This window comes from Lelliottia nimipressuralis (assembly GCF_004402045.1).
In the GTDB taxonomy this organism is placed as follows: Bacteria; Pseudomonadota; Gammaproteobacteria; order Enterobacterales; family Enterobacteriaceae; genus Enterobacter; species Enterobacter chinensis.
The window spans coordinates 459,512-626,690 of sequence record NZ_SOMG01000011.1; the positions used below are offsets into that span (position 1 = coordinate 459,512).

Below are 167,179 nucleotides of genomic sequence, written 5' to 3' on the forward strand. Positions count from 1 at the left end.
GGCATTCGTCGTGATGATTGTGCTGTCACGCAATGCGCTGGTGGTGGAGATGAAGCGCCAGTTTTGCCGTAACGAAAAAATGAAAACGCTGCTTCGCGCAGGCTAGTTATTTAAGAGGCCATTATGAAATTATTAATTCTTGGCAACCATACCTGCGGCAACCGTGGCGACAGCGCCATCCTGCGCGGTTTACTGGATGCGATTAACACCCTTAAGCCTGAGACCGAAGTGGACGTGATGAGCCGTTATCCGGTCAGCTCATCCTGGTTACTGAACCGCCCGGTGATGGGCGACCCGCTTTACAGCCAGATGAAACAGCATAACAACGCCGCGGGCGTGATGGGGCGCGTGAAGAAAGTGCTGCGCCGTCGCTATCAGCACCAGGTGCTGCTTTCCCGAGTGACGGATACCGGCAAGCTGCGCAACATTGCTATTGCTCAGGGCTTTACCGATTTCGTTCGTCTGCTGTCGGGCTATGACGCCATTATTCAGGTCGGCGGTTCGTTCTTCGTCGATCTCTACGGCGTGCCGCAGTTTGAGCATGCGCTTTGTACGTTCATGGCGAAAAAGCCGCTGTTTATGATTGGTCACAGCGTGGGACCTTTCCAGGATCCGCAGTTTAACCAGCTGGCAAACTATGTTTTCGGCCACTGCGATGCCCTGATCCTGCGCGAGTCGGTCAGCCTCGAGATGATGAAGCGCAGCGAGATCGACACCTCAAAAGTCGAGCACGGTGTGGACACGGCCTGGCTGGTGGATCACCAGAACGACAGCTTCCAGGCAAGCTATGCGGTGCAGCACTGGCTGGACGTAGCGGCGAAACAGAAAACCGTGGCGATTACCCTGCGCGAGCTGGCGCCCTTCGATAAACGTTTAGGCACCACCCAGGCGGCGTATGAGAAAGCGTTCGCCGACGTGGTGAACCGCGTGCTGGACAGCGGTTATCAGGTGCTGGCGCTCTCAACCTGCACCGGTATCGACAGCTACAACAAAGATGACCGCATGGTGGCGCTGAACCTGCGCAACCTTGTCAACGATCCGTCCCGCTATCACGTGGTGATGGACGAACTGAACGACCTCGAGATGGGCAAGCTGCTCTCTGCATGTGACCTGACCGTGGGCACCCGTCTGCACTCGGCGATTATCTCCATGAACTTCGGCACGCCGGCCATTGCCATTAACTATGAGCACAAGTCCGCCGGGATTATGCAGCAGCTCGGTATGCCGGAAATGGCCGTGGATATCCGTCATCTGCTGGATGGTTCGCTCGGTGCGATGGTGGGGGACACCCTGGGTCAACTGCCTGCCATCAATGAACGCCTGGCCGTGGCGGTGAAAGCCGAACGCGAGAAAGGCATCGGGATGGTGAAATCGGTACTTGACCGTGTACGGGAGGGGAAATGAAGGTTGGTTTCTTCTTACTGAAATTTCCGCTGTCGTCTGAAACGTTTGTTCTGAACCAAATCACCGCGTTTATCGATATGGGATATGACGTGGAGATTATCGCCCTGCAAAAGGGCGATACCCAAAACACCCATGCGGCCTATATCCAGTATGGGCTGGAGGCGAAAACACGCTGGCTACAGGATGAGCCGTCCGGGAAGGTGAGCAAGCTGCGCCACCGGGCCAGCCAGACCTTACGCGGTATCCACCGCGCGTCGACGTGGCGCGCGCTGAATGTATCCCGCTATGGGGCGGAATCCCGCAATCTGATCCTGTCGGCCATCTGCGGGCAAACGGCGCAGCCGTATCGTGCGGATGTGTTTATCGCCCACTTTGGCCCGGCGGGCGTTACCGCCGCAAAACTGCGCGAACTGGGGGTGATTGACGGAAAAATTGCCACCATCTTCCACGGTATTGATATCTCCAGTCGTGAAGTGCTGAACCACTACACGCCGGAGTATCAGCAGCTTTTCCGACGCGGTGACGTGATGCTTCCCATCAGCGACCTGTGGGCCGGTCGGCTTAAAAACATGGGCTGCCCGGGAGAGAAAATTGCCGTTTCGCGTATGGGCGTGGATCTCACGCGCTTTACCCGGCGTCCGGTTAAGGTGCCGGGGAAACCGCTGCAGATCATCTCCGTCGCTCGCCTGACCGAGAAGAAAGGGCTGCATGTGGCCATTGAAGCCTGCCGCCAGCTGAAAGCGCGTGGGGTGGATTTCCACTATCGCATTCTTGGCATTGGGCCATGGGAGCGTCGTCTGCGCACGCTTATTGAACAGTATCAGTTGGAGGATGTTGTCGAGATGCCGGGCTTCAAGCCGAGCCATGAGGTGAAGGCTATGCTCGATGAGGCGGATGTGTTCCTGCTTCCTTCCGTAACGGGCACCGATGGCGATATGGAAGGCATTCCGGTGGCGCTGATGGAGGCGATGGCCGTCGGTATTCCGGTGGTATCGACCCTGCACAGCGGGATCCCGGAGCTTATTCAGTCTGACTATTCCGGCTGGCTGGTACCGGAAAATAACGCCATGGCTCTGGCCGATCGATTAGCGGCATTCAGCGACATCGACCAGCAGGCGCTGGAGCCCGTGCTCCACAATGCGCGACAAAAAGTAGAAACCGATTTTAACCAGCAGGTGATTAATCGCCAGTTAGCGAGCCTGCTGCAAACGTTGTAACGCCGAGGTTGTATGCTGAAAAAGATTACCCGACGCACCTTCGTCTCTTCTCTGTCCGTTCTGGCCGCCGCGCCGCTGCTGTCGTCCCGCATCGCGCGGGCGGCAACCGGAAGAACGGTTTCTGTGAATCAGTACAATAACAACGACTGGATCGCCGCCTTTAAGCAGGCGTTTAACGAAGGGGACACGGTTGTTGTTCCTGCTGGACTGACCTGCGAAAACATCAATACGGGCATTTTCATTCCTGACGGGAAAACGCTGCTGATCCGCGGGGCGTTGACCGGCAACGGACGGGGTCGCTTTGTCCTGCAGGAGGGCAGTAAAGTCATTGGCGAGGGCGCAGGACGCACGGAAAATATTACCCTGGATGTTCGCGGCTCTGACTGCGTGATCAAAGGACTCGCGATGAGCGGGTTTGGTCCCGTAACGCAGATCTACATCGGCGGTAAGAAGCCCAGCGTGATGCGCAATCTTGTCATTGATAACATCAGCGTGAGCCAGGCCAACTATGCCATCCTGCGCCAGGGTTTCCATAACCAGGTGGACGGCGCCCGCATCACCAACAGTAAATTTAGCCACCTGCAGGGCGATGCGATCGAGTGGAACGTCGCCATCAATGACCGCAACATCCTGATTTCCGACCATGTGATCGACAACATCAACTGCACGAACGGCAAGATCAACTGGGGCATTGGCATTGGCCTCGCCGGAAGCACCTACGATAATGACTATCCGGAAAAGCAAACCGTTAAGAACTTCGTGGTGGCCAACATCACCGGCAGCAACTGTCGTCAGTTAGTGCATGTTGAAAACGGCAAACATTTTGTTATCCGTAATATAAAGGCCAAAAATATTACCCCCGACTTCAGTAAAAAGGCGGGAATAGACAACGCCACGGTAGCCATTTATGGCTGTGATAATTTCATTATTGATAATGTCGATATGGTCAATAGTGCCGGCATGTTAATCGGTTATGGCGTGATTAAAGGCGATTATTTGTCCATCCCGCAGAACTTCAGGCTCAACAATATTCACCTCGATAATCGCCAGCTTGCGTATAAGCTGCGCGGAATACAAATTTCATCCGGCAATGCCACGTCATTTGTTGCGATTACTAACGTCGAGATGCAGCGGGCCACGCTGGAGCTGCACAATAAGCCGCAGCATCTTTTCTTACGAAATATCAATGTAATGCAGGAAGCCACCGTGGGGCCTGCCCTGAAGATCAATTTCGATCTGCGTAAGGACGTTCGGGGCAAATTTATGGCTAAAGACGAGACGTTGCTGTCGCTGGCGAACATAAAAGCTGTCAATGAGAAGGGGCAAAGCTCGGTGGATATTGACCGGGTTGATCAGCAGGTGGTGAATACGGAACGGCTGAATTTTGCGCTTCCGCACAGATAATCATCAACGGCCAGTTTTGAGACTATTCCTGGCATAAAAGCGCGATCGAATCAGATTACAACTACAGAAATTTGTAGTACTAAGGCGTAACATTGCCCAAGGATTACGGCAAATCATGCTGGCGAAAACAGGTTTAAGAGCTATAATTCGTCAACCATTTTAAGGTGGAAGAAATAATGATTAATTTGAAAGCAGTCATTCCGGTAGCAGGCTTGGGCATGCATATGCTGCCAGCCACGAAAGCCATTCCTAAAGAGATGCTGCCGATCGTCGACAAGCCAATGATTCAATACATTGTCGACGAGATTGTTGCTGCAGGGATCAAAGAAATCGTCCTGGTTACGCACTCGTCCAAGAATGCGGTAGAGAACCACTTCGACACCTCTTACGAACTCGAAGCGTTGCTTGAGCAGCGCGTCAAACGCCAGCTGCTGGCGGAAGTGCAGTCTATTTGTCCGCCGGGCGTGACCATCATGAACGTTCGTCAGGCGCAGCCGCTGGGGCTGGGTCACTCTATCCTGTGCGCTCGCCCGGTTGTAGGTGATAACCCGTTCATCGTTGTGCTTCCGGACATCATCATTGATACCGCGTCTGCCGATCCGCTGCGTTACAACCTGGCGGCAATGGTCGCACGTTTCAACGAAACGGGCCGTAGCCAGGTGCTGGCAAAACGCATGAAAGGCGATCTGTCCGAGTACTCCGTTATCCAGACGAAAGAACCGCTGGAGACGGAAGGGCAGGTGAGCCGCATCGTTGAGTTCATCGAAAAACCGGATCAGCCACAGACGCTGGATTCCGACCTGATGGCGGTTGGCCGTTATGTTCTGAACGCAGATATCTGGGCCGAGCTCGAAAAAACCGAGCCAGGCGCCTGGGATCGTATTCAGCTGACCGACGCGATTGCAGAGTTGGCGAAAAAGCAGTCTGTGGATGCGATGCTGATGACCGGTGACAGCTATGACTGCGGTAAGAAAATGGGGTATATGCAGGCGTTCGTGAACTATGGGCTGCGCAACCTGAAGGAAGGGGCAAAGTTCAGAAACCGTATTGAGAAGTTACTCGCTAACGACTGATATTTTCTTACACGATTTGTATAAGCGGTAGCCATCATCAGGGTATGTGGAAACATAACCAAAATGATGTCTGCCGTTTTTTGTTATTATTCATAATGATAACATAGAGTTATCTGATTCAAATCTCGCCAGATTTGTAACGATTTGTGCTTGTTTCTGTGGTCATTTAGGACGACAATTAACGCCAGTTTTTTGTCTGTATTCAGACCAGAAAATTCATTTCTGCAATTTCAATCAGTGCACTGGTAGCTGTTAAGCCTGGGGCGGTAGCGTGCCTTACCTTCGCAATTGAATATAGAACGAACAGTCATGGCCTATACAGTTTCTCGCGATTCTGCACTCCACGCGGGCAAAAAAATATCAGATTGAGCAGACAGGGGATATCAATGAAAGTATTGGTGACGGGCGGAACCGGGTTTCTTGGTACTGCTTTAGTCCGGACGTTGAAATCATCAGGACATGAGGTGATATTAACAACGCGCAAGCAGGAGAACCCTGAACAGGGAATTTACAACTTGGGTGATATCTCAGCCGATACCAACTGGGTAAATCTTCTTCAGGGATGCGATACTGTCATTCATACTGCGGGAAGGGCACATATCCTTAATGATGATGCACAGGATGCTTTGGCGGAATTTCGTCGGGTTAATCACGACGCGACTATGAAATTAGCTACAGATGCCGCGACCAGTGGTGTTAAGCATTTTATTTTCGTCAGCTCGATCGGTGTCAACGGTAATGCCACTTCAGGAATCCCTTTTTCTGAAGCGTCGGAGCCCCGACCAACCTCTGATTACGCCATTTCCAAGCTAGAAGCTGAGCAAAGTTTGCTTAAAAACTTTGCTGAGAGTCATATGGCGATCACCATTGTCCGTCCGGCATTAATTTGTGGTGAAAATGCTCCGGGTAATATACAGCGTCTTTTAAAACTGGTCTCTAAGAACCTGCCGTTGCCATTTAAAAATGTCAGGAACAAGCGGGCACTTGTGTCACTGGATAATGTCGTCAGCTTTATCAATGAATGCGTCGTTAATGAAAAATCAAAAAATCAACTCTATTTACTCGCAGATGCGGAACGACCTTCTACAGAAGATATGATTAATGCCTTTGCTTCAGGGATGGGGATTAAAGCGAAAGTTATCTATTTCCCTAAAGTTATCCTTAAAATATTACTATCCGCTGTTGGTAAAAGTGGAATTTACGATCAGTTATTTGGTGATCTTGAAGTCGATGCCACCAAATCGCGGGAACACTTACACTGGACACCCCCGGTAACGCTTCATGAAGCTATGAAAAAAACGGCGAAATATTATATTGAAGGTAATAAATAATGGTGAATTTGGGGATTGTAATATTCTCTTTTTTAGTATCATGCGTGCTGACCTTTGGGTTACGCGGTTATGCCATTAAGCATAATGTTATCGACCGTCCTAATCAGCGAAGCTCGCATTCTGTGCCGACGCCGCGAGGTGGCGGGGTGGCTATTGTTCTGACGCTCCTGGTGGCGTTAGTATGGTTTTATTTTAGCCGCGAGCTGACATTAGACAGCTTCTTAGGTTTGTTCATTCCAGGTTTAATTGTTGCCATCATCGGTTTCCTTGACGATCATGGTCATATAGCGGCTCGCTGGCGTCTATTGATGCATTTTATGGCCGCGGCAATTGGCATCTATTTCTTAGGCTCTTTCCCGGTAATTACGCTGTTTGGTTACGATCTTTCCTTATCCTGGATTGGTATGATTCTCGGCTGTGTTTATCTGGTCTGGATGCTAAATTTATATAATTTCATGGATGGGATTAATGGCTTAGCCAGCGCAGAGGCAATCACATTTGCCGCATGTAGTGCGGTGTTGATTGTTGTAAACCAGTACACTGACGCGCCTGAAAGTATTTATCCGCTGACGCTTGCTCTTATCGGTGCCGCTGCTGGCTTTATTGTCTGGAACTTCCCGATAGCGAAAATCTTCATGGGCGATGCCGGGAGTGGTTTCCTTGGGATAACTATTGGGTTGATGATCCTCCATATTGCGAAAGTAGATACGCATTTCTTTATTGCAGAATTATGCTTGCTGGGCGTATTTATCGTCGATGCCACTACAACATTGCTGAGGAGAGTTGTAGCGGGCAAGAAAGTCTATGAAGCGCATGCCAGCCATGGCTATCAAATCCTTGCCAGAAAATATGGCAGCCACGTTCCGGTGACAATGATGGCGATTGCCGTCAATCTGCTGTGGCTCTTCCCTATCGCCTTTTTTATCGCCTCAGCCAAGATTGATGGTGTTGTTGGACTGATTGTCGCCTGGCTCCCGCTTTTCGCTGTTGCGCTCAAATGTGGTGCGGGCGTTAAAGACAAAGAGAGCAACGCCAATGCATAACTTAATGATTTTGGGGGCGGGTGGCCATGGGCGTACACTCTGCGAGATGGCGAGACTCCTGGGATATACGGATATCGTTTTTCTTGACGATAATGCATCCCCCATCCATGACACAAACAAACTCATTATTGGTAAAATTTCAGAACTACAGTTACATATCGAAAAGGCCAGTCATGTAGCGATTGGTATTGGAAATAATAAACTCAGAGAACAGCTCTATCAGCAGATTATTAGCTTAGGTATTCATCCCGTTACGCTTATACATCCCTTTGCATTTATCAGCCCATCGGCGACAATTGCTGAGGGCTCTGTCGTATTAGCGGGAGCAGTGGTTGGTGCCAATGCGAGATTAGGTGCAGGTACGATTGTAAATAGCCATTCGACAGTAGATCATGATTCTACTCTAGGCGATTTTGTTCACTTAGGTGTTGGTGTTCATCTCGCTGGCGGCGCTGTAATTGGGAAATCAGCGTTTCTGCAGGCGGGTACAGTGGGTGGTTATAATGCAATAGTGCATGATTACTCAGTGTGTCCTGCTGGTACTATTTTATAAACTGAATGCAAGCTTTAACGAGGCGACCAGTTTTTAGTATGCTAAATTATTTAATATCTTTATCCAGACCGATAAAACGTATTATTACACTTTCGATAGATGTTGTGCTTCTCTTATGTGCATTTTGGTTTGCATTTTGGGTACGCATTGATTCTATGACTCCAATATTTAGTACGGAGCATTGGTTATTTATATTTTCAATAATTATCGTCACCCTGGCGATATTTGTTAAGCTAGGGCTTTATCGCGCCGTCATTCGCTATATTACTGCAAAAATATTACTAGTAGTTACAGTAGGGATGGTTATATCATCCATTTTGCTTATTATCGCAGCGTTTTATACTAATCTCTATTTACCAAGAACGATTCCATTCATTTATTTCTCGTTCGGTTTACTGCTTATTGCCGGATCGCGGCTGGGTATGAGGATGTTGGTAAATCGTGGATTGAATCTGGGCACTAGGGTGGTGATTTATGGTGCCGGTGCATCGGGCCGTCAGTTACTGCCGGCGCTGAGCCAGATGGATGAATATTATCCCGTTGCTTTTGTCGATGACAACCGCGCTCTGCAAGGTCAGGTGATTCACGGCGTCAGCGTTTTCGCGCCGGAAAAACTGCCATGGTTGGTAGATAAATACGAAGCGAAGAAAATTCTGCTTGCCATGCCAAGCGCCAGTCGAGCCAGGAAGAACGAAGTCATTAAAACACTGGAAGGTTTGCCGTGCGAGGTACTCTCCATTCCCGGTATGGTCGATCTTGTAGAGGGTAAAGCACGTATTGATTCGTTGCGCAAAGTGGTTATTACCGATCTGCTGGGCCGCGATCCCGTCTCACCGATTCCGGAATTGGTTTCCCGTAATATCAACGGGAAAACGGTTATGGTTACCGGGGCTGGGGGATCGATTGGTTCTGAGCTTTGCCGACAGATAATTAAAAATAAGCCGAACCAGCTTATTCTTTTCGAATTGTCAGAGTTCTCACTGTACTCCATCGATTCGGAGCTGCGTAATCTGAATCTCAGCCAGAATCTTCAGGTTAAAATTTACCCAATTCTCGGTAACGTACAAGATAAAGAGCATCTCGAAAGATTAATTAACACATTCAACGTCAATACGATTTATCACGCTGCGGCGTACAAACATGTACCGCTTGTCGAGTTCAACGTTCTTGATGGAGTGCGCAATAATATCTTTGGTACACTGAGCTGCGCACAGGCTGCAGCGAGTTGCGGTGTAGAAAACTTTGTCTTAATTTCGACCGATAAAGCCGTGCGGCCTACCAATACAATGGGGGCGACCAAACGAATGGCTGAGCTAGTGCTGCAGGCGCTGGCGAAGGAATCCAGCAAAACTTGCTTCAGTATGGTTCGCTTCGGCAACGTATTAGGCTCGTCGGGTTCTGTTGTGCCGTTGTTTGAAAAACAAATAGCTGCGGGTGGTCCTGTGACGCTGACTCATGAGAATATTACGCGTTACTTTATGACGATCCCTGAAGCGGCGCAGTTGGTAATACAGGCGGGAGCCATGGGTACGGGCGGCGATGTTTTTGTTCTGGATATGGGGGAACCCGTCAAGATTATTGATCTTGCACATCGCATGATTACCTTGCAAGGGCTCACCGTTCGTGATGATAAAAACCCTTATGGTGATATTGCGATAAAAACAACGGGTCTGCGTCCGGGTGAGAAACTGTATGAAGAGTTACTTATCGGCGACAATGTATCTACAACACAGCACCCGCGTATCAGGACCGCTAATGAAGTGATGTTGCCGTGGAGTGAGATGAGCATTATTCTTCAGAACCTCGACAACGCCTGCTGTGAATTCGACTACGAACGCGTGCGCGAAATATTATTGCAGGCACCTGCAGCGTTCAATCCAACCGATGGTATCTGCGATTTACTCTGGAAAGAAAAGGTAAGTTAAAATAGCAGATTGTCATTTTCTCAGCCCTGGACGCTTGACAAAAGTCACCAGGGCGTCGGCATGTAATAGATTGTTTCTGAAAACCTTAAGAGCGAAATAAACGTGAAAATTCTGGTCACTGGTGGAGCAGGCTTCATTGGGTCTGCAGTGGTACGACACATTATTAATGATACGCAAGATTCTGTTATTAACGTCGATAAACTGACTTACGCAGGGAATCTTGAATCTCTGGCTGACGTTGCGCAGAGCGATCGTTATCATTTTGAACATGCCGATATCTGCGACAGCGATGCCATGGCACGTATTTTTGCAGAGCACAAGCCGGATGCTGTGATGCATCTGGCCGCCGAGAGCCACGTTGATCGCTCGATTACCGGCCCGGCAGCATTTATCGAGACTAACATTCTTGGCACCTATGTGCTGCTGGAAGCAAGCCGCAAGTACTGGTCTGAGTTAAGTGCTGAGAAAAAAACGGTATTCCGGTTCCACCACATCTCAACAGATGAAGTGTATGGCGATCTTCCGCATCCTGATGAAGTCGCAAAGGGAGCCAAGCTGCCTTTATTTACTGAAACCACTGCCTATGCCCCAAGCAGCCCGTACTCTGCTTCTAAAGCGTCCAGCGACCATTTAGTCCGTGCCTGGCTGCGCACCTATGGTTTCCCTACAATTGTCACTAACTGTTCCAATAACTACGGTCCCTACCACTTTCCGGAAAAACTTATCCCTCTGGTAATCCTCAATGCGCTGGATGGAAACCCCCTGCCGGTTTACGGTAAAGGTGACCAGATCCGCGACTGGCTGTACGTTGAAGATCACGCTCGCGCGTTATATACCGTGGTGACGCAGGGCAAGATTGGCGAAACCTACAACATCGGCGGCCACAATGAAAAACAAAACCTTGATGTGGTAAATACTATCTGCTCCTTGCTGGATGAGATTGTGCCGAAGGAAGGCTCTTATCGCGACCAGATAACCTATGTGGCTGACCGTCCGGGTCACGACCGCCGCTACGCGATTGACGCAGAGAAAATTGGTCAGGAGCTGGGCTGGAAGCCTCAGGAGACCTTCGAAAGTGGCATTCGCAAAACCGTAGAATGGTACCTGGCGAACACACAATGGGTAGAGAACGTGAAAAGCGGTAACTACAAATCGTGGATTGAAGAAAACTATGGGGATCGTGCTTAATGAACATCCTGTTGTTTGGCAAAACAGGGCAGGTGGGATGGGAGCTACAGCGTGCTCTTGCGCCACTGGGTAATTTGATTGCTGTTGACGTCCATTCGCAGGAGTACTGCGGTGATTTCAGTAACCCTGAAGGCATTGCAGAAACTGTGCGCCGTATTAAGCCTGATGTGATCGTTAACGCGGCTGCGCACACCGCAGTCGATAAGGCCGAGTCAGAACCAGAATTCGCTCAGTTGCTGAATGCAACGAGTGTCGAGGCGATTGCCAAAGAGGCTCAGAAATTGGGGGCTTGGGTTGTTCATTATTCCACTGATTACGTATTCCCGGGTGATGGGAATACGCCGTGGCTGGAAACGGACGCCACAGCACCGCTCAATGTTTATGGTGAAACCAAACTTGCTGGTGAAAAAGCGTTAAGTGAAAATTGCTCACGGCATTTGATCTTTCGAACTAGCTGGGTTTATGCCGGTAAAGGGAATAATTTTGCGCGTACTATGCTGCGACTGGCAAAAGAGCGCTCTGAGCTGTCTGTTATTAATGACCAATTTGGAGCACCTACAGGGGCTGAATTATTAGCAGACTGCACGGCTCATGCAATTAGGGTTGCTCTGATTAAACCCGAGGTAGCAGGTACATATCATCTGGTTGCCAGTGGTACGACAACCTGGTATGACTATGCCTCGCTGGTATTTGAAGAAGCGCGTAAAGCAGGAATGGAGCTGGCATTAACCCAACTTCATGGGGTGCCAACCAGTGCTTATCCAACCCCAGCACGACGTCCGGGAAACTCCCGTCTCAATACCATAAAGTTCCAGCAGAATTTCAACCTGGTACTGCCGCAATGGGAAGTGGGGGTTAAGCGTATGTTGACGGAGTGGTTCACAGCAACAGCGATTTAATAATGCTCATGATGCCTGGGAAAGGGCATCTCATGAATATAGAGATGATGAAATGAAAACGCGTAAAGGTATTATTCTGGCGGGTGGCTCTGGTACTCGTCTGTATCCGGTAACTATGGCTGTCAGCAAACAATTATTACCTATTTATGATAAGCCGATGATTTACTATCCACTATCAACACTGATGCTAGCTGGAATTCGGGATATTTTAATTATTAGTACTCCTCAGGATACTCCGCGTTTTGAACAACTCCTGGGGGACGGCAGTCAGTGGGGGCTTAACCTACATTATAAAATTCAGCCAAGCCCTGATGGTCTTGCTCAGGCCTTCATTATTGGTGAAGAATTTATCGGCAATGATGATTGCGCTCTGGTTTTGGGAGACAATATATTCTATGGACATGATCTGCCAAAATTGATGGATAGCGCTGTAAATAAAGAGGGAGGCGCGACGGTTTTTGCATACCATGTGAATGATCCTGAACGCTACGGCGTTGTCGAATTCGATAAGAGTGGTACGGCTATCAGCCTCGAAGAGAAACCTCTGGAACCGAAAAGTAATTATGCGGTAACGGGGCTCTATTTTTATGATAACAGTGTCGTTGAGATGGCGAAGAACTTGAAACCGTCAGCACGTGGTGAGTTGGAAATCACAGATATTAACCGTATCTACATGGAACAAGGTAAACTTTCGGTTGCCATGATGGGACGTGGCTACGCATGGCTGGATACAGGGACTCACCAGAGTTTGATTGAAGCGAGTAACTTCATCGCTACAATCGAAGAGCGTCAAGGACTGAAGGTTGCCTGTCCTGAAGAAATTGCCTATCGTAAAGGCTTCATTAATGCTGAGCAAATAGCTCAATTGGCGAAGCCCTTAGCAAAAAATAATTATGGGAAATATCTTCTAAAAATGATTGATAAAAAATTCTAATAACTCATTTTCTCAAACAATAAAGAAAGTAGTGGTGCTGTCACATTTTTACATGAGCATGTGAATGAATTTTTAAATTAGACAGAATTACTATAATTAGAGCAGCAATGAGGAAGTGTGGGGATTATATGCATTTTAGTGTGTTAATGTCGCTCTATGACAAGGAGAAGCCTTCCTATTTGGAAGAGTGTCTTGAAAGTTTGGCAAATCAAACGGTAAAAGCGGATGAAATCGTTCTTGTTTATGATGGTCCTATCAACACAGCTTTAAGCACAGTAGTTGATAGATGGTCAATGTCATTACCTATCAAGATTGTAGCATTAAAAAAGAATGTTGGGTTAGGGCAGGCGTTAAATGAAGGAATGAAACATTGCACCTATGATTATGTCATGCGGATGGATACGGATGATATATGTCAACCAACTCGTTTCGAGTTACAATCTGCATTTATGGAGTTGAACCCTGATATTGATATTTCAGGAAGTTGTATCCGTGAGTTTATAGGTGATAAAAAGAATATCGTATCAGAAAGAAAAGTTCCGCTTTCTAACGAAGAAATCAAAAAATTCGCCAGGCATAAAAATCCGTTTAACCATATGACTGTCATTTTCAAAAAATCCAGTGTTCAGTCTGTTGGAGGATACCAGCACCATTATCTTATGGAAGATTATAATTTATGGTTGAGGTTACTAGGGAGTGGATTCAAAGCTGGCAACCTGGACGAATCTCTGGTGTTGGTCAGAGTCGGAGCAGATATGCTGGTTAGGCGACGCGGACTGAAGTATGTTTCAAGTGAGTATAGACTTGCTCAAATTAAAAGAATTACTGGTTTTCAAAATATGTTAACTTCTCACTACTATTTTATTTTGAGAAGCATTCCACGGCTATTGCCATTATGGGCTCTTAAGCGAATATATAATATTACACGAAAATAGTACTCCCTCCGCGAGTTACTGATTTAGATAGAGGCTTTGATGAAAATTTCTAATACTTCGCTCAGTGGTGTTCTGATTATCGAACCTCGAGTATTTCATGATGAAAGGGGCTATTTCTTTGAGAGTTTTAACGAAAAAAAATTCAAAGATAATATAGATCCTAATGTCAGTTTCAAACAAGATAATCAGTCGAGATCTGTTAAAGGGGTTTTGCGTGGATTGCACTATCAAGAAACCCCTTTTGCCCAAGGGAAACTTGTTAGATGCGTTACAGGTCAGGTTTTTGATGTGGCTGTTGATATCCGCAAAGAATCATCTACTTATGGGCAATGGGTAGGTGTTATTTTATCAGAAGAGAATAAAAGACAGCTTTGGATCCCGCCTGGATTTGCACACGGTTTTTTAACGCTTAGTGAGCATGCAGAATTTCTTTACAAAACTACCAATTATTACTCTCCGACACATGAACGTTGTATAAAATGGGATGATAAGGACTTGAATATAGAATGGCCGAAAATGGAATACATCATTTCTGAGAAAGATCAGGACGGTTCAACATTTGCTTCATTAAATATTCAAGGTAAAAAATGAAAATCAATTTTATCCCACTTCAAAAGCATGGTGATGATCGCGGTTCATTAGTTGCTTTAGAAGAAGAAAATAATATCCCATTCAGTATTAAAAGGGTTTACTACATCTTTGATACTAAGGACGGTGTTCGTAGAGGTTTTCATGCGCACAAAAAATTAAAACAGGTTGCGATCGCTGTAAAAGGGTCATGTCGTTTTCTTCTGGATGATGGGGCTGAGCGGATTGAAGTTGTGTTGGATAACCCAGCGCAGGGGCTACTCATTGAATCATGTATTTGGCGTGAGATGTATGATTTTTCGAGCGATTGTGTTCTGATGGTATTAGCTGACTGTCATTATGACGAAAATGATTATATTCGTGATTATGACGATTTTTTAAAGCAAGCAAGATAAATATTACAGGTTTATTATGATTAATTTTCTGAATTTAAAAGAAGTAAATGCCAGATACAACGAAGAGCTTAAAAATGCCTGCGCTAAGGTGATTGATTCTGGCTGGTATATTATGGGTGAGGAATTACAAAAATTTGAGAAGGACTTCTCATGCTATTGTAATGTTAAACATACAATTGGTGTCGCAAATGGTTTAGATGCACTCATTCTAATCTTTAAAGCCCTAAAAGAATTAGGAAAGCTGAAAGATGGTGATGAAGTTATCGTTCCAGCTAATACCTATATAGCATCGGTTCTGGCGATCACTGCGAACAATCTTAAACCTGTACTTGTCGAACCCAATGTGGATACATTCAATCTCTCACCTCAGAATGTTCTCTCCGCCATCACAGAGAAGACAAAAGCGATATTACCAGTGCATTTGTATGGACAATTGTCTCCAATGCCTGAAATCATGGAGATTGCAAAAGAATTTGATTTACTCGTCATCGAAGATAGTGCGCAATCTCATGGGGCAAATATTAATGGTAAAAAATCTGGGAGCTGGGGTATAGCGTCAGGGTTTAGTTTCTATCCTGGAAAAAATCTGGGTGCTCTGGGCGATGCGGGTGCAATTACTACCAATGATGATGAATTAGCAGATGTACTCCGTGCTTTAAGAAACTATGGTTCTCAGAAAAAATACGAGAACATTTATCCTGGAGTTAATAGTCGCCTTGACGAGATTCAGGCTGCAATGCTATCTGTTAAACTAAAATATCTTCCTCAAGAAACTATTCGCAGACAAGAGATTGCAAAAATTTATATCGAAAGGATTTCTAATAGTTTGATCACAGTGCCGACAGTAACCTTTGACTCTGCACATGTGTGGCATCTTTTTGTTGTGAAGTGTGAATACAGGGAACAGTTACAGGAATGGCTGACTAAAAATAATATTCAATCATTAATTCACTATCCAATACCACCTCATAAGCAAAAAGCATATGCGGAACTAAACGGCATGAATTTGCCTGTGACTGAAAAAATTCATAATACTGTATTATCTATACCTCTTGATCCAACAATGTCAAACCTTGATGTAGAAAAAGTTATCGATGCTTTAAATGAATTTACTGTATGAAAAAGTTGTTAAAGGTTACGGCAATGACAGGGTCATTAACATTATTAAAAATGTTAATTGGCTTTATAATTGCTAAAATAGTCGCGATCTACACTGGGCCATCAGGTATGGCCCTTTTAGGCCAAATACAAAGTCTGGTAAATGCATTTAATGGTGTTATTAATGCACCTGTTTCAAATAGCGTGATACGTTATACCGCTGAGCACCATGAAGATGGCTATGAAGCATGTAGCCCATGGTGGCGAGCTGCTTTATTTTGGATGTTAGCATTATATATCATTTTACTACCAATTGGATTGTTTTTAAACCACTATCTATCACAATGGTTATTTGGTGGGACTGAATATCAATGGGTTATTTATTTAGCAGTATTCGTTTTGCCCTTCACTGCTACTGGGACCTTAGTCAATTCTGTCATAAATGGACTGCAGAATTATAAACTCTATGTCTTTTTGGGAATAGTCTCTGTTTCTGTTTCTGGAGCGGTTATGATAGCGCTAATCATTAGATGGAATATTGATGGTGCTCTGATAGCTGCAGCTTTGCAATCGGCATTGATAGGCATTTCACTGATTGTTATGAGCATTAAGCAGCCATGGTGTAGATTCAGCCTATGGTTTGGTAATATTGATAAAAAAGCATTGGCTGACACATGGGGATATATTGTGATGGCAATCATCACTGCTATCGCCATGCCAGTGGCATTGATGCTTATTAGAAACTTGCTGGTAGCTAATGAAGGATGGGCCGCTGCAGGGATGTGGCAATCCGTGTGGAAAATATCAGAAGTGTACTTGGGGGTATGTACCATGGCGCTTAGTGCTTATTATCTCCCAAGATTGTCTAAAATAAGTGATTATTATTCGATTAAACATGAGATTTGGAATACAGCCAAAATAATAATACCGATTGTAATAATTATGGCCGTTACCATTTATCTGTTACGTGATGCGGTCATAACTGTTTTATTCACTGAACAATTCAGGAACGCAAGAGATTTATTTGGCATTCAACTTATGGGGGATGTCGTTAAAATAGCAAGCTGGCTTTATGCATTTCCTATGATAGCTCGAAATGCAACAAAATGGTTTGTTGCAAGTGAGGTGTTTTTTTCTGCAACGTTGGTTGTGCTGAGTTATTATTTTATACTGCATTTTGGAATTCAGGGCGCTAATATAGCTTATTTATTGAACTATACTCTCTATTTTATTTTTGTTGTGACAAATTTAAAAAGAATTTCTAGCTGAGTAAATCTACTTATGGATAATGGCCAGTTTTTAGATCTATTATACTCGAACCTCACGTTATATTTGTCTTTGTTGGGTCTGATTTTCATAGTTTATTATGCATGGTTTGGTAATAAAGTTAGGCATGTTGCAGACCCTCTCATGATTGGTTTTGTTGCACAGGTTTTTTCCTGTTCAGTTGTTTTATTGTTAGAATTTACCTCAGAGCTAGATGATTTTTATTTCTATTCTTTTTTATATACTGAGGTTATGTTTTTAATACCATTATTTTTTATGCGGAAAAATTATGTTAAGATTAATGATGATTCCCATGAACGCTTTCTGGCTTACAAACGTTGGAATTATGGTTACTCCAGTTTTTACTATACAACTACTATTTTACTCATCATAACGAGTATATATTATTTTGCTATTGTAGGTATTCCAATCTTAAATCAATTATCGAGGTTGGATACAAATGAATCAGCTGGAATTATTTCATGGTTTACCGATGTCTACTGGGTTTGTTTCCCAGCTATGGTAGCTATTAAGAGATATGTTTACCGTAGGAAAAGTTTTGTCGACTACGTGCTATTATTACTTTGTTTTGTATGTTTGCTGGTTAAAGGGGGGAAATCTGATTTCTTCTTTATGATTGTATCCTTATTTTTAGTTAAGGAAGTATATCAAATACGCGAATTAGAGAAAGTCGTAAAGATACTATCATATATATCTCCTTTAATAATTCTGGGGTTGATGGTTGTTATTTTCAGTGTTTGGGGAGCCAACGGCAGTGTGGTTTCGGCCTTTTTTGAGCGTTTTGTTTTATTTGGTGATGTTTTTTACCAGGGCTATAGCAAACCATTTATGGATTCGTTACCAAAGAATATTTATGTCTGGGATTATTTTTTTGGTGGTACAATAAACAAATTGTCTATGATTCTTGGTTATCCGGTCAAAGACAAAGTTATTTTTGGATACGAGATTTCAAAATTTTATTATAATATTGACAGTGGAATTGGTCCCAATGCGAGACAGAACATTCTTGGGTTATATTTGTTTGGGCCATATTTTTGTGGTGTTTTTTCCTTTGTTTTAGGGCTAATATATTTGGCAATAAGACGAGGAACATTTTTAGTAAATAACCGAACAAGAGCGTATTCCTTAAGAGTTGTGTTCTATATCATATTTTGTACCTATTCTTGCTATTTGTTCATCGATCCAACTTTGACATGGGGTTTGTATTTAAAAACAACATTCGTGTTTATTTTTCCACTTATTGTGTCGCTATTTAATCAATCTATATATAATAGGCGATTAAAAGGTGAGTGATCTATATAAAATTCGATGATGAATAAGAAAGCTATGAATTCTCTATCTGTTATAGTTCCACTGTATAATCAAACACTATATGTTGAAGAGTGTCTCAATGCATTAAACAAAATTAATAATCTAGATGTTGAAGTGATTATTATTGATGACTATTCACAAGATACATCTTTAGAACGGGTATCGACCTGGATTGAGAGAAACATCGATACAAAGCTAAATGTTCGTTTTTATAAAAATGAATCTAATCTTGGTATATGTCGAACTTTAAATAAAGGAGTTAAATTATCTACTCATAACATTATCTACATTTGTGCCGCTGATGATTTTCCATTGTCAGATGTGATTAATAATAAAGTGCGTTTACTTAATGAGTCAGATTATGATGCAATAATAAGTGATGTCATGATTATTGATGAAAAATCCCAAATTGTCTTAAAAAGTGGATTTAAAGATTATTTTCATGCCTGTTCAAAAGCCCTTGAGAGCTCTAAATTCTTGGCTGGAGAAGTTATTACTAATTGGTGCATTCCTGGCCCATGTCTGCTAATAAAAAAAGACGTATATAATCAGATTGGCTTTTATAATGAATCACTGATCGCTGAAGATCGAGATTTTTATTTGAGGTTATTTAGACATGCTAAAGTTCTCTTTGATTCAGAGAGAGTAGCTGCGTATAGAGTGCATTCTTCAAATATTTCTAAAAGTACAGCCTTTAGAAATAACATGAATTTAGAAATACGCAAAATAAATTACAGTTATGCGTCTGAATGGCAAGGGATATATTACCTATACCTCAAAAGTTATGGGTTGAGTCTCATGTCAGAATCTAAGTTTGGTATATTATATTCGATGCTTGGGAGCATCATTCGTAAGATTTTACGAGCTATATTTATATTGAAGGTATATTTCTCTCATGGATAATAAAGTCTGCGGAGTGGTGGTTACATATAACCCAAATATTAATGATCTCCAAGTCTTAATTGACTCGATGACTTCACAAGTTGATGAGATAATTATTGTTGATAATGGCTCCAGTACTGATTTCAGCGCCCTACATATACCCGATAAATTGCATTTTGAATTCTTAAATGAAAATGCTGGTATCGGAAGAGCACAAAATATAGGTGCTCGATTAGCAATTAAAAATGATTGCAAATTTGTTTGTTTTTTTGATCAAGATAGCCGTTTAGAACCTAAATTCATTTCAAGTCTGAAAGATGCCTATTCAGATCTTACCCAGCAAGGTATTAAAGTTGGAGCACTGGGACCTCTAATTATTGATGAAAGATCAGGGAAAAAATTCCCCTTTTATCGTTACACAACGTTTAAACGTATAGTGGTTAGCGCAGACGAAAATGAAAAATATATTGAAACTCAACAATTAATATCATCGGGAACTTTTTTTTGCGTTGATATATGGTCTTCTGAGTCTGAAAACCATGAGGGATTTTTCCTTGAATATGTTGATACCGATTGGTGTTTACGGTTATCACAAAAGGGCTATAAATTATTTGGTGTAACTAAAGCTCATTTAATCCACAAACTCGGTGATGACCGTAAAAAAATATTGAATGTTTTGGAGGTACCAATACATTCAACATACCGATATTTTTATGTATTCCGTAATGGCGTTTATTGTAGTTTCTACAGGAAGTTTCCATTTAGTTGGAGTTCATATAACATATTTAGACTAATATCTTTCTATTTTATCATGTTAATACTTAAGAAAGATAAGTTAAGATTTACTAAATATGTGGCTCAGGGGATTTATGACGGTGTCAGAAAAAATTTTTCAAGAAAATTAAAATAGTAGAATGCAATTATAAGTTGATCTAAAAAATAAATACGCCGAGAGCAGTATTATGAGTAATTGGTTCAGAATTGTAAATTTCTGAACCATTTACTTTTACAGGTAACGCACGATTTTTCCTGGATTACCAACTATCACTGCATTGTCAGGAACATCTTTCGTTACTACGGTGCCTGCACCGATCATGCTATTCGCACCTATTGTTATTCCTGGTAATATGGTTGAGTTAGCACCAATTGATGCCCCCTTTTTAATCCAGATTTTAGGGTACTCTGTACAAAATTTCTTTGATCTTGGGAATTTATCATTTGTAAAAGCCACACAGGGTCCAATAAATACATTATCTTCGATCCTTGTGCCATCCCAAATATAAACTCCAGATTTAACAGTTACATTGTCACCAATGATAACATCATTCTCAATTAATGTATGAGCACATATATTGCAGTTTTTACCAATTTGTGCATTTTCGAAAATTACCGCAAACTGCCATATGGTAGTGTTATGACCAATTTGTGTTGATTTAACATCACTTAGATTATGAATTTTCATTTACAAACCTTAAAGTTAACTCGTAATTATTAAAATAATACTGCAGAATGCTTCCTATTATAATCTATCTAAGATAGAATTTACATATTCTGCTCGCTCAATAATAATGTTATCTGACAGGAGTATGTAATGTCCAAGCAACAGATCGGCGTTGTCGGTATGGCAGTGATGGGGCGCAACCTAGCGCTCAACATCGAAAGCCGTGGTTATACCGTCTCCGTTTTCAACCGCTCCCGTGAAAAGACCGAAGAAGTGATTGCCGAAAATCCAGGCAAGAAACTGGTTCCTTTCTACACGGTTCAAGAGTTTGTTGAATCGCTGGAAACGCCTCGTCGTATCCTGTTAATGGTTAAAGCGGGCGCTGGCACAGACGCAGCCATCGATTCCCTCAAGCCATATCTGGAGAAAGGCGACATCATTATTGATGGCGGTAATACCTTCTTCCAGGACACCATTCGTCGTAATCGTGAACTGTCTGCTGAAGGCTTCAACTTCATCGGTACCGGTGTTTCCGGTGGTGAAGAAGGCGCGCTGAAAGGCCCATCTATTATGCCTGGTGGTCAGAAAGAAGCTTACGAGCTGGTTGCTCCAATTCTGACCAAAATCGCAGCTATCGCTGAAGATGGTGAGCCATGCGTGACCTATATCGGTCCGGACGGAGCGGGTCATTATGTGAAGATGGTGCACAACGGTATCGAATACGGTGATATGCAGCTGATTGCAGAAGCATATTCCCTGCTGAAAGGTGGCCTGAACCTCTCTAACGAAGAGTTGGCTCAGACCTTCACCGAGTGGAACAAAGGCGAGCTGAACAGCTACCTGATCGACATCACCAAAGATATCTTCACTAAGAAAGATGAAGAGGGTAAATATCTGATTGATGTGATTCTGGATGAAGCCGCGAACAAAGGTACCGGCAAATGGACCAGCCAGAGCTCGCTGGATCTGGGTGAACCGCTGTCTCTGATCACTGAATCCGTCTTTGCGCGTTATATCTCTTCCCTGAAAGAGCAGCGCGTTGCGGCATCCAAAGTTCTGTCTGGCCCACAGGCCAAACCAGCAGGTGATAAAGCCGAATTCGTTGAGAAAGTGCGTCGTGCACTGTACCTGGGTAAAATCGTTTCTTACGCGCAGGGCTTCTCTCAGCTGCGCGCGGCGTCAGACGAGAACAACTGGGATCTAAACTACGGGGAAATCGCGAAGATCTTCCGTGCTGGGTGCATCATTCGTGCACAGTTCCTGCAGAAAATTACCGATGCCTACGCTGAAAACGCCGGTATCGCTAACCTGCTGCTGGCACCGTACTTCAAGAAGATTGCGGACGAATACCAGCAGGCGCTGCGTGATGTGGTTGCCTACGCAGTACAGAACGGTATTCCGGTTCCGACCTTCTCTGCTGCAGTAGCCTACTACGACAGCTACCGTGCGGCTGTTCTGCCTGCTAACCTCATTCAGGCACAGCGTGACTACTTCGGCGCGCATACCTACAAGCGCACCGATAAAGAAGGCGTATTCCATACCGAATGGATGGAATAAGTTAACGCACTCGCTGATATCCCAACCCGGAGTCCGTCTCCGGGTTTTTTTTATGCAAAAACTGCCGCCTTATATTCGAAGTAGTCTGAATCTCATCCCACTCGAAGTGATTACTCCTGGTTTGCCTTGACAGTTCTGTTTGCCAGGAGGTACAAAGCCCAACAGTTATGTTTACCGCGATGGTCTGGCGGCCATCAGTACAGTTAACTCACAGAAGTCATTAGCGAATGAAAATAACAATTTCCGGAACAGGGTATGTCGGTCTCTCTAACGGCATTTTGATTGCTCAGAATCATGAAGTGGTTGCACTGGATATCGTGCAGGCCAAAGTGGATATGCTTAATCAGAAAAAATCGCCGATTGTCGACAAAGAAATCCAGGACTATCTCAGCAATAAGCCGCTGAACTTCCGCGCCACGACTGACAAAGAAGATGCATATCGCGATGCGGATTACGTCATCATTGCGACGCCTACTGACTACGATCCTAAAACCAACTACTTCAACACCTCAACTGTAGAAGCGGTGATCAAAGATGTTATCGCGATCAACCCTGATGCGGTGATGGTCATTAAATCGACCATTCCTGTCGGTTTTACCAAATCCATTAAAGAAAAGTTTGGTATTGATAATATCTTCTTCTCGCCGGAGTTCCTGCGTGAGGGGAGAGCGCTTTACGATAACCTGCATCCTTCGCGTATCGTCATTGGTGAACGCTCTGAGCGTGCCGAGCGCTTTGCCGCGCTGCTTCAGGAAGGGGCACTGAAGAAAGATATTCAGGTGTTGTTTACCGATTCAACTGAAGCTGAGGCAATCAAACTCTTTGCGAATACCTATCTGGCAATGCGAGTGGCTTATTTCAATGAGCTCGACAGCTACGCAGAGAGTCTTGGGCTGAACACCCGTCAGATTATTGAAGGGGTGTGTCTCGACCCGCGCATTGGGAACCATTACAACAACCCTTCATTTGGCTACGGCGGCTATTGCCTGCCAAAAGACACGAAGCAGCTGCTGGCAAACTATCAGGCTGTGCCAAATAACCTGATTTCGGCGATTGTTGATGCTAACCGTACGCGTAAAGACTTCATCTCTGATTCTATCCTCGCGCGTCAACCGAAAGTGGTCGGCGTATACCGTCTGATTATGAAGAGTGGTTCCGATAACTTCCGCGCCTCTTCAATTCAGGGCATCATGAAGCGCATCAAAGCGAAAGGGGTTGAGGTTGTCATTTATGAACCGGCCATGCAGGAAGATCAGTTCTTCAATTCCCGCGTGATCCGCGATCTGGATGCTTTTAAGAAGGAAGCGGATGTCATCATCTCAAACCGCATGGCTGAAGAACTGGCTGACGTAGCGGATAAAGTGTATACCCGCGATCTGTTCGGTAGCGACTGATTCTCTGCTTTATCCTGTAAAAAACCCGGCTGATTTGCCGGGTTTTTTATTTTCAGACCTTATAGAAATCGCGGTACCAGTCGACGAAGTTCTTCACACCATCTTTAACCGAGGTTTGCGGTTTAAATCCGATCGCGTCATAAAGTGGCTGGGTATCGGCGCTGGTTTCCAGAACATCACCTGGCTGAAGAGGCAGCATATTTTTCTCGGCTTTTTTACCCAGAGCATCTTCCAGCGCGGTGATATAATCCATCAGTTCTACCGGTGAACTGTTACCGATGTTGTAAACACGGTAAGGCGCTGAGCTGCTTGCAGGTGACCCGGTCTCAACGGTCCAGTTTGAGTCAGGCTGGGGAATAACATCCTGCAGGCGAATAATCGCTTCTGCAATATCATCGATGTAAGTGAAGTCGCGCTTCATCTTACCGTAGTTATAGACATCGATGCTTTTGCCTTCAATCATTGCCTTCGTAAATTTGAATAGCGCCATGTCCGGGCGTCCCCACGGACCGTACACGGTAAAGAAGCGCAGGCCGGTAGTCGGCAGATTGTAGAGATGCGAATAGGTATGCGACATCAGCTCATTGGCTTTTTTGGTTGCAGCGTACAGTGAGACAGGGTGGTCCACGGAATCTTCAGTGGAGAATGGCATCTTGCGGTTGAGGCCATATATGGAGCTGGAAGACGCATAAAGTAGATGCTGAACGTGGTTATGCCGGCAGCCTTCAAGCACGTTGAGGTGGCCAATAAGGTTGGCTTCCGCGTACACGTGAGGGTTTTCCAGAGAGTAGCGTACGCCCGCCTGTGCAGCCAGATGAATCACGCGATCGAACTTCTCGCGCGCGAAAAGCGCTGCCATACCTTCACGGTCGGCTAACTCCAGCTTGTGGAAGGTGAAGCTCTCGGAATTTAGCAGTTCCAGTCGCGCCAGCTTCAGATTGACATCGTAGTAGTCATTCAGATTATCAATACCGACAACCTGATGACCAGCCTCAAGGAGGCGTTTACTGACATTTGCACCGATAAAACCTGCTGCACCCGTTACCAGAAATTTCATCTCTTCCCTCATAAACCTATCTTCTTACTGATGCCATAGCGCATCACATGGTGTCTATGATAGCGCGAAGGGCGCAAGTTACATAACCCATCTTTCCGATATTACTCATCGGATTCTTATAGAAAAATCGCCAGCAATAGATAAACTATACAAACATAATTACGTTTGCCCTTTTTCATCTGTTAGGGATTGTATGTCGCAAAACAACTATAGCCAGGTCAACAGAAGCAATGACCCAGAGCAAATTGATTTACTTGATTTAGTGCTGCAACTGTGGCGTGGGAAGTGGATGATAGCAACCTTTGTTATTGTTTTTATTGCCCTGGCTATTGGATATCTGTCTGTAGCGAAAGAAAAATGGACCTCAAGTGCGATCATTGCGCAACCTGATGCCGCCCAGATAGCGACCTATTCAAATGCATTGAATATTCTCTACGGTAGTGCTGCACCCTCTATGCTTGACATTCAAACGCGCGCGATTGGCCGTTTTAATTCTTCATTCTCGGCATTATCTCAGGCGCTAGAGAATCAGGAAGATCCTGAAAAACTGACTATAGCGCCGACCACGACTGGACAGCCGCTCCCGTTGACTGTTTCCTATACTAGTACATCTGCAGAAGCGGCTCAGAAGCAGCTGGCGCAGTACATTCAGCAAGTCGATGAGCAGACCGCCAAAGAACTAGCCCTTGATCTTAAGGACAATATCAAGGAGCAGATCAAGACACTGAACGACTCTCTGGTAAATCAGGAGAAGGTCGCTCAGGAGCAGAAAGATCTACGTATCAAACAGATCGCTGAGGCGCTGAAGAATGCTGAAGCCGCGAAAATTACCTCTCCACAGCTCCAGCAAACTCAGGATGTCACGCAGGAAACGTTATTCCTGCTGGGAAGCGAAGGGCTGAAGTCGATGATTGACAATGAAGCTTCCCGTCCGCTGATCTTCTCAAGCGCGTATTATCAGACCAAGCGAAATCTGTTTGACATCCAAAACTTAAACGTAAACCCGGACACTATCCACGTCTATCGTTACGTGATGAAACCGGATCTGCCAGTCCGTCGTGACAGCCCGAAAAAAGCTGTTATTTTGGTCCTTGCCGTGTTGCTTGGTGCAATAGTCGGTTCTGGCGTCCTGCTGGGTCGCAACGCTTTACGTAATTACAAACCAAAAGCCTGATTTGCAGTTAAAAAAACCGGGGAAATCCCCGGTTTTTTTATTTGTGACGCTTACGAAGATTCTCTATCACCGCCGTCAAATCCAACTCCTGATCCTGCAGCAGCACCAGCAGGTGATACATCAAATCAGACGCTTCATTGGTCAGCTCTTCGCGGTCATGCACCGTCGCGGCCAGCGCAGTCTCAACGCCTTCTTCCCCCACCTTCTGGGCGATACGCTTGGTTCCGCTGGCGTACAGCTTCGCGGTGTAGGAGCTCTCAGGGTCCGCCGTTTTACGCTCTGCGAGCAGCTGTTCCAGTTGATACAGGAACAACCACTGGTGGCTTGCCTCACCAAAGCAGCTGCTGGTGCCTTTATGGCAGGTTGGGCCAATCGGATTGGCCAGTACCAGCAGGGTGTCGTTATCGCAGTCGGGGGTTATGCTCACCACGTTCAGGAAATGGCCCGAGGTTTCCCCTTTGGTCCACAGACGCTGTTTCGTGCGCGAGAAAAACGTCACTTTGCCGCTGTCGATCGTTTTCGCCAGCGCGTCCTGGTTCATATACCCCAGCATCAGCACTTCGCCTGAAACGGCATGCTGTACAACCACCGGCAGTAATCCGTCAGTTTTTTCCCAGTCCAGCTGCGCCTGTTGTTGCTCTGTTAACATACCCTGATCTCCACGCCCTGGCCGGCCAGGTACGTTTTTAACTCACCAATATTGATAATCTGTTTGTGGAACACGGACGCGGCCAGCGCGCCGTCAACGTTCGCGTCGCGGAAGGCTTCCAGGAAATGTTCCATGGTGCCCGCGCCGCCGGAGGCAATCAGCGGTACGTGGCAGACCGCACGGACTTTTTTCAGCTGCTCGAGGTCATACCCGTTACGCACACCGTCCTGGTTCATCATGTTCAACACGATTTCACCCGCGCCGCGCTTCTGCACTTCCTGCACCCAGTCGAGCGTTTCCCACTGCGTCACACGCGTACGGCTCTCATCACCGGTATACTGGTTGACGTGGTATTTGCCCGTTGCTGCGTCATACCAGGTGTCGATCCCAACGACAATACACTGCACGCCAAAACGATCGGCGAGACGGGTAATGAGCTCCGGGTCAGCCAGGGCAGGGGAGTTGATGGAGATCTTGTCTGCACCAAACGAGAGAATTTTGGCTGCATCGTCAGCTGACTTGATCCCACCCGCCACGCAGAAGGGAATATCAATCACTTCCGCCACGCGCGCTACCCAGCTTTTATCGACCACACGGCCATCGCTGGAGGCGGTGATATCGTAAAACACCAGCTCGTCTGCGCCTTCCTCAGCATAGCGTTTTGCCAGCGGAACGATGTCGCCAATGATCTCGTGGTTGCGGAATTGCACGCCTTTCACCACCTGACCATCGCGTACGTCAAGACAAGGGATTATCCGTTTTGCCAGCATTGAATCGCCTCCGTCACAGTAAATTTTCCTTCAAGCAGAGCCCGTCCTACAATCACACCCTGCACGCCCGTTCCGCGCAGCGCGGCAATATCTTCCAGATCGCCAATTCCACCCGAAGACTGGAAGGCCACCTGCGGATAACGCGCGCAGACCTCTTCATACAGCGAGACGTTAGAGCCCGCCAGCGTACCGTCGCGGGAGATATCCGTGCACAGCACATGCTTCAGGCCAACGGGAAGATACATCTCGACCAGCGCTTCCAGCGTCACCCCGGAGTTCTCCTGCCAGCCGCTGACTGCCACCTGTTTATTACCCTGTTCATCAATACGCACGTCCAGCGCCAGCACCAGCGCGTCGGCGCCAAAGCGGCGGAACCAGCCTTTGACGGTCTCAGGATCTTTCACCGCGGTTGAACCGACCACCACGCGCGCCACACCCGCTTCCAGCAGCGCCGCGACGTCATCTTCAGTGCGCACGCCACCGCCAACCTGTACCGGCACATCAACGCCGGCAACCAGATTTTTCAGCAGAGGGATCTGGCGTTTCGCCGGATCTTTCGCGCCGGTCAGGTCGACCAGGTGCAGCACCTCAGCGCCCTGCGCCGCATAGTCCTGCAGGCGCGGCAGCGGGTCGTTCCCGTAGTCTCGCTGCTGCCCGTAATCGCCCTGATGGAGACGGACAACCGTGCCGTCAATTAAATCTAAAGCGGGAATAATCATCACATCTCCAGGAAATTTTTCAGCAGCTGCGCGCCTGCGGCGCCAGAGCGCTCGGGGTGAAACTGTACGCCGAAGAAGTTGTCTTTCTGTACGGCCGCCGTAAACGCCTCGCCGTAGTTGCACTGGGCGATCGTATTTGCGTTCACCGGCATGGCGTAGCTGTGAACGAAGTAAAAATACGCGCCGTCTTCAATGCCGCGAAACAGGCGGTCGCCCGCTTTGGCGTACACGCGGTTCCAGCCCATATGTGGCAGAGGCAGGCCGTGGTCGGTCATTTTCGGCACGTTTTCGTCAATAATGCCCAGCAGGTTAACGCCGTTACTCTCTTCGCTGCGGCGGCCAAGAAGCTGCATTCCTAAGCAAATCCCCAGCACCGGCTGGGTACAGGCTTTGATAAGATCGACCAGCTCGCGCTCATGAATCTGATCCATCGCCGCCTGCGCGGTACCTACACCCGGCAGGAATAACTTGTCGGCGCGCAGCACCACGTCCGGGTCACGGCTGACCACGGGCTCATAGCCGTGGCGCGCGATGGCCGACTTTACGGAGTTCAGGTTGGCGCATCCGGTATCCAGAATCACCACATTCATTACAGCACTCCTTTCGATGAAGGCAGGGCGTCACCTTCCACGCGAATCGCCTGGCGAAGGGTACGGCCGAAGGCCTTGAAGAGACTCTCCACGCGGTGGTGGTCGTTCTTGCCCTTGGTCTTCAGGTGTAGCGTCAGGCCCATGGTGTAGGACAGTGAACGGAAGAAGTGCTCCACCATTTCGGTGCTAAGGTCGCCAACGCGCTGGTAGGTAAAATCGGCTTTATATTCCAGGTGCGGACGCCCGGAGATGTCCATGGCGCAGCGCGCAAGGCACTCGTCCATTGGCAGAACGAAACCAAAACGGTTAATACCGCGCTTATCGCCGAGCGCCAGCTTCAGCGCTTCACCCAGCGCCAGGCCGGTATCTTCCACGGTGTGGTGATCGTCAATGTAAAGGTCGCCTTTCACCGCGATCTCCATGCGAAAACCGCCGTGGGTGGCAATCTGGTCCAGCATGTGGTCGAAGAAACCGACGCCGGTGTGGATCTTGCTGCCGCCTTCACGGTCCAGCCAGACCTTCACATCTATCTGCGTCTCTTTAGTGTTGCGCTCAACGTGGGAGTAGCGGTCACGTTTTGTCAGCTGCTCACCAATCTTCGCCCAGTTAAGGCTGTTGCGGTCATAGCGCAGCCCTGCGATGCCCATGTTTTCCGCCAGCGTAATATCGGTGATACGGTCGCCGATGACATAGCTGTTGTTTTTATCCAGCATATCCTCTGCCAGATAGCGCTCTACCAGCTTCACCTTTGGCTTACGGCAGTCACACTCATCGGCTGGCATGTGCGGGCAAATCAGCACCTCATCAAATACCACGCCCTGAGAGGTCAGCACCTGCATCATCAGATTATGCGGGCCGTCAAAGTCCGCCTGCGGGAAGCTGTCGGTGCCCAGACCGTCCTGATTGGTGATCATCACCAGCTTAAAGCCTGCTTTTTGCAGCTTAAGCAGCACCGGGATCACGTCTGGCTCAAACGCCAGCTTGTCGAAACGATCGACCTGAAAATCAGCTGGTGGCTCCGAAATAAGGGTGCCGTCACGATCGATAAAAAGGATCTTCTGGGTCATACATTCTCCGCTTTCAGGGCGTCAATCACGCGCTGGCTCTCTGCACGGGTGCCTACGGTAATACGCAGGCAGCCGCTCAGGGAGGGTTGTTTATTCTGGTCTCGCAAGATAATGCCCTGATCCCACAAAGATTTAAATACGGCACTGGAGGCAGTGAAGCGCACCAGGATGTAGTTGGTTTCTGAGTCGAACACCTGCTCCACACAAGGAATATCCTTCAGCGCAGTCACCAGATACTGACGTTCCACGAGGATTTGCGCTACACGTTCGCGCATCGCGTTGATCCCCTGCGGGGTCAGCGCCTGTGCCGCAATATCGGCAACCGGCGTGGAGAGAGGGTAAGGGGCGATAACTTTCAGCAGCAGGTCGATGACCTCTTTATTCGCCAGGGTGAATCCGCAGCGCAGACCCGCGAGGGCGAAAGCCTTCGACAGCGTACGCAGCACAACGAGATGCGGATACTCTTCCAGCCAGCCTGCCAGCGTCGCCTGCGGGCAGAACTCGATATAGGCTTCATCGGCCACCACCAGGGCTTTACCGCGGGTCATCTTCAGTAGGGTGCGGATATCCTGCGGGTTGATAATCTGCCCGGTCGGGTTGTTCGGACTGCAGACAAACACAACTTTTACGCCTTCGAGATTGTCGGCAATACCCTGAAGATCCAGCTGCCAGTTGTCCAGCGCCTGCACGTTGCGGCATGCCACGCCGAAGGTTTCCGCGCTGACGCTGTACATGCCGTAGGTCGGCTGGCAGTACATCACAGCGTCTTTGCCCGGCTCGCAGAAGGCACGGATCAGCAGTTCGATGCCTTCGTCTGCCCCACGGCTGACCAGCACCTGCTCAGGTTTTACCCCCGCGTACTGCGCGTAGTTTTCGATAACCGCTTTCGGCTGACATTCCGGATAGCGGTTCAGCGTTTGCTGCGACAGCTCAAATTGCACTGCCGTCGGGAATTCATTGGCGTTCAGCCAGACATCCCCTTTGCCCCCCAGACGACGTGCAGACTGGTAAGGCGTCAGGCGACGGACATTTTCGCGGGCTAACTCTTCAATGCTCATGCTTGCTCCTTCAGGGCTGCAACGCGCAGCGTAACGGCATTTTTGTGGGCAGTCAGGCGCTCGGCGGCAGCCAGCGTCTCAATGGTGGAGGCCAGTGAGGCAAACCCTTCGCGGGAGAGTTCCTGCACGGTCATGCGTTTCTGGAAATCCGCCAGTCCCAGGCTGGAACAGGTTGAGGTATAGCCATACGTCGGCAAAACGTGGTTGGTGCCGGAGGCGTAATCGCCCGCGGATTCCGGTGACCAGTCGCCGAGGAACACCGAGCCTGCACTGGTGATGCTGTCGACCAGATCGCGCGCGTTGCGGGTCTGAATAATCAGGTGCTCCGGGCCGTACTGGTTGGAGATGGCAATGCACTGCGCCAGATCGCGCGCCACAATCAGGCGGCTGGCAGATAACGCCTGACGTGCCGTTTCGGCGCGAGGCAGGTCGGCAAGCTGGCGCTCGACGGCTTCGCCGACGCGCGTTGCCACATCGGCATCCGGGGTCAGCAGGATCACCTGCGAGTCCGGGCCGTGTTCCGCCTGAGAAAGCAGGTCGGACGCCACGAAATCCGGCGTTGCGCCGCTATCGGCAATGACCAGCACTTCAGACGGGCCGGCAGGCATGTCAATTGCCGCGCCGTCCAGACGCTGGCTGACCTGGCGCTTGGCTTCCGTCACGAAGGCGTTGCCCGGGCCAAAAATTTTGTCGACCTTAGGAATGGATTCGGTGCCAAACGCCAGGGCAGAAATCGCCTGCGCGCCGCCCACTTTATATACCGCCTGCACGCCACAGAGTTTTGCCGCGTAGAGAATCTCATCGGCAACAGGTGGCGGGGAGCAGAGCACCACTTTCTGGCAACCGGCGATACGCGCCGGGGTGGCCAGCATCAGGACGGTGGAGAACAGTGGGGCTGACCCCCCTGGAATATAAAGCCCCACAGACGCGACCGGACGGGTCACCTGCTGGCAACGCACGCCGGGCAGGGTTTCGACATCCACGGTCTGAAGCTTTTGCGCGGTGTGGAAGGTATCAATGTTTTTCACCGCGACGGCCATCGCCTGCTTGATGTCATCACCCAGACGATTGCTGGCATCAAGGATTTCCTGCTCGGTCACCCTCAATGCGCCGACGTCCGTCTTATCAAATTTTGCACTGTACTCACGCAGCGCGTCATCGCCACGGGCTTTGACGTTATCAAGGATCTCCGCCACGGTGCGTGAAATGCTTTCGGAGGCGGAAATCGCCGGGCGCATCAGCAGCTCGCGCTGCTGCGCTTCGCTACACGTATTCCAGTCGATGATTGTGTTAAAACCCATGGCCGTTACTCCATCATCTTCTCAATTGGCAGCACCAGGATAGAGCTTGCCCCCAGCGCCTTCAGTTTTTCCATGGTTTCCCAGAACAGGGTTTCGCTGCTGACCATGTGCATCGCAACGCGCTGTTGATCGCCCGCCAGCGGCAGGATGGTTGGGCGCTCAGCGCCCGGCAGCAGGGCAATCACTTCATCCAGACGTTCGGTTGGAGCGTGCATCATGATGTATTTGGATTCACGCGCCTGAATTACACCCTGAATACGGGTCAGGAGTTTGTCGATCAGCTGTTGCTTGGCGTCGGCCATGTCGCCGTCACGCTGAATCAGGCACGCTTTGGAACGGTAGATGACTTCCACTTCGCGCAGACCGTTTGCTTCGAGCGTTGCGCCGGTAGAGACAAGGTCACAGATGGCGTCCGCAAGACCCGCACGCGGCGCCACTTCAACAGAGCCGTTCAGCAGGCAGGATTTAAACTGCACGCCTTTCTGGTCCAGGTAACGTTTTAACAGGTGAGGGTAGGAGGTAGCGATACGTTTGCCGTTCAGCGCGGCCGGGCCGTCCCACGCTTCATCAACCGGCGTTGCCAGCGACAGGCGGCAGCCGCCGAAGTCCAGGCGACGCAGGGTGAAGTAACGCGGGTCTTCACCCTGAGCGCGGCGAGTCAGCAGCTCTTCTTCCAGCACGTTTTCACCGATGATGCCGAGGTCAACGACGCCATCCATGACCAGGCCGGGAATGTCGTCATCACGCACGCGCAGAATGTCGATGGGCATGTTTTCAGCCAGAGCAATCAGGCGCTGGGTGTGCAGGTTAATTTTAATCCCGCAGCGGGCCAGCAGTTCGCGTGAATCGTCACTCAAACGGCCTGATTTTTGAATAGCTATGCGTAAACGTGAGTTATCTAACATTCTTTATTCCTCGTTAACCTGTTTTAATCTGTCTAAATTCGATCCAAAAAAAAGCCCCCGGAAGAAGATCTTCCGGGGGCTTTTCATGCGTTCATGCACCACTGGAAGATCCAAACGTCTTCCAGCACACATCGCCTGAAAGACTAGTCAGGATGATGGTGATGATGGTGGTGTTTAAATTGAACGCGTGTCATATAAATTCTCGATGAATGCTTATTCATTTGATGTCTTTTAACCTAAACCAGTTGTACGACATATTGCAAGGGCTTTTTTTGATCATTAATTCATTTCATATTGATGCTATGAATTGTGTGTTCTGCAGGGCTGGCGTAGCCTTATAAAAGACGAGTAAGAGTCAGGAGAATTCGCATGAAAAAGGTCGCGATTGTCGGTTTAGGATGGCTGGGAATGCCGCTGGCGATGTCATTAGCCGCGAAAGGCTGGCAGGTGACCGGGAGCAAAACCACGGCGGATGGGGTAGAGGCAGCGCGCATGTGCGGTATTGACGGCGTTGAGCTGCGCCTTGAGCCGCAGCTGGTGTGCGATGCTGACGATCTGGACACGCTGATGAACGTCGATGCGCTGGTGATAACCTTACCCGCCCGGCGCAGCGGGCCGGGCGAGTCATTTTACCTGCAGGCGATGCAGGAGATTGTCGACAGCGCGCTGGCGCACCATGTTCCGCGCATCATTTTTACCAGTTCGACCTCGGTCTACGGTGAGGTTGAAGGCGTAGTGAAAGAGAGTTCCGAGCGCCGTCCCGTCACCGCGAGCGGGCAGGTCCTGAAAGAGCTGGAAGACTGGCTGCATAATCTTCCCGGCACGCAGGTTGATATCGTTCGTCTGGCGGGACTGGTTGGCCCCGGGCGTCATCCGGGACGTTTTTTTGCCGGGAAGTCTGCGCCAGACGGCCAGCACGTCGTCAACCTGGTGCATCTTGGCGATGTCATTGGCGCGATTGAGCTACTCTTACAGGCTCCGAAAGGTGGACACATCTATAATATATGTGCACCGTCTCATCCGGCGCGCAGCACGTTTTACCCGCTGATGGCGCGCCAGCTGGGCCTGGCGCCACCGGTTTTTGGTGAGGCAAAGGATGACAGTAAAGGCAAAGTTGTTGATGGCAATCGCATTTGTCATGAGCTGGGGTTTGAGTATCAGTATCCCGATCCGCTGGTGATGCCCATGGAATAAGTCCCGCAGCGGAGACGATCGCGTACCGGAAGGGGGCGAATATGAAACCGCTGCTGGATGTTCTTATTATTCTGGATGCCCTGGAAAAAGAGGGGAGCTTTGCGGCTGCGTCGGCAAAGCTCTTTAAAACTCCTTCGGCGCTGAGCTATACCGTCCAAAAACTGGAAAGCGATCTCAATATCCAGATCCTCGATCGCTCCGGGCACCGCGCACGGTTTACCCGAACCGGACAAATGCTGCTGGAAAAGGGACGCGAAGTCCTACATACCGTTCGCGAACTGGAAAAACAGGCCGTCAAACTCCATCAGGGATGGGAAAACGAGCTGGTTATTGGCGTGGATGATACCTTTCCTTTTTCTCTCCTGACGCCGCTGATTGAAGCCTTCTATCAACACCACAGCGTGACCCGGCTTATCTTTATCAACGGCGTGCTGGGGGGCTCCTGGGATGCCTTAACCCAGGGCAGGGCGGATATTTTTGTCGGCGCACTCCATGAACCACCCCAGTTGAGTGATTTTGGGTTTGCCCGTCTGGGCGTGCTGGAGCAGGTGTTCGCGGTGGCACCCCATCACCCGCTGGCTCAGGAGCCAGAGCCCCTAAACCGACGCGTGATTAAGGGCTATCGCGCGATAGTGGTCGGAGACAGTTCTCGTCCTGAATGTGCGATTTCCTCGCAGCTGCTTGATGAGCAAGAAGCCATTACCGTTTTTGACTTTAAAACCAAGCTGGAACTGCAAATAAGCGGTCTGGGCTGCGGCTATTTACCCCGCTATCTGGCGCAGCGGTTTATTGATAGCGGTGCGCTTGTTGAAAAACAGGTACTTGCTCAAAGCAGTAATGAATCGGTGTGGGTCGGCTGGAATGAACAAACTGCCGGGTTGGCCAGCGCCTGGTGGCGGGACGAAATTTTAGCAAATAGTGCTATCGCCGCCGTTTACTCTCAGCCCGACGTCCAGAAATCAGCCAGTTAGCAAAAAGAAAATTGTCCCGTGCTTTGCAAAGTATTGCCTTTTGTATCCGATGTGGGGCAAAATGCCGGCGCTGCAACCAAATGAATAATCGACGATATAAAAGGCGTCGGTTATTTTTTTTTGCATGTACGAAACGAAACTAAAACCAAGAGGCCGGGCTTCGTACCGGATAGATATTTACTAAAATCCGACAGTTGTTGTCGCTGAGGAAGAAAGAAATGGGGCAATTTTTCGCTTACGTGGCGGTTATCACCGTAAAGGAGAATAACTATGTCGCATAACGCAACTCCAAACACCTCTCGCGTGGAATTACGTAAAACGCTTACGTTGATTCCGGTTGTTATGATGGGCCTGGCCTATATGCAACCAATGACGCTGTTCGATACATTCGGTATCGTATCGGGCCTCACCGACGGTCACGTTGCGACGGCGTACGCCTTCGCGCTGATCGCGATCCTCTTTACCGCGCTGAGCTACGGAAAACTGGTCCGCCGTTTCCCGTCTGCAGGCTCCGCGTACACCTATGCTCAGAAATCCATTAGCCCTGCAGTCGGGTTTATGGTGGGCTGGTCATCTCTGCTGGACTACCTGTTTATGCCGATGATCAACATTCTGCTGGCAAAAATTTACTTTGAAGCGCTGGTGCCTTCCGTGCCGTCGTGGATCTTCGTTGTGGCGCTAGTGGCCTTTATGACCATTTCTAACCTGCGCAGCATCAAGACCGTGGCTAACTTTAACACCCTGATTGTGATTCTGCAGATGGGCATTGTGGCGGTTATCGTTGGCCTGATCATCTACGGTGTTTCTCACGGTGAAGGTGCCGGCACGCTGACCAGCACGCGTCCATTCTGGTCTGAGGGTGCACACGTGGTGCCGATGATCACCGGTGCGACGATTTTGTGCTTCTCGTTCCTTGGTTTTGACGGTATCTCTTCTCTGTCAGAAGAGACCAAAGACGCTGAGCGAGTGATCCCGAAAGCGATTTTCCTGACCGCGCTGATTGGCGGCCTGATCTTCATCGGGGCTTCCTACTTCCTGCAGCTGTACTTCCCGGACATCTCTCGCTTTAAAGATCCGGATGCGTCGCAGCCTGAAATCATGCTGTACGTTGCGGGTAAAACCTTCCAGTGGGGCGTGCTGATTTTCTCCAGCGTAACCGTACTGGCGTCCGGTATGGCGGCACACGCAGGTGTTTCTCGTCTGATGTACGTTATGGGCCGCGATGGCGTGTTCCCGACTCGTTTCTTCGGTTATGTGCATCCAAAATGGCGTACGCCGGCGTGGAACGTGCTGCTGGTTGGCGCAATTGCTCTGCTGGCGATTAAATTTGACCTGGTGACGGCAACTGCGCTGATTAACTTCGGTGCGCTGGTGGCGTTCACCTTCGTTAACCTCTCTGTGATCTCGCAGTTCTGGATCCGTGAGAAGCGCAACAAAACGCTGAAAGACCATTTCAACTATCTGGTACTGCCTGTGTGTGGCGCGCTGACAGTGGGCGCTCTGTGGATTAACCTGGAAGAGAGCTCTATGGTTCTGGGTCTGATCTGGGGCGGTATCGGTCTGGTTTACCTGGCCTGCGTCACGAAGAGCTTCCGTAACCCGGTTCCTCAGTACGAAGACGTTGCGTAATACCGTGTCGGGTGGCGGCTACGCCTAACCCGACCTACAAAACCCGTAGGCCCGCGTAAGCGCAGCGCCACCGGGCAAAAAAAACCGGAGACTATCGCCTCCGGTTTTTTTATCTCTGAATTTCAGACTATCTCTTGTGCGTACTTGAACAACGCTTTCAGCAGCGCCTGCTTCTCTTCATTCCCTTCGTATTGGCCGTAAAGCATCTCCAGCTCCTGTGCGTAGTTGTGCAGATACTCTGGCGTAAACACGTTGCGACGATGCTGCAGCCAGCGTTCCTGCTCTGCTTCATCCAGCGTGCCGGGGTAGTTACGCGCGCGGTAATTAAACATCAGTTTTTCGATGCGTTTATCGGCGAAAGTGATATCCAGCGCCGGTAAGTTACGCGGCTCGGTTTGCAGCACGATATTCATGGCCGCGCGATCGGCATCGCTGAAGAACCCGTTGTACAGCTGGGCATCCACGTTTTCTGACGGCACGAACGGCTCGGCTTCGGCAAAGATGGCGACCACTTTCTCACGCACCTGCGGCTTTTCACGCAGTACTTTCAGGTTATCGAGGCAGTGCTGTCGGTTAATGCCCAGTCTGTCGGCATCTTCCGGGCGCAGCGTATTCGCCTGCGCCAGTACCGGGCATTTATTGATATGCACCAGTTTGACCGGCACCGCAGGCAGATCGCCGAGTTCATTTTTCGGGGTGTACAGCCGTTCGCGCAGGGTATCGCTGTCGAGCTCCAGCAGCGGCGAAATATCGCCGGCTAAATCCACCATGATGACCGCATTACGGTTGTCCGGATGCCACGCCAGCGGTGCGACCCAGCTGGTATTGCCGCGCCAGGCGCCAAACATGCCGGAAATATGCACCAGGGGTTTCATCTGCGGTACGTCGATAAGGGTCATGAGCTTCTGCTTGCTGCGATGGCTTAGCAGATACTCAAACAGCCGGGGCTGAGCGGCTTTCACCAGCCTCGCCATGGCAATGGTGGCATAGACGTCCGCCATCGCGTCGTGGGCATTGCTGTGCTCGATACCGTTGGCTCGCGTCAGGTGTTCCAGCCGGAAGCTCGTCAGTCCTTCCTCATTTTCCGGCCAGTTAATGCCTTCAGGACGCAGCGCATAACAGGCGCGCATGATGTCGAGTAAATCCCAGCGCGAATTACGGTTTTGCCAGCTCCAGGCATAGGGATCGTAGAAGTTGCGATAGAAGATGTTGCGCGTCACTTCGTCATCGAAACGGATGTTGTTGTAACCGACCACGCAGGTATGGGGGACGGTGAACAGATCGTGGATGCGGCGGGCGAATTCTGCCTCGCTAACGCCTTTTTCCCGCGCTTCCTGAGGCGTGATCCCGGTGACCATGACCGCGCCCGGCTGCGGGAGGTAGTCATCAGCCGGTTTGCAGTAGAAGACCTCAGGCTCGCCAATGATGTTGAATTCGTCGTCGGTACGGATGGCGGCAAACTGCGCCGGTCGGTCCAGCGCCGGGTGAGTGCCAAAGGTTTCGTAATCGTGGAACAAAAAAGTCGGGCGTGCGGCAGAGTCAGACACCAGTAATACCATCCTGTTAAAAAATGACGTCACTATGGTAAACGATCGCACGGGTCAGACCGAATAAAAAGCACCGCCGTGGTACAAATTTGCGTGCCAGCTTCAGCGGAAAACCTGCGTCCTGTCACATTTTTTTGCAATTAAGCCAGGTAACGACATCAGAACTCCCGTAAAAAGGTCATCGATTTTTAATGACCTGAGGATATACCGTTGAAACGCCGTCTGTTTATTGCTGTTTCTTTACTCGCTTCGAGTGTCTCATCTGCTTTTGCGGCCGAACCACTGGATTTTTCGCCGCAGCCTCCGGCCATTCAGGCTGGCTCCTGGGTGCTGATGGATTACACGACTGGTCAGATCTTAACGGCGGGCAACGAACATCAACAACGTAATCCGGCGAGCCTTACCAAGCTGATGACGGGCTATGTGGTGGATCGGGCCATTGATAGCCATCGCATTACGCCTGACGACATTGTCACCGTAGGACGTGATGCGTGGGCAAAAGGGAACCCGGTGTTTGACGGCTCGTCGCTGATGTTTCTGAAAGAGGGCGATCGCGTCTCCGTGCGCGATTTGAGCCGCGGTCTGATTGTCGATTCCGGTAACGATGCCTGCGTGGCGCTGGCCGATCACGTGGCGGGCGGCCAGCCGCAGTTTGTGAAGATGATGAATGACTATGTGCAAAAGCTGAACCTGCGCGATACGCACTTTGAAACCGTCCACGGTCTGGACGCGCCGGGCCAGCACAGCTCAGCTTATGATCTGGCCGTACTCTCCCGGGCTATCATCCACGGCGAGCCTGAGTTTTACCATATGTACAGCGAAAAGAGCCTCACCTGGAATGGGATCACCCAGCAAAACCGCAACGGACTGCTGTGGGATAAAACCATGAACGTGGACGGACTTAAAACGGGGCATACCTCGGGGGCGGGTTTTAACCTGATTGCGTCCGCCGTTGACGGCCAGCGCCGTTTAATCGCGGTAGTCATGGGGGCGGACAGCCCGAAAGGGCGTGAGGACCAGGCCCGGAAACTCCTGCACTGGGGGCAGCAGAATTTTGATACGGTTCAGATCCTGCACAACGGTAAAAAAGTGGGGACAGAGCGTATCTGGTACGGCGATAAGGAGCAGGTGAAACTGGGCACTGACCAGGACTTCTGGCTGGCCCTGCCGAAAGCGGAAGTGCCGAACATCAAAGCCAAATACGTGCTGGATAAAAAAGAGCTGGAAGCGCCAATTGCTGCGCATCAGCGTGTCGGGGAGATCCAACTCTATGACCGCGACAAAGTGGTGGCACACTGGCCGCTGGTGACGCTGGAAGCCGTTGATAAAGGTGGTCTGTTCTCCCGCATGAGCGATTATTTGCATCACACGCTTTAACTGCTGCTGAGCAGACTGGCAGGGTTGCGAGTCTGCTCACATAATAAACACTTCACGTTTGCTGAACGGTCAGAACTCGCTTTATAGTGTATGTATATACAGTAATAAATGGAGGCAGCATGGACTACAGCATTAAGCAGCAACAGAAACGTAAGATTGCCGGTTTTCATTTGGTCGGGCCGTGGGAACACACGGTAAAACAGGGCTTTGAACAGCTGGTGATGTGGGTGGACGGGCGTAACATTCAGCCGCTGGAGTGGGTTGCGGTCTACTACGATAACCCCGATGAGGTCCCGGCAGAAAAACTGCGCTGTGATACGGCCGTCACGGTACCGGACGATTTCATCATTCCGGAAAACAGCGAAGGCGTCATGATGACGGAAATCGCGGCCGGTGATTATGCCGTGGCGACGGCGCGTGTGGAAAACTACGACTTTGCCACGCCGTGGTATCAGTTCTTTAATTCCCTGTTGCAGGACAATAAGTACCAGATGGCGCTCAAACCCTGCTTCGAGCGTTATCTCAATGACGGCAATGCGGACGGCTACTGGGATATTGAAATGTTTATCGCAGTAGAGCACAAAACGGTTTAAGCCTGCTAAATGAAGGGTTTTTCAGCCGGAAGCGATCCGCCCGGCTGAAAACACAGTACAATTGTGATTTGCCGTGTAGCTGGAGAGCGGGTGTGCGTCCCGACAAATCATTAACCCCTTTTGAAATTCGTTTGTACAAACACTACCGCGTGGTGCATGGGTGTCGCATCGCGCTGGCGTTCGTGTTGACGTTTGTCCTGGTCCGTTTGCTGGATGTTCCGGAAGGGACGTGGCCGCTGATCACACTGGTAGTGGTGATGGGGCCCATCTCGTTTTGGGGAAACGTTGTCCCGCGCGCCTTCGAGCGAATTGGTGGGACCGTTTTAGGCTCGGCACTCGGGCTTATCGCCCTCAAGCTGGAGCTTATCTCGTTTCCGGTCATGCTGGCATGGTGCGGTGCCGCCATGTTCCTGTGCGGCTGGCTGGCGTTGGGCAAAAGACCGTATCAGGCGCTGCTGATTGGTATTACTCTCGCTGTGGTTGTCGGGGCGCCCGCCGGGGATATGACCACCGCGCTGTGGCGAAGCGGGGATGTCATCCTGGGGTCACTGCTGGCCATGCTCTTTACCGGTATCTGGCCGCAGCGTGCTTTTCTGCACTGGCGCATTCAGATGGCCAATTACGTCACCGCGTTTAACCGCGTCTATCAGGCTGGTTTTTCCCCCAATCTGGTTGAGCGTCCCCGGCTGGAAAAGCATCTGCAAACGATCCTTAACGACGTGGTCAAAATGCGCGGACTGATCACGCCCGCCAGCAAAGAAACCCATATTCAGAAAGCGATTTTCGAAGCCATCCAGACGGTAAGCCGCAATCTGGTCTGTATGCTTGAACTGCAGATCAACGCCCACTGGGCCTCGCGCCCCAGCCATTTGCTGATGCTTAACGCGCAGACCCTCAAAGAGACCCAGCAGATGACGCAGCAAACGTTGTTGACCATCGCTCATGCGCTCTATGAAGGTAACCCGCAACCGATACTGGCGAACAGCGAGCGGCTGAATGAGATCGTTGCGGAGCTGAAGCAGTTAATCAATGAACGCCAGAGCGATAACGTGGCAGAAACGCCTATTCATGGCTATGTCTGGCTGAGTATGGAACTGGCGCGGCAGCTTGAGCTGTTATCGCATCTTATTTGCCGGGCGCTGCGCAAATAAAAGGCGTATGTGACGCCTGCTGCTTCGATTCAGCAGCAATTGGGGTTATGATAGCTTTAAACGATATACTCATTGTCATTCGCAGCCGCTGTCAGTAAGGTTATTGTTACAACGGTTGCTTTAACGAATCCGAATCTCACATTATCAGGGGTGTAAAAATGGAAACTACCAAGCCTTCGTTCCAGGATGTTCTGGAATTCGTCCGCCTGTTCCGCCGCAAAAACAAACTGCAGCGTGAAATCCAGGACGTTGAGAAGAAGATCCGTGACAACCAGAAGCGTGTTCTGCTGCTCGACAACCTGAGCGACTACATCAAGCCAGGCATGAGCGTTGAAGCTATTCAGGGCATCATCGCCAGCATGAAGAGCGACTATGAAGACCGTGTTGATGACTACATCATCAAAAACGCTGAGCTGTCCAAAGAGCGTCGTGACATCTCTAAGAAGCTGAAAGTGATGGGCGAAATCAAGAACGGTGAAGCAAAAAGCGAATAATCGCAGCGAATAGTGAAAAAGGCTCTCTGGTGACAGAGAGCCTTTTTTTATGATTCAGAACGCGGCTGTAGCTGATAAATCCAGGCATTAACCTGTTTGCCTTCGAGGGTGGTCACCGTGACCTCAACCCGATCGTAGCCGTCTTCAAATTCATCCAGCATTTGCCAGTGTGTGGCGAGGTTATCAGAGATAAACAGATAGCCTTCAACGCGTGGTCCATCGGGATGGAGCACAATCCCCGGGAAGTCTGCCGCAGCACCCCAGCCTCGTTCGTAAAACGTGCCGGATACGAAGCCAGCCAGCCATTCGCCGCCGATATTTTCAAGAATATGTGCATTAGAATGGCCCGGACGCAGCGTGCCGTAGACAAACAGAGCGTTCATTTTCCCTCACCCGCAAAGCAAAAAGCCTGCTTTAAAAGCAGGCTTTTTAAATTTGGCTCCTCTGACTGGACTCGAACCAGTGACATACGGATTAACAGTCCGCCGTTCTACCGACTGAACTACAGAGGAATCGTTGTGGAGGCTTATCTTAGCGGCGAAAAAAGTTTTGTCAAACCTGATCTTAGGGAAAACCGACTGATTGCTGATTCTGTCGTCAGTTTGTTGTAAATCCACACATCTTTTTCTGGAAAATACTTTGCAGGATGAGCTTTTCTCCCCCATCATTTGAAATGGAGTTTCAACTTTTCTCGCTAAGGTCCATTTTGAACGTCACTGCCTCCTTACGCCAGGCGATAACGCGCACGCCATGGTATGCAAAACGTAAAAGCTATCGTGTTCTGTTCTGGCGTGAAATCACCCCTCTTGCTGTGCCTATCTTTCTGGAAAATACCTGCGTTCTGCTGATGGGGGTTCTGAGTACCTTCCTCGTGAGCTGGCTGGGGAAAGAGGCGATGGCTGGGGTCGGACTGGCGGACAGCTTTAACATGGTGGTGATCTCGTTCTTTGCCGCTATAGACCTCGGAACGACGGTTGTGGTGGCCTTTAGCCTTGGCAAGCTTGACCCCAAACGTGCGCGCGAGGCGGCCCGCCAGTCGCTGATGATCATGACCATTTTTTCGATCGTTCTGGCGGCGGTGATCCACTATTTCGGTAAAGAGATTATCGATTTTGTCGCCGGGGAAGCCACGAACGAGGTTAAAGACCTGGCGCTGACCTACCTGGAAATGACCGTCTTAAGCTATCCGGCAGCGGCCATTGCGCTGATTGGCAGCGGTGCGCTGCGCGGGGCGGGCAACACCAAAATCCCGCTGCTGATCAACGGCGGGATGAATATCCTGAATATTATTATCAGCAGCTTGCTGATCTACGGTGCGTTCTCGTGGGAGGGGCTGGGGTTCGTCGGTGCCGGACTGGGGTTAACCATTTCACGCTATATCGGTGCGGTGGCCATCATCGGGGTGCTGATGGCGGGGTTCACGCCTTCGCTGCGTCTTACGCTGAAAAGCTATTTCCGTCCCTTTAATTTCGCCATTATCTGGGAAGTGATGGGGATCGGCATTCCTGCGAGTATTGAATCGGTGTTGTTTAACGGCGGGAAGCTGCTCACGCAGATGTTTGTCGCCGGGATGGGGACCGACGTTATCGCAGGTAACTTCATCGCCTTTTCCATCGCCTCGCTGATTAACCTGCCGGGCAATGCGCTGGGTTCGGCCTCGACCATCATCACGGGCAAACGGCTCGGGAAAGGGCAGATAGGGCAGGCAGAACGGCAGTTGCGTCACGTGTTCTGGCTGTCGACCATTGGGCTGACTCTGATCGCCTGGGGCACCGCGCCGTTTGCCGGGCTGATGGCCTCGTTCTATACCCATGAAGATGATGTTAAAGAGGTCGTAAAAGTCCTTATCTGGCTCAACGCAGCCTTTATGCCCATCTGGGCGGCCTCATGGGTTTTGCCCGCTGGGCTGAAAGGCGCGCGCGATGCCCGCTTTGCGATGTGGGTATCAATGCTCGGCATGTGGGGATGTCGCGTTGTCGCGGGGTATACGCTCGGGGTGATGCTCGGATGGGGGGTGATCGGCGTCTGGCTGGGGATGTTCCTTGACTGGGCCGTGCGGGGCGCGCTGTTCTACTGGCGTATGGTCAGCGGGCGCTGGCTGTGGAAATATCCTCGAAAGAATGCCTGACAATTGCGCGAAATGGAGAATAATTCGGCAAACGATCGGAAATATGCATTCTGCCTTTGACATCATGGGGGAGCATCGATAATATGCGCCCCGTTCACACGATTCCTCTGTAGTTCAGTCGGTAGAACGGCGGACTGTTAATCCGTATGTCACTGGTTCGAGTCCAGTCAGAGGAGCCAAATTTGAAAAGCCTGCTTTAAAAGCAGGCTTTTTGCTTTTCTGCGTGTAGTAAAAAGTTGTCGGGTGGCGCTACGCTTACCCGACCTACGGATCGGTAGGCCGGGTAAGGCAAAGCCGCCACCCGGCAAAAACCGCACTATCGATCCAGGCTAATCGGCACCGTCGCCTCAATCAGCCACGAACGCGCATCGCTATTCACCAGCGGCAACAGCGCCTCACGTACCTGCTGGTGATACGCATCCAGCCACTGTTTTTCCTGCTCGCTCAGCAGATGCAGCTCGACCTGGCTCAAATCGACAGGGATCAGCGTCAGCGAGGAAAACGTGCAGAATCCCGGACGGCTTTCGACAACTTCCACCTGGTTTTCAATGCGAATACCGTGGCTATCGCCCAGATAGTATCCCGGTTCGATAGTCATGATATTGCCCGCCACCAGCGGCCACGGGTTGACCTTCTTGGCAATACGATGCGGGTTTTCATGGATCAGAAGCTGATGCCCCACGCCATGCCCCGTACCGTGATCGTAATCCAGCCCCATCTCCCACAGCGGACGACGCGCAAAAGCATCCAGCTGATGCCCCTGCGTGCCGGAAGGAAACTGCAGGGTAATTAGCGACAGAAAGCCTCTCAGCACGGCGGTGTAATGCAGGCGCTGCTGCGAATCGACCTTACCCCATGCCAGCGTGCGCGTGGCATCGGTGGTGCCATTAACATACTGGCCGCCGGAATCGTTCAGGTAAAAATGATCATGACCGATGGGCTTGTTGCTGGCCTCGCTCGAATGGTAGTGACACATCGCCGCATTGCTCGAAGAGGCGGAGATGGTGGCAAAACTCTGCTCGATGAACCCCGGCTGCTGTTGACGGAACGCAAGCTGCTGCGCCTGGGCGTCCAGTTCAGTGAGCGGTTGTCCTGCCGCCTCGCGCAGCGGCACTTCACGGCTCAGCCAGGCGAGGAAGTTGACCCACGCGGCACCGTCCTGGTGATGACACTCGCGGTAACCTGCCAGTTCGACCGGATTTTTAGTGGCCTTCATCAGGGTAATAGGGTCGGTCCGCCAGACAATTTCTCCCCGTGGTTCAATGGCGAAGCGCAGGGCAACCGGCGCGGAATCGGCATCAACCATCACTCGTTTGCCTTCAGCAATCTGCTGGCAGCGTTCAATAAAAGCGTCCTGCGGTGCAATGGTGAACGCATTGCGCACATCGTCAGGCAGGGCGCTGAGCTTATTGTCGTTAACAAACCACTCAACGTGACCGTCACGGCCAAGCAGGACAAAGGAGAGCGGCACCGGGCTGTAAGGGATATCTGCCCCCCGCACGTTCAGGAGCCAGGCGATGTTATCCGGCAGGGTTACGGCCAGATAATCGGCATTGTTCGCTGCCAGCACGGCGGCAGCGCGTTGGCGTTTGTCCGCGCTGCTTTCGCCGCTGAGTTCAACCGGCATTTCACGGATAAGCCCCGCCGGTGCGGCAGGGCGGTCAGTCCACAGGCTATCGAAAGGAGATTCACGCAGAGGCACCAGCTCGCACGGTGTGGCAGACAGTTGCTCAAACTCTGTATTGGTCATCAGCAGCGCGTCAAAGCCGATGCGTGTACCTTCCTCAACGTTTTCCACCAGCCATTGCGCCAGCGGCTCGTTATGCAGGTGGTGGATCTCAACCTCATCCGTATTGACCTGCACGCGCGCCTGGACCTGATAGCGGCCATCGACGAACAGCAGCGCTTTGTCCTGCAGCACCAGCGCCACGCCGGCCGAACCGTCAAAGCCCGTCAGCCAGGCCAGCTTTTCATCGTATGGCGCGCAGTATTCACTCTGCCAGGCATCGGCGCGCGGGACGATCATTCCGTCGAGATGGCTGGCTTCAAGCCACTGGCGCAGGGCAGAGAGCGGTGATGTGCTGTACATTATTTATCCTTGTCGTGATTAGCGGAACGGCGGCTCGTTGAACGTGCGCAGCTTGCGGGAATGGAGCTTGTCGCCTTCCGCCCGCAGCAGGTCGATAGCGCGAATGCCAATTTGCAGATGTTCGGATATCGCCCCTTCATAGAAGCGGTTGGCCTGGCCCGGCAGCTTAATTTCGCCGTGCAGCGGCTTATCGGAGACGCACAGCAGCGTGCCGTAGGGAACGCGGAAGCGATAGCCCTGCGCGGCAATGGTGGCGCTTTCCATATCAATCGCCACCGCGCGACTCAGGTTAAACCGCAGCGCGGAGGCAGAGTAGCGCAGCTCCCAGTTGCGGTCATCGGTCGTGACGACCGTGCCGGTGCGCAGGCGCTGTTTAACTTCTTCACCCGGCATGCCGCTGACCTCTTTGGTGGCGTCATACAGCGCACGCTGCACTTCGGCGATGCTTGGGATCGGAATATCCGGCGGCAGTACCGCATCAAGCACGTGGTCGTCACGCAGATAGGCGTGGGCGAGAACGTAATCGCCAATCAGCTGGCTTTCACGCAGGCCGCCGCAGTGGCCAATCATCAGCCACACGTCCGGGCGCAGTACCGCCAGATGGTCGCAGATAGTTTTCGCATTTGACGGACCCACGCCAATGTTAATCAACGTAATGCCCTGACCGTCGGCGGTGATCAGGTGCCAGGCGGGCATCTGATGTTTTTTCCACGCAAGGTCGGAAATGGCCTGCTCGGGGGCTTCGGTCTCCGCAGTGATCCAGATCCCGCCCGCACAGGACAGCGCGATGTAAGGGCTCTCCGGGTCGAGGATCTGGCTACAGCCCCAGCGGACAAATTCGTCGACGTAGCGGGTGTAGTTGGTAAAGAGCACGAAGGGCTGGAAATGTTCGGCTGGTGTACCGGTGTAGTGGCGCAGGCGCGCCAGGGAGAAATCGACCCGGCGGGCATCAAAATGTGACAGGGGAGAAAATTCTGCCGGGTGATAAATGCCGTCAGCCGTCTCATCACCAATCTGCGAGAGTTCAGTGGTCGGGAAGTGGCGGGTCAGCCCCGCGCTCATGGAGCGGTCAAGCGTCAACGCTGAGCCGTCAATTACGTAGGGATACGGGATTTCATGCTGAGAAGGCTCAACGGCAATGTGCGCACCGTAGTCCTGGTACAGCAGCGTGAGTTGCTCTTCAAGATAAGGGCGGAACAGTGCAGGGCGGGTAACGGTGGTGCTGTAGCAGCCGGAGTGGGTAAAACGTGCATAGGCGCGAGTTTTCGGCGTAGTGCTGGCGCTGCCGTCCCAGGTCACAGAGAGCGACGGATAAACAAAAAGGCCCTCGGTTCTGGCCTTTTCGTCGGGGAGTTTCCCTGTTTCGATATACTCGCTGATGGCGCTGCGCAGCGCATTGACGGACTGTTCATACAGTGCGTCGAGTTTTTCCAGCGCCTGAGCCGGGGTCAGGCTGGAGCCCTTATTATTCATCTCTGTCTCCTTGTTCCACAGGTGTGCGACTCTACCCGATAGTATGTCACACGCCTGTGAAACAAAAGTGAGATCAGCGGTGGCTCGTCTCTTTCATCAATAGTGCCGTAGCTGCCGACAGCAGGCAGCCGGCCAGCAGATAAATCGCTACGCTGTGCCAGTCTCCGCCGGAGAAGGTCACCAGCGCGGCAGCAATAAACGGCGTAAACCCGCCGCCGACAACGCTTGCAACCTGGTAACCCACGCCTGCGCCGCTGTAGCGGTAGCTGGCGCCGAACAGTTCGGTAAACATCGGCTGCTGGACGCAGACCACCATATCGTGAGCGATGTTCGCGAGCATGATGGCAAAGAAGACAATCCAGAAGATTGACTGCGCCTCCAGCGCCATAAAGAATGGCCAGGCGCTGAGGGTACCCACCAGCGCTCCGGTGATATAGACGCGACGGCGGCCAAACCGGTCCGCCAGCCAGGCAAAGCAGGGGATAGTCAGGCAGCTGATCCCGCCGACCACCAGGCCGATATTCAGGAACAATTCGCGCGGCAGGCCGAGGTTTTGCGTCGAGTAGTTCAGCGCAAACGCGGTGACGATATACATCGTCAGCAGTTCACACAGGCGCAGGGCGATAATTTTCAGAAAAGCGCCAGGGTGCTGAACCAGGGCTTCCATCACCGGGAGCCGTTTTTTGGCAACGGGTTTTTCCTGCTGCTGCTGTTCGAATTCAGCGGACTCTTCCATCCCGTTACGGATCCACAGCGCGGCGATGACCAGCACGATGCTGAAGATGAACGGAATGCGCCAGCCCCAGCTCAGGAACTGCTCGTCGGTGGTGAGCTGGCTGATTAAGGAGACCAGCCCGGTGGAAAGTAGCAGACCTACGCCGTACCCGACCTGCACGCCGCTGCTGTAAAATGCTTTCTTATTTTTCGGCGCGCTCTCTACGGATAGCAGCGCCGCGCCCCCCCATTCGCCGCCCACGGCGAAACCCTGAATGGCGCGTAACGTGACCAGCAATACCGGTGCCCACCAGCCGATGGCGGAAAACGAAGGGAGAATGCCAATCAGCGCGGTGGCGATCCCCATCATCCAGACGGTGAGCATCAGCATGCGTTTGCGACCGAGGCGGTCGCCGAAGTGGCCGAAGATCACACCGCCCAGCGGGCGAAACAGAAAGCCGACGCCAAAGGTGGCAAACGCGGCGAGCGTGCCCATCGCGGGGCTGATCTGCGGAAAGAACTCGCGGTTAAAGACCAGGGCGGCGGTAATGCCGTAGAGCAGAAAATCATACCAGTCGACGACGGCACCCGCGAAGCTGCCTAAGGCTGCGCGGCGGGCACGATTGAGCGAAGGTGTCTCCTCATTGGGGCGTGTGGAGGTGAGAGTGGAATCCATAGTTGTCCTGTCTGCACTGATTTTTAATTATTGGTATAAGAAAAGGTCACTCACATAGCAGCCGTCGTATAAACGGAACCTATGAGACTACCGCGACAGGGAGGCTGTGCAAACTGATTTTATTTCCTGATGGGTAATGCAAAACGGCTACGCTATGCTTAATAAAGAGCGAAGCGACTGAGGAAGGGAATATGTGTCGTAAAGAGGTGTTGGGCTGTCTTGCTGCATTACTTATCAGCCAGAGCGTGCAGGCGGTGAGCTATCCTTTACCGCCGACGGGCAGTCGTCTGGTGGGCAGCTCTCAGGTCATCACCGTGCCGGATCGCAATACGTTACCGCTTGAGGCGTTTGCCGCGCGCTACGGGCAGGGGCTAAGTAATATGCTGGAAGCGAACCCGGGCGTGGATCCTTTTTTGCCCAAATCCGGCACCCGGCTGGTGATACCCCAGCAGCTGATTTTGCCTGACACCGTCCGGGAAGGCATTATCGTTAATGCGGCAGAAATGCGCCTCTACTACTATCCGCCAGGCGGTAACACCGTTGAAGTGCTGCCCATCGGTATCGGTCAGGCCGGGCGCGAAACGCCGCGTAACTGGGTGACGGCGGTTGAACGCAAACAGGAGGGGCCCACCTGGTCACCTACGCCCAATACGCGCCGCGCCTATGCGGCAGAAGGGAAAACGCTGCCTGCATTTGTTCCTGCCGGTCCAGATAACCCGATGGGGCTGTATGCGATATATATCGGCAGGCTGTACGCCATTCACGGCACAAACTCGAATTTCGGCATCGGGCTACGGGTGAGCCAGGGCTGTATTCGTCTGCGTAATAACGACATCAAATACCTTTTCGATAATGTCCCCGTAGGAACCCGCGTGCAGCTTATCGATCGGCCCGTTAAAACCACCACCGAACCGGACGGTAGCCGCTGGGTGGAAGTGCATGAGCCATTGTCACGTAATCGTGCGGAATTTGAATCAACCCGAAAAGTGCCACTGCCGATATCAGCCACGCAGCGGACACAGTTGATAAACGAGGGGGCGGGTGCTGAGCTGGAACGGCGGTCGGGGATGCCGGTTAAGCTTGGCAACTGAGGGCATTTTGCCGGGGGGCGGCTTCGCCTTACCCGGCCTACCGATCCGTAGGTCGGGTAAGCGTAGCGCCACCCGACAACTTTTTACTACACGCAGAAAAGCAAAAAGCCTGCTTTAAAAGCAGGCTTTTTAAATTTGGCTCCTCTGACTGGACTCGAACCAGTGACATACGGATTAACAGTCCGCCGTTCTACCGACTGAACTACAGAGGAATCGTGTGAACGGGGCGCATATTATCGACCTGCGTTCGCCTTGTCAAAGGGTGGATCAACGCCTTTTGATCGTTTGCTGACAAAATCGGCAAAGTGGTGTTTTTGCCAGCGGAATGCACCGCTTTGGTGCGGACATACCTCTAATGGGGCAGATCATAAACTGCTGTTTCAGTAATAAAACCCACCCCCGTGATTAGGTTTCCTTATTTTCAGGCGCTTAGCGAACAATTCAGACCGACTGGTAAAAGTGGCATTCATATTGCAAAACCTGTTTAACAACGACAGCCGGTTCCGGCACAGCATTTCGAACAGGGGGCAAAATGAACTTAAGACGACTGAAATACTTCGTAAAAATCGTCGATATCGGCAGCCTGACTCAAGCGGCAGAAGTGCTGCATATCGCGCAGCCTGCACTGAGCCAGCAGGTGGCTACTCTGGAAGGCGAGATGGATCAGCAGCTGTTGATCCGCACCAAGCGCGGCGTCACACCGACGGAAGCAGGTAAGATCCTATATACCCACGCGCGCACCATCCTCCGCCAGTGTGAACAGGCGCAGCTGGCGGTAAATAATGTGGGCCAGACGTTGAGTGGGCACGTTTCTATCGGCCTGGCGCCGGGAACGGCCGCATCATCTATTACTATGCCGCTGCTGCAGGCCGTTCGCGCTGAGCTGCCTGAAGTGCTGGTGTACCTGCACGAAAACAGCGGATCTGTACTGAATGACAAATTGCTCAGCGGCCAGCTGGATATGGCGGTCCTTTACGATCGCTCTCCGGTCGCGGGGATCACCAGCCAGCCGCTGCTGAAAGAAGATCTCTACCTCGTGGGCACCCGCGACTGTCCGGGTCAGAGCGTAGACCTGACCGCCGTGGCAGAGATGAACCTCTATCTGCCGCGTGATTACAGCGCCGTGCGCGTGCGCGTGGATGAAGCATTCTCCCTGCGTCGCCTGACGGCAAAAATCATCGGCGAGATCGACTCTATCTCCACGCTGACCGCAGCCATTGCCAGCGGAATGGGAGTAACGGTTCTGCCGGAATCCGCAGCGCGCTCGCTGTGCAGTGCGGCAAACGGCTGGATGGCGCGGATCACCACGCCTTCGATGAGCCTGCCGCTGTCGCTGAACATGTCGGCACGCGGATCGCTTTCGCCACAGGCGCAGGCGGTAAAAGAGATTTTGATGTCACTCGTCAGCAAGCCATCGCTTGAGAACCGAGAACTCCAGCTCGTGAGCTGATATTCCATAAAAGCATAAGATGCTGGTTTTTATTATTTGTTCTGCAGCGCAGCTGACTCTAACAATAGAGCTATGTCAGATGCGCCGGAGTGAATCGTGAATTTCCAGCAACTTAAAATTATCCGTGAGGCGGCCAGGCGGGATTACAACCTGACCGAGGTCGCCAATATGCTTTATACCTCTCAGTCCGGCGTCAGCCGCCATATCCGCGAGCTGGAAGAAGAACTGGGAATAGAGATCTTTATCCGTCGTGGTAAGCGTCTGCTGGGCATGACAGAGCCCGGCAAGGCGTTGCTCACCATCGCAGAGCGGATCCTTAACGAGGCCAGCAACGTTCGACGTCTGGCGGATCTCTTTACCAATGACGCCTCCGGTGTGCTCACCATCGCCACCACCCACACCCAGGCCCGCTACAGCCTGCCGCCAGTGATTAAAGCCTTCCGCGAACTTTTCCCGGATGTCCGTCTGGAGCTCATCCAGGGCACGCCGCAGGAAATTGAAGTGCTGCTGCAAAACGGTGGGGCAGATATCGGCATTGCCAGCGAACGGTTGAGCAACGACCCGCTGCTGGTGGCTTTCCCCTGGTTCCGCTGGTACCACAGTCTACTACTCCCCGTCGATCATCCCCTGAATCAGGTCTCTCCCCTGACGCTGGAAGAGATTGCAAAATGGCCGTTGATTACCTACCGCCAGGGCATTACCGGACGTTCGCGCATTGATGAAGCCTTCAACCGTAAAGGGTTAACGCCGGATGTGGTGCTGAGCGCGCAGGATTCCGATGTCATTAAAACCTACGTCGAGCTGGGCCTGGGGATTGGTCTGGTGGCGGAACAGTCCGGTGGTGAGCGTGAGGCCGGGGATCTGGTGCGTCTTGATACACGTCATCTGTTTGACGCCAATACCGTATGGCTCGGCCTGAAGCGTGGACAGCTACAGCGCAACTATGTGTGGCGCTTTATCGAACTCTGCAACGCCGGGCTGTCCGTTGATGAGATTAAACACCAGGTGATGGAGCCGGAAGAAGTGGCGATTGATTATCAGATTTAAGTCCCTCATCGCGCTCGTCACCCGTAGACAAGAAGCAAAAGCCTGCCCTTAAAGCAGGCTTTTCTCTATTGAAACCGTTTAATTTTCTGCCCCCTGGCCCCTTAAAATACCCTCATCAACAACCATAATATGTGACGCCATAAGATTGTCTTATATTAAAATATTTCTCATATTTTCCATTGGGTTACAGATAAGAATAAATAACATAATACTGTTATTTTTTATAAATATATTATTTGTCCGTAATGGTAATGCCCGGCTAACTAATAAAGAGATTATTTAAACTCTCCTGATTTTTAATTGCTGTTAGCATTTTGATATTTAAATGGTTATTCATTACTTAATTTGTTTAATTTAAATGTTGATTGGTTAGCTGAGCTTACAGCTTATCCAGGAAATGCTTACTTAATTACCGGTGAAGATTTCAGGTCAAATTTTTGTTATTTTTTCTGGACAAATTTGATTGGGTTGTAATATGTTTGTTTTACCCAGTGATGAAAGGCATGACATTGTGGAATCAAAAAGACTTATTACTTCCGGCAGCAGCTGGGAGGAGGCTTTCGGTTTCTCGCGAGCGGTAGAAGCAGACGGTTGGCTATATATTTCAAAAACGGGACCTCTTAATTCTGGTGGTGAGATTGAATCTGATGATATCTCACTGCAAATGGAATGCGTTCTTAATAAGATCAAGGGGATACTTGAATCAAATGGCTATGCTATAGACGATGTAATACAAAGCAGGCTATATCTGACTGAAATTGAAGAATGGCAGCAGGTGGCTCGTATCCATGGTCACTATTTCCGTGATTCCAGACCTGCATTTACTTTATTGCACGTATTACCCTTTCCCGAGAAAAAAATGAAAGTAGCAATTGATATTGTGGCAAAAAAAAGACAGGGGGCAACTAATGAGTGATATCGCACAAGAAAATGCGGTTTCGCCGTTGTTTATCTGGTTCGCCAGCATCGCGGCCGGTACGGCCATGGCGAATAACTATATTCTCCAGCCCGTATTGCCTGCTATCGCAACATCTTTGCAGTTGCCTCTCTTTTATACCGGCTTCATTGCGGCGAGCATGCAAATAGGTTACATGCTGGGAATACTCTTCCTTGTTCCGCTTGGAGACAGTGTTAACCGTAAAAAACTGATTATTTGTCAGTTTATCCTCCTCTCGCTTGCGCTGTTTGCCGCTTCATTGACCCGTCAACCGTTGCTCCTTTTTAGCGCGGGCATAGTAACAGGCGCGATGGCGACAAGCGCAGTGCAGCTGAATGCGCTTGGATTTCACATTACGCCAAAAGGTGCCACGGTCGGTCTGATCACGATGGGCATTTCGGCAGGAATACTGCTCGCAAGGTTAGTGGGCGGCAGTCTGGCCGATGCGCTTGGCTGGCGAGGGATGCTGGCCATCGTCGCCGCCGTTATGGCCTGCATGGCGTTGCTGGCCATCAGATGTCTGCCCGATGTTAAGCCCGCAAAGGCGACGGGGTATCTGAGCGTCATGGCGAAATTGCCGGGTTTACTGCGTAACGCACGGCTTATTGAATCCGCGGTAACCGGAGGTGCATGGTTTTTCGTCTTTAGCCTGTTATGGGTGACCATCATGCTTCATCTGCAAAGACCGCCTTTGCATCTGCCTGCGGGAACCGCGGGATTATTTGGCCTGGCGGGTATCGTTGGTCTGGTACTGGCGAATTATGCGGGGAAACTGGCTGACCGCTTTGGGTGTCGCAGCGTGATTTTTGGCGGAATGGTATTCGTGGTTGCGGGGATAACCGTCCTGTTTCTCTTTCCCGCATCCTTACCGGGGCTTACGCTGGGCATTATCTTATTCGATTTAGGGTGTTTTGCCGCGCAGGTGGCTAACCAGACGCGGGTTCTCGGATTACACCCGGATAAAAGAAGCAGCCTCTATGCGCTTTATATGTTCTTTTATTATGCAATGGGTGCGGCCGGATCCGTTACCGGTCCATGGGTGTATGAAAGGTGGGACTGGCAGGGCATCTGTTTAGTGAGCGTCGTGATGGTGATAATTGCGATGATGACCACCGCAATAGGTCATTTTAACGAAAATAGCGTCGCCCACGTTTCGAACTAATCGTTTTTTAATATCAATAAATTCAACGCTAGCTATGGCGGGGATACGCATGTTTATTATTCAGCTTTCCGTGATTGTTTTTGCCTGCTATGTCGTGGGCAAACTTATGGAGCAGATAGGTCAGGCGCAGGTCATTGGCCATATTGCTGCAGGTGTTTTATTGGGACCGACTTTCTTTCCCGGAATAATGTCTCTGTTCTCATTTCAAACATCTTTATTCAGTCAGGAGTCGTTGACCACCATTGATAAGCTGGCGAATCTGGGCATGATTTTGCTCATGTTTGACATTGGATTGTCGCATTTTCATGGTAATAACCATGGACGTCGTAAGCAGACCATTGCTGCGTTTAAAATAGCGGTATTAGGCATGCTGCTCCCTTTTATCGGGGGCGTATTGGCGGGGAATTCGGTACATGCCGAACTGGCGCCACAAACCGATCGTCTTTTATTTAATATCTTTATGGGAACGGCGTTGGCGGTATCCGCTCTGCCGGTGATTGTGCGGATCATTGAAGATTTAAAGATGCTTCACCTGGCTATCATTCCTCCCGTCATCACAGCCGCCATTCTTACCGATGTGACAGGCTGGGGGATTTTGGCTTTAGACAGCGTATTTGCTGCGGTAGAAGGAAAATCCGATTCGCTGTGGTCTTATTTATCCGTCGTGACGGTAACCCTGGTACTTTATTGGCTGGTGACCTGCAAAGTCGTGGTGCCACTGCTCATTCGGTATGCGCACAAACCTGAGATGAGATTTCCGGCGATCATTTTTTGGATTTTGATCAGCGCGTGGGGGGCGGATTATCTTCACCTGCACAGTGGTTTCGGTGCGTTGCTCGCGGGCAGCATGCTCGCGCGGATCCCGGGGTTAGCAAAGCAATGGCATGCGAGTATGAACGGCTTCATGCACTATCTTTTACTTCCCGTGTTGTTTGTCAGTGCCGGACTGAAAACGCATTTCGACTTCAGTATGGCAACGCAGGATATTGCCTGGATAATCGGGTTCACCTTACTGGCATTTATCACCAAATTCAGTGGTGCTCTGCTCGGGGCGCGTATTTCAGGTTATTCACTACGTGAAGCCTCCATGATTGGCGCGCTCATGAATACGCGCGGCCTGATGGAACTGGTTGTGCTGTCCATTGGGCTCGAATTACATCTTATTTCGCAACGAGTCTACTCCATTATGGTCATCGTGGCGCTCGTGGTGACGGCAACCACACCGCCAATATTACGTTGGTTAAATAAAGAATCATCTTCCGCTGTAGTCAATAAAACGCTTGAAAACATTAAAGGGTAAAATTATGAAACTGGATATGCCTGTGATTGTCGATCGTATTAAAGAAATCATCGCTGAACGTATTGGTCTGGATGTCGAGCGCGAAGATATTGCTGACGAGACCGGTCTCGCCTCAATGGTAGGTATGGATTCTATTGGATTTGTCGAATTACGCTTCCAGTGCGAGGAAGAGTTTAATATTAAAGTTGAAGATAAAGAGTTTTCACCCGCGAATTTTTATTCGTGCCAAACCCTTTCGCGTTTCATTATGAATAAGCTTGGAGCCTGAGAATGCTAACGCGAGCAGAAGAACGAACCGCATTTGTTCCCTATGAGCCTGCCGGTTTATTTTCTCCGGTGCTGGCAACGTCTGCGGTGGGGACCAGCGGCACTGAAGGAGAGGGTTATCAATACTATGTCGATTACTGGCAGCGGCAGAGTTTAGAACCCGGCCGGGTGGTGCTGATAGCGATGCCGAACAGTCCGGACTTGATGTATATGTTCTTTGCCGTCCTCAACAGCGGCTTTGTTCCCGCGCTGATCCCTCCGCTCACGCCAGCAGAACGGATCCTGCAGATGCTTGAGGATTTTTCGGCAGGGGCGCTGGTGCGAACGCCGGTTCAGCCAGGACGATGGCAGGAGCTGGGCGTGAGCTCAGCTGAACCCCTGGGGCGCTGGCAGGTGGGAAAATGCCGTCATGGTGGTCCCGTACAGACACAGCCTGGGCAGGTCGTGATTGCCACGTCCGGGACGTCATCGTCGTTCAGCAGCGGGTGTGTTCATCATTTTGATTCTCTGCGCCGTAACGCGCTGCGCCACGCCAAAAGTATCGGCATGAGCGCCAGTGACAGGGTATTGATCAGTTTGCCGATGTGCTATTCCACCGCGCTGGTTGCACAGATGGTTGCTGCGCTGGAGACAGGCTGTGAAATCGTTATCAGTGGACCTCCGTTTTCTGTACCTCATTATCTGGATGATTTACAGCGATACGGCGTTACCCTCAGCTCGCTTACTCCCGTATTGCTGCGACAGCTGAATGCCTGGGAAACCACGCTTCCGCCGGGCTTGAAAAAACTGACGATTGGGGGCGATCTGGCTGCGCCGAAAGAGGTGGAAGCCTTCTTACTCCGGCAGCCATGGCTTGAGTTATATCTGACTTATGGCATCAGTGAGGCCGGACCGCGCGTGTCGACGTGTCCGGCTCATCTGCTGGGAAGAGGATATTATGCGTCAGCCGGGCGTCCTATTGACCAGACGGAAGTTCGCATTCTGCCAGGTGCAGACGGGCTGGACGGGCAGGGGGAGTTACTGATTTGTTCTGATACGCTGCTTGTAAAGCGCATTGGGCGGGGTAACCGACAAACGTTTATTGAGCTTGATGGCAAACGCTGGCTCCGCACCGGAGATATCTTCTTCCAGGACGCTGATGGGTTCCTGTTTTTCAAAGGCCGAATCAGTGATTTCATTGTAATCAGGGATGAGAAAGTCAATATCGGCGCCGTTAAACAGCTGTGTCGGGAAATTAAAGGGGTGATGACCTGCAAAACCCAAATTGTTAATGATGGCGATCAAATAGCGGGGTTCGATATTTTTTTGACCTGCGATGAGTCATTGATCAATGAAACCAATTGCCAGCAGCACAGCGCCAGCCTGCTGAAAAAGCTCAAACGCCACGAACGTCCACGTAATATAAATTTTGTTTATTGTGGTGCGGCCTCTTTAACACAATATAAGTAAGGTGATGTCATGAATGATGAACTTCGGGAACTGGCACGGGCGGTCATTGAAAAATATCACTTAACGAACCTTGATGATATTTTGCGAGAAGTGCCAAAAACAATGTGCCATGTTCTTCAGGAATCAGACGTGTTTGAAACATGGCCGGCGGACATCGTTCGCCTCAAGTTCCCTGAGGAACACTGGGATTATTATATTTCACGTTACGAGCATTTTCGCGACGAGGTCATCCGTAACCTGACGCCTCAGGATTATCTTCGTGAAATGCTGGTGAAAACACAGCGCTTACCCTGCTTTTGCTCGGAAATGGCCGATGTATCGGCGATACTGTATAGTCAGATAATCAATAAGCCTGTGTATTCTTTACGAAATATCTTTGTTAATTACCTTTATTTGCCCCGCCCCTGGCATTGTATTAATGCAGTGGTGGAGAATGGGCGGATTCGGTATTTTGATATTTCTGCTTATGCCCAGGTACTGGACCGTAAAAGAAGGAAAGTGGTTAAGCCTGCCGAGCTGGAGGGATTTAATGCGACAGATATCGCATTCGATTTTATCGAAAGTCCACGCTGGCTACAAAAAGAACCTTATCAACGTAAAATAGAAGTTACTGCAGGCGAGCTCAAAGATAATTTTTATCCTTCTCCGCTTGAAGATAAACCTTTTAACGAATTTTTGCGCACGTTCAATTGATAAATCTTTAATTCAATTTAACCAGCTTACCGTACTCTTTTTCGGTAAAGGAAAAATAATGACTACTACAACGTATGTCGCAAATGTTGTCGGCATGGGATGGACAACTGCGTCTGGCGATCGTATCGAGGATGTTTTTCAGACCTTACTGGAAAGCCAAACCGGTATTGCGCCTGCGCCATCGGCGCGAAGCTTGCGTACCGATCTGGCCGCCATGCTGCCGGGCGAATGGCCTGCAGAAATGCGTGAAAAACTGATCGCGCTGACAAAACGTACGGCCCTTAAAGCGCTTGAGGATTCGGGTGCAGGAGAACCCGTGCCGGAGGAGCGACGCTTCTTGATTGTCGGTACCAGCCTTGGATTCCGTCTCGACAGCGAGGCGTTTTGTCGGGAGCCTCTCGACGGTTGGGTTAACGAGGTGGCGGAGTCGCTGGGAATGGAAGGGATCGCGCTCTCTACCGCCTGCTCCTCGGGCTCAGATGCCCTTCTTCTGGGGGCGCATTTAATTGCGACGGGGCAAGCAGACCTGTGCGTCTGCGGCGGTGCGGATATTCTTACTGATTCAAAACGTCTGGCCCATAGCGCGCTGGGTACGCTCTCCCTCTCTACCCTGAAATCGTTCGATGCCACTCACGAGGGGACGATCCTCGGAGAAGGGGCCGGTTTTCTGGTGCTGCAAAGGGAAGGCGGGTCTGCGCCACGCGTGCTGGCAAAACTGGTCGGTGCGGGGGCGTCTAACGATGCGGCGGGACTGACCGCGCCGGATGAGCAAGGCAATGGCATCCGTCTGGCATTGCAGCGTGCCCTGACGCAGGCGGGGCTAGAGCCTGACGATATTGCGCTTATTAATGCGCACGGTTCCGGTACCTTGACCAACGATCGGGTTGAAAGCAATGCCTACAACTTGTTTTTCACCCATCGTCCCTGGGTCTTCGCCACAAAGGGCAATTTTGGCCATACGCTGGGGGCTACAGGTGCGCTGGAAGCCATCGCGCTCATTCACAGCCTCAATGCGGGCACGATCCCCCCGGTCTATGAGTTGAAAAAGCCGATTGATGGCCTGCGTTTTAATTTACCCGCCGCGCAGCCTCAACCCTTAAAGGGAAAAACGGGTTTGAGCATGACTATTGGGTTTGGTGGTTTTAACACCTGCCTGATATTTACCGTAATGTAAAAGGTGGGGTAGCTAATGAAAATTATTTCTTCGAGTACCGCAAACTCATTAATTTGGTCCGACTTAAATGAGACCTTGCGCCGGGGGTTAAAAACAGCAGACCCATTGTCATTAAATGTGCTGTTCACCGTCGATGAAATTTATCAACAGCATCAGGCATTGCTGGATAAGCATCATGAGAGTGTCGGGTTTATTCAGTTTGGTACGGCATTCCCTGTAAATACCAGTGAGAAAATTATTAACGACATGGCGATAAAATCGCGCGTCTCGCCGGTCGATTTTATAAATGCCAATGTGGGAGCACCCGTTTCCATTTGCTGTACACGCTATCGCTTTCAGGGACCCACAATGGTTCTGACGATGCCGCAGCGCACCGGCAAAGAGATTGCCATGTCTCTGGCGAGGGAATGGTTAACACAACAAGCAACGTATCTTTTTCTGATTCAGGCCGATCGCGCGCGTGAAAATGAAATCGAAATAACAACACAGTTAGTCACTCAGTAATATTATTAAGGGTAAAGCAATGAAACAAAGTCATTATGATGTGGCCATCATCGGGAGTGGTATTGCAGGAACCATGCTCGGCGCTATTCTGGCAAAACAGAAATTAAACGTAGTGATTATTGATGCAGGCACCCACCCTCGCTTTGCCGTGGGGGAATCGATGGTGCCGGAAAGTGCTGTGCTTTTGAAAATTCTGGCTCGCCAGTACAATATTCCTGAGCTGGCATGGCCGGGGGAAATTCACGCGCTGATGGAGAATATTGGCACCTCGAGCGCAGGTATTAAACTGGCATTCAGCTTTGCATGGAACGGTAAGAATAAAGCGCATAATCCGCAGGACGTTGTGTCGACACCGGTACTGTCTCCGGAAGCGCATCTGTTCCGCCAGGATATTGATGCCTATTACCTGGCGCTGGCCGCGCGTCTGGGGGCCGACATTCGCCAGCAAACCCGCATCCAGTCTATTGAAGAAACCGGCGACGGGATGCTGCTGGATCTGGGGAAAGAGCAGATTAAGGTCAAGTACGTCGTGGATGCTGCAGGCTTTCGCTCACCGGTTGCCGATAAGTTCGGCCTGCGCGAAGGTGCGCGTGAGATGCAGAGCCGTACCCGTTCGTTGTTCACACACATGACGGGAGTCAAACTGTATGAAGACGTCATCGCCTCGACGGACGTGACCGGTTCGCCGACCCCGCTCTCACAGAGTACGCTGCATCACATGTTTGAAGGCGGCTGGCTCTGGATTATTCCTTTCAACAACCATCCCTATTCGACCAATACCTTATGCAGCGTCGGCCTGCAGTTCGATATCGATAAACATGGCCCAGCTGGCGATCCGGAAGAAGAGTTTACCCGTTTTCTCGATGAGCACCCCTCCGTTGCGCGCCACTTTGAAAGCGCAGCCCGGGTACGTGAATGGACCGTTGCACCTCGCCTGAATTACACCAGCCGCGAAAGCGTAGGGGAGCGTTACTGTCTTTTAGGCCATGCGGTGGGCTTTGTCGATCCGCTGTTCTCGCGCGGGTTAGTTAATACGTTCGAATCGATTCTGCGCGTCGCACCTAAAATTGTTCATGCCGTCAGACAGGATGACTGGTCAAAAGAGCGTTTCGCCAGCTATCAGCATTACAGCCTGGAAGTGGTAAAAGTTAACGACAGGCTGGTGGCAAATTCATTCACCGCATTTGATAGCTTCCCGCTGTGGAATGCGTGGTTCCGTATCTGGATTAGCGGCAGCTACATTGGCGTCTTGCGTCTGCGTAAGATCCTGAGTGACTACCAGCAGCACGGTGATGACGAGCGGCTCGAGAAGGAGTTTGAAAGCGCAACCTATCCGGGACACCTTTCCATTGAGAGCCCCTTCTATGAGGCTATTTTCGATAAAGCCTGTGAAACAATGGAAGCCTATCGCGCCGGTAACCTCCCTGAAAAAGAGGTGATTGCTACGCTTCATGCGCTTTTTGCTGACAACCGCGAGCATTTCCCCATTGATTTCTCAGATTTCACCAATCGCTACCTCTCCCGGGCAACGGAGGAATTTGCCGATTCCCTGTTCTACTGGGCCCATAACGCGCCTGGCGGCATAGGCCACTTGTTTGACCGTGGAGATAAACCAGTCCGATTCGATTTCCTCGATCCTTACCGCTATGGCGATCGTCAGCAGTTAAATCAGCATGCTGATGCCATGTTGCAACAGGCGCGTCATCAATAACCTGACGGGCGGCCGTTCGGGCCGCCCCCTGAGGAGAGCGTTATGGATACTGTAGTCGAGCAGCTTTTGCAGCGACGGGAGGGCGCCGTCGCCCGTGGCATAAACCAGATGCATCCGGTGTATATTCAGCGAGCGGAAAATGCGGTGATATATGACGTCAACAATCGACGCTACATCGATTTTTCCGGCGGAATTGCCGCGCTGAATACCGGCCATCTTCATCCTAAAGTCATTGCGGCAGTGGAGCGCCAGCTGCATCAGTTTACCCACAGCTGTTTTGCCGCCACCCCTTATGAATCATATATCGCGGTGTGTGAACGTATTAACGCCCTAATGCCGGGAGATTTTGACCGACGCAGTTTTCTCCTGACGACGGGGTCCGAAGCGGTGGAAAGTGCGCTTAAAGTTGCCCGGGCAGCCACGCGGCGAAGCGGGGTGATTGTCTTCAGCGGCGCCTATCACGGGCGTACGTTTATGACGCTGGCGATGAATGGCAAAATTGCGCCCTACAGCCAGGGGATGGGGATCATGCCCGGCCCGGTCTTCCGGGCGCCTTTCCCGCAGGGAGAGACAGAACCTGATATTGCTCAGGCGCTGGCTGGCCTCAAAGTGATATTAACGAGCGACATTGCGCCGCAGGATGTGGCTGCCATTGTCATCGAACCCGTTCAGGGCGAAGGCGGATTTTACGTCGTGCCACCTGCGTTTATGCGTGGTCTACGTGAACTCTGTGACCAGGAAGGTATCGTGTTAATCGCAGATGAAGTTCAGTCTGGCGCAGGCCGCACGGGGACGTTCTTTGCTATGGAACAAACCGGCGTTGACGCCGATTTAATCGTGTTCGGTAAATCAGTCGCCGGCGGACTTCCGCTTTCCGGCGTTGTTGGTCGTGAGTCGCTTATCAACCAGGTGGCACCGGGCGGCCTTGGCGGAACCTGGGCAGGCAATCCGCTTTCCTGTGCGGCGGCGCTGGCGGTACTTGACCTCTTTGAAGAGACGGATCTGCTGGGCGCAGCCCGGCGTCTGGGTCAGCGTCTGCGCAAAGCCTTAGAGTCCATTGTCAGCCCACTGGCGATTGGCTATGAGATACGCGGGGTCGGCGCCATGATTGCGCTGGAGCTTTTTTCGCTGGAGCACGGAAAGCGAACGCCGGCGACCGGGCTTATCGATCGGTTAGTCAAAAGCTGTGCCCGTGAGGGCCTTATTCTTCTTAAATGCGGCAAACAGGCGAATGCCATCCGCTTTTTAATGCCCCTGACGATTGAAGACAGCGTTCTGGATGAGGGGCTGACCATTTTTGCCGGCGCGCTGCAACAGCAGGTCGCGTCTTCAGGCTTAGCAGAGGTGAAACGATATGGCGCAGTTTGATAGCCGAACCTTACGGAACGTATTTGGTCGATTCGCAACAGGCGTTTGTGTCGTGACCATGATGGATAAAGGTAACAATTTCCATGGGTTAACTATCAGTAGCTTTAACACCGTTTCCCTGGAACCCCCTCTGGTGCTCTGGAGCCTGCGTAAGCAATCCTGGTACGCTCAGCATTTTCTGGAGGCAGAAGCCTTTGCGATAAATGTCCTGTCGGGCCATCAGCATCAGGTTAGCGATATTTTTGCCAGTGCCGTCAGCGATAAATTTCATCGCGTAGACCATCGGGTCAGCGGCTATAAACTGCCTTTAATTGACGGTGCGCTAGCGCATCTTGAATGCAAGATGTGGCGTCAGGTAGACGGCGGCGATCACTGGATATTTATCGGTGAGGTGGTGGATTCGTTACATACTGAAGGTGAGCCGCTCATCTTTTTCAACGGTCGCTATGCAACCACCGCCGGTCTGTCGATTCCAGCCTAAAAAAAGGGGCTGAAAAGCCCCATAACACGCCGAGCGAAGCGTCAACTAAAAGGGTACTTCTTAAATGCCGCCTGGTTTTCGAAAACGTCGGCAACCGCCTGAATCGTTTTAAAATCACCGGCGTTAACCACATGAGGGATCATTGACTGAATAAATGTCCAGATAACCGTGCTGGTGACAGCAACCTGATCGGCCACCGCGTTATCCGCACGCGCTTCCAGCAGCGTGTTCCATTCCTTGCAGGCAGCCAGCAGCTGGAGGGTGATACGTTCTATCCACGGATTGTGCTGCTTCTCCGCCGGGCGCAGGTTGTGTTCATACACATTTTGTACGGCTTTCTCCGCGGCGGCGAGGATAAAGCCCAGCGTCTGGAGATCGTTTGCCAGCGCATCCGGCGCCACGGGCAGCAGTCTCCGTTCAGGAGCGGCCTGAGACTCAAAATAATTCAGTATCAGCGATGAATCCATCAGACGCGTTCCATTCTCCAGAATCAGCGTGGGCGCTTTTACCGCAGGGTTGATCCGGGAAAATTCTTCAAATGTGCTGAATACCGACAGCGGCTGGCTTTCAAACGCAACGCCATAAAGTTCCAGGGAGACCGCCACGCGACGTACATAAGGAGAATCCATCATGCCAATCAGCTTTATCATGATTCCTGTTTTCCTGTCTGGGTGAAAAAACGCTTCATTGAAGATGATAAACAGACATTACAATAAATTCGCTATGGCGAATATCATGAGTATCTTACGGCCTGAGTTAGTATTACTGACATATTGGCCGGTTGCCGTTTATAAGATTCAGCATATTAAGGGAGTGGTTTCATGTCGGATTTTCCACCTATCGCAAGTTTGCGTAGTTTTGAAGCTGTGGCTCGCCTTGGCAGCGTAACGCTTGCGGCGAAAGAGCTCCACGTTACCCATTCCGCCATCAGCCAGCAGATTAAAGTGCTGGAGGAAATGGTGGGTGTGAAGCTGTTTATCCGTCATGGGCGAGGGGTACAGATCAATGAAGAGGGGCGGCTCTACGCGTTACAGGTACGCGAGGCGCTGAACCATATCGCAGATGCCACCCGGCTAGTGCAGGTGAAACCGAGAATACTGGAACTGACGCTGGCGATGGTGCCGTCTTTTGGATGTCACTGGCTGTTGCCGCGTCTGGAACGATTTCGGGAAAAATATCCGCATATCACGCTGCGGATCCAGGCCAGCCTGACGATTACCAGCATGCAGCAGGAAGGGATAGATATTGCGATACGCATGGGGAAAGGAAACTGGGAAGGCAGCGACTGCCATTATCTTTTTTCAGATGAACTGATTGTTGTTGCGGCGCCCGGCTATAACGGCGGCGTACTCCCGGCGACGCCGGCTGAGGTGGCGAAGAGTCAAATCATATTCTCCATGGAGTCGTGGAAAACCTGGTGTTTCAATGCGGGGCTGGAAAAAGATATTGTGCCCGGCGGCTTATGCATTAACGACTCAAATTTAGTCCTTGAGTCTGTCAGACTCGGTAAAGGTATCGCGCTGGAGCGCCGTTCTCTGGTTCAGGATGCCATCACCCGGGGCGAACTGGTCCAGCTTACCCCTTTCACCGCGCCGTATCCCTGGCCTTACTGGCTGGTGACATCGCAGTTAACGGAGGCGAAACCGGAGGTGGCTCTCTTTGTCGAGTGGCTGGATGAGGAAGTAGCGGCCTGGCGTCAGCTCACGGAGTCCTGAACGCTTTTTTACGACACTGCTCGCAATGCGGTGAACACCTGACGGGTGATTCACCGAAATACTCCTGCACGTCTTCAGCTTTCACGTAACCACACAAGAATCATGCACGTTCTCTCAGGATAATCGCTGCTATAGCTTTACGGCTATGTTGGCGTTGGGGACATGCTGCTGCATCAATTCAACGATCCAGTCAATAAAAACGCGCAGTCTGGCGTTGACATGGCGGTTCGGCGGGAACGCCAGGTGCAGGGGCATTGGACTGATACGCCATTGTGTAAACAACGGAATTAAAGAGCCGGCAGTCTGATGTGCCGCTGCCATATAGACTGGCAGCGCAATCACGCCCAACCCGGCTAACCCGGCTTCGAGGTAAGCATTGCCATCATCCACGGCAAGTACATAGCTTCCCGTGATTTCAATATGTTCACTCTCACTGCGCAGTACCAAAGGGTCAATCTTACCGGTGCGTGAGGACAAGAATCCGACTATGCGATGGTCGGTGTTTTCCAGCTCTCGCGGGTGCGCAGGGGCGCCAAGGCGTTCCACATAGCTGGGGGCGACGTAGATGCCGATTTGCAAATCTCCGACATGGCGAGCGATGAGGGACTGGTCGTTGATTTCGCCACCGCGCAGGACGCAATCCACGCTGTCGCCGATCAGATCCACCACCCGATCGCTCACGCCCATGTCGAACTGGATATCAGGATAGCGTGCGTGGAAAGCCGGTAGCGCCGGCACCAGGATGAGGCGGGCCAGCGGACTGGGCACATCTACCCGTAGCCGTCCTCTGGGCGTAATCGCCGCACTGGACAGGCAGTTTTCAGCATCTTCCATGTCCGCCAGCAGGCGGATGACGCGCTCGTAGTAGACCGCGCCATCGGGAGTCACACCGAGCTTGCGGGTGGTGCGATGGAGCAATTTGACGCGCAGGCGAGCTTCCAGCTGCTGAATGAGTTGCGTCACCGTGGTTTTACTCATATGAAGCGTTTGGGCAGCTTTTGTGAAGCTACCTGCCTCCACCACGCGAGCAAAGGCGCGCATCGCATCGAAACGATCCATTCCCTATCCTCTCTTTTTACCGATTGTTTGGATATTACAAACAATGATGGACAAAGTCGCTTGTTTATCCGCCCGATCCTGCACCTGTAAAGTGTCTTTATATTCACCGGGCTGATTTTGCCCCATTACAAAGGTACAAACATGACAGCACGTGAAGCCGTTTTCCCCTCCGGTCGGCAGGCGCTCTATGAGCGCAATCGCTATTCACCAGCCATCAAATCTAACGGTTTCTTGTTCGTTTCGGGGCAGGTTGGTAGCCGGGAGGATGGTTCGCCTGAGCCCGATCTGAAAGCGCAGGTCAGGCTGGCATTCAATAATCTTAATGCTGTCCTCGCGGCTGCGGGCTGCACGTTCGGTGACGTGGTTGACGTTACCCTCTTTGTCGTCGATCCCGAGTCAAACCTCGACGCTATCTGGAGTATCCTGCCAGAATATTGGGGGGAAGCGCCTTACCCAACGTTGACCGGGATCGGCGTGACGTGGCTTTACGGATTCCAGTTTGAGATTAAGGTGATTGCCAGGCTGCCCTGAGCGTTACGGGTCTTTCCGCCAGTCGAAAGATAAAACAGAGGAAAATTTATGAAAGCAGCGGTTTATGACGTGGAAGGCGCTCCTGGCGTCCTGAAATATGTCGATATCCCGGATCCGGTCACAGGGCCCGACGACATCCTGATTTCTGTCGAGGCTATCTCGATTGAAGGTGGCGATCTGATCAACCGCCGTTCAACTCCGCCGCCTCTTCCTTCATGGGTCGTCGGCTACGCGGCTGCGGGTACAGTGGTTGCCGTAGGGTCGAAAGTCCGTAGCCGTAGGGTTGGGGACAGAGTCGCTGCTTTTCACATGCAGGGATCGCATGCGGAACGTTGGGCGGTGCCTGCGGAACGAACCTGGCTTATACCAGACGGGGTGGATATGGCAGAAGCGGCGGCGGTACCGATTTCTTTCACAACCGCGCATCATTGCCTTTTCACTCGCGGCATGCTCCGGCACGGAGAAACCGTCCTGATTCAGGCCGCTGCTGGTGGCGTAGGGCTCGCGGCCGTTCAGCTTGCCTCACAAGCAGGCGCAACGGTCATCGCCGTGGCAAGCGGAACGCAGCGAAGAAGCCGGTTGCTTGAACTTGGCGCCGATCGTGTCGTGGATCGTACAGAGAATAACATCGTGGACAGTGTCCGAGAGTACACCCATGGCACCGGCGTTGACCTCGTCATCGATCCGGTGGGAACCACGTTGCCTGCTTCGCTTTCTGCACTCGCTCCGGAAGGACGTCTCGTCTACGTCGGTAATGCGGGCGGCGGCAGTCTGACCGTCGACCTGTGGTCGCCAATGCAGTCTAACCAGACGCTCATGGGGGTATTCATGGGACCCCTTTTTGAAAGGGCTGGCGTTCGGACAAGCGTGGACGACATGTTGCAGGCTGTAGCGGCAGGGCGCATCAGGGTTGTCATTGACCGCATCTTCCCCCTGGCTAACGCTGCCGCGGCCCATGAATACGCTGAGACAGCGAAACCGCTTGGCCGCATTGTTATGAAGCCATGAGCGGGGTGAATTCAACCTGGCCCAAACTCTCCCAATGCGATGGAAAATGAAAACAAAAAAGCCTGCTTCAAAAGCAGGCTTTTCAAATTTGGCTCCTCTGACTGGACTCGAACCAGTGACATACGGATTAACAGTCCGCCGTTCTACCGACTGAACTACAGAGGAATCGTGTGAACGAGGCGCATATTATCGACCTCGGTACGCCTTGTCAAAGGGGGAAAACACGCTTTTCGTTCGTTTGCTGACAATTTCAGCAAATCGCTGATTTTATAGCAAATTCGCGTTGAAATTACCCAGGAAAATGCGCCGCCCGCAGGCAGGCGGCGCGAAGGGTTAGAACAGTACAGAGTAGTTCAGACCAAACGTGCGCCCACGGCCCTTATAGGTATACAGGCCCGGTGCGCCGTAGGTTGGGCTATACAGCCCCGGTGCGCGCTGGCCCCAGGCGGTGGTGTAGTCTTTGTCCAGCAGGTTTTCCACGCTGAAGCTGACTTTACCCACCGGCAGGGCGTAGCTGCCGAGGAAGTCGACCGTATTGTAGCCGTCGATCTTCTTACCGTCGGCATCAGAGACGTCAAAGGTCTGCGTGCTCTGCACGCGCAGGGTCCAGTCGCCCGGCGCCCAGTTGACCCATGCGCTGGCTTTCGACGGGCTGGCGCTGTCTACCGTCAGCTTCTCCCATTTGCCGTTCTCGCGGGTTTCAGACTTAATGGCGTTAAAGTTCGCGCCCGTGCTCCAGTCGCTGTTAGTGAAGAAATAGTCCACCTGACCTTCCACCCCGTAGATACGACGTTTGTCGTCCTCGAGGTTGATGGTCATATCCGTCTTGTTGATGGTGATGGTTTTATCCGAGAGCGAGTAATAGGCCGCAACCTGCGTGCGCAGGTTATCCCCGGTATAGCGCCAGCCCAGCTCGTAAGCGTTGACCTTGATACCGTCCAGCTTCGAATCGTTCACGTTCACGCTGTTCAGCAGGCGATAGTGACCATTGCTGAGCTGATAGGTACCCGAGCCGTAGTACTTCGCCAGGTCCGGAATTTCGAAGCCCTGGGAGAAGTTAAACCACAGCTGCTGCTGTTCGGTCAGACGGCCAAGGATCCCGGCGTTAAACAGGAAGTTGTTGTAATCGGTTTTCCCGCCCGGCACCGCGTCTGCGGAGGTGGCTTTCCCGGTGGCGATGGCCTGCTGCTGGGCGTAACCGACAAAGTCGTCCACCTTGTTTTCGGTGTACTGGTAACGCACGCCGCCGCTCAGGGTGATGGCGTCAATGTCGTAACTTGCCTGCAGGAACGGGGCGAGGTTGGTGATGCTGTAGCCCGGGTAACGGCCCACGTTGTAGGCGTTGTCCAGCTCCATGCCGCCGCTCGCCGCCGCTTTGCTCAGGTCGAAGAACTGCTGGTTGGCATCGAAGGTTTCATGGTCGGCGTCCACACCCCAGGTCAGCGTCAAATCGTCCACCGGCTTGCTGTTCAGCGTCAGCTTGCCGCCGTAGAAATCAGTTTTCTGCTGAGACGCACCGATGCTGCTCACCACACCTTTGGTCAGGGTAGGGAACGGATAATAGGTCAGGCTCTCGTCGCGATAGTAAATCTGCGCAACCAGGTCCTGGCCCCAGAAATCAGTATTGGAGTACTGCAGGTTAATCAGATGGCGCTCGGTTCCCGGTACGCGGTCAGAATCGAGATTACCTTTGTTGTACGCGTTCGCATCCCCCGTGACGGCAGAGAAGTTCTTCCCAAGATACAGCCCATGCTTGCCGTCGGATTCGCTCTTGTAGTACTGCGTGGTTAACTGCAGCTGCTGGTGATCGTCAATGTTGATGGTGCCCGTTCCCATCACATCGATACGGTCGGAATACTGTAGGCCGGTCTGGGTGTTATCAATAATCACCTCGTCGCCGTTGCCGTCGTACCAGCCGCCGTAGCGCTGATACGACACCGACAGACGCCCGGAGGCGTTATCATTGCCGCCGCTGACCGCCGCTGAAACGTTCTCATCATGATCGTTGTGGCTGTTAAAGCCGCTTTTTGCCCCGGTCTGGAACTCAACCTCGGTGTCCGGCTGGCCTTTTTTAGTGACGATGTTCACCAGGCCGCCGGTACTGCCGCCGCCGTAGAGCGAGGTCGCGCCGGAGATCACTTCAATACGGTCGATGTTGAATGGATCGATAGAGTCGAGCTGGCGGCTGTCGCTGCGCGACGAGTTCAGGCGCACGCCGTCCACCATCACCATCATCGAACGGCCGCGCAGGTTCATACCGTAGTTGGTACGCCCCTGGCTGCTGACGTCCATCCCCGGGATCAGCTGTGCCAGCACCTCTTTAATCTCTTTCCCGCCCTGAACCTGCTGCTCAATTTCAGCCCGCTCAATGACCCAGGTCGTCTGCGCCATCTCCGCCACGCTGCGGTGCGCGCGGCTGGCGGAGACAACGATATTTTCTTCCTTTTGTTCTTCCGCCCACGCAGAGGTAGAAAGCATGGCAAGCAAGCAAGGGTTTAAAACCCAAAGATGAGAACGTTTCATTGTTATGTTGATCCTGATTGTGTGTGTCAGTACTCGGTGGTTTTTGCTAATGATTTAAAAACCGGATTGCTGTCCGGGCTGGTGGTTGTCCGCCAGTGGATAACGCCGGGTGTGGTAGCCAGCTCAAACGGCTCGTCCGCGTGCGCGCGATTCAGAATTCGCGCCGCGCGCCAGGCCATCAGGCTGAGCTGGGGTTCGGCAATACCGAGACGGTGCATCCCGGCATTTACGGCAAACAGACGGTTGCTCTGCGGGCCGTCCCATTCGAGGGTGAAATCGTTGTTGATGCAGAAGGCTTCGTCCGTATCCAGCTTCAGGCGGTGAGACAGCGGCGCGAGAAACGCAGGCTGCACGGCACGGTAGCCAGTGGCAAAAATCACCACGTCGCTTTCCAGCTGCTCACGGCCGCCGTCAAGGTGATGCTGAATGTTCAGACGATGTCCGTTTTCCTGGCGCGTCAGGGACGTCACCGAGCGGGACGGCAGGAGATGCGCCCAGGGTTTTTCACGCAGCACTTCGAAGCGGTGGTACATAGCGCGGTAAATCGCCAGCAGGGACTCGGTGGTGATGCCGTCAGAGGTCATTTTCTGCTCGTGCAGCATCTGACGACGGGCTTCTTCACCCAGCGTGGAGAAGCTGTCCACGTACTCCGGCGTGAAATACTCGTTGGCAAAGGCGGCTTCATCCAGCGCGTTGTAGTTATTGCGGCGCGATACCCAGTTCAGGCTCAGCGGCTGGCCCCATTCGCCGCGGAAGATATTCAAAAACAGGTCGGCCCCGCTCTGGCCGCCGCCGACGACGGTGACGCGCTTGCCCGCGAGATCCGGCGTGCGCAGCATCATCTCGCTGGCGTGGAAGCAGGTATCGTCCTGCACCGTGACGCAGTCGGGCAGATTGATCTGTTTGCCAATCCCTACGCAGACGTGGCGCGCCAGGAAGCGATCGCGCTGGGTCACCACCTCAAACAGGCCGCTTTTCTCATCAAAACTGACCTGCTGCACCTGCTGGCTAAATGACAGGTTGGTGAGATTGCTCGCCGCCCAGCACAGGTAATCGGCAAACTCTTCCCGCGAGACGGTGCGCTGCTCGGTGGTCAGAAAGCGGTAGAACTTTTTGCGCTGCACCAGGTAGTTCAGGAAGCTGTGGCGGTTGGTGGGCTCCACGGCGCTGACCAGATCCTTCAGGAAGCTGGTCTGCATGTGGCAGTCCGGAACCATCATCCCCGGGTGCCATGAAAAGTGCGGTTTGCGCTCAAGAAACAGCGAGCTAAAGCCGTCCAGCCCTTCCGCCAGAGCGGCGATGCTGAGGTTAAACGGGCCAATACCAATGCCGATGAAATCATAGGTTTTCATTGCGCTGACTCCCGGGAGACCAGAAAAAGGGGGTTATCAAGATCGGAGACATAGTTCGGCAGCATGCGGCTGCCGCCGTCGTGTTCGGAGAAGGTCAGTTTGACCGGGTTGAGGATCACGCGAATAATCTGCGGCTTGAAGAGATCGAATTTGGCGAAGCGTTCCGCCAGATCCGGGTGCGCGGCCATATAGCGTTGCAGTACCCCGGCCAGGATCTGGTAAAAGCGCGTTTCGCTGACGCCGCTTTGCTGGGTAAGACGCGAGATAAAACGCAGCACCGTCACAAAGTTGCCGGTTTGCAGGTCGTGAATAATGTAATCCGCGCTCAGGCGCGCCGTGACGGCCTTCACCTGTTCCGGCAGGCTCTGCGCCTGCGGGAAATCCTCATCCACCAGGCGCATATCGCCCTGGAAATCCTTCAGCAGGATGCGCTGCGGGACGTAATCCTTCATCACCAGCGTCACGTTCTGCCCGTGGGCGATCAGCGCCACGCCGTAGCGGCAAAGCAGGTGATAGAACGGGATCACCGTTGCCTCAAACAGCTTTTCCAGCCACGCGTCAGTGCTTAACCCGGAACGGTTGATCCATGCGTCGATCAGCGGACGCCCGGCGTTGTCGGTTTCCATCAGCGCCGCCATCAGCACCGCCTGTTCACCGTCCTGCAGGTAACAGGACGGGTTCTCGCGCCAGATCACCCCCAGCATTTCCTGATAGCGATAGGGCGCTTTCGGCAATGCGGCATAGCCCGGATGCGACAGATACCCGGCAGCGGGCTCACCCAGTACCTGCGCACCGCAGCGGGCAAGCGTAGCGTCGCTGGCGAACTGCTGCTGTAACCAGCGCGAAGCCAGCGGGCCGGCGGCAATATATTTGCCCGGAATACCGCGATAGCAGGAGGTGTTGTAGATGGTCAGCGGCAGCTTGATGTCAAACGGCGCGCGACGGCTGGCGTTGGTGAGCGTGCGCAGGGACTGCTGCGCCAGATACTCATCGCCAAATTCGCCCAGTTCCACCATCTCACCGCGCGCCAGCTGCGCAAGGAAATGAATGGCGATCTTCTGCTGCCACTGCCACGGGTGCAGCGGCACGGGCAGCCAGCCGTCGTCGAGACCCAGCGCCTGCCAGCGGGCGTCAAACCGGGCGCGCTCGGCGTTGTCCATCGCGCTGGCCAGCAGGGCATTGATATCGCAATCGACGTCGCTGCTCCAGACCAGATGCTCCCGCTGGACGGCGACCCAGTGCAGGCGAAAACGCCCGCGATACTCAGGCGCGTACTGGCGCAGGGCATTCAGGCCCCAGCCGCGGCGACCTTTGTTGAAAATAAACTTAGGATGACCGCTCATCAGACACTGCAGTTCGTCCGGGTCGAGGTGGATCAGCGCGTCGGCATCCAGCGCTTCGCGCGCCTGTAAAAGCTGAATATCGCCCCGCAGCGTGGCGTAGAGATCTTCCATATGCTCTGCCGTTTGCGCGTCGCTCATCTCCAGCACCGTCGCTAGCTGCAGCAGCGCGCTTTCCGCTTCTACGGCGGCGCTGCTGGTGGTCGTCAGGCTGGCAGGTTCGATATGCAGCCAGCCCCAGATCCCGCGCGTGGCGCTAAACTGCCATGTTTCGCTGCCCATGGTGATTTGCCAGCGGTCCGGGCCCAGGGTTTCGGCACGTAGGGTACGTTCGTATTCCAGTTCGGCGAGGATCTTCGCCACCATCTCACGGTTCACTTTTTGCCAGAGTGCGTTCACAGGCCCACCTCGCTGAAGAAGCGGTGACGCTGGCTCATGATGAGGCGCGAGCGTTTGTGTGGGAAATCGAACTCTTTCACCGTGTCAAAACCGGCAGAGGAAAGGTGACGGAACAGACGCTGGTTGTCGAAACGTGGCTCGGCGACAATGCGCGTCGTGCGCGGTTCATCGAGATACAGATAGTGGCTCAGGCCGCGCAGCCAGCTGCGGATGTACTGCGCGCCGCGCCAGTTTTCTTCCCCGACCAGCATGTGCAGACCGCGGTCAAACGGCTGCCAGCGATAGTGGCGGCCGATGCGGTCTTCGGGTGCCCAGTAGAGTTCAAAATAGCCAAACGGCTGGTCGTCAAAACAGCCGATAACCGGGTAGCAATACGTTGAGTCGAGCTGACGGCGCAGGTAGTTTTCCTGCTCGGCCTGCGGGCCGGCCATCTCCCAGAAAGCGTTCACGCGGGGGTTATTCATCCAGCGGGTGAATCGCTCGCCGTCCAGCGCCACGTCCGCCACGCGGAAGCTGAGGGTACGTTTAATTTGCGGATCGTAACGGCGATACACCTCGCCCTGCGGGCGGTGAGGGCGCAGCGGGAAGTACAGCTGACGGCTCTCGTCAAACTGCATTCCGCCGCTGGCCTGCGGCCGTTCGCCTCTCAGCCAGAGCGGAAGCTGCCAGAAGGCGTCGCGCGCCAGATAATCCCCGTGGGCCTGGCTAAACAGCGCCTGCGCCTGGGGTTCATCCTGCCAGGCCGCCCAGGGCAGCGTGATGCCGGTTAGCGCAGGCGCGGCGACGAACAGCTGATCCAGCGCGTTGACCAGCCAGCCGTCCGGGATGTCGTTCAGGCGCTCAAATACCGCGCTGCCGTCGAGACCCAACGCCAGCGGCAGCGTGCGATCCGTGGCGGTGCAGCGAAAGCCGTAGCCGGAATGGACGATATTCGCGATTGCCATCACGCCTTCTCCTTGTAAAACGGGTTGCTAAAGTCGAAATAGATCACCGCCGGATCGGCGATGGTGTTTTCATTGCGATCGTGCAGGTAGCAGAAGAAATTGCCTTTGCAGTTCCAGGTTGGGCTGTCCAGCACGTAATCGAGGCAGCGGGTCTGCTTCGCGGTCTGGCGCAGGCCCACAAGCGCGTCGCGCACCCGGGACATCAGGCTCTCCTCGCTGTCGAAACCCGCGGCGGCGAGGGCGGCGGTGACGGCAAGGGTAGAGTTCAGCAGCAGGTAGTACGGGAAGTAGCGCAGCAGCTGGCTCTCACCGAAGCGGTTTTCCACCTCCGTTTCACCTGCCTCTTCCAGCCACGCATCGGCACCTTCGGTCCACGCGCTGCCCTGGCAGTCGCGGTAGATAAGCCCGACGGGGAAATCCTGCTGCATCTCAACGAGGATATTCTGCTGGTGCGCCAGCAGCACCAGCCCGTAGTCCGCCTCGGCGCTGAACAGCGGAAGTAATACGCGGTCGCAATAGGCGTCCAGCCAGCAGCGCGCGGCCTGGGCAAGCGGTAAATCCAGACGCTGGCTGAGACGGCGGACCGCCGCGGCCAGCAGGCTGTCACCACCGTCCGGCGCGGCCTGGGTCAGGCTCACCAGCACGTTGGTCTGAGTATCTGGCGTGTCAAACAGCAGGTTGACGCGCAGGGCCATCAGGCTCTCTTCCTGAACAGTGCCGCTTTCATCACGCAGCCCCGCCCAGCCGTCTTCCTGCATGACGCGCATGGTGGGGTAGCGTGCCTGGAGTTCTTGCCAGCGCGCCGTTTTAGCCAGACGCGCCAGGCGCATACCGCGCTTAACCTCTTTCACCGACAGCGTGCGCACGGAGTTCGTCAGGCGCACGCTGAGGGAAAACTTAATCATGTCGCTGTTGGTTTCGCTGTACAGCGAGCGCGAGGAGCTGGTGGGCAGCCACTGTGCGCCTGCTTCACCCAGGTCCAGCAGGGCCTCTTTTTCCACCAGACGCTGGCACCAGGGTTGCCCCAGCAGATGCTCTGCCTGCCACGGATGCATCGGCAGCAGCCAGCGGGTATCGGTGAAGTGGCCGAGCAGCTCAGGCGCGCTCTGGGCGGCGAAGCGCAGCAGGCGTTCACGCAGGGAGACGTTCAGGCTGTCGCCGGCAATAAGCGTGCTCTCAACGGCAAACCAGCGCAGCGGGAAGCGGGAGGCGAAATCGGGTAAATAGCGACGCGCTTCGGTTTCATCAAACGGCTCGTGCGACTTTGGCGCCGGGTGAAACGCATGGCCGACCAGCAGCGCCTGTTCTGCGTCGGCAAACGTTAACGGTTTATCGCGCAGGGTTGCCCATCTGTGGCGTAAATCAATCGCCTGCCAGGTGTGCGCATGGCTTTCCAGGACGCGCTGTTTAAAACGCGTCAGCGTAGCGGCATCCAAAGATCCTTTTACTGACGGTTTTTCAAGAAGTAAATCAACCAGTTGGGTGAAAGTGACGGCGTCACCGTCATCGCTATTGCTCTGAATAAGCGTTGCCGGGAAACGGTACTGATGATGCTGAGTGGGAGAGAAATAACGTACCGGAACCCGAATCGCCTGGGTCTGGGAAAGCGGGATATGAATGTGCGATAGCGCTTGCGCATCGGGAGCGGGGAGATAGCGCCAGTCCTTCGTTTCGCGCAACAGGGCGTTTAAAAAACACTGGGCCGCAACGTCTGTACCGGCAGAGCGGGGCAGAGCACGCATAGATGTACCTCATTCCATGATTGATAATAATTCTCGTTATGATATTCATTCTGTTTACAGTCGCAACCATTTTTGCAATATTTGTTTTCATAAACTTCATGATTTCCACACATTTATTGACACTATGTTCACATTCTTATGCGCGCTGACTCAGAAACATTGACCGAAAACGTCACCTCAAAAGCCAACTGGCCCCTGGCGCTATGTGCAGGTTTATTAGGTATTGGGCAAAACGGCCTGCTGGTGATGCTCCCGCAGCTGGTCACCCTTACAGGGCTTTCACTCTCGGTCTGGGCCGGGCTGCTGATGTTCGGATCCATGCTCTTTTTACCGGCATCGCCCTGGTGGGGACGTCAGAGCGAGCGGAGGGGGTGTAAAGCCGTGATGCTGGCTTCGCTAAGCGGCTATCTGGCCAGTTTCGTCGTCATGGCGCTGGTGGTCTGGGCGATGGCGGCCGGAAGGCTGGATACCGTCCTGGGGCTGGCGGGGCTTATTCTCTCACGTCTGATCTACGGGCTGACGGTCTCAGGGCTGGTGCCTGCGGCCCAGACGTGGGCTATTCAGCGTGGGGGGCTGGAGAAAAGAATGGCTGCGCTGGCGACAATAAGCTCCGGCCTCAGCTGTGGGCGTTTGCTTGGCCCACCACTGGCGGCGCTGATGCTTAGCGTCAACCCGGTGGCACCGCTCTGGCTGATGGCGGTAGCGCCGTTTATCGCTCTGCTGCTGGTGCTTCGCGAAGTCGCTGACCCGCCGCTGCCGCCGGTGGCGCACCAGGCGACCCGCCTGCAGGCCTCCATGCTGCCGTTCCTGCTGCTGGCGCTGCTGCTGGCGGCGCTGGTAAGCCTGATGCAGCTTGGCCTGTCACCGCATCTCAGCCCCTTGCTGGACGGCAACGCCCGGGACATCAGCCATCACGTTGCGCTCCTGCTGAGCCTGGCCGCGCTGGCTACGCTCGCCGCGCAGTTCCTGGTCGTCCGCCCGCAGCATTTCAGCCCGGTGACGTTGCTCTGCATCGCGGCGGTGTTGATGGTCGCAGGGCTTGGGCTGATGTCTGTCGCTGGTTTAGTGCTGTTCTACGTGGGGATTGTTATCACGTCGCTTGGTGCGGCGATGGCCACGCCGGGCTACCAGCTGCTGCTGAACGATCGGCTGACCACCGGGAAAGGGGCGGGAGTTATCGCCACCAGCCACACGTTAGGCTACGGCGTCAGCGCGCTGCTGGTGCCGGTGGTGACGCGCTTTTACGGTGAACAGTCTTTAACGGTGGCCGCAGGGGGAATGGCGTTGCTGTTTTTAGCATTGAGCATCGGGGTATGGTCAACCGAGCGTACCCCTGCTAAAAAACCTTAATGGATCGACGACGTGCCGCCAGACGCCTCATTTTGCCGCAGGCGCTGCAGGGGATCCTGCTGATAAAACTGGCAGAAACGCTGCCACAGCGCCGGGAAACGTGGCGCGAAGAGCTCTGGCGCGCTGAAGAAATACTCCGAGAGCACCGCGAAGCACTCTGCAGGGTCGGTTGCCGCATAGGCGTCAATGCTGGCGGCGCTTTCGCCCACCAGGTCTATTTCGTCCTGGATGTTATCCATCGCCGCGTGCAGATCGTGCTCCCATCCGGCTACCTCGCGAAGCGGGATCAGCGGTACTCCGCTGGCGCGATCGCCGTTGCGGGTATCCAGCTTATGCGCCACTTCATGAATAATCAGATTAAAACCGGACGCATCAAACGAGTCCTGAATGTCTAGCCAGTTCAGGATTATCGGCCCTTGCTGCCAGCTTTGTCCGGACTGCACCACGCGCTGGTTGTGCACCAGGCCGATATCGTCCTGCCATTCGTCGTCAACGATAAACGGCGCCGGGTAGATCAGCACTTCGTGGAAACCATCCAGCCACTCAATGCCGAGCTCAAGCACCGGCAGGCAGAACAGCAGGGCGATACGCGCACTTTTATGCGCATCCAGCTCAAATCCCTGCAGCGGTACCAGCCGCTTTTGCTGCAAAAAGCGATCCGCCAGGTGAATCAGCTTTGACTGTTCATCCGGCTGGAGGTTGGCCAGCACGGGGATCGCCAGCGCGTCATCCCACGGCAGCGCCACATGTTGACCAGCGTCATTTGATTTCCAGGGCCACTTAATCATCGCTTTGCTCGCAAACTCGTCACGTGAACAAAATTGAAAGGTCAGGTTCCGTTAACATGCCAAAGAACCCGGCATGAAGGCAACTACAAAAGGTAGAGATGTCGAAATGGCAGGAGAGGCCGACCTTTCTCTGCCACTATTCAAGCACTTATCCTGTTTCTTTTCAGTGATAAAAATCCCACATGTGTGCAAAAGAGGATCAGGCAGAAGTCTTCATGACCTTATTCAAAATCAGTCGGTCAAGGCGCTGCGAAACCTGCGTGCAGATCACCTCGACACTCTGATCCTGATGGTACAGGGCATAGCTTAGCGCTTCAGGCGAAATATGCGCTGCGCTTGCTTGCGTGTCTGCTTTCGCTTTCATTGCCCTGGACAGGGCATAACGTGCTGCGTTTGCCCGCTTCTTATCGTAGTGTTTGAGTTCATCAATTTTCAGATTACACGCATTCAGTCTCTCCTCGTGTGAGACTGCGGTAACCGGGGCGATGTCTTCTTCAACGGGTGCTGGTGCTGCGGCGGCGACCGGCGGTACTACCCGAATCGGTGGCTCACTCTTTGTCTGGCACGCCGTCAGGCCCAGTGCCGCAATCAACAAAATAACAGTTCTCATGATTACCCTTGTGAGTGTGATGGGGGCAATATTTTACGCGATGCTTCGCGGTTCCAAATGTGTAATAAACGAATAGAACTGAATAACGGTTATATTTTTATACCGCGGACAACGAGATGAGTTTATTAGTCGTAATTGCTGTCAATAATAAGCGCTTATTGTCCAATAACACCTGTGGTTTGAAATGAAAATTATTGCTACCGTTTAATCGTCAGCGCGGGAATATCTTGCTGATACTCTTATTTTTAAATGCATAACCCTGAATATTCAGTGTCTCACACACATTTATGGAGCGTTTATGTTGTTGAAGAAAGCCGCGTTTGTAATTATCCCTCTGATCTTTTCCTCGTCTGCCCTGGCCGATCTGGGTGCAAAATGCTGTCCTTTCAGTGATGAAACTCTGAAAGAAGATATTCGTCCTCTCGAAGGCTCTCTGGATAAAATTCTCCAGCTGGAAGGCGTTTCTTATACCTGGAAAGAGAATAAAAGCCAGGATGTCGGATTAACCGCGCAGAATGTCGAAAAAGTCTACCCGGAACTGGTCAAAACGGAAGATGGGAAAAAGCAGGTCGATTATCAAAAGCTGGTTGCCCCGCTGATTGAGGCCGTACGTGAACAGCAAAATGAAATTAAGGCGTTAAAGGCTGATGTTGCACAGTGTGCATTGAAAAATAAGTAATTAATCCCTGAGCCCGTCGTAAACATGACGGGCTCAGGCAGACAGTTAGTGACGTTTAATCTTCCCGAGCGCGTCGATCAGCTGCGCCTTCTCAAGCGATGATATCTGCTTATCATTCAGCAAGCGGGACAGCGTGTGGTCCTGCTCTTCACCAAATCCGCCACCGGTCATGATTTGACGGCTAATCAGGTTCAGGATGGTGTTATCCAGGTCAAGAATTTGCGCTCTTACCTCTGCCAGAGGGCGGGGCTGCCACCCTTTTTCAGGCTGCAAACGCCAGCTATCAAGATAGCGATACTGGATGTTTTTACTGACAGCCATCTGTGTCTGCACAAACGCATCAATACTCTGCGGATCCAGCATGACGTCGCGGGCGGCGTCCTGCGCTTTCAGAAGAACATTCTTTTCTCTGGGTAGATCCTCAACGGGAAGGTGGTTCGCAGCCTTATAGCCTGCCACATCCTTCATCACCTCGAATCGCGTGTTTAATGCCTCTGCCAGCTCAGGAAGGGTTGCGGCGTTCACGGAGGCGGCCAGAGATGAACCACACATTAAAATTGATGAAACCACAACAGCGAAATAGCGCACGGTTATTCTCCCGACAATATGAGTTGGAGATCTATTATGGCAGCCTGTTTATGACAGGCAATCGTTTATAGCGTTAATAAACGAGCGTCTTTGTCAGCATTTCAGAGGTTCGAGTGGTAAATAAAAAATTCTGATAAATAAAGTCACTATATCGCCATATCAACAGAATGAACTTTTTGATAGCATGAGAAGGCGTAATTTATGTCACACCCAATTACCTTCTACTTCTCAATAAGAAGGTCACACAATGTGGCCTTCTTTACTGCACCGATTGCGCAGAGGATCCTATGAACACTAAAACACGTGACGGTATCAACGCCTATACCCCCCTCTCACTGAAACTCTATGACTGGTGGGTACTTCGCGTTTCCAACCGCTATGCCTGGAAATGCGCTACCGAGCGACATCTTATTCCCCATTTCCGAAATAACATGAAAAATAACCACCTCGATGTGGGTGTCGGAACCGGATATTACCTGACATATACGCCAGATTCCTGCACTATTTCGCTGCTCGATTTGAATATCTCAAGTCTTGAGGCGGCGAATGCACGCGTGGGCAGAAACAGGGTTAAGGCGTCCATATTGCATGACGTATTCGAACCCTATCCATCAAATCTTCAAGAGCAATTTGACTCCGTGTCGATGTTTTATCTTCTCCACTGCCTGCCCGGCGAAATGGGCGATAAAGCTGAGGTGATTGCCCACGCCAGTTCGGCGTTAACGAAAGAAGGGTGTTTATTTGGCGCGACCATTCTGGGTGACGAGGCGGGTCACAATGTGTTCGGGCGAAAACTGATGAAAATTTATAATAAGAAAGGCATCTTTTCTAACCGAACCGACAGCGCAGAGGCGTTAGCCTCTCTTCTCTCCCGTTATTTTCATCATGTGGAGATAACTGTTGAAGGGAAGGTTGCTCTCTTTAAAGCCGAACGCAAAAAATGAGTCAGGCATATCACCGACTGCAACGCGGGTGATACGCTCAACCCCGGTAACGATAACTCACCATCACCTGGTTACTCAGCACGGTCAGCGGTGTGTCGAGGCGACCTCCCGCCACGGAATAATACTCAAAACGAAACGGTCCGCCTGCCGGCATCCCGGCAGGCAGGGGCAGCTCCCCGGCATAGCCGGGCAGCCTCAGGCAGCGGGTGGCGCTGCACAGGCGAATGCGAAACCCGGCGGGGGTCAGGCCGTCCGTCTGAATCTTCCAGTTTACGCGCGAAGCTACTGCGCCAGCGGGCAGGGGAGAGGGGTTTTGCACCGGTTTGCTTTTCAGTACCACCTGTCCACGGGTCATCGTGCCGCCAAAGCTGCTGCCGCTCCATGAACCGTCCGCCGCCATCGCCAGCGGCGTGAGCAGAAGCAGCCCGAGCCCTGCTCTCCTCATCCTTTACCCCCAATCAGATACGTCATCCGCACGTTGCGCTGGGTATTAATCTCCTGGCTGGAAAGGACCGCCAGCTGCGGGAAGATGCGGCGCAGGTAGCGCGACAGCATCAGGCGCAGGGCCGGGTTCACCAGCAGCACCGGCGGCGCGCCTAATCCTTCCTGGTGCTGCAGCGCCTGCTCGGTCTGCTTCATCAGGTTTTCGGCAATGCCCGGCTCAATTGCGCTGCCGCTCTGGGTTGCCTGGATCAACAGCTGCTCCAGGGAGAGATCCAGACCAATTAGCTGAATATCGCCCTCGCCCGGGAACCACTGCTGGGTGATTGCCCGGGAGAGACGCGTCCGCACGCGGGTGGTCAGCTCATCGGCATCGCTCTGGGCGGTGGCAAACTCCGCCAGCGTATCGATAATGGTGCGCATATCGCGAATCGGTACGCGCTCGGCAAGCAGGTTCTGCAGCACTTTGTGCAGCGTGGTCAGGCTGATGACCGCCGGGATCAAATCTTCCACCAGTTTCGGCGAGTTTTTGGTGATCTGGTCGAGCAGCTGCTGCGCCTCCTGACGGCCAAACAGCTCCTCGGTATGGGTAGCGATCAGATGGTTGAGGTGCGTTGCCACCACTGAACTCGGGTCAACCACCGTGTAGCCCAGCGTCTGCGCCAGTTCGCGGTGAACCTCGTCAATCCACAGGGCTGGCAGACCAAAGGTGGGTTCGGTGCACGGCGTGCCGGGAACCTCGCCCTCGGCGCAGCCAGGGTTGATCGCCATCCAGCGATCCGGCTGCACTTCACCCGAACCAATGTTGACCCCTTTAAGCAGGATGCGATAGTGCGTCGGCGCCAGATCCAGGTTGTCACGAATATGCACGGCAGGGGGGAGGAAGCCCATTTGCTGGGCAAACTTCTTGCGAATGCCGCGCACGCGGGTCAACAGCTGGCCCTGCTGTTCGTGATCCACCATCGGAATCAGACGATAGCCCACTTCCAGACCCAGCGTATCTTCCATCTGTACATCAGACCAGGTGGCTTCGTTGACCTGTGCCACGTCAGCGTCCGCCGCATCGGCATCTGCCTGTATACCAGCGGATTTTTTCGCTTCACCTTCGCGGCCGCGCAGCCACCAGGCGACACCCAGCAGCGCGGCGGTAAACAGCAGGAAGACGAAGTTAGGCATGCCGGGGATCAGCCCCAGCAGGCCAATCACGCCGGCCGCCAGCACAATCACGCGCGGAGAGGTAAACAGCTGGCCCACCATCTGCTCGCCCACGTCCTGATCGTTGGCGACGCGGGTCACGACTACGCCGGCCGCGGTGGAGATCACCAGTCCGGGGATCTGCGCCACCAGACCATCACCGATGGTCAGCAGGGTATAGGTTTCACCGGCCACGCCCGCAGACATGTCATGCTGCATTACGCCGATCACCAGACCACCAATAATATTGATGGCCATAATCAGCAGCCCGGCGATGGCATCACCGCGCACAAACTTACTTGCACCGTCCATCGAGCCGTAGAAGTCCGCCTCCTGCGTCACCTCTTTACGGCGGCGTTTGGCTTCCTCTTCACCGATCAGTCCGGCATTGAGATCGGCGTCAATCGCCATCTGCTTGCCCGGCATCCCGTCGAGAGAAAAGCGCGCACCCACTTCCGCAATACGTCCGGCACCCTTGGTGATCACCATAAAGTTAATGATGATCAGAATGATGAACACGATGATACCGATGGCGAAATTGCCGCCCACCAGGAAGTGACCGAAGGCTTCTACCACCTGGCCTGCCGCATCGGAGCCGGTATGGCCGTGCATCAGGATCACGCGCGTTGAGGCGACGTTAAGCGCCAGACGCAGCAGGGTGGAGAACAGCAGCACCGTCGGGAAAGCCGAAAACTCCAGCGTGTTCTGGGTAAACATGGCGACCAGCAGGATCATGATCGACAGCACGATATTGAAGGTAAACAGCAGGTCCAGCACGAAGGTCGGCAGCGGCAGGATCATCATCGCCAGGATGGTCATGATCAGTACCGGCCCGGCCAGCACTTGCCACTGGGTTTCCTTCATGTTGGGTAATCGTAATTTGGTGGCGATATTGGCCATCACTCTCTACTCTCTTGTGCAAAATCCATCCCCGTCGGAACGGGAAGATCTTTAGGTGTCAGCGGACGTAAGCCATAGCCTTTACGCCAGCGCTTAAGGCCATAAACCCAGGCCAGCACTTCCGCCACCGCGCTGTACAGCTCGGCGGGAACCGGTGTGCCGGGTTCACAATGGCGATACAGGGCGCGCGCCAGCGGCGGCGCCTCAAGCATAGGGACCCGGTTCTCTTCGGCCAGTTCGCGGATGCGCAGGGCAATCAGCCCGCTACCGCTGGCAACCACCATTGGCGCGCCCATGGCACCTTCCTGATACTTCAGGGCGACCGAATAGTGGGTCGGGTTATTCACCACCACGTCAGCGGTGGGGACATCGGTCATCATTCGCTGCTGCGCCATCTGACGCTGCAGCTGGCGAATCTTGCTTTTGATCAGCGGGTCGCCTTCCTGATTTTTGAATTCGTCTTTGATTTCCTTCAGGCTCATGCGCAGCTTCTTGAAGTTGCTCCAGAGCTGGTAAACCACGTCGAACACCACCATCGGGATCAGCGATAAAATAATGACCAGCATGCAGCCCATCAGCAGGGCGCTGATATCGCCCAGCGCCATGCGCAGCGGTTCATACATCAGGCTGATAAATTTCCCTTTGTTGAACCACAAAAACAGCCCGCCGCCGATGGCTGCAAGCGTCACCTTCAGAATGCTCTTCACCATCTCCGACACCATCTGCGCGGAAAAAAGACGCTTGATGCCGCTGATCGGGTTGAGCTTTTTGACGTTAAATTTGAGGGCCTTGGCGCTCATATTCAGGCCGCCAATCAGCGACGGCGTGGCGACAGCGGTCAAAAACAGCCCGCCCACGAACGGCAGCAGGGCCAGAAAGGCGATCCCCAGCAGCGATCCGGCGTGATGCAGCATCTGCTGCGGGTCGCTGACTAACAGCCGGTCAAACGTTAAGCCGTTATGCAGCAGGTGCTGCAGCTGTTTTGCCAGCCAGCCGCCCGCCACCAGCAGCAACCCCCAGCCTGCCAGCAGCATGAGTACGCTCGTCAGCTCGCGCGATCGGGGAACCTGTCCCTCTTCGCGCGCTTTTTGCTTTCGGTGGGGTGTGGGGTCTTCTGTTTTTTCGCTGTCGTTTTGTTCTGACATGACATTCGCCCGGCGGGATTAGAAGCCGAGTGACTCCAGCAGATCGTCCACCTGCTCCTGAGACGCCACAATGCCCTCGGCGCGGGTATCGATCTGCGGACCGTTCTTCAGATGCGCATCACCGGCGGCGGCGCTGGCGTCGCGTTCGTTCATGTTTTCCACCAGCACGCTGATAAGCTCTTTCTCAACGGTCTCAATCACGTGCATCAGGCTTTGCAGCACCTGACCGGTGAGATCCTGGAAATCCTGCGCCATCATGATTTCGGTCAGCTGACGGTTGGTCTGCTGGGTCTTCTCCGGCACGTCGTGCAGGAAGGCGCGGGTGGCTTTGACCAGCTCGCGGGCGTCATCCAGCGGCTGCGGGTTTTCAAACCAGGCGTCCCAGCGGGCGCTCAGCGCGGTAGCGTTATCGCTCAGCCCTTCCTGCAGGGGACGCGCCACTTCCACGCTGGTCAGCGCACGATCGGCGGCCTGCGAAGTCTTGCCGACCACATAGTTGAGGCGATCGCGAGTGTTCGGAAAGGCATCTGCGACTTCCATAATCGCCTGTTCCAGACCGAGGTTCGCCATGCTGTCGCGCAGCAGACGGGTCAGCTGTCCGATGCGAACAAAAATCTCTGTGGCGTTATCCGCCTGCATATTTAACGGGGAGTTCATAAGGGTTACCCGAGTTTTTCAAAGATTTTGCCGAGCTTTTCTTCCAGCGTGGCAGCGGTAAACGGCTTAACGATGTAACCATTGGCTCCCGCCTGAGCGGCCGCGATGATGTTCTCTTTCTTCGCTTCTGCGGTCACCATCAGGACCGGTAGCTTTGACATCGCCGCATCGCTGCGGATGGTTTTCAGCAGCTCCAGTCCGTCGATATTGGGCATGTTCCAGTCGCTGACGACGAAATCGAAGTCGCTGGCGCGCAGCTTGTTGAGCGCGTCCTGACCGTCTTCGGCCTCGTCAATGTGCTTGTAGCCCAGATCCTGCAGCAGGTTTCGTACGATGCGTCGCATGGTGGCAAAGTCGTCAACCACCAGAAAACGCAAATTTTTATCCGACATGGGGGGTATCTCCTGAACGTCGTGAGTCGGTCTTGGAAAGGTTATGTTTATGGAAACTGTCCAGTAAGCACTGGCTGATATCGTCGAGGTCGACGACCTTCTTCGCTGCGCCCAGCGCAATCGCCTCACGCGGCATGCCGAATACCACGCAGGTGGCTTCGCTCTGTGCAAGGGTAAAGGCGCCGGTCTGGCGCAAGTGCAGCAGGCCGCGCGCGCCGTCCGCGCCCATGCCGGTCAGCAGGGCGGCGCTGGCGTGTTTGCTGGCCTGACGCGCCACGGAGTCAAACAGCACATCCACCGACGGACGGTGACGATTCACCGGCTGGGCATCGCTGAGCCTGACCCGGTAGCCGTTGTCCTGGCAGATGACCTCCATGTGGCGATCGCCCGGCGCAATCAGCGCGGTGCCCGGTAAAACCGGTTCACCATCCTGTGCTTCGCGCACCGCAATCTGGCACAGCGAGTCGAGTCGCTGGGCGAAAGAGTGGGTGAAACCGGCTGGCATGTGTTGGGCGATGACAATGCCCGGCGTACTGACAGGAAGCGTCATCAACACCCGGCGCAGCGCCTCTGTGCCACCCGTGGACGCACCGATGGCGATAATGCTCTGTTGACGCACGGGTATACCGGCGAGGATCGGTCTGGCGTCGGCGCTATGCTGTGCCAGCTTCGCGCGAGCCGCGATGCGGATCTTCTCCACCACCAGCTGGCTCCAGCTGTCGATATTCTCCGCGCCGCGGTGCTCCGGCTTGGGCAGAAAATCCACCGCACCGTGCTCCAGCGCGGTCATAGTGGCTTTCGACCCCCGGGTGGTCAGGGAGGAGACCATAATCACCGGCATCGGGCGCAGGCGCATCAGGCGGGAGAGAAACTCCAGCCCGTCCATCCGCGGCATGTCGATATCCAGCGTCAGCACGTCCGGGTTAAGCTGTTTAATCAGCTCCCGCGCGATAAACGCGTCCGGCGCCGTGCCGACCATTTCCATATCAGGCTGCTGATTGACCACCGCGCTGAGCATGTTACGCATCAGGGCGGAATCATCGACCGCCAGCACACGAATTGCCTTCACCGTGTGGCCTCCGTCAGTTCATACACCGACTGCCCCCGCAGGCGCAGCGGAATATGTGGATAATTGAAGTGTTCCGAATGACCCACAAACAGCAGGCCACCCGGCTTAAGCAGACGCGCAAAGCGCTGCAACAGACGCTGCTGCGTCGGCGCGTCGAAATAAATCATCACGTTGCGGCAGAAAATGGCGTCGAACGGCCCGGGAACGGACCACTTTTCATCGAGTAAATTAAGCTGCTGGTAGTGAATGGCCGACAGCAGTTCCCGCCGGGCTTTCACCCATTCGCTGTTGTCGCCCGCCCCGCGCAGAAAGTAGTGGCGCTTTTGCGCCAGCGTCAGCGCGTCCAGGTCGCTCAGTCGGTAGACGCCCGCTTCGGCCTTAGCCAGCACCTCGGTGTCGATATCCGATGCCCAGAGGCGCGGCCCGGCCACCGACGCGCCAAGCTGCTCGTTCAGCGTCATGGCGATAGAGCAGGGCTCTTCCCCCGTTGAGGCGGCGGTACACCAGACGCGATAGCCGCTAGCGCGCTGGCGCGCATGTTCCGCGAGGATCGGGAAGTGATACGCCTCGCGGAAAAAGGAGGTCAGGTTAGTGGTCAGCGCGTTGATAAAGTTCTGCCATTCCGGGTGCTCTGAGTGCGACTCAAGAAGGCCGATATACTCGCTGAACGTGGCCAGTCCCAGCGTGCGCACGCGACGGGAGAGACGATTAAAAATCATCTCTCGCTTTTGCGCGTTGACGACAATGCCGGCGCGCTTATAGATTAATTTCCCGACACGCTGTAATTCGCTGTCAGTCAGAGAAAGCGTATTCAGGGATAAGCGTGCAGGCGTGCTGTTAATTTCACTCATAGAAGGGGGCAGACCTTAAACCGGGGTATTCATTATTTCCTGGTAAGCGCCAATCATCTTATTTCGCGCCTGCATACCAAAGCTGAATGAAATAGAGGATTTCTGCATCGCCAGCATCACGTCATTCAGGGCAATATCGCTACTTCCGGACATCCATTGCTGTGTTTTGCTCTTTGCCTCAACCTGGGTTTTATTTATTTCGTTAATGCTGTTAAATAAAACGTCAGAAAAGGAGGGGGCGTCACCGCGCGAGGTGTGCCGCTGGTTAGACGGACCGCTGACCTGCTGTGCCTGGGTTTGTATTTGATCGAGTACGCCACGCATTAATGTCGCTGACATTTTTCAATTCCTGATTAATGGGATAAAAGCCACTGTTTATTGCACATCTTTTAAACGTCGACAGCTTAACACGTGTTTAAAAACCTCAGAAAATCCAATAAGCCGACAGAACTTTGAGCTTATTTATCCTTAAAAAAAACGCCTTTCAGACGATAATGCCCGCCTGAAAAATTCTTATATTTTTGAAATCGTCGACATCACTCTCGCGAATTTCGTGAGCTGACGCGCATCGCTGATGCGTGCTATTTCATACAGGAATACGGCATGAGTGCCACACTAAATGAGTTAACCAACAATCCGGCAGAGCGAATTAAATCGATGCTGTCCTCACTTCGCGGCAGCCCGAAGCTTTTGCTGGTGATTTGCGGCGCTGCGGCGCTATCCGTCATCATCGCGCTCATGTTCTGGGCAAAGGAGCCGGATTACCGGGTGCTGTTCAGTAATATCAGTGATGAAGAAGGCGGTGCCATCGTGGCGCAGCTGTCTCAGCTCAACGTCCCTTACCGTATCGATACGCCGGGCGGTGTGATCATGGTGCCGGGCTCGCAGGTGCATGAGGTGCGCATGAAGCTGGCCCAGCAGGGGCTGCCGAAGGGCGGCTCGGTGGGCTTTGAGCTGCTCGATCAGGAGAAGTTTGGCGTCAGCCAGTTCACCGAGCAGGTGAACTACCAGCGCGCACTCGAAGGCGAGCTGGCGCGCACCATCGAAAATCTCGGCCCGATCCAAAGCGCGCGCGTGCATCTGGCCACGCCGAAACCGTCGATGTTTGTTCGCGAACAGAAGAAACCGACCGCGTCCGTCACCGTTAACCTGCTGCAGGGCCGCACCCTGGATGACAGCCAGGTGGTGGCCATCACTCATCTTATCTCCAGCGCGGTGACCGGTCTGGCGGCAGAGAGCGTGACCATTGTCGATCAGCGCGGCAACCTGCTCACCCAGAGCGGGATGCGCGGCCTGCAGACGGCGCACCTGAAATACACCAATGAAATCGAGAGCGACTACCAGCAGCGCATCCAGCGCATTCTCGCCCCGCTGGTGGGGGATGAAAACATCCGCGCCCAGGTGACCGCGCAGATGGATTTCACCGAGCAGGAGCAGACCCTGGAGCAGTACCAGCCGAACAGCGACCCTGAAAAAATGGCGATCCGCAGCCGTCAGTCAAGTCTGGCCGAGCAGGGGAATCGCCGTGGCGCGGGCGGCGGGCCGGGGGCGTTGAGCAACACGCCACCGGCACCGGCCACCGCGCCGCTGACCCAGCCGCTCAATACCCCAGCGGATGACAAAAAAGAGAAAACCACCGGCAGCAGCGCCAGCCGTGAGACGGCGCAGCCGTATAACAACCGCAGCGATGAGACCACAAACTTTGAGGTGGATCGCACCCTGACCCACACCAAATCCAATGCCGGACGCATCCAGCGCCTGTCGGTCGCGGTGGTGATCAACCACCTGCCGCAGGGGGAAGAGGGTAAACCGGGGCCGATTAGCGAGGCCGAGCTGACCCGCATTAACGCGCTGGTCAAAGAGGCGATTGGCTACAACGCCAGCCGTGGCGACAGCGTCAACATCCTCAACTCCGCCTTTAACGGCGTAGTGGAAGAACCGATTCCGCCGTTCTGGGAACAGGATCGTTTCTACGCGCTGTTAATGGCTATCGCCCGCTATCTGGTCATCGCCATTATCGCCTGGGTGATGTGGCGCAAGCTGGTGCAGCCCGCCTGGATCCGCCATCAGGAGACCACTATCCGTCGTCTGGAGATGGAAAAAGAGGCGCGCGAAGAACAAATTGCTGCGAAAAAACGTGCAGCGGAGAAAAACAACCGCGACCGTGCCCAGCAGCGAGTGGATACGGAACTCAATGGTCAACAGCTGCGTGAGCTGGCAGAGCAGGAGCCGCGCGTTATCGCCCTGGTGATCCGCCAGTGGATGAGTAAGGAGCCGAAATAATGAATGCCTCAGATAAAAGCGCCATCGTCATGCTGACGCTGGGAGATGTCCTGGCGGCGGAGGTGTTCAAGCACCTCAACGCCCACGAGGTGAAGCAGATCAGTGCCTCAATGGTCAACATGGCGGGCTTTACTCACGACCAGATGGCAATGGTGCTGGAGGAGTTTAAAAAAGACTCCAGCGAATACGCGGCGCTCAGCCTCAATACCAACGACTACCTGCGCAGCGTGCTGGTCAAGGCGCTGGGTGAAGAGCGTGCTTCCTCGCTGCTGGAAGATCTGCTGGATACTCACCAGGGCACCAACGGCATCGAAACGCTCAACTTTATGGAGCCACAGTCGGTCTTCGATCTTATCCGTGAGGAGCATCCGCAGATCATCGCCACCATCCTGGTTCATCTTAAGCGTAACCAGGCGGCGGACGTGCTGGGCAAATTCGACGATCGCGAGCGTAACGACATCATGCTGCGTATTGCCACCTTCGGTGGCGTACAGCCTGCCGCGCTGCAGGAGCTGACGGAAGTGCTGAACAACCTGCTGCACGGTCAGAACCTCAAGCGCAGCAAGATGGGCGGCGTCCGTCCGGCAGCCGAGATCCTCAACCTGATGAAATCGCACCAGGAAGAGGCGGCCATCGAGGCGGTACGCGAGTTCGACGGCGAGCTGGCGCAGAAGATCATCGACGAGATGTTCCTGTTCGAAAACCTGGTGGAAGTGGAAGACAGAAGCATCCAGCGTCTGCTGCAGGAGATCGAGAGCGAGACGCTGATCATCGCGCTGAAAGGGGCCGACGAGCCGCTGCGCATGAAGTTCTTCCGCAACATGTCCCGTCGTCAGGCGGAGCTGATGACCGACGATCTGGCCTCCCGTGGCCCGGTGCGTCTGTCGCAGGTCGAAGCCGAGCAGAAAAACATTCTCAACGTGGTGCGTCGCCTGGCCGAGGCCGGCGAGATCCTGATTGGAGGCAGCGACGATGCCTACGTTTGATGATAACAACGCCCGCGAGTGGCGGAGCTGGAAGCCTGAAAACCTGCTGGGTGAACCGCTGGACACCCCGTTGCCCACGCTGGACAACACCCAGTCTGAGACTCAACTGAAAGCTGAACTGGCGCGTCTGCGCAAGCAGGCGGAGCAGCAGGGGTTTGCCCAGGGGCAACAGCAGGGCCAGGAAGAGGGCCGCAAACAGGGCTATGAGGCGGGGCTGAAAGAGGGTCGCGACGCCGGTTTTGCCCAAGGCCTCGAGCAGGCGCGCGTTGAACAACAGGCATTGTTGCGCGAGGCCGAGCTGTGGGTCAGCAACTTTAAGCTGGCGCTGGAAAACCTCGAAGGGCTAATCCCGGCCCGTCTGGTGCAGTTGTCCCTGACGGCGGTGCAGCAGCTCTACGGCACCTCCCGCATCGCAGATAACCATGCCCTGGTAACGCAGATCCGCAGCCTGATGCAGCAGGATGCCCTGCTGCACGGCACCATCCAGCTGTATGTCAGCCCGGACGCGTTTGACGTCGTGCAGGCGGCGCTGGGTGAAACGCTCGCCGCGATGGGCTGGGAGCTGCATCGCGACACCGGCCTGGCCGCCGGGGGCTGCCGGGTGGTCTCCCCGGATGTGGAGGTGGACGCCAGCATGGAAACCCGCTGGCAGGCGCTCTGCCAGCTGGCGCGCGAGGAGCTCTCGCAATGAGCCAGCAGCTAAAAACGTGGCTATCGGCGCTCGACCGGGTGGAAGAGAAACTGACGGAGGTGCCTGATTTTCGCCAGTACGGCAAGCTGACGCGCGCCACCGGTCTGGTAATGGAAGCCGTGGGGCTGAAGCTGCCGATCGGCGCGCTGTGTATCGTTGAGCGCCAGACGGAGCAGGGGATTATCCCGGTTGAGAGCGAAGTGGTGGGCTTTAACGGCCAGACGCTGTTCCTGATGCCGCTGGAACACGTCGACGGCATCCTGCCGGGGGCGCGTATTTATGCCCTGCAACGCGACAGCCACGCAGGAAAACAACTGCCCGTGGGCCCGCACCTGCTGGGCCGCGTGCTGGATGCGCAGGGCCGTCCGCTGGATGGCCGCCCCGCGCCGGGGAAACCGGCGGCAGGGCTCTTTACTCCAACGCTTAATCCGCTGCACCGCGACCCGATCAAAAACGTGCTCGACGTTGGCGTGCGCGCCATCAACGGCCTGCTGACGGTAGGGCGCGGGCAGCGTATGGGCCTGTTCGCCGGTTCCGGCGTCGGCAAAAGCGTGCTGCTCGGCATGATGGCCCGCTTCACCACCGCTGACGTCATCGTGGTGGGGCTGATTGGCGAGCGCGGCCGCGAAGTGAAAGATTTTATCGAGAATATCCTCGGCGAGCAGGGGCTGGCGCGTGCGGTGGTGGTGGCCGCCCCGGCCGACGTGTCGCCGATTTTGCGTATGCAGGGGGCCGTTTACGCGACGCGCATCGCGGAAGATTTTCGCGAGCGCGGCCTCAACGTGCTGCTGATCATGGACTCCCTGACCCGTTACGCCATGGCGCAGCGTGAAGTGGCCCTGGCGATTGGCGAACCGCCCGCGACCAAAGGCTATCCGCCGTCGGTCTTTGCTCGTCTGCCTGCGCTGGTCGAGCGCACCGGTAACGGCGTGAAGGGGGGCGGCTCAATCACCGCGTTTTATACCGTACTCACCGAAGGGGACGATCAGCAGGATCCGATTGCCGACTCCGCGCGTGCGATCCTCGACGGCCATATCGTGCTGTCGCGTCGTCTTGCCGAGGCGGGGCACTACCCGGCTATTGATATTGAAGCCTCGATCAGCCGCGCCATGACCGAGCTTATCCCGCATGCCCAGTACCGCAAGGTACAACGTTTTAAACAGCTGCTTTCCGCGTATCAGCGCAACCGCGATCTGGTCAGCGTGGGCGCGTACGTCAAAGGCAGCGACGCGATGCTGGATCAGGCTATTGATAAATACCCGTCGCTGGAGGCGTTCCTCCACCAGGCGATCCACGAGCGCAGCGGCTATGACGACGCCGTTCGCGCCCTGTCCGGGCTCTTCCCGGATATCAAGGACTAATCCGGAGGCGCGATGAACGTGAAAAACCCCATGACGCTGCTGCGCGATATGGCGCAAGAGACGCTGACGGAAACCACCCGCGCGCTGGGCGGGGCGCAGCAGCAGCTCCAGCAGGCAATGACTCAGCACGAACAGCTGCAGCACTACGAGCAGGAGTACCAGCAGTCCCTGCGTCAGGGGATGATGGGCGGCGGCATGTCGGTGGCGGATCTGGTCAATCACCAGTCGTTCATTTTGTCGCTGAAGCAGGTCGTGAAGCAGCAGGAAGGCCACGTTAACGCCTGCGAAAAGGCGGTAGACCAGGTGAAGCAGAACTGGGTGCAGAACAAGCAGCGCCTGAACGCGTTTGAAACCCTGATCGAACGCCGGACGACGGCGCAGGCGCTGGTTGAAAGCCGACATGAACAAAAGCTGATGGATGAATTTGCTCAGCGCGCCGGACAAAAGAGAGAAAGGCTATGAATATTGATATTGCCGCCCTGTTACTGGGCAGCGGAGCGCAGGGCAAACCGAAGGCCGGGTTGCTCTCAGACGAAGGCTTCAGCCTGGCGCTGGATGACAAGCTGGCTGAACTGGCGCAGCTTTTCCCGGGGCTTGACCCCCAGGCGCTGGCAGCACTGCCGGAAGCCGCGCTGGCGGGGGCGGGCTTGCCCGCGGATTTACTGCCTGAACAGCTGACCGGAGACGTACCCGCAGCGGAGGCTGACAGTCTGCTGCTGACGGCGACGCCGGGGCTGGCAGAGGCCCTGAAAGGCGTTGCACTCACCGACGGCGAGGGTGAGGAGAGCCCGCAGTGGCAGCTGCAGCAGCTGGTGACCCGCAGCGTCACGGGGTCAGAGCCGGTTAAGCCTGCGAATGGAGTAGTGGGCGGCAAAACCCCTGTGCAGGAGGGAAAAACCGTTTCTCCCCTGAAGGCCGCCGCCGATAACACGCCTGCGGCAAATGCCGCCCCGCTGATGGCGCAGCCCGCAGCACCGGTGAGTAGTGAGGCGATGGTCACGGCAGAGATGTCTGCGACCTCATCGGTGAGCGCCGTGGCGCTGCCGGCCGCCGTGCGCGCCAGCGTGGCGCATGCGCCGCAGCAGGTTGTCACCGTCAACCATCCGCCGGAAACGCCGGAGTGGAAGCAGTCGGTCAGCCAGCATATCGCTATTTTTAGCCGTAACGGGCTGCACAGCGCGGAGATCCGCCTGCATCCGGAAGAGCTGGGATCGCTGCAGATCTCCCTGCGCATGCAGCAGGATCAGGCGCAGATCCATATCGTCAGCGAACATGCCCACATTCGTCACGCCATGGAGCAGGCCATGCCGCAGCTGCGCGCCGCGATGGCGGAATCAGGTATTCAGCTCGGCCAGGCGAACGTGAGCGCGGAAGGGCAGCCGTTCGCCGCCGGTGAGCAGGGCCAGAACGCATCGGGGGATGAGCACGGCGCGCAGGATGGGGAAGAGCCGTTGGTTGAAGAGGAGATCGTGCCGACTTTATTAACCACCACTCCCGGAAATATATACGGAATTAATACCTTTGCCTGAAGGGATGAATTAGCTTCAGGAATGAAATTTTATCGCCTGATTATCAGGATGATTATATGGACTACAATGTCCGCCATATTGACCCGAGGGTAGTACGCTGCCCTCTCTTATTTATCAGGTGTACGTTCAATGAGTAATAAAAATAAAAAGGTCGCCAGCGGCGGAGGTTCTCGCTCGCTTCTGATGACGTTCATGTTTTTGACTGCCGTTGCGGCGTGCGGCGTTTCCGGCTACCTGTTCTGGGAAATGAAATTCGCAAAACCGGCACAGGAAACGGTTGAAGGCGATGCGAGCGCAGCACCTGTGCCCGTGCAAGTCGAGCCGCTATACGCCTCGATGAATACCTTTACCGTGAGCCTGAAGCCGACGGCGAACGAATCGGATCGGGTATTGTACCTGGGGTTGTCTATTCGCCTGGCAGAACAGAAATCGCTGGCCGTACTGGAAAAATATTTGCCGGAATATCGCAGCCGCTTATTTATGTTACTCACCCATCAGACGTATGAAGATTTAGCCACCGATGAGGGCAAACGCCGCCTGATTACCCATATTCAGAATGAGCTGGATAAACCGCTGGCGTTTAACCAGTCCATTCGCGTCACTGACGTCCTTATTAACGAATTTATTCTGCGGTAATTATTATGGCTGACAGCTTTTTATCTCAGGATGAGATCGACCGGTTGCTTAACGCGGATGCGGACAGCAGCAGCGATCTGCATAACACCCGGCCCGATGCAGGGATAAAACCCTACGATCCGCATACCCAGCGCCGGGTCATTCGCGAGCGCCTGCATTCGCTGGAAATTATTAACGAACGCTTTGCCCGTCAGTTCCGTATGGGGCTGTTTAACCTGCTGCGCCGTAGCCCGGACATTACGGCGGGGAACATTAAGATCCAGCCGTATCACGAGTTTGCCCGCAACCTGCCGGTGCCGACAAACCTGAACCTGCTGCACCTTAACCCGCTGCGCGGTACGTCGCTGATGGCGTTCTCGCCGGGGCTGGTGTTTATGGCCGTGGATAACCTGTTCGGCGGCGACGGTCGTTTCCCGACCAAGGCCGACGGTCGCGAGTTTACGCCCACCGAGCAGCGCGTGATCCACCGCATGCTGTCGATGGCGCGCGAGGCGTACGAATTTGCCTGGAGTTCGATCTATAAAATCAAAACGGAGTACATCCGCTCTGAAATCCAGGTGAAGTTCACCAACATCACCTCGTCGCCAAACGATGTGGTGGTCACCACGCCGTTTTCGGTGGAGATCGGTTCGCACCGCGGGGAGTTCAACATCTGTATTCCCTTCAGCACCATCGAACCGCTGCGCGAGCTGCTGAGTAACCCGCCAATGGACAACTCCCGTCAGGAAGATACCCAGTGGCGCGGCCTGCTGGCAAGCCAGATGCGGGAAACGGAGCTGGAGCTTGCGGCACGTTTCGCGGATATCGGCACCCGGCTCTCAAGCGTCATGCAGATGAAAAAAGGCGACATTATCGCGCTGGATAAGCAGGAGTTTATCGAAGCCAGCGTGGGTGGTGTGCCGGTCTTCACGGCCAAATACGGCGCCGTGAACAATCAATATGCCCTGAAGGTCGAGCAGATGATTCAGCCTTCATTACTTTCATTAAACAAGGAGTAATTTCCCCATGAGCGATATGAACACCTCATCGGGTTCTGACGATCAGTCCATCGATAATCTTTGGGGTGATGCCATGACCGAACAGCACGCGGCGGGAATTACCGACACCATGGCTGCACCACAATTTTCTGACGAGATGAACCTGATCCTGGATATCCCGGTAAAAATGACCGTGGAGCTGGGACGCACAAAAATGACCATCAAAGAGCTGCTGCGCTTAAGCCAGGGCTCGGTGGTGTCGCTGGACGGTCTGGCAGGTGAACCGCTGGATATCCTGATCAATGGTTACCTGATTGCGCAGGGCGAAGTCGTGGTGGTGTCCGATAAATTCGGCATCCGCATTACGGATATCATCACCCCGTCTGAGCGCATGCATCGCCTGAGCCGCTGATGAACGCCACTGACTCCCTCCCGGCCACCGGCTCGGTGCTGATGACGGTCAGCGGCGCGCTGGCCCTGATTATCCTGCTGATGGTGGTGATGGCCTGGGCCGCCCGCCGCAGCGGACTGGCGCGTCGGCTCAACGACGCCCAGGGCAACATGTCCGTGGTCGCAACCCAGTCGCTCGGGCCGCGCGAGCGTCTGGTACTGGTTGACGTGGGCGAGCAGCGTCTGGTGCTGGGCGTCACCGCCTCGCAGATTACCTGCCTCGCCACGCAGGCGCGCCCGGAAAATGCCCCGCAGACCTCCGCGCCCGCGGCGACCTTTCCGCTGATGCTGGAAACGCTGCGTCAGAAATACCGTCCGGGAGGTGAGCAGTGAACCGTCGTCTGCTGCTGGCGCTCGGCCTGATGCTGCCCGCCGCCGGTGCGCTGGCGGCCAACGGTGACATCACCCTCGGCCAGCCTTCCGGAGAAGGCGGCTGGACGCTGCCGGTACAAACCCTGCTGCTGTTGAGCGGCTTTACCTTTATCCCCGCCGTGCTGCTGATGATGACCGGGTTTACCCGCATCATCATTGTGCTGGGGCTGATGCGTAACGCGCTGGGCACGCCTACCGCGCCGCCAAACCAGGTGCTGGTGGGGCTGTCGCTGTTTTTGACCTTTTTTGTCATGTCTCCGGTGTTCAGCCAGATCTACGAAAAAGCCTGGCAGCCGCTGCAGGAAAACAAAATCACCATGGAGGTGGCGCTCACCGAAGGGGTGAAACCGCTGCGTGCGTTCATGCTTGACCAGACGCGCGAAAGCGATCTGGCGATGTTTGCCCGTATCGCGAAGACGCCGGATGTCGCCTCGCCGGAAGAGGTGCCGCTCAGCATTCTGGTGCCTGCATTTATCACCAGCGAGCTGAAAACCGCGTTCCAGATTGGCTTCACCATCTTTATCCCGTTCCTGATTATCGATCTGGTGGTCGCCAGCATTTTGATGGCGCTGGGGATGATGATGGTTCCGCCGACCACCATTGCGCTGCCGTTCAAGCTGATGCTGTTTGTGCTGGTGGATGGCTGGCAGCTGCTGGTGGGATCGCTGGCGCAGAGCTTTTACAGTTAGGAGAGACCCATGACCCCTGAAAGCGTTATGGTGATTGGCATGCAGGCGATTAAAGTGGGGCTGATGGTATCCGGCCCGCTGCTGGTGGTCGCGCTGGTCACCGGTCTTATCATCAGTATTTTGCAGGCTGCCACCCAGGTCAACGAAATGACCATGACCTTCATCCCGAAAATCCTGATGATTGTCGGCGTCGCGGTGGCGCTTGGCCCGTGGATGATGAAAATATTTATTGAATACACCCGCGCGGTGTTCGCCAGCATTCCCTATGTGATCGGCTGATGGCCTTCGGAATTCCTCTCGACCAGCTCTACGGGCTGGTCAGCCACTATTTTTTCATTATGGTGCGCATTGCCGCGCTGCTGCACGTTGCCCCTGTATTTGGCGAGAAGGCCGTCAACACCCGGCTGCGTGCCTGCCTGGCGCTGCTGACGGCGATCCTGATCGGCGGCACGCTGCCCGAAACGCAGGTGGGGCTTTATTCCTGGGAAGGAGTCTGGGTGCTGGCCAAACAGGTGATTATCGGTGCGGCGATGGGGCTGACGCTGCAATTGCTGTTTGCCGCCGTGCGCATGGCCGGTGAGATCATCGGCATGCAGATGGGGCTATCGTTCGCCACCTTCTTTGACCCCGGCGCCGGGAACAGCCCGGTGATCTCGCGTTTTCTGAACCTGTTGGTGACGCTGCTGTTCCTCGCCTTTAACGGCCATCTCTGGCTGCTGGCCCTGCTGGCGGAGACCTTCCAGACGCTGCCGGTTGACGCCACGCCGCTGCATGCGGGCGGGTTTATGTACCTGGTCACCCATTCGGGGATTATCTTCAGCCAGGGGCTGATGCTGGGGCTGCCGATTATTGCCTTGCTGCTGTGCATCAACTTTATCCTCGGGCTGTTAAACCGCCTGACGCCGCAGCTCTCCATCTTCGTGATTGGCTTCCCGCTGACGCTGACCTTCGGCATGCTGGCGCTGTTCCTGATTGCCGAAACGCTGGCCCCGTTCTTTGAGCGCCTGATGGCCACCGGGTTTGACCTGCTTGCCGGGCTGATTCAGGCGCTGGTGTAACCGTCAGTTCATGCAGGCGATACGGGCGACGGTTTCCGTGCCGGTGGCCAGTACTTTGTCGTCCAGCAGGTAGACGGTGCTGGTGCCCACTTCCCCCGGTTTGATTTGTGGGAAGATATAGTCGGTCACATCTTGATCCGTGGTCTGGCCGCCGAGCTTGCGGTGCTGGCTGGTGACGGTCAGATGGATCCGCTTGCCCGACACATCCACATCGTAGCGCACTTCACGGTTGACGGGCTTGGGCAGCCCGTCGCGCTTGCCATCTTTGAAGTGGCTGATGCTGCCGATATAGGTGGTATGCCCCTTGAACAAGCCGTCACGGTAAGAGCGATAAATGCCGCGTGCCAACGTCGCGTTGTTGTCGTCCTCAATCACGTAGTAGGAAGTGGGCGCGATGCACTGCGAGGCGTATGCGGAGGTTTTAAACCCATACAGCGCCATACCGCCCAGCCCGGCAACCATCCCGCCCAGAAACAGCAGGGTGAGCGGGGATTTAATAAAGGCGAAAATAGAACGATTCGCAGTCATTCCCTGAATCCTTAAAGGGTTGGTGGCAGGCAATAAGCCCCTGAAACTGGCTCATTTTTTCGGAGCCGGTGGTGACGTATAGCACGGCTGCTGGCGTTTCTTTGGGACGTCTGTCCAGCACGTGACGGGTATAGGTTTGCAGCGTGGACTCAATCAGAGCATTTTGTGACTGCTTATCTTGCTGAACCATCACCTGGGTGCCGGGCGGCACGCCGGGGCCGTTCCAGCGCACAAAGTGGACCGGCTGTGGGCTAAAGTCGAGCACGCCGCGCGCCAGCAGCGCCAGTACCAGCCCCACCAGCAGACCGCTGGAAAGGGCAACCAGCTTCTGCTTTAGCCTGGCACGCGGTCGGGGTGGGGCGCTCGCCACGGAAGGCGCCGCTACAGGCGGCGAAACAGGGGGCGTATCCTCCGGCGGTGCAACAGCGGGCAAGGGCTCACTGCTTGTCTCCCGCACCAGCAGACGATAGCCGCTGCGCGTCACGGCGATAAGCGTGATGGCTTCCTGCTGGTCCAGTTGAGCAAACGCGCGGCGCAGCTTGGTAATCATGACCCGGACGCTATTGTCGGTGACTTCTACCCCGGCGCTACGCCAGCCGATCTCCATCAGCTGTTCCTGGGAAAGAACCTCTCCTTGCGCCTCTGCCAGCGCGGTGAGGCACAGGCACGCGCTTTGGGGAAGGGTAACGGTCTCTTGCGTATCCGTCCGGGCAAGTTCTCGGGTCTGCAAATCCAGCGTTAGTGACGTTCCAATCGCGATATGGTTTAGCATAGTTATTTGATTCTTCTGGTGTAATGGGCATCGCTTCTGGCTATTGTAATTAATAGTAATGAATGCATGTTATTGCTAGCCGGAGGCCAGAGCGACATGCTTTTTATGTCTTACGTCATATTTTTGCAACCACTTCGTAATAACAGCCTTAACGCGATTAAGGTTATTAATTGGAGTGTTATTAACCGTATTAAAAGTGGTGCTTAAAGAGGTTTGGCTTTAATCATATTAAAACCAAATACTTGCAATTTTGACGGTGCAAACGGGCCATCTGCAGCATTGATAATGAGACGCTGTTATTATTTTGAATTAACTATTTTTAATCTGTTTATTTTTATTAATTATGCATGGGGTGGGGGCGGGAGCGGTTGCTAACGAGGTCAGCGAATTTATACTGAGTAAAGACAGGTTATTGAATTTATTACGCAGTGTTAATTTTCTTTACAAGGATGACTGATGTTTTCTCTGAAGCGTTTTATGCAAACGTCCGATCTGCCCGCCATGTTTCCCGTATTGATCTGCCGTCTGGTGGTGGGAGTATTTTTCTTTACCGCGGGGTTTAATAAATTATTCGTTCCCGAAAACCAGCTGCTGATGGTGGATACCATGCACGACGCGGGGATCCCGTTCCCGGCCGTGATGGCGGTGGTGGTTGCATTCCTGGAATGCAGCATGGGTCTGCTGTTGACCCTGGGGTTATTCAGCCGCTTTAGCGCGCTGATACTGATGATTATCAGCACCGTGGCGCTGGTCACCATTGGTATTTACACCATTCCGCGCGGACTGAATCTGATCGCCTGGCTGAGCTGGCTCTTTTATCTGCCCGAGACGCTCTATATGGTGCTGTGCCTGTTTCCTGTCACCTGGGGCGGCACGCTGTGCAGCCTTGACGGCTGGCTGGTTAAGCGCTGGGACAACGTGCGCAAGATTGTTTTTATTGAGCGTTAACAGAAGTGCGCGGTTATCAACGGTTTGAAGAGCATATTTCCTGACGCCTGCATAATAAAATAGCCCTGTAGAGGCAGCGTCGTGCTGCCGTTAAAAGAACAGGCGCTGATGTCATGGTTTTTATTGTCATACTGGTCGTTATTTTTATTACTCTGGTTATTCTTGTGCAGGCTGGCGTCATGCCGTGGTTTATTCGCACCGAGGGGCAGCGTCTGCGCACGCAGGTTGATGCCCTGGCAACCCAATTACGTGAGCAGCTCGACAGGGTTGAAGCGCAGCAGCGCTCAATGACCGAAAGCGTGGTCACCCTGAAAAGCTTTGCGCTGGATAAAAGTGCCCCCGGTGATACCGATATCGCCGAAGAGACGGGCAGCAGCCGTCAATTCTTCAATTCACTGGTCAAAGAGATCGGCGAGCGCCTTGGCGGGCGGGCCTGGATGGTGGATGACACCGGGCGCATCATCGGCGATGCCGCCGGTGCGCCGACGGTGCAATCCCTCAACGACGCCAGCCTGCCGATGGCGGTACCGCTGCGCGCGCTGCTGGCAGAGTCCGGGGAAGGGATGCGCCATACCCGCTTTCGCAGCGCCAGCGGCGAGCACTCGCTGGTGGTGACGCCGATCGCTGAGACGCCGTGGCTGCTGGCCATTGATGTGCCCACCCGCCGGATGGGCGAACGCCCCGGCATCCTCCTGCATAAGCCGTGGCCGCTGGCCGCCTTGCTGCTGGTCTCCACCCTGACGCTGCTGCGCAGCCTCAACCTGCACCTTTCACGCCTCAATGAAGAGCTGCCGTCGCAGTTGAAAACCGAGCTGGGCGCACCCTTGCCGCCGCTGATGCAGGAGATTGGCGAGCAGGTGAGCGTGATCGCCTGGGCTGCCAGCACCATTGCTGAGGAAAACGAGCGTCTGCTGCGGGTACCTGAAGCGAACGGTAATCTCCTCGCCATGCTGAGCGAAAGCACCGCGGGCGTGGTTCAGGCGATGAACGGCCTGCACGATGCCGCGCTGCAGATTGCCGACAGCAGCGGCACGCTGGTGCAGCTGGCCAGCCGTGCCTACAGCTATTCGCTGCATAACGAAGAGGGGATTTTTGCCGTAGAGTCGCGCAATCTGGCGAGCCGCTGTGCGCGCTCCTCAAAAGAGCTTCGCGCGCTGATTGACGACGCGATGATGCAGGCGCAAAGCGGCGCACCGTCGGTGACGCAGAATAACAGCGTGCTGATTGAAGAGGTGTATACGGTGGCGAATACGTTACTTCAGCGGGTGAAGGGGTAACCGGGTGACGATGCCTGGAGACCTAAGGAAAGTCTGATAGCGACGACAGGCATTGTTTGCTTAACTGGATCAGGACGTTACAAAAAGGACTCTGTTATGAAATATGGGTTAATGCTTTTAGCTGTATCGACACTCGCCGCCTGCCAGTCACCGTCCACCCCGCAGAAAACGGATCGCGTTACGCTTACGCAGTGCAATGATTACACCGTTACTCTGCTGCCAGCCAGCGCCCCTAACCGGCAGGCCCAAATCTGGGTGAATGACAAACAGTTTGTCAGTGAAGCGCGCCGGGAAATTCCACGCAATGAATATATGCCCTTTCACACCTATTTCTATGGCTCAGAAACGCCGTCGGTAGAGGCGAAGCCTTACAACATTGCGGCGCTGACGGCCGCACCTGAAGGCGTCACGCTGCTGCGTTATCTCGACAGCACGGAAGTGAGCAGGGAGAAATGCGATATTACGGAAGAGGCGATAAAAGCGGTGCTGCACGATAAGTCAACGCCTTATTAAGCGTCGGTTACCCTGAACAGGGGACAAAAGCGTCCCCTTTTCGGACCTGTATTAAATTTCATTTTCAACTCAAATCACCGATGAATACTCTGACAACGTTTAATTTCAGAGTGTACCCTTATGTTTAAATCCACACAAAGTAGAGTGGTATTGCTGGTCTCAGCTTTCTTTTTATTGCTTATTTTAACCACCCTTTGGGTGGTCACGCGTTTCGTTGCACCGCAGCTGCTAAAAGCAGAGTATCAGCGCGTGCATTATCAGATTGGCGAGGAGGCGGCAGCCATTACGCAGCAAATGTCGCGCGTACAGGCGCAGCAGCGCAGCCTGACGGAAACCGCGCCTCTGCTTAACAGCCCCGACATTGACAGCCTGCTTCCGGCGTTCATCAACCAGAACGGTGACCTCAACCTGTTTGGCGGCGGCGTATGGCCATTGCCGGGCATGCGTGAGCCGGGGGTGGATAAACACAGCACCTTTTATGCCCGGGACCGCAAGGGCATGCTGCGCCCGAACGCCACATGGAATGCTCCGGATGCGCCAGCGTACTGGCAAGAATCATGGTTCAAGGCCGGGCTGCGCGCGCAAAAAGGCCAGTGCGTCTGGGCTGAAGCCTATATCGATGCCGCCAGTGCGCAGCCCCGAACCAACTGTGCCATGCCGATTTACCGCAACGGCCAGCTATGGGGCGTGGCGACGCTTGACGTGACGCTGGGCTTCTTTAATCAGCTGGCCCGCAAAATGGCGGAGCCCATCGAAGGTGGCGTACTGATTGTTGAGGCCAACGGTAAAATCGTCGGCTACAGCCGTGCCTCAGAAGATACCCCTCCGCTTACCAACATTGGTGCGCTACCCGGTCACGAAATCGCGCTGTTGCGGGAGATGCTGGCCGAGGCGAAGGATACGCCACTTGAACGAACCTATCGCGCAGAGGACGGTGAACACACCATCTTCGTCTATCCCATCAAAGGTAGCCCGTGGTTTGTCGCAACCGACACCAAAAGTAGCCAGTTGAGCCAACAGACTCGCAATATCCTCACCCGTCTGGGTCTGGTTCAGATCCCGCTGTTGCTGCTTCTGGGGGTGGTGCTTGTTCTGACCATCCGCGCCGTAATGCGCAATCTCGATATCGTCAGCCAACGTCTTGCTACGCTCTCTGCGGGCGGAGCCGATTTGACCCGTCGCCTGCCTGAGAACAGCAGTCAGGAGCTGAACGCCATCGCCCGAAATGTGAACGCCTTTATGAGCTATCTGCAGGGGCTGTTGCAGCAGGTTGGGGCGAGCACCCGGACCATAGCGTCAGCTTCGCATCAGATTGCCGAGGGCAACGTGTCGCTTTCGTCACGCACCGAAGAGCAATCCGCCTCGCTGACCCAGACCGCGGCCTCAATGGAAGAGATTGCGGGCATTGTGGCGAACAACGCGGACAACGCGGAAAACGCCGACCGTCTGGCGACCGAAGCCGCGGCGGTGGCGCAGCGCGGGGCAGGGCTGATGAATTCAGCGGTGGATAAAATGCGCCATATTGAGTCCTCCTCCCTGCGCGTCGCCGAGATCGTCGGGGTGATCGACGGGATTGCCTACCAGACGAACATTCTGGCGCTGAACGCGGCGGTGGAAGCGGCGCGAGCGGGAGAGCAGGGGCGCGGGTTTGCCGTGGTGGCGACGGAAGTACGCAACCTGGCGCTGCGGGCCTCCAGCTCGGCGAAAGAGATCCGTGGGCTGATCAACGACGCGGTGGTCGGCGTGCAGGACGGCAGCCGCCTGGTGCAGGATGCCGGGAAGACCATGAACACGCTGGTGGATTCCGTCAGTAAAGTCTCTGGCCTGATGGAGCAGGTTAAAACCGCCAGCCGGGAACAGAGCGTCGGTATCACGCAGGTGAACGTGGCGGTGTGTCAGCTTGAAAGCGCAACCCAGCAAAATGCGTCGCTGGTGGCGGAAGTGTCGTCGGCAGCCAAAGCGATGGAAGAGCAGGCGCAAGAGCTGGAAAGTGTCGTGAACCGGTTTAAAGTGTGAGCATGTCACCTGGGGTGAGGGCATCAGGCCGCCGTGCAGCCTAATCGCCCGGTGGCGCTTCGCTTACCGGGCCTACGGGCTGGGTGTTCTCCCTCTCCCTTTGGGAGAGGGCTAGGGTGAGGGGGAACAGACGGCCGTGAGCGTGGCAGAGCGGCTCCATCGCCACCATCCCGGCGCAAATCTGGAAGACGCCTCGCAATCACACAAGTAACCTTATGTAATTAAGGGTTTACCCTGTTTTTTGTTTTTATCCCACCGTAAAGTGCCCGCGTTGCGGCAACCTCCGCAACCGGGCGTGAGAACCTGAAAATACAAGGCGATACATTTTTGTGTCGTATATGCGCACACGTCGCTACAATCATGGCGGCGCTGGCGGAGCAACCATTGGTTGGTCGGCTCCCTTGTATGTCGATTCTCACCTCCGTCAGCGCCACCACCTATGAGCGTGAGAACTCTGGTGGTGGTTGTATGAATATACAAGGAGACTTTCATATGACTATTCTGTCCACTCTCTCTGACGCATCCCACGCGAGCTTTACCGAACAGCTTATCGCCTTACCCCTTCCGGCCTCTGCCGATCTTTTTGACGTGGCCGATCTCTGCGCCGCGTTTGCCAGCACGCTGGTGGAAACCGATGAGGTGAGCGAGCGTAACGCACTCTGCGGGCGCTTGCTGCATGCCCTGGGTGAACTGGAACGCCGCTGTAAGGACGATCTGCCCGCGCATCTTATTGAGCGACTCATCGCCGGTGACGCCGCGCCGTCGTGCATGCCGGACTGCTGGCAGGAGACGATTACGCCAGTTACCTATGCGCAAGCTCTGGCGCAGGCGATACTGGGAAATACCCTGCCGCAGGGAGTGAACCGCGCGCTGGCGGGGTCGCTGCACGACATGGTGTTTCTGCTGGGGGAGTTTGTGAAGGAGCCTTACCTGCCGTCTTAAAACCCTTGCCGGGTGGCGGCTGCGCCTGACCCGGCCTACGTTTCGCTGCGCTGCCGGGCAATGTTTATTGTGCACAAAACAAAAAAGCCCTCCGGGGAGGAGGGCAACCGCGCGTGACACACGCGCGTAATCACAATGTAAGGTGGTTTTGTCCAGATTAACGCAGCAGGGACAGCACGTTCTGCGGAACCTGGTTGGCCTGGGCCAGTACGGAGACACCTGCCTGCTGCAGGATGTTCGCGCGGCTCATGGCAGACACTTCCACGGAGAAGTCAGCGTCCTGAATACGGGAGCGCGCTTCGGTGGTGTTGATGATGTTGGTGTTCAGGTTCGCAATGATGGAGCTGAAGCGGTTCTGAACGGCACCGAGGTCGGCACGGAAATCGGCGACTTTGGTGAGAGATTTATCCAGTCGATCGATCAGGTCTTCAGCGGCAAGGCGGCCGGATTCTTTAGCAATGAACTCAGCTTCCATAGCACGAGCGTCTGCCTGCGTTGCCACACCACCTGCAGCGTCCAGAGTGAAGGTCTTAACTTCGCCGTCGTTATTAATTGCATAGAGCTTTTCTGTAGCCCCGTCTTTAACGGAGAATACGCGCATTTTAGAATCAGCGGCATTTACACCGTATAGATCCGTGGAAATGTTATCCAACATTTCTGCAGTAAGTGGCATCGGAGTACCAGCTGCATTCACGCTATCTCCCTCTTTCAAGCGTTTGGTATCGCTCAGTGTATTAGGACCGTTCAATAGCATATCTGCATCTGCCTTGCTGAGAAGGTCTGCTTCAGGTGTTGGGGTGCCTTGAATTTTAGTTTCAACTGGAGTACCTGTTACTTCGAATTGAACGTTAACTTCCTGTACATCCCCTGCTTTATTGCTTACGAAGAAACGAAGTGAACCGTTGTCCTCGTAAGTAATTAACTTCTTCTCAGTATCAGGGCCAGTGATCTTATTCGCTGCATCAGTAACTGTTTTAATATTAGTGGTCGTGAACTTAAATTTTGGATCTGTAGCACCTAGCCCCAGTTTTACTGCATCAATCTCATCATTATTTTTTGCTTCAACCCCTTTCCCTTCAAACTGGCTACCAGCCGTAATACCCGCACCATTAACCGTGATGCCAATACCCGCAAAGTCATCCAGGAACTCATCCAGCCCCAGGGTTTTCATGTCCAGCTTGTTCAGGTTGATATCAATGGTATCACCGTCTTTATCGCCAATCTGAATGGTGATTTTATCTTTAGAACCGTCGAATACTTTCACGCCGTTGAAGTTAGTGACTTCCGCGACGCGCTCAATCTCCTGCAGACGGGTAGCGATTTCTTTTTTGATGGACGACAGGTCGCTATCGGAGTTGGTGCCGTTTTTCGCCTGAACGGTCAGCTCGCGGATACGCTGCATGTTTTCGGTCACTTCTTCCAGCGCGCCTTCGGTGGTCTGCGCCAGGGAGATACCGTCGTTGGCGTTACGCGCCGCCTGCGTCATACCGCGGATAGAGGAGGTGAAGCGGTTGGAAATTGCCAGACCTGCCGCATCGTCCTTGGCGCTGTTAATACGCATACCGGAAGAGAGACGCTGAATAGCGGTGCCCAGCTGAGTCTGAGATTTGTTCAGGTTGTTCTGCGCCATCAGGCTCAGCGCGTTGGTATTAATGACCTGTGCCATTGTTATTTCCTTCTAAGTAATAACGATAATATGAAATATGCGTTCGTTGTTGCGCATACTTCTTTCATCGGGGGAAATAAAAAAGACTGAATTATTTTTTCAGGTTTTTTATTAATGCTGAGAAATGGCTTCATACCTGGCGCTAATTATTTAAATGGATAATGCTAATGGCATAATAAGCGGGCAAAACTGTTTTTATCGTCTGGTCACATTGTTGCGCCGATTGTGAAAAATTAAACTTCCTTCTCTATTACCCGATGGAAAGAGTGTGAGCTATTTCATTTCTGGAGGAACATTACTATGGCTGCAACAAACTTTTTAGGCGTTGGCTCCGGGCTGCCGTTTGACCAATGGCTGGCGGACGAACGCAAGGGCATTACCCAAAAGCTGAATCCGTATCTGCAAAAGCAGTCGAGCTATAACGGACAAATCTCCGCGTGGGGGTCTATTTCAAGTGCGCTGAGCACCCTGAAAGACAATCTTGGCAAGCTGGAAGACGAAGGGTTTAACGGCGTTAGCGTCAGCGATAACAAAACTTTCAAGGCGACGGCGGGGAAAGGCGCGATCCCGAACAGCTACTCTATTGCGGTCACACAGCTGGCGAAAGCGCATCAGCTTGCGATTGAGAACGGCACGCGCGATAAGCCCATTGGTAACAGCGCTGCGAAAGTGACCATCACCCTGAAAGAGGGCGAAAAACCGCTGGAGGTGGACTTAGCAAAAGATGAAACCTCGCTTGAGCAGATTGCCAAGAAGATCAACGCGCAGAAAGGTGATGTGGTCGCGGAAGTAATGACCGTAGGGGAGGATAAGCACAAGCTGGTGCTAACCTCCAAAAAAACCGGTGATGCCGGGGAAATGACTATCAAAGTCACAGGCAATACGGATTTACAGGTCAAACTCGAAAAAGCGGATGTTGAAACGGAGTCTCAAAATGCCGAAATTCTGCTCAACGGGAAACGGGTAACTCGTAGCTCTAACACCATCAGCGATTTAATCACCGGCGTGACGCTGGAGCTGCGGGAAGTCTCCGAAAGCGACAACGATGCCCCGGGGGGGCCTGTATACAAAGAAGAATCCCTCACCATCACCGAAGATACCTCAAAGGTGAAAACGCTGATTGAAGAGTTCGTGAAGAACTACAACAGCTACCTCACCACCGTGGCCGGGGCGACCAAATATACCCCTCCCGATCGCGACAGCAATTCCGACAAGTTGCCTCAGCCAGACTCGTCTAACGGCGCACTGTTTACCGACGGCTCGCTGCGCCGTCTGACCAGCCAGCTTAAAGCCACCGTCACCGGCAGCTACCCGGAGGTGAACGAGGTGCTGCAGTCGCTCGGCAGCCTCGGTATCACCGTAACGTTTGACGGCAAGACCGGCGACGATCGTACCGGCACGCTGGGAACGCTCACCATCGACAATAAAAAGCTCGATGCCGCCCTGAAGGACAACGTGAAAGAGGTTGAGGCGCTGTTCCTTGGGAAAGGGGGCAAGGAGGGAATTAAAGACCGCATGGAAGGGATCTTTAACACCTATCTCGGCGATAAAGACTCGATCGATAACAAAGAGGGAACCATTGAAAACACGCTGGAGTCCCTGCGCGACCAGGAAAAACGCGTCGCGAAGCAGATCACCGCGATGGAAAAACGCATTGAAGAGGCCATGCTGCGCAGGGAAAAAGAGTATCAGCGCGTGGACAAGGCGATGAGTGATATGAGCAGCATCAGTAACCGACTGCAGCAATCGCTGCTGGAACTGTCAAAAAGTATGTAACCCGTATCACTTCATTTTTAAAACTCACAGACACCCGGGCGGCAGACCGCCCGGCAGGATTTAACGATGTACACCAAAATGGGCAACAGTGCCTACACCGCTGTCTCTCTGGACAGCCAGATAAACGGCGCCACGCCGCACCAGCTGATTGTGCTGCTGTATGACGGGGCTATTAACGCCATGAAGCGCGCGGAGATCTACTTCCAGTCGGGCAATATTCCCCGTCGCGGCGAGATGATTTCTCGGGCCATCAATATTATCGATAACGGCCTGCGCGCCGGGCTGGATCACGAAAAGGGCGGGCAGATCGCCGAAGAGCTGGAAAGCCTGTACGAGTATATTTCGCGCACGCTGCTGGAGGCGAATGTGACCAAATCCGGCGAAAAGCTGCCGCATTTGATCGCGCTGATGACCGAGATGTCGGAAACCTGGCAGGCAATTGCCCCGCAGAACAAGCAGGTGAAACATGGATAACGAGGTGATGGCGCTGATTGAAGAACTGCTGATCAGCAACGCTAAACTGCGCCAGCAGGCCGATGACGGCGAATGGGATGTGTTTCTTGACGAGTCCGTGGCCTATACCATGGGGATGAGAACGCTGTGCGACATCGATTTAACCCAGCTGGCGCAGCACAACAAAACGCAGGTAAGCGACCAGCTGGCGCAGCTGCTGAAGCACGATGCCATTCTGACCCGCGCCATTCAGGGGCGTTTGACCACCATCAGCAGTGAACTCTCCGCCATGCGCAAAACCAGCAGCGTGGCAAAAGCCTATACGGCGGTTTAATTCCCCTCCCTGATTGCCGGGTGGCGCTTCGCTTACCCGGCCTACGAAACGACGAAACCCGTAGGCCCGGCAAGCGCAGCGCCGCCGGGCAAAAAAAAAGCCCGCCGAAGCGAGCAAAGAGGACAACGCAGACAGGAAAAGTCAGATGCTGATGTTGTATTTGCGCCCCGAGGGCAGCTGGCTGGATTCCCCGGCCGGGCCGTACAGCGCGTTGGCGTGGCCAACGTGGTCAATCGCCTTCTGGATGTGCTGATTTTTCTTCATATGGCTTTGCAGCAGCGATTCCACTTTTTGGTTCAGCGCTTTGGTGCTGCGCACTTTCTCATGCACCTGCTGCCAGCTGGCGAACAGCTTACCGAGCCCCGGGTAGGGAGCTTCGGTGCCGGAGGTCTGCTCCTGCTGGCGGCGCATGTCGTCGTAATACTGAAGGGTCGACAGCAGCTGGTTTTTGTTATCCGCCAGCACCTGCAGCGACACCGGGTTGATTTGCGTGCGGTTGAGCTGGTTGACCTCTTCAATCATGATCGCCTCCAGCTCATCCAGCGACGTTTTCATCTGCGCGAGTATCGGGTAAAGCTTGTCCATAACGGTCCTGCTCTCGGTTAAAACTGAAACATGTCCTGCACCATGGCCTGAGCGATTTTCTCAGGCTCGATGCGCAGGGTACCGGCCGACAGCGCGGCGCGAAGTTCGGCGACGCGCGCGTGGTCTACGTCGCGGCTGTCGTCAGTCTGGATCTTTTTCGTCAGCTCGCTCAGGGTGACGTTAGTTTTGTCGCTCTTTGGTGAACGTTTTGCCGTAGCGTCATGTTCCTGAGGCTGCGTGCGGGCACGCAGATCCTGAGTCGGGGCGATTTTCGTAATCGGCGCGGTATTTTGGCTGCTGTTAATGCTCATGGGTGTCCTCGCAAATCAATTTATGTACTCAATACTTCTTTCATCGGTGATTCACAGAAAACCTAAAATTTATTGTTGGGAAATAATCATCACCTGTCCGTCAGCCCCCACTTTTCCGCTCACGGTGCGCCTGCCCGCGGTTTTCACCTTCAGCACGTCGTCCACCGCCGCATTGTTCAGCGCCTTGCCCTGGCTGCGAATACGAAAGCCGGAACCGGCAGTGACGAGATCAACCGTCTGCCCGGCGCGCAGCCGCCACTGCTGGCGCAGCTGATTTTCCAGAAGCGGTTTCCCGGCGTCGACGGCGCGCGTCAGACGCTGGCCGATAATCTCGTCAGCGTTAAAAATTAAGCCACCAGGCTGGTGGTCGAGGTTACCGCTCACCGGCTCGATGTCGCTGCGCTGCACAATCGCGCCGCCGGGCAGGCTCTGGCTGGCGACCCACCAGGTGCCTTCGGCGCTGATGCGTACCGGCAGGAAATGACGACGCGCGCCGCACTGCGCCAGCACGGTACGTTTGCCGGTCAGACGGCTGTCGCGCCCCACCAGGCTCAGCTCCGGGTTATCGCACACGGCGGCCAGTTGAGCCGGCGTGGCGAGCAGGGTTGCGGTGCGCACAATTTCGCTGCCGCTCTCGGGCTGTTTAATCAGAGCGTCCAGCTTGAGCATCAGGCGCTGCTTCGCCGTCTGGGCAGACGGTACGCTGGCTGCGGCGGAGGCAGAACAGAGCAAGACGGCCACCGCCGTGCTGAATAATCGGAACTTCATCTTATTGCCTTAATATATAAAACGTGGCTAAATTATATACGCAGAGACAGGGGTTTTATTGCCTTAAATAATGACACTTGTGACGCCATTTAAATTCTTCGTTTTTTTAACGCTCCCCTCATTATTTCTATTTCCCTAAATAGGCTTATTTCTGTCGGGTCTTCGCAGTGTGATATTTCACCAGCGCTGACTACACTATCGCAGTTTAAATAATGCGAGACAGGAGTCCTGTTGTCATGAATAAACTCGATGACGCCTTTCGCTTTCAACAGCAAGCGTTAGGTTTGCTGTCGCGCCGTCAGGATATTCTGGCGTCGAATATTGCGAATGCCGACACACCTGGCTACCAGGCGCGAGATATAGATTTTACTCAGCAGTTAAAAAATGCCATGGAAAATAACAGCATGGCGAAATCGCCCGTATCACTGTCATTAACGTCAAATAAGCATATTGAAGGTAAAGCGATGCCGTTTGACGACAGTCAGTTGCTCTATCGCATACCGGATCAACCGAGTGCTGATGGCAATACCGTGGATATGGATCGTGAGCGCGTCAATTTTGCGGATAACGCCGTGAAATATCAGTCAGGACTGACGTTCCTGGGCGCGGATATTAAGAAAATGATGACAGTGCTCAGTCAGGGGTAATAAGCGATGTCGCTCTTTAGCGTATTTGATATTTCGGGCTCGGCGATGGCGGCCCAGTCCCGACGCCTTAACGTCAGCGCCAGCAATATGGCCAACGCCGACAGCGTGGCGGGGCCGGACGGCCAGCCGTACCGCGCCCGTCAGGTGGTGTTTTCCGTTGATGCATCTACCGGTCAGGAGATTGGCGGCGTGCAGGTCAGCGACGTGGTGGAGAGCAGCGCGCCGGATCGTCTGGTCTATGAGCCGGGCAACCCGCTCGCGGATGAACAGGGCTACGTGCGGATGCCCAACGTCAACGTGATGAACGAAATGGTGAACACCATTTCAGCTTCGCGCAGCTACCAGGCCAACGTGGAAGTGATGAACTCCGCCAAAAGCCTGATGCTGAAAACATTAACTCTTGGTCAGTAAGGACGCATATGGCGGTCTCTTCGATTAACAACAACAGTGGAACGGGCGACACGGGCACCGGCAACAGCGCGGCGGATCTGTCGAACCAGTTTATGACGCTGCTGGTGGCGCAGATGAAAAATCAGGATCCCACCAACCCAATGGACAACAACCAGCTCACCTCCCAGCTGGCGCAGTTCAACATGGCGGCGGGCGTTGAGAAGCTCAACACCTCCGTGGCGGGCGTTCAGGCAATGATGGTTCAGCTCGGCAGCATGAGCGCTTCTTCCTGGGTGGGGCGTAGCGTGCTGATTGAAGGGGAGGCGAAAGTCTCCTTCGGTCGGCCTGGCATGGGTATTCATCAGGAAGGTGTGGAACCTGAACCGGTTGCCTCGGATGACTTCCAGTTCGTGCTGGTGGGGGATGCCGCAACTGTCACCGTAACGTTAACGGATTCTGACGGCAATGCGTACACCGCCGAGCTTAAAAACGTGAAGTCGGGAATGAACAAATACAACCTCGAGGACCTGGAAAACTTCAAGCCTGATCCTGGGCCGTCTCGCGATCGCGAGTACACACTCTCCTTTGAAGCCAGCAATCCTGAAGGGGAAAACCCGGAAGTGATAGGCCTGGTTCAGGATCAGGTGCAGGGCGTCACGATGGATCCGAGCGGGCCGATTCTGCATCTGCTGAACAACGATCCGATCGGCATGAACAAAGTGTTTGTCATTCAAAAATAGTCACTACTTACTTCTGGAAATTAATTATGGGTTTTTCACAAGGTCTTAGCGGCCTGAGTGCCGCTGCAAAAGCGCTGGACGTGGTGGGTAACAACATCGCCAACTCCCAGACCGTCGGGTTTAAAGCCGGCTCCGTTTCGTTTGCCGATATCTTTGCTGGTTCAACCGGAATGGGTGTGCAGGTGGCTGGCGTTAGCCAGAATTTTGGCGATGGTCCGCTGATGAACGGCGCTTCTGCGCTGGATATGGGCATCTCCGGTCGCGGTTTCTTCCGCATGGTCGACGAAGCGGGTAGCGTGTTCTATGGCCGTAACGGCCAGTTTCAGCAGGACGAAAATGGATTTATCGTCAACAAAACAAACGGCATGTTTTTAACCGGCTACCAGGCGACGGATGGGGTGATTAACCCTGGCGCCCAGGTGGGGCCGATTCGTATTCCGAAAGACGATATGCCGCCAGCGGCGTCAACCAAGGGGTCGGTGACCGGCAACCTGAAGTCCGATGATAAAATTATCCCGGCGACACCGGTCTTTGATCCTGAAAACGCAGATACCTATAACTATGTCAGTGAAGTCACCGCCACCGACAGCCTGGGGAATAAGCACGCGATTAAAGTGTACTACGTTCATAGTGCGGAAGGTGAGTGGCAGGTACATGCCCAGGATTCTACATCTCCAGGCGCAGGGGCTGCTGAGTGGTCCACGGCAACGCTTGAGTTCGGCACTGACGGTAAGCTCAAAGATCCGAAGTCGCTCGCTATTGTAGGTTCACCCTATAACGGTTCTGCAGCGCTGAATCTGAATCTCGATCTGAACGCCCTCACCCAAAATGCCAGCGATACCCAGGTCATGCTGGGCGAGATCGACGGTCAGGCACCGGGTAAATTTAACAACTACCAGGTGAGCGATACCGGCGAAGTGATCGCCATCTACAGCAACGGCAAGCGTCAGACCGTGGCGCAGGTGGTACTGGCAGACTTTGCCAACGCGGGCGGTCTGGAGCAGCAGGGTAACAACCTGTGGGCGGAAAGCGTGCAGTCAGGCCAGCCGTTCCTCGGCACCTCCGGCACCGGCAGCTTCGGTAGCATTAAGGGCGGTATGCTGGAGTCCTCCAACGTTGAGCTGGGCGAGGAGATGGTCAATATGATCGTCTATCAGCGCAACTACCAGTCCAACTCACAAACCATTAAAACCCAGTCTGAAGTGCTGCAGACGCTGGTTAACCTGCGTTAAGGCTGAGTGATGGATCGCGCAATCTATACCGCCATGAGTGCCGCTAACGCGGCGCTCAACCGCCAGGCGGTCACCTCAAACAATCTGGCGAACAGCTCCACCGCGGGCTTTCGCGCCCAGCTGGCGGCCTTCCGCTCGGTACCCATCGAAGGGGAAAGCCTTCGTACCCGTGCGCTGGTGGCGGAGACCACCCCGTTTCACGACACCACCATGGGGCCGATTACCCATACCGGCCGCAGCCTGGATGTGGCGCTGCCGCAGAACGGCTGGCTGGCGGTGGCAACGGAAGACGGCAGTGAAGGCTATACCCGCAACGGTGCTATCGAGGTAGATCAGGAGGGGGCGCTCAGCATTAACGGCCGTCCGCTGATGGGCGACGGCGGACCGCTGGAGGTGCCGCCGCAGTCTCACGTCACCATCGGCAGCGACGGCACCGTCTCGGCGCTCGGCATGGGCGATGACCCGACGGCGCTGGTGCCGGTTGGCCGCCTGAAGATGGTCAACGCAGAGATGAACGGCATGGTTCACGGCGATGACGGGCTGTTTCGCACCGCGGGCGGCGAGATGCTGGCGCAGGACGAAACCCTGCGCCTGACGCCGGAGGCCATCGAGGGCAGCAACGTCAGTCCGGTGCAGGCCATGACGCAGATGATCGCCAACTCCCGCGGCTTCGACATGAACATGAAGGTGATCCGCACCGCCGACGAGAATGCCCAGAAGGCCAACCAGCTATTGAGCGTGAGCTAAGGCCGCGCAAGGAGTCACTATGATTCGTTCTTTATGGATCGCAAAAACCGGGCTGGAAGCACAGCAGCTCAATATGGACGTCATCTCCAACAACCTGGCGAACGTCAACACCAACGGCTTTAAGCGTCAGCGCGCCGTGTTTCAGGATCTGCTCTATCAGAACATGCGACAGCCAGGCGCGCAGGCAACCGAGCAGAACACCCTGCCGAGCGGCCTGCAGCTGGGTACCGGCGTACGTCCGGTTTCCACCCAGCGGGTTCACACTCAGGGAAATATGAACCCGACCGGCGATGAGTACGACGTGGCTATCGAAGGGGAAGGATTCTTCCAGGTGCAGATGCCGGACGGCAGCACCGCCTACACTCGTGACGGCCACTTCTCGAAAAGCCCGGATGGCCAGCTGGTGAATGCCGAAGGCTACCCGATCCAGCCGGGGATCGTTATCCCGCAGGATGCCACCAAACTGAACATCGGCAGCGACGGCATTGTGAGCGTGAAGGTGCCGGGCCAGGCGGAAGAGCAGCAGATTGGCCAGCTGACGCTGACGACCTTCGTCAACAACGCGGGTCTCGAAAGCATCGGCGGCAACCTCTACAAAGAGACGCAGTCCTCCGGTGCGCCGAACGAGCTGAACCCGGGCATGGAGAGCGCGGGCACGCTGAAGCAGAGCTACGTGGAAATCTCCAACGTCAACGTGGCGGAAGAGCTGGTGACCATGATTCAGGTGCAGCGCGCCTATGAAATCAACAGTAAGGCGGTTTCGGCATCAGACCAGATGCTGCAGCGTCTTTCCCAGCTGTAATCCTCTCTGGCCGCTCGCGCGGCCAGACATTTTATCGACACTGACATGAAAATACTTTCTATGCACATTCCGGCGGCCGCGCTGCTGGCAAGCACGCTGCTGCTCGGCGGCTGCGCGCACATTATGCAAAAGCCCCTTGTTGAAGGCCCGACAACGGCAACACCATTACCGATGGCACCGGCAGCGACCGGCGGCTCACTGTTTCAGGCAGGGCAGGGGATGAACTACGGCTATCAGCCGATGTTTGAAGACCGCCGCCCGCGTAACGTGGGCGACACGCTGACGATCCTGCTGCAGGAGAACGTGAGCGCCAGCAAAAGTTCCTCCGCCAGTGCCAACCGTAATGGATCGGCCGGTATGGGGCTGATTGCGGTACCGACCAAACTCAACAGCTGGCTGGGCGATGGCAAAGCGGATTTCGAAGCCGAAGGTAAAAACGATTTCGCAGGCAAGGGCGGCGCGGCGGCGCGTAACACCTTTACCGGCACCATCACCGTGACCGTGAAAGAGCTGCTGCCCAACGGCAACCTCGGCGTGGTGGGTGAGAAGCAAATTGCCATCAACCAGGGCACAGAATTCATCCGCTTCTCCGGGGTGGTGAACCCGCGCACCATCAGCGGCAGCAATACCGTGCCGTCCACCCAGGTGGCGGATGCGCGCATTGAGTACGTCGGTAACGGCTACATCAACGAAGCGCAGAACATGGGCTGGCTGCAACGCCTGTTCCTGAACCTCTCTCCTTTCTGATATGACCATGAAAAAAGAATCTATCCTGTTTTTTCTCAGCATCCTGCTCTACGGCATGATGCTGGCGGTGCCCAAAGGGGTACACGCGGAACGTATCCGCGATCTGGCGACGGTGCAGGGCGTGCGTTCCAACTCCCTGATGGGCTACGGCCTGATTGTCGGTCTTGACGGTACCGGCGACCAGACCATGCAGGCGCCGTTCACCGGCCAGAGCCTGAACAACATGCTCTCGCAGCTGGGGATCACCGTTCCGGCGGGCACCAATATGCAGCTGAAAAACATCGCGGCGGTGATGGTCACCGCCGAGCTGCCGCCGTTTGCCCGTCCGGGCGACAAGCTGGACATCGTGGTCTCCTCGGTGGGCAACGCCAAAAGCCTGCGCGGCGGCACGCTGCTGATGACCCCGCTGAAAGGGGCGGATAACCAGATCTACGCCATCGCCCAGGGCAACATTTTGATCTCCGGCGCAGGGGCGCAGGCGGGCGGTAGCCGCGTGCAGGTCAACCAGCTTAACGGCGGGCGCATCAGCAATGGTGCGACCGTCGAGCGGGAAGTGCCGAACGATTTCAGCACCCAGAACATCGTGCGCCTGCAGCTCAACGAGAGCGATTTCTCGCTGGCGCAGCAGGTCAGTGACGCCATTAACCAGCGCTACAGCGGCGGGGCGGCGTTGCCGGAAGATGCCCGCACCGTGCGCCTGTTCGCGCCGCCGGACGGTCCGTCCCGCGTACGCTTCCTCGCCAATATTCAGGATATCCCGGTGAAGGTTAACGTCCAGGACGCGAAGGTGATTGTGAACTCGCGTACCGGCTCGGTGGTGATGAACCGCCACGTCTCGCTCGATTCCTGCGCCGTGGCGCACGGCTCGCTGACGGTGGAGGTGATGCAGAACAACATCATCAGCCAGCCCGATACGCCATTTGGCGGCGGGGAGACGGTAGTGGTGCCGCAGACCGATATCTCGGTGCGCGACAGCGGCGGTTCGCTGCAGCACGTGCGCAGCAGCACCGATCTGAACGCGGTGATCCGCGCCCTCAACAGCCTGGGCGCTACGCCAAACGAGCTGATGTCGGTCCTGCAGGCGATGAAAAACGCCGGCTGTCTGCGGGCGAAGCTGGAGGTGAACTGATGAACGCCTTCGACAAGCTCGATCGGCCCGCCTTTGACGTCCGTTCGCTGGATACGCTGAAACGGGAGGCCGGGCGGCAAACGCCCGGCGCACTGAAAGCGGCGGCGAAGCAGATGGAGGGCATCTTCGTGCAGATGATGATGAAGAGCATGCGCGATGCCACCTTTAAAGACGATCTGATGAACAGCCAGTCGTCTGAGATGTACACCGCGATGCACGATCAGCAGGTCGCACAAAATATTGCCGGGAGTGGTCAGCTCGGCTTTGCCGATCTTATCGTCCGCCAGCTGGGTGGTGAGAGTGAGCAGTCTGCCGCAACCGTGAGCGCGCCGGGACGTGACTTTATACGACCGGATCTCTCTTCGGCGCCCGCCACCGGCCCGCTGCGTCTGCCTGCACCGGTGTCGTTTGCTAAACCAGCGGAAGGGGCGCATCCGTTTATTTCCCGACTGCTGCGCCCGGCCCAGGCGGCCGCGCAGCAGAGCGGGCTGCATCCGCACCTGATCCTCGCCCAGGCGGCGCTGGAGTCCGGCTGGGGCAAGCGCGAAATCCCGGCGGCGGACGGCAGCCCGAGCCACAACCTGTTCGGCATCAAAGCCACCGGCGACTGGCGCGGCAAAACCACCGAGATCACCACCACGGAATACATCAACGGCGTGAAGCAGAAGGTGAAAGCCGCGTTCCGCGTCTATGACTCGTATGAACACGCCCTCGCGGATTACGCGAAGCTGCTGACCAAAAATCCGCGCTATCGCGGTGTGGTGCAATCAGATTCGCCAGAGCAGGGGGCGAAGGCGCTGCAGGCGGGCGGCTATGCGACCGATCCGGCCTACGCCAAAAAGCTCATTACCATTATTCAGAAGGTGAAAGGTGATATTCAGCAGGGCGTGAATGCCTATAAAAACGATATCGACAAACTTTTCTGACAAAGAAGTTTTAGAGAATTTTTAAATCACCGATGAAATAAACAGAGCCATGAACTTTCAGGCCCGGAGGTGAACGCCGGGCCCGCAATCAGGGAATATCCAGAGCGTATGAATAACCTTTTTAATTTAGCCAGAAACGGCATCAGCGTGGCGCAGGCCGCGATCCGGGTGACGGGCGATAACCTGACGAACGGGATGTCCGCCAACTACAGCCGCCGTAGCCTGATTATCGGTGAGCTAGGCGGCATGTCGACCGCACAGGGCTTTTTTGGCTACGGTGCCCGCGCAAATGGCGTGGAACGTGCCTACGATGCGTTTGCCAACACCCAGCTGCGCGATTCACTGTCCAGCTACGCATCCTTCACCGGTCGAATGGAACAGCTGGCGGATATCGATAATATGCTGGCCGACGAGGCGGACAACGTCTCCGTTTCTCTGGGCAAGCTGTTTAAGGATATGGCGACGCTGAGCGGCGACCCGGCCGATGGCCCGGCGCGTGCGGCGGTATTTACCTCACTCGACGTGCTGGCAAACCGCTATAACGCCAGCGCCAAACGCTTGTCCGGGCTTGAAAAGAGCACCAACAGCCAGATTGAGCGCAGCACCAAAGAGATCAACAGCTTCACCGAACAGCTGGCCCAGGTGAATAAGCAGCTGGAGCGTCTGCAGGGAAATGGCGCACCGCCTGCCGATCTGCTCGACCAGCGCGACGCGCTGCTGGAAGGGCTGAGCGAGCATCTGGGGATTACCGTGACCGAAGACCATACGTCGGGTCGCGTGAGCGTTACGCTGTCCGATGGACGCCCGCTGGTCTCTGAAGGCACGGCGTACAAGCTGCAAACCTCGCCGTCCGATGCCGATCCCGGCAAGGTGATTGTCTCCTACGTGGATGCGAACGGCAAAGCGTCACCGCTGGATGAAAACGCCATCACTAAGGGACGTCTGGGCGGGCTGTTCAAATTCCGCAACGAAGACCTCACCGTCGCCCGTCAGGATCTGGATCAGATTGCCTTTATGATGGCGCACCGGATGAACGAGCAGAACCGCGCAGGTTTTACTCCGGACGGGACGCCGGGTGACGATCTCTTCTCTTTACCGGATATCAAAGCCATTGCGAACGCCAAAAACAAGGGCGGCGACGTGCTGGATCAGATCACAGTGACCAGTTTCAAAGATGTGAAGTCAGAAAATTATGACATCAGCTTTGATGGTACCGACTGGATTGTCACCGGGGCTGACGGTCGTAACGTTCCTCTCGACCCTGCTGCGCTGCCAGGCGCGCTGAAGTTTGATGGGGTTGAAATTACCCTGCCAGCGCCGTCGACGGCCCAGGCTGGAGACAAATTCACCCTAAACCCAATGGCGGGCGCAGCCGAAGGCATCAGCCGCAAGATAACCAGTGCGCAGGAATTTGCCGCATCTGATAGCGCGACGGGCGGTCCGGGAAATAACAAAAACCTCGAAGAGATGTTGAAAATCCAGGATGAGGCGCTGATTGGCAACGATACGCTCAGCGCGGCCTATGCCAGCCTGGCGGGGAAAATTGGTGAAAGCGCACGCGAGGTCAGATCCTACGCCACCAGCGCTGAAAATGATTTGCGAACCAAATATGACACCAAACAGGCAATCTCCGGGGTGAATATGGACGAGGAATATATCAACCTCGATATGTTCCGACAGTATTACAACGGCAGCGCGCAGCTGTTGAAAACCGCAACCGCGATGTTTGATGCCCTGCTGGCCATCCGATAAGGAAAAGATGATGCGATTAAGTACGCTTTATATGTACAAGCAAAGCTCGGAGTCGATGACAAAGCGCATGAGCCAAAGTAACGACGCTTATCTGCGGATGTCAGCGGGCAAAACGTTACTCAAAGCCTCAGACGACCCAACCGCCGCGACCGACGCGGTAAAACACCAGGACGCGCTGGCGAAGCTGGAGATGTACAGCAGCGTGCGATCCCGTGCACGCAGCGGGCTGGAGTTTCAGGATCATATTCTGAACGGCGTCGGTAACCTGATGACCACCACCCTGAAGGAAAAGATCGTTGCCGCAGGGTCTGGCGCTTATTCCGATGAGGACCGTAAGGCACTGGGAAAAGAGATAGAAGGTATTCGCGAGAACATGCTGGATTTAGCCAACAGCCGTGACGCATCCGGTCGCTATATATTCAGCGGGTTTAATACCGATACGCCCGCATTTGATGAAGACGGCGTTTATCAGGGGGGAGATGAGGCGCGTAAACAAACCGTGGCGGACGGCACTGCGATGCAAACCAGCCACCTCGGTGATGCTGTTTTCGATGATATTTTTGTGCTTCTCGAAGATGCCATTACGGAATTAAGCCGTGACCCCATTGATGAAGACGCTTTGAAAGCCGCGCTGAGTGCGGCCAGCCAGGGTATTGATGCCGGGATCGATCGACTGGGCAAAGTCCAGGCCGAACTGGGGACCAACATGCAGCAGCTTGATGCCCTGGATCTCACCGGTGATGTGATGATTAACGACACCATTGTCAAAGTGCAGGATGCCATTGGCGCAGATACCAGCATGCTGGTCACGCTGGTGTCGGAATCGCAGATGTCAGAGCTGGCGTTTAACGCCTCGATGTACGTCTACAAAAATATGCAGAAGATGACTCTGTTTAATATGTGAAGCATTAAACCGCTTAATTAACCTTTCTTCAGGCGCTACCGCGTACGGTTAAGCCGTGCGCGGCAGGTGAGAAACTATGTTAACGAAACTCAAAATTTACAGTGCAGTCAGCCTTATTATTGGCCTGTTTGCCATTATGGTATTCGGCGTTACGGCGTATTCCGTCTATAACGCCATGGGTAATAACAGTAATTTTAAACGTATTGTTGTCGCCTCTGAAAATAACGATCAGATGCGCGATGCGGCCTATAACATCAGTGCGGTGATGGCCAATACCAACGGTTTGATGCTGCAGTCGGCGCTGGGTAACTCGGTGTCGGAGAATGTGGCCAAACATACGCAGAACGTCGTGCGTATGGCCCGTCGTAATATGGATGCGTTTATGGCGTCGCCGTTTAACACGCCAGAAGAACGTCGTCTGGCTGCTGAAGTGAACGCGGCATTTAACGCGGTCTATAAAGTGGCCGAAGTGAAGCTGGGCTATTTGCGCAACCCTGCAGGTTATTCCGGTTCACTGGAACAGGATATGGAACTGCGCACCACGCTGCGTAATAAAGTGGAGCAGTACAGCGACGCCAGTACCCGTCTCAGTGAAACCTATATCAGCGAGTCCGAACGTGACTACAAGATGATGATGGGCGTCGGCGTATTCGTGGTGTTGCTGGCGATTGTGATGCTGTTAGTTGTTCGCTACTGGCTGCGTAATACCCTGGTGCGTCGAATGGAAACGGCGGTGGAAACCCTGCGTCGCGTGGCGGCGGGCGATCTCAGCCAGGCGATTGAGAGCGGTAGCCAGAATGAAATCGGCAATATGCTGACCGAACTGGAGACCATGCGTACCTCCCTGACCAGTACCATTCTGGGGATCCGCGACAGCGTGCAGCGCATTCACACCAACGCCCAGGAAATTGCCCACGGCAATAACGATCTCTCTTCCCGTACCGAAGAGCAGGCGGCGGCGCTGCAGGAGACGGCGGCCAGCATGGAGCAGATCAAAACCACCGTGCGTCAGAATGCTGACAACGCCCATGCGGCGCGTGAACTGGCGGAAAGCGCCAGCACCAATGCCCATAACGGCGGAGAAGTGATGCAGAGCCTGGAGCAGATCATGGCCCAGATCACCACCAGCTCGCGCCAGATTGCCGATATCAATGGCGTGATCGACAGCATTGCCAATCAGACCAACATCCTGGCCCTGAACGCGGCGGTGGAAGCGGCACGTGCGGGTGAGCAGGGACGTGGCTTTGCGGTCGTTGCCGAAGAAGTGCGGAACCTGGCAAAACGCAGCGCTGATGCAGCCAAAGAGATCAACCAGCTGATCAACACCAGCGTGAGCAATATTGACATCGGTTCGCGTCAGGTCGGACAGGCCAGCACCGTGATGCAGGAGATTGTGACCTCGGTTTCGCAGGTGACGCAGATCATGGGCGAAATCACCTCGGCATCGGACGAGCAGAGCGCGGGCATCAACCAGATTTCGCAGGCAGTTAATGAAATGGATCTGGTGACCCAGCAGAATGCGGCGATGGTGGAAGAGGCGGCCATGGCGGCGGGGGATCTGGAAGCCCAGTCCGATGCGCTGGAAAAACTGGTGGCGCAATTCAGGTTGAGTCACGAGAGCCGCGTCACGAATGTGGCCGTGGAGGCGAATAAGCCGCAGCGTCAAAAAGAACCAGACCTGGCCCAGTGGGAAACCTTTTAATCATATTAATTTCCGTCATTAATCACGCTGTTTTGCAACTTAGCGAATTAATTAAAGCGAAGTAACAGAATGCGCATTTTTATAAAGGCTTATCGCACTATTTGAATGCGCCATTTCACCGGATAATTCTCGAAGAGAATAGCGGGTGGAATGCAATCGTGGATGGTATTTATACGGCCGAAGGGCTGGAAGATAAAACGGTAGTCTGGTCTAAGTATCATTATCTGGTGCGGCAGGAAGCATTGCGTTTACATAAGCGACTTCCTGCCAGCGTCGAGCTGGATGATTTAATTCAGGCAGGCTCAATAGGTTTTTTAAGCGCAGTCGAAAGCTTTGACCCGAAAAAAGGGGTGACGCTAACAGCGTGGATCTCCCAGCGGGTGAAATGGGCGTTATTAGATGAGCTGAGAGAAAGTGACTGGGTTCCGCGCCGGGTACGAACCCATACGCGGGAAATAGTCGCACTTATTCAGCAAATTGAGCAGGAAAAAGGCGGAGAAGCCACCGAAGCTGAAGTTGCGGAGCGCATGGGCGTCTCGCTGCAGGAATTTCAGCAGATGCTGACGGATAATAACTCCAGCCAGATGTACTCGGTTGATGAGCTGCAGGAAAATTATGCCGACAGCTGGGAAACGAGTGATGACGAGAATGAACAGCTTAATCCGCTGAATGATGCCATCAGGAAGAATTTGATGGAACGGATCGCCGAGCATATTCAGTTCATTCCCGAAAGAGAGCAGGTACTGTTACAGCTCTATTACCTTCAGGATTTGAATATGAAAGAGATTGGGCTGGTGTTGGGGATTACGGAAACGCGCGTGAGCCAGTTACACAGCCTGGCGGTTAAGAGGTTAAGAAGTCGTATGGAGTCGTCATATTAATAATTACAGGTTATTAACATTTAAAGAGTAATACGGGTGGCAGAGCAGGATTAATCATTAAAATCAAGGTTTAATAACGTTTAACAATGCTTTGTTAACTTTTTAAATCAACAAGTTAACACCAATTTGCTGATTTAGAGAAATTTCTGTCGCTTGTTCGGAAAATGCTTAGTGTTTATGATTTTGCCAGTTTTGTGATGCAGCCTCCTTTGGCATTGATATGATAATTTGGCATTTACTGAGGAAGATTGACTTACCTTAGTGAATATCAATACCAAAAGACTCTCTGCATCAGTTCGGAAACGTTATCTATCTAAACTGACAAGCCAGTTGTTGGCTGAATAACATTGGGAGTTTTCGCCTGTGTCCAATTTCGACGAGTACCTGCAAAATATTCACGATATTAACCTGTCCTATCTTCTGCTGGCACAGCAGCTGATCCGTCAGGATAAATTTGCGGCGGGTTTTCGCCTTGGATTGTCTGAAGGAACAATTGACAACCTTAAAGAGCTTTCGTTACCACAATTAATGAAGTTGTCCACCACCAATCAGCTTATTTGTCGCCTGCGTGTTGATGATGAAGTGGTAATTGAAAATCTGACTAAAGATTCGCGCATTGAAGCGCTGCAGCAAATTCACACCGGCATTATTTTGTCGACCAATCTTCTTAACGCCTTAAGCGAAGAAGAAGCCATGACCGCAGAGGAGGCATAATAATGTGTGGTGAAAAAAGTCTGCTGCAGGAAATTGATGAAGTGAATATCGCCATGGGATTAATTTCTCTGGGCGCGCGAATGCAGGTACTGGAATCGGAAACGTCGCTAAGCCGCCGTCGTCTGCTTCGGTTATATAAAGAATTACGCGGTTGTCCGCCGCCAAAAGGCATGCTGCCGTTTTCAGAAGACTGGTTTATGTCGTGGGAGCAGAATATTCACTCGTCCATGTTCTACAACATTTTCCTGTATTTGAAAAAGACCGAGCAGGGGCGTTCCATTGAAATGCTGATGAAGACCTATCGTCTTTATCTGGAGCAGTGCAGTTCTTGTGCGGATGATAAGCCGGTTCTTGGGCTGACGCGTGCCTGGACATTATTACGTTTTATCGACTGCGGCATTATTTCGCGTAAAGCCTGCAGCGTCTGCGGCGGCGGTTTTATCGTCACCACGGAATTCATTAAAAACCCATTTACCTGCAGCTTGTGCAGTCCACCGTCGCGTGCGCTTAAAAAATCCCAGGTGAGCAATACCGGGCTTCTGGGCTCGTTCGCCGCGCCGGAAATCCTGACGGCCTGATCCCTGCGACAGCTGTGCGCAAGATGGCATTTACCTGATGCCGGGTCTCCCGGCATCGGTCGACGTATGTAAAAGGAGAAATTGTGTTAGTTATTGTTGGCTATCTTGTTGTCATACTGACCGTTTTTGGTGGTTTTATTCTGTCCGGCGGTAACCTGAGCGCGCTGTTTCAGCCGCTGGAGCTGCTGATTATCGGCGGTGCTGGCGTCGGGGCGTTTATCGTCGGCAACAACGTCAAATCCCTGAAAGCCACGGGGAAGGCGTTGGTCAAAGTTTTTATCGGTAAGCGCTACAACAAAGCGGTGTACATGGATTTGATGGCCCTGATGTTCCTGCTGCTCTCCCAGAGCCGTGTGCACGGGCTGATGTCGCTGGAAAAGGACATTGAAGACCCGCAGAACAGCGATATTTTCAGCGCCTATCCCCGCCTGATGAGCGACCCGATGCTCGCCAACTTTATCCTCGATTACTTCCGCCTGATGATCGGCGGCAGCATGAATTCCCATGAAATCGAAGCCCTGATGGACGAAGAGATCGAAACCTGCGAAGAGGAGCTGGAAGTGCCTGCTCACAGCCTGAACACGGTGGGCGACGCGTTTCCGGCGTTCGGTATTGTGGCCGCGGTGATGGGCGTGGTGAATGCCCTGGGGTCGGCGGATCGCCCGGCGGCGGAGCTGGGGATGCTGATTGGCCACGCGCTGGTGGGCACCTTCCTCGGGATCCTGATCGCGTATGGTTTCGTGTTACCGCTGGCGACGTTGCTGCGCCAGAAGAGTTCCGACCAGGTCAAAATTTTGCAGTGCATCAAAGTGACGCTGCTCTCCAGCCTCAATGGCTATGCGCCGCAGATTGCGGTTGAGTTCGGCCGTAAAACCATCTTTACCAGTGAACGTCCGTCGTTTGAAGAGCTGGAAGAGCACGTGCGCGATGTGAAATCCAACGCCACGCTGAAAACCAAATCGGCGGACAATGCAGCATGAAGAACGTCACGCCCGTCATCATTTCACGCAAGCGCAAAAAGAAGAAACACGCGCATCACGGCGGAACCTGGAAGATTGCCTATGCCGACTTTATGACCGCGATGATGGCGTTCTTTCTGGTGATGTGGCTGCTGGCGCAGTCCACGGACATGGAAAGGGAGCTGATTGCCGACTACTTCCGCATGCCGTTGAAGCCATCGATGGCGAACGGCGATAAAACCAGCCTGAGCGACAGCGTCATCCCCGGCGGTGGGGATGACATTCTCAAGCGGCAGGGCGAAGTGTACAAAGGGCAGCTTAGCCAAATCGATAAGCACAAGCGCATCGAAAGCCTGAAGCAGGCAAAAGAGAAGCTGCAGAAGATGATCGAAACCGATCCGCGGCTGAACAACTTCAAGTCAAACATTCTGCTGAACCTCACCAACGACGGTCTGCTGATCCAGATAACCGACTCGCAGGACAGACCGATGTTCCGCGTCGGCAGTGAACTGCCGGAATCCTATATGAACGGCATTCTGCAGGCGCTGGTGCCGCTGCTGCAGGAACTGCCAAACGCGCTGAGCCTGACGGGACACACCGATTCGCTGCCGTATGCCGGTGGCGACGGCGGCTACAGCAACTGGGAACTCTCTGCCGGACGCGCGAATGCCGCCCGTCGGGTGCTAGTCCGTGGCGGGCTTAACGATGAGCGCTTCTTACGCGTGATCGGCACCGCCAGCCGGATGCCGCTGGAGAACACGCCGCCGGAAAGCGCGGTAAACCGCCGCATCAGCATTCTGGTACTCAGTCGTTCGAAAGAGCAGGAGATCCGTCTGGAAGATACGCAGGCTCAACGTGCAGACAGCGTGCTGAGCGATATCAATCTGCAAAACGTGCAGGGTTATACCGATGGACATGAATGATTTTTCGCAGATCTTTTTTACCGAGGCGGAAGAACTGCTGGCCGAAATGGAGCAGGAACTGCTGCAGCTTGACGTGTTGGCACCGGACCAGGAACAGCTAAACGCCATCTTTCGTGCCGCACACTCGCTGAAAGGCGGCGCGGCCACCTTTGGATTTACCGCATTACAGGAGACGACCCACCTGCTGGAGAACCTCCTCGACCAGGCGCGGGCAGGGGAGAGAACGCTCAGTCGCTCAATCATCAACCTTTTTCTGGAATGTAAGGACATTATGCAAGCGCAGCTGGAAGCCTATCAGTCTTCGCAGGAGCCTGATGAAGCAAGTTTTCGCTATATCTGTGAAGCCCTGAGGGAGATTGCTCTTGAAGGTCAGCAGCCCACGACGCCAGCGGAGAGACTGGCCCCCGCGCCAACGCCGGCCAGCACGGCGAAGGCAACGGAAACCACGCTGGTGGTGACCCTGCGGAACGTCGAGGCGCGCGAGCAGACGATGCTGCGCGATGAGCTGACCAACATGGGCGAGATAACAGACGTTGAGGCGACGTCAGACTGCATGACCGTCACGCTGCGCACGACCGTCACGGCGGACGATATCACCGCCGTACTCTGCTTTGTGCTCGACAACAAGCAGATCGAGGTCCGTCCTGCACAAGCCACACCGCCGGTACAGACGCCGGTTGCGGTGCCTGAGACCGTTGTCAAAAAAGCGCCGCCCGCGCCGCGTGCGGCGAATCAGGAGTCGGGCAGCATTCGCGTGGCGGTGAGTAAAGTCGACCAGATCATCAACCAGGTCGGTGAGCTTATCATCACCCAGGCGATGCTCTCCCAGCTGTCGCGTACCCTCGACCCTGCCAGTTACGATCTGCTCTCCGGCTGCGTGGCGCAGATGGAGCGCAACACCCGCGAGCTGCAGGAGTCGGTGATGTCCATTCGTATGATGCCGATGGATTACGTCTTTAGCCGCTTCCCGCGACTGGTGCACGACCTGGGCTCTCGCCTGAATAAAGTGGTTGAGCTGACCCTTAAAGGCGGCTCTGCGGAGCTGGATAAGAGCCTGATCGAGCGCATTATTGACCCGCTGACCCACCTGGTACGTAACAGCCTTGACCACGGCATTGAAGAGAAAGAGGTGCGCGTCGCAAAAGGCAAACCGGTGACCGGGAACCTGACGCTCTCGGCCGAACACCACGGCGGCAATATCGTGATTGAGGTCAGTGACGATGGGGCGGGGCTGAACCGGGAGAAGATCCTCGCCAAAGCACGTTCTCAGGGCATGACCATCAGCGACACCATGAGCGACGACGATGTGTGGATGCTGATCTTCGCCGCCGGTTTCTCCACCGCCGAAAGCGTAACGGACGTCTCCGGACGTGGCGTTGGGATGGACGTGGTGCGACGCAACATTCTGGCGATGGGCGGCCACGTGGACGTGCTCTCGACGCCAGGGGCCGGGACGACCATCCGCATTATTCTGCCGCTGACGCTGGCGATCCTCGACGGCATGCTGGTGAAGGTGGGGGAGGAGATTTACGTCCTGCCGCTGGGCGCGGTGATGGAGTCGCTGCGGCCGACCGACGAAATGCTGTGCCGCTTTGTCGGTGAAGAGCGTCTGCTGCAGGTGCGCGGCGAATATCTGCCGCTGGTGCTGCTGCGCCAGCGTCTCTCGGTGGCGGGTGAAGCCCCTGCCGATGACGGCATCGTGGTTATCGTGCAAAGCGCGGGCTGCCGCTATGCGCTGTGGGTCGATCAGCTTATCGGCCAGCAGCAGGTGGTGGTGAAGAACCTTGAACATAACTATCGCAAAGTTCCTGGCGTCTCCGCTGCAACCATCCTCGGCGATGGCAGCGTGGCGCTGATCCTTGACGTGGTTGAGCTCTCGACGCTCAACGCGGCACAACCCCAGAGGGAGGGGGTAAACGCATGACTGTAGCAACCGCCAGTAAACCCGCCGCAACCGACGCTATCGCGCAGGAGTACCTGGTATTCCGCCTGGGCGACGAAGAGTACGGCATTGATATTCTCAAAGTGCAGGAGATCCGCGGCTGCGATCGCCTGACGCGTATTCCGAACGCGCCGAATTTTATTACCGGCGTGACCAACCTGCGCGGCGTGATTGTGCCGATTGTCGATCTGCGCGTGCGCTTTGAATTGCCCGACCCGTCGCAGGACGACAAAACGGTGGTGATTGTGCTCAATCTGAATGACCGCGTGGTGGGTATTGTGGTTGACGGCGTAGCGGACGTGCTGTCGATTGACGTGGATAACATCAAGCCGACCCCGGACGTGGCCTCGGTACTCTCTGGCCGTTATCTGCTTGGGCTGGGGGTGCTCGACAGCCGAATGATTATTCTGGTGAATATTGAAATGCTGCTGAGCCGCGAGGAGCTGGCGCTGGTGGATGCGGTGGCTGCCTCTCATAGCGATGCCCAGGGCGCAGTGTAGCGCTTTCCGGACACACATCAGCGGCAGAGGTTGCCGCTGATTCATAAGTCGCTATTATGAATGTCCGAGTTTCCAGAAAGCGCTAAGGATTGCCAGAAAATATGCCCGTCAATTTCGACCTCAACGATCTTTACGCCTTCAGAGCCCTGGTGGAGTACGGTAACTTCCGTATCGCCGCGGAATCTATCTGTATCTCCCAGTCCGCCTTAAGCCGCCGCATTGAAAAGCTGGAGACGGCAGTCGGCGCGAAACTGTTCGACAGAACCACCCGGCGCGTGACGCTGACGCTTTTCGGGCAAACTTTTGCCGACCGCTGCGGGCAGCTTCTGGAAAACGTGGAGTCGATGCTGGCCGATATCGATAAGGTAAGCGAGGAGCGCACCGGGCTTATCACCGTCGCCACCGTGCCTTCGGCGGCCTGTCATTTTATGCCGGAGGTGATCCGCCAGTTCCACAGCCGCTATCCGCGCGTGCGCATCAAGCTTATCGACAGCAGCGCGGGCAACGTGATTGAGGCGGTGGCCAGCGGGCAGGCGGATTTTGGCATCTGTTTTGCGAGAACGCTTCAGCCGGATATCACCTTTATTCCGCTGGTGGAGGATGTGTATGTCGCCGCCTGTCGTCGCGATAGTCCGCTGGCGGGGCGCAAGAGTCTGACCTGGGAGGCGTTTTATCAGCAGGATTACATTAGCCTGGATATTACGTCGGGGAACCGGAATCTGCTCGATCAGATGCTCGGCCACATTAAGCCGGAGCGTCCGGGGATTTGCGAGACGCGCCACGTCACCACGATGCTGGGAATGGTAGAAGCGGGGATTGGCATTGCTGCCGTCCCCGCCATGTCAATGCCGCACGCTGAGCATTCCATTCTGACGCATATCCCGCTGACCGAGCCCGAAGTGAAACGCACTGTCGGGCTGATCCGGCGCAGCGGGCGTATTCAGTCGTGGATTGCCGCCGAGCTGGAAACCCTCATTACTGCGCGTTATCGCGCGGCGTAGCGACGGGGATCATCCCGGTGGCGGTGATGGTTTCCTGTGCTTTCGCTGAAGCGAGGTAATCCAGCAGGGCTTTCCCCTCGGAAGGGTGCTCCGCGTGGGCGGTGACCGCCCCGGCAAAACGGGTGATGTATTGCAGATTATCCGGCAGTTTGCCGACAAAGGTCACGCCGGGCACGGGTAACAGCTCGCTAACCTGCTGGAAACCCACGGCGTATTTCCCTTTCGCCACCTCAGAGGCGACCGGGATCCGCTCCACCTTGTGCGCTTTTCCCTCTACCTGTGCTTCAATTCCCAGCTTTTTGAACAGCTCTGTTTGCACATACCGGCCGCTGGCGCTGTCGGAGTAGGCGATGGCGCTGGCCTGAAGCAGGGTCTGTTTTAGCGCGCTATCTGTGGCGATATCCGGTACCGGCGAGCCGGCTTTCACCACCACGCCGATGGGGGAATCCGCCAGTTCAACGCGCGAGCCCGCTTTGACCATCTGGTCCTTTGCCAGATGCGTCAGCGCATCACCGACCATAATCACCACGTCCGCTTTTTCACCGCGAGCCAGCCGGTTGGGGATCGCCTGCGGCGTCTTTCCCATCGACGGCCCCGGGATCAGCACGATGCGATCGCCCGTCTGAGCTTCATACTTGGGCGCAAGTTTTTCCAGCGCAGCCTTGAAGCCGCCTGAAATCATCACCGTCACCTCCTGAGCCAGCGCGCCTGCGCTGGTTGCCATCAACACCAGCCCGGTCAGTCCTGAACGTAAAAATGTGTGCATATTATCCTCTCTGTACTTGCAGACTCATCGCGCTGCGGCGATAGAGATAAAGCGTTGCCAGCAGTGCGCAAATCGCCGCGAAGCTCATCCAGTAGCCCGGGGAGGCTTTGTCACCGGTGTACTCAATCAGGGCCGTTGAAATGACCGGCGTAAACCCGCCGAAGACGGCGGTAGCGAGGCTGTACGCCAGTGAGAAACCGGCCACACGCACTTCAACCGGCATGATCTCCGTCAGGGCCGGGATCATCGCGCCGTTGTAGAGGCCATAGAGGAATGAGAGCCACAGCAGCACGCTCAGCATCATGGAGAAGCTGGGCGCGTTAGCCAGCAGCGTCAGGGCCGGATAGCTGGTCGCCAGCGCCAGCAGGGTCATGGCAATCAGCACCGGTTTACGGCCGAAGCGGTCCGACAGGGCACCGCCCACCGGCAGCCAGATAAAGTTAGAGATCGCCACCAGCAGCGTCACCAGCAGGCTGTCGGAGGCGCTCAGCATTAACACTTTTTTGCCAAAGGTGGGCGCGTAAACGGTGATCAGATAAAAGGCCGTTGTGGTCATGGCCACCATCAGCATACCCGCGACCACAACCGGCCAGTTCGCCAGCAGGGTGGTAAAGACCTGACGCATCGCCAGCGTGTGACGGCGCGCGCGGAACTCTTCGGTCTCTTCCAGCTTGCGGCGCAGGAAGAAGATAAACGGCACAATCAGGCAGCCGAACAGGAACGGGATCCGCCAGCCCCATTCACGAATGGCGCTCTCTTCCAGCATCGCGTTCAGCGCAAAGCCCATTGCCGCGGCCACCATAATCGCCACCTGCTGGCTACCGGACTGCCAGCTGGTGTAAAAGCCTTTGCGGCCCGGCGTGGCAATTTCCGCCAGATAGACGGAGACGCCGCCAAGCTCCGCCCCGGCGGAAAAGCCTTGCAGCAGGCGTCCAGCCAGCACCAGCAGCGGCGCCCACAGGCCGATACTTTCATAAGAGGGGATCAGCACTATCAGGAAGGTGCCGGCCGCCATAATCGACAGGGTGACGATCAGCCCTTTGCGACGACCGACCTTGTCGATGTAAGCCCCAAGGACAATCGCGCCGATGGGGCGCATTAAGAAGCCTGCGCCGAAGACGGCGAAGGTCATCATCAGCGACGCAAATTCACTGCTCGCCGGGAAGAAGGTATGCGCGATGTAGGTGGCGTAAAACCCGAACAGGAAGAAGTCGAATTGCTCAAGGAAATTGCCCGAGGTGACGCGAAGTATCGCGCCCGCTCGTGCTCGAACGGTTGCAGGTGGGGTTGAGGAAATCATGGTCGTCTCCAGTTTATTATTGACGTGTTGTCCGTCTGTTTCTGAAAACTGGATCAGTGAGGAGGATTTTATAAGCGCAATAAACACATCATCTGATGCGTGTGCTGCATCAATCGGGATGGGGGCGTTGAGAGTTATTTGTTTAACAATGAGTTAACATTGTATTGATGATTTATTCACCTGATGACGCTAGCGTATCGTGTTTGCTGTTTTGTGAACAGACGCAGCCAACGAAAAAGCCCGGCGGCGTTGAGCCTGCCGGGCTGATGGCACTTAGCGCTGCGAACAACCCGCGCACTGTTTGTTCTGGATCTGCTGGAAGAAATCGTTGCCTTTGTCATCCACCAGGATAAACGCCGGGAAGTTCTCCACTTCAATTTTCCAGATGGCTTCCATTCCCAGCTCCGGATACGCGACGCATTCCAGGCTCTTGATGCTGTTTTGCGCCAGCACCGCCGCCGGGCCGCCAATGCTGCCCAGGTAGAAGCCACCGTGTTTATGGCAGGCATCGGTCACCTGCTGGCTGCGGTTGCCTTTCGCCAGCATGATCATGCTCGCGCCGTGGGACTGCAGTAAATCCACATACGAGTCCATACGTCCTGCCGTGGTCGGGCCGAGTGAGCCAGACGCGTAGCCTTCTGGCGTTTTCGCCGGGCCTGCATAGTAAATCGGGTGATCTTTGACGTACTGCGGCAGTGCTTCACCGTTGTCGAGCAGCTCTTTCAGCTTCGCGTGGGCGATATCGCGCGCCACGATGATGGTCCCGTTCAAGGACAGGCGGGTGGAGACCGGATGCGCGGAAAGCTGGGCGAGGATCTCATTCATCGGCTTGTCGAGATTGATGCTCACCACGTCGCCTTCGCCCTGCTGGCGCAGTGATTCAGGAATATACTGGCCCGGGTTGTGTTCAAGTTTTTCAATCCAGATCCCGTCGCGGTTGATTTTCGCTTTGATATTGCGGTCTGCGGAGCAGGAGACGCCCATGCCGATTGGGCAGGAGGCGCCGTGGCGCGGCAGGCGGATCACGCGGATATCGTGGGCAAAGTATTTACCGCCAAACTGCGCGCCGAGGCCGAGGTTCTGCGCTTCCTGGAGCAGTTCCTGTTCGAGCTGAACATCGCGGAACGCCTGGCCGTGTTCGTTTCCTTCAGTTGGCAGCGCATCGTAGTAGCGGGTGGAAGCCAGCTTCACGGTTTTCAGCGTCGCTTCCGCTGAGGTACCGCCAATCACAAACGCGATATGGTACGGCGGGCACGCCGCGGTGCCCAGGGTGCGCATCTTCTCAACCAGATAGTTTTTCAGCTTCGCCGGGGTGATCAGCGCTTTGGTTTCCTGATAGAGATAGGTTTTGTTGGCTGAACCGCCGCCCTTCGCCATGCACAGGAATTTGTACTCGTCGCCGTCGACGCTGTAGAGGTCAATCTGCGCAGGCAGGTTGGTGCCGGTGTTCACCTCTTTATACATATCCAGCGCCGCATTCTGGGAGTAGCGCAGGTTGTCTTCAATGTAGGTGTTGTACACGCCCTGACTTAGCGCGGCTTCATCGCCGCCGCCGGTCCAGACGCGCTGGCCTTTTTTACCCATGACGATCGCCGTGCCGGTATCCTGACAGGTTGGCAGCACGCCCTTGGCGGCGATTTCAGAGTTACGCAGGAACTGCAGGGCAACGTATTTGTCGTTCTGGCTGGCTTCCGGGTCGTTGAGAATGGCGGCAACCTGCTTCTGGTGGGAAGGACGCAGCATAAACGCGGCATCGTGGAAAGCCTGCTGCGCCAGCAGGGTCAGCGCCTCTGGCTCGACTTTCAGGACTTCCTGACCGTCGAATTCGGCAACGGAGACGTGCTCTTTGGTCAGCAGATAGTATTCGGTGTCGTCATGGGAAAGAGGGAAGGGGTTCTGGTAGATAAACGGTTTGTTTGACATAGCGTATTGCTCCACAAAAATAAAACCGCCGGAGGAGAAGTCCGGCGGTCAGGAATCAGAACATCATGGACATCCACGGATAACCAATCAGCAGCAGGGCCGCCAGGAAGATGGCACCGAAGATGGTGCCGAGGCGCCAGTAGTCTTTGGTTGGCAGGTAGCCGCTACCGTAGTAAATCGGGCTTGGACCAGTGCCGTACGGGGTGATGATCCCCATTACGCCCAGCGAGGTCACCATCAGCAGGACGAATACTTCCATATTCATGCCCGGAATGGTGGAGGCGATGGTCAGCATCGCTGGCAGCAGCGCGGTGGTGTGCGCGGTGGTACTGGCAAACAGGTAGTGCAGCAGGTAGAACGCCAGCAGCAGGACGATGGTCGCCACGCCCGGAGAGATACCGCTCATCAACAGACCGCCTTCTTTACCTAACCAGCTGATAAAGCCGGTAGAGGAGAGGCCATCTGCCAGCGCCACCAGGGTGGCGAACCAGACGAAGGTGTTCCACGCGGCTTTGTTACCGGTGATATCGTTCCACTCCAGCACGCCGGTCCACAGCATCAGACCCACGATGAGCAGGGCCGCCATGGCAGGCTCAATCCACGCGGCAGCGAAGATCCACATCAGCAGCGCACAGCACACGAACACCAGCAGCAGAATTTCATTGCGGGACAGTTTGCCCAGTTTTTCCAGCTCACGGGTTGCCCACAGCGGCACTTCGTTATTCACTTTCACTTCGGGTGGGTAGAACCAGTAGGCCAGCAGCGGCATAACCAGAATCAACAGCACGCCGAGCGGCAGGAAGGCGAGGAACCAGGTCCCCCAGGAGATATCAATCCCAACCGTACTTTTCACCAGCGCCAGCGCCAGCAGGTTCGGCGCGAGGGCGGAGAGGAACATTGAACTGGTGATACAGGCCGCGGTAATCGCCACCCACATCAGATACGAACCAATTTTACGCGCGCTTGGGTCGTTCGGTTTTGAACCATACAGCGGCGGCAGGTTAGCGATGATCGGGTAGATGGTCCCGCCGCTGCGCGCGGTGTTGGACGGCGTAAACGGTGCCAGCAGCAGGTCTGCGAAGGTAATGGCGTAACCGAGCGTCAGGCTGCGACGGCCGAGATACTTCACCAGAATCAGCGCCAGACGGCGGCCGAAGCGGGTTTTGTCATAGCCTGCGGCGAACATAAAGGCACCGAAAATCAGCCAGACGGTAGAGTTACCAAAACCGCTCACCGCCCATTTAAAGGAGGCGCCCGCCAGCTTGAATTTCGGGTCAGCCAGCTGGTCAGGGCTGAACAGCACCCACTGACTGCACAGGGCAATGGCGACCACGCCGGTCAGGCCAATCACCGCACCCGGCAGCGGTTCGAAGATCAAGCCGACGATCACGCCGACAAAGATGGCGAAGTAGTGCCATGCGTAAGGCGGCAAGCCTTCAGGAACGGGAACAAACAGCAGCAGTACGGCGACGATGATGGGTAACGCCATCATCAGCAATCGTTTTGCGTTTCCATTTGATGCCTGGTTCGCCACAGGGGGCGTTACAGCAGTTTTTGTGTTCATAGTTTCACGTCTTAAGTTGTCAAGAATTCGGTCGCACTGAAAAACAAAATCGCTTTCTTAAGTTTCTTTGCTTTTTTTAGTTATTAAAGGTGCTGTTTTGTATTTTCAGTAATAGCGATTTAACGCTTTTTGGTTTGCGCTAAATTAAAAAATGATGATGTTTTTATATTGCGCTTTTGGATGCCATAACTATTGATCGCGATCAAAAAAACAGAATTGCAGCGTTATTTTTATGCTTTTATTAATAACCACTCTGGCGTATGTGGGTATTACGTATTTTACGAATATGTTTTATCATTTTTGTAACAACTCAACTTTTTGTGAGTTTTTATATCATTGATTTATAATGCATTTTATGGTTTGTGGTGAAATGGTTTTACCATTAATCATTTAACGAGTTTTAAATTATTGTGAATGGCTGAATTACAATCGCTAACACCAATGTGTTATTTATGTTATCGCAGGGATTAAATAGTTTTTTAACTAACGTAATAACTTTAGAAACTAAAAAAATCATTATATTAATATCATGACATCGGCAAATAACGACGAAATAAAAAACCAATCCGATAACGAATTCTTAATTTTTAAAAGTTTGGAGTTTCTAATATGAGCACTAACGAACGTATTCTTAGCCCCTTCACATTACCGAATGGTACTGAACTGAAAAACCGTTTGTTAATGGCCCCTATGACAACCTGTACCGGCTATTATGACGGTACCGTCACCAGCGAGCTGGTGGAGTACTATCGGGCCCGTTCCGGCAGCATTGGCACCATCATTGTTGAGTGTTGCTTCGTCGACGATCTCGGTCTCGCCTTCCCGGGTGCGATCGGTATTGATAATGACGAGAAAATCGCCGGGCTGGCGAAAATCGCGGAGGCGATTAAATCCAAAGGCTCTAAGGCGCTGCTGCAGATCTACCACGGCGGCCGCATGGTCGACCCAAAACTGATTGGTGGCCGTACCCCGGTTGGTCCGAGTGCGGTTGCCGCGCCGCGCGAGGGCGCCGCGACGCCGGTTGCCCTGACTGGCGAAGAAGTCGAAGGCATGATCGGCAAGTTTGGTGAAGCCGTACGCCGCGCTATTCAGGCCGGCTTCGACGGTGTCGAGATCCACGGCGCAAACACCTACCTGATTCAGCAATTCTATTCACCGAACTCAAACCAGCGCGATGACGAGTGGGGCGGCAGCCGCGATAACCGCGCGAAATTCCCGCTGGCGGTGCTGGACATTACCCATAAGATGGTGCGCCAGTACGCCGACGATGCGTTCATCGTTGGCTATCGCTTCTCCCCTGAAGAGATGGAAGTCCCGGGCATCCGCTTTGACGACACCATGTACCTGCTGGAAAAACTGGCGGCGCGCGGCGTGGATTATCTGCACTTCTCCGTCGGCGCTACCCTGCGTCCTTCCATTGTCGATACCCAGGACCCGACGCCGCTTATCGAAAAATACTGCGCCATGCGTTCTGATACGCTGGCACAAGTTCCGGTCATGGGCGTGGGCGGCGTGGTGAATGCCGCGGATGCCAATGAAGCGCTGGAACACGGTTACGACCTGATTGCCGTGGGGCGCGCCACTATCGCTTATCCGGACTGGACCGACCGCATCGCGGCTGGTGAAAGCCTTGAGCTGTTTATGGATAGCACCAAACGCGAAGAGCTGAGCATTCCTGAACCGCTGTGGCGCTTCTCGCTGGTGGAGGCGATGATCCGCGACATGAGCATGGGCGAATCCAAATTCAAACCGGGCACCTTTGCGGAAAAAGTGCAGGATGACGCGAACGAACTTGTGATTAACGTTAGCCTGGAGACCGATCGCATAGCGGACATCGAGCTGGCCTCTGGTCCGAGTGAAGACGTAGAGTTTGTGACCAGCTTTGAAGAGATCCGCACCCGCATTCTGGACGCCAATACCCCGCACGTGGATGCCATCACGGGGGCAACCAGCCAGAGCGAAGCGGTGAAAAAAGCGGTCTCTAAAGCGATGCTGAAATCCAGCAAAGCGCTGGCCGCGGAAGAGGGCGTTGACCCGAACGAAACCCGCAGCGTAGACGTTGTGGTGGTCGGCAGCGGCGGTGCCGGTCTGGCCGCGGCCATTCAGGCCCACGACGAAGGTGCGAGCGTGCTGATTGTTGAGAAGATGCCAACCATCGGCGGTAATACCATTAAAGCCTCTGCCGGGATGAACGCCGCCGAGACGCGCTTCCAGCGGGTGAAAGGCATTCAGGACAGCAAAGAGCTGTTCTACCAGGAAAGCCTGAAAGGCGGCGGTAACAAGAACAACCCGGAACTGCTGCGCCGCTTTGTTGAGAACGCGCCGCAGGCGATTGAGTGGCTGGCAACGCGCGGCATCATGCTTAACGACATCACCACCACCGGCGGGATGAGCATCGACCGTACTCACCGTCCAAAAGACGGTTCTGCGGTAGGCGGTTATCTGATCAGTGGCCTGGTGCGTAACGTCAACAAACGCAACATTGAGGTGATGCTGGATACCTCCGTCAGCGACATCGTCTTCGAAAACGGCGAAGTGACCGGCGTACGTCTGATGACCGAAGAGAACGAAACCCTCACCGTCGCAACCAAAAGCGTGATTGTGGCGACGGGCGGCTTCAGCGCCAACAGCCAGATGGTGGTGAAATACCGCCCTGACCTGGAAGGTTTTGTGACCACTAATCACAAAGGGGCGACCGGCGGCGGTATTGCGCTGCTGGAGCGCATCGGAGCCGGTACGGTTGATATGGGCGAAATCCAAATTCACCCAACCGTGGAGCAGAAAACCTCGTACCTGATTTCTGAATCCATCCGCGGCGGCGGGGCGATTCTGGTCAACCAGCAGGGGAACCGCTTCTTTAACGAAATGTCGACCCGCGATAAAGTCTCGGCGTCAATTATCGCCTTGCCTGAGAAATACGCCTACATCGTCTTTGACGAGCACGTACGTGCCAAAAACAAAGCCGCGGATGAGTACATCGCCAAAGGCTTTGTGACCAGCGCCAGCTCGCCAAAAGCCCTGGCAGAGGAACTGGGAATGGATTACCACGCTTTCCTGGCGACTCTGGAACGCTACAACGGTTTCGTTGAAAAACAGCACGATGACGATTTTGGTCGTACCACCGCGCTGCGTGCGCCAATCAACGAAGGGCCGTTCTACGCCATTCAGATTGCGCCGGGCGTGCACCACACCATGGGCGGCGTGACCATCAACACCGAAACCTGCGTGCTGGACAGCAACCACAAGGTGCTGCCAGGGGCGTTTGCGGCAGGTGAAGTGGTCGGCGGGATCCACGGCGGTAACCGTATCGGCGGTAACGCGGTGGCAGATATCATTATTTTTGGTACGCTTGCCGGACATCAGGCGGCGATGCGCTCGAAAAGAACGTAAGGCACCTGTTATGTAGGCCGGATACGCGCAGCGCTATCCGGCAATTTCCCCGGCGGCGCGGTGCTTGCCGGGGCTACATCTGAGGAAACATGCCATGTCTGATGACAGCCGCGTCTACAGTTACTCCGCCGTTCTGATGGGTTCGCCCATCCTCCTGAAACTCTTCTCCCATGACGAAGCCCTCGCGTCCCGCGTGTTTCGCCTGATCAAACAGTATGAAGATCTGCTCACCGTCAACCGCGCGCACTCGCAGGTCATGGACATCAACCATGCGGCTGGCCAGCATCCGGTCGCCGTCAGTCGGCCGGTGTTTGAGCTGATCCGCTGTGCAAAAGCGGCAAGCCTGCTCAAGGACAGCGCCTTTAACCTGACCATTGGTCCTCTGGTGAAGCGCTGGAAAATTGGCTTTCAGGGAGACCGCGTTCCGCCTGCTGATGAAATTGCATCGCTGCTGGCGATTACCCGTCCTGAGGATGTCATTCTTGATGAGGCCAGCTGCAGCGTGTTTCTGACCAGAGCGGGGATGGAGATCGATCTGGGAGCTATCGCCAAAGGGTATATTGCCGACAGGGTGCGTGATTACCTTCATAAAGAGGGCGCTGAGCTGGGGCTGATTAACCTCGGGGGGAATATCCAGACGCTGGGCTCGCCGGAAGGGGGCTGGAACGTGGGGCTTAAAAAACCGTTCGCCGCAGAGGCGCTGATCGGCACGATGACCGTTGAGAACCTGTCCGTCGTCACATCGGGAACGTACGAGCGCTATTTTGAACAAGACGGCAAACGTTACCACCACATTCTCGATCCGCGCACCGGGTATCCGCTGGATAACGAACTGGATAGCGTGACCATTATTTCTAAAAATTCCATCGACGGCGATATCTGGACCACGCTGATGTACGGCATGGGCGTGGAAAAGGGCTGTGCCGCCCTGCGCGCGCGCCCCGATATTGACGCTGTCTTTGTGACCAAAACAAAAGAAGTGGTGTTCTCTTCAGCACACCACTTCCGCTTTACCCTGCTGGATAACGACTACCGCGTTACTGACAGTATTGCTTGAGCAGGCCCGTCTGCTCCGGCTGGAGACGGTAGCGATACACCGGACGCCCGGTGGCACCGTAGTGAATGCTGGTGAAGAGAATATTGATTTGCGCCAGCCAGATCAGGTACTTGCGGCAGGACACGCGGGAGATATTGACCGCGCTTGCCAGGTCATCGGTGGAAAACTCCGTCTCCGGATGGGCGTCAATCCACTGGCAAATCGTGCGCAGCGTTTGCGGCGTTAACCCTTTCGGCAGCTTTTTACTGTCCGCCAGCTCCGGCGCCCCGCCGTGGATCAGCCGGTCGACGTCCGCCTGCTCATAATACTGGTGCGATCCCATCAGGTTGTGCTTTGCCTTCCAGCCGTTCAGCGCCTCTTCAAAGCGCGGGAACTGGAACGGCTTTATCAGATAATCCACCACGCCGTAATGGATGGAGGTCTGGATCGTGGCGGCGTCGGCGGCCGAGGAGATCATAATCACATCGATTGGGCGGCCGGACGCGCGAATAACGGGCAGCAGATCCAGCCCGTTATCCTGCTGCATGTAGACATCCAGCAGCACCAGATCGACAGGTTGGCTGGGGTTATTAATGATGGCCTCGGCCTGGTTTAGCGTGGAGGCGACGCCGCAGCAGCTAAAGCCTTCAACACGGTTGACATACAGACGGTTGAGGTCGGCTACCATGGCGTCATCATCGACAATTAATACATTTATCACGCGATATTCCTCTCGCTATCCCAGGGGATGTGAACAAAAAATTGGGTAAATACGCCTGGCTCAGACTCGACGGTGATATCGCCGCCGAGGTTCTGGATTTGCTGGCGAGCAAGGAACAGCCCAACGCCACGGTTTTCACCTTTTGTTGAGAAGCCCTTTGTAAAAATAGCCTCCAGCTGAGTGGGATCAATGCCGGGGCCATCGTCGCTGACTTCACAGCTGAGCCAGCCGTTCTGGTAATGCAGCAGCAGGCTGATTTCGCCTTCCGGCTGGCCTTGCATCGCGTCGAGCGCGTTTTCAATAAGGTTACCCAGCGCGGTGATCAGCACCGCGACCTGCTCTTCGCTGGCGGTATCCGGGATCTGGCATTCATCCGCCAGCGTCAGTGTGACGCCCGCTTCTTTCGCCCGGTTGATTTTACCCAGCAGGAATCCGGCAATCACCGGAGATTTTACCTTGCTCTGTATCGTACCGATATCCGTCTGATAATGATGGGCCGTCTGGATGATGTACTCTTCCAGCTTGTCGTAGCGCTTAATGTGCAGCAGGCCCAGGATCACGTGCAGCTTGTTCATAAACTCGTGCGTATGGGCACGCAGGGCGTCGACGTAATTGACCATGCCATCGATACGCTGCATCAGCTGGCTGATTTCGGTTTTATCGCGGAAGGTGGTGATGGCGCCGATCACCCGATCCTGACTTTTAACGGGCACCATGTTGCACAGCAGCAGCCGGCCGTTGCAGCTGATCTCCTGATCCTGGCGCGCAACGCCCGTCTTTGAGACTTCCCGCAGGCTGGCCAGCAGAGGAGCACTGGCGTTTTCGGTCTGCTTGCCTGAGGGGAGAAGCAGTATTTCTCTGGCGGTCTGATTAATCATCGTCACGCGCCCGTGAATATCGACGGCCAGAACTCCTTCACGCAGCGACTGCAGCATCGCCTGACGCTGTTCAAACAAGGCGGAAATTTCGTAGGGTTCGAGCCCGAACAGAATGCGTTTCAGTACCCGTACCAGGCCCCAAATCCCCATAGAGCTCATAAAAATACTGAACAAAATGGTCCAGACGGCGTTGAGCCGCCCGCGGGCAATCTGTTCTTCGACTTTTTTGAGGGAGATACCGACCGCTACCACGCCGATCTGATCGTGCTGGCTGTCGTAAACGGGGGTGAAAACGCGAAGCGCTTCGGCGAGCGCGCCCCGGTTAACCGATACGTTTTCTTTGCCTTCCAGCGCGGGAGTTAAATCGTCGCCGATAAAATGCAGACCCAGCAGCGCCTCGTTCGGGTGAGAATAGCGGATCCCGCGCATATCGGTCACCACGGTGAACAGTAGATCGTTTCGTTTCGTCACCGCCTGGGCGATGGGCTGAATAATATTCTCCTGCGGTGCCTGCATCAGGCCGCGCTGGATATCCGGGCTGTTAGCCAGCGTTCTGGCGATACCCAGAGCCGTATCTTTTACATCATCGCGGGTCGCCCGGGTGATTTGTACGGAATAGAGCGCAAAGACCACCAGTAGCACAGAGGCAATAATCGCGCACACCATCAGCGTGACCAGCGTGTTCAGCTTCATGGGGCGCTTGCGCGTCGGAAGGAAAGGCTGCAAATCGCTCATCAACACTCCGCGATGATTAAGAAAGGGGTAATTATCGCTGATGACGCGCTTTTCTTAAAGCCATGTAAAGGCGTGGATTTGGTCCTCTTTTCGTGACCCCCCTCGCAGGTCATCTATATAAAACACTTTATAGTGTGTGTGTACTCATAATAAGGAGGCTGTTTATGAGCATTATGCTTACCGGTTCGGTCAAGGAAAGACGGCACGCCAGCACGATGAATATTGATCGATTGTCCACGCTGGACATGCTGAAAGTCATTCACCAGGATGATGCACTCATTTCTGCGGCTATCACCCCTTGTTTACATACTATCGCCCGCGTGGTGGATAACGCCGCCGCGACCCTCAGCCACGGGGGGCGTCTGGTCATTGTCGGCGCGGGGCCGTCAGGATGCGTCGCACAACAGGTTGCTGATGAATATGCGCCGGGCAAAACCCCTGTGATGGCCGTTACGGCACAAGAAGGGGAAGGGAGCTACGAGCGCGGCGTTGCCGACCTGCAGGCCATCAAATTTGGTGAACACGATATGATGCTGGCAGTAAGCGTCAGCGGAAAAACGCCGTGGGTCTGGGGGGCAATGCGCCATGCGTGGTCGCTGGGTTCGCCGGTCGCCATCATCACCGGTGATGCGCAAAGTGAAGCCGCGCAGCTGGCGAGCATGGTCATCGCTCCGGAATTGGGTGCTGATGTTGTTGCTGGCTACCTCAACACCAAAGCGGGGATCGCGCAAAAAATGATCCTATCGATGATCGCAACCGGGCTAGCCGTCCGAACCGGACGCGTTTACAGCAACCTGCGCGTGGATCTTGAAGCAAGTAATACCAAATGGGCTGAGCGGCAAATCGCCATTGTGATGGAAGCGGGGGGATGCACCCGGGCGGAGGCAAAAGCCGCGCTGGAGAGCAGTAACCATAACTGTAAAACGGCGATACTGATGGTGCTGACAGGGCTGGATGCGTGGAAAGCCCATGAGCTGCTGGCGCAGAATAACGGGTTTATCCGCGTGGCGCTGCAGGAAGCGCCGTAATATCTTAAATAAAGAAATAAAAAAGGCCGCGATTGCGGCCTTTGATATTTTTGGGATTAGAACTGGTAGGTCATGCCGATGCCAACGATGTCATCCGTTGCGATGTTATTGTCTTTATAGAAGCGATCGTCGTTGTCCAGCAGGTTGATTTTATAATCAACGTAAGTAGAGAAGTTTTTGTTGAAGCTGTAGGTCATGCCGAGATCGATATAGTTCACCAGATCCTGGTCTACGTAGTCGTAGCCATTACCTGTATGATAATCATTGCCGCCAATGTCTTTACCTTTGGAGTAAACCCAAGCCAGAGACGGACGCAGGCCGAAGTCGAACTGATACTGGGCTACGGCTTCGAAGTTCTGGGTTTTATTCGCGATACCAAAATCACCAAATGGGGTCATGTTGCGGGTTTCCGCATACATCATCGCCAGATACACACCCTCTGCATCATATTTTGCGCCAATGGTCCAGGCTTCAGCGCGTTCGCCACCTGCATATGGGCTGTAGCGGTTGTAGTTACCCGCACCGTATGCAACCTGTTTGTTCGTACGGTCGGAAGATGAATACGCTGCGCCCAGGCTCAGACCGAAGTCGAAATCATAGGTCGTTGACATACCGAAGCCGTCGCCATTCTGGAAACGCACTTTGTCATGACCGTTTTTAGTGCCTTCCTGATCTTCTGAAGGATCCTGATCTTCGTTAGCGCCCTGATACTGCAGCGCGAAATTCAGACCTTCAACCAGGCCGAAGAAATCTGTATTACGGTAGGTTGCCAGACCGTTAGCACGACCGTTCATGAAGTTATCGGTCCAGGTGTAAGAATCACCGCCAAATACAGGCAGCATATCGGTCCAGGCTTCAACGTCGTACACGACGCCGTAATTACGACCATAATCAAATGAACCGTATTCGCCATATTTCAGACCAGCGTATGCCAGACGGTTAAACGATTTGTCACCCGCGCCTTCGGTATCGTTAGCGTAGGTTTTATATTCCCATTGGCCGTAGCCGATCAGATCGTTGGTGATCTGGGTTTCGCCTTTGAAACCAATCTGGACATAGGTTTCATCGCCATCGTCGCTAGGGTTGTCAGAGAAGGTATGACGCGCATCAACCTTACCGTACAGGTCAACTTTGTTGCCATTTTTGTTGTACATCTCAGCCGCATTTGCTGCGCCAGCCATTAATAACGCGGGTACAAGAATCGCCAGAACTTTTCTTTTCATTATATATTCCCTTGAAAGATAATTTATATGAATATATGTAATCACTCTCCATAATTACAGGGTCGATACTATTCCAGGAGTTGTTGTTTAGTTTCAAAAATAAATGTAATTAAATTCGTTCAAATATTGCAAAATATTTCTATTAATCTCTTTATTTTTCTTGTGAATTAATTCATTGAATTTATATGGTGTAATTATTATTAAGTATTTCGTAGTTCTATTTTTAAATTGATTTAATTCGGCTATGTTATAATTCATTCCCTTTTTTACAACAGGATGTAACGATGGAACTTGCCCGGTGGCAGCATAGCTTTGAGCGATGGCTAGAGGAAAACCACACGACCGACGATACCGCACATGATATTTCGCACTTTCGTCGTGTCTGGATGACGGCGCAAAAAATCATGGCTCATCAGGCGGCCGATCCGCTGGTGGTCCTGACCGCATGCTATTTCCACGATATCGTCAGCCTGCCGAAAAACCACCCTGAACGCAGCCGGTCATCCCAGCTGGCAGCCCGCAAGACGAGTGCCATTCTGCGCCGCGACTTCCCGGACTTCCCGTCTGAATGCTATGCCGCCGTGGAACATGCTGTTGAGGCGCACAGCTTTAGCGCCGGGATTGTGCCGCAGAGCATGGAAGCCAAAATTGTGCAGGACGCTGACCGGCTGGAAGCGTTAGGGGCTATTGGTCTGGCGCGCGTTTTTGCCGTCTCGGGTGCGCTGGGCGTACCGCTTTTTGACGCAGACGATCCGTTTGCCGATGCGCGTCCGCTGGACGATCGTGCGTTTGCCCTCGATCATTTTCAGACCAAGCTGCTGCGCTTGCCTGATACAATGCAAACAGAAATGGGCCGCGAGCTGGCACGTCACAACGCCGATTTCCTGATCCAGTTTATGGCGAAACTCAGTGCTGAATTACACGGCGACTGCATCGGGATGGATAGCCAGGTGCTGAGCCGCTTCCGTCGCAGTTTGCGCGAATGAACTGTGGTAATCTGTTCCCAGTCTTTATTCTCCGGTTAAAAGAATGCAGGAAAAACGATCAGTGACAGAGCCCGCGCCTGAGCAGGCTGAGAAAACAACGGCAACGGTGCAGGCGTTACTGGGCCAGCTGTTGGATATCTATGATGCTAAAACGCTGGCAAATCTGCTGGTGGCACAGGGTGAGAGCCACTGGAGCCCGGCTATTCTTAAACGTCTGCTGACCAGCGAGCGAGCTGGGCGTCGCCTGAGTGAAGGCGAGTTTCGTTATCTGCAAAACTTGCTTCCGCGTCCTTCTGCCGCGCACCCGAACTATGCCTTCCGCTTTATCGATCTGTTTGCCGGTATCGGCGGTATCCGACACGGTTTTGAAGCTATCGGTGGCCAGTGCGTGTTTACCAGCGAGTGGAACAAACACGCCGTGCGTACCTACAAGGCTAACTGGTACTGCGATCCCCACGAGCATCATTTCAACGCGGATATCCGCGACGTCACCCTGAGCCATAAAAGCGGGGTGAGCGATGAACAAGCCGCCGAACACATTCGCCAGACGATCCCGGCCCATGACGTGCTGCTGGCAGGTTTCCCGTGCCAGCCTTTCTCGCTGGCCGGCGTTTCAAAAAAGAATGCCCTCGGACGCGCCCACGGTTTTGCCTGCGATACGCAGGGAACGCTGTTTTTTGACGTGGCCCGTATCATTGACGCCCGTCGTCCGGCCATTTTTGTGCTGGAAAACGTTAAAAATTTAAAAAGCCACGACGGCGGGAAAACTTTCCGCATTATCATGCAAACCCTGGATGAGCTGGGTTATGACGTGGCCGATTCCCAGGACATGGGCGCGGATGACCCAAAAATCATTGATGGGAAACATTTCCTGCCCCAGCATCGCGAACGTATCGTGCTGGTGGGTTTCCGCCGCGATCTCAATCTGAAGGGTGACTTCACCCTGCGGGATATCCCGTCTTTGTATCCCGAACGCCGTCCCAGCGTGGCTGACCTGCTGGAACCTGTCGTTGACGCGAAATTTATCCTCACCCCGGTGCTGTGGAAATATCTCTACCGCTATGCCAAGAAACATCAGGCGAAAGGCAACGGCTTCGGTTTTGGGATGGTCAACCCGAACGATCCGCACAGCGTGACCCGCACGTTGTCCGCTCGCTACTACAAAGACGGCGCGGAAATCCTTATCGACAGAGGATGGGACAAGGCGCTGGGTGAAAAAGATTTCGACGATCCGCACAACCAGCGTCACCGTCCGCGACGCTTAACGCCGCGGGAATGCGCCCGGCTGATGGGCTTTGAATCCCCGCAGGGTTACCGCTTCCGCATTCCGGTTTCGGACACCCAGGCGTACCGTCAGTTTGGTAACTCGGTAGTGGTTCCCGCGTTCGCGGCCGTGGCAAAACTGCTGGCCTCGCGCATCAGACAGGCGGTAGCGCTCCGTCAGGGTGAGGCCGTCAATGACGGATGTTCACAATAAGGCGACGCGCAGTAAAAACATGCGTGCCATCGGCACGCGTGATACCGCCATTGAAAAGCGCCTGGCCGCGCTGCTGACGCAGGCGGGATTTGATTTCCGCGTGCAGGATGCCGCCCTGGCGGGTCGCCCCGATTTCGTCATCGACGCATGGCAGTGCATCATCTTTACCCACGGCTGTTTCTGGCACCACCACGACTGCTACCTGTTTAAAGTCCCCGCGACGCGCACCGAATTCTGGCTGGATAAGATTGGCAAGAACGTCGAACGCGACAAGCGGGATCTCACCACGCTGATTGCGCAGGGCTGGCGGGTGCTGATCGTCTGGGAGTGTGCGCTGAGGGGCAGATTAAAACTGAATGATGTTGAACTGTCGGAACGGCTGGAAGAGTGGATCTGCGGCGGCGGCCAGACCGCGCAGATCGACACGCAGGGTATTCACCTGCTTACGGTTTCTCCACCTCGCAAGGGGTGACCACCGGTTTTGCAGGCAGCAAATACTTGCCTAAGGTGACCAGCACGACGGCAAAAACAATCACCCCTAAAGCAACCCATTCAATGGAAGAGAGCGTTTCTCCGCCTAATCCCGTACCGAGCAGCACGGCCACGACCGGGTTGACGTAGGCATAGCTGGTGGCGACCGCCGGGGAGACGTTGCGGATCAGGAACATATAGGCATTAATGGCGATGACAGAGCCAAACAGCGCCAGATACCCTACCGCGAGAAAGCCCGACAGGTCCGGCATGGTAGTCAGCTTTTCTCCCGTCAGCGTGGAGGCGAGAAGCAGTACAATCCCAGCAGCGAGCATCTCAATCGCGCCGGCCATCATGCCGGTGGGGAGCTCGATACGTGAACCGTATACGGAACCAAACGCCCAGCTGATCGAGCCTATCAGGATAATCACTGCGCCCCACGGATTCCCGCTCAGGTTACCGCCGCTATTGAGCAAAATAATGCCGGTCAGTCCTATGCCAATTCCCAGCCATTCCAGCTTGCGGGTGCGGATGCCGAACAGGCGGCTGAAGCAGAGGGTGAAGAGCGGTACGGTGGCAACGACCACGGCGGCGATCCCGGACGGTACGTTCTGGTGCTCGGCAATCGTCACAAACCCATTTCCCACCGCCAGCAGCAGCAGGCCGATCAGGGCGGCATTCAGCATCGGGCGCAGAGGGGGAAGTTTATGTCCGCGCAGCAGCAGGAACGCGAGCAGCAAGACGCCAGCCGAGAGGAAGCGGATGCCCGCCATCATCAGTGGCGGCCAGCTTTCCACGCCGATGCGAATGACAAAGTAGGTTGAACCCCAGATGATGTACAGCGAAAAGAGTGCCCCAATGAGCGGTAGCAATTGCCGGAAACGCATAATCCCTCACGACGTAATAAAAAGGTCGCTGATAGTAAACGCGAAAACTATCGTGCTGGCGAGTCCTTTAATTGTGCAGTCGATGTTAATTTTTTGTTGACGCGAGGTGCCTGTTTCCGGGTTTGCGCTTTTGCTCCATACTATTCACTTAATTACCAAAAAATGAAGGATGAAGATTTTGGCAGGAAGTAGCTTATTAACATTGCTGGATGATATTGCCACCTTACTGGATGATATTTCGGTGATGGGTAAACTGGCGGCGAAAAAAACCGCAGGTGTGCTGGGAGATGATTTATCGCTTAACGCCCAACAGGTGAGTGGCGTGAGGGCTAACCGTGAATTGCCGGTGGTGTGGGGCGTGGCGAAAGGCTCCTTCCTGAATAAGGTGATTCTGGTACCGCTGGCGCTGTTGATCAGCGCCTTTATTCCCTGGGCTATCACGCCGCTGCTGATGATTGGCGGGGCATTTCTCTGCTTCGAGGGGGTGGAGAAAGTCCTGCACTCCTTTAGCGCGCGCAAGGAGAGCGATACGCCGGAGATGCGCCAGCAGCGTCTTGAAGCGCTGGCCGCTCAGGATCCGAAAACCTTCGAGCGCGATAAAGTCAAAGGTGCCATTCGGACCGACTTTATTCTGTCCGCGGAAATTGTTGCCATTACGCTTGGCATTGTGTCCGACGCGCCGCTTCTGAATCAGGTTCTGATCCTTTCCGGCATCGCCATTCTGGTCACGGTAGGCGTGTACGGCCTGGTCGGATTGATCGTTAAGCTGGATGATATTGGCTACTGGCTGGAGACGAAATCAAGCGCGGTGGCAAAAGGCATCGGCAAGAGCCTGCTGGTACTGGCCCCCTGGCTGATGAAGAGTTTGTCCGTGGTGGGCACGCTGGCGATGTTCCTCGTGGGCGGCGGTATTGTGGTTCACGGCATTGCGCCGCTGCATCATGCTATTGAACATTTCTCCTCGGCGCAGGGTGCTGTTGTCGCGGCGATTCTGCCCACTCTGCTGAATCTGGTGCTGGGCTTTATCGTTGGCGCTATCGTCGTCGCGGCGGTGAAACTGGTTGAGAAAATACGCGGCACGTCGCACTAATTGTTACCCGCTGTGGGATGCAAAAAGACCATTCCTCGTCTAAATTGAAACAGTTTCACCCTGATACAGGAGGCAGGTATGGTCTTTTTGGTCAGTGATGAAGTTAAGCCTAAGAAGGGCGGCCCACGTATGATTGTCACCGGGTATTCCAGCGGAATGGTGGAATGTCGGTGGCACGATGGCTATAGCATCAAGCGGGAAGCATTTCGTGAAGATGAGCTTCAGCCGGGGGACGGGCAGCACAAGCGGGACAAGGCTTAATCACATAACGCCCGGCTTTGCCGGGCGTTTTTATTTCAAGTACCGAGTGTAAGGCAGTAATCAGGGAGTGTGTGTGCAGCGCGATACCTTTGTTGTAAAACAATCTTTTCTACAATGGCTGCATAAGCGTAGCAATCCGGGGTTGATTGTTAATCTCTGTTTTTTGACCGTTCTGGTGTTTTCCACACTCCTGACCTGGCGCGAGGTGGTGGTGCTGGAAGAAGCGTATATCTCCAGCCAGCGTAACCATCTGGATACGGTGGCCAGTTCGCTGGACCGGCAGTTACAGAACAGCGTGGACAGGATGCTGTTGTTCCGTCAGGGCATGCGTGATGCGATCCAGACGCCGCTGGCATTTGATGTCCTGGAGAATGCGGTGTCACGCTTTAACGCGGTCCGCATGCTCCCCACCTGGCAGCTTGCCGTTGACAAACAACGCACCCTTCCCATTAACGGCGTGTCGGATGCCTTCGTCGAAAAAACCACGATTCTGAATCGTGACGCTGAGCGCATCAGTCATGAAATTTCTGCCGCGCTCGAAGTGGGGTATCTGCTCAGGCTGGCGTCGTCGAGAGCGCGAACGGAAGCGCGGGTAATCTATGTGTCCCGCGCCGGATTTTTTATTTCCACAGACACGCCGGAGCAGGCGGGCGATATCACCTCCCGCTATTACCATCTGGTCACGCAATCCTGGTTTACCCAGCAGTCGGAACGTAACAATCGCGCTCGCGCGGTGCGCTGGTTTATCTCCACGCCTTCATCCTGGACGAATGATGAACGAACGATTACCGCCAGCGTCCCCATCTATTTTGATCATTACTGGTATGGCGTCGTGGCGATGGATTTTGCGCTGAACACGATGCAGCGTCTGCTGGCTGACGCGACGGAAGACCGGACGGAAGGGGAGTATCAGCTGTACGACACCCGGCTCAATATGATTGCCACTTCTGCCCACGCGGGAACCCCGGTTAACCACTTCGACGAACGTGAAACGGCGCAGATTGCCCACGCGATTGAGAACGATACCGGCGGCGGCATCCGCCTCGGAAGCCGTTTTGTTAGCTGGGAGCGGCTCGATCACTTCGACGGCGTTGTCTTGCGGATCCACACCCTGCATGAAGGGGTGCAAGACGACTTCGGCAGCATCAGTATTGTGCTGGCGCTGCTGTGGGCGCTCTTTACCGCCATGCTATTGATCTCGTGGCTGGTTATTCGCCGGATGGTGAGTAACATGTATACGCTTCAGCATTCGCTCCAGTGGCAGGCCTGGCATGACCCGCTTACCCGGCTGAACAATCGCGGCGCGCTGTTCGACCGTGCAAAAATACTGGCGGAAACCTGTCGCCAGAAATCTCTGCCATTTTCAGTGATTCAGATCGATCTCGACCACTTTAAAAACATCAACGACCGTTTTGGCCATCAGGCCGGGGATAAAGTGCTATCCCACACGGCGGGACTGATTGCCAGCGCGTTACGCAAGAATGATGTGGCAGGGCGCGTCGGCGGGGAAGAGTTTTGTGTCGTCCTGCCGGGGATTGGTCTGGAAGAGGCGAGAGGCGTCGCGGACCGTATTCGCTGCCGAATCAACAGTAAGGAGATCCTGGTGAAGAAGAGCACGACGCTACGCATCAGCGCGTCACTGGGCGTCAGCAGTGCGGATGAAGCGGGGAACTACGATTTTGAACAGCTGCAGTCCATTGCGGACGCCCGGTTATATCAGGCTAAACAGACCGGGCGTAACCGGGTCGTCTGGCGGGATCAGGACAGGAAGTGATCCAGCCCCTCGTGCCAGCCCGCTGGCCCGGGCTGTTGGGTGTGATAAACCCGCCTGGGGTTATCGTCCCGTAGCGTGATACCCTGGCGGTTAATGCCCTTAATCACCACCGCGTAGTCAACGCTGTCCAGCAGCGGCGCATCATTAGGACCATCGCCGAGCCCCAGGGTCGTGGGTTCGATCTCTTCCTGCTCACGGTATTGCTCAATCAGCCAGTTAACCGCCACGTCCTTGCCACAGCGGACGTCCAGAATATGCCAGAAGCGCGCTCCCTGCAGGCATTGCAGGCCGCAGCGCGCCAGTTCCTCTTCAAACTGGACCAGGTTCTCATCGGTGTCACGCCAGATGAGCGTAACGGAGGCTTCATGCCTGCGGGCAAGCGCCGAACGATAACGCGTCAGTCCCGTCCATTCGCTGATGACGTGCTCATCTACGTCGTCAAAGGTGGTGAATTTAAAGCCCATCTGCAGACGGATGTGCTCGATCCGCGGGCGAATATCCCGGTGCGTCATCCCTCTTATCTGGCGCTGAACCTTTTCCCAACGCACGTCAGGCTGAATAACCGCGCCGTTCTCGGCAATAAAAGGCAAGCCTTCCAGGCCCAGATCCTGCTGGATATCCAGCATCTCAGCCGCGGTCTTGCTGCTGCAAAGAATGACCGGCACCTGGTTATCCAGCAGCCTGTCCAGCCAGGGCATTGCGGGCTGCCACTCATAGGTATGAATATCCAGCAACGAGCCGTCCAGGTCAGAAAAAATCAGCAATGAATCCCGCAGTGAAGGCATAGTCGCTCCTGGTAACGGCCGCGTCGGTTTCTAAGAAAATTCCTAAAAAAATAACCGAGGTGGAAACCGGGGAAAAGAGAACGGTCCCTGGCAAACCCGCATTCGGCGTATGTTATTGCGGATAACAAAAAGCATTATGTTAAAAATAGTATATTCATCATAAGAATATATGCTTGTCAGACAAATTCGTTGGGGATAGTGTGGTGCGTACATCAGATTTCCTGGTGTAACGAATTTTCAAGTGCTTCTTGCATAAGCAAGTTTTGATCCCGGTCATCCCCATGACCGGGATTTTTTTCGCCCTACCGATTGGCTTCCGACACGCTAAAGTCGTGAATATCAAGCTCGAAGGCCTCCGCCAGTTCACGATAGGTGTGGTAATCCCTGCCGTTGACAATGACGCGGTCCGAATTGTCGTCCGTCCGGCGGACTTCTGACTCACTGATCTCATTGATGGCGGCAAGCAGGGCATCGACATCCACCTCGACTTCGCGCTTGATGGTGTCGCTATACTCTTTATCGGTCTTCATTCCGGGACTCCTCTTTCAACCTACAAGGCTAAGTATAGCTTGTGCATAAAAACGCCATTCACGCCGGGCGGCGATGTGCGTTTTTGCGTTTTGTTCTACACTGGCTCAAAACCAGAGGAGGAATGTATGAAGGTCAACGATCGGGTAACGGTTAAAACGGACGGTGGGCCGCGCCGCCCGGGTGTGGTGCTGGCAATTGAAGAGTTTAGTGAAGGCATAATGTACCTCGTATCACTGGAAGACTACCCGCTCGGCATTTGGTTTTTTAACGAACTGGGGCATCCTGACGGCATTTTTGTCGAGAAAGCAGACTAGCACGGCGTCGGGTAGCGCTTCGCGTGCCCGACAACGTCCGCAAAAGCAAAAATCTCTGGCCAGGCCAGAGATCAAAGGTAGGGTGCACAGGGTCTTTTCTTAAGCGACTAACGCATGTTGACGAAAATCCCGTTCGTCACATTATCGGTCAGGCGTACCACGTGGTAGATCACTTGCTTATTATGCGTTTTAATTTTCCTTTTAATATTTCCTTTGTGTGACGAAACGGTTTTAGCTTTAATATTCATCTGGTCTGAGATCTGAATAGTTCCTTGGCCCGCCATCCACATTCTCAGCATACTTGATTCAGTCCTGCTTAATGATAGGGTGGGTAAGTTAACCGCTCCTACATTTTTAACTTCTTTATTCAAATAATCACCCAGAATGTCATCCAGCGACTCTGGTTTAATCGATTTAGAACTGATCAATAAATTTTTACGGACCAACAAATACTCATCGAAATGGATATTTGCGATCGCCATAAAAACTATAAACAGGGTTTTTGGATGCTGATTAATGATTTGCTTAATGTGCTGACTGTTGGCTGGATCGTGAATGAAACAGTCCTCATTAATAAACACCACGCCTGGTTTTAGTTCGTCACAAGCGGCCGCGAGTTCGTCAACGGTGTGTGCATCGTTGATGTCTCTCTTTCTTACCCCTCTGCTTGCCAGGTACCCGGTTAACCCTAGCCGGGTGTAGCTGCATAAATCCATAATGATCGTTGACATGGCATACCCTCACTCAATGCGTAACGATAATTCACCATCTGCCTGAGAGCTCAAAACAGCCATACGGGATGGAAAAAAATAATAAACCTGTGAGCATGACAAAGACTTTCAGGCGGACTCACTATCCCGTAAAGTTACGTATAATTTGCCAGGAATCTTCTTAAAGTAAAGTAAATATTAAGTATTGTGAGATGGTTAGAAACAATTAAACCGCGTCAGATATATCCTGGAAGATGTTTTTCGTGTTTTATTTTAGGAATATCCTCAGAAAGACAATGGCAACAGTGAGGGCTATTATTTACGAGGCAGCTCGCTGACAATATCCGCTAACAGGTTGAATATCTCGCCGAATAAATGTTCACAGAAGGGAGCGATAAGTGGCATCAGTAGTGACATTAATAAAATTCCGACCGTCAGCGTCAGCGGAAAACCAATGACAAACACCGAAAGCTGCGGTGCCATTCGGTTAAGTAAACCTAATGCCAGGTTGACGGTCAGCAGCAGGGTGATGATCGGCAGCGCCAGCATCAGCCCGTTCAGGAATATCAGCCCCGCCGCGCGGGTGAGCGCCAGGAAGGCATTGCTGTTCACCGGATTTTCACCAATCGGCAGCGTATGGAACGTATCCACCAGCATGGAGATAAGCCAGAGATGGCCGTTGAACGACAGGAACAGCAGCATGGCGAGCAGATCGATAATTCGGGCCAGCACGGGCATGTTGAGATGACTGCCGGGATCAACAAACGTGGCGAACGATAACCCCATCTGCAGGCCAATCAGTTCCCCTGCGGTACGCACCGCGGCAAAAGCGAGCTGCATGGTAAAGCCGACGGCGACGCCAATCATGACCTGCTGTAGCGCCACCCACACCGCATTCGCCGAGAAGATCGGAATATCCACAGGGGGCAGGGACGGGGCGACGATAATGGAGATGATGATGCCCAGCCCCACTTTGACACGCTTGGGGATCGATTTCTCACTGAGAATCGGGGCGGTGGATATCAGCGCCATGATCCGCAGCATCGGCCAGAAATAGACGCCGAGCCACTGAACCCACTGGTCGCTGGTGAAGTGCAGCATCGTCAGGTCAGCCGATGATATACGGCAGATTGGTAAACAGGTTGCGCATATAGTCCAGCAACAGGTTCAGCATCCACGGCCCGGCCACGATAATCGCCATGAACACGGCAATGATTTTCGGGATAAATGACAGGGTCATTTCGTTAATCTGCGTGGCTGCCTGCAGAATACTGATGATAAGACCAGTAACCAGCGCGACAAGCAGCAGTGGAGCGGCAACGGCAATGGCGATTTTCATCGCTTCCGTGCCCATCATCATGACCGATTCGGGTGTCATTGCCGTTCCTTAACTGTAAAAACTCTGCGCCAGCGAACTGACCAGCAGCTGCCAACCGTCGACCAGCACAAAGAGCATGATCTTAAAGGGCAGGGCAATGGTGGCGGGTGGAACCATCATCATCCCGAGCGCCATCAGGACGCTGGCGATCACCAGGTCGATAATCAGGAACGGAATAAAAATGGTGAAGCCAATCTGGAACGCGGTTTTCAGCTCGCTGGTGACGTAGGCTGGCAGAAGAATACGCATTGGCACCGCTTCCGGTCCCTGCAGTTCGCCGGTGTTGGACAGGCGGGCAAAGAGCGCAAGGTCCGCTTCGCGCGTCTGGCGCAGCATAAATTCCCGCAGCGGCTGCGCGCCTTTATCCAGCGCCTCCTGCATGGAGATTTTATCTTCGCTAAACGGCTGGTAGGCGTCGGTATAAATTTTATCGATAACCGGCGACATAATGAAAAAGGTCAAAAACAGTGACAGCCCCAGCAGAACCTGGTTTGGCGGGGCGGAAGGGGTTCCCAGCGCGTTTCGCAGCAGACCAAAAACGATGATGATGCGGGTGAAGCTGGTCATCATCAGCAGAATGGCCGGAATAAACGTCAGCGAGGTGATGAACACCAGCGTCTGAACCGGAAGCGACCAGCTTTGTCCGCCGCCCGCGAGAGGGGTTGAAACCAGACCGGGCAGTTGCGCATAGACTGCGGGAGCAAACAGGCCAACGCCCGCAAGCGTCAGGGATAACAAACGGCGCATCAGGATCTCCCGGAACGCTTTAGCAAACTCTTCATGACGGACTGAAAATCCGCAGGGGCGTCTGCGCGCTCGTCCACCACAACAGGGGCGGGCGGCAGTTTATGTAATACGTTGATGTTTGAAGCTGTTACGCCCAGGACCAGACGCGCGTCGTCCACCTCGACGATGACCACGCGTTCGCGTGGCCCCAGCGTGGTGCTGGCGCTAACTTTCAGGCCGCGGGTACCGGCGGTTTTACCCGCCAGGCCAAAGCGCTTCGCCAGCCATGCGGCGATAAGAATAAAGGCAATAATACCGAGCAACGCCCCGCTCACCTGGAGCAGAGGTGAGCCGGGGACGGCAGAAGGTTGTGATATTGTTGCCTGGGTTTTCATGCTTAACGGCTCAGACGACGCATACGTTCAGACGGAGTAATGATGTCGGTGATACGCACGCCGTATTTATCGGCAACCACCACCACCTCACCCTGAGCAATCAGATAACCGTTGATCAGAATATCCAGCGGCTCACCGGCCAGACCGTCAAGCGCCACCACGGAACCCTGCGTCAGGCGCAGCAGCTCTTTAATGGTCATGCGGGTGCGCCCCAGTTCAACGGTCAGCTTAACCGGGATGTCCATAATCAGGTCGATGTCCTGCAGCGTGCCGCTGACGTCACCGCCGCCGAGCTGCTGGAATACGGCATCCGCTGCGCTTTTGGCTGGGGTCGTTTTTTGCTCGTTTAACGCGTCAGCCCACAGATCGTCCAGTGCTCCGCTGTTTTCATCGGACGGATTGTTCATGTCACTCATTTGGGCTGTTCCTCATTCAGCGAATTCAAAATCGGGTTGATCAAGTGCTCAACGCGTAACGCATACTGACCGTTAATCGTGCCGTACTGGCTTGTCAGCACGGGGACACCATCCACATGGGCAATAATGCGGTCGGGTTTTTCTATCGGCAAAACATCACCGGGTTGTAATTTCAGGATCTGGGATAACCGCAGCGGGATATCGGCGAAGCTCGCCACCAGTTCAAGCTGTGAATGTTGGACCTGGCGGACCAGGTTTTCACGCCAGTTCTGGTCTTCGTTGCGGGAGTTCTCCAGCGGCGGGTTCACCAGCAGCTCGCGCAGCGGTTCGATCATGCTGAACGGCAGGCAGATGTTGAACTCGCCGGTCAGGTTACCGATCTCCACATGGAACGGCGTGTTAACGACGATATCGTTCGGGGAGGTGGTGATATTGGTAAATTTCACCTGCATCTCAGAACGAACGTACTCCACTTCCAGCGGGTTAATCGCTTTCCACGCGTCGCTGTAAGACTCCAGCGCCAGCTTCAGCATGCGGTTAATGACGCGTTGTTCGGTGTGGGTGAATTCACGACCTTCTACTTTGGTCGGGAAGCGCCCGTCGCCGCCGAACAGGTTATCCACCGCAATGAACACCAGGCTTGGCGAAAACACCACCAGACCGGTGCCGCGCAGCGGCTTCAGATGAATCAGGTTAAGGTTAGTTGGCACCGGCAGGTTGCGGGCAAACTCGTGGTACGGCTGAATGCGGATCGCACCGACCGTAATATCCGGGCTACGACGCAGCAGGTTAAACAGCCCCATACGGAACTGACGTGCAAAACGTTCGTTAATGATCTCCAGCGCCTGCAGACGTTCACGGACCACGCGACGCTGGGTATTCGGGTCATAGGGACGAATATCGTTATCGCCGCCAACGCCCGGTTTAGGATCATCATTTTTATCGCTGTCGCCGTTAAGCAGCGCATCGATTTCTGCCTGAGAAAGAATACTGTCGCCCATGTCGTTACCGCAGAATGAAGGCTGTATACAGAACGTCAGTGACTTCCTGCTTTGGTTGGCCGTTTACCAGCGGTGTCGCCAGCGTTTGTTTAATGGCGTCGACCAGCTTTTGCTTACCGACATCGGTGGCCAGCGCCGAAGCGTCCTGACGGGAGAACAGCAGCAGAAGGCGGCTACGCACCTCCGGGAGATAATCATTCAGACGCGAGCGCGTGGCTTCATCCTTCAGACGCAGCGTAATACCGACATACAGCACACGATCCGCATCACCGAGATTCACGGTGAAGGTGTCCAGAGGGAAAAATACCGGCGCCGGCGGTGGTGCAGGTTCGGCTTTGGCTGCAGCGGTCGAAGGTTCCTGCTGCATACGCCAGTAACTATAGCCCGCAGTAGCGCAGGCGGCGAGCGTGATCAACACCAGCAGCGGGATCCAGATGGAACGCTTACTTTTTTTGGTGATAGCGGAGTCAGTCATCTGATACGAGCTTCCTGTTTCGGTACAGCTTAATATGGTGATTATCCCGTGTCCTGCTGTCGTCAAAGCGTGGAAAAGACGGGGATAATCACGCTACCTCTGGCGTTTAGGCGAAGATGTCTACGGCACTGTTACCGCGCGCCGCGGATTGCAGGGCGGCAGGGGTAGGCAGTAACTCATCGCTCTCTTCATTAAAACCGCCGGTATTGCCGGAACGCGAAGCCTGGTGCTGCTGCTGGGAGGAGGACTGCTGCTGCCCGGCAAAGCTCTCGCTGCTGACGCTACTTTGCGTAAGCTGAATGCCGTTCTCCGCAAGCGACGTTCGCAGGACCGGCAGTGCCGCTTCCAGAGCCGCACGGACATGGCTGTGCGCAGAGACCATCTGCAGTTGCGCCTGGTTATCATCCAGCTTAAGCGAAATTTGCACCTGACCCAGATCTTCCGGGTGCAGACGCAGCTCTGCTGTCTGCTGGCCCTGCTTAGTGAACAGCGTGATGTGCTGGCTCAGGGATTGCTGCCATTCATGGGTGCCCAGAGGCTGGCTTAGCACCGGCGCGGTGGCAACGGTGGCGGCTGGCTGGCTGGTCGCATGGCTGGACATAATCGGTGCCAGGGTGGCTGTCGGCGACGTTGAGGAAGAAGCGCTGGCGAGTTCCTGCTTCTCTGCTGCGGCGGCCACGACCGGCGTTGCAGGCGCGTTGTCCGACAGGGCCGGGTCGCTGTTTTTCGCCAGGCTGTGGCTCTGATAAGTCGCAGCAGTCTGCCCTTTATCATGGCTTCCCGGCAGGGCGTTCAGGGACGGTTGGCCCGCGCCCGTTTGTGCAAGCGTTGCGGAACCGATCGCAGACCGTTCGGCAATACCGTCGCTGGCTGCCACGTGAGAAGTGTTGGTCTGCTGGTGCGGCAGCATGGCCATCAGCGCGCTTAATCCGGCCAGCTCTTCTTCGCTCAGTTCGCTTTTGCTGTCATCTTTACTGTTGACCGCATTGAGCGTTTTCTGGGCATCGCCCTTTGACAGCGGCACCAGCCCGGAAATCAGCGTATCAAGCGACGTGACGGGCAACGTTTCATCGCCATTCAGCGCAGTTTGACGCGAGAGCAGGTCGGCAATTTTGGCCTGCAGGGTGGTATCGCCTTTGGCGTCCTGCGCGACTTTTGACAGCTTACTGCCGGCGGCTTTCAGATCGGCCAGGGTCAGCGGCGCATCTTTGCCCTTGCCCGTTGCATCCGACAGGGCGCCCGCCAGCAGAGAGAGAAAGTCTTGTGCACCGTCGGTGCCTTTCCCCGTCTGCGTGCCGCCTGACAGGTCGCTGTCGCTCATCAGCAGTTGTTGCAGTGTGATCATTCCGGTTTCCTCATTGATGCGCGCTGGGCAAACTCATCCATTTTTTTCTGATCCAGACGGTTTTCCGCCAGGGTCGTCGCCGCGATCTGTCGGTCCTGTAAGGTCTGCCAGGCCTGCAGTCGCTGCTTCTTCTCACGCCAGAAATTCAGCGCGGTATCGACTTTTTGGGTCCACTGGTTAAGCTGCTGGCGATGCTGATCTATCGCCTTTTCCAGCGTCTGGATAAACTGCTGATAGTTAATCCAGCGCTGGCTGCCAATGCCCTGTGTCATATCGGTATTGAGGTTGGTGCGATATTCATGCTGATAGTCGATTAACATCTTCAACTGTTCTTCAGCCTGCTGGCACCCGCGTCGCATTGCGCCAAGCTGCAATGCGGCATCATCAACTTCTTTTTCAGCCAGATCTTTCAGCGTTGATAACGCGCTGTTTTGCGCCATGACCTTCGCCCTCCACCTGTGTTACACCTGCGGGAAAATCAGCTCCAGTGCCTGAATTGAATCTTCCCAGTCGGCGCGTTCAAAAATGCCTTGTTGCAAAAATGCCTCCAGCTGCGGCCACAGGGTAATCGCTTTGTCGAGCATCGGGTCGCTGCCTTTGGCATACGCCCCGACGCTGACCAGATCGCGGTTGCGCTGGAAGCTGGAGAGGAGTTGTTTGAAGTTACGCACGCGGGCGTAGTGCTTCTCGGTTATCAGCGCCGTCATTGCGCGGCTGATGGATGCTTCAATATCAATGGCCGGATAGTGCCCGGCTTCAGCCAGACGACGCGACAGCACAATGTGACCGTCAAGGATCGCGCGCGCGGAGTCGGCAATCGGGTCCTGCTGGTCATCGCCTTCCGTCAGCACCGTGTAGAACGCGGTGATGGAGCCGCCGCCGCTGATGCCGTTCCCCGCACGTTCAACCAGGGCAGGGAGTTTGGCAAAGACCGAAGGCGGGTAGCCTTTGGTCGCAGGCGGTTCACCGATGGCCAGCGCGATTTCACGCTGCGCCATTGCGTAACGGGTCAGGGAATCCATGATCAGCAGTACGTGCTTGCCGCGGTCACGGAAATCTTCGGCGATACGGGTGGCATACGCGGCACCCTGCATACGCAGCAGCGGCGACACATCCGCCGGCGCGGCGATAACCACCGAGCGGGCGCGGCCTTCCGCACCCAGAATGTTTTCAATAAAGTCTTTGACTTCACGACCACGCTCGCCGATCAGCCCCACGACGATCACATCGGCCTGCGTGTAGCGCGCCATCATGCCGAGCAGGACGGATTTCCCCACGCCTGACCCGGCGAACAGGCCCATACGTTGTCCGCGTCCCACGGTCAGCAGGGCGTTAATCGGACGCACGCCGGTGTCCAGCACATGCTCAATAGCGGTACGCTGCAGGGGGTTGAACGGTTGGGTGATCAGCGCACCGGTTTCGGTGGTGTCCGGGGAGGGCAGCCCGTCGAGCGGTTTCCCGCTGCCGTCCAGCACGCGACCCAGCAGGGCAGGACCAAGGGGTAACTGTTTCCCGCTTTGCAGCCCGTCGCCAGAAATGTTTTTGGCATACACGCGCGCGCCGGGCAGAATGCCTTCCACCTCTTCAAGCGGCATCAGGAACAAACGTTGGCCGTTAAACCCGACCACTTCGCTTTCAACTTCACGCGTTTCCAGACCGTCCTGACGTTCAATCACGCAGGTCGCACCTAGCGGAAGCTGCAGGCCGGTGGCTTCAAGAACCAGACCGGTGGCGCGCGTCAGACGGCCATAACGACGAACAGAGGGCAGCTGCGCCATCTTCGTCTCAAAGTTGTCGAGCGTGGTGAGCCAGCGGGTGAGGCGTGCGGTCATCAGACGACTCCCGGTGCCGCCAGGCGGCACAGTTCCTGCCAGCGGGTGGCGACGCTGGCATCCAGGTCACCTTCATCGGCAGAGACTTTGCAGCCGCCGTGATGTAACGACGGGTCACCGCGCAGACGCCAGCCGTGCAGGTTAAGCGTTGCCCCCAGGCTCTCTTCCACGCGCTGCAGGTCGTCCGGATGGACGCGCAGCTGCGGCTTCCCGCTGAACAGCGGTTCCTGCTGCAGCAGGCCCTGAATTTGTTTAATAAGCGCCGTGTTATCCACCACGGGCGTCTGGCCGATCACCTGACGCGCGGCTTCCAGCGCCATCTGCATCAGTCGCGAGGCAATCACGCTGTCCAGCGCGTCCAGCGTATGCTGAAACTCGCTGACCAGCTGCTGCATGCGGGCATGGATCGGCGCCTGCTGCTGGCGCGCCTGATCGATACCGTGCTCTAACCCTTTTGCCAGGCCTTCCTGATACCCCTGCTCGTGGCCTTTCTGCCGGCCTTCGTTCAGACCGGCATTATAGCCCTGCTCGTGCGCCTGCATTTGCAGCTGAGCCAGCATCTGTGCCTGCTGCTCTTCCTCGCTAAGCTCGGGCTGCTCGACGTCAGGGTCGAGTGCCTCGGGCGCTATCACGGCTGGCATGAACTCAGAGAGGGGAGGAGCCAGATCGTCCGGTGTCCAGCGCTTCCACGGCAGCTCATTAGACATAGGTGTCGTCTCCGCTGCCAATCACCATCTCGCCGGTTTCTGCCAGACGACGAACAATAAGCAGGATGGCTTTCTGTTCGTTTTCCACCTGAGACAGACGAACCGGGCCGCGGTTGGCAAGGTCGTCGCGCAGGATATCCGCCGCACGCTGCGACATGTTGCGCAGGAACTTCTCGCGCAGCGGCTGCTCGGCACCTTTGAGGGCGATAAGCAGAGACTCGGAATCCACTTCCTGGAGAAGGCGCTGGATACTGCGGTCGTCCACTTCGACCAGGTTTTCGAACAGGAACATCTCGTCGATAATTTTCTGTGCCAGTTCGCCGTCGAATTCGCGAACCGCCGTAATAACTGCCTCTTCCTGCTGCGTTTTCATCAGGTTGATGATTTCCGCCGCCGTTCTCACGCCGCCCATTTTGCTGCGCTTGAGGTTCTGGCCGTCGAGCAGGCTGTTCAGCACTTCGGTCAGCTCTGCCAGCGCGGCTGGCTGGACGCCGCCGAAGGTTGCGATACGCAGCATTACATCGTGACGCAGACGCTCTTCGAACAGCGCCAGAATATCGGCCGCCTGGCCACGTTTGAGGTGGACAAGGATGGTGGCAATAATCTGCGGGTGCTCGTCGCGAATAAGGTCGGCGGCACTCTGCGGTTCCATAAAGTTAAGCGTTTCGATACCGCTGGCGGTATCGCGCGTTTCCAGAATGTCTTCCAGCAGGCTGGCGGCACGCTCTTCGCCCAATGCTTTGACCAGCACGGAACGCAGGTAGTCGTTGGCGTTGACGTTGAGCGCGGCAAACTGTTCGGCTTCCTGTTCAAACTCCGACAGCACTTCGGTCAGCTGTTTGTTGGAGATTTGACGCACGCTGGCCATAGCCGCACTCAGAATTTGCACTTCCCGCTGGGAGAGGTGTTTAAACACCTCTGCCGCGCGATCTTCGCCAATGGTCATCAACAGGATGACGCTTTTATCGGTGCCCGTAAGCGTATTACTCATGTTCGTTACCCATCCACTGGCGGATGACCAGCGCCACGACGCGCGGATCGTTATCTGACATTTCGCGAATGCGCTGGCTCATGACCTCAGCGCCCATGCGCTGGTTAGCACGACGCTGCTGCATTTGTTCATCTTTGCTGAGGCGAACTTCAACCGCTTCTTCCGTTTCCTGACGCGTGTTCATCTGCTCGCGAGCCGCTTTTTCGGCTTCAGCACGACGCTGGAGCTGTGGACGAACAGCCTTACGCCACAGCAGCCACGCGACAATCAGCACCAGCAGCCAGCGTCCTGCGGACAGCAGCTGATCGATAAACGCCTGCTGTTGCCAGAACGGCAGTTCACCGCCGGTCTCTTCAACCGAGTTGAACGGCGAGTTCACTACGTTGAGGCTATCGCCACGCTTCTCGGAGTAGCCCATCGCTTCACGGGTCAGATCTTCGATCTGCTTCATCTGCTCGGCAGTCAGCGGCAGCGGTTTGCCATTCGGCAGCGTTTTGTAGTTCACGACCACGGCGACGGACAGACGCTGAACATCACCCACGTTCAGTTTGGTGTGGCGAATTGTCCGGTCCACTTCGTAGTTCGTGGTCTCGTTACGGCTGCTGGTACGCGGACCGGCGTTATTGGCCGTCGAGGTGGTTTGCTGATTTTGCTGACCGTTCTGCTGATTGGCCGGCGGCGTAGAGATCGGTGCCGCGTTAGCCGGGGCAGGCTGGTTAGACAGCGCACCCGGCACGCCACCTGGATATGCTCCACCGACCTGCTCATTTGAGTTTATCTGGCGCGAACGCATGACCGCCTGAGACGCATCGCCGTTCGGGCTGTACTGCTCTTCGGTTTGTTCTTTATTGGCGAAGTCAATCTGCGCGGTAACCTGCGCATGCACGTTGCTGTTGCCTACTACCGGGCCGAGGATGGCTTCGATACGACGCTGGAGACGGCTTTCGACATCGGCGGCATATTTCAGCTGCGCGTCATTCAGGTCGCGACCGGCGGTATTGGATTGTGTCAGCAGGTGGCCACTCTGGTCGACCAGCGTTACGTTACCCGGCGGCAGACCGGCGACGGCGCTGGAGACGAGGTGCGTCACCGCGCTGATTTGCCCTTCGTCCAGCGCGCGGCCAGGCTCGAGGTTCACGGTTACGGAAGCCGAAGGCGATTTCTGTTCGCGGACAAATAAGGAAGGTTTAGGCATTGCCAGGTGCACGCGGGCACTCTTCACCGGGCCTAAGGTTTCAATGGTGCGGGCCAGTTCACCTTCCAGCGCACGCTGGTAGTTCACCTGCTCGCTGAACTGGCTGATACCGAATTTTTCCTGATCCAGCAGTTCAAAGCCCACCGCGCCGCCTTTTGGCAGCCCCTGCTGAGCCAGACGCAGACGGAGTTCGTGCACCTTATCCGCAGGAACCTCAAGTGCCCCCCCGTTATCGGCAAAGCGATAAGGGATGTTCATCTGGGTAAGCTGGGTGACGATGGCACCGCCATCCTGATCGGAAAGGTTACTGTAGAGCGTCCGGTAATCAGGGCTTTTCGCCCACAGGACCATCGCTACAAGGATCGCAATTGCGGCAGCGCCTGCCACGATCAACGGGATTTTAGGATTCGCGCGAAGGCGGTTCATCCACTCGAGTGATTTATTTTGCGGCGCTGTCGATGCTGTTGCACTCATTGCGCACCTCTTAAATCCTGGTGGTTTACGTTATTCGTGTAGAGAAACAAAACTGACTCCCGGGTCGGCAAACACGACAAAAGTTCCATATTGATGGCCCTGCCATTATTTGATGATTCGTGATTTTCTATGCGTCAAATAACCTGGTTTTTTCACGCTATTTACCGCCATTATCTTATTGACAAGCTGTTAGTCTTGACCGCGTAAAAAACCATCCAGGGGAGAGTCATGGCTATTCAGGGTATTGAAGGGGTAATCAGTCAGCTGCAGGCAACGGCAATGACGGCCCGTAATCAGAATGTGGCAGATCAACAGCCGAGCATCAGTTTTGCAGGGCAACTGCATGCCGCGCTTGACCGTATCAGTGATACCCAGACCGCAGCGCGCACCCAGGCAGAGAAGTTCACCCTCGGTGAACCGGGCGTGGCGCTGAATGACGTCATGACCGATTTGCAAAAAGCGTCCGTTTCCCTGCAGATGGGGATCCAGGTGCGTAACAAGCTGGTGTCGGCTTATCAGGAAGTGATGGGGATGCAGGTTTAAGACCTGTCGATCTTCGCTGGCAGCCTTAGCGCTTTAATGCCACAATATTTTTTTCTTCGAATGCAGGAAAGATGATGAAAAAAATAGCAATTGCTGGCGCGCTGCTGGCACTGACCGGATGCGTTCAGGTAGATAACTACAAGGATGTGATTAAGCATCCCGTCCCGGCGCATCTGGCGGGATACTGGCAGTCGAAAGGGCCGCAGAGCAAAATGGTCAGCCCGGAGGCGATTGCCACGCTGGTGGTGACGGAGGAGGGCGATACGCTGGACTGCCGTCAGTGGCAGCGCGTGATTGCCGTGCCGGGTAAAATCATGCTGCGTTCAGACAGTTATTACAACGTGACCCGCAAGCTGGATATCTATCCGCTGGAGCGCGATGGCTTGACGCTTGAGTACGACGGACTGGAGCTGCAGAAAGTTGACCGTCCAACGGTTGAGTGCGCCGATTACCTGAGCAAGAATCCGCTTGAGAGTAAGTTGCCGTAGCCGTTTGTTGCCGGGTGGCGCTGACGCTTACCCGGCCTACGGGACTGAGGGAAAACGCAAAACGGCAACCTTGTTGCCGTTTTTGGTGTTTGCGCCCTCTCCCTGTGGGTGTACGGTCCGGGGACATAGTGAACACTTGTTCGGGGACATGGTAGACACTTACAACTAAGGCATAAGAACCCGTTT

The 167,179-nt window shown here is 54.3% G+C and carries 168 protein-coding genes, 4 tRNA genes, 1 pseudogene and 1 other annotated feature (1 of these 174 only partly in view); of the genes and pseudogenes, 106 read left to right on the forward strand and 67 right to left on the reverse strand.

Annotation, left to right across the window (positions count from 1 at the left end; genetic code table 11):
• The 20 genes from wzxC to E3U32_RS05445 all read left to right on the forward strand — a co-directional run.
• Nucleotides 1-106, forward strand: the 3' end of a protein-coding gene (wzxC, locus tag E3U32_RS05350; RefSeq protein WP_134347926.1) for a colanic acid undecaprenyl disphosphate flippase WzxC. The gene continues 1,373 nt to the left of window position 1, outside the view; the window shows 106 of its 1,479 coding nt (coding positions 1,374-1,479); the start codon falls outside the window, past its left edge; its stop codon occupies nucleotides 104-106.
• Between the two features lie 17 nt (nucleotides 107-123).
• Nucleotides 124-1,404, forward strand: a complete 1,281-nt coding sequence (gene wcaK, locus E3U32_RS05355) for a colanic acid biosynthesis pyruvyl transferase WcaK (protein WP_134347927.1) — start codon at nucleotides 124-126, stop codon at nucleotides 1,402-1,404.
• A complete protein-coding gene (gene wcaL / locus E3U32_RS05360) occupies nucleotides 1,401-2,621 on the forward strand; it encodes a colanic acid biosynthesis glycosyltransferase WcaL (protein ID WP_134347928.1) in 1,221 nt (406 codons plus the stop codon). Before wcaK ends, wcaL begins: the two co-directional genes overlap by 4 nt.
• A 12-nt stretch (nucleotides 2,622-2,633) precedes the next feature.
• The gene (gene wcaM, locus E3U32_RS05365; protein ID WP_134347929.1) at nucleotides 2,634-4,025 is read left to right on the forward strand and encodes a colanic acid biosynthesis protein WcaM; all 1,392 of its coding nucleotides are present in this window, start codon (nucleotides 2,634-2,636) and stop codon (nucleotides 4,023-4,025) included.
• A 176-nt stretch (nucleotides 4,026-4,201) separates the two neighbouring features.
• A complete protein-coding gene (galF, locus tag E3U32_RS05370) occupies nucleotides 4,202-5,098 on the forward strand; it encodes a GalU regulator GalF (RefSeq protein WP_032646468.1) in 897 nt (298 codons plus the stop codon).
• 386 nt (nucleotides 5,099-5,484) lie between these two features.
• A complete protein-coding gene (locus E3U32_RS05375) occupies nucleotides 5,485-6,429 on the forward strand; it encodes an NAD-dependent epimerase/dehydratase family protein (protein ID WP_134347930.1) in 945 nt (314 codons plus the stop codon).
• Nucleotides 6,429-7,472, forward strand: coding sequence for an MraY family glycosyltransferase (locus E3U32_RS05380; RefSeq protein WP_134347931.1), 1,044 nt, complete (start codon nucleotides 6,429-6,431; stop codon nucleotides 7,470-7,472). The genes E3U32_RS05375 and E3U32_RS05380 overlap by 1 nt, the downstream gene beginning before the upstream one ends.
• On the forward strand, nucleotides 7,465-8,025 hold the full coding sequence (locus E3U32_RS05385) for a sugar O-acyltransferase (protein ID WP_129325199.1): 561 nt from the start codon (nucleotides 7,465-7,467) through the stop codon (nucleotides 8,023-8,025). Before E3U32_RS05380 ends, E3U32_RS05385 begins: the two co-directional genes overlap by 8 nt.
• Before the next feature lie 155 nt (nucleotides 8,026-8,180).
• Complete coding sequence (locus E3U32_RS05390) at nucleotides 8,181-9,950, forward strand: polysaccharide biosynthesis protein (protein WP_435659339.1); 1,770 nt, start codon at nucleotides 8,181-8,183, stop codon at nucleotides 9,948-9,950.
• A 102-nt stretch (nucleotides 9,951-10,052) separates the two neighbouring features.
• Nucleotides 10,053-11,138 carry a dTDP-glucose 4,6-dehydratase gene (rfbB, locus tag E3U32_RS05395; protein WP_134347933.1) on the forward strand — a complete coding sequence of 362 codons (1,086 nt, stop codon included), beginning with the start codon at nucleotides 10,053-10,055 and terminating at the stop codon, nucleotides 11,136-11,138.
• Nucleotides 11,138-12,037 carry a dTDP-4-dehydrorhamnose reductase gene (rfbD, locus tag E3U32_RS05400; protein WP_134347934.1) on the forward strand — a complete coding sequence of 300 codons (900 nt, stop codon included), beginning with the start codon at nucleotides 11,138-11,140 and terminating at the stop codon, nucleotides 12,035-12,037. The genes rfbB and rfbD overlap by 1 nt, the downstream gene beginning before the upstream one ends.
• Before the next feature lie 52 nt (nucleotides 12,038-12,089).
• On the forward strand, nucleotides 12,090-12,971 hold the full coding sequence (gene rfbA / locus E3U32_RS05405; RefSeq protein WP_129325195.1) for a glucose-1-phosphate thymidylyltransferase RfbA: 882 nt from the start codon (nucleotides 12,090-12,092) through the stop codon (nucleotides 12,969-12,971).
• A gap of 128 nt (nucleotides 12,972-13,099) precedes the next feature.
• Nucleotides 13,100-13,906 (forward strand): glycosyltransferase family 2 protein, encoded by an 807-nt coding sequence (locus E3U32_RS05410; protein WP_134347935.1) that lies wholly within the window; start codon nucleotides 13,100-13,102, stop codon nucleotides 13,904-13,906.
• 39 nt (nucleotides 13,907-13,945) lie between these two features.
• Nucleotides 13,946-14,497, forward strand: coding sequence for a dTDP-4-dehydrorhamnose 3,5-epimerase (gene rfbC / locus E3U32_RS05415; RefSeq protein WP_134347936.1), 552 nt, complete (start codon nucleotides 13,946-13,948; stop codon nucleotides 14,495-14,497).
• Nucleotides 14,494-14,889 carry a sugar 3,4-ketoisomerase gene (locus tag E3U32_RS05420; RefSeq protein ID WP_134347937.1) on the forward strand — a complete coding sequence of 132 codons (396 nt, stop codon included), beginning with the start codon at nucleotides 14,494-14,496 and terminating at the stop codon, nucleotides 14,887-14,889. Before rfbC ends, E3U32_RS05420 begins: the two co-directional genes overlap by 4 nt.
• 16 nt (nucleotides 14,890-14,905) lie before the next feature.
• On the forward strand, nucleotides 14,906-16,009 hold the full coding sequence (locus E3U32_RS05425) for a DegT/DnrJ/EryC1/StrS family aminotransferase (protein ID WP_134347938.1): 1,104 nt from the start codon (nucleotides 14,906-14,908) through the stop codon (nucleotides 16,007-16,009).
• Nucleotides 16,006-17,256 (forward strand): O-antigen translocase, encoded by a 1,251-nt coding sequence (locus E3U32_RS05430; protein WP_134347939.1) that lies wholly within the window; start codon nucleotides 16,006-16,008, stop codon nucleotides 17,254-17,256. The genes E3U32_RS05425 and E3U32_RS05430 overlap by 4 nt, the downstream gene beginning before the upstream one ends.
• 141 nt (nucleotides 17,257-17,397) lie before the next feature.
• Nucleotides 17,398-18,567, forward strand: coding sequence for a hypothetical protein (locus E3U32_RS05435; protein ID WP_134347940.1), 1,170 nt, complete (start codon nucleotides 17,398-17,400; stop codon nucleotides 18,565-18,567).
• A gap of 15 nt (nucleotides 18,568-18,582) precedes the next feature.
• The gene (locus E3U32_RS05440) at nucleotides 18,583-19,488 is read left to right on the forward strand and encodes a glycosyltransferase family 2 protein (RefSeq protein WP_134347941.1); all 906 of its coding nucleotides are present in this window, start codon (nucleotides 18,583-18,585) and stop codon (nucleotides 19,486-19,488) included.
• On the forward strand, nucleotides 19,481-20,377 hold the full coding sequence (locus E3U32_RS05445) for a glycosyltransferase family 2 protein (protein WP_134347942.1): 897 nt from the start codon (nucleotides 19,481-19,483) through the stop codon (nucleotides 20,375-20,377). Before E3U32_RS05440 ends, E3U32_RS05445 begins: the two co-directional genes overlap by 8 nt.
• A 96-nt stretch (nucleotides 20,378-20,473) precedes the next feature.
• On the opposite strand, the gene E3U32_RS05450 is transcribed toward E3U32_RS05445, so the two are convergent.
• On the reverse strand, nucleotides 20,474-20,929 hold the full coding sequence (locus tag E3U32_RS05450) for an acyltransferase (RefSeq protein WP_134347943.1): 456 nt from the start codon (nucleotides 20,927-20,929) through the stop codon (nucleotides 20,474-20,476).
• 129 nt (nucleotides 20,930-21,058) lie between these two features.
• Here E3U32_RS05450 and gndA point away from each other — a divergent pair, with 129 nt between their 5' ends.
• Together gndA and ugd are read left to right on the forward strand one after the other, a co-directional pair.
• Entirely contained in the window at nucleotides 21,059-22,465 is a 1,407-nt protein-coding gene (gene gndA / locus E3U32_RS05455; RefSeq protein WP_134347944.1) for an NADP-dependent phosphogluconate dehydrogenase, read from the forward strand.
• A gap of 227 nt (nucleotides 22,466-22,692) precedes the next feature.
• Entirely contained in the window at nucleotides 22,693-23,859 is a 1,167-nt protein-coding gene (gene ugd / locus E3U32_RS05460) for a UDP-glucose 6-dehydrogenase (protein WP_134347945.1), read from the forward strand.
• Between the two features lie 52 nt (nucleotides 23,860-23,911).
• On the opposite strand, the gene E3U32_RS05465 is transcribed toward ugd, so the two are convergent.
• Nucleotides 23,912-24,916, reverse strand: a complete 1,005-nt coding sequence (locus E3U32_RS05465) for an NAD-dependent epimerase (protein ID WP_134347946.1) — start codon at nucleotides 24,914-24,916, stop codon at nucleotides 23,912-23,914.
• A 193-nt stretch (nucleotides 24,917-25,109) separates the two neighbouring features.
• On the opposite strand from E3U32_RS05465, the gene wzzB reads away from it, so the two are divergent.
• Nucleotides 25,110-26,090: an LPS O-antigen chain length determinant protein WzzB gene (gene wzzB, locus E3U32_RS05470; protein WP_134347947.1), complete on the forward strand. Its 981-nt coding sequence runs from the start codon at nucleotides 25,110-25,112 to the stop codon at nucleotides 26,088-26,090.
• 37 nt (nucleotides 26,091-26,127) lie between these two features.
• On the opposite strand, the gene hisIE is transcribed toward wzzB, so the two are convergent.
• The 9 genes from hisIE to hisL all read right to left on the reverse strand — a co-directional run bounded on the left by hisIE (nucleotide 26,128) and on the right by hisL (nucleotide 33,343).
• Nucleotides 26,128-26,739, reverse strand: coding sequence for a bifunctional phosphoribosyl-AMP cyclohydrolase/phosphoribosyl-ATP diphosphatase HisIE (gene hisIE, locus E3U32_RS05475; protein WP_134347948.1), 612 nt, complete (start codon nucleotides 26,737-26,739; stop codon nucleotides 26,128-26,130).
• A complete protein-coding gene (gene hisF, locus E3U32_RS05480) occupies nucleotides 26,733-27,509 on the reverse strand; it encodes an imidazole glycerol phosphate synthase subunit HisF (RefSeq protein ID WP_134347949.1) in 777 nt (258 codons plus the stop codon). The genes hisIE and hisF overlap by 7 nt, the downstream gene beginning before the upstream one ends.
• A complete protein-coding gene (gene hisA / locus E3U32_RS05485; RefSeq protein WP_134347950.1) occupies nucleotides 27,491-28,228 on the reverse strand; it encodes a 1-(5-phosphoribosyl)-5-[(5-phosphoribosylamino)methylideneamino]imidazole-4-carboxamide isomerase in 738 nt (245 codons plus the stop codon). Before hisA ends, hisF begins: the two co-directional genes overlap by 19 nt.
• Entirely contained in the window at nucleotides 28,228-28,818 is a 591-nt protein-coding gene (gene hisH, locus E3U32_RS05490) for an imidazole glycerol phosphate synthase subunit HisH (RefSeq protein ID WP_134347951.1), read from the reverse strand. Before hisH ends, hisA begins: the two co-directional genes overlap by 1 nt.
• Entirely contained in the window at nucleotides 28,818-29,885 is a 1,068-nt protein-coding gene (gene hisB / locus E3U32_RS05495) for a bifunctional histidinol-phosphatase/imidazoleglycerol-phosphate dehydratase HisB (RefSeq protein WP_134347952.1), read from the reverse strand. Before hisB ends, hisH begins: the two co-directional genes overlap by 1 nt.
• Nucleotides 29,882-30,943: a histidinol-phosphate transaminase gene (gene hisC, locus E3U32_RS05500; protein ID WP_134347953.1), complete on the reverse strand. Its 1,062-nt coding sequence runs from the start codon at nucleotides 30,941-30,943 to the stop codon at nucleotides 29,882-29,884. The genes hisB and hisC overlap by 4 nt, the downstream gene beginning before the upstream one ends.
• Nucleotides 30,940-32,244 carry a histidinol dehydrogenase gene (gene hisD, locus E3U32_RS05505; protein ID WP_134347954.1) on the reverse strand — a complete coding sequence of 435 codons (1,305 nt, stop codon included), beginning with the start codon at nucleotides 32,242-32,244 and terminating at the stop codon, nucleotides 30,940-30,942. The genes hisC and hisD overlap by 4 nt, the downstream gene beginning before the upstream one ends.
• Nucleotides 32,245-32,249: 5 nt before the next feature.
• Complete coding sequence (gene hisG, locus E3U32_RS05510) at nucleotides 32,250-33,149, reverse strand: ATP phosphoribosyltransferase (protein WP_028018500.1); 900 nt, start codon at nucleotides 33,147-33,149, stop codon at nucleotides 32,250-32,252.
• 45 nt (nucleotides 33,150-33,194) lie between these two features.
• Nucleotides 33,195-33,317 (reverse strand) — a sequence feature (His leader region).
• The gene (hisL, locus tag E3U32_RS05515; RefSeq protein ID WP_001364200.1) at nucleotides 33,293-33,343 is read right to left on the reverse strand and encodes a his operon leader peptide; all 51 of its coding nucleotides are present in this window, start codon (nucleotides 33,341-33,343) and stop codon (nucleotides 33,293-33,295) included. It overlaps the preceding feature by 25 nt.
• A 175-nt stretch (nucleotides 33,344-33,518) precedes the next feature.
• Between hisL and E3U32_RS05520 the strand changes: the two genes are divergently transcribed.
• The 4 genes from E3U32_RS05520 to E3U32_RS05535 all read left to right on the forward strand — a co-directional run bounded on the left by E3U32_RS05520 (nucleotide 33,519) and on the right by E3U32_RS05535 (nucleotide 36,943).
• The gene (locus tag E3U32_RS05520) at nucleotides 33,519-34,343 is read left to right on the forward strand and encodes an SDR family oxidoreductase (RefSeq protein WP_134347955.1); all 825 of its coding nucleotides are present in this window, start codon (nucleotides 33,519-33,521) and stop codon (nucleotides 34,341-34,343) included.
• A gap of 41 nt (nucleotides 34,344-34,384) precedes the next feature.
• The gene (locus E3U32_RS05525; RefSeq protein ID WP_134347956.1) at nucleotides 34,385-35,314 is read left to right on the forward strand and encodes a LysR substrate-binding domain-containing protein; all 930 of its coding nucleotides are present in this window, start codon (nucleotides 34,385-34,387) and stop codon (nucleotides 35,312-35,314) included.
• A gap of 218 nt (nucleotides 35,315-35,532) precedes the next feature.
• Nucleotides 35,533-35,595 (forward strand): membrane protein YoeI, encoded by a 63-nt coding sequence (gene yoeI, locus E3U32_RS05530; RefSeq protein ID WP_099458931.1) that lies wholly within the window; start codon nucleotides 35,533-35,535, stop codon nucleotides 35,593-35,595.
• Nucleotides 35,585-36,943, forward strand: a complete 1,359-nt coding sequence (locus E3U32_RS05535; protein WP_166790905.1) for an APC family permease — start codon at nucleotides 35,585-35,587, stop codon at nucleotides 36,941-36,943. The genes yoeI and E3U32_RS05535 overlap by 11 nt, the downstream gene beginning before the upstream one ends.
• Nucleotides 36,944-37,065: 122 nt before the next feature.
• Here E3U32_RS05535 and sbcB read toward each other — a convergent pair whose 3' ends face one another.
• Entirely contained in the window at nucleotides 37,066-38,502 is a 1,437-nt protein-coding gene (gene sbcB, locus E3U32_RS05540) for an exodeoxyribonuclease I (protein ID WP_435659341.1), read from the reverse strand.
• Nucleotides 38,503-38,700: 198 nt separating this feature from the next.
• On the opposite strand from sbcB, the gene dacD reads away from it, so the two are divergent.
• The 4 genes from dacD to E3U32_RS05560 all read left to right on the forward strand — a co-directional run bounded on the left by dacD (nucleotide 38,701) and on the right by E3U32_RS05560 (nucleotide 42,105).
• Nucleotides 38,701-39,867 (forward strand): serine-type D-Ala-D-Ala carboxypeptidase DacD, encoded by a 1,167-nt coding sequence (gene dacD, locus E3U32_RS05545; protein ID WP_045887846.1) that lies wholly within the window; start codon nucleotides 38,701-38,703, stop codon nucleotides 39,865-39,867.
• A gap of 119 nt (nucleotides 39,868-39,986) precedes the next feature.
• Entirely contained in the window at nucleotides 39,987-40,460 is a 474-nt protein-coding gene (sbmC, locus tag E3U32_RS05550) for a DNA gyrase inhibitor SbmC (protein WP_134347959.1), read from the forward strand.
• A gap of 92 nt (nucleotides 40,461-40,552) precedes the next feature.
• A complete protein-coding gene (locus E3U32_RS05555; RefSeq protein WP_047346451.1) occupies nucleotides 40,553-41,611 on the forward strand; it encodes an FUSC family protein in 1,059 nt (352 codons plus the stop codon).
• Nucleotides 41,612-41,769: 158 nt separating this feature from the next.
• Nucleotides 41,770-42,105 (forward strand): DUF496 family protein, encoded by a 336-nt coding sequence (locus E3U32_RS05560; protein ID WP_008499467.1) that lies wholly within the window; start codon nucleotides 41,770-41,772, stop codon nucleotides 42,103-42,105.
• A gap of 47 nt (nucleotides 42,106-42,152) precedes the next feature.
• On the opposite strand, the gene E3U32_RS05565 is transcribed toward E3U32_RS05560, so the two are convergent.
• Nucleotides 42,153-42,488 (reverse strand): gamma-glutamylcyclotransferase family protein, encoded by a 336-nt coding sequence (locus E3U32_RS05565; protein WP_134347960.1) that lies wholly within the window; start codon nucleotides 42,486-42,488, stop codon nucleotides 42,153-42,155.
• Between the two features lie 53 nt (nucleotides 42,489-42,541).
• A tRNA-Asn gene (locus tag E3U32_RS05570) sits at nucleotides 42,542-42,617 on the reverse strand.
• 161 nt (nucleotides 42,618-42,778) lie between these two features.
• Between E3U32_RS05570 and emmdR the strand changes: the two genes are divergently transcribed.
• The gene (gene emmdR, locus E3U32_RS05575; RefSeq protein ID WP_134347961.1) at nucleotides 42,779-44,233 is read left to right on the forward strand and encodes a multidrug efflux MATE transporter EmmdR; all 1,455 of its coding nucleotides are present in this window, start codon (nucleotides 42,779-42,781) and stop codon (nucleotides 44,231-44,233) included.
• A gap of 103 nt (nucleotides 44,234-44,336) precedes the next feature.
• A tRNA-Asn gene (locus E3U32_RS05580) sits at nucleotides 44,337-44,412 on the forward strand.
• Nucleotides 44,413-44,549: 137 nt separating this feature from the next.
• Here the strand turns inward: E3U32_RS05580 and E3U32_RS05585 are convergent.
• The 3 genes from E3U32_RS05585 to shiA all read right to left on the reverse strand — a co-directional run bounded on the left by E3U32_RS05585 (nucleotide 44,550) and on the right by shiA (nucleotide 49,185).
• Nucleotides 44,550-46,322 (reverse strand): aminopeptidase P family protein, encoded by a 1,773-nt coding sequence (locus E3U32_RS05585; protein WP_134347962.1) that lies wholly within the window; start codon nucleotides 46,320-46,322, stop codon nucleotides 44,550-44,552.
• Nucleotides 46,323-46,340: 18 nt separating this feature from the next.
• A complete protein-coding gene (locus E3U32_RS05590) occupies nucleotides 46,341-47,795 on the reverse strand; it encodes an AMP nucleosidase (protein WP_134347963.1) in 1,455 nt (484 codons plus the stop codon).
• Nucleotides 47,796-47,868: 73 nt separating this feature from the next.
• Nucleotides 47,869-49,185, reverse strand: a complete 1,317-nt coding sequence (gene shiA, locus E3U32_RS05595) for a shikimate transporter (RefSeq protein ID WP_134347964.1) — start codon at nucleotides 49,183-49,185, stop codon at nucleotides 47,869-47,871.
• 191 nt (nucleotides 49,186-49,376) lie between these two features.
• Here shiA and ldtA point away from each other — a divergent pair, with 191 nt between their 5' ends.
• A complete protein-coding gene (gene ldtA, locus E3U32_RS05600; protein ID WP_134347965.1) occupies nucleotides 49,377-50,276 on the forward strand; it encodes a L,D-transpeptidase in 900 nt (299 codons plus the stop codon).
• Nucleotides 50,277-50,412: 136 nt separating this feature from the next.
• Here ldtA and E3U32_RS05605 read toward each other — a convergent pair.
• Nucleotides 50,413-50,488: transfer RNA gene (locus E3U32_RS05605), tRNA-Asn, on the reverse strand.
• A gap of 320 nt (nucleotides 50,489-50,808) precedes the next feature.
• On the opposite strand from E3U32_RS05605, the gene nac reads away from it, so the two are divergent.
• The 13 genes from nac to E3U32_RS05670 all read left to right on the forward strand — a co-directional run bounded on the left by nac (nucleotide 50,809) and on the right by E3U32_RS05670 (nucleotide 63,819).
• Nucleotides 50,809-51,726, forward strand: a complete 918-nt coding sequence (gene nac, locus E3U32_RS05610; RefSeq protein ID WP_045908128.1) for a nitrogen assimilation transcriptional regulator NAC — start codon at nucleotides 50,809-50,811, stop codon at nucleotides 51,724-51,726.
• Between the two features lie 96 nt (nucleotides 51,727-51,822).
• Nucleotides 51,823-52,773, forward strand: coding sequence for an HTH-type transcriptional regulator Cbl (gene cbl / locus E3U32_RS05615; RefSeq protein WP_134347966.1), 951 nt, complete (start codon nucleotides 51,823-51,825; stop codon nucleotides 52,771-52,773).
• A gap of 475 nt (nucleotides 52,774-53,248) precedes the next feature.
• Nucleotides 53,249-53,689, forward strand: a complete 441-nt coding sequence (locus E3U32_RS05620) for a Rid family hydrolase (protein ID WP_134347967.1) — start codon at nucleotides 53,249-53,251, stop codon at nucleotides 53,687-53,689.
• Nucleotides 53,682-54,872: an MFS transporter gene (locus E3U32_RS05625; RefSeq protein ID WP_134347968.1), complete on the forward strand. Its 1,191-nt coding sequence runs from the start codon at nucleotides 53,682-53,684 to the stop codon at nucleotides 54,870-54,872. The genes E3U32_RS05620 and E3U32_RS05625 overlap by 8 nt, the downstream gene beginning before the upstream one ends.
• 49 nt (nucleotides 54,873-54,921) lie before the next feature.
• The gene (locus E3U32_RS05630) at nucleotides 54,922-56,172 is read left to right on the forward strand and encodes a cation:proton antiporter (protein ID WP_166790906.1); all 1,251 of its coding nucleotides are present in this window, start codon (nucleotides 54,922-54,924) and stop codon (nucleotides 56,170-56,172) included.
• 4 nt (nucleotides 56,173-56,176) lie between these two features.
• Entirely contained in the window at nucleotides 56,177-56,440 is a 264-nt protein-coding gene (locus tag E3U32_RS05635; protein ID WP_014884442.1) for an acyl carrier protein, read from the forward strand.
• A gap of 2 nt (nucleotides 56,441-56,442) precedes the next feature.
• Entirely contained in the window at nucleotides 56,443-57,888 is a 1,446-nt protein-coding gene (locus E3U32_RS05640; RefSeq protein ID WP_134347970.1) for a class I adenylate-forming enzyme family protein, read from the forward strand.
• 9 nt (nucleotides 57,889-57,897) lie between these two features.
• Entirely contained in the window at nucleotides 57,898-58,581 is a 684-nt protein-coding gene (locus tag E3U32_RS05645; RefSeq protein ID WP_134347971.1) for a hypothetical protein, read from the forward strand.
• Between the two features lie 58 nt (nucleotides 58,582-58,639).
• The gene (locus E3U32_RS05650; protein ID WP_134347972.1) at nucleotides 58,640-59,755 is read left to right on the forward strand and encodes a beta-ketoacyl synthase N-terminal-like domain-containing protein; all 1,116 of its coding nucleotides are present in this window, start codon (nucleotides 58,640-58,642) and stop codon (nucleotides 59,753-59,755) included.
• 15 nt (nucleotides 59,756-59,770) lie between these two features.
• Nucleotides 59,771-60,259 carry a hypothetical protein gene (locus E3U32_RS05655; protein WP_134347973.1) on the forward strand — a complete coding sequence of 163 codons (489 nt, stop codon included), beginning with the start codon at nucleotides 59,771-59,773 and terminating at the stop codon, nucleotides 60,257-60,259.
• A 19-nt stretch (nucleotides 60,260-60,278) separates the two neighbouring features.
• Nucleotides 60,279-61,970 (forward strand): NAD(P)/FAD-dependent oxidoreductase, encoded by a 1,692-nt coding sequence (locus E3U32_RS05660; protein WP_134347974.1) that lies wholly within the window; start codon nucleotides 60,279-60,281, stop codon nucleotides 61,968-61,970.
• Between the two features lie 42 nt (nucleotides 61,971-62,012).
• Complete coding sequence (locus E3U32_RS05665) at nucleotides 62,013-63,338, forward strand: aminotransferase class III-fold pyridoxal phosphate-dependent enzyme (protein WP_134347975.1); 1,326 nt, start codon at nucleotides 62,013-62,015, stop codon at nucleotides 63,336-63,338.
• Entirely contained in the window at nucleotides 63,325-63,819 is a 495-nt protein-coding gene (locus E3U32_RS05670; protein ID WP_134347976.1) for a flavin reductase family protein, read from the forward strand. Before E3U32_RS05665 ends, E3U32_RS05670 begins: the two co-directional genes overlap by 14 nt.
• 41 nt (nucleotides 63,820-63,860) lie before the next feature.
• Here E3U32_RS05670 and E3U32_RS05675 read toward each other — a convergent pair whose 3' ends face one another.
• Complete coding sequence (locus E3U32_RS05675) at nucleotides 63,861-64,469, reverse strand: glutathione S-transferase family protein (protein WP_134347977.1); 609 nt, start codon at nucleotides 64,467-64,469, stop codon at nucleotides 63,861-63,863.
• Nucleotides 64,470-64,640: 171 nt separating this feature from the next.
• Here E3U32_RS05675 and E3U32_RS05680 point away from each other — a divergent pair, with 171 nt between their 5' ends.
• Nucleotides 64,641-65,534: a LysR substrate-binding domain-containing protein gene (locus E3U32_RS05680; RefSeq protein WP_134347978.1), complete on the forward strand. Its 894-nt coding sequence runs from the start codon at nucleotides 64,641-64,643 to the stop codon at nucleotides 65,532-65,534.
• Between the two features lie 129 nt (nucleotides 65,535-65,663).
• Here E3U32_RS05680 and E3U32_RS05685 read toward each other — a convergent pair whose 3' ends face one another.
• The gene (locus E3U32_RS05685; protein WP_134347979.1) at nucleotides 65,664-66,593 is read right to left on the reverse strand and encodes a LysR family transcriptional regulator; all 930 of its coding nucleotides are present in this window, start codon (nucleotides 66,591-66,593) and stop codon (nucleotides 65,664-65,666) included.
• A gap of 141 nt (nucleotides 66,594-66,734) precedes the next feature.
• Between E3U32_RS05685 and E3U32_RS05690 the strand changes: the two genes are divergently transcribed.
• Both E3U32_RS05690 and E3U32_RS05695 read left to right on the forward strand, forming a co-directional pair.
• A complete protein-coding gene (locus tag E3U32_RS05690) occupies nucleotides 66,735-67,124 on the forward strand; it encodes a RidA family protein (protein WP_134347980.1) in 390 nt (129 codons plus the stop codon).
• A gap of 48 nt (nucleotides 67,125-67,172) precedes the next feature.
• Nucleotides 67,173-68,132, forward strand: a complete 960-nt coding sequence (locus tag E3U32_RS05695; protein ID WP_134347981.1) for a quinone oxidoreductase family protein — start codon at nucleotides 67,173-67,175, stop codon at nucleotides 68,130-68,132.
• An 89-nt stretch (nucleotides 68,133-68,221) separates the two neighbouring features.
• Here the strand turns inward: E3U32_RS05695 and E3U32_RS05700 are convergent.
• The 6 genes from E3U32_RS05700 to E3U32_RS05725 all read right to left on the reverse strand — a co-directional run bounded on the left by E3U32_RS05700 (nucleotide 68,222) and on the right by E3U32_RS05725 (nucleotide 76,432).
• Nucleotides 68,222-68,297: transfer RNA gene (locus tag E3U32_RS05700), tRNA-Asn, on the reverse strand.
• Nucleotides 68,298-68,465: 168 nt separating this feature from the next.
• A complete protein-coding gene (locus E3U32_RS05705; RefSeq protein WP_134347982.1) occupies nucleotides 68,466-70,655 on the reverse strand; it encodes a TonB-dependent siderophore receptor in 2,190 nt (729 codons plus the stop codon).
• A gap of 26 nt (nucleotides 70,656-70,681) precedes the next feature.
• Nucleotides 70,682-72,007 carry a lysine N(6)-hydroxylase/L-ornithine N(5)-oxygenase family protein gene (locus E3U32_RS05710; RefSeq protein WP_134347983.1) on the reverse strand — a complete coding sequence of 442 codons (1,326 nt, stop codon included), beginning with the start codon at nucleotides 72,005-72,007 and terminating at the stop codon, nucleotides 70,682-70,684.
• Entirely contained in the window at nucleotides 72,004-73,746 is a 1,743-nt protein-coding gene (iucC, locus tag E3U32_RS05715; RefSeq protein WP_134347984.1) for an IucA/IucC family protein, read from the reverse strand. Before iucC ends, E3U32_RS05710 begins: the two co-directional genes overlap by 4 nt.
• Nucleotides 73,743-74,690: a GNAT family N-acetyltransferase gene (locus E3U32_RS05720; protein WP_134347985.1), complete on the reverse strand. Its 948-nt coding sequence runs from the start codon at nucleotides 74,688-74,690 to the stop codon at nucleotides 73,743-73,745. The genes iucC and E3U32_RS05720 overlap by 4 nt, the downstream gene beginning before the upstream one ends.
• The gene (locus E3U32_RS05725; protein ID WP_134347986.1) at nucleotides 74,690-76,432 is read right to left on the reverse strand and encodes an IucA/IucC family protein; all 1,743 of its coding nucleotides are present in this window, start codon (nucleotides 76,430-76,432) and stop codon (nucleotides 74,690-74,692) included. The genes E3U32_RS05720 and E3U32_RS05725 overlap by 1 nt, the downstream gene beginning before the upstream one ends.
• 138 nt (nucleotides 76,433-76,570) lie before the next feature.
• Between E3U32_RS05725 and E3U32_RS05730 the strand changes: the two genes are divergently transcribed.
• Nucleotides 76,571-77,782, forward strand: coding sequence for an MFS transporter (locus E3U32_RS05730; protein ID WP_134347987.1), 1,212 nt, complete (start codon nucleotides 76,571-76,573; stop codon nucleotides 77,780-77,782).
• Here the strand turns inward: E3U32_RS05730 and mtfA are convergent.
• Together mtfA and E3U32_RS05740 are read right to left on the reverse strand one after the other, a co-directional pair.
• Nucleotides 77,779-78,570 (reverse strand): DgsA anti-repressor MtfA, encoded by a 792-nt coding sequence (mtfA, locus tag E3U32_RS05735; RefSeq protein ID WP_134347988.1) that lies wholly within the window; start codon nucleotides 78,568-78,570, stop codon nucleotides 77,779-77,781. The two genes, E3U32_RS05730 and mtfA, sit on opposite strands and share 4 nt — an antisense overlap.
• A 199-nt stretch (nucleotides 78,571-78,769) precedes the next feature.
• Nucleotides 78,770-79,180, reverse strand: a complete 411-nt coding sequence (locus tag E3U32_RS05740; RefSeq protein WP_134347989.1) for a hypothetical protein — start codon at nucleotides 79,178-79,180, stop codon at nucleotides 78,770-78,772.
• Between the two features lie 298 nt (nucleotides 79,181-79,478).
• Between E3U32_RS05740 and E3U32_RS05745 the strand changes: the two genes are divergently transcribed.
• Nucleotides 79,479-79,859, forward strand: a complete 381-nt coding sequence (locus E3U32_RS05745) for a tail fiber domain-containing protein (protein ID WP_134347990.1) — start codon at nucleotides 79,479-79,481, stop codon at nucleotides 79,857-79,859.
• 45 nt (nucleotides 79,860-79,904) lie between these two features.
• On the opposite strand, the gene E3U32_RS05750 is transcribed toward E3U32_RS05745, so the two are convergent.
• On the reverse strand, nucleotides 79,905-80,447 hold the full coding sequence (locus E3U32_RS05750) for a chorismate mutase (protein WP_134347991.1): 543 nt from the start codon (nucleotides 80,445-80,447) through the stop codon (nucleotides 79,905-79,907).
• A gap of 287 nt (nucleotides 80,448-80,734) precedes the next feature.
• On the opposite strand from E3U32_RS05750, the gene E3U32_RS05755 reads away from it, so the two are divergent.
• Complete coding sequence (locus E3U32_RS05755) at nucleotides 80,735-81,391, forward strand: class I SAM-dependent methyltransferase (protein WP_134347992.1); 657 nt, start codon at nucleotides 80,735-80,737, stop codon at nucleotides 81,389-81,391.
• A gap of 37 nt (nucleotides 81,392-81,428) precedes the next feature.
• Here the strand turns inward: E3U32_RS05755 and E3U32_RS05760 are convergent, their stop codons facing one another.
• From E3U32_RS05760 to fliE (E3U32_RS05795), 8 genes are read right to left on the reverse strand one after another with little or no spacing between them, the layout of a single operon-like run.
• Nucleotides 81,429-81,836, reverse strand: a complete 408-nt coding sequence (locus E3U32_RS05760; RefSeq protein WP_134347993.1) for a flagellar protein FlhE — start codon at nucleotides 81,834-81,836, stop codon at nucleotides 81,429-81,431.
• Nucleotides 81,833-83,926, reverse strand: a complete 2,094-nt coding sequence (gene flhA, locus E3U32_RS05765) for a flagellar biosynthesis protein FlhA (RefSeq protein ID WP_134347994.1) — start codon at nucleotides 83,924-83,926, stop codon at nucleotides 81,833-81,835. The genes E3U32_RS05760 and flhA overlap by 4 nt, the downstream gene beginning before the upstream one ends.
• Nucleotides 83,926-85,071, reverse strand: a complete 1,146-nt coding sequence (flhB, locus tag E3U32_RS05770) for a flagellar biosynthesis protein FlhB (protein WP_134347995.1) — start codon at nucleotides 85,069-85,071, stop codon at nucleotides 83,926-83,928. The genes flhA and flhB overlap by 1 nt, the downstream gene beginning before the upstream one ends.
• An 18-nt stretch (nucleotides 85,072-85,089) precedes the next feature.
• The gene (cheZ, locus tag E3U32_RS05775; RefSeq protein ID WP_134347996.1) at nucleotides 85,090-85,728 is read right to left on the reverse strand and encodes a protein phosphatase CheZ; all 639 of its coding nucleotides are present in this window, start codon (nucleotides 85,726-85,728) and stop codon (nucleotides 85,090-85,092) included.
• A 5-nt stretch (nucleotides 85,729-85,733) separates the two neighbouring features.
• Nucleotides 85,734-86,120, reverse strand: coding sequence for a chemotaxis response regulator CheY (cheY, locus tag E3U32_RS05780; RefSeq protein WP_032679442.1), 387 nt, complete (start codon nucleotides 86,118-86,120; stop codon nucleotides 85,734-85,736).
• On the reverse strand, nucleotides 86,110-87,189 hold the full coding sequence (locus E3U32_RS05785; RefSeq protein WP_134347997.1) for a protein-glutamate methylesterase/protein-glutamine glutaminase: 1,080 nt from the start codon (nucleotides 87,187-87,189) through the stop codon (nucleotides 86,110-86,112). Before E3U32_RS05785 ends, cheY begins: the two co-directional genes overlap by 11 nt.
• Nucleotides 87,186-88,040: a CheR family methyltransferase gene (locus E3U32_RS05790; RefSeq protein WP_134347998.1), complete on the reverse strand. Its 855-nt coding sequence runs from the start codon at nucleotides 88,038-88,040 to the stop codon at nucleotides 87,186-87,188. Before E3U32_RS05790 ends, E3U32_RS05785 begins: the two co-directional genes overlap by 4 nt.
• Nucleotides 88,041-88,055: 15 nt before the next feature.
• The gene (gene fliE / locus E3U32_RS05795) at nucleotides 88,056-88,379 is read right to left on the reverse strand and encodes a flagellar hook-basal body complex protein FliE (protein ID WP_134347999.1); all 324 of its coding nucleotides are present in this window, start codon (nucleotides 88,377-88,379) and stop codon (nucleotides 88,056-88,058) included.
• 264 nt (nucleotides 88,380-88,643) lie between these two features.
• Between fliE (E3U32_RS05795) and fliF (E3U32_RS05800) the strand changes: the two genes are divergently transcribed.
• The 13 genes from fliF (E3U32_RS05800) (at nucleotide 88,644) to fliR (E3U32_RS05860) (ending at nucleotide 99,072) form a co-directional block, all read left to right on the forward strand.
• Entirely contained in the window at nucleotides 88,644-90,323 is a 1,680-nt protein-coding gene (gene fliF, locus E3U32_RS05800; protein WP_134348000.1) for a flagellar basal-body MS-ring/collar protein FliF, read from the forward strand.
• Nucleotides 90,323-91,309, forward strand: coding sequence for a flagellar motor switch protein FliG (gene fliG / locus E3U32_RS05805; RefSeq protein WP_134348001.1), 987 nt, complete (start codon nucleotides 90,323-90,325; stop codon nucleotides 91,307-91,309). The genes fliF (E3U32_RS05800) and fliG (E3U32_RS05805) overlap by 1 nt, the downstream gene beginning before the upstream one ends.
• Complete coding sequence (locus E3U32_RS05810; RefSeq protein WP_134348002.1) at nucleotides 91,296-92,000, forward strand: flagellar assembly protein FliH; 705 nt, start codon at nucleotides 91,296-91,298, stop codon at nucleotides 91,998-92,000. The genes fliG (E3U32_RS05805) and E3U32_RS05810 overlap by 14 nt, the downstream gene beginning before the upstream one ends.
• Nucleotides 91,997-93,361 (forward strand): flagellar protein export ATPase FliI, encoded by a 1,365-nt coding sequence (fliI, locus tag E3U32_RS05815; protein WP_134348003.1) that lies wholly within the window; start codon nucleotides 91,997-91,999, stop codon nucleotides 93,359-93,361. The genes E3U32_RS05810 and fliI (E3U32_RS05815) overlap by 4 nt, the downstream gene beginning before the upstream one ends.
• Nucleotides 93,362-93,373: 12 nt before the next feature.
• The gene (fliJ, locus tag E3U32_RS05820) at nucleotides 93,374-93,823 is read left to right on the forward strand and encodes a flagellar export protein FliJ (protein ID WP_134348004.1); all 450 of its coding nucleotides are present in this window, start codon (nucleotides 93,374-93,376) and stop codon (nucleotides 93,821-93,823) included.
• Nucleotides 93,820-94,890 (forward strand): flagellar hook-length control protein FliK, encoded by a 1,071-nt coding sequence (locus E3U32_RS05825; protein ID WP_134348005.1) that lies wholly within the window; start codon nucleotides 93,820-93,822, stop codon nucleotides 94,888-94,890. The genes fliJ (E3U32_RS05820) and E3U32_RS05825 overlap by 4 nt, the downstream gene beginning before the upstream one ends.
• Before the next feature lie 129 nt (nucleotides 94,891-95,019).
• On the forward strand, nucleotides 95,020-95,526 hold the full coding sequence (locus E3U32_RS05830; RefSeq protein WP_134348006.1) for a flagellar basal body-associated FliL family protein: 507 nt from the start codon (nucleotides 95,020-95,022) through the stop codon (nucleotides 95,524-95,526).
• 5 nt (nucleotides 95,527-95,531) lie between these two features.
• Nucleotides 95,532-96,524 (forward strand): flagellar motor switch protein FliM, encoded by a 993-nt coding sequence (fliM, locus tag E3U32_RS05835; RefSeq protein ID WP_134348007.1) that lies wholly within the window; start codon nucleotides 95,532-95,534, stop codon nucleotides 96,522-96,524.
• Between the two features lie 7 nt (nucleotides 96,525-96,531).
• On the forward strand, nucleotides 96,532-96,915 hold the full coding sequence (fliN, locus tag E3U32_RS05840) for a flagellar motor switch protein FliN (RefSeq protein ID WP_046888408.1): 384 nt from the start codon (nucleotides 96,532-96,534) through the stop codon (nucleotides 96,913-96,915).
• Nucleotides 96,915-97,286, forward strand: a complete 372-nt coding sequence (fliO, locus tag E3U32_RS05845) for a flagellar biosynthetic protein FliO (RefSeq protein ID WP_134348008.1) — start codon at nucleotides 96,915-96,917, stop codon at nucleotides 97,284-97,286. The genes fliN (E3U32_RS05840) and fliO (E3U32_RS05845) overlap by 1 nt, the downstream gene beginning before the upstream one ends.
• A gap of 29 nt (nucleotides 97,287-97,315) precedes the next feature.
• Nucleotides 97,316-98,014, forward strand: coding sequence for a flagellar type III secretion system pore protein FliP (gene fliP / locus E3U32_RS05850; RefSeq protein WP_134348078.1), 699 nt, complete (start codon nucleotides 97,316-97,318; stop codon nucleotides 98,012-98,014).
• 9 nt (nucleotides 98,015-98,023) lie between these two features.
• On the forward strand, nucleotides 98,024-98,293 hold the full coding sequence (gene fliQ, locus E3U32_RS05855) for a flagellar biosynthesis protein FliQ (RefSeq protein WP_134348009.1): 270 nt from the start codon (nucleotides 98,024-98,026) through the stop codon (nucleotides 98,291-98,293).
• Nucleotides 98,293-99,072, forward strand: coding sequence for a flagellar biosynthetic protein FliR (gene fliR / locus E3U32_RS05860; RefSeq protein WP_134348010.1), 780 nt, complete (start codon nucleotides 98,293-98,295; stop codon nucleotides 99,070-99,072). The genes fliQ (E3U32_RS05855) and fliR (E3U32_RS05860) overlap by 1 nt, the downstream gene beginning before the upstream one ends.
• A 3-nt stretch (nucleotides 99,073-99,075) precedes the next feature.
• Here fliR (E3U32_RS05860) and E3U32_RS05865 read toward each other — a convergent pair whose 3' ends face one another.
• Together E3U32_RS05865 and E3U32_RS05870 are read right to left on the reverse strand one after the other, a co-directional pair.
• Nucleotides 99,076-99,600, reverse strand: coding sequence for a hypothetical protein (locus E3U32_RS05865; RefSeq protein WP_134348011.1), 525 nt, complete (start codon nucleotides 99,598-99,600; stop codon nucleotides 99,076-99,078).
• Nucleotides 99,566-100,372, reverse strand: a complete 807-nt coding sequence (locus tag E3U32_RS05870; RefSeq protein WP_134348012.1) for a winged helix-turn-helix domain-containing protein — start codon at nucleotides 100,370-100,372, stop codon at nucleotides 99,566-99,568. The genes E3U32_RS05865 and E3U32_RS05870 overlap by 35 nt, the downstream gene beginning before the upstream one ends.
• A gap of 456 nt (nucleotides 100,373-100,828) precedes the next feature.
• Here E3U32_RS05870 and E3U32_RS05875 point away from each other — a divergent pair, with 456 nt between their 5' ends.
• The 5 genes from E3U32_RS05875 (at nucleotide 100,829) to E3U32_RS05895 (ending at nucleotide 106,068) form a co-directional block, all read left to right on the forward strand.
• Nucleotides 100,829-101,320 carry a DoxX family protein gene (locus E3U32_RS05875; protein ID WP_134348013.1) on the forward strand — a complete coding sequence of 164 codons (492 nt, stop codon included), beginning with the start codon at nucleotides 100,829-100,831 and terminating at the stop codon, nucleotides 101,318-101,320.
• 113 nt (nucleotides 101,321-101,433) lie between these two features.
• Nucleotides 101,434-102,597 (forward strand): methyl-accepting chemotaxis protein, encoded by a 1,164-nt coding sequence (locus E3U32_RS05880; RefSeq protein WP_134348014.1) that lies wholly within the window; start codon nucleotides 101,434-101,436, stop codon nucleotides 102,595-102,597.
• A gap of 96 nt (nucleotides 102,598-102,693) precedes the next feature.
• A complete protein-coding gene (locus E3U32_RS05885; protein ID WP_134348015.1) occupies nucleotides 102,694-103,110 on the forward strand; it encodes a hypothetical protein in 417 nt (138 codons plus the stop codon).
• Nucleotides 103,111-103,230: 120 nt separating this feature from the next.
• Entirely contained in the window at nucleotides 103,231-105,126 is a 1,896-nt protein-coding gene (locus tag E3U32_RS05890) for a methyl-accepting chemotaxis protein (protein WP_134348016.1), read from the forward strand.
• Between the two features lie 492 nt (nucleotides 105,127-105,618).
• The gene (locus E3U32_RS05895) at nucleotides 105,619-106,068 is read left to right on the forward strand and encodes a hypothetical protein (protein WP_134348017.1); all 450 of its coding nucleotides are present in this window, start codon (nucleotides 105,619-105,621) and stop codon (nucleotides 106,066-106,068) included.
• A gap of 157 nt (nucleotides 106,069-106,225) precedes the next feature.
• Here the strand turns inward: E3U32_RS05895 and E3U32_RS05900 are convergent, their stop codons facing one another.
• Nucleotides 106,226-107,734: a flagellin gene (locus tag E3U32_RS05900; protein WP_134348018.1), complete on the reverse strand. Its 1,509-nt coding sequence runs from the start codon at nucleotides 107,732-107,734 to the stop codon at nucleotides 106,226-106,228.
• Nucleotides 107,735-108,034: 300 nt separating this feature from the next.
• Between E3U32_RS05900 and fliD the strand changes: the two genes are divergently transcribed.
• The 3 genes from fliD to fliT all read left to right on the forward strand — a co-directional run bounded on the left by fliD (nucleotide 108,035) and on the right by fliT (nucleotide 110,297).
• Entirely contained in the window at nucleotides 108,035-109,510 is a 1,476-nt protein-coding gene (fliD, locus tag E3U32_RS05905; protein WP_134348019.1) for a flagellar filament capping protein FliD, read from the forward strand.
• Nucleotides 109,511-109,576: 66 nt separating this feature from the next.
• The gene (gene fliS / locus E3U32_RS05910) at nucleotides 109,577-109,984 is read left to right on the forward strand and encodes a flagellar export chaperone FliS (protein ID WP_134348020.1); all 408 of its coding nucleotides are present in this window, start codon (nucleotides 109,577-109,579) and stop codon (nucleotides 109,982-109,984) included.
• Complete coding sequence (gene fliT, locus E3U32_RS05915) at nucleotides 109,977-110,297, forward strand: flagellar protein FliT (protein ID WP_134348021.1); 321 nt, start codon at nucleotides 109,977-109,979, stop codon at nucleotides 110,295-110,297. Before fliS ends, fliT begins: the two co-directional genes overlap by 8 nt.
• 141 nt (nucleotides 110,298-110,438) lie before the next feature.
• On the opposite strand, the gene E3U32_RS05920 is transcribed toward fliT, so the two are convergent.
• The 3 genes from E3U32_RS05920 to flgA all read right to left on the reverse strand — a co-directional run bounded on the left by E3U32_RS05920 (nucleotide 110,439) and on the right by flgA (nucleotide 111,961).
• Nucleotides 110,439-110,882, reverse strand: coding sequence for a flagella synthesis protein FlgN (locus E3U32_RS05920; RefSeq protein WP_134348022.1), 444 nt, complete (start codon nucleotides 110,880-110,882; stop codon nucleotides 110,439-110,441).
• Nucleotides 110,883-110,899: 17 nt separating this feature from the next.
• A complete protein-coding gene (gene flgM / locus E3U32_RS05925; RefSeq protein WP_134348023.1) occupies nucleotides 110,900-111,193 on the reverse strand; it encodes a flagellar biosynthesis anti-sigma factor FlgM in 294 nt (97 codons plus the stop codon).
• 69 nt (nucleotides 111,194-111,262) lie between these two features.
• Nucleotides 111,263-111,961, reverse strand: a complete 699-nt coding sequence (gene flgA / locus E3U32_RS05930) for a flagellar basal body P-ring formation chaperone FlgA (protein WP_134348024.1) — start codon at nucleotides 111,959-111,961, stop codon at nucleotides 111,263-111,265.
• A 236-nt stretch (nucleotides 111,962-112,197) separates the two neighbouring features.
• Between flgA and flgB the strand changes: the two genes are divergently transcribed.
• The 20 genes from flgB to E3U32_RS06030 all read left to right on the forward strand — a co-directional run bounded on the left by flgB (nucleotide 112,198) and on the right by E3U32_RS06030 (nucleotide 131,177).
• Nucleotides 112,198-112,608, forward strand: a complete 411-nt coding sequence (gene flgB / locus E3U32_RS05935; protein WP_134348025.1) for a flagellar basal body rod protein FlgB — start codon at nucleotides 112,198-112,200, stop codon at nucleotides 112,606-112,608.
• Nucleotides 112,609-112,614: 6 nt separating this feature from the next.
• Nucleotides 112,615-113,019 (forward strand): flagellar basal body rod protein FlgC, encoded by a 405-nt coding sequence (flgC, locus tag E3U32_RS05940; RefSeq protein WP_134348026.1) that lies wholly within the window; start codon nucleotides 112,615-112,617, stop codon nucleotides 113,017-113,019.
• Nucleotides 113,020-113,027: 8 nt separating this feature from the next.
• Nucleotides 113,028-113,738: a flagellar hook assembly protein FlgD gene (locus E3U32_RS05945; protein ID WP_134348027.1), complete on the forward strand. Its 711-nt coding sequence runs from the start codon at nucleotides 113,028-113,030 to the stop codon at nucleotides 113,736-113,738.
• A 26-nt stretch (nucleotides 113,739-113,764) separates the two neighbouring features.
• On the forward strand, nucleotides 113,765-114,970 hold the full coding sequence (gene flgE, locus E3U32_RS05950) for a flagellar hook protein FlgE (protein WP_134348028.1): 1,206 nt from the start codon (nucleotides 113,765-113,767) through the stop codon (nucleotides 114,968-114,970).
• Between the two features lie 9 nt (nucleotides 114,971-114,979).
• Nucleotides 114,980-115,717 (forward strand): flagellar basal body rod protein FlgF, encoded by a 738-nt coding sequence (locus E3U32_RS05955; RefSeq protein ID WP_134348029.1) that lies wholly within the window; start codon nucleotides 114,980-114,982, stop codon nucleotides 115,715-115,717.
• 19 nt (nucleotides 115,718-115,736) lie between these two features.
• Complete coding sequence (gene flgG, locus E3U32_RS05960) at nucleotides 115,737-116,519, forward strand: flagellar basal-body rod protein FlgG (RefSeq protein ID WP_134348030.1); 783 nt, start codon at nucleotides 115,737-115,739, stop codon at nucleotides 116,517-116,519.
• Nucleotides 116,520-116,579: 60 nt separating this feature from the next.
• Nucleotides 116,580-117,266, forward strand: coding sequence for a flagellar basal body L-ring protein FlgH (locus E3U32_RS05965; RefSeq protein WP_134348079.1), 687 nt, complete (start codon nucleotides 116,580-116,582; stop codon nucleotides 117,264-117,266).
• Nucleotide 117,267: 1 nt separating this feature from the next.
• Entirely contained in the window at nucleotides 117,268-118,395 is a 1,128-nt protein-coding gene (locus tag E3U32_RS05970; protein ID WP_134348031.1) for a flagellar basal body P-ring protein FlgI, read from the forward strand.
• The gene (flgJ, locus tag E3U32_RS05975; RefSeq protein ID WP_134348032.1) at nucleotides 118,395-119,321 is read left to right on the forward strand and encodes a flagellar assembly peptidoglycan hydrolase FlgJ; all 927 of its coding nucleotides are present in this window, start codon (nucleotides 118,395-118,397) and stop codon (nucleotides 119,319-119,321) included. Before E3U32_RS05970 ends, flgJ begins: the two co-directional genes overlap by 1 nt.
• Nucleotides 119,322-119,429: 108 nt before the next feature.
• Complete coding sequence (gene flgK, locus E3U32_RS05980) at nucleotides 119,430-121,073, forward strand: flagellar hook-associated protein FlgK (RefSeq protein WP_134348033.1); 1,644 nt, start codon at nucleotides 119,430-119,432, stop codon at nucleotides 121,071-121,073.
• 10 nt (nucleotides 121,074-121,083) lie between these two features.
• On the forward strand, nucleotides 121,084-121,977 hold the full coding sequence (flgL, locus tag E3U32_RS05985) for a flagellar hook-associated protein FlgL (protein WP_134348080.1): 894 nt from the start codon (nucleotides 121,084-121,086) through the stop codon (nucleotides 121,975-121,977).
• A 76-nt stretch (nucleotides 121,978-122,053) separates the two neighbouring features.
• A complete protein-coding gene (locus tag E3U32_RS05990) occupies nucleotides 122,054-123,679 on the forward strand; it encodes a methyl-accepting chemotaxis protein (protein ID WP_134348034.1) in 1,626 nt (541 codons plus the stop codon).
• Nucleotides 123,680-123,837: 158 nt separating this feature from the next.
• Nucleotides 123,838-124,560 carry an RNA polymerase sigma factor FliA gene (gene fliA, locus E3U32_RS05995; RefSeq protein ID WP_134348081.1) on the forward strand — a complete coding sequence of 241 codons (723 nt, stop codon included), beginning with the start codon at nucleotides 123,838-123,840 and terminating at the stop codon, nucleotides 124,558-124,560.
• A gap of 363 nt (nucleotides 124,561-124,923) precedes the next feature.
• On the forward strand, nucleotides 124,924-125,274 hold the full coding sequence (gene flhD, locus E3U32_RS06000) for a flagellar transcriptional regulator FlhD (RefSeq protein ID WP_134348035.1): 351 nt from the start codon (nucleotides 124,924-124,926) through the stop codon (nucleotides 125,272-125,274).
• A gap of 2 nt (nucleotides 125,275-125,276) precedes the next feature.
• Nucleotides 125,277-125,852, forward strand: coding sequence for a flagellar transcriptional regulator FlhC (gene flhC / locus E3U32_RS06005; protein WP_134348036.1), 576 nt, complete (start codon nucleotides 125,277-125,279; stop codon nucleotides 125,850-125,852).
• Between the two features lie 83 nt (nucleotides 125,853-125,935).
• Nucleotides 125,936-126,832: a flagellar motor stator protein MotA gene (motA, locus tag E3U32_RS06010; protein ID WP_134348037.1), complete on the forward strand. Its 897-nt coding sequence runs from the start codon at nucleotides 125,936-125,938 to the stop codon at nucleotides 126,830-126,832.
• The gene (gene motB, locus E3U32_RS06015) at nucleotides 126,829-127,734 is read left to right on the forward strand and encodes a flagellar motor protein MotB (protein ID WP_134348038.1); all 906 of its coding nucleotides are present in this window, start codon (nucleotides 126,829-126,831) and stop codon (nucleotides 127,732-127,734) included. Before motA ends, motB begins: the two co-directional genes overlap by 4 nt.
• Nucleotides 127,721-129,658, forward strand: a complete 1,938-nt coding sequence (cheA, locus tag E3U32_RS06020) for a chemotaxis protein CheA (protein ID WP_134348039.1) — start codon at nucleotides 127,721-127,723, stop codon at nucleotides 129,656-129,658. Before motB ends, cheA begins: the two co-directional genes overlap by 14 nt.
• Nucleotides 129,655-130,176 carry a chemotaxis protein CheW gene (locus E3U32_RS06025; RefSeq protein WP_134348040.1) on the forward strand — a complete coding sequence of 174 codons (522 nt, stop codon included), beginning with the start codon at nucleotides 129,655-129,657 and terminating at the stop codon, nucleotides 130,174-130,176. The genes cheA and E3U32_RS06025 overlap by 4 nt, the downstream gene beginning before the upstream one ends.
• A 101-nt stretch (nucleotides 130,177-130,277) precedes the next feature.
• On the forward strand, nucleotides 130,278-131,177 hold the full coding sequence (locus tag E3U32_RS06030) for a LysR family transcriptional regulator (RefSeq protein WP_134348041.1): 900 nt from the start codon (nucleotides 130,278-130,280) through the stop codon (nucleotides 131,175-131,177).
• Here E3U32_RS06030 and E3U32_RS06035 read toward each other — a convergent pair.
• The 4 genes from E3U32_RS06035 to E3U32_RS06050 form a co-directional block, all read right to left on the reverse strand.
• Complete coding sequence (locus tag E3U32_RS06035) at nucleotides 131,152-131,943, reverse strand: substrate-binding domain-containing protein (protein ID WP_134348042.1); 792 nt, start codon at nucleotides 131,941-131,943, stop codon at nucleotides 131,152-131,154. The genes E3U32_RS06030 and E3U32_RS06035 overlap by 26 nt on opposite strands.
• Before the next feature lies 1 nt (nucleotide 131,944).
• Nucleotides 131,945-133,243, reverse strand: a complete 1,299-nt coding sequence (locus tag E3U32_RS06040; protein ID WP_134348043.1) for an MFS transporter — start codon at nucleotides 133,241-133,243, stop codon at nucleotides 131,945-131,947.
• 273 nt (nucleotides 133,244-133,516) lie between these two features.
• Nucleotides 133,517-135,166, reverse strand: a complete 1,650-nt coding sequence (fumA, locus tag E3U32_RS06045) for a class I fumarate hydratase FumA (RefSeq protein ID WP_134348044.1) — start codon at nucleotides 135,164-135,166, stop codon at nucleotides 133,517-133,519.
• A gap of 55 nt (nucleotides 135,167-135,221) precedes the next feature.
• On the reverse strand, nucleotides 135,222-136,730 hold the full coding sequence (locus tag E3U32_RS06050) for an anion permease (protein WP_134348045.1): 1,509 nt from the start codon (nucleotides 136,728-136,730) through the stop codon (nucleotides 135,222-135,224).
• Nucleotides 136,731-137,339: 609 nt separating this feature from the next.
• Between E3U32_RS06050 and E3U32_RS06055 the strand changes: the two genes are divergently transcribed.
• On the forward strand, nucleotides 137,340-140,120 hold the full coding sequence (locus tag E3U32_RS06055; protein WP_134348046.1) for a flavocytochrome c: 2,781 nt from the start codon (nucleotides 137,340-137,342) through the stop codon (nucleotides 140,118-140,120).
• A gap of 94 nt (nucleotides 140,121-140,214) precedes the next feature.
• Nucleotides 140,215-141,177 (forward strand): FAD:protein FMN transferase, encoded by a 963-nt coding sequence (locus tag E3U32_RS06060; RefSeq protein WP_134348047.1) that lies wholly within the window; start codon nucleotides 140,215-140,217, stop codon nucleotides 141,175-141,177.
• Here the strand turns inward: E3U32_RS06060 and dcuR are convergent.
• Entirely contained in the window at nucleotides 141,158-141,877 is a 720-nt protein-coding gene (gene dcuR, locus E3U32_RS06065) for a two-component system response regulator DcuR (RefSeq protein WP_063431846.1), read from the reverse strand. The genes E3U32_RS06060 and dcuR overlap by 20 nt on opposite strands.
• The gene (locus E3U32_RS06070; RefSeq protein ID WP_134348048.1) at nucleotides 141,874-143,490 is read right to left on the reverse strand and encodes a sensor histidine kinase; all 1,617 of its coding nucleotides are present in this window, start codon (nucleotides 143,488-143,490) and stop codon (nucleotides 141,874-141,876) included. The genes dcuR and E3U32_RS06070 overlap by 4 nt, the downstream gene beginning before the upstream one ends.
• A 164-nt stretch (nucleotides 143,491-143,654) precedes the next feature.
• Here E3U32_RS06070 and E3U32_RS06075 point away from each other — a divergent pair, with 164 nt between their 5' ends.
• Nucleotides 143,655-144,518, forward strand: a complete 864-nt coding sequence (locus E3U32_RS06075) for an N-acetylmuramic acid 6-phosphate etherase (protein WP_134348049.1) — start codon at nucleotides 143,655-143,657, stop codon at nucleotides 144,516-144,518.
• Between the two features lie 56 nt (nucleotides 144,519-144,574).
• Here the strand turns inward: E3U32_RS06075 and ompC are convergent, their stop codons facing one another.
• Complete coding sequence (ompC, locus tag E3U32_RS06080) at nucleotides 144,575-145,741, reverse strand: porin OmpC (protein WP_134348050.1); 1,167 nt, start codon at nucleotides 145,739-145,741, stop codon at nucleotides 144,575-144,577.
• A gap of 284 nt (nucleotides 145,742-146,025) precedes the next feature.
• On the opposite strand from ompC, the gene E3U32_RS06085 reads away from it, so the two are divergent.
• The 3 genes from E3U32_RS06085 (at nucleotide 146,026) to E3U32_RS06095 (ending at nucleotide 148,676) form a co-directional block, all read left to right on the forward strand.
• Nucleotides 146,026-146,727: a phosphohydrolase gene (locus E3U32_RS06085; RefSeq protein ID WP_134348051.1), complete on the forward strand. Its 702-nt coding sequence runs from the start codon at nucleotides 146,026-146,028 to the stop codon at nucleotides 146,725-146,727.
• A gap of 61 nt (nucleotides 146,728-146,788) precedes the next feature.
• A complete protein-coding gene (locus E3U32_RS06090; RefSeq protein WP_134348052.1) occupies nucleotides 146,789-148,204 on the forward strand; it encodes a DNA cytosine methyltransferase in 1,416 nt (471 codons plus the stop codon).
• Nucleotides 148,185-148,676, forward strand: coding sequence for a very short patch repair endonuclease (locus E3U32_RS06095; RefSeq protein ID WP_134348053.1), 492 nt, complete (start codon nucleotides 148,185-148,187; stop codon nucleotides 148,674-148,676). Before E3U32_RS06090 ends, E3U32_RS06095 begins: the two co-directional genes overlap by 20 nt.
• Here the strand turns inward: E3U32_RS06095 and yedA are convergent.
• Nucleotides 148,648-149,562, reverse strand: coding sequence for a drug/metabolite exporter YedA (yedA, locus tag E3U32_RS06100; protein WP_134348054.1), 915 nt, complete (start codon nucleotides 149,560-149,562; stop codon nucleotides 148,648-148,650). The genes E3U32_RS06095 and yedA overlap by 29 nt on opposite strands.
• 169 nt (nucleotides 149,563-149,731) lie before the next feature.
• On the opposite strand from yedA, the gene E3U32_RS06105 reads away from it, so the two are divergent.
• From E3U32_RS06105 to dgcQ, 3 genes are all read left to right on the forward strand, one after another.
• The gene (locus E3U32_RS06105) at nucleotides 149,732-150,652 is read left to right on the forward strand and encodes a DUF808 domain-containing protein (protein ID WP_353620355.1); all 921 of its coding nucleotides are present in this window, start codon (nucleotides 149,732-149,734) and stop codon (nucleotides 150,650-150,652) included.
• A gap of 78 nt (nucleotides 150,653-150,730) precedes the next feature.
• Nucleotides 150,731-150,913, forward strand: a complete 183-nt coding sequence (locus E3U32_RS06110; RefSeq protein ID WP_008500307.1) for a YodC family protein — start codon at nucleotides 150,731-150,733, stop codon at nucleotides 150,911-150,913.
• Nucleotides 150,914-150,986: 73 nt separating this feature from the next.
• Entirely contained in the window at nucleotides 150,987-152,687 is a 1,701-nt protein-coding gene (gene dgcQ / locus E3U32_RS06115) for a cellulose biosynthesis regulator diguanylate cyclase DgcQ (protein WP_134348056.1), read from the forward strand.
• Here the strand turns inward: dgcQ and E3U32_RS06120 are convergent.
• Together E3U32_RS06120 and yodD are read right to left on the reverse strand one after the other, a co-directional pair.
• Nucleotides 152,672-153,472 (reverse strand): mannosyl-3-phosphoglycerate phosphatase-related protein, encoded by an 801-nt coding sequence (locus tag E3U32_RS06120; RefSeq protein ID WP_134348057.1) that lies wholly within the window; start codon nucleotides 153,470-153,472, stop codon nucleotides 152,672-152,674. The genes dgcQ and E3U32_RS06120 overlap by 16 nt on opposite strands.
• A gap of 302 nt (nucleotides 153,473-153,774) precedes the next feature.
• A complete protein-coding gene (gene yodD, locus E3U32_RS06125; RefSeq protein ID WP_013097742.1) occupies nucleotides 153,775-154,002 on the reverse strand; it encodes a YodD family peroxide/acid resistance protein in 228 nt (75 codons plus the stop codon).
• Nucleotides 154,003-154,128: 126 nt separating this feature from the next.
• On the opposite strand from yodD, the gene dsrB reads away from it, so the two are divergent.
• Nucleotides 154,129-154,317 carry a protein DsrB gene (gene dsrB / locus E3U32_RS23690; RefSeq protein ID WP_208527899.1) on the forward strand — a complete coding sequence of 63 codons (189 nt, stop codon included), beginning with the start codon at nucleotides 154,129-154,131 and terminating at the stop codon, nucleotides 154,315-154,317.
• A 107-nt stretch (nucleotides 154,318-154,424) separates the two neighbouring features.
• Here dsrB and rcsA read toward each other — a convergent pair whose 3' ends face one another.
• The 14 genes and pseudogenes from rcsA to fliF (E3U32_RS06200) all read right to left on the reverse strand — a co-directional run bounded on the left by rcsA (nucleotide 154,425) and on the right by fliF (E3U32_RS06200) (nucleotide 165,962).
• Nucleotides 154,425-155,048 (reverse strand): transcriptional regulator RcsA, encoded by a 624-nt coding sequence (rcsA, locus tag E3U32_RS06135; protein ID WP_008500313.1) that lies wholly within the window; start codon nucleotides 155,046-155,048, stop codon nucleotides 154,425-154,427.
• Between the two features lie 287 nt (nucleotides 155,049-155,335).
• Nucleotides 155,336-156,128: pseudogene (gene fliR / locus E3U32_RS06140) on the reverse strand (flagellar biosynthetic protein FliR); the annotation flags it as partial.
• A gap of 7 nt (nucleotides 156,129-156,135) precedes the next feature.
• Complete coding sequence (gene fliQ, locus E3U32_RS06145) at nucleotides 156,136-156,405, reverse strand: flagellar biosynthesis protein FliQ (protein ID WP_134348059.1); 270 nt, start codon at nucleotides 156,403-156,405, stop codon at nucleotides 156,136-156,138.
• 9 nt (nucleotides 156,406-156,414) lie between these two features.
• Nucleotides 156,415-157,152 carry a flagellar type III secretion system pore protein FliP gene (gene fliP, locus E3U32_RS06150; RefSeq protein WP_134348060.1) on the reverse strand — a complete coding sequence of 246 codons (738 nt, stop codon included), beginning with the start codon at nucleotides 157,150-157,152 and terminating at the stop codon, nucleotides 156,415-156,417.
• On the reverse strand, nucleotides 157,152-157,526 hold the full coding sequence (gene fliO, locus E3U32_RS06155) for a flagellar biosynthetic protein FliO (RefSeq protein ID WP_134348061.1): 375 nt from the start codon (nucleotides 157,524-157,526) through the stop codon (nucleotides 157,152-157,154). The genes fliP (E3U32_RS06150) and fliO (E3U32_RS06155) overlap by 1 nt, the downstream gene beginning before the upstream one ends.
• A gap of 2 nt (nucleotides 157,527-157,528) precedes the next feature.
• Nucleotides 157,529-157,942: a flagellar motor switch protein FliN gene (gene fliN / locus E3U32_RS06160; protein WP_014170738.1), complete on the reverse strand. Its 414-nt coding sequence runs from the start codon at nucleotides 157,940-157,942 to the stop codon at nucleotides 157,529-157,531.
• Nucleotides 157,939-158,943, reverse strand: coding sequence for a flagellar motor switch protein FliM (gene fliM / locus E3U32_RS06165; protein WP_134348062.1), 1,005 nt, complete (start codon nucleotides 158,941-158,943; stop codon nucleotides 157,939-157,941). The genes fliN (E3U32_RS06160) and fliM (E3U32_RS06165) overlap by 4 nt, the downstream gene beginning before the upstream one ends.
• A 4-nt stretch (nucleotides 158,944-158,947) precedes the next feature.
• The gene (fliL, locus tag E3U32_RS06170; protein ID WP_134348063.1) at nucleotides 158,948-159,418 is read right to left on the reverse strand and encodes a flagellar basal body-associated protein FliL; all 471 of its coding nucleotides are present in this window, start codon (nucleotides 159,416-159,418) and stop codon (nucleotides 158,948-158,950) included.
• 106 nt (nucleotides 159,419-159,524) lie between these two features.
• Complete coding sequence (gene fliK, locus E3U32_RS06175) at nucleotides 159,525-160,763, reverse strand: flagellar hook length control protein FliK (RefSeq protein WP_134348064.1); 1,239 nt, start codon at nucleotides 160,761-160,763, stop codon at nucleotides 159,525-159,527.
• Entirely contained in the window at nucleotides 160,760-161,203 is a 444-nt protein-coding gene (fliJ, locus tag E3U32_RS06180; protein ID WP_023312304.1) for a flagellar export protein FliJ, read from the reverse strand. The genes fliK and fliJ (E3U32_RS06180) overlap by 4 nt, the downstream gene beginning before the upstream one ends.
• 21 nt (nucleotides 161,204-161,224) lie before the next feature.
• Nucleotides 161,225-162,595 carry a flagellar protein export ATPase FliI gene (gene fliI / locus E3U32_RS06185; RefSeq protein WP_134348065.1) on the reverse strand — a complete coding sequence of 457 codons (1,371 nt, stop codon included), beginning with the start codon at nucleotides 162,593-162,595 and terminating at the stop codon, nucleotides 161,225-161,227.
• A complete protein-coding gene (fliH, locus tag E3U32_RS06190; RefSeq protein ID WP_134348066.1) occupies nucleotides 162,595-163,302 on the reverse strand; it encodes a flagellar assembly protein FliH in 708 nt (235 codons plus the stop codon). The genes fliI (E3U32_RS06185) and fliH overlap by 1 nt, the downstream gene beginning before the upstream one ends.
• Nucleotides 163,295-164,293: a flagellar motor switch protein FliG gene (gene fliG, locus E3U32_RS06195; protein ID WP_134348067.1), complete on the reverse strand. Its 999-nt coding sequence runs from the start codon at nucleotides 164,291-164,293 to the stop codon at nucleotides 163,295-163,297. The genes fliH and fliG (E3U32_RS06195) overlap by 8 nt, the downstream gene beginning before the upstream one ends.
• Nucleotides 164,286-165,962, reverse strand: coding sequence for a flagellar basal-body MS-ring/collar protein FliF (fliF, locus tag E3U32_RS06200; RefSeq protein ID WP_134348068.1), 1,677 nt, complete (start codon nucleotides 165,960-165,962; stop codon nucleotides 164,286-164,288). Before fliF (E3U32_RS06200) ends, fliG (E3U32_RS06195) begins: the two co-directional genes overlap by 8 nt.
• 228 nt (nucleotides 165,963-166,190) lie before the next feature.
• Here fliF (E3U32_RS06200) and fliE (E3U32_RS06205) point away from each other — a divergent pair, with 228 nt between their 5' ends.
• On the forward strand, nucleotides 166,191-166,505 hold the full coding sequence (gene fliE, locus E3U32_RS06205) for a flagellar hook-basal body complex protein FliE (protein WP_008500329.1): 315 nt from the start codon (nucleotides 166,191-166,193) through the stop codon (nucleotides 166,503-166,505).
• 74 nt (nucleotides 166,506-166,579) lie between these two features.
• Nucleotides 166,580-166,993: a lipoprotein YedD gene (gene yedD / locus E3U32_RS06210; RefSeq protein WP_134348069.1), complete on the forward strand. Its 414-nt coding sequence runs from the start codon at nucleotides 166,580-166,582 to the stop codon at nucleotides 166,991-166,993.
• Nucleotides 166,994-167,179 lie beyond the last annotated feature (186 nt).

What these genes read in the sequence shown, in the direction of transcription:
- wcaK (WP_134347927.1), top strand. Translation starts at nt 124, where the DNA reads ATGAAATTATTAATTCTTGGCAACCATACCTGCGGCAACCGTGGCGAC.
- wcaL (WP_134347928.1), top strand. Translation starts at nt 1,401, where the DNA reads ATGAAGGTTGGTTTCTTCTTACTGAAATTTCCGCTGTCGTCTGAAACG.
- wcaM (WP_134347929.1), top strand. Translation starts at nt 2,634, where the DNA reads ATGCTGAAAAAGATTACCCGACGCACCTTCGTCTCTTCTCTGTCCGTT.
- galF (WP_032646468.1), top strand. Translation starts at nt 4,202, where the DNA reads ATGATTAATTTGAAAGCAGTCATTCCGGTAGCAGGCTTGGGCATGCAT.
- E3U32_RS05375 (WP_134347930.1), top strand. Translation starts at nt 5,485, where the DNA reads ATGAAAGTATTGGTGACGGGCGGAACCGGGTTTCTTGGTACTGCTTTA.
- E3U32_RS05380 (WP_134347931.1), top strand. Translation starts at nt 6,429, where the DNA reads ATGGTGAATTTGGGGATTGTAATATTCTCTTTTTTAGTATCATGCGTG.
- E3U32_RS05385 (WP_129325199.1), top strand. Translation starts at nt 7,465, where the DNA reads ATGCATAACTTAATGATTTTGGGGGCGGGTGGCCATGGGCGTACACTC.
- E3U32_RS05390 (WP_435659339.1), top strand. Translation starts at nt 8,181, where the DNA reads ATGACTCCAATATTTAGTACGGAGCATTGGTTATTTATATTTTCAATA.
- rfbD (WP_134347934.1), top strand. Translation starts at nt 11,138, where the DNA reads ATGAACATCCTGTTGTTTGGCAAAACAGGGCAGGTGGGATGGGAGCTA.
- rfbA (WP_129325195.1), top strand. Translation starts at nt 12,090, where the DNA reads ATGAAAACGCGTAAAGGTATTATTCTGGCGGGTGGCTCTGGTACTCGT.
- E3U32_RS05410 (WP_134347935.1), top strand. Translation starts at nt 13,100, where the DNA reads ATGCATTTTAGTGTGTTAATGTCGCTCTATGACAAGGAGAAGCCTTCC.
- rfbC (WP_134347936.1), top strand. Translation starts at nt 13,946, where the DNA reads ATGAAAATTTCTAATACTTCGCTCAGTGGTGTTCTGATTATCGAACCT.
- E3U32_RS05420 (WP_134347937.1), top strand. Translation starts at nt 14,494, where the DNA reads ATGAAAATCAATTTTATCCCACTTCAAAAGCATGGTGATGATCGCGGT.
- E3U32_RS05425 (WP_134347938.1), top strand. Translation starts at nt 14,906, where the DNA reads ATGATTAATTTTCTGAATTTAAAAGAAGTAAATGCCAGATACAACGAA.
- E3U32_RS05430 (WP_134347939.1), top strand. Translation starts at nt 16,006, where the DNA reads ATGAAAAAGTTGTTAAAGGTTACGGCAATGACAGGGTCATTAACATTA.
- E3U32_RS05435 (WP_134347940.1), top strand. Translation starts at nt 17,398, where the DNA reads ATGATTGGTTTTGTTGCACAGGTTTTTTCCTGTTCAGTTGTTTTATTG.
- E3U32_RS05440 (WP_134347941.1), top strand. Translation starts at nt 18,583, where the DNA reads ATGATGAATAAGAAAGCTATGAATTCTCTATCTGTTATAGTTCCACTG.
- E3U32_RS05445 (WP_134347942.1), top strand. Translation starts at nt 19,481, where the DNA reads ATGGATAATAAAGTCTGCGGAGTGGTGGTTACATATAACCCAAATATT.
- E3U32_RS05450 (WP_134347943.1), bottom strand. Translation starts at nt 20,929, where the DNA reads ATGAAAATTCATAATCTAAGTGATGTTAAATCAACACAAATTGGTCAT.
- gndA (WP_134347944.1), top strand. Translation starts at nt 21,059, where the DNA reads ATGTCCAAGCAACAGATCGGCGTTGTCGGTATGGCAGTGATGGGGCGC.
- ugd (WP_134347945.1), top strand. Translation starts at nt 22,693, where the DNA reads ATGAAAATAACAATTTCCGGAACAGGGTATGTCGGTCTCTCTAACGGC.
- E3U32_RS05465 (WP_134347946.1), bottom strand. Translation starts at nt 24,916, where the DNA reads ATGAAATTTCTGGTAACGGGTGCAGCAGGTTTTATCGGTGCAAATGTC.
- wzzB (WP_134347947.1), top strand. Translation starts at nt 25,110, where the DNA reads ATGTCGCAAAACAACTATAGCCAGGTCAACAGAAGCAATGACCCAGAG.
- hisIE (WP_134347948.1), bottom strand. Translation starts at nt 26,739, where the DNA reads ATGTTAACAGAGCAACAACAGGCGCAGCTGGACTGGGAAAAAACTGAC.
- hisF (WP_134347949.1), bottom strand. Translation starts at nt 27,509, where the DNA reads ATGCTGGCAAAACGGATAATCCCTTGTCTTGACGTACGCGATGGTCAG.
- hisA (WP_134347950.1), bottom strand. Translation starts at nt 28,228, where the DNA reads ATGATTATTCCCGCTTTAGATTTAATTGACGGCACGGTTGTCCGTCTC.
- hisH (WP_134347951.1), bottom strand. Translation starts at nt 28,818, where the DNA reads ATGAATGTGGTGATTCTGGATACCGGATGCGCCAACCTGAACTCCGTA.
- hisB (WP_134347952.1), bottom strand. Translation starts at nt 29,885, where the DNA reads ATGACCCAGAAGATCCTTTTTATCGATCGTGACGGCACCCTTATTTCG.
- hisC (WP_134347953.1), bottom strand. Translation starts at nt 30,943, where the DNA reads ATGAGCATTGAAGAGTTAGCCCGCGAAAATGTCCGTCGCCTGACGCCT.
- hisD (WP_134347954.1), bottom strand. Translation starts at nt 32,244, where the DNA reads ATGGGTTTTAACACAATCATCGACTGGAATACGTGTAGCGAAGCGCAG.
- hisG (WP_028018500.1), bottom strand. Translation starts at nt 33,149, where the DNA reads ATGTTAGATAACTCACGTTTACGCATAGCTATTCAAAAATCAGGCCGT.
- E3U32_RS05520 (WP_134347955.1), top strand. Translation starts at nt 33,519, where the DNA reads ATGAAAAAGGTCGCGATTGTCGGTTTAGGATGGCTGGGAATGCCGCTG.
- E3U32_RS05525 (WP_134347956.1), top strand. Translation starts at nt 34,385, where the DNA reads ATGAAACCGCTGCTGGATGTTCTTATTATTCTGGATGCCCTGGAAAAA.
- E3U32_RS05535 (WP_166790905.1), top strand. Translation starts at nt 35,585, where the DNA reads ATGTCGCATAACGCAACTCCAAACACCTCTCGCGTGGAATTACGTAAA.
- sbcB (WP_435659341.1), bottom strand. Translation starts at nt 38,502, where the DNA reads ATGGTATTACTGGTGTCTGACTCTGCCGCACGCCCGACTTTTTTGTTC.
- sbmC (WP_134347959.1), top strand. Translation starts at nt 39,987, where the DNA reads ATGGACTACAGCATTAAGCAGCAACAGAAACGTAAGATTGCCGGTTTT.
- E3U32_RS05560 (WP_008499467.1), top strand. Translation starts at nt 41,770, where the DNA reads ATGGAAACTACCAAGCCTTCGTTCCAGGATGTTCTGGAATTCGTCCGC.
- E3U32_RS05565 (WP_134347960.1), bottom strand. Translation starts at nt 42,488, where the DNA reads ATGAACGCTCTGTTTGTCTACGGCACGCTGCGTCCGGGCCATTCTAAT.
- emmdR (WP_134347961.1), top strand. Translation starts at nt 42,779, where the DNA reads ATGGAGTTTCAACTTTTCTCGCTAAGGTCCATTTTGAACGTCACTGCC.
- E3U32_RS05585 (WP_134347962.1), bottom strand. Translation starts at nt 46,322, where the DNA reads ATGTACAGCACATCACCGCTCTCTGCCCTGCGCCAGTGGCTTGAAGCC.
- E3U32_RS05590 (WP_134347963.1), bottom strand. Translation starts at nt 47,795, where the DNA reads ATGAATAATAAGGGCTCCAGCCTGACCCCGGCTCAGGCGCTGGAAAAA.
- shiA (WP_134347964.1), bottom strand. Translation starts at nt 49,185, where the DNA reads ATGGATTCCACTCTCACCTCCACACGCCCCAATGAGGAGACACCTTCG.
- ldtA (WP_134347965.1), top strand. Translation starts at nt 49,377, where the DNA reads ATGTGTCGTAAAGAGGTGTTGGGCTGTCTTGCTGCATTACTTATCAGC.
- nac (WP_045908128.1), top strand. Translation starts at nt 50,809, where the DNA reads ATGAACTTAAGACGACTGAAATACTTCGTAAAAATCGTCGATATCGGC.
- E3U32_RS05620 (WP_134347967.1), top strand. Translation starts at nt 53,249, where the DNA reads ATGTTTGTTTTACCCAGTGATGAAAGGCATGACATTGTGGAATCAAAA.
- E3U32_RS05625 (WP_134347968.1), top strand. Translation starts at nt 53,682, where the DNA reads ATGAGTGATATCGCACAAGAAAATGCGGTTTCGCCGTTGTTTATCTGG.
- E3U32_RS05630 (WP_166790906.1), top strand. Translation starts at nt 54,922, where the DNA reads ATGTTTATTATTCAGCTTTCCGTGATTGTTTTTGCCTGCTATGTCGTG.
- E3U32_RS05635 (WP_014884442.1), top strand. Translation starts at nt 56,177, where the DNA reads ATGAAACTGGATATGCCTGTGATTGTCGATCGTATTAAAGAAATCATC.
- E3U32_RS05640 (WP_134347970.1), top strand. Translation starts at nt 56,443, where the DNA reads ATGCTAACGCGAGCAGAAGAACGAACCGCATTTGTTCCCTATGAGCCT.
- E3U32_RS05645 (WP_134347971.1), top strand. Translation starts at nt 57,898, where the DNA reads ATGAATGATGAACTTCGGGAACTGGCACGGGCGGTCATTGAAAAATAT.
- E3U32_RS05650 (WP_134347972.1), top strand. Translation starts at nt 58,640, where the DNA reads ATGACTACTACAACGTATGTCGCAAATGTTGTCGGCATGGGATGGACA.
- E3U32_RS05655 (WP_134347973.1), top strand. Translation starts at nt 59,771, where the DNA reads ATGAAAATTATTTCTTCGAGTACCGCAAACTCATTAATTTGGTCCGAC.
- E3U32_RS05660 (WP_134347974.1), top strand. Translation starts at nt 60,279, where the DNA reads ATGAAACAAAGTCATTATGATGTGGCCATCATCGGGAGTGGTATTGCA.
- E3U32_RS05665 (WP_134347975.1), top strand. Translation starts at nt 62,013, where the DNA reads ATGGATACTGTAGTCGAGCAGCTTTTGCAGCGACGGGAGGGCGCCGTC.
- E3U32_RS05670 (WP_134347976.1), top strand. Translation starts at nt 63,325, where the DNA reads ATGGCGCAGTTTGATAGCCGAACCTTACGGAACGTATTTGGTCGATTC.
- E3U32_RS05675 (WP_134347977.1), bottom strand. Translation starts at nt 64,469, where the DNA reads ATGATAAAGCTGATTGGCATGATGGATTCTCCTTATGTACGTCGCGTG.
- E3U32_RS05680 (WP_134347978.1), top strand. Translation starts at nt 64,641, where the DNA reads ATGTCGGATTTTCCACCTATCGCAAGTTTGCGTAGTTTTGAAGCTGTG.
- E3U32_RS05685 (WP_134347979.1), bottom strand. Translation starts at nt 66,593, where the DNA reads ATGGATCGTTTCGATGCGATGCGCGCCTTTGCTCGCGTGGTGGAGGCA.
- E3U32_RS05690 (WP_134347980.1), top strand. Translation starts at nt 66,735, where the DNA reads ATGACAGCACGTGAAGCCGTTTTCCCCTCCGGTCGGCAGGCGCTCTAT.
- E3U32_RS05695 (WP_134347981.1), top strand. Translation starts at nt 67,173, where the DNA reads ATGAAAGCAGCGGTTTATGACGTGGAAGGCGCTCCTGGCGTCCTGAAA.
- E3U32_RS05705 (WP_134347982.1), bottom strand. Translation starts at nt 70,655, where the DNA reads ATGAAACGTTCTCATCTTTGGGTTTTAAACCCTTGCTTGCTTGCCATG.
- E3U32_RS05710 (WP_134347983.1), bottom strand. Translation starts at nt 72,007, where the DNA reads ATGAAAACCTATGATTTCATCGGCATTGGTATTGGCCCGTTTAACCTC.
- E3U32_RS05720 (WP_134347985.1), bottom strand. Translation starts at nt 74,690, where the DNA reads ATGGCAATCGCGAATATCGTCCATTCCGGCTACGGCTTTCGCTGCACC.
- E3U32_RS05725 (WP_134347986.1), bottom strand. Translation starts at nt 76,432, where the DNA reads ATGCGTGCTCTGCCCCGCTCTGCCGGTACAGACGTTGCGGCCCAGTGT.
- E3U32_RS05730 (WP_134347987.1), top strand. Translation starts at nt 76,571, where the DNA reads ATGCGCGCTGACTCAGAAACATTGACCGAAAACGTCACCTCAAAAGCC.
- mtfA (WP_134347988.1), bottom strand. Translation starts at nt 78,570, where the DNA reads ATGATTAAGTGGCCCTGGAAATCAAATGACGCTGGTCAACATGTGGCG.
- E3U32_RS05740 (WP_134347989.1), bottom strand. Translation starts at nt 79,180, where the DNA reads ATGAGAACTGTTATTTTGTTGATTGCGGCACTGGGCCTGACGGCGTGC.
- E3U32_RS05745 (WP_134347990.1), top strand. Translation starts at nt 79,479, where the DNA reads ATGTTGTTGAAGAAAGCCGCGTTTGTAATTATCCCTCTGATCTTTTCC.
- E3U32_RS05755 (WP_134347992.1), top strand. Translation starts at nt 80,735, where the DNA reads ATGAACACTAAAACACGTGACGGTATCAACGCCTATACCCCCCTCTCA.
- E3U32_RS05760 (WP_134347993.1), bottom strand. Translation starts at nt 81,836, where the DNA reads ATGAGGAGAGCAGGGCTCGGGCTGCTTCTGCTCACGCCGCTGGCGATG.
- flhA (WP_134347994.1), bottom strand. Translation starts at nt 83,926, where the DNA reads ATGGCCAATATCGCCACCAAATTACGATTACCCAACATGAAGGAAACC.
- flhB (WP_134347995.1), bottom strand. Translation starts at nt 85,071, where the DNA reads ATGTCAGAACAAAACGACAGCGAAAAAACAGAAGACCCCACACCCCAC.
- cheZ (WP_134347996.1), bottom strand. Translation starts at nt 85,728, where the DNA reads ATGAACTCCCCGTTAAATATGCAGGCGGATAACGCCACAGAGATTTTT.
- cheY (WP_032679442.1), bottom strand. Translation starts at nt 86,120, where the DNA reads ATGTCGGATAAAAATTTGCGTTTTCTGGTGGTTGACGACTTTGCCACC.
- E3U32_RS05790 (WP_134347998.1), bottom strand. Translation starts at nt 88,040, where the DNA reads ATGAGTGAAATTAACAGCACGCCTGCACGCTTATCCCTGAATACGCTT.
- fliE (WP_134347999.1), bottom strand. Translation starts at nt 88,379, where the DNA reads ATGTCAGCGACATTAATGCGTGGCGTACTCGATCAAATACAAACCCAG.
- fliF (WP_134348000.1), top strand. Translation starts at nt 88,644, where the DNA reads ATGAGTGCCACACTAAATGAGTTAACCAACAATCCGGCAGAGCGAATT.
- fliG (WP_134348001.1), top strand. Translation starts at nt 90,323, where the DNA reads ATGAATGCCTCAGATAAAAGCGCCATCGTCATGCTGACGCTGGGAGAT.
- E3U32_RS05810 (WP_134348002.1), top strand. Translation starts at nt 91,296, where the DNA reads ATGCCTACGTTTGATGATAACAACGCCCGCGAGTGGCGGAGCTGGAAG.
- fliI (WP_134348003.1), top strand. Translation starts at nt 91,997, where the DNA reads ATGAGCCAGCAGCTAAAAACGTGGCTATCGGCGCTCGACCGGGTGGAA.
- fliJ (WP_134348004.1), top strand. Translation starts at nt 93,374, where the DNA reads ATGAACGTGAAAAACCCCATGACGCTGCTGCGCGATATGGCGCAAGAG.
- E3U32_RS05825 (WP_134348005.1), top strand. Translation starts at nt 93,820, where the DNA reads ATGAATATTGATATTGCCGCCCTGTTACTGGGCAGCGGAGCGCAGGGC.
- E3U32_RS05830 (WP_134348006.1), top strand. Translation starts at nt 95,020, where the DNA reads ATGAGTAATAAAAATAAAAAGGTCGCCAGCGGCGGAGGTTCTCGCTCG.
- fliM (WP_134348007.1), top strand. Translation starts at nt 95,532, where the DNA reads ATGGCTGACAGCTTTTTATCTCAGGATGAGATCGACCGGTTGCTTAAC.
- fliN (WP_046888408.1), top strand. Translation starts at nt 96,532, where the DNA reads ATGAGCGATATGAACACCTCATCGGGTTCTGACGATCAGTCCATCGAT.
- fliO (WP_134348008.1), top strand. Translation starts at nt 96,915, where the DNA reads ATGAACGCCACTGACTCCCTCCCGGCCACCGGCTCGGTGCTGATGACG.
- fliP (WP_134348078.1), top strand. Translation starts at nt 97,316, where the DNA reads ATGCTGCCCGCCGCCGGTGCGCTGGCGGCCAACGGTGACATCACCCTC.
- fliQ (WP_134348009.1), top strand. Translation starts at nt 98,024, where the DNA reads ATGACCCCTGAAAGCGTTATGGTGATTGGCATGCAGGCGATTAAAGTG.
- fliR (WP_134348010.1), top strand. Translation starts at nt 98,293, where the DNA reads ATGGCCTTCGGAATTCCTCTCGACCAGCTCTACGGGCTGGTCAGCCAC.
- E3U32_RS05865 (WP_134348011.1), bottom strand. Translation starts at nt 99,600, where the DNA reads ATGACTGCGAATCGTTCTATTTTCGCCTTTATTAAATCCCCGCTCACC.
- E3U32_RS05870 (WP_134348012.1), bottom strand. Translation starts at nt 100,372, where the DNA reads ATGCTAAACCATATCGCGATTGGAACGTCACTAACGCTGGATTTGCAG.
- E3U32_RS05875 (WP_134348013.1), top strand. Translation starts at nt 100,829, where the DNA reads ATGTTTTCTCTGAAGCGTTTTATGCAAACGTCCGATCTGCCCGCCATG.
- E3U32_RS05880 (WP_134348014.1), top strand. Translation starts at nt 101,434, where the DNA reads ATGGTTTTTATTGTCATACTGGTCGTTATTTTTATTACTCTGGTTATT.
- E3U32_RS05885 (WP_134348015.1), top strand. Translation starts at nt 102,694, where the DNA reads ATGAAATATGGGTTAATGCTTTTAGCTGTATCGACACTCGCCGCCTGC.
- E3U32_RS05890 (WP_134348016.1), top strand. Translation starts at nt 103,231, where the DNA reads ATGTTTAAATCCACACAAAGTAGAGTGGTATTGCTGGTCTCAGCTTTC.
- E3U32_RS05895 (WP_134348017.1), top strand. Translation starts at nt 105,619, where the DNA reads ATGACTATTCTGTCCACTCTCTCTGACGCATCCCACGCGAGCTTTACC.
- E3U32_RS05900 (WP_134348018.1), bottom strand. Translation starts at nt 107,734, where the DNA reads ATGGCACAGGTCATTAATACCAACGCGCTGAGCCTGATGGCGCAGAAC.
- fliD (WP_134348019.1), top strand. Translation starts at nt 108,035, where the DNA reads ATGGCTGCAACAAACTTTTTAGGCGTTGGCTCCGGGCTGCCGTTTGAC.
- fliS (WP_134348020.1), top strand. Translation starts at nt 109,577, where the DNA reads ATGTACACCAAAATGGGCAACAGTGCCTACACCGCTGTCTCTCTGGAC.
- fliT (WP_134348021.1), top strand. Translation starts at nt 109,977, where the DNA reads ATGGATAACGAGGTGATGGCGCTGATTGAAGAACTGCTGATCAGCAAC.
- E3U32_RS05920 (WP_134348022.1), bottom strand. Translation starts at nt 110,882, where the DNA reads ATGGACAAGCTTTACCCGATACTCGCGCAGATGAAAACGTCGCTGGAT.
- flgM (WP_134348023.1), bottom strand. Translation starts at nt 111,193, where the DNA reads ATGAGCATTAACAGCAGCCAAAATACCGCGCCGATTACGAAAATCGCC.
- flgA (WP_134348024.1), bottom strand. Translation starts at nt 111,961, where the DNA reads ATGAAGTTCCGATTATTCAGCACGGCGGTGGCCGTCTTGCTCTGTTCT.
- flgB (WP_134348025.1), top strand. Translation starts at nt 112,198, where the DNA reads ATGAATAAACTCGATGACGCCTTTCGCTTTCAACAGCAAGCGTTAGGT.
- flgC (WP_134348026.1), top strand. Translation starts at nt 112,615, where the DNA reads ATGTCGCTCTTTAGCGTATTTGATATTTCGGGCTCGGCGATGGCGGCC.
- E3U32_RS05945 (WP_134348027.1), top strand. Translation starts at nt 113,028, where the DNA reads ATGGCGGTCTCTTCGATTAACAACAACAGTGGAACGGGCGACACGGGC.
- flgE (WP_134348028.1), top strand. Translation starts at nt 113,765, where the DNA reads ATGGGTTTTTCACAAGGTCTTAGCGGCCTGAGTGCCGCTGCAAAAGCG.
- E3U32_RS05955 (WP_134348029.1), top strand. Translation starts at nt 114,980, where the DNA reads ATGGATCGCGCAATCTATACCGCCATGAGTGCCGCTAACGCGGCGCTC.
- flgG (WP_134348030.1), top strand. Translation starts at nt 115,737, where the DNA reads ATGATTCGTTCTTTATGGATCGCAAAAACCGGGCTGGAAGCACAGCAG.
- E3U32_RS05965 (WP_134348079.1), top strand. Translation starts at nt 116,580, where the DNA reads ATGCACATTCCGGCGGCCGCGCTGCTGGCAAGCACGCTGCTGCTCGGC.
- E3U32_RS05970 (WP_134348031.1), top strand. Translation starts at nt 117,268, where the DNA reads ATGACCATGAAAAAAGAATCTATCCTGTTTTTTCTCAGCATCCTGCTC.
- flgJ (WP_134348032.1), top strand. Translation starts at nt 118,395, where the DNA reads ATGAACGCCTTCGACAAGCTCGATCGGCCCGCCTTTGACGTCCGTTCG.
- flgK (WP_134348033.1), top strand. Translation starts at nt 119,430, where the DNA reads ATGAATAACCTTTTTAATTTAGCCAGAAACGGCATCAGCGTGGCGCAG.
- flgL (WP_134348080.1), top strand. Translation starts at nt 121,084, where the DNA reads ATGCGATTAAGTACGCTTTATATGTACAAGCAAAGCTCGGAGTCGATG.
- E3U32_RS05990 (WP_134348034.1), top strand. Translation starts at nt 122,054, where the DNA reads ATGTTAACGAAACTCAAAATTTACAGTGCAGTCAGCCTTATTATTGGC.
- flhC (WP_134348036.1), top strand. Translation starts at nt 125,277, where the DNA reads ATGTGTGGTGAAAAAAGTCTGCTGCAGGAAATTGATGAAGTGAATATC.
- motB (WP_134348038.1), top strand. Translation starts at nt 126,829, where the DNA reads ATGAAGAACGTCACGCCCGTCATCATTTCACGCAAGCGCAAAAAGAAG.
- cheA (WP_134348039.1), top strand. Translation starts at nt 127,721, where the DNA reads ATGGACATGAATGATTTTTCGCAGATCTTTTTTACCGAGGCGGAAGAA.
- E3U32_RS06025 (WP_134348040.1), top strand. Translation starts at nt 129,655, where the DNA reads ATGACTGTAGCAACCGCCAGTAAACCCGCCGCAACCGACGCTATCGCG.
- E3U32_RS06030 (WP_134348041.1), top strand. Translation starts at nt 130,278, where the DNA reads ATGCCCGTCAATTTCGACCTCAACGATCTTTACGCCTTCAGAGCCCTG.
- E3U32_RS06035 (WP_134348042.1), bottom strand. Translation starts at nt 131,943, where the DNA reads ATGCACACATTTTTACGTTCAGGACTGACCGGGCTGGTGTTGATGGCA.
- E3U32_RS06040 (WP_134348043.1), bottom strand. Translation starts at nt 133,243, where the DNA reads ATGATTTCCTCAACCCCACCTGCAACCGTTCGAGCACGAGCGGGCGCG.
- fumA (WP_134348044.1), bottom strand. Translation starts at nt 135,166, where the DNA reads ATGTCAAACAAACCGTTTATCTACCAGAACCCCTTCCCTCTTTCCCAT.
- E3U32_RS06050 (WP_134348045.1), bottom strand. Translation starts at nt 136,730, where the DNA reads ATGAACACAAAAACTGCTGTAACGCCCCCTGTGGCGAACCAGGCATCA.
- E3U32_RS06055 (WP_134348046.1), top strand. Translation starts at nt 137,340, where the DNA reads ATGAGCACTAACGAACGTATTCTTAGCCCCTTCACATTACCGAATGGT.
- E3U32_RS06060 (WP_134348047.1), top strand. Translation starts at nt 140,215, where the DNA reads ATGTCTGATGACAGCCGCGTCTACAGTTACTCCGCCGTTCTGATGGGT.
- E3U32_RS06070 (WP_134348048.1), bottom strand. Translation starts at nt 143,490, where the DNA reads ATGAGCGATTTGCAGCCTTTCCTTCCGACGCGCAAGCGCCCCATGAAG.
- E3U32_RS06075 (WP_134348049.1), top strand. Translation starts at nt 143,655, where the DNA reads ATGAGCATTATGCTTACCGGTTCGGTCAAGGAAAGACGGCACGCCAGC.
- ompC (WP_134348050.1), bottom strand. Translation starts at nt 145,741, where the DNA reads ATGAAAAGAAAAGTTCTGGCGATTCTTGTACCCGCGTTATTAATGGCT.
- E3U32_RS06085 (WP_134348051.1), top strand. Translation starts at nt 146,026, where the DNA reads ATGGAACTTGCCCGGTGGCAGCATAGCTTTGAGCGATGGCTAGAGGAA.
- E3U32_RS06095 (WP_134348053.1), top strand. Translation starts at nt 148,185, where the DNA reads ATGACGGATGTTCACAATAAGGCGACGCGCAGTAAAAACATGCGTGCC.
- yedA (WP_134348054.1), bottom strand. Translation starts at nt 149,562, where the DNA reads ATGCGTTTCCGGCAATTGCTACCGCTCATTGGGGCACTCTTTTCGCTG.
- E3U32_RS06105 (WP_353620355.1), top strand. Translation starts at nt 149,732, where the DNA reads ATGAAGATTTTGGCAGGAAGTAGCTTATTAACATTGCTGGATGATATT.
- E3U32_RS06110 (WP_008500307.1), top strand. Translation starts at nt 150,731, where the DNA reads ATGGTCTTTTTGGTCAGTGATGAAGTTAAGCCTAAGAAGGGCGGCCCA.
- E3U32_RS06120 (WP_134348057.1), bottom strand. Translation starts at nt 153,472, where the DNA reads ATGCCTTCACTGCGGGATTCATTGCTGATTTTTTCTGACCTGGACGGC.
- yodD (WP_013097742.1), bottom strand. Translation starts at nt 154,002, where the DNA reads ATGAAGACCGATAAAGAGTATAGCGACACCATCAAGCGCGAAGTCGAG.
- dsrB (WP_208527899.1), top strand. Translation starts at nt 154,129, where the DNA reads ATGAAGGTCAACGATCGGGTAACGGTTAAAACGGACGGTGGGCCGCGC.
- rcsA (WP_008500313.1), bottom strand. Translation starts at nt 155,048, where the DNA reads ATGTCAACGATCATTATGGATTTATGCAGCTACACCCGGCTAGGGTTA.
- fliQ (WP_134348059.1), bottom strand. Translation starts at nt 156,405, where the DNA reads ATGACACCCGAATCGGTCATGATGATGGGCACGGAAGCGATGAAAATC.
- fliP (WP_134348060.1), bottom strand. Translation starts at nt 157,152, where the DNA reads ATGCGCCGTTTGTTATCCCTGACGCTTGCGGGCGTTGGCCTGTTTGCT.
- fliO (WP_134348061.1), bottom strand. Translation starts at nt 157,526, where the DNA reads ATGAAAACCCAGGCAACAATATCACAACCTTCTGCCGTCCCCGGCTCA.
- fliN (WP_014170738.1), bottom strand. Translation starts at nt 157,942, where the DNA reads ATGAGTGACATGAACAATCCGTCCGATGAAAACAGCGGAGCACTGGAC.
- fliM (WP_134348062.1), bottom strand. Translation starts at nt 158,943, where the DNA reads ATGGGCGACAGTATTCTTTCTCAGGCAGAAATCGATGCGCTGCTTAAC.
- fliL (WP_134348063.1), bottom strand. Translation starts at nt 159,418, where the DNA reads ATGACTGACTCCGCTATCACCAAAAAAAGTAAGCGTTCCATCTGGATC.
- fliK (WP_134348064.1), bottom strand. Translation starts at nt 160,763, where the DNA reads ATGATCACACTGCAACAACTGCTGATGAGCGACAGCGACCTGTCAGGC.
- fliJ (WP_023312304.1), bottom strand. Translation starts at nt 161,203, where the DNA reads ATGGCGCAAAACAGCGCGTTATCAACGCTGAAAGATCTGGCTGAAAAA.
- fliI (WP_134348065.1), bottom strand. Translation starts at nt 162,595, where the DNA reads ATGACCGCACGCCTCACCCGCTGGCTCACCACGCTCGACAACTTTGAG.
- fliH (WP_134348066.1), bottom strand. Translation starts at nt 163,302, where the DNA reads ATGTCTAATGAGCTGCCGTGGAAGCGCTGGACACCGGACGATCTGGCT.
- fliG (WP_134348067.1), bottom strand. Translation starts at nt 164,293, where the DNA reads ATGAGTAATACGCTTACGGGCACCGATAAAAGCGTCATCCTGTTGATG.
- fliF (WP_134348068.1), bottom strand. Translation starts at nt 165,962, where the DNA reads ATGAGTGCAACAGCATCGACAGCGCCGCAAAATAAATCACTCGAGTGG.
- fliE (WP_008500329.1), top strand. Translation starts at nt 166,191, where the DNA reads ATGGCTATTCAGGGTATTGAAGGGGTAATCAGTCAGCTGCAGGCAACG.
- yedD (WP_134348069.1), top strand. Translation starts at nt 166,580, where the DNA reads ATGAAAAAAATAGCAATTGCTGGCGCGCTGCTGGCACTGACCGGATGC.